This window comes from Paenibacillus sp. FSL R5-0908, from assembly GCF_038006245.1.
In the GTDB taxonomy this organism is placed as follows: domain Bacteria; phylum Bacillota; class Bacilli; order Paenibacillales; family Paenibacillaceae; genus Paenibacillus_AQ; species Paenibacillus_AQ odorifer.
The window spans coordinates 4,151,162-4,381,847 of the sequence record NZ_JBBOUV010000001.1 but is presented as its reverse complement, the minus strand read 5'-3'; the positions used below and the strand labels follow the sequence as shown (position 1 = coordinate 4,381,847).

Here is a 230,686-nt window from a genome sequence, read left to right as displayed (position 1 = left end):
CTCAGAGCTTCCTTTGAAAATCCCCGTACCGATTACGCCGCCCATCGCCATAAAGCTGATATGCCGTGGAAGCAATTTTTTCTGTAATGATGCTTCGTTTGACTTCACATTTAATGCCTCCTAAGTAGGTTCAAAAAATTACACCAAGAATCAGTTTATCCTGAAATGGACTAGTTGAAAAGTATAAATGATACACAATTGTAGAAATAGAGGTGATTTTTCATCGATGTGTGATATTTATCATGAAGAATGTGATGAATTTAACATCTTAATTTTTAATTTTATTGCTAAATGAAAGTAGATAAATAAGCTTAGGCAACACTTGGAAAATGCAAGATTTGTCACTTCGCGTCTTGCAAAATCAAGTTACAATCGTTGAAAAAGTCAAAAGGATATTATACTAGATGACATTCTGAAAGGGGCTATGTCGGTGGTACAGTTACCAAAAGTGAACGAGCTCGGATTTTTTGAGATTCGTCTGGAGTCAATTGGAGGGTTGGGTGCGAACCTGGCTGGTAAAATGCTTGCGGAAGCAGGTGTTGTCGGTGCTGGAATGAATGGGGTCAGCTTTTCGTCATATGGTTCGGAGAAGAAGGGATCAGCGGTAAAAGCACATATCCGGTTTTGTGATTTGAATACGCCTATTCGTGACACGTCTCCGGTTGAGCGTCCGCATGTTGTTGGGGTATTTCACGAAGCACTAGCAAAGACAGTTAACGTAATTAGCGGAATTTATGAACATAGCACAGTATTGGTGAACTCAGCAAAATCGCCGGAGGAATTGAAATCCTCCCTGAATATGATGGCAGGAACTATTGCAGTCGTTGATGCTACAACTATCGCCTTAGATGAGAAAAACCGCGTTAATATGGCGATGCTGGGCGCGTTGTTCCGGATGTGTGATTTCTTGGACCCTGAAATTATGAAAGGCGTTATAGAGAAATCACTAGGCAAAAAATATCCACAGGCAGTACAGTCAGCGTTGACTACTTTCGACCGTGGATTTAATGAAGTTAAGTTTATGCATTTTCCACTGCCTGCGGGTACGACAATGCCTGAATTCGTGCGGTCTGATATTTCCGCATTGGGTTATGAAACACAGCCAATCGGGGGTACCATTACGAATCCTGGCAGCAGCTTTTTAAAGAACTTGAGCATTTCTCGCTCCGGTTTGCTGCCTCATTTTAAGCAGGAGGATTGTATTCATTGTGCGCAGTGCGATACGGTGTGTCCTGATCTGTGTTTTGTTTGGGATGAGCAGCCTGATAAGAAGGGGCGTCCACAAATGTTCCTGCAAGGTATTGATTATCAATACTGCAAAGGCTGCTTAAAATGTGTAGAAGCTTGTCCTACAACTGCCTTGTCTGGCGAACGTGAGGAAGAGGGCTACGCAGAGAGTCATACGGTCCGGCATATTTTTGATCTCGTTACTGAGGCCTAATTAACGGAGGAAAGGTGGAATACACGTGGCTATAGATTATGAAAAAGAAGTAGGCTCTGTTAAAGTAGAGCAGAAATTCTTATATGAATCCGGCAATGAAATGGCAGCTTATGCTGCTCATCAGATCAATTATCATGTAATGGGGTATTTTCCGATTTCTCCATCGACAGAAGTAGCGCAATTTCTTGATACGATGAAAGCGAACGGCCAGCATGATATTATGCTGATTCCGTCTGATGGCGAGCATAGCTCTGCTGGAATCTGTTATGGCGCTTCAACGGCTGGCGGACGGGTATTTAATGCTACCAGTGCCCAAGGTTATATGTTCATGCTTGAGCAATTGCCTGTACAAGCTGGTACGCGTATGCCTATGGTTATGAATCTAATCTGCCGTTCGATCTCTGGACCACTGAATATTCACGGGGATCATTCTGATTTGTATTTTGCTTTGAATACAGGTTGGCCTATTTTAATGTGCCGGGATCCACAATCTGTTTATGATATGAACCTAATGGCATTGAAGCTTGCGGAACATGCTAGAGTTCGTCTTCCGGTAATGGTGGCTTCAGATGGATATTTCACTTCCCACCAGAAACGCCGCGTTCAAGCTTTTACTCATCGGGAGGATGTTCATAAATTTGTTGGACCACAACCTCCAACAGGCTTTACCGATACTTTAGACCGCAATAATCCTGTAACGGTTGGCCCTTATATGAATGAACCTGACTATATTAACAACCGCTATCAGCAGTCCGTAGCTATGTACAATGCGGGTGAAGTTTTTGAAGAAATTGCGAAGGAATTTGCTGAGTTAACCGGACGTCATTATCCAATGATCGAGGAATATCGGATGGAAGATGCTGAAGTAGCCGTATTCTTGATGAATTCTGCCTCTGAGATTATTAAGGATGTTGTGGATCAGCTTCGTTTGCAAGGGATCAAAGCCGGTGCAATCTCGCCGAATATGATCCGTCCTTTCCCGCAAAAGCAAATTGCTGAAGCGCTGAAAAATGTTAAAGCAATCACCGTTGGTGACCGTGCAGATTCTGTTGGCGGACACGGTGGTAATATGGTCAATGAAATCAAGGCAGCCCTGTTCACATATGGCAACACTACGACTAAAGTAATTAGCCGTATCTACGGTTTGGGTGGTAAGGACTTCTACGCAGAAGATGGTCATGCATTTTTCCAATTAGCAATAGATGCTGTTGCTGCAGATCGAGTAGACATACCATTTGATTATTATGGCCACAATCCGGGTACACCAGATAAAGCTCCGCAACGTCTTTTGAAGCCAATGGACTTTGACTCACTGAAGACAGGCTTAATCACTGTGAAACAGGATGAAGCAACAGGCAAATTAAGCGTACGGATTCCGCCGCTGCGCAGCTTGACGAAGAAACCTAAACGGCTCTCCCCAGGGCATGGTGCGTGTCCAGGTTGTGGGATTTTCTCAGGACTGGAGACTTTCTTCAAAGGGATTGAAGGGGATATCGTCGCACTTTATCATACAGGCTGTGCCATGGTAACGACTACGGGGTATCCATATTCCTCCCATAAATCAACGTTTATCCATAATCTTTTCCAAAATGGAGCGGCTACCTTGTCCGGTGTCGTAGAGATGTTCTGGGAACGCAAACGTCGCGGTGAGTTGGATGGACTAGGCCTTAAAGAGGACTTTACGTTTGTTATGGTAACCGGAGATGGCGGTATGGACATCGGGATGGGACCGGCAATTGGAGCTGCACTGCGTGGTCACAAAATGATTATTGTAGAGTACGATAACGAGGGTTACATGAACACTGGAGCACAGCAGTCCTATTCGACTCCACTGGGTCACCGTACTTCAACCTCCAGTATCGGCAAGCAGCAGCAAGGTAAAGTTACTCAGCATAAAGATACAGCACAAATTATGGCGGCTACTAACATTCCTTATGTCTTCACGGGTTCGGAGGCGTATCCACAGGATCTGGTGAAAAAAGCGGCAAAAGCACAGTGGTACGCACAAAACGAAGGTTTGGTGTATGGTAAAATCCTGATCGCATGTCCGCTAAACTGGATGTCTGATGATAAGGAAGGCACTAACATCGTATCATTAGCTGTTGAGTCTTGCTTCTTCCCGTTATATGAAGTAGAACATGGTTCTACGAATATCACATATAATCCCGAAGATAAGGGCAAACGTGTTGAGCTCTCAGCATGGCTGAAGACAATGGGTAAAACTCGTCACTTGTTGAAACCTGAGAATGAGCCTGCTTTGCACAGTTTCGAAGAAGAAGTTGAGCGCCGTTGGAATCGTCTCAAGGCAAAACACGAACATCCTGACTTATAAAATGTGTTTTTCTCCAGTATATAAAATATGAAATAACCCGGCAGATTTGTCTGCCGGGTTATTTTGTAATTAGGGAGCATTTGCGCGTAAGAAGCAGTTATCGGACACCACTGACCTTAAACATAGTTTTCTTTCCCATTTGGATTTGTAACGGACTACATAGCAGTTATCGGCCCTAAAAACTCCCAATATGAACCCTTTTTGAAGGAATAGTGTCCATGGAGTCCGCGAAACTTCTGAAAAAGCTAAAAACCGGCAAATAACGTCTCTTAGGTCCTATGTGTTAAAGACATGGTCATTTACAGTTAGAATAAAGTCCAGTTCCCTTTTACTCTTGCATGTTGTTCAGCTCTAACTAGAAGATAGCGGGTACAAATGACAAGAAAAGCACTGCCTATGATTAAAGCACCTAGAGCCCACCACCAGCTAATGCCAATATTATCGTATAACGCCCCGCGCACAAGAACCAGACTATACGTGAGTGGAAACAGAAGAGATAAACCCGTTGCCCATGCTGGAAATACTGCTGGTGGAATACGAACCCCGCCAAACAGCTCCATTGGTGCTTGAAAGATGTAATAGAGTAGGCCTGAATCCCTGGAGAATAGAGATATCGCACACAGCAAAGCTCCCCATATAACCGCTGATATCATGATAAGTACTAATACAGGTAATAAGGCGCCCCAGTTAACAGTCGTTACATCCGCAAGAAAAATGAAAGTCAGAATGGAGAAGCAAGCGAACATCCATATTCCGTGAAATAGTGAATATACGGAACGTCCATACAGGAAGGCCATTTTTGACGCTGGAGTTAGGAACACTACCTCCAGTGTGCCCCCTTTGCGTTCTTGTTCGAATAACCATGCGGCTTGCACAACCGTCCAGTATAACTGAAAGACGAGATATCCACTCAGCAGAAAAAGGGGAATCCGTCCATCTGGGATTACTTTTGAGAGTGCTGATCCTGCTCCGGTTCTAAAGGGCTGCATGGTAAAGTAGGTGGTTAAAAAGGTGAGCGCCGGCCAGAGTAAAAGTGAAAAAAACACTGCGCGTCCCTTAACTCTATTTTGATGCTGCTTAGTGATCTCCGCGCTAAGGGTAAACCATAAGCTATGTAAGTTCATGATACCCTTCCTTCCGAAAGGAGGATAATTGCATCCTCCAGATTTGGTTTTTCGGATGCGAAGCTTTTAATGCTAAGCCCATGCTCCGTAGTCCATGGCAGCAGCTCTGTAATGATCCTATCAGCCGAAGGTGTCTTTACAGAAATGCGCTGCAGTCCATCACTTCGAAGTTCAAGTTTTTCTGTTGCGCAGACAGCCATTAATTCTGCAGGCTGAGTAAATGTTCGTAGATGCTCCAGTAGCTTTGGACGAAGTGATTCATGCCAGCCTGTAACCTCTAAATGAGCAGTTTGCGAGCCTGCAACCTGATGAACAATCCGCTCGGGTTTGTCACAGAGCAGAAGCTCGCCTCGATTCAGTACATAAACTCGGTCACAGAGCTCTTCGACCTCTTGTAAATAATGGCTGGTCAAAAGGATACCCTTTCCACCGTCCAGTGCAAGCTTCCTTATTGTACTGCGAAGCTGCCTGGCAATGGGGGCATCTAGGCCAAGTGTGGGCTCATCTAGAAATAAGTATTGTGGATCGTTGATAAGTCCGCGGGCGATTTGCAGCCGTTGCTTCATCCCTTTAGAATATTGCTCAACAGGTTGGTCGGCAGCTTGGGTCAAACCTACTTCCTCTAGAAGACGTCCTGCTTCTCTAGCGATTTGAGAGCTGTTCATTCCATAGAGTTTACCGAAGTATTCAAGATTCTCTCTGCCAGTGAGTCGCCAGTACAACATTCGTTCTCCTCCGGCGATCATATTTACTTTTTGCTGAATGGCCTGTCGATTCTTGTGTAGTGACATTCCATCGACTTCAATACTGCCGGAGGTTGGCTCTAGGAGAGTAGAAAGCATACGTATTGTAGTGGTTTTTCCAGCGCCATTTAGACCGAGAAGACCTACGATTTCCCCCGCGGCGATATCTAAAGATAGTGATTTCACTGCTGTCACTGATCTTTTTTCCGAACGAAACCAGCCCAGTTTATGTTTACTCTCGTAAATTTTAGTTACTTCATGCATGTTAATCAATGCTTTTCACCCCTCCAAGGTTTTAGAATCGTTCGAACAACCCGCGCTCTATGCGCCGATTTGTCCATTGACCAACCGTTATGTATACAACACTAAGCAGTATGATTGGCCATATATCAGGTAATCGTATTGCTTCTCCAGTTAGCAGCGAACCTCGAAGGAGTTGTAGCGCATAGGTCAATGGAAAGATCTCACCTATAGCCTGCAAGTAGTCAGGTAAGTATTGCCTTGGAAACTGAAATCCACACAGTAGAGCAGTTAGCGTAAATAGAGTGTTTTGCACAATGAAGGTGTCCCTTGTATAAAGCATAATGCTTCCTAGCACCAGCGCCATCGCATAACAAGATAGTAAAAACAGCAAAATTCCCACGAGGACAGATATGAAATGGACAGAGGGGAGCCGAAGTCCTGTTAAAAGACCAAAGAAGAGAACCACCAGCAATTCCGCCCCACTTCGATACAACTGCTGGACTGCGTTTCCTAGAAAATAACCGCTCCGGCTTGAAGGGGAGAGCAACAGTGCCTCAAGTGTACCTTCTCTCCATTCGGTAATAAGTGCCCTGGATACATTCATCATCATACTGACGGAAAATATACTGAGCATACCTCCAATAATTACATAGGTCAGATAGTCATCACTGCCACTATAGATAGCAAATTTTGAATCTATATCCCCTTTGATTAGATACACATAAGAAAAATAAGAGATGATGACTAGATAAACTCCATCAATAATGTGTCCGAAAGTAAAGGTCCAGGGAAAGGCTCTAAGATTAGATTTTTGGTTTCTTTTTAGGGTTGCGATAGCGATATGCCACATATGTACTCACACCTTTCATTAACCTCATTGTTCAAGGTACTGCCTTTGCAGGATGAGCAGATTATCAAAGACTTCTTTGTTCACTGAATAAAATAAATAATTCCCTTTTCGCTGTGATTGGGTAAATCCAGCTTCACTTAGTTGTTTTAGCTGTTTAGAGACCGCAGCTTCAGAAATACCCAATATTGGCGCAAGCTGCTTGGTACAATGCGGCCCTTTCCACAGCAGTTTCAGTATTCGCATCCGCGTATCATCACTTAAAGCTTTGAGTTGGCGCAACAGGTCACTCGGCGGTCCCTCACTAAAGGCAAGACCGGGAACATCCACCGTGAGAGGCAAAAATAAAGTGTCTTCGAACCAGCCAACAAGCAGATGCGGAAATATGAATGTAGAAGGAAAAACGTACACTTGTCCAAGCTGGTCATAAGGAAAGTAATACGTTACAGCCTTTTGTACTGTTAGAGTCCTGTTCTCCGAGAGGAGACGTGGGTGGAGCGTATTTAGTGCCTTTTCCGGGGAACGACTGGCTAAGTCTTGAAACTGAGCGGCTGAGATGTTCATAAATGGTTCAATATAGTCCCATTCCTTCTCAAAGTAATCTTGTTCGTATGTAATTAATGTTGAGATTAACAGCTTGCGAACACCAGCCAGATTGTTTATCAGGTACTTCACGTTTCCGCTCAACTTCATCAGCGAACGCTTGCTTTCAGATTCATTCAGCCATTCGACTATGATACTTAGTGCAATTTCTTGATTCATAAATAGATAGACTAGCTCTGCATCCGGAAGTTTTTTGAGTAGGGTGATTCCTTGATTGCAAGAAATAGGGACACCCATACGGTCCGGTAAATCTAGCAAAGCGATCCAACGGTCTGACAACTGCCCAAGTGTGTGGATGTTCTCCTGTAGAGCAAGAGGCATCCTTTTCTTGAGCTCCAGAGCCCAATGTAATCTTGTTGGATGGTGTTCTGGTTGATGGAAGACATGCAGACTGCATAATAACTCATGAAAAGGACTGACGACCGTTTTGATCTTTCGATTTAAAGTTTGGAGTGAGCTCATCTCTTTCCTTTCCGATTAACTGTCTGGTTAATCAAAAACCACTTTCGCGTAAAGTGTTCAAAATTATAGGGGGAATGGTCAAGTTTGTCAAATCTTTTATGCAGAAAAAAGCGAGAGCACATCCCCATGCGTTGATCATGGATGTTTCTCTCACTTATTGGATTCTTTTAATAGAGTTATGAAGTAGAGTTATCTTCTGCCTCTAGGCATCATGGTGTTATCGCACATGATATCTTTAACAGAATAGGTGTAGCAATGGCGAGGAACTGGGACACAGTGATGGCGTCTAACGATTTCTACCGGGTGAATAACATTCACAACTTGAGGGTGGTAATAATCTTGATAAACCACCTTAGGTGGGTCAGTGACAGTTTGGGCCGGACATTTTGGACATTCTTCTGACATTTCCTTCAGCTCCTTTGTGTGTGAACTTACCGTATTATACGCACAGAACAAAGGTATGCTTGGTTATTTGTCTAGTTTATAAAAAAATGGGTGGGATTATTGTTTGTATATCTCTCGCATTACATGACGAAGCTCCGGGATAATGAGCCGTTCCATAGCCAATTTAACGGCTCCAGTGGAGCCGGGCATAGAAAAAATAGCTGTGTTGCCAATCGTACCTGCAATTGCTCGACTAAGGATTGCCGCCGAACCTATGTCCTCTGTGTAGCTTATCATTCGAAAAATTTCACCGAAGCCCGGCAGCGTTTTATCCAACAAGGATGAAACTGCTTCGTAGGTGGTATCACGGGGAGAAATTCCTGTTCCACCCGTGAGCAGCACGGCTTCAACTCCAGTGTGATCAGCGTTTTTATAAAGTAGTTCACGAATGTCCTGATAGTTGTCTTTGATAATGGTGCGCCCTATAACTTCATATCCGGCAGCCTCAAGCATGGATTGGATTAATGCTCCACCGGTATCGGTTTCGGTAGTTCTGGTGTCTGAGACGGTAATGATATAGCAGGAAACGGATTGTGGTGCTTCCTTCCGATGTTCTTCAACGGATGACAATGAGATCAGCTCCTAAATTAGAGATGTTCTCATGATAGGTTATGGGGGAAGCAAAGACAAGTTTCGTTATCCAGCGCTAATCTTTTGAGGTTATAGGGATGCCGCTTGCGTGCTTTGGCATCATGTAGTAAACTCGCTACCATACCCGTAATTTGCAAGGAGCGATGAATCATGGAACAGGTTGTACCTGTGTATATATTGTCAGGATTTCTGGGAAGCGGCAAAACTACCCTGCTGCAGCGCCTGCTGGAACATTGGAAAGATCAGGGATTACGCCCGGCAGTAGTGATGAATGAGCTGGGTGAAGTGAATCTGGATGGGCTGCTGGTTGAGCAAACCGTTCCTATGGCAGAGCTGCTCGGCGGCTGTATTTGCTGTTCTATCCGAGGAGATCTCAGTACAGAGCTAACAACTCTTATCAAGAAGGAATCACCGGATGTTGTTGTTATTGAGGCCACAGGTGCGGCGAACCCGCTGGAAATTGTAGATGGCGTAACCGAAACTTCACTGTATCAAAAAGTAGAGCTGAAAAGCTTGATCACCGTCGTTGACGCCGCGCATCTGCTCGAATTGTACCGTGCGCAGCAGGGCGCAACCTATCGACTGATGCAGGAGCAAATTCGCTGCGCCTCTGTTTTGATTCTGAATAAAACTGACCGTGTCTCAGCTGATGAGGCGGAAGAGATCACAACCGTTCTGCGAAAATGGAATTCTTATGCACCGATTATGCCAGCGGAGCGTTGTGAGATCGACACAGAGGAGCTCCTGCGTAGCGCAGGTGGAGTTCTTACGGATACACAGCTTGAAGAGAGCGACAGCGAAAGCCATGTGCATGAGGAAGCTCTGCAACCTTCAGGAGGCACCCATGCTTCCCACGATCACGTGATGGCATACACACATTACTTCAAACGACCTGTCAACAGCGAGACCTTTGAACAGTTCGTCAAGGAGCTTCCGCGTGATGTTTATAGGGCTAAAGGCATTGTGACCTTTAATGACACCTCCAGTCGTTTTCTTTTTCAATATGCTTACCGTGAAGCTGATTTTATGAAAATCACACCTCAAGGCGAAGTGCCAGATGTGGCTGTATTTATCGGGGAACATTTCTCATCCAGTGAGTTACGTACGAAGCTGCTGGAGATGGAAGGACGTATTTTAGTTCGGCCTGGTACGATCAAAAGAAGCCTGTAATCCGTTCTGCTTCAGAAGAAGCTGTGGTTCATTCCTAATCTTGTAGGTTAATAGTAAGGCATACCATTAAAAATGCAGGAGGTTGAAGGCTATGACCCGAATTCAATATCAGGAGTGCATTGACGCTTGTCTCGAAAGTATGAATGCCTGTAACTACAGCTATGTCTCAAGCCTAAAAGAATATGATCTTGCATCTCTTCGTGAGAGCATGCGACTCGATCGTGAATGTGCGGATATTTGTTCTTATGCCATTCAAGCAATGACCCGTCAAAGTCCGTTTGTATCTGGAATTCTAAAACTATGTGCAGAAATATGTGAAGCATGCGCGGATGAGAGCAGCAAGCATATACATAATCACTGCCAAGAATGTATTAATGCCTGCCGTAAAGCTGCAGAGGCATGCCGTTTGATTAGCGATGCTGTTGAGGTATATGCGTAGGATCGTATAACTTAACTCTCATATATGAACTAATAGCCAGACTGCTGCTGTAGAAATATAGCAATAGTCTGGTTTTTTATATCCAGGTCTGTTTGACTCATGCGATTGGTAGGAAAAAAGAGGAGGAATACTGGATTGAAAGTAAGTTTTAGAAAGGGCTGCCATGGCAGTTCTTTCTTTTTTTTGATTCCTAGAAGAGGAAATTCGTAGGGAACCGGAGAATTAACAGTAGATATGAAGGGAGAATGTTAAGTGGCGAACTTAGTAGATCGTAACTTTTCCGGCGGTAGTATAGGTGTTGCTACTTCCCTAATAGAATTAGAACAGATCAGTAAACAGTATGGACGCCGACCCGTATTGGAAGATGTATCGTTCACTATTGAGAAGGGGACTGCAACTGCTCTGATCGGACGAAACGGATCCGGTAAAAGTACCTTGTTGTCAATCTTAGCTGGACTAGTCCATATTTCCTCAGGAAGGCTGACTTGTAAGGATCCAAATCTGAGAATTGGTTATGCACCTGAGATGTTTCCAGGATTGAAGCTAACCCCAGAGCAGTACTTGCGAAGTATGGGGCAGATTAGCGGCCTTGCGCCAGTCCTGATCGAGCAGGAGCTAACAACGTTATTTCAACTTTTTAAACTGGAGCACTTTCGCAAGCAGTTGATGCTAAATTTCTCCAAAGGAATGCTGCAAAAAATTAATTTGATTCAAAGCTTGTTGGGAAGTCCCTCGTTGCTGCTTCTTGATGAACCTATGTCGGGCCTTGATCTCCCCTCAATGAATAAGTTAGCTGATCTGCTCATCGGTTTGAGAAATAAGGGTACTGCTATAGTCTTCTCTGTACATGAACCCCAATGGATTGAATTGCTTGCGGATCAGGTTCATGTCATACATGAAGGGAAAATTGTAAAGTCAATTCAGGGGTCAGAGAAGCTGAACTTTAAACCCTCTACATACATACTTTTGTCTAATCTGTCGATTCAGAAATTGCAGCAATTGAAGGAAATGGCAGGTTTCATTGCAATAAATACGTTTAAGGATAGTTGTAACATAGCACGTACAGCGTTGACAGTAACAAGTTCAGAATCAGATACTTTTTTGCGGGTTATCTTGGAGTCGGGTGGTTCAATACAATCGGTAGAACCTCGCGGAGGATCGCATGACTTAGAAAAATGGATGAATCCTAGGAGTTGAACCAAGGGGGGCTAACGTGTATCCGTTTATCGTTTACATGCTGCGAAGTTATACTCGATCTCAGCGTTATTTCGGCCCGTTAGCGGGGATTGTGATTGCAGTCTTGATATTGTATTCTTATAAGCCTAATCCAGTTATGAATAGCTATGCCGCTACAGCAGTAATGCTCTTTATAAGCTGCGCTTGGATGAGTCTTAGTTTTTTGAATCATGAGCACGCTGTTCATCGGCAGATTGCAGTTGTTCACATGCGAAGTGCGGCAAAACATAGTGCAGGTAGTATCTTAACGCTTTGTTTTCTAACGTTGCTGCTAGATCTATTGATTGTCCTATATCCTTGGGTAACGGGTCATTTCGCAGAATCACCCGGGTCATATCGGTTAATTCTAGCGCTCATAGGACATGGATTATTGGGTATGCTTGGTGTGGCTATAGCTCTATTCTTTCAATCTTCATGGGTTCAAAAAGGCAGTCACGCAACAGGTATGTTGTTAGCTATCGTTGTACTATCACTGGGCGGAGCACAAATCAGCGAAAGTTTGCCTGGTATATTTCATTTTTTGATCTGGTTGTTGCCGCCAGTAACTCCTGTAATGGAGGCCATGATGAAAGCTGATACATTGTCATTAGCGGAGTTGTTAGGTTCCTTTGCACATGCATTAGTATATATAACACTGCTTATCGGTTTTTATTTGTACAGATCAAGACAGAGGGATTACAACAAAACATAACTTGTATAGATAAAAGGAACAAGGATATAGAAGTGGGGGAAAAGATGAAGGATACATATGTACCTGAGAGTGAACAATCGAAAGAGTTATTCGCCTATTTTGGACTGGCAGTTTATTATGGACAGGCCCTCGAGCAGCAGCTTACCAACTTGCTATTGCTTACTAAGCTATCACAAGGAAAAACGCCAACAGAAGCAGATCTGACAGACCTTTATCAGCGAAAACTCAGCAATTCACTCGGCCAACTCATCAAAGAAATCCAACATCATTTTCCATTCTCGGAGCAAGAAACCGCTCAGTTGGAGGAAGTGTGGAAACAACGTAATTACATCGTTCATGATTACTTTAAAGAACGTATACAGGAAACCTTTACGCCTGCCGGAAGGGCTAAAATGATTCGGGAGCTGAAACGATTTAAAAATAAGGCAAGTAGACTTGAAGTTAAACTGCAAGGCTACTGCACAGAAATGTTCACGAAGCTTGGGTTAGAGGAGGAAAACTTATTATAATAATCCTTCTAAGCCGCAAGCTGTTACAACCTCTGGTCTAAAATGAACCGAAGAAGCTCTAACACAGCGAGAGAGTGCAGTTAAAGCTTCGCCTAATGCCGGAATCATCTCCGGTGTTAGGCTTTCTCCAGGTTCCCACCACCAATTGTTAATATTCAATGTTTGGCTCTTCTTATCCATCACCGGTTCAAATCTGCCAACAAAACGATCATTATATAATATTGGCAGTACATAGTAACCATATTCTCGTTCTATTGCCGGCTTATAGACCTCCCAGCGGTAATGAAATCCAAATAATTGCCGAACCAGCTCGCGTTCCCACAACAAATTATCCAGCGGAGCCAAAACAGCCGCAAATGAATCACGTGGTTGAAGCCCAGTCTCTTCGGATTCTTGCAGCATCACAGACTCCAAGGTTGGAGCATCTAAACTGCGGATATAAAGCGGAACCTTAATCCCCTCGACCCAAACCTCTCTGAGACTATCCTTCTCCAGCAATCTCTGAATCGCCGCAGCACGCTCTTTGCTCTTCAGTCCAGATATGCCCAGCCATCCGTCTCCAGATTTATTCCATAACAAGCCGATACTTCCTATTCTACGTAACACATACCAATCGTGAAATTGCTCTTCCGTGACATTTGGATCGGCTGAACTCAGCAGCTCTGAGGGTAACAAACGTTCAGCGAAATCATAATATCGCCGGGTATGTACACGATGGTGGACAACAATCTCTCCCCAAAAGTACATGCTTTCCATTGCAGCCCGTGATAATCTTGTCGGAGCCCAAGCCCAATCTACTTTCTCCTTTCCGTCTAAATCCAGAGAGGAGAGAGGACCACGCTTCTGAAGCTCTTCACGAACCTGTGCTACAGCGACCATTACAGGCTCATTAGCCTGATGATGGGAGGCAGCAGCAGTTCTTCTCCGCTTAAAATAAGGCCAATCCTCCGTACAATAAATAGACATGTTCTTGTCCCAGCCATCAACGAGCAGCCTGTCTTTATACAGAAGCTCTTGGACCAGTTCTGGCGTAAATCCCGGAATCCGTGCCTGAAGGACCAGCTCATGATTATGGCCAGCGATATTAAGGGGGTCATATTGGATGCAGCCTACGTGACGAACATAGTCATAAATACTATGTTTTCCAGAAGGGATAGCTCCAGCAGTTAACTTTTGATGAGATAGCAGAAAAAGCCTAGCTTGTTTCTTAGTCAAATTATAAGTAAGCATACTTTGCTCCTCCAAGGTTATGTATTAATTTCCATAATACAGAACATCTGTTCTAATATCAAGCAGGAAAAAACCCTGAATCACAATGAAGTGACTCAGGGCTGGAAATCTGGGAATTACATTTTCTCAAGAGAGGGTTGCAAGTTTCCGAGTGCTGGACGGTTGCTTGCGCCAGCGTTATCGCCAGAGCTGTTAGCAGCAGCACCTACTTGCAGCTGGTACATCCGGAAGTATCTTCCGCCAAGCGCCATCAGTTCATCGTGGCTGCCGCGTTCTACGATCTCTCCGTGATGCAGGACTAGAATCTGATCTGCACTGCGAATCGTGGATAAGCGGTGTGCGATGATGAAAGTGGTGCGTCCTTTTTTGAGAACTTCCAGCGCATCCTGAATGACGCTTTCCGTCTCTGTATCGATATTGGAGGTAGCTTCATCAAGAATGAGAATAGCTGGGTCAAAGGAGAGAGCTCTCGCAAAAGAAATCAATTGCCGCTGACCTGCAGATAAAGTACTTCCTTTTTCGATGACAGGTTCATCAAATCCTTGTGGAAGATGAGCAAGTAACTTATCCGCACCAACCTCACGCAAAGCTCGTTCTACCCGTTCACGGGAAATTCGTTCATCCCCTAGACTGACGTTCGAAGCAATGGTGCCCGTGAAGAGGTACGGATCCTGCAGTACGATGCCCATATGATTCCGTAGCCACTGCTTTGGAATATCCGTAACCTTTTGCCCGTCAATCGTAATATCGCCTTTTTGTGGATCATAGAACCGGAACAACAAATTGATGATTGAGCTTTTGCCGGAACCCGTATGACCTACAAGAGCGACAGTTTCACCCGGGCGTGCTTCAAAGGAGATATCGCGCAGGACGTAGTCTTTTTTATAAGCAAAAGATACATTCTTAAATTCCACATTCCCTTTGTAGCGTGGCATGGAGCCGTCCGTAACGTTCTCTCCAGGTTCATCCATAAGCGTAAACACACGTCCCGCAGATACCATAGAAGTATCCAGGTTCGCCAACTGGTTCACCATACCTGTGATAGGCTGGAACAAACGTCCGAGCACATCGACAAAGGCATACAGTACGCCTAAGGATACAAAGGTTGAACCAGTAATACTGCCATGTCCGAAATACCAAAGCACCATCACAAAAGAGAGACTACGAAGTGAGTTCACCAGATTGTGGGACGTGAAGGCATTCAGATTTAACATTTTATTCTGATATTTCAAGTAATCATCGTTCAGGTTCTCAAATTCTGCACTAAGCTGCTTCTGACGGTGGAATATCCGGACGATTGACATCCCCTGAATCGATTCATTAATAATGGCGTTAATTTCACTTAGACGTGAGCGAATGATCGTATTGTATTTGGTCGCAATTTTGCGATAGAGCACGATCCACAGCACAAGAATAGGTACAATGAACAAGCTGATCAGACCCAGACGGACATCAAGTAAGAACAGAGCGATATATACGCCAGTTATATTGATAATACCGGTGCTGAAATTGGAGAGGACGGCAATGAATAGATCCTTAATCGCCTCGGTATCATTTGTAACCCGCGACACTACCTTACCAGCAGGTAAATTGTCAAAAAAATGAACGGGTAGTCGCTGGATATGCGCGTATACATCTGTCCGCAGCTTCCGGATTACCTGATTCGCCGAAGATTGCAGCCAGTAGGTTTTTCCGAATTCAGCAAAGATGGAGATTACAAGAAAAATAGCATACATTCCCACCAACTGATAGATCCCAGGAAGCTCGGGTTTGTAAAAAGCGAACAGCTCATCTGCCGACAGCTTAACCGCCGGATAGATAACTTCATTATCACCACGGGTGATATGCATCTCTCCATCGATGAACTGTCGTTCACCGTCAGGCTGTGTTACAGCTTCGTTAATAAAATAGAAACTTCTCCCTGCTTGAAGAACACGAATTTCTTGGCCTTTAGTTTCACCAGGCTCAAAGCGATCGCCGCGTTTGTATAAACTATTGTTATATTCAGCCGCCTTATCGGGAGACGTGGTGCTGAAATAGGGCTTCTCGATGGCCAGCATGTGATTGTCGATCATGTTTTTGGCTATAAATGGACCTGCCAGCTCTGCCGCTACCCCGATTGAAAGCAGCAGAAGGGCTGCGATAAAGGTTTTCTTTGCGGTCAATGCATATTCCAGCAGGCGTTTGCCTGTACTTTTTGTCAACCGTGACACCTCCTAAAATGTTTTGCGTAGCCGTAGCTCGTTTATTTATGGTTGTAGTTTAATCATTCGATAAGTTATTTTCGACTTGCTGCCGATCATATTGCTCACGGTACCAGCCATTCAAATCCAATAGTTCCTGATGTGTACCTCGTTCAACAATTTGTCCGTTATCCAGTACAACAATCATGTCGGCATGTTGGACGGCAGAGAGACGGTGAGTAGAGATTAATGTGGTTTTTCCGGCACGTTCATTCCGGATATTGTCGATAATCTGAGCTTCCGTACGAGCGTCAACGGCTGATAGGGCATCATCCAGAATAAGAATATCAGGATTAGCGATAAAAGCTCTGGACAGAGAGACACGTTGCTTTTGTCCACCGGAGAGAGATACACCACGTTCACCCACCAGAGTATCCAGACCATCGGACAATGCGCCCAGGTCGTTTTGGAAAGCGGCAGCTGTAATGGCTTGCATAATCGTATCGTCATCGGCGTTGTCTAGACCAAACTGAATGTTTTGCCGAACGGATTTGGAGAAAAGGATTTGCTCTTGTGGAACATAACCCATCCAGCTATGCAGCTGATCCAGGGAAATCTGTTGAATAGGCACGCCAGATATAAGGATTTCTCCATTACCTGTCGGATATTCGCGGAGCAATTGTTTGAGCAGTGTAGATTTCCCGCTTCCTGTACGCCCGACTACACCTAATGTCTGCCCTTGGTTCAGGGTTAGGTTGACATGGGTTAGATTGTCTATCGTCGAAGAAGGATAACGGAAAGTCACATCGTTAAGCTCGATTCGAGTAGGGTGGGGAACTTGAACGGGATGGGCAGCATTTTGAACATCGGGTTTGGAGTTTAACGTCTCGTCGATACGTTCGAGGGAAGCTCCACCACGCTGCATAATGTTGATCAATTCTCCAATAGCGAACATCGGCCATACAATCATACCGAGATACATATTAAAGGAGACTAGATCACCCAGTGTGATCTGATTGCGGAATACAAGGTAAATCCCATAAGTAAGACCAATAATGTAGCTGAGTCCGACACAGAAGCGGATAGTTGGTTCGAAGAAAGCATCGACACGAGCTACAGCCATATTTTTGTTGTAAACATCCTCAGTAATATCCGAGAAACGTTTTTCATCAAGACGCTCTTGGACATAAGCACGGATTACGCGCACACCAGAGACAGATTCGAGCACTTGGTCATTCATATCTCCGAATGCATCCTGCGCTAAGCTGTATCGATCATGAATAGCTTTACCATAAAAAATCATAGCTATTGCAATTAAGGGTAATGGTAATACTGCTGCAAGGGTCAGCTTCCAACTGACGAGAAAGCCCATCGCAAACAGCACAACCGTGAGGTAGATTGTAGAATCCACCAGTGTAAGCATCCCGAATCCTACGGTAGCTGAGACGGCTCTGATATCATTGGTTGCCCGGGCCATGAGGTCACCAGTTCTATTTTTCTCGAAGAACGAGGGCGTCATAGTCATAAGATGATTCATAAATCGGGAGCGCAGCAGGCGCTCAACAAGGTTGGAACCTCCGAAAAGTTTGTGCATCCATATGTAGGTAATCCAATAAATAACTAGCAGCAAAATAAAGATCATGCCGATATATTTGGCAAGCGAAGCTGTAGTAATCGAACCGCGTACTATGTCGTCAATGGCATTGCCTAGCAGACGTGGAGGGAGTAATTCAAGAACGCCCACACCTATGAGTAATATGAGTCCAATCAGGTAACGCCTTTTTTCTCGGCGAAAAAACCAGCCGAGATCGCGAAGAACAGAGAACAAGTAAATCCCTTCCTTTCAGGTTGTAATGATTGCTTGTGATGCTGATAAAAGCGCAAGTGATTATCTCTTCAGCAAACAAAAAAAGCATATCATCCGAAAACGGACGATATGCCTGTAATTTACAGCTATCATGCGCACGGTGCGTTACAGCACCAAGCATGTGAGAGACCTTCAAGAACTAAAGTTATACGGTCCATAAGACCCGCAAAAACTTCAGGATGGCTTAATCACTTGGGCTGCTTCGGTATTCGGTTGAGTAAAAATTCCAACAATAGTAAAATAATATGGCTGTAACTTCGTAAACACCGCGCTCACCCCTTTCATTAATTTGGTAATAACTAGAAGACGTTTAGTTATGTTCAGAGTTTATCATCCGGTTCGCGAATTTGTCAAACTTAATTTTAAATGGGTCGGGAAATTATTAATTGCATAAAGTTGTTTGAATATCGACTTATTTTCGTTATGATTAGAATATACAAAGGAGCTGAGAGAAATGAACATGGAAATTAGTCAAGCAGCGGCAGCTTGGTTTAAGAGAGAATTGGACCTTAAGAATGGAGACTATATTCGTTTATTTCCCCGTTATAGCTCGGGAGGTGGACTTCACCCCGGTTTCTCGCTGGGCATTGCTACAGAAGCACCTGGGCGTCCAGCTATTCAGGTCAAACAGGATGATATTGTGTTCTACATGGAGGAGCAGGACTTGTGGTATATGGAAGGTTATGACCTATCTATCGTATACTCTGAGTCAGAGGATGACATTGAATATAAGTACGAACCAAAGCGGGTATCCGGCGAAGTGCAGGTATAGTTGTCTTAATGATTGTTAATTTTAATCAGGAAAAGCCCTTGCCAAAAGGCAGGGGCTTTTCAAATGCTGTCTTTAAAAATGAGGGTATTCCAGTTGGAGATACATAGGTGTTATCAGTGCAAATTGCGAGAGGTTTCTTCCTCCAGAGCGAAGTCGAAGTCGTCAATATCGTACACCTGAACCGGAACTCCACCCTCGATGATCCGTTGAATCAATTCAAATTGATCCGTTAGGATAGGGACTTTCTCACGTTGTGAGGACAGTAGAAGCTCTGTTTCGATGGGATCGAACATCTCACCGTAGACAGCGGTATCCATACTGTTAATGATGGTGATTTTGGATTGCCCGCCAAGGAGAATACCTGAGCTTTTCGCCCAAGGCACAGCTAAACAGCGGTTGATCTTCTTCGCGTTGAGCGGTTCTTCAAAATAAGCAATGAGCTCACTAATCTTCAACTTAACATGCTTGTCGTCGTCCGGACGGTTCATCAACGGATCATCGCTGTCTCGCAGTTCGTATAGTTCCATCACGGTAGTATAAGGCACTATATATTCTACAGGGCTGCTCGATACGAGAAGCTGGCCGTAAATCGCCATCATGACGGCTTCCGTCACAAATTGTCTAGACATCGTTATCCTCCTGAAGTTCGGTACTGCAATTGTACTTATGATCTAAAATTATAAAAACACTGTAGAGAGCAAAAGTCAACTGTACTTAGCAACTCACTAAAGAGAAGGGACAGAATATTCCTGTGAAGCAATGGAAATCATATTTTACTTTTGTACGACCTTATATGAAATTGATTGTGTTTACGCTGTTTATCGGCATGATCAAATTCAGCATTCCGCTAACGCTGCCAATGATTCTGAAATACGTGGTCGATGACCTCCTAATGAACCCGAGCATGGGTATTGAGGAACGGGTATCGCATTTGATGCTTATTCTGGGTGGTGCCTTAATTTTATTTGTAATCGTAAGAGGACCCGTGGAGTATTATCGCCAATACTTTGCTCAGCTTATCACAAGTAAAGTGTTGTTCGATATGCGAAATAAGCTTTACAGTCATTTACAGCGGCTGTCACTGCGGTATTATCAGAATACCAAGGTGGGAGAAGCCATCTCCAGATTTATTAACGATGTTGAGCAGACCAAAAATTTGGTCGAAGTCGGCATGATGAATGTATGGCTCGACACGTTTACGCTAGTTTTTGCTTTGGGATTTATGTTTTATTTAAATCCGGTGCTGGCGCTCGTGTCTATCTCGGTATTGCCTTTTTACGCAATTGCTGTTAACAAATTGTATAAGCGGCTTAAGCTTTTAACGAAAGATCGATCCCAGGCTCTGGCTGGCATTCAAGGTTATCTCCATGAACGGATTCAAGGGATATCAATCATCCGCAGCTTTACGATGGAAAAAGTGGATCAAAAGCAGTTTGAAGACATCAACGGCAACTTTCTTAAAAAAGCGATGGCGCAAACCCGCTGGAACGCTATGACCTTCGCAATTATTAATACATTAACGGATATAGCACCTCTTTTGGTCATCGGATATGGTGGTTATCAGGTCATTCATGGCAATTTGACAGTAGGTACCTTTGTAGCTTTCTTTGGCTATCTGGACCGGATGTATTCCCCGCTGCGGAGATTGATTAATTCCTCGACGGTGCTTACACAAGCCTCTGCTTCTCTTGAACGGGTGCTTGAGCTGCTGAATGAGCCTTATGATATTGTAGACAAGCCGGGAGCAAAAGTGCTTAAGGATTCACGTGGTGAGATTGCTTTTCAGAATGTATGGTTTAAATATAACGAAGAGAATGATTGGGTCTTAAAAGATATTAATTTGAGAATTCAGCCCGGACAGACCATTGCGTTCGTCGGAATGAGTGGTGGAGGAAAGTCCTCTCTTATAAGCTTGATCCCGAGATTCTATGACATCAGTAAAGGCAGCCTCCAAATGGATGGTTATGATATACAGGAATTAACACAGGAAAGCTTGCGTAGGTCTGTCGGTATGGTCTTACAAGATAATTTCTTATTCAGCGGATCTGTGCGTGAGAATATTTTATTCGGTAATCCTAACGCCACGGAAGAAGAGGTCATTTCAGCAGCAAAAGCTGCCAATGCGCATGATTTTATTGAGCAGCTGCCACTGGGTTATGAGACAGAAGTGGGAGAACGTGGTGTTAAGCTTTCTGGAGGACAGAAGCAGCGGGTTGCTATCGCAAGGGTATTTCTTAAGGATCCGAAGGTTCTTATATTAGACGAAGCTACATCGGCGCTGGATCTGGAATCAGAGCATTTAATTCAACAAGCGTTGCAGTCCCTTTCTTCGGAACGTACTACACTAATTGTAGCGCATAGACTGTCAACGATTACACATGCAGATCAGATTGTCGTACTTGAGAATGGTGAAATTACTGAACGGGGTACGCATGAACAGCTGATGGCGATAGAGGGTAGTTATGCGCGATTATTTAACGTACAGCATTTAGACGCCTAATATGTTTTGGAAAATAATTAAACACCTTAGTGGTCCTCTCGAAAGAGAAGGCCACTTTTTTTGAATTCCAATCAGGCTTGCGGCACACAGTAACTTATACTATGGCAAAAATTCTACACAGGATTTGAGTCTTTTCGGAGATCATGTGCGTCTAAAGCTTATAAACATCATGAAAGGAAGTGAGGAACGTGAATAAAACCACGCTTGAGGAAAAGGCGATAGCAGGTGATGAAGACAGCTTTACTGCGCTTATTGACGGCATGCAGGAGCGTTTATACCGAATGGCCTACTCCTATGTGCGGAATCAAGAGGATGCGCTGGAGATTGTGCAGGAGACCGTCTTCAAAGCCTATATCTCCATTCATAAATTGAAGCAACCGCAATATTTTAAAACTTGGCTCACCAAGATCGCTGTCAACTGTGCGCTGGACTTTATCCGTAAATCTAAAAAAATCGTGTATATGGATCAAGAGCTAGGAGGCAGCTATGCTCCGAAATCTAGGGAAGAAGTTATGGACTTGCATGAAGCGCTCAGCGGTCTTGATGAAAAATCAAGAATGGTGATTGTGATGAGATATTTGGAGGACTTGCCCATAAAGGAAATTGCAGAGGTTCTCGATATGCCCCTGAGCAGCGTCAAAACCGTTATTTATAGAGGTTTGGAAAAATTAAAAATAAGTATGGAGGAGAGTGAGTACTTTGGATAAGCAACTAGAACGTCTACAGCAAGCCTATAATGAGATTGAAATTCCTAAAGAACTATCATTCGCTTCTCGTAAAGGAATTGAAAGAGGGAAAATCTATAAACAGAAAAACAGTTCTTCAAAACGTACTTTGAAATGGTCAGGATCAGTAGCTGCTGCTGTATTGATTTCTTTTACGGTGGGTGTAAATACGGTCCCTGCCTTTGCGAATAGTATGGATCAAATACCGGTTCTAGGTAAGCTGGTCAGTGTTCTGCAATTTACAGAGGGAAGTGCAGGAGGCGGAACCATTCAGGATGGAGTAGATGTGAACTTTATTTCGGTCAAACAACTGAAGAATAGCGATCAATTGATTTTGAATTTTGCAAATCCGGATGAAACGCAACAGTTAGCAAGCTCATATAACGTAAAGTTTACGGAAAATCCGGCAACAATGACAATTACAGTGAATGGGGCGAGAAAATTCTCAGCAGTTAAAGATCTAGAGACATTAAAACAAAGCCGATATGTTCAGGATGCTTATCCACTAATTACACTAGATGATTCGGCCATTCGGTTCAATGTCACGCTTACAGACTCGGTTGCTTATGAGGTAAAAGAATATAAAGAGCCAGCACAGGTAGTGATTACGTTAAAAGAGAAAGGAAACGAAGCAAAAGGGGGCTCTATATATTCGTTAAGAACGGTCTCACAGCCTTCCGGTGAGGCGCTGGGTATGGCTGAAGAAATGTTATATGGGTTAGAGGATTTGCGGATGTTAAAGGATCAGAAAGGCTTATATCTCGTGGAAGCAGGATATTTTAATACAGAAGAAGAGGCTTTGAAGCAGTTGCAGAAAATTAAGACAGAGTATGGCGTTGAAGATTTATTAGTCGTTGAAAAAAGAGCGGTGCAACAAGTTCCGCAGTCCATTTCTCAGGTGGAGGAATAGTGAAGAAGATGGTTATATAAAAGGCACACACAAAAAGACCGCCGAAAGCGGTCTTTTTGTGCTGTTCTATTACATTTTGCCGATCATAAGTGATAAAATGCCGGCTGCGATCAGCGGACCGACCGGAACGCCCTTAAATAACGCAACCCCGATCACCGTGCCAATCAGCAGACCAGCTACAACTGTGGGTTGGTTGGTCATGAGGGTAGCACCGCGGCCTCCAAGAAAAGCGACGAGAATGCCGATAGCGATAGCAAGCAAGGACTTCCAGTGCAAGAAGGATTGACCGACTGTCTGCAGCGATATTTTGCCGCTGGCTAATGGGGTCATGACCCCGATGGTCAGGATGATAATCCCAATGGTTAAACCGTATTTTTCTAGCCATGGAAAGGTTTGCTGCAGGCCAAGTACTCTTAGCAGTAATAGGACGACCATTGCTATTGTTACAGGGGAATTGCTGCTGATAATTCCAAGCGCTGCAAGTCCAAGCAAAAGCAAAGAGGTCATGTCCATTTTAAAGTTTCAACTCCTTAGGATTAGAACTTTCTTTTGACACAATGTGATCTGCGATAAGTTTACCATGCCCTCTTCCGGTCTCAATAAACACTTCGTTAGCATTGCGGCCAGAGGCGATTACTCCAGCAACATATAACCCTGGAACATTACTTTCCATGGTTGAGGTGTTAAAAGCAGGCTTATCCATGTCGTCGTCCATGATCACACCCGCTGAAGTGAGGAGGGTACGGCTAGGACGGAAACCAGTCAAGGCAAGAACGAAATCATTATCCAATGCTTTCTTGTCCCCCTTATGATCCGTAACAATTACTGAGCTTGCAGTAATTTCAGTGACACGCGAGCCTAAGTGCAGAGTGATTTTCCCTTTTTGCACCATGCCTTCAAAGATTGGCCGAACCCAAGGTTTAATATTCTCTGAGATGCTTTCACCACGATATACCATATCTACCGTAGCTCCTACACGCATAAGCTCCAGCGCTGCATCTACAGCGGAATTACTGCCGCCAATTACAGTTACCTTCATTCCCGTGTAAGGATGGGCTTCACCGAAATAATGAGTAACTTTAGGTAGTTCTTCACCTGGAATGCCAATCATATTCGGCTGATCAAAATAACCTGTTGCTATAACTACATTTGCAGTGATACGTTTCTGATGCTCACCACGCATATTTGACGTATGTACGGCAAAGGTTCCATCTTCAAGCGGCTCAATGGATAAAGCTTCTTCATAAGCGGCGATCTCCAGACCATATTGCTCAGCAGCTCGGCGATAATAGACAAGCGCTTCATGACGGTAAGGCTTGTCGTTGGTCGAAGTGAAAGGAACATCCCCGATTTCTAATAACTGAGCCGTACTGAAAAATTGCATATTTGTTGGATACAAATAAATGGAGTGCACAATAAAGCTTTTTTCAATGATAAGGCTGGACAGGCCTTGGCGTTGGCATTCGATAGCTGCCGAGAGGCCGCAAGGACCTGCACCGATAATAATGACATCTTTCATAAAGCGGGTTACCTCCTGATTGTTACTATCTTTTCTTTAAATCCTACCCTAAATTCATGAATTTTTCCATAAGAGCAGATTGAGTATAATAACCATTGCAAGAACAACGTTGATTATTATATAATTAGATATATATCTAATGTATCAATTTATTGTGAAATTTTAGGAGCGTGAACCCAGTGCAGTTGGAGAAAATCGTGAGTTATCATAAAGCTTTAGCTGATCCAACGCGTCTTCGCTTATTGTTGCTTTTGTCCCAAGGAGAAATGCACGGGCAAGCGCTGGCTGAGAAGTTGAATTTATCGCAGCCTACAGTCACTCATCATGCGGCTAAATTACGTGAAGCGGCTCTAATAAAGGAAAGACGCGACAAAAATACAGTTTACTTTAAACTGAATCCGGAGTTTATCAATAATGGGGCTGAAGCTTCACTGCAATTTATTTTTTCGAAAGGAGCTGAGAATATGGAAGAGCAATTGCCTGAGAATAGTCTTCAGGATACTGTAATCCGTAATTTTTTCTCTAAAGATGGCCGGCTGCGTCAAATTCCAGCACAATACAAGAAGAAATTGATAGCGCTTCAATACATGGTTGAGAAGCTGGAGCCAGGTGTAGTTTATACGGAAAAGGAAATCAATGAGTTTATTAAGCAGTTTCATGAAGATTTCGCCACTATTCGTCGTGAATTCATCATGCATCAGTTTATGTATCGTGAGAAGGACAAGTATGAACTAAATCCTCGAGAAGTATGGACTCGGTGGGAATATGTCAAATAATGATCTTTTAAATATTAACATTCTGTGTCGATTTGAAATGTACTGATTAATTATTCGAATTTCGAATAAAATGGAATTGTAAGCGTTATCTGAGACATATTTAGAAAGGAGACTTTCGTTATGTTATTTAAACGCACAAAAAAGCAACCCAAATCAGATCATGTAACCGTCACATTACCCCAAGTGAAACAGGCGATTCGAAAGTTCGAAGAAGATATGCCTGGACCTATTAATAGAACAGCATTAATCTTAGAGGACAAAAGAATCGATATGAGTCGTCTGAAACGTTATTTAGGTGGAATACCCGAACGGAATTTCTACATGTCTCGGGAGACCTATGAAATTTTCGAGGAAGAAGACAAGTTAGTGCCGTATTATTTGGATTTAGTTCAGGCTGCTGTAGACAGTTATATTAGTGATACAGGCAAGCTACCGCTGCTTGAAGACACCTGGTTGCCAGAGGTTCATTATCGATTGTTATCTACAGAAAGTTATCTAAAAGAAACGCCTCCTTTTCCGCTGTATATTACGGATGAAGAAATGATGCTGACCCATCGGGCAGAGCATTTCGAGTAAAGGAATGACGCAGATACGAATCTTCACAAAGACTGTTCAGTAAAAGGGAAGCCACAAATCCTTTTTGTTGAATAGTCTTTTCTTTGTCTCTAAAGGCATAGTACAATTACATTCTGTAGGTTTGGTTTGAAAATTAACAGCATGTAAGGGGAATCGCTTGATGAAGGAAGTACAAGCTATTTTATTTGATCTGGACAATACTTTAATGGATCGAGACTATACATTTCGCAGCTTTAGCACTCAGTTCGTGCAGGATTTTCTTGGGCATCTGGAACCTGCGGAAGCGCAGGCTGTGATCGAGGATATGATTCATAGAGACGCTGATGGCTATCGTGATAAAGACGGGTTTTTCTTAGAACTTAGTGAGATCCTGCCTTGGGAAAAGCCTGTGACGGCTGAACATATCCGGGCGTATTATGATGCGAGCTACATCAATCATGGTGCGGCCATGGAGCATGCTTTGGAGGTTCTGGAGTATTGTGTGGAGCATGGATATACTTTGGGGCTGGTCACCAACGGTAAAAAAGAAATCCAGAACACCAAAATCGATATTCTCGGCCTGCGAGAGTACTTCAAAGCTATAGTTATATCTGGAGAAGTTGGCATTGCGAAGCCTGATCCTGCGATTTATCAATTGGCACTAGACAGGCTGGGTGCCTCTGCGGATCAAACCTTGTTTATAGGGGATCATCCCGTAAATGATATCTGGGGTGCAGGTAAGGCTGGCCTTGATGGGATATGGCTGCAAAGGAAACATCCTTGGGACGATCAGCTGGACATTCAACCTTGGAAAATGATCCGTGAGCTGAAAGAATTAAAGGCTATTTTGTAATCCGGAAAATTTGGGGTTGACATTTTACTGCTGCACCAATTATGATAACAGCATCTTAAATTTCGGAAGGAGACGATGTTTTATGACAGTTTTAAATGTAATGAACTCAACTGTTGTGGATACGTGTCTTCCGGGAACAGCTGCTGCCGAATAATTGATTCGTGCAGTTTAGCAGGTAAGCTCAATTACGCTTATTAGAGCCGCCGGGAACCGTATAGGGTCCGGTGGCTTTTTTGCGTGTGTAGAAAGATTGGATTTGGTGTAATAAATCCACATGTCTATATACCGCCGCCGGAGTCTTTATTTCCGGCGGCTTTTTGTGTTCTCGGAAAACGCCAAGGGGCAAGTAAAAACATAAACATATCTTTTAGGAGGAAATGAATGAATAGCATAAAGCAATATGGTTGGAATGAAAACTGGAGTACAAAATGGAATGAAAAGTGGAGTCATGCAGAGGATAAACAGTTTATACCCGGGAGAATCGTTGGTGATTTTGGCAGTAAGTACAAAGTGTTAACTGATGTAGGAGAGACGTGGGGAGAGCTTGCCGGGAAGCTGAGACACACATTTGTAGCCTCGGGTGATTTTCCTGCCATTGGAGACTGGGTAGCATTGGCGATGCAAGATGGCGGTGAGCATGGAATTATACATGGCGTATTGCCCCGGCAGAGTGTGATCTCACGCAAGGTCGCAGGAAATACACAAGATGAGCAAATTGTTGCCTCCAATGTAGACACGTTATTTCTGGTCAGCGCGTTGAATGATGACTTTAATGTTCGCCGGATGGAGAGATATCTGATCATGGCTTGGAATAGTGGGGCAAATCCAGTTATTCTACTCACTAAAGCGGATCTTTGTCCGGATGCAGACAGTAAAATCGCTGAAATGGAGAGCGCGGCTCCCGGAGTATCAGTACATGCTGTTAGTGCAATACAAGATGAAGGACGCGAGAAGCTGCTGCCATACATTGGTGAAGGTCAAACTGTAGCTCTTACGGGCTCTTCCGGTTGTGGGAAGTCGACAATGGTCAACTGGCTATGCGGGAAGAACCTTCAGATTACGCAGGATGTTAGAGAAGGGGATAGCCGCGGACGTCATACTACTACCCACCGTGAACTGTTTGTTTTGCCGGATGGGGGGATTATCGTAGATACACCGGGGATGCGGGAGCTGCAGCTCTGGGAAGATGAAGGTGGACTTGATCTAGCGTTTAGTGATATCAGCGGTCTAGCTTCTAAGTGCCGGTTTAGTAACTGTAGACATGAACGCGAAGAGGGCTGTGCTGTACTGGAAGCAGTCCAAACAGGTGAACTGGAAGAGAAGAGGCTATTCAACTACCGAAAAACACAACGAGAAGTATTGTACCAAAATAATAAAGAAGCCAAGCTTAAGAGAAAAAGCGCAGCTTCCACTAAAGTGAGTTCATCCAGAACCAGAGGCTATGGGTGGCGTAAAGAGCTGGATGAATATTAAAAAGAATTGATATAACGGCATAGACATTGAAAAAGGGCGCCCCTTAGCTTTTGACAGCTAAGGGGCGCCCTTAATTATTGAATTGAATCTAAATGGTTATGGTTTAGAAGGATGCAGCAGTTTCCTTAGCCAGTTGCAATCCGTTTTCAATGATTTCAGCGGATTGTGCTGGAAGTTGGTTGTGGCCTTCGATGATTACTTGTGTAATATCTTTAATTCCCCACAGGTTAAGGTTACCAACGATGAAGTTTACTGCCATTTCAGCACTTGCTGCAGGACCTTCAGAGTAGATACCGCCTCTTGCATTCAGAACGATTGCTTTTTTACCTGTCAAAAGACCAACTGGACCTTCAGCAGTGTAAGAGAATGTTTTACCAGCTTGGCAAAGGTAATCTACATAAGTGTGCAATACAGCAGGTACAGTCATGTTCCACAGTGGGAAACCGAATACTACCTTATCTGCAGCGATGAACTGATTAAGATATTTATTAACGATAGCGGCACCAGCTGCTTCTTCAGGTGTTGCTTCGTATCCTTGAGCGGCTTTATACATACCAGTGATCAGGGTATTGTCGTAGTATGGAAGTTTCTCTGCGAACAGATCAAGCTCAGTGATTTCATCTTCTGGGTTGTTGAGCTTGTAGCTCTCCAAGAATTCATTGTAAAGCTTAACACTTACGGATTGTTCTGCTGGACGGTTGTTTGCTTTAATAAATAGAACTTTAGACATTATGATTTCTCCCTTGCATGTGTGTATTTAATATTAACTATATTTAATATAGCATGTAATCTTTTGTTTGTAAATTATTTTTTTGTTCTTGAAATTTGTTTGCGCTTAAGGAGTTTGAAAAAATGAAAACAAGGTTAATAGGTGATACAAGAGAACAGGAAATAATTTCCTGTCTCTATAACTTCCAGAATGATCTAAAAGGAGCGATTGACATGTCCATCGATCGGTTTATCATTAAAAAATTGGACAGCTGTCACGAAGAGCATACGCGTCAGAATTTAGTGAAGCTATTTAGACTTCGAATCCAGAACGCTGAAAAAGCAGAGCAGAAGAATTACAAGATCAGCTGATAAGTGCTTAGCTCTTCCTAATAGTAGATTTTTCGCTGAATGAGACAGAGTCCTTGGGTTAAAAAAGTCCGTAAATATAGCAGAGCAGTGATCCTCCCGTTAAGGGGGGATCACTGCTCTGCGTTTTTTAGTCCTGGGCAGATTGCTTCAGCATAAAGGGTCAGCAAATGAAAGCTAACCTACAACAAACGTTACTTTGGCAGGTGACATAGTAGCTTCAGGTAAGCCGCTATAACTAATCTGCTGACCAATGCAAAGTCATTTGTCGAGTCACATACTAAGTCAGTCACACGCCAAGCTAACGGCTAAGTTACCTCACTGACTAACACAACTAATCACCTACCGAGTAACTCAGTGAGTCACCCGCCGAGTAGCTCACTGAGTCACACACCAATACTAACGGCTAAGTCACTCACTGACTAACACAACTAATAATCACCTACCGAGTAACTCAGTGAGTCACACACCAATATTAACGGCTAAGTCACTCACTGACTAACTAACAAAACTAATCACCTACTGAGTAGCTCACTGAGTCACACACCAATATTAACGGCTAAGTCACTCACTGACTAACTAACAAAACTAATCACCTACTGAGTAGCTCACTGAGTCACACACCAATATTAACGGCTAAGTCACTCACTGACTAACACAACTAATCACCCGCAGAGTAACTCACTGATTGACACAACTAGTCATCTACTGAGTAACTCACTGAGTCACAAACCAAGTTAACGTCAGACAATAAATCACTCGCTAAGTGACCTTCCAAGTTATACTTAGCGGGCAACGGACTCAGATGACGCTATATGCGAATTTTTAGTCATTAGAGCAGAGTTCCGGACTCCAGCGCAGCTATTCAGCTTTTCGAGGTCGATAATTAGTGTTTTTAGTGCCAATAGCGACTCTGGGGTCCGATAGGATTCTAAATGAGTCAAAAAGCTGCGATTAAGGTCAACTGAGTCCGATAGCATCCAACTATGAGTCCGAAAGCAGTGGCTATAAGTTCAAAAGCAGCGACTAAAGCTCCGACAGTAATAACTATGTACACGATAGTAGCAACTATGCACGCGACAATAGCAACTATGTACACGATGGTAGCAACTATGCACGCGACAGTAACAACTATGTACACGATAATTGCAACTATATACGCGACAATAGCAACTAAAGCAAACTAAATTTCGAATTTATATTACTGCGGACTCAGATGACGTTATATGCGAATTTATGAGCATTAGAGCAGCGTTTCGGACTCCAATGCAGCTATTCAGCTTTTTGAGGTGGATAATTAGTGTTTTTCGCGCCAATAGCGACTCTGGGATCCGATAGGATTCCGAATGAGCCAAAAAGTTACGATTAAGGTCAGCTGAGTCCGATAGCAGTCGGCTATGGGGATGGCCGGCAAGCAGCAATCCTAATGTGCTATATAGCAGCCCCAAGAAGAACCCAAGAAGAACCCAAGAAGAACCCAAGAAGAACCCAAACAGCAAGCAGAACCAATCTCGTGTACTCTAATAGTAGAAGCTATGTATGCGTGAATGTATCTAATATAAATGAAGGCTCGGATTTAGATCAAGATGCTAGGGAAAGCCCCAAAATGGTCCAGAGTCCCAGTGGCTATTGTAGTGTTGAGTGACAACTCTATGGGATGTCAGGTTAACCCGATATACATACATCTGTATCACCGAAATAAACATCCACCGCGCCCAACGGACTCAGATGACGCTATTTGCGAATTTATGGGCATTAGAGCAGATTTTCGGACTCCAGTGCAGCTATTTAGCTTTTTGAGGTAGATAATTAGTGTTTTTCGCGCCAATAGTGACTCTGGGGTCCGATAGGATTCCGTATGAGCCAAAAAGTTACGATTAAGGTCAGCTGAGTCCGATAGCAGTCGGCTATGGGGATGGCCGGCAAGCAGCAATCCTAATGTGCTATGAATTAGCACAAATCAGTACAAAGTAGCATCAAGCAGAACCAAGTAGAACCAAGCAGAACCATGTAGCACAAAGCAGAACCAAGGTCCCTGACTTTGAGAGTTAAGCTATGTATGCCTATGTATGCGCAAATAGTATCTAAATCAAACGGAGTGTCATTTTTGATCAAGTTTAGCTTCAAAAGGACAACGAGTCCAAGCAGCAGTTCTTAACTGCTTTTAGGATGATCTTTATTAGAAGCTTAGGACAGCAATGTTGTGACAAAAAAACTACCCCTCCATTAATAGAGGGATAGCGCCAATGAATCATTTTCACTGTAACTGTGCAATATAGCTTCAGAGCCTTTAATTTCGATACTAATCAGAGAATTGAGGCATTTCTGGAGGGCACTTTTGCCCTTTTGAATTTTGAGCTCCAGCGTACTGTTAAGTAATCTAAGTACTTTTTGAGTGGGCTGTTTATTTTCTGTTGTGAAATACACAGGTACAAGTTTGTTCTGAAATGTGATGAGCATTCTCATTTTGAAATCACCTCGCTACAAGTATTTCATGTTAATGATCATACCCCTTGTTTCTTAATTTTACCTTAAAATTAGCTTATGATAACATAAAGATTGCTAGTTTAATATACATTTATATGTAATACAGGAAGGATACAATAATGTGAATGAGAAAGAACGAACGGATTTAACGGATTTAACGGAATTTTTATTTCCAGATCGGGTAACCGACCAAGTAGTATTAAATGAATTATTAAATACTGCGTCTACAGCAGAAAGGATAGGTAGATTCAAATATAGAGAGAAGGAGATAACTAAAGATCTGTGTTTACAAATACATAAGGATAAAATACTAGCCTACTGCAATAATACACCGGACTCTCCTCCGTGTGTGCTGAAGAACAGAGATGAAACAGAGAGCTTTTGTCTCGAGTTGTTCGAATGTGAGAGAGCGATGGAGCCCTTTGCTCACGGGATTCCGGCGTTACTAATGTCAAAAAAAAGGTTCGAGGAGCTGAAAAAAGGCTCTGATTCCTCTACGGTTCACAGACTCTCAGAGTGTTTAGCTGCTGAGACAGGAGATGATGTCCATTCCAACCATCTTGCACGAGTGATGAAATGCTTCGACGCAGAGGGAGAATTGCGACTCTGTATTTCTAGTGAAAATGGCTGGAAGTTTCAGTATGCTAGCTTCATAAGTGATCATTCAAGTGGCTGGTTGCTGCGAATGAGCAGCGATCCTTCCCAAGACTGGATTGTAGCTCTTCCTATATCGAAAGCACAATTATGTGGTTCTGTGGCAGAGTGGGTGTTTCATTCCTCTTCTTTTCCTAGTCCACAATAACCGTTGAATAGGGAGGAAGAGTAAGCTGATCTGAATTTAAGGTCACTTTGTCAGCAGTTGTCTTTTGGATCTTGGTGTAAGAGATACCCTCGACATTTGGATGAAGCGTAATGATTTGTTCATCTCCAGTTAGGTTATGAACAACGAGGACTTGATCCTCTTTTGTTATACGTTCGTAGGCCATTACCCCTGCATTGCCAGAAGTGTAGTCTCGAATTCCGCCATCACGGAGCGCAGGGACTTCGTTTCTTAACGCAATGAGTTCGCGGTATCTTTTAAGCAGTGAGCTGCTGTCGTTAGTTTGGCTTTCGACATTAATGCTAACATCATCAGCGTTATTGCTGCCGACCTCCCAAGTAGTCTGCCCCTCACCCTGATCCGCTGTCATCCATCTCATGGGCTCACGAATTCCTTCATCTGGTTTTACACCAAGCATTCCTATTTCTTCACCATAATAAATAAAAGGATTTCCAGGCAAGGTTAACAGCAGGGCTGCTGCCATTTTTGCATGATCCAGATTGCCGTCTAATTGACTCATGACTCTGTTTTGATCATGATTTGTCAAAAAAATTGCATCGGTAAAATGGCTATCAGATATTTTGGAGTACAAATTATACGTACGTTCCAGCGTAAAGGCAGTCCCGCTGTCTTTTTCAGTTTTCACGGAATTAATAAGGGTCTCAGCTAACCCAAAGTTAAAGCTAGAGTCGAAGGCTTGATTCAAATAAGCCCCTACGGTGACTGCAGAATTCTCCCATACTTCGCCGACAATATAAGCTTGAGGATTTACTTCATTCATCGCTTTGCGGAAATCCTGCCACCAAGATACATTTTTATTAGTTGTGGCTTGGCTTTTGTCGCTTAGAAGGTCTTCGTAAATATGTTTAGCAGCGTCTAAACGGAATCCATCAACCCCTTGTTCCAGCCAAAACTTGCCGATAGTCTTCATTTCATTACGAACTTCCGTATGATCGAAGTTTAAATCAGGCATGCCTTCCCAAAAGCCACCTAGATAATGACTACCCAGTAAAGAGTGCCATGCACTGCCACTACCAGCGGCACTAGCTCCATTGGCAGGGCGTCCTTGATCTTCAGCCCATATGTACCAGTCGCGATATTTGCTGTCCTTATTTTTAGCGGAATCTACGAACCAAGGATGTTCTTTAGAGGTATGATTCACGACCAAATCCATAATTACTTTAATCCCACGTTTATGCGCCTCCGTAACGAGCTCTTGTAAATCCTCCATCGTCCCATAATCTGGATTGATTGCACGATAATCTGTCACATCGTAACCATGATAGCTTGGTGAAGGGTTGATAGGCATAAGCCAAATCCCACCGATCCCCAGATCGTCTGTGGTGTCAGGATTTCCGTCATTTAAATAATCTAATTTCTTGGTAATCCCTTTGAGATCACCGATACCATCCCCGTCAGAGTCATAGAATGAACGAACAAAAATCTCATAATAAACCGTTGAGGGCTGTTCGTCAGTGGTTATCGTTTTTGCAGCGGGAGGTGTAGTAGTAGTATTCTGAGCTGTATTTGCTTTTGGCGATGGAGAAGGGGAGGCAGAGGAAGGGATATTGTTATTATTTCCTGAACAACCGGATAGCAGAAAGACAGTTAAGCTAAGACTCAATAGTCCGTTTATTGTGTGTTTTTTGGCGATAGGTGTTGCTCGTTTATTCATATAAAATAACCCCTTCTGCTGCAATTTTCCTATAAAGGAAATGATAAGCGCTTTAATATTTATAGTACTGTAATCAAATCCTCAGGTAAAACGTTTGCACAGATATAAAAACAGCAAATCCAGTGATATTTATCCATAAATTCAATAAAAACCGATATTATCATGGATATTCTTTTAATTCCCCGCGATATTCGGGATTTTAACCTTTCAGTAGGCATGTGCATATGCTTTAAGCAAGGGCGAAGGACCCGGTAAGAAAGGAGAATGAAGAATGAAGATTCGGAAAAAGCTGTCATTGTCGCTCATGATCATTACTTTATGCTTTTCAGTACTTGCCGGTTGCGGCGGAAAGTCAGAGACGGTAAAGGTGAAGATTGGGGAGGTTACCCGCTCTGTCTTTTATGCACCCGAGTATGTTGCCTTGACTCAAGGTTTCTTCAAAGATGAAGGGCTGGATGTAGAGCTGCAGACGATTCCCGGTGGCGATAAAACGATGACCGCATTGCTCTCAGGAGCTATTGATGTGGCGTTGGTTGGTTCAGAAACCTCCATTTACGTGTATCAGCAGGGTTCGGATGATCCGGTCATTAATTTTGCACAGCTGACTCAAAGGGATGGAACATTCCTGTTCGCCCGGAAGGCTGATGGAGATTTTAATTGGGATAAAGTGAAGGGCTCTACCTTCCTTGGTCAAAGAAAAGGCGGAATGCCACAAATGGCAGGCGCGTTTACTTTATCTAAAAAGGGAATTGATCCTGCGAAAGATATTACCTTGATCCAAAATATCGATTTTGCTAATATTGCCGGTGCATTTGCTTCAGGTACTGGGGATTATGTGCAGCTGTTTGAGCCGCAGGCCTCTATCTTCGAACGAGAAGACCGGGGAGCTGTAGTGGCATCGTTTGGGGTGGAGAGCGGTTATTTACCTTATACGGTATTCATGTCAAAAAACAGCTACATTAGCAAAAATGGAGACACCGTGCAAAAGTTCACTAATGCCATCCAGCGTGCTCAGCTTTGGGTGAAGGAACATAGTCCTGAAGAAATTACGGATGCCATAATAACTTATTTTGATAAAACGGATCGTGACATTGTGATTTCTGCTGTAAAACGTTACAAGGAGCAGGACACCTACGCCATTAATCCGGTTGTTGATAACGAAGAATGGAATAATCTGCTGGATGTTATGGATAACGCAGGTGAACTTAAAGAACGTGTTCCAGCAGAAAAAATCGTGAACAATACTTTTGCTGAAAAAGCTGAAAAGACCATAAAGAGCAGTAGCTCTAAATAAGAGAGATAAGATCCTAAATGGATTTTGTTAACTATAAGGAGGGGATGACCTTGCTTCCAGTAGTGCAATTAAAGGGAGTAACGCATGCCTATCTCGGCGATCGGGAAGCTTCACTGGCCGTTGAGGATCTAAATCTTAATGTCGAGCAAGGAGAGTTCGTCAGCTTAGTAGGCCCAAGTGGCTGTGGCAAGACGACTCTCCTATCGATTATTGCTGGACTGCTGCAGCCCTCTGAGGGTGAAGTATTCGTAAATGGCCAACCCATTCTAGGCCCTTCACCTGAGGTTGGATATATGCTGCAGCAGGATTATCTTTTTCCTTGGCGGAGTATTCTTGACAATGCCGTGCTTGGACTGGAGCTGACCGGAAGCTTAAACGAGGAAAGTCATAAACGGACTTTGGAGCTGCTGCGCGAGATGGGATTAGAAGGGAAAGAACAGGCCTATCCTTCTCAGTTATCCGGAGGGATGCGGCAACGGGTGGCTCTTGTACGAACATTAGCTACCAATCCAGGACTGCTGCTGCTAGACGAGCCGTTCTCGGCACTTGATTATCAGATCAAACTTCAGCTGGAAGATTTAGTCTCAGAGACCTTACGCAGCCGGGGAACCACGGCTATTTTGGTCACGCATGATCTGTCAGAAGCGATTGCGGTCAGCAGTAGGGTTATTTTATTGCAGCGAAATCCAGGGAAGATTCGTAAAGTTTTTCCTGTTCCGGAGCTAATCCGCTCGGCCCCACCGCTGTATGCGCGTGATCAGCCAGGGTTTGCAGAGCTTTTTCATGAAGTATGGACAGAGATGGAGATAGCAGGGAGGGAAAGCTAATGAAACGAACAGAGCAAGCGGGAGTCTTAGCTTCCCGTGAACTGTGGCTGCAGCAAATGCATGTGGATTTCAAAAAAACTAAACAGCGCCGGCGTAATCAGGTTATTGCTGTAAGAAGCAGTCTATTGCTGCTGTTCTTTGTGTTGTGGGAAGCGGGAGCAAGAATGGGCTGGATTGATGAGTTATTGTTCAGCTACCCGACAAAAATCTTCAAGCAGATTTGGCAGGATATGATCAGTGGAAGCTTGTGGCCTCATTTAGGGATGACGGTAGGAGAGACTGCGGTAGGCTTTGTTCTGGGAACCTTGTTAGGAACGCTGCTGGCAGTGATTATTTGGTGGTCTCCGTTTTTATCAGCGGTGCTTGATCCGTTTATGGTTGTCTTTAACAGTATGCCGAAGGTGGCCTTGGGGCCGATTTTCATCGTAATGTTCGGGGCGGGTTTCACCGCAATCGTTGTGACAACCTTATCGATTACAGTGATTATTACTACACTTGTTGTTTACAATAGTTTTTGCAGTGTGGATCCTAATCTGGTGAAGGTGGTTCGCTCTTTTGGAGCTACTAAAGTTCAGGTGTTTTTTAAAGTGATTCTTCCGGCATCTTTTCCAACGGTGGTCTCTACCCTAAAGGTGAATGTGGGAATGTCATGGGTCGGGGTTATCGTAGGAGAGTTTCTAGTAGCAAAATCCGGTCTTGGGTACCTGATCATATATGGATTCCAGGTGTTTAATTTCACGCTTGTGATGTCCAGTCTGCTGATTATTGCAGCCGTAGCAACGGCAATGTATCAACTGGTAGTGTATCTGGAGAAGCGCTTGTTGTACCGGCGGTAAGTCTAATGTAACGTTGTGTCCGTTCACAAAATCTTGTAACATGACTATATCTTTACCTATTAACGGTTAGTGCTTTTAAGGAGAGATAGGGTTATGGGATTTCGTGTGATTAAAACAGCTGCTGCGACGTTAATGTCCGTTCTTCTCGCGTCTGCAGTAGGCATACCCAATGCACAAAGTGCAGGGCTTTTAGCCATTCTGGGTGTGGAGGTTACCTTGAAAAGGAGTTTCCGGACGATAACGGCGCGTTTTTTGGCCTCGCTCGTGGGACTCTTTTTTGGGTGCATTTTATTTTGGATATTAGGGTTTCATTACTGGGTACTTGGACTGTACGTTCTTGTTGGCTTTCCGATGATTGTGAAGTCCGGCTACAAGGAAGGGATTGTCACTAGCTCTGTTATTGTGTTTCGTGTGTTTGGACAAGCTGAGTTATCGCTACATGTGTTATTGCAGCAAGTAGAGCTACTGGCCATAGGTCTCGGTTCAGCGGGGGTGGTCAACTTAATTTACATGCCACAGACTGGGGGAGTTATTTATGGAATCCGCAAGGAAGTGGATCGATACTTCTCAGTTATTTTTACTCAGATGGCCCGCACTTTGCGTGAACCTGCGTATATGTGGGATGGCAAAGAATTAATTGATGCGGATAATGCAGTGCAACGGGGACTGACAGCAGCTACTCGCGAGATGGAGAATCATGTGATTCATCCTGATGAAGCTTGGAATGTCTATTTCTATATGCGTAAGGAGCAGCTGGAATCGATACAAAGCATGATGCAGCTGATTTCTCAAGTATATCGCCATTTACCGCATGGAGAGATGGTAGCTGAATTGTTCGACCAGCTTAGCGGAGATGTTTTGGCTGAAGAATATACAGGCCGCACTGAACATTTGCTGGAAGAGCTTGAACAAGAGTTTGAAAGCATGGATTTGCCAGAGACACGTGAGGAATTCGAAGTGCGATCAGCGATTTTGCAGCTCTGCAGAGAATTGGCACTTTATTTGAAAATTGCAAAACGCCATAAAATACCGGTTAGCTATAAGCCTGAGAAACGTTTGCTCACCCGTAAAAAAGCTTAAAATTAGGCTTTAATAAAGTGAAGTATTAACATTCGCCCCTGAAATCACGATAAAATATGTATGAACTAAAAGTTGATCTCCGAAAGGGATTAACAATTATAGGGTGAGTTCAAATTCAAGCAGGAAATTCATATACGAATTTTCCGCATTGGCAGGTGAGGCGTATGGACAAAGATATGGAATCATTTATCGGAAAACAACTTGTAGCTAACCTCTTTAATGACAAAGGAGTATTTGTTTTACCCGCATTGACTTTATTGAGTGCTGAACATATTAGATTAATTCGTCAACATAAGATCACTCTGGAATCTCATGACGTCGTCCAGCTGGATAGCGCGGAATTTTTCCAGCTTGCAATTGATGATTGTACAGCTGCGATTGAGAATATTTTTGAACAGATTCGTCATAACAAAAATAAAAGAATTCCTATGCTGGAAGTTAGAAATGAAGTGATTCCGTTTATCCAGCAGGTAAGCGAAAAAAATGACTTCTACGGAGTATTGGCTGCTTTGCAGACCAAAGATGATTATACATACAGACATAATGTAGCTGTGGGCATAATATCTACCTTGCTAGGCAAATGGTTGAAGCTAAAGTCTGAGGATTTGAGCATGTTGACCATTGCAGCGACTCTTCACGATATCGGCAAAATGAGAATCCCGGATGACATATTAACCAAGCCCGGTCCATTATCCGACGAAGAATTTCAGCTGATGAAAAAGCATACGACCTTTGGGTATGAGATGATCAGGGATACGGTAGGCACAAACCATACCCAAGCGCTAGTAGCCTTACAGCATCATGAAAGAATGGACGGCAGTGGTTATCCATTTGGTGTGCTTGGGAACCGGATTACTGATTTCAGTAAGATCGTTGCTGTGGCTGATGTGTTTCACGCGATGACCTCCGACCGTTTTTATCGCAAAGCGGCTCCTTTATACGAAGTATTACTGCAAATGGAGGAGAGTGTGTTCGGTAAGCTCGACCCTTATATTTGCAGAGTGTTTATTAATAAGTTAATGCAGTCAATGCTAGGGAACGAAGTGGAATTGACAGATGGGCGAAAAGGAAAAATTGTTATGATTCTTGCTACAGACCCTTTGCGGCCTCTGGTGAATATTGATGAGGATTTTATTGACTTAAGCAAACATAGATCGCTTGGAATTGTGCGGGTAATCCCGCAATAGCTGGTGTTTTAAGGTTTTTAGAGGGGTTAGGAATGGCTCTGGAACAGGTTGGACCATTTTTGGAATCTACTCATATATGTACAAATTTTGAAATAAAATGAACTATGAGTCTCCTGAAAAAGCCTTCTTGAGGGCTTACTCAAATTTATTTATAGTCTAACAATCAACAAATGCCTAGAACCTGCATACACTTGATAGTGAATGATTGTATGGAGGAGGTTCAAAGATGTCATTAAGCCATAAACGTCAAACAAGGGAGATCATTACGAAAGCAATTTGCGGCAAAGGTCGTAAGTTCTCTACAGCAACCCATACCGTGACTCCGCCACATCATCCGACTAGTATTTTGGGGGCTTGGATTATCAACCACCAATACGAAGCGGTTGCCGCCGGGAACGGAATCGAAGTAATTGGTACTTATGATGTAAACATCTGGTACTCGTACGACAAGAACAAGCAGACCGAGGTAGCAAAGGAAACAGTCTCTTATGTGGAGCTCATTCCGCTTTCCTACCTGGACACGAGACACCGCACTTCAACAGTTGAGGTCTCTGCGGAGGCAACGCAGGAACCCAACTGTGTAGAAGCGGGCGTATCGCCAGGCGGAGGCAGTGTGACACTTCGCGTAGAGCGCGAATTCGAAGTGGAGTTGGTGGCTGAGACCAAAGTCCGTGTGTATGTCACTGAGCAAAGTGATGATCCAGAAGACAAGGATTATGATTTTGAAGGTGATAGCTTCGATTACGATGATCTGGACCCTGACAATCTGGATGATGAGCTGTAAGGAAGGATACGCCGCCGTTAACTGAGTATCAATGGGTTATGGTCCATTATATGTAGGGAGTGCGGCGGCGTAGAGGGCGAATGCCCTCCTTTTTTTTATTTATTTTTAGGATGAAAAAAGGTTCACGCTCGGATGGAGGCGCTAAAGCGTATGAATGAAGGTCATAAGGTGTATTCAGAATTGTCTGTGGCAGAGAGAGAGTCTAGATTGCTTAGAAGCGGGGTTGAAGCGACGCTGACGCCAGATGGAAAACGTTTTGTCGATACATATGCTTCACATGCTACTGAGAAGGGCCACAGGCAGTGTTATAAGATATTGGTTTATCATTTGACTGTCCTCCACACCTCTTTGCTTGGAGCAGGTCTTGGAATGCGTGCGGCCACCGATAATTACAGCGAAGCTGTGAGCTTTGCTAATGCCGAGAGCAATACCACGGGAGGCCGAGCGCGGGGAGAGCTTCGCGGGGTGATGAAATTGCTCCAGCGGATTGCTGTCCGCACGCTGTACAGCTTGGGGCTGGATAGCGGTGAGGTCCTGCTGAGGGCAATGGGGAACCGGAGGTATGTGGTGGAGGGAGTCACTCCACTAGTAAAGACCTCCGGGCAACGATTGCCCGAGCCTTATCGGTCCGCAGCGTTAGCGCTGGAACGAAAGCTGGCTCTGGAGCAGCCGGGCCGCAGCGGCTTGCTGATGGGCATGGACCCGGAGTTTATCATCCTCCGGGAATCCACCGGCCGCGTCGTACCTGCGTCGCGGTACCTGCCCACGGACGGCGTCGCTGGCTGCGACGCCGGACCTCCGGGAACGCGCGGCGCGTTCCCGGTCGCCGAGCTGCGCCCTCAGCCGCGCGGGGAACCGCGCGCACTGCTGGCGCAGCTAATGTCCGCCGCGGCGCTGGCGGACCGGCTCATCGCCGACCGCTCGCTGCGCTGGCGGGCGGGAGGCATGCCGCTGACGGGCTGGGCCCTCGGCGGCCATCTGCACTTCAGCGGCGTGACGCTGACGGCGCCGCTGCTGCGCGCGCTCGATAACTATCTCGCGCTGCCCATGCTTCTGCTCGAAGACGTCCGCGCAGGGGCGCGTCGTCCCCGATACGGCGTGCTCGGCGATTTCCGGACTCAGCCGCATGGCGGCTTCGAGTACCGGACCTTGCCGAGCTTCCTGGTGTCCCCGGTCATCGCTAAAGGCGCGGTCTATTTGGCTCACCTAATCGTGAGCCATTATGAGGACCTGACGCAACGCCCGCTCGACCGGGAAGACCTGCATATCGCCTACTACAGCGGCGATAAACCTCCGCTGCGCGCCGCAATCCCCCCATTGTTGGCGCAGCTGCGTTCCCTAGGCGGCTACGAGATTGCCGCCCCTTATATCGAGCCTTTATTCGAATATATTGCCGCTGAACGGACGTGGGATGAATCACGGGATATACGTGAGTTATGGTGCAGCAAAGTAAAAGTGTGATTTTACATTTGGTCTACATGTTAACGAGGGTCCATGAACCGATATCTTGAAAACCAAGTCGTTTATAAATAACTCCGGCATGCGGGTTGTCATAAAAGAGGCACAATGACTTTCCTTCATGGAGCAGGTCTGCACAAAGCTGTGCCATTACGCGCGAAGCAAGGCCTTGCTCTCTGAATGCTTGATGTGTGGCAACCCCTACAATCATCGCTGACATGGAATTTTCCGCTGAAGTTGAAGCGGTGACAATGACCTTATCTTCCCGTTCCATATAATACGTGCGGCCGGTGTTGCTTTCCAGCGTTTTACGCAGGCTGGTTCTAGAACCATTCCGGCTGCTTTCAAATTCTTCAATGGTATCCGTGAGTGCGCAAATCGCTTCCACATCCTGAACCGTAGCTTTTTTGACAGGCTCAGCTGAAGAGAAGGACTCACTTATTTTTTTGTTCATTTCTTTTAATTCAGCAAAATACAGCTGTTTTACTTGTTTGAAATTAATTTCCCCATCAAAAGCCTTCACCACCTCTGAAGCTCCGGAGATCATATGTATATCATTATCCTTTCGGATAATCTCAGCGAACCCCTCGACATCAAAAGGGCCATCTGCATAAGGAAGGTAACTTCTATAGAAGCGCAGCAGAACGGCTTTTATCCGCCCGTCGGCTGGATCAAACTCTCCCCATAAATCCATGAAATCCTGCTCAAACCCAAAATTCTCCACATCGCCAATGATAAATAAATTAAGCGCCGGCTCTTTCCGCAGCAATGCCATCAGCAGCTTTTGATCATCCTTCGTTAGCTTTCGTATCATATTGTATTCTCCTTTGATTTTTATATGGGCTGACGCTCTGTGTTAAGATTTTACAATATTTAAAAGCAGAAGAATATACCTCCTGTAAGTGTTTGTCTGATAAGTATTCTAGTCTTTCGTTGTACTAATGTGAGGTTTCAGGGTAACTTTGTCCACCAATTTTCTGTTATAATGGGGGACAGCATTAAATAGGCATGGAGGTTGACCATGGCACAATATACGCCGATGATAGAGCAATATTTAAAGGTAAAGGAAGGGGCTAAGGATGCCTTCCTATTTTTTAGACTGGGCGATTTCTATGAAATGTTCTTTGAAGATGCCATTTTGGCTTCCAAGGAGCTTGAGATTACGTTGACAGGCCGCGAAGGCGGGGGCGAGGAGAAAATCCCTATGTGTGGAGTGCCTTACCACGCCGCCGAGGGATATATTCAACGCCTGATAGAAAAAGGATATAAAGTCGCCATTTGTGAGCAGTTAGAGGATGCTTCAGTCACTAAAGGCATGGTGAAGCGGGATATTGTACGCGTCGTGACACCAGGAACCGTGATGGATGGAAAAATCATTGCTGACAAGAGCAATAACTACCTCGTTTGCGTCACCGAAAGTGACGGAATGATGGCATTAGCTGCCTGCGATTTAACAACTGGTGAGCTGTATGTTACTTCGGTATTATCTGGAGCCGAATGGCTGCGTGATGAGATTGGCATTTATGAACCGGCTGAGATCATCGGAGACGCTGCACTTTTGGAGATCCTGCGAAGCGAAACGCCGTTGTTAGCCAAACCTGTAGTTTACACCCCTTGGGAGAAACGCGAGGAGGAGCTGGCACGTCGTCAGTTCGGTGAAGCGGCATGGGTACGTCTAGAGAAGGAACGTGGACAATGTCTGGCGCTTCTGATCTCTTATCTGAATGAGACCCAGCGGCGTTCGTTAGGGCAGCTTAGTCAGATTTCTCCTTATGAACCAGGCAATTATATGATTCTAGATCCATTTACACGCCGGAATCTTGAACTAACCGAGACGGTTCGTGAACGCTCCAAAAAAGGATCCCTGCTTTGGCTGCTGGATCGAACGGAAACGTCGATGGGCGCCCGTCTGTTGCGTCGCAGAATTGATAAGCCGCTATTGCAGCGAGCTCCGATCGAACGGCGCCTAGAGGCTGTCGATTATTTGTACAATCAGTTTATCGTTCGCGAGGACCTGCGTTTAGCGCTTAAAGAAATTTATGATTTGGAGCGTTTGGTGGGTCGTATTGCTTTTGGCAGCGCCAATGGACGTGATATGAATGCTCTGAAATTATCGCTGGCGCAAATTCCTGCATTGAAGGAATTATGTATGACCTCCGGTTCAGCTACTTTACGAGAGATCGGTGCAAGTATGGATGAATGCGCTGAGCTGCGAGAGGATATTGACCGCGCAATCGTCGAGGATGCCCCGGTGTCTGTGCGCGACGGTGGCATTATCCGTTCCGGTTATCATGAACGTTTGGACGAGCTTAGGGAAGCTAGCAGTAACGGTAAACGTTGGATCGCTGAACTGGAAGCCAAGGAAAGACAGGCCACTGGCATTAAGTCACTGAAGATCGGCTATAACAAAATCTTCGGTTATTTCATAGAGATCACCAAATCCAATCTGGCTGCACTGCCGGAAGGACGATATGAACGTAAGCAGACGCTTGCCAACGCAGAGCGTTTTGTCACACCTGAGCTTAAAGAGAAGGAAGCACTCATCCTTGAAGCTCAGGATAAAATGACAGATTTGGAATACAGCCTCTTTACCGAGCTGCGTGATCGCATCAGTGGGCAAATTCCCCGCCTGCAAAATCTTGCAGAAAAGGTTGCCGAGATTGATGTGTATCAATGCTTGGCGGCAGTTAGTGCCGAACATCGTTTTGTGAAGCCAGTCCTTTCGGATGGTTATGATCTTCGGCTTGAAGGGGGCCGTCATCCCGTTGTGGAGGCGGTGCTTAAAGATTCCGCTTTTATTGCAAATGGAAGCACGCTGAGTAAGGAAGAAGGTAACATTCTTCTAATTACAGGTCCTAATATGGCGGGGAAAAGTACTTACATGCGTCAGGTGGCGCTGATCTGTATCATGGCTCAGATTGGATGTTTTGTACCAGCAAACAGTGCTGAAGTTCCGCTTATAGACCGGATTTTTACTCGTATTGGAGCAGCCGATGATTTAATCGGTGGTCAAAGTACATTTATGGTGGAAATGGCTGATATCCAAGTTATGACCGAAAAAGCAACAGCTCGCAGCTTGATTATTATTGATGAGCTGGGAAGAGGTACCTCGACCAGTGAAGGTATGGCCATCGCTCAGGCGGTTATTGAATATGTACATGATGTTATTTCTTGCAAAGCTCTAGTTTCGACGCATTTTCATGAATTGGCTCATTTGGAAGGGAGTCTTAAAGGACTGCGGAATTACTCTATGGCTGTTCAAGAGAGCGGTGATAAAGTAAACTTCCTGCGCAAGCTAGTTCCTGGAGCGGCTGACAGCAGCTATGGGATCTATTGTGCACGTCTTGCAGGTCTTCCTGAAGGGATTATTGACCGAGCTTATGGTCTCTTACAGAACATTGAGCAGGCAGCCCATCCTGGTGGTTCTGAACTTCATTACGGGGGAAGCCTCGAAAGACAGGCGGCTGTAAGAGAAGTTGCTAGCACATCCTCGATGGCGCAAGCCGTAAGTGTCATCACTGAGGCGCCCGTAGAAAATGAGGTTGTTCAGTTGTCTATCTTTGGTGAGGAAGAACCATGCAAGAATCGCAAAGGTAGTGCACCTCAAGTTGCGGTAACTGAGATCCATGAGAATCCCGCGCTAAAAGAGTTCATTTCTTCTGTGCGTGACGCTGATCTTATGAATATGACGCCGCTACAGGCGATGAGTCTTTTGAACGAGCTGAAGATGAAGGTTAAGGATCTGCAATAAAGATTTTATAATAATGATTGCCTAAATAAGAGGTGAATGAAATGGCCAAAATTCATATATTGGACGAGCATATTGCCAACCAGATTGCTGCGGGTGAAGTAGTAGAGCGGCCAGCTTCTGTTGTAAAGGAGCTAGTCGAGAATGCGATTGACGCTGGCAGTACAAGAATTGAGGTATCGGTAGAAGAGGGGGGCTTGCAGAGCATCCGCGTTAAAGATAATGGCTCCGGGATTGATCCTGAAGATTGCGAGACCGCCTTTTACCGGCATGCTACAAGTAAAATTCTGAATGGCCGCGATCTATTTCAAATCACAAGCTTAGGCTTCCGCGGAGAGGCACTTCCCAGTATTGCCGCGGTATCCAAGGTATCGCTTCTAACTGCAACTGCCGATGACGGCAAAGGGCGCCTAGTAGACATTGAGGGTGGCAATCTCATACGAAATGAGGACGCTCCTTCCGGCCGGGGAAGTGATCTTGCCGTTCGTGAATTGTTTTTTAATACGCCGGCAAGGCTGAAATATATGAAGAGTATTCAGACGGAGCTGGGCCATATCTCAGATGCCATGTACCGCATGGCGCTGGCTCATCCGGGGATCTCTTTTACCTTGCATCATAATGGCAATCAGCTGCTGCATACGCTCGGAAATGGTGATCTGCTGCAGGTCATCGCAGCTGTTTACGGAACCAATGCCGCCAAAGCAATGCTGCCGATTACGGCAGAAGACTTGGATTACCGGATTTCCGGATATATAAGTCGTCCAGAATGGACTCGTTCCAATCGAAATGCAATCACTACTATTGTCGGTGGCCGTTATATTCGCAGTAATGGACTGAACGCAGCAATCATGCGTGCTTATCACACCTTGCTTCCGATTAACCGTTATCCGTTATTAGTTCTTGAACTGGATATGCACCCCTCTTTGGTAGATGTCAATGTACATCCAGCAAAACTCGAGGTTAGATTCAGTAAAGAGAATGAGCTTTACACCTTTGTTGAGCAGGAGATCCGCAAAATACTGCTGGGGCAAAGTCTGATTCCACGTCCAAGCAAGGAAACAATCGGACCCAAGGGCAGCAGCTCCTTTATCCAGGAGCAATTTGCTTTTTCCAAAGGAGCTGTTCCATTGTCATCTTCGAATGGGGATGAGAAGGATACAGCCCCCACGGGATCTGCCAGCTTCTTAAGTGGACTACAGTCATCGAACCTTGACCGTAATTCCCGTGATTTTAGTAAGGAAGGTCAGGCGGATCATCAGGTGGCTCGCGAGGTAGCTCCAGCTTACGGGTCAGGCTATCCGTCTTCATCTTCGCAGGGGCGCCAAACTAGTGCGAATACTAGTTATTCCAATAGCTATCGCCCGCAAGAAGCGTCAATGGCGCAGAAGCAGCTCCCTTCGGTTGAGAAGCTATGGGCTCCACCACAACAAGAAGAGCCTGGACTTCCGGCCTTTCCTGAGCTTAATTATATAGGCCAGCATCATGGGACCTATATTATTGCCCAGAATGATGGAGGACTCTATTTAATCGATCAGCATGCGGCACATGAACGTATTAATTACGAATACTTCTATGAGAAATTTGGTCGGCCGGAGGATGCCTCACAGGAGCTGCTACTGCCGATTACACTGGAGTTCACACCTTCTGAAAGTCGTCAGCTTAGTGAACGTCTACATTGGTTTCAGCAGGCCGGGGTATACCTTGAACACTTTGGCGGACAGACCTTTCTTGTTCGTTCCTTGCCCTATTGGTTTCCTGAAGGGGAGGAGAAGGCGGTCGTTGAAGAAATGGCGGAGTGGGTCTTAAGCGAGCGTATGATTGATCTTGCGAAGCTACGAGAAAAGTCATCGATTCTGTGTTCATGTAAAGCCTCGATTAAGGCCAACCATAAACTAACAGAACAGGAAGTGGAGGCTCTGTTGTCCCGACTGGCAGAGTGCAAACAACCGTATACTTGCCCACATGGACGGCCGATTGTGATCTCTTTTTCATCCTATGATTTAGAGAAATTGTTCAAGCGGGTTATGTAATTATACATTTTTTGAAATTTGTTAAGAGCAAGACTGGAGGCACCATGATTATAACTACGGGGTATAGCCCGATAATGGAAATAGTAGAACGCGCGCAAAGCCTTGCGGAGAGAACGGGTTGTAGTTATGCTCCACGTGAGAAGCTCTCCATTACAAGGATGGTTGAACATTACGGAGATGAGGATATTCTGATTCTATCTCAGGACGCTGTTCGACTACACCGCTTAGGAATGGAGCCTATGGAGTTTCATCCGAGCATGGGCTTCGTTCGCGCTAAACGAATTCTAAAGGGTGAGATCGAGCCGATGCTTGTTGCGGCTCGAATGCTTCCCGGAGATAGCGTATTGGATTGTACAGCTGGATTAGGAGCCGATTCCTTACTGTTTGCTGTGCATGGTGGTGAGTCCTCGGAGGTTACCGCTTTGGAGAGCTCTTTACCACTGTTCGCACTGCTCAGTGAAGGGATGTCTCATTACACCTCTGGGCAAGAAAAGGTCAATGAGGCTTTACGCAGAGTTAATGTTGTGCATAGTGAACATTTGGACTATTTACGGTCTCAACCAGATCGAAGTGTGGATATTGTTTACTTTGATCCTATGTTTCGCGTGCCTCTGACGGGTTCTGCCTCGATTTCCCCGCTGCGGCAATTCGCTAACCGTGCTGCCTTATCGACAGAGAGTGTAGCAGAGGCGGTTAGGGTCGCCCGTAAGACTGTTCTTTTAAAAGAAAAGGCTTTGAGTGGCGAATTTGAACGCCTAGGGTTTACTGAGCTGCTCCGAAGCAACTCCAAAACATCGTACGGGGTGATACACATTGACAACTAAAGAAAGGCATAAGGTTCTAGTGCTGTTAGGACCAACTGCCGTAGGCAAAACCCGGTTAAGTCTGGAGCTGGCAGCGGCTTATAACGCTGAGATTATTTCCGGCGATTCGATGCAGGTTTATCGTGGTATGGATATTGGTACAGCTAAGATTACACCCGCTGAAATGAAGGGGATTCCCCATCACCTGATCGATATTCATGATCCGCAGGATGCTTATTCTGCCGCTGAATTTCAAGAGCAGGGCACTAGACTTATCGAGGAGATAAGCGCTAGAGGGAAGCTTCCCTTTATCGTAGGGGGGACTGGACTGTATATTGAGTCTTTATGTTACGGCTTTCAGTTCTCGGAAGCAGTGGCTGATGAAGCTTTCCGTAAAGAGCAGGATCAATTTGCGGAAGAACATGGAGCGCTTGCACTGCATGCCAGACTCGAGGCGGTTGATCCAGTCAGCGCAGCCAAACTTCATCCTAATGACCGTCGCAGAATTATCCGTGCACTGGAAATTCATCACCAGACAAACACTACACTTTCCGCTTCTCATGCTGCTCAAAAGAAGGAATCACCCTATGACTTATGTCTCATAGGTTTGACAATGGACCGGAAAATACTATATAAACGTATTGAGGACCGAATTGATAGCATGCTGGCGGATGGTCTCGTTGCTGAGGTGAAAGGACTGCTGGATAACGGTTACAGCAGAAGCCTTGTGTCCATGCAGGGATTGGGTTACAAGGAAATTGCCGCTTACCTGGCAGGAGAGCTGACGCTGGAAGAAGCTGTGATACTGCTTAAACGCGATACTCGCCGATTCGCCAAAAGACAGTTGTCATGGTTTCGCCACATGAAGGAAATCGAGTGGATCGATGTCGAAGGTGAACAAAACTTTTCTGAGAATTTCTCAAAAATACGTGGTATAATAGCAGGAAAGTTTCTCTCAGGTCTTGAATATACTTCTGAACAATCTAATTGAACCATTGGGGGTACGTCATATGAACAAGTCCATTAACATCCAAGATACATTCTTGAACCAACTACGCAAAGAAAATATCCCTGCTACGGTATATCTGACCAACGGTTTTCAAATCCGGGGAATAATTAAAGCATTCGACAATTTTACAATCGTCATTGACAGTGATGGACGCCAGCAAATGGTGTATAAACACGCAATTTCCACGTTCACACCACAGCGTAGTGTATCACTGATGCAAGACAACAGTAGTGAAGAATAACATTTATCAAAAATGAATTGAAACCTTTCTTGTTTATAAATCGTTTGAATAGAGTGTGAGAGAGCAACCTGTGAAGGTTGTTCTTTTCATTCATGGCAGACCATTTATGTTTATTTCCGAAAGGGAGTCAGGAGGCATTATGTCTAGAGACGATACATCCAGGACGAATCACAATAGAGATAGAGGATCGTCCAGTTCCAAATCAAAATCAAAACCAAAAAAGAAAAAGAAATTTTTGACGAAGAAGCGTGTGCTGTGGAGCTTGTTCTTCGCTACGGCATTGGCCATTTTCTGTGCATTAGGTGGATATCTGTTCATTATGCTAAATGGGCAAAAGCTTCTGCTTGAGAACCAAGATAAGCTAACAGTGAATGAAACGACTAAGGTATATGACCGCAATGCTAATTTAATTGGCGAATTATCACTGGAGAAAAGTGATCCAGTAGAGTATGAAGAAATTCCACCGTTATTGGTTAACGCTTTTGTAGCCACAGAGGATAAACGTTTCTTCGAACATTCTGGTGTGGATTTATGGTCGATTGGCCGGGCAGCAGTAAAGGATATTGCCGCACGAAGTATGGTAGAGGGCGGTAGTACCATTACTCAACAGCTCGCCAAAAACATCTTCCTGACACGGGACAAGACGTTTTTCCGTAAAGCAACTGAGGTGTCTATTGCCGTAGCCCTGGAGAATCAGAAATCTAAAGAAGAGATTATTACCATGTATCTGAACCGGATTAACTTCGGGGGTACAATTTACGGAATTAAAGCAGCATCAGTAAGATATTTTGGTCAAAGTGATTTGAGTCAGCTTAAGGTATGGCAAATCGCGACATTGGCGGCCATGCCAAAAGGCCCGTCACGTTATAACCCGCTGCGTAACCCTGAACTTTCGAAGGAACGCCGCGCAGTAGTGCTTCAGCTTATGTATGAGCAAGGGTACATTACGGAGCAGGAAAGAGACGAAGCAAAAGTCGTAGATTATAACTATAAGCCGCCAGAAAAGAAACAGCGTTATCAAGCATTTATTGATTTTGCAGTAGATGAGGCGGAAGAAAAATTTGGATTGTCAGAAGATGATCTGAATATCGGCGGTTACAAAATTTACACTACTATGGATAAGCATGCTCAAGAAACGGTTGAAGATGCTTTTGCAGATAGTGATAATTTTGAAAAGAGTGTAGATGAAGAGCTGGTACAAGGCTCAATGACGATTGTGAATCAGGAGAATGGCAGCATTGTCGCGCTCCTTGGTGGACGGAATTATGAGAAAAAAGGCTACAGTCGTGTAACAGGCAGCCGTCGTTCTCCAGGTTCTGCTTTCAAACCAATTGTCTCTTATGCTCCAGCGCTGGAAACTGGGAAATTCACCATGAATTCAACGCTAAGCAATGAGAAGCAATGTTTCGCGAACTATTGTCCAACCAACCTGCATGGATATTCTAAGAGCATCAACATGAGTGATGCCATTCAGAAATCGGAGAATATTCCGGCTGTTTGGCTGCTCAATGAAATTGGTGTGAATACCGGATTTAAATTTGCCAAGAAACTAGGCATTGGATTGGAAGACGAGGATAAGAACCTTTCGCTGGCTCTTGGAGGCATGAGCAAAGGAACCAATACGCTGGAAATGGCGCAAGCCTACAGCGCTTTTGCAAATGGCGGCGAACTAAGAGAGGCTTATTCCATTAAATCCATCTCTGACAGCAGTGGTGAGACGGTCTACAAAGCGAATACAACGCCTGAGCGAGTGATGAGTAAGGAAACGGCTTATCAAATGACTGAGATGATGCAGAAGGTCGTGGAGAGCGGTACAGGTAGAAAAGCTAGGATTGACCGTCCTGTGGCCGGTAAGACCGGTACGACGCAAAGTGGATATTCTGGAATCAGCTCGAACCGTGATGTATGGTTTGTAGGCTACACGCCGGAATGGACTGCAGCAGTCTGGATGGGGTACGACAAGCCAAGTAAAAAGCATCTGCTTAAGAACAGCAGTCCGCTTGCCGCTGCTTTCTGGGGTAAGGTCATGGAGGAAGCGCTGAAGGATGTTCCTAAGAAATCCTTCCCGCAGCTCGATAACGAGATTGCCCCTGAGCCTACGGAAACACCAGAAACAGCTCAGACTGTTACTGGACTATCAGCAGCATATGATCCTTCTACGATGACAGTAAATCTCAATTGGGAGGCAGTTCCTGTTGCCGGCGTTGAGTATCGTATTTATCGTAGAGAGACATCGGAAGCTGAGTTTGGCTCACTGTTAAATACAGTGACTACCAGTGCAGGGGATTTTAGTGCACTGCCTGGTTTGGTTTACGAGTATTATGTAACTTCTTATGACCCTGCGCTAAAAGTGGAGAGCGAACCATCCAATGTGGTTAGTGTATCCGTGCAGGATGAAATGCCGACCCCTGAACCCACCATAGATCCTAATCTTCCGACCCCGACCCCAGAGGACGGTGGCAGCAACGGAGAGAATGGAAATGGTGGCAATAACGGAGGCGGCAATGAGGGAGGCGGAAATAACGGAGGTACTACAATCCCTGAAATCACACCGCCACCGCCAACACCAATGCCGACCCCAACTCCAGAACCCACCATCGGTGGAGAGGGTTCCGGCGATGAGAGCGGGAATGTATCCACAAACCCTGATCCAGAGACCGGTTTTGTGAACGGGGATTCTTCCACTCAATAAACGAGTTTGAATTTCAAAAAAATAAGCTTTATCCATGCAACCAAGCTTCGCTTTTTTATAAAGTGAAGCTTGGTTGCTGTTTTTATTAGGTTTAGAAGAAAAATTTCTTGTATTTTGCGGGATGTTTTGAGTGTATCCTCTAAATGTGTTAAGCTGAATAGACCATACTGGAGAGGGTAATTTCTATGAAACGTAAATTCGGAGACCGGGCCAACTGGCGCCGGATTACGCGTCGCCATTTTGCCTGCCGCTATGTGGAGAGCCGGGAATTCAGCGGATATATTACGCTTTATACCATCTACGGGCTGAAAGAACCACTGTGGAAGAGCTATGGACGGCATACATATCGTATTGCAGATAAAGGTTATTCCTGGCTGCAATATTTTCCGAAAGACAGTCACTATATTGTGACGGCTATGTTCGACGAAAAACAAAATATTGTTCAATGGTACATAGACACCTGTAAAGTGCAAGGCGTCACTGACCAAGGTGTGCCTTGGTTTGACGATTTGTATCTGGATGTGGTAGTACTTTGGAACGGCGAGGTGTTTTTGCTCGATGAGGATGAACTGGAGGAAGCACTGGAGAGGCAAGACATCTCAGAAAGCGATTATAAGCTAGCCTGGGAGACTGCCCATACTATTTTACGTGGCATCGATGCTCATGCTTTCCCTTATTTCTCTCTCTCCTTGAAACATCGTGCCGAATTATTTCATCATGGAGAATTCAGGAGGAAATAAAGATGGAATGGTACGTTTATGGAAGAGACTCTTCCCCGATTCGGATTGTTCCCAAAAAACGCCGGATTTGGTCTAAACGAACGTTGCTTGTTGCTTTAATGATTATGGTTGTAGTTGGTTTGTTGTGGTGTGCGTACGCATTGAGGAATATCAATAAAGCCGCAACGACAGATCCTATGCTCAAAGCCGATACAGGGATCATTCTTGGCATGTCGATGTGGGGAGATGAACCTAGCCCGGGATTGAAGGAACGATTGGATTACGGGCTTAAGCTTTATCAAGAGGGGATGTTCCCGCATATCATAGTTTCTGGAGGTTTGGATAAACCTGATCTTAAATATACCGAAGGTCAAGGCATGCGCAATTATTTAGTAGCTCATGGAGTTCCGGATAGCGCCATTTCTGTTGAAAATAAAGCTACCAGCACTTACGAGAATCTTCTGTATAGCAAAGCCATTATGACAAGTGAGGGATTGTCCTCAGCAATTATTATTACGCATACATATCATGGATGGCGTTCACACGAAATCGCGGACGAGCTCGGTTATGTGAATCCTGAACTGGGGCTTACAGAATCCACTGTTCTGTCGATGACAAGGCATAAGTCGCGTGAAATTCTAGCCTATACGAAATGGAAAATCCAGCAGTTGTTCCTGTAATTGTTCCCAAATATCAGAATCTTCTAATAACGCTTCCTATTCCGGAAGAGACTTGATTAGAAAAGCCAGCCCCCAAATGGATTAAACTCTAACTGGGGGCTATTTGATGTTTGTATATCAAAAATAATGGGGTTGTGAAATGATAAAAAAATAAATGTTTGCTCTATGGCTTTATGCATTTCGGTCATTCTATCCACGTGTACCATCGTAGATGATGCGAGAGATAGCAGGGAATCCAATGTCGAAACCCCATTCTTTAAAACAAGTGCATGATGTCATTCGGTTATTGCATATAATGCTCTAACGAGGTGATTACAATGGGTGAAGAAAATTTAAGAAAGATAACCATTAATGATTCCAGAATGAATATAACTTTCAAAAATCAAGACCCAACAAATATTACGAATGAAACATTGGAGAGCGCGCTGGCTCAAAATAATCATTTAGAATCTACAAAAGAAATCCTGCAAGAGCTTCATGAGCTTATCGGTCTTGAAAAGGTGAAGGATCTTATATATGAAATTCATGCGCTTATCCAAGTGGAAAAAATGAGACAAGAACTGGGGTTAAATGTAGTTAATCAGGTTTATCATATGTTGTTTAAAGGCAACCCCGGGACTGGAAAGACAACTGTAGCAAGAATCGTTGCCAAGCTGTTAAAGAATATGGGCATATTAAGTAAAGGTCAATTAATCGAAGTAGAGAGAGCGGATTTAGTGGGGGAATACATAGGGCATACAGCTCAAAAGACCAGAGACCTTGTTAAGAAGGCTATGGGTGGCGTATTATTCATTGACGAGGCTTATAGCTTGGCTAGAGGCGGAGATAAGGATTTTGGAAAAGAGGCAATCGACTGTCTTGTAAAGGTTATGGAGGACAGGAATGATGATCTCATCATTATCTTAGCGGGTTATCCAAATGAAATGGAGATGTTCATGGAGGCTAATACCGGACTTCCCTCACGTTTTCCAATTCAACTTGATTTTCAGGACTACACAACAGATGAACTGATATTGATTGCACATAAAATGGCAGCTGAAAGAGACTATATAATTACTCCAGAAACAAACGGAAAACTAAAAGAGTTAATCCTTAATGAGAAAATTATTGAAGAAAACTTTAGTAATGCCCGGTATGTACGCAATATCCTTGAACAGGCAATCCGCCATCAAGCAGTTAGATTAATAAGCAGACATGTCAAAATATCTAAACAATCTTTGATGGAGATCTTACCGAGAGACCTTGTTCTTCCGGTCGATGATTATTCAAAAGGGGAGAGTATAATCTCTTAAATAAATTGACACCGGCGAAGTTTATACGTGCTTAGTCGGTTTATCTTTTATAAAAGATTGAAGATTATCATAATGAAAATTTCTGACAGAATGGTGAGCCGTTCCATTATCAGCCTATATTACCAATGAAACTTATGATAAAATGTTTTGAAGCGCTGTGAATGAACAGTATCATCTGTATAACCTCAGCAAGAAGTGAAAAACTGATTAAATGGTACACAAAGATTCTATTACCGTCATAAGGAGCATGAATAAATGGCAATAACTACGCATGATACAGAAACGGATATTCAAGATCGGGCGATATTGGTCACTCTCGTCACAGATAAAATTAAACGTACCGGTATTGACCCAGAGCTTTCTCTGCAGGAATTAGTACAATTAGCAGAAACAGCAGGTGTTGAAGTCCTGGATGTGTTGCGTCAGAATAAGGAAACACCGGATTCAAAATGGTTTATCGGTAAAGGTAAGGTAGAAGAGCTCCGCATGGCCGCTGATGGTCTTGGAGCTAATACGGCTATTTTTGATCAGGAATTGTCTGGAGCGCAGGTACGGAACCTTGAAGAGTCTTTGGATCTGAAGATTATTGATCGGACGCAGCTCATTTTGGATATTTTTGCTGGGCGGGCCAAAACGCGAGAAGGTATTATTCAAGTAGAGCTGGCACAGCTGTCCTATCTTTTGCCGCGGTTATCCGGTCAAGGTAAAAATTTATCCAGATTAGGTGGGGGTATAGGAACCAGAGGGCCAGGTGAAAGTAAGCTTGAGACCGATCGCCGTCATATTCGCGGTCGGATTACGGAGTTGAAACGCCAGTTGGATGAGGTAGTTAAAACCCGTGAATTGCACCGTGAACGCCGCCGTAAGGCAGGGGCAGTGCAGGTTGCTCTAGTCGGCTACACGAATGCTGGTAAATCGACGCTGCTTAAGCAGCTTACAGATGCGGATGTTTATATTGAAAATCAATTGTTTGCTACGCTTGACCCTACTTCACGTGTGCTTCAACTAACGGGTGGCAAAGAGGTAGTGCTTACGGATACTGTAGGCTTCATTCAGAATCTTCCGCATGATCTTGTGGCATCTTTCCGCGCAACGCTGGAGGAAGTCAATGAGGCCAATCTGGTGTTGCATGTAGTGGATGCCTCATCTCCAATGCGTGAGGAGCAGATGGAGATTGTGCAAACTATTTTGCAAGACTTAGGGGCAGCCAGCAAACCGCAAATCGTGCTTTTTAATAAAATCGATCTATGTGAGCCTGAGCAACTGGAAATGCTGCCAACAGGCACAGGTTTTTTGAAGATCAGTGCGTTTAACCCTGAGGATTTAACCCGAATTATTGAAATTATCTCTGATGAGTTGGCCGGAGATACGCTGAATTTTCGCATTCCTGGAGACCGAGGCGATATTTCTTCCTTGCTTTACAGAGTAGGTGAGGTGCTGGAAACCACCTATGATGAGAACGATGTTATCTATAACGTCCGTCTTAATAAAGAGGATTATGATAAATGGGGTTACATGCTGGCTGATTTTGTGGACCAGCCGTAATCTTCTCTGTTCCCCTAAAGTGGAAATGCTTGTTGTATAGGTATAAAATAATAGCTAATGACAAAAAGCGTCAGGCAACTGTCGCTTTCTGTCATTATGATGGCAAGTAAATGTAAGGAGCGAATAAGAACTAATGGCAGTTTTTGCAGAAGATATTTTAGGAGCGGCAGAGTCCGCAGAAGTTGAAATCGAAGGTGCAGTCAAAGCTCTTGATCGAATTGTCGATAAGAATCAATGGAAGGTTATAGAAGCGTTTCAACGTCATCAGGTCAGTGATTATCATTTTGCGGGTTCAACGGGGTATGCTTACAACGACCGTGGACGCGAAGTGCTGGATCTTGTCTATGCTGACGTTTTTGGTGCGGAATCAGCTTTGGTGCGCCCGCATTTTGCTTCAGGAACACATACCATTTCAACAGCCCTCTTTGGTGTGCTGCGACCAGGAGATGAGCTTTTATACATCACAGGTCGTCCGTACGATACCTTACACAAGGTGATTGGCCAAGCAGGAGATGGGACAGGCTCACTCGCAGACTTCGGAATTACATATCGGGAAGTTGCCCTTACATCAGAGGGTAAGATTGATTGGGAAGAGGTGGCTCTCTCTATCAATGAGAAAACTAAAGTAATTGGAATCCAAAGATCGCGTGGTTATGATTGGCGTGCTTCCTTCACAGTAGCCGAAATAGGTGACATGACAGCGAGAGTGAAGTCATTGAAACCGGATGTTATTGTGTTCGTTGATAATTGCTATGGTGAGTTTACTGAAGAGCTTGAGCCTCCACAGGTTGGAGTGGATCTAGTAGCGGGTTCATTAATTAAAAATCCTGGTGGTGGAATTGCTGAGACGGGTGGATACATCTGTGGGCGCAGAGATCTAGTAGAGCTTACAGCGTACCGTCTTACAGCTCCTGGTATCGGTGGCGAGGTAGGCGCAATGTTAGGAACTACCCGCGGGTTATACCAAGGTCTGTTCATGGCTCCGCATACAGTTGGACAAGCCCTTAAAGGCAGTATTTTTGCGGCAGCTGTATTTCAGCGCTGCGGGTTTGAGACGAAACCAGCGTGGAATGAATCTCGTACAGATTTGATTCAGGCGGTTTCCTTTGAGGGACCGGATCACTTGATTGCCTTCGTGCAGGGAATTCAACGTGCTGCGGCGGTAGACAGCCATGTAGTTCCAGAACCATGGGATATGCCGGGATATGAACATCCTGTCATCATGGCGGCAGGTACGTTTATACAAGGTGGTAGCTTAGAGTTATCGGCAGATGCGCCTATCCGTGCGCCTTATATCGGCTATATGCAAGGGGGATTAACCTACTCCCATGTCAAATATGGCGTTTTGATGGCACTCCAAAGTATGCGTGATCGAAAATTACTGTCAGAAAATCTTACACACCATTGACACGCTGTATTAGGAAATGTACAATGAGATCAGAAAAAGATCATTGGAAGGTTGGATGAGTCATGGGTGATGAAATCCGCAGAAATATGGCATTATTTCCTATTGGAATTGTAATGAAGTTAACTGATTTATCTGCAAGACAAATTCGTTATTATGAACAGCATAGTCTAATCGTTCCTGCACGTACTTCTGGGAATCAACGTTTGTTCTCTTTTAATGATGTTGAGCGCCTATTAGAAATTAAGGCCTTGATTGAAAAGGGTGTTAACATTGCTGGCATCAAGCAAGTGATGAACCCAGTCTCTAAGGAATCCGAAGAAGCTACTGTGATTACCCCTGACACAGAGGTTAGACGTAGAGAGCTATCAGATTCGCAGCTTCACCGTTTGCTGAAGCAAGAACTAGTTTCCGGTAAAAGACCGGGACAGGTATCGCTTATTCAAGGTGAGTTATCCCGGTTTTTTAATAAATAATAATATACAGAGTTTTGAAAGGGAGAGGATCACGTGAGCTTTTCTAAAGAGGATATTTTACGCATTGCCAAGGAAGAGAATGTTCGTTTCATTCGTCTGCAATTTACAGATCTGTTAGGTACTATCAAGAATGTAGAGATTCCGGTTAGCCAATTGGAAAAAGCACTCGACAACAAAATGATGTTTGATGGTTCCTCCATCGAAGGTTATGTGCGGATTGAAGAATCCGATATGTATCTCTTCCCAGACCTTGATACTTGGGTAATCTTCCCTTGGGTGACTGATAGCCGTGTTGCACGTCTGATTTGTGACGTGTATATGCCGGATGGTACTCCATTTGCTGGAGACCCACGTGGTATCCTGAAGCGTTGTCTGAAGGAAGCCGAAGAAATGGGCTTTACAGCGATGAATGTTGGACCTGAACCTGAATTCTTCTTGTTCAAAACAGACGAAAGAGGTAACCCAACTACAGAATTGAACGACCAAGGTGGTTATTTCGACTTAGCTCCTACAGACCTAGGGGAAAACTGCCGTCGTGAAATCGTATTGACCCTTGAAGAAATGGGCTTTGAAATTGAAGCTTCCCACCATGAAGTGGCTTCCGGCCAGCATGAAATTGATTTCAAATATGCTGACGCGATCACTTCTGCTGACCAAATTCAAACCTTTAAGCTCGTTGTGAAGACGGTTGCCCGTCAACATGGCTTGCATGCAACTTTTATGCCTAAACCATTGTTTGGTATTAACGGATCTGGTATGCACGCTCACCAATCCTTGTTTAATGGCAAAGAAAACATGTTCTACGATGAAAGTGACAAGCTAGGTCTGAGCAAAACTGCACGTTATTATATGGCTGGTATTTTGAAGCACGCTCGTGCTTTTGCAGCGATTACTAACCCAACAGTGAACTCTTACAAACGCCTTGTTCCTGGTTATGAAGCACCTTGTTACGTAGCTTGGTCTGCAAGTAACCGTAGCCCGATGATTCGTATCCCGGCTTCGAGAGGGCTTAGCACACGTGTTGAAGTTCGTAACCCGGACCCGGCAGCTAACCCATACCTCGCACTTGCTGTTATGTTGAAAGCAGGGCTAGACGGAATTAAGCGTAAGCTTGATCTTCCAGCTCCAATTGACCGTAACATCTATGTGATGTCTGAGGAAGAGCGTATTGAAGAAGGCATCCCAAGCTTACCATCCGATTTGAAAGAAGCGCTAAGCGAAATGATCCGCAGCCATGTAATTACCGAGGCTCTCGGTGAACATGCGCTGGCTCACTTCTACGAGCTGAAAGAAATCGAATGGGATATCTATCGTACACAAGTGCATGAGTGGGAAAGAAACCAATACATGACTTTGTACTAGAACCTGTAAACCCTTGACACCTTTGGTGTTGAGGGTTTTTTTGTGTGTGGGTAAGGATAGGAGATATTGTAGAGGTTTATGAACGCCCCCGTAATGCCCCCGGGAAAAGTAGTGATTAATTCGAGGGTACTTCTCATATGAGTTTCAAATTTCTCCTTAATGCTTTCATTTAATTTTTTTTATATATGTGTGTTGTGCGTTGTGATTCTTATACTACCATGATCTAAACGTGTTATTCCTAAGCTTGAAAAGGGTTATAAGCTGGCTAAACGATTTTATGAATTGGACTATAAGAATGCTCTCCAACTTAGGACAAGCCATTTTCGCGACAGGTGAAACTTCTTAGCCTCTTATAATGGAGAATGCTATGACTCAGTCAAATGATTGAATTTTTGAAAATGCGAGCTCAGCAACTTTTGATAAATTTCACTCGTATGTTTCGTTATCGATAATCAATTTAAAGGCGAATCCAAAGCATGCGTTACCTTTGAATTCGTTCTTGTATAAATTGTAAAAAAGCCAGAAGGCGTATCACCATCTAGCTTAGCTGCATAGCGAAAAGTGGATTATTAGGATGAAGGCAAAAAATATGGTTTTTGAGGGAATTGTGCTGCAGACCATAGTCCGACAGTTGGGAAGTAAACGTTCGATCATATACGAAGTATCAGAAAGAAATGCGGGGAATAATGGTGGTATGGATAGAGCTGACGCATCGTTCACACACATCGTGCTACTAGGGCAGTCGATACAATGTCTACTGATTTGCAGCTGAATTTAGTAGCAATAAATTATTATATTTCGCTGCATGCTTTTGCTCATCGAGAATAATGCCATATAAAGTGTCCTTATAAACGCCATATGGAAGACCGAACCATATCTTTCGATACTTTTCAACCGCTGACAATTCACCTTGAAAGGCTTTTTGCAAACCATTGATATACGAATTAACCTGTTCAGGAACTTCGTCGCTAACTCCTGTCACTTCATGTCCTGTCAATTCTCTGTACATTTGTCGAAACATATGATTATGCCCACGTTCATCATTCCGAATAGAAGTAATTACTTCAGCTTGTTCTTTATTCGGAGCAAGTTGAATGAGTTGGTCATAAAAAAGTTCGTCATTTCGTTCACCTTGGACTGAAGTCCTCATTAATTCAAGAGCCTCTTGAGTTGAAGTTGCCCAAATGGGGACAAATTGAGTTCTGAACCAATAAGGATACACCATATACATTAGCACAACCTCCAATAATTTATAAGTATTCTATCACCAATCATATGCTTGCTAACTGATTGTATGAGTATGATCTCACTTCTTACTTTTTCTTAATTAGACCAAAGTCAAGAAAGTGGACGGTAAGAAATAGATATTCTAGTAAATTTCTCAGAAAAACGAGCAGGTAAAAGATACCTTAGCGATCCATACATTCGTTTGCACACAATTGGTTTTCTATATGATTTTCCAGTCGCCATCCTACGATTTCACGTGTACACAGATTCATTACGCTAGCCAGATACAACCGACATCCCCGGCAAGGAATATATGTAATGACAATGACCCAAACCCTGTTGGATTTGAGAATCAACAACGTCAACGGGCTATGTGGGAGCTGCAGCTCAGGGAAGATGAAGATGGATTTAATCTAGCTTTTAGTGATATCAGCAGCTTAGGAACTAAGTGCCGCTTTAGTAACTGTAATCTCGAACTGATAAAACTTTAATGCCTTTGCCGTTGAGGATTTACTTTGTGTTTGTATAGGTAGCCTCTTGAGTATCATTTATGATATGCCCATAAAACGACTACAAATAGTTTGTTAATCGAGGATATTATACAGTCTAACAATTTCAACGTGTAAAATGTTGTTCATTTATCATAAAAAATGGGATATCATGGGATGTACAAGAATTAAACGCAGAGACGGAGGAGTGAATTTGGAAATAGTTTGGTCTAACTTAATATTAACTTTGATAATTTTCGGGATATTAGTTGTTTTGATTTTTAAAGCATTTATCAAAGAGTGTTGACACAAATCTGAGTTACAGAACATTAAGAGTGGCGATTTACAGAACACCCGCGGGTTGGCTGTGAGTCGCTATTTTATTTTTTTTCTGAAAATGTTATAAATAAAGTGTTTTGTGGAATTTGTCTTTTACTTAATTGATGTGTCGTCTGCCTATTAAGATAGTAGGTGCCCGAATCGTCCGGGAACAATTTGAGTTTCGAGCACAACTCCATAGCTGTAAATAAAAACGAGTCGATTGTTTGAAATTTTTCAATCCGTAGCAATAAAAATGAGAAAAGGTTTGAAGAATAAGAGGACACGTCACTCATGTGGGTAATAACTAATATAGTAATAAGGAGGTGCGTAATGAAAAAAATATTATTAACTACAGTTACTAGTATTCTTCTGTCTTCCTCAATTCTCGGTGCATGTAGTAACAATAAAACAACAGACGAGGCAAAACCTACAGCGTCAAGTGCAGCGACAATGCCAGTTGTTGAAGCTACAAGCACTCCTGAACCTTCTGCTACTTCTTCTATGGAGGTGCAGGAGTCTCCCAGTCCGGAGGCCACTGATCCTCTAACATCCGATCGACCAAAGACCAAAGCATTTGGTGAACAGGAGGGAGGGGTCCCAGGGCAAGAAGGTACACTTGAGCAAGGTGATGGATATTCCCTGTATGTCTTTCAGGATTTCACACTAGACTCGCAGTCTAATCGTTTATTATTGACTAAGGATCCAACCTATTATGCCCAAATTGAACACTTACCTGCCGATTACGATCTCACAGCTTTGAAGCAACAGGGACAAACCGAGCTTTCTGCAATTGGAAAGGCAAACGACCATAGCGGGGAACTAATTGAACATCCTCTAGGTTTTGCTGAGCTATATCTGCAGGCTGCCGGAGATAAAGGGATAGAAGATTATATGGTCTGGAAGAATCAGGCGGGGGAAGCTTTTCTTTTTCGGATACACAATCCTAAGGGTGATTCGTCGAATAAGTTTGCACCTTGGGTGATGGTTTCACTGGCAACACTTGAACTTGAAAGAAATTAAGTGGTATCAGAGCCGTAGAAGTAGTGTGCCATAACCATAATCAAAAAATGGTTGTTGGCACACTACTTCTTCTTTTTGGTACCTTACTTCATTCGAACGCCAATTTCCGTTTGCTGAGGTTGCAAATTTCGCGTATGAGCCCGCTATCGGACCCAGCAGACCTTATATGAAGCTTTACCCTACATTTGGGATACTAAAGGACTCCATAGTCGCTATTGGCATTGAAAAACTCAATATGAGCCTCATCCTTAGGAATAACGTCACTGGAGTCCGAAACCATGCTCCAAAGGCTGAAAAATAGCAAATAGCGTCATCTGGATCCGAAAGTCTTGGCACGTAGGAGAGGGATTTAATGTTAAAATATCTTATATATAGATAACTAATTCTTTCCTGGGAAGGAGTAAGTTCATGCAAATTTTTATTTATATAGGATTGGGCTTTTTTATAATTTCAGGTATATGTGTTGGAGCCTTCACGACAGGTACACAACAAAGAGGTAACTTTTATTCGGAATCTAAGCAAGACCGTAAAATTAAAAACAAAGTAGCGAATGGGTCCGCTTTAGGTGGTCTTATTTCATTAGCTATAGCTGGGATTCTTTATTTGTTGTAATGAACGCAAAATATAAGAAGGAGGAGTGTTGCAGATGGTGAAGATTTTTAATGAAAATACGGTCTCATTTACTCAAAAACAGTCCCCGATCCCAGAGTTTGCATGGCATACAAGTGAAAGATTAGCTGAAATGGTGGGCTCCAAGCATTTAGTTTTTGATATCAGATCTTTAGATCCTGATAAATATTCTTATCCTTATCATTTTCATAGAAATGCTGAAGAAATATTTGTGATTTTAGCGGGAAAAGCGATGTTAAGAACACCCGAGGGTTTTACGGAGGTTACGGAAGGGGATGTAATATTTTTTGAAATGGGACCGGAAGGGGCGCATCAGCTTTATAATCATACGGATGCACCATGCAGGTATCTGGATCTCCGAACGAATCAGGGAATAGATGTTTGCGAATATCCAGACTCAGGAAAAATCAACATTTTACCCTATCAGGAAATCTATCAAGCGGATGAACAGGCGGATTATTATAAGGGAGAAGAGCATGTAAGGGAAAAATGGAATGGGGGAGCGTAATTGATTAAAGATCGTTGGTTTACAGTAACAGAAATTGATCCGACCACCTATGCAATCAGTGAATATGGACATTGGGAAAAGGTGCATTCTTTTTTACTCTTGGGGCAAAAACAAGGGGCGTTAATTGATACGGGATTAGGTATTGATAATATAAAAAGAATAACGGATCAGTTAACGGATTTACCTATCGCTGTCATAACTACGCATGTGCATGCAGATCATATTGGCAGTCATGAGCAATTCGAGACAATCTATGTTCATAAAGCGGATGAGGATTGGCTGATTAACGGAATAAAAGGCTTGTCCCTTGCCCAGATTCGAAAAGATATGAGCCGGGACATCACCCTTCCTGTTCCTGAAACCTTTGATCCTAACACCTACATACCTTTTCAAGGGAAACCAACGGCTCTTTTACAAGAAGGGGATGTGCTCGACATAGGCGGGCGCAAAATAGAAATTTACCACACACCAGGTCATTCGCCAGGGCATATCAGCCTTTTTGATCATGCCAACGGATATCTGTTTACAGGTGATTTATTATATGACGTTACGCCAATCTATGCTTTTTACCCTTCGACTAGTCCGGTTGATTTAGTGGCATCCTTAGAAAAGATTACTGAAATTCCAGGGGTTACCCAAGTATATGGCTCTCATAATACGCTGGGTCTAGATCCATCTATTTTGCAAGAGGTCAAGAAGGCAGTTCGTGAGTTGCGTGAGCAAAAGCTAGTGGCACATGGTACAGGCATTCACCAGTTTGACGGGTTTAGTGTGCAATTTTAGATCTTTCAATGTCGAAAACAAATGAGAGGTAAGGCGATAACAACTTAATTATTCAGATACGATTGACCTGAACAGTGCATGCAATTGTTGTACTTGGGAGTAAGCTTCCTTGTACTGGTTGTCGGATTGTTGAATAGGCAATAAACCCGGCAAGAAGGAAATACAATACACAGGCGTTTCTTTGCTGTTCATATATATTTTAAGCGTAAGCTCTTCTATCACATTAGCTTCTTCATCGGTGTCCTTAAGGACATTAATATCTGCACTTGTTGCAGTTGTTTTGCTGTTTTGTTGTCTTTTGGATACTTTTGAAAGGGTAAGTGCGTTAACCACAATCTCGGATCCCATTACATTATCAAAAGAGTATAGCTTTGCTACTGCTTTTTTGTTACTCTTCGGATTTTTGGTACCGATTGCCAATTTTTTATTAGGCTCGTTAAGTGCGATCAAGTGTGATTGATTGGGGGGAATGAATGTTTTGGTGAAAATGATGTTAAAAGATGAGGTCGCATTAACTAGCTTAGAAATTTCAGATGAAGCAGATAGCGTTTTCAATTTTATAATGGCGGCACTTAGAATTAAAACAACTCCTAAAATAGCGAATAAGTACATCAAGATAATCAGCATATAATCACACCTCCTAGTTATCTCATTAGACTCAAATTGTTGCTTATTGAAAGATATGCCTGAATGATCCCCACTAGTATCTTTTAAAAGGGAAATTCGTGGAATTATAGGATCGACTTCACGATTAACCCAAAAAAAGCACCCAGAGAAACCTGCCGATTCTGCAAATGATGCAAAATTTGGGGTTGCTGCAAAGGTGCTTTTTAAGGTAATTATGTAAACCTATAGAAAATTGAAGGCAGTGATATGATCGGTATAAACAATCAGCTGTTTGTATTCGATCGGAGTTCCATAACTAGCATAAGGTCTTACAGTAACGTCATTGAGGACAACAAAGTTATAGCTGAAATTTTTATCAGGGTGTTCTGCTCCCAAATAAGATATGTATTCGTCTACAATTACATCATCCATCAAAGATTTTAAATCAAATACATCCTCTTTGTTGGAGACGGTTGGAGAGACGATTCCCTGAATGCTGCCAAAAGCGGTGAGCAAATTCACTTTTTTTCCACTAGCTTGTTCATCATTTAAAAGTAAACCGGACAGCTTACCCAGTGCATCGACTTTAAAATCGACAAGGGTTCTAATTTTTGAATTATTCAAACTAAACACATCCTTTTCAATTTGCAATCCTGTTAACATTATTCGACATATAATCACCAAACTCCTAGTATGCTAATGAAAAAATACTTACTTATGTAATGACCCCCATTTTTTAATGTGATTTGGGGGTTGCCGAGTCTCCATTCGAATTTAATTTCTTATCGTTACTCGTGTACCTATAGGAACAATAGCAGCGAGTGCTAACACATCCTCGTTGTACATCCGGATGCAGCCGTGGGACACCTCTTTCCCAATGGATGAAGGGTCATTGTTTCCATGAATTCCGTAGTGTGGTTTAGACAGTCCCATCCAAAAGACACCGAAGGGACCCCCTGGGTCGGGTTGTTTGTTAATTATAGTGAATTCTCCCACTGGGGATTGGGTTAACATCTTACCGATGCCGACAGGGAAACCTCTAATCACAATATCATTGTCCAGAAGATATAACATTCGTTGAGTCAGATCTACAATAATTCGATAGTTGGGCATTATATGCAACACTCCTTTCTAATTAGGATATGAGCAGAACGCCTAAAGGGTTATTCATAGAAAATGACCATTTTAGCCGGCGAGAACAAATGTTCGTTATTGGTTGGGAAAGCAAAATACGTAGAAAAAAAAGGCTGGTCCGCATTTGCGGAACAGCCTTTTATGTTAGAAGTGCAAACTTAGTGGATATCTCGAAACAATCCGATGACTCTTCCGAGAATAGTTACGCGATTAAGGCGAAGAGGCTCATAAGCTGGATTCTCCGGTTGAAGCCGAATATGATCACGTTCCTTGTAAAAGGTCTTAACGGTTGCTTCATCTTCTTCGGTCATGGCTACAACGATATCTCCGTTGTCCGCCGTTTGTTGTTGGCGAACAATCACATAGTCACCATTCATAATGCCTGCGTCCACCATACTATCACCCATAACTGACAGCATAAATACTTTGTTGTCCCCCACATAGTGAGTAGGAAGTGGGAAGTAGTCTTCGATATTCTCTGTAGCAGTGATAGGTACCCCGGCGGTAACTTTACCTACGACAGGAATCCGTGAGATGGTCTGGGCGAATTGGTGAACATTCTCTGAATCCTCTTGGCCTAGTAATTCTATTGCACGTGGCTTCGTTGGATCACGACGAATAAGTCCCTTCTTCTCAAGCCGGTCCAAATGACCGTGAACTGTGGAGCTGGAAGCAAGGCCAACAGCTTCTCCAATTTCCCGGACGGAAGGTGGATAACCCTTGCTGCGGACTTCGCTTCGTATAAATTCCAGGATCGCCAGCTGGCGACTTGAAATCTTTGACATTGGAATCAACCCCATATAGTAATGTTTGGGAAAATTATAACATAGAACTACCGTTCGCACAAACATAAGTTCTAACTATTATAAATATTAATCTGCTAGAGTTAAAAAATGGTAGACAAGTGATAATAAAATGAACCGCTTGAGTCTCTCAAAAAAAAGAGAACAATTGTTCTGAAATAGTATTGAACAAAACACATGTTCGTGTTATTATGAATTCGAAAGTAAGAACAAGTGTTTGGAGGATGATGATTATGCTAAAATACAGTACATACCGCAGCATCTACGATAAGGCCCCAGTGGTTGAATCTTTAGGACATAATGACGTTGCCCGTAATTCCGCTAAGGTGAAAGAGATAACGGAACGTTTGCTTGGAGGGATGATGTCGTTGTTCCGTCAAGATTTCTTTATTAAGTTAATATTGATTATGGTGTTAGTATTATCTGGCCTAACAGTAGTGGGAAATGTATTTGCAGGATCGACGACTATAATGAAGGAAGAGAAGCGGATTGTGGTTGAACGTGGAGATACACTATGGAGTATTGCCCTTAAGAATAAACCAGCTGATATGAAGACAGTTGTTTATATAGAAGGAATTAAACGTTCAAGTGGGATTAAGAGTAGTCAGATTAACGCTGGAGACATACTTACTTTACCTATTTATTAATTTTCTGAGAACATAAAAGAATGACCAGTAGAGCTTGCAGGGAGTAGACCTTGACAAGCTCTTTTTCTCATGGCAGAGTTAGAATTAATTTATAGGGGGAGGGAAAGTATTGAATATTGATGAGTTGGTCGCGCGAATTAACGAATTGGCACGCAAACAGAAGAGCGTAGGCCTTAATCAAGAGGAAGTGGCGGAACGCGCCAAGCTTCGTGAAATTTACCTGGGGAATATCCGCAATAACTTCCGAGCACAATTAAATACTATTGAAGTAGTAGATAACGATGAGCATGAACAAGGTAACAAGGGGCTTAAACATTAGCTCGCTGTTCCTTTTCATAGATATTTCAGGATGACTAGGGGGAACGCACATGGCCCGTTCTTGGGAAAGAATGGTTCAACGCAACACTCAGCAAATCAACAAGCAAAGAAAGAAACAAGGCAAGGATACGATTTATGCCTCTAAATCTCCTACCCAGAATGCCGAAGTCTTTAAAGGTCGCAACATTGCATTTCCGGTAGTGTTAGTGATTCTTGGCACTATGTTTTGGGTAGTTGGTTCTATTGATCAGGCCAAAGGCAATGGCATGCTGGCTAATTGGCTGGGAGTAGTACTGTACTATTTACTGGCAGCGCTATTGTTCTTCCGTCGTCCGTACTTGAAGGTGGAAAAAGCAAGACTGTCTACTATTAAATTCAATCGTGAACGCGGGCTGCCAGCTGCAGATATTGAGAAAATCACCCTTTCGCGTGGAGCTGTAGTCATTAAGCATAAAGGGAAACGTACGAAATGGATTTTCACAAAACTTATGAATCGCTATGATACTAATGCGATGAGTACACGATTAGAAGCATTTGCTAAAGCTCACAACATTGAAGTAGTTCACGAATAGAACTAGACCAGTTAAAGGGAGAGGGAGACCTGTAATGCCAATTTCTGCTGTACTATTTGACCTTGATGATACATTGCTGTGGGATGATCGGAGCGTCGAAGAAGCATTTCGTTCTGCTTGTGAAGCCGCTGGGGATAACATTGATCCACAAGAACTAGAAGTTGCAGTTCGTAAGGAAGCAAGTAGCTTGTATGAATCTTATGAGACGTTCCCATTTACAAAGATGATCGGAATTAATCCATATGAAGCACTCTGGGCTAACTTTACGGCAGGTGAACAGCCTGAATTCCGTCAATTGGAGCAGCTTGCACCGGTTTATCGTAAAGAGTCTTGGCGTCGCGGACTTGCAGCGTTAGGGGTGGAAGACGAAGCACTAGCTGAGACCTTGGCAACTAAATTCGCAGCAGAGCGCAGAAAACGTCCATACATCTATGAAGAAACAATGCATGTACTGGAGCAGTTACGGGGTCAAGTGAAGCTTTTGCTACTTACGAACGGCTGTCCTGCACTGCAACAAGAGAAACTAGATGGTGTGCCAGAGTTAATTCCTTTCTTTGATCATATTGTGATTTCCGGAAGCTTTGGTAAAGGCAAACCGGATAAGGAAATTTTCCTGCATGCTTTAGAGCTTCTTGATGTAACTCCTGAGCAAGCAGTTATGGTCGGCGATAAGCTTACAACGGATATCCGTGGGGGGCTGGCAGCAGGGTTGACCACGGTCTGGATCAATAGAAAAGGTAGAGCACCTAGTCTTGATATTCATCCGGATCATGAAATCAATCACCTTGAGGAACTTCTTCCGCTAGTTCAATCCTTGTAAGATACACAGAGCTATTAGCTCCAATATAAAGACTTTATAAAAGCAGCGAGTTTCTGAGATCCTAAGAAACTCGCTGCTTTTCTATACATACATACTAACATAAAGATTTCATTAGATTTTTAAGTAAATGATTTAAGTCACAAGACTAATGCGGAATTGATGCAAAATACTGAAAAACCAATAATAATGTGTATAATAGATGGAGATGTATAACATGAATTGGTAGATTTTTATTATTCGATAATGATTGGGAGGGCTCCAAATGATGAGATCGAAGAAATTAGTCGCTGTATTATTAGGTGCAACACTTCTAGTACTAGGTGGATGTTCTTCAAATGGAACCAAGCATTCAGAAATACATAACATGAATATGAACATGTCTATGGAACCTATCAAAGTCGAACTACAATGGAGTCCTGAAGAAGTTGTTGTAAATCAAAAGGTAACCTTTGAAGCTGTGGTGACCCAAGATAACGAGGCAGTAGATGATGCAAAAGAGGTTCTGTTCGAAATTGTGAATAAAAATGATGAGGGACAGAAAATAGAGCTTAAGGGAAAGCTAATTGGTAAAGGGGTCTATCAAGCAGAAGGGACCCTTGAAAAGGAAGGACAATATAATGTCACTTCACATGTGACAGCCCGGACACAGCACTCTATGCCTAGCAAAGAGCTGTCTGTGAAACCATGATTCAAAGGTTCGCAACGGTTACTGAGCAATAACAGATAAAGCAGAGTGGAAAGGAAGGCTTTTCGAAATTCCTTTATTCTGCTAAACTTACTCTAATGTTTTACTGGGGGGACTATTAGTTGGCTAAATATACACTTGAGGAAAGCTTACAACAAAGGATTTTGATCCTTGATGGCGCAATGGGCACGATGATCCAACAGGTGCCTCTTACTGGAGAAGATTTTGGTGGCGATGAGCTGGACGGCTGTAATGAAATGCTGGTATTGACACGTCCAGAAGTCATTCAGACGATTCATGAGCAGTACCTCGAAGCAGGGGCTGATCTCATTGAGACTAACACATTTGGTGCAACCTCTGTTGTACTAGCGGAATATGATATTCCTCAGCGCGCACGTGAGATCAACCTAGCGGCAGCAGAGCTGGCTCGCAGAGCAGTAGACAAATATGACACACCTGACCGTCCGCGATACGTCGTGGGGGCTATGGGTCCAACAACAAAAACGCTCTCAGTAACCGGAGGCGTTACTTTCCAAGAGCTAGTTGATAGTTATGAGGAACAAGCAGTAGCATTGATCGACGGTAAAGTAGATGTTTTGCTGCTGGAGACCTCACAAGATACACTTAACGTTAAAGCTGGAAGTATTGGTATTCGTAATGCTTTTGAAAAGACAGGCATCACATTGCCGGTTATGATTTCAGGAACAATTGAACCAATGGGTACTACATTGGCGGGTCAGAATATTGAAGCATTTTATATCTCACTAGAACATCTGAAGCCTATCTCTATGGGCCTCAACTGTGCGACTGGTCCAGAGTTCATGCGTGATCACATTCGTTCGCTTTCGGAGATCTCCTCCGCAGCCGTGAGCTGTTATCCAAACGCAGGATTGCCGGATGAGAACGGACATTATCATGAATCTCCAGATTCTTTAGCTCGCAAGATTGCAGCCTTTGCCGAAAAAGGCTGGCTGAACATTGCGGGGGGGTGCTGTGGAACGACACCAGAGCATATCCGTGCGATGAAGGAAGCACTTTCTGAATATCCTCCACGCCCGCTGGCAGGTAATCATCCGCCTGCTCTTTCAGGTATTGAGCCTATCTATATTGAGAACGACAACCGCCCATACATGGTTGGTGAACGTACGAATGTACTTGGCTCTCGTAAATTTAAACGTCTTATTGTCGAGGGTAAATACGAGGAAGCTTCAGAAATTGCTCGTGCTCAGGTGAAGAGTGGGGCACAAGTTATTGACGTCTGTGTACAAGATCCTGATCGTGATGAGATTGAAGATATTAAGCTTTTCTTAGAACTGGTTGTGAAAAAGGTTAAAGTACCCCTGATGATCGATACTACCGATCCTAAGGTTATCGATTTAGCATTACAGTACTGTCAAGGTAAGGCGATAATTAACTCCATTAACCTTGAAGATGGTGAAGAGAAATTCGAGCTGGTGACGCCGATCATTCATAAATATGGTGCAGCTATTGTTGTGGGTACCATCGATGAGACGGGACAAGCCATTAAGGCGACAGATAAACTGGAAGTGGCTAAACGCTCCTATGACTTGCTAGTGAATAAGTACGGTTTAGCAGGAGAAGATCTTATTTTTGACACGTTGGTGTTCCCTGTAGGAACCGGAGATGAACAATATATCGGTTCAGCAAAGGAAACGATTGACGGCATTCGTTTGATCAAGGAAGCACTTCCAGGTGTTCATACGATCTTGGGCATTAGCAACGTCTCCTTTGGATTGCCGGAAGCGGGACGTGAAGTGTTGAACTCAGTATTCCTTTATGAATGTACAAAAGCTGGGTTGGATTATGCGATCGTAAATACAGAGAAAGTGGAGCGGTATGCTTCCATTCCTGCCGAAGAACGTCATCTTGCTGAGGAACTGATTTATAATACGAATGATGAGACGCTTTCTGCTTTTGTAGCTGCTTTCCGTGGTAAAAAAGTAGAGAAAAAAGAGAAGATTTCCAACCTGTCACTTGAAGAACGTTTAGCCTCCTATGTGGTTGAAGGTACAAAGGAAGGACTCATTCCTGATCTTAATGAAGCATTGACCAAATCTGGACCGCTGGAGATCATCAATGGACCGCTTATGGCAGGGATGTCGGAAGTCGGCCGGTTATTTAATAATAATGAATTGATTGTTGCTGAGGTACTGCAAAGCGCTGAAGTGATGAAGGCATCTGTCAATCACCTAGAGCAGTTTATGCAGAAGGATGAGACAGCGGTTAAAGGGAAAATTATGCTGGCAACCGTAAAAGGGGACGTGCATGATATTGGTAAGAATCTAGTAGAGATCATCCTCTCCAATAATGGTTATCAGATCATTAATTTGGGTATAAAAGTACCACCAGAGACCATTATCGAAGCCTTCCGTCGAGAAAAAGCTGATGCGATAGGATTGTCCGGGCTGCTTGTAAAATCTGCTCAGCAGATGGTGCTCACCGCTCAGGATTTACGTACAGCTGGGATCGATGTTCCGATTATGGTTGGCGGCGCAGCTTTGACCCGTAAATTTACGAAGACCCGTATTCGTCCAGAATATGACGGCCTAGTATTGTATGCTAAGGACGCTATGGACGGGCTGGATATTGCCAATAGGCTTATGAACCCTGAAGAACGGGAGAAGATTGCCGAGGAAATTCGTGTGGAGGCAGAAGCAGCGGTTGCGGTTGCGCCTAAGCAAGAACTGCCGAAACTAACCAGAGCAGTGCGTTCCAAAATATCTCCAGATGCCCCTGTTTTTGTTCCACCGGATTTAGAACGCCACGTACTGCGTAACTATCCATTGGGGCATATTATCCCCTATGTGAATATGCAAATGCTGCTGGGTCATCATTTGGGGTTACGGGGTTCTGTAGAAGCCCAATTAGCTGCTGGAGATCAGCGGACTGTTGAACTGAAGGGTACCGTAGACGATATTCTCCATCAAGCGATGCTAGAGGGTACCATTACTCCGCATGCTATGTATCAATTCTTCCCTGCACAATCGCAAGGGAATGATATTATAGTGTATAATCCACAGAATACGTCCGAGATCCTGCATACCTTTACTTTCCCAAGACAAGGCGTAGAGCCTCATCTGTGCTTGGCGGACTTTTTGAAACCTGTTGACAGTGGTATTATGGACTATGTTGGATTCCTAGTTGTAACAGCAGGTCACGGTGTACGTGAATTGTCTACTCAGCTGAAAGAAAGCGGAGATTATCTGCGTTCACACGCCTTGCAGTCGGTTGCACTTGAAGTGGCAGAAGGACTGGCGGAACGCGTCCATCATATGATGCGCGATACTTGGGGTTTCCCAGATCCGGCGGATATGACGATGAAGCAAAGACATGGGGCAAGATACCAAGGGATCCGTGTTTCATTTGGTTATCCTGCATGCCCGGATTTAGAAGATCAAGGTCCACTGTTTAAGTTGTTATCTCCGGAGGATATCGGTGTTCACCTTACAGAAGGCTTTATGATGGAGCCCGAAGCTTCCGTTTCGGCTATGGTATTTGCCCATCCAGAAGCGCAGTATTTTAATGTAGAGAAGCTGTAATTCTTTCATTTATATACCTGGTCTGTAGGGGATTGTATCCCTTTCAGCGGAACCTCCCGTAACTGGGGGGTTTTTTGCTGGAAGAAGGTCGTTTAGAATTGAAAAGAGATGGTTGAGCCAATAAGGAGAAGGGAGGAAAAAGAATGGATTTATATTTTTTAGGTACTAATGCAGGTGTGCCAACGCTACAACGCAATGTAACGTCCGTTACATTAAGACTGCTGGAAGAACGTCGCAGTATTTGGATGTTTGATTGTGGGGAAGGTACACAACATCAGGTTCTTAGTTCGCCGATTCGGTTAGGAAAGCTGGAAAAACTATTTATTACTCACTTGCATGGCGATCACCTATTTGGTCTTCCAGGTCTATTATCAAGTCGTGGCTATCAGGGAGGGACAGCGCCGTTAACGGTGTACGGACCCCCTGGATTAAAAGCATACCTAGAGATCTCCTTAGCTGTGAGCCAATCCCGAATTCCTTACAAGATTGAGATTGTAGAGCATACAGGAGGAATTATATTCGAGGATGATGGCTTTAAAGTTGAGGCGGCACTACTTGAGCACCGCATTGACAGCTATGGCTACCGGGTAACGGAAAAGGATAGCCCCGGAAGCCTCAATACGGAATTGCTTAAGAGTTACGGTTTAAAACCGGGACCGATTTATGGGAAATTAAAAAAAGGTGAAGATGTTGTTACGGATGAAGGTGTGCGAATCTGTGCTGCTGATGTTGTCAGAGAACCCAAACGAGGGCGTATTGTTACTATCCTTGGGGATACAAGACCTTGTTCGGGAGCCTTAGAACTCTCTCTTAATGCAGACCTTGTCGTTCATGAAGCAACCTTCGCCCATGATCTGGCTGACATGGCGTATCAATATCATCATAGTACAGCCCGTCAGGCTGCAGAGTTAGCAAAAGAAGCCAAAGCAGGGCAGCTGTTGCTGACTCATTTCAGTTCTCGTTACAGCTCGCATGAAGAGCTAATTCCTTTGCTTGAGGAAGCTGAACTCATATTCCCAGAGACATTATTAGCTGAGGAATTTAATGCATATCCGGTACCTCGCAGACTAAATGGGCAATAGGGGTAATGATTATTTTCCGGGAAAGCGCAGGAAATGACAGTGCTGTGCTAAAAAATGCTGGATGGGACGGTTGTTCGATTTCATTCGACGAAGTGTGTTAGATTTAAAGTAATCACGGAGTAAAAGACGAACGAATGGCTGGACATATTGCCGAAAATCAGTAGGTGATATCTTCTACCTAAAGGGATGGAGTATGCCTGTAAATCCAAGCAGGGCAAAGGTTACGAGTTTGTTAGTATCATTAATTGTTTATTATATTAATTAAATTATTATGGAAACTGAGGGGTTAGTGATGGAACAAATTGAAGGATTATTGATTGATCTAGACGGTACATTGTACCATGGGCATAAAATGATTCCCGGTGCTGATCTGCTGATAAAAGCTCTTCGTGAAGCGGATATCCCTTTTTTATTTGTTACCAATAACTCATCGCGTACGGCAGCTAACGTTGCTGCCCACTTATGTGGAATGGGAATTGAGGCGAAAGCTGAGGAGGTATGTACCTCTTCTATGGCAGCCGCACGTTACATAGCTGAGGAATCACCCGGGGCAACAGTGGCGATACTTGGAGAAGAAGGACTGCGTATGGCTTGCGTGGAGGCAGGGCTCCAAATCGTCACAGAATCCCCTGATTATGTGGTGCAGGGTATCGATCGTTCTTTTAATTATGCTTCGTTAGCTCAAGCTTCGCGTTGGATTTTGAGCGGGGCAAAGTTTGTGCTCACCAATCCAGATTTAATGTTACCATCAGATGATGGGGTTATGCCGGGTGCGGGTACGATCGGTGCAGCAATTGAGGCTGCCAGTGGTGTGAAGCCAGTAGTGATGGGTAAGCCAGAATCGCATTTGATCAAATATGCGACAGATCTTCTGAGAATTCAACCTGAACATGCTGCTGTTGTTGGGGATAATATGCGTACGGATATCGCTGCCGGTGTTAATGCGGGCTGTCGTACAATCCTTGTTCTTACCGGTTTAACCACTACAGAGAACCTGGAGCACTATAAAAGCATCACAGGGATCACCCCCGATGAAATATGTGCCGATTTAGCTGAACTTAAAATGTTTCTCGGTGTATAATAGCTAGGGTCTTATTACTTCACCAACTTAGAGGGGACGATGAGTATGCCAGAATTGCCGGAAATGGAGAATTATAGACAGCTGCTTAGCCAGCGTATTATAAATGTTCCGATAACTAATGTAATTGTGAACAGAGAAAAAACAATTAACATGGAAACAGAAGCTTTCATTAATGCCTTGATCGGTGCGCGTGTTGTTTTTGTAGAACGGCGCGCCAAGTACATTTTGTTTCATCTCCATGATGGACGAAGATTACTATTGCATTTAATGCTGGGTGGATTGCTTTTTTATGGTTCAGAAGAAGAGCGGCCGGATCGTAATACGCAAGTAGAAATCGCATTTGGTGATCAGATCCTTTATTTTATGGGCCTGCGGTTAGGGTTCTTACATTTAGTATCCGTGAAGGAAAGCGAAGCGACGATGGGTAAGCTTGGACCTGAGCTGCTGGATCGACGGATGACGCCGGAACGTTTTGCAGGAATATTAAAAGGGCGGCGTGGTGCGTTAAAAAGTCTGTTAGTGAATCAGCATGTAATGGCGGGTATTGGAAATTGTTATGCGGATGAGATTGCTTTTGACGCAGGGCTTCTGCCTTCAGTTTTAGTACAAAATTTATCACCTGAAGCCGTTTCCCGCCTGTATCAAAGCATTCAAAAAGTATTAACTGATGCGACAGAGATCGGCGGATACATGGAAATGCCGTTTATGACTGGTGACACGGTTACGGGTTCCTATAATGATCAATGTAAAGTCTATGACCGTGAGGGCGAGCCTTGCCTACGCGATGGGGGAACGATTATCAAAACAGAGCTGTCTGGACGCAAGGTATTTTATTGCCCAGACTGTCAGCATGAAGCCTAAACCCAAAATAGGGGCTCATGTCAGCATTCGTGGTGGATATGGGAGAGCTGCCCGATTTGCTTGGGAGAGCGGTGCAACAAGTTTTCAATATTTTCCGAAAAATCCGCGCAGTCTGAAGCTAAAGACGGTTGATATTCGAGATACAAGGGATTGTGCTCTCCTTTGCCAAGAAAAAGGGATCACCTCTATCGCCCACACCCCTTATGCAATCAATATGGCTGCGAATAGGGATGACGCTACACCTCGAAAGGTATATGTAGACTCCCTTCTTAATGATCTGGAAATTGCTGAAGCCTGCGGTTCCTTAGGCATTGTTGTTCATTTTGGACATTTTGCTGGAATGGAGCCGTTACAAGGCTATCAAAATATTATACAATGTATGAATGAGACGCTGGAGTCTTGGGAAGGGAACGCCAAGCTGCTAATTGAGAATCAAGCGGGCAACCATGGTGCTGAAGGGATTACACTTGAAGAATTGGTGAAGGTTCGTGAGCTTAGCCAGTTTCCCGAGAAGATTGGATTTTGTCTGGATACCTGTCATGCTTTTGCAGCGGGAATTTGGAATCCTGAGCATACGGAAGACTTGCTTGAACGAGGAAACCAGCTTGGATTTTGGCCACATCTTGTAGCTGTTCATCTTAATGATTCTAAGTTTCCCTTTGGCTCAAGACGGGACCGGCATGCTGGAATAGGAAAAGGTTTTATCGGCGAAAAGGGTCTTGAAAGCTTAATAACTTCTGATCCATTACGTAAAACATCTGTTGTTTTGGAAACTGAAAAGGGTCCAGATGGCAGTCATCGGAATGAAATAGCTACTGTTCGCAGTTGGTTTGAAGCGGGGGGCTAGAAAGTGATTCATATCTATATGGACGATCTCCGTAAAGGTCCGCTTGGATTTGCTTTAGCCCGGACAACAGAAGAATGTCTTCTGATGCTGCGTGAGTGTGAGGTCGGTATTTTATCGTTAGATTATGATATGGGACCGGATGATTATTCAGGTGGGGAAGTGGCTAGACGGATTGTTCTGGAAGGACTGTACCCCTGTGAAATCTATCTACACACCTCCAGCGTTTTAGGGAGAAAAGAAATGTATGAAATCTTATACGCGGCTAAACCTGAGGGGATGCGCTTGTTTAATGGTCCCCTGAGTTCTGATAAGCTTCATGATATCGCTGGGGAGACGGGACTAAAATGAAGGAAATGAATGAAGCGGATTTACTGGAGATACTCACGAGACCGGGAGAACCGCTGGTAGTGTTTTTGCATACTCCGCTGTGTGGTACCTGTAAGGCTACAGAACGCATGTTGGAAGTGGCGGCACAGCTGTTGCCTGCTGAACTCCAAATGGTTGCTGGAAATGTGAACATGTTGCCTAATCTGGTCCAACAATACCGTATTACCAGTGTTCCTGCTCTACTAGTGGCTTCTGCTGACCGGATAGAGGATCCTCATATTTATTATTCAATGGTTTCAGTTGAGCGGATTCTGGAATACATAAGGAGTGTTATATCATGATCATTTCATTACAACATTTATCTCTGCGCAGAGAAGAAAGCCTAATCTTGGACGATGTGTCCTTAGAAGTTAAGGAAGGCGAAAACTGGGTCATTTTGGGACGGAATGGTTCTGGCAAAACAACAATTTTGGAGATTATGACAGGTTATTTATTCCCTAGCAAAGGAACTGTTGAGGTATTGGGGAATAAATATGGTCAATGTGATTTACGCGAGGTTCGTAAAGAAATTGGTTATATTGGTCCTTCCTTAATGGAGAAGATGTCTTTAAATGATCCGGTGTGGGAGGTTGTCGCTACAGGAGCTTACGCTTATTTGCGTTTCTACGAGAGCATTCCACACGAAGTGAAGGAGAAGGCAATCCGCTTGCTAGAGGATATGAATCTGGGCAATATGGCACTTCATCCTTTTGGAACGTTGTCACAGGGAGAGCGAAAAAAAGCAATGCTGGCAAGATGTCTTATGGCTGACCCAAAACTACTGATTATGGACGAGCCTTGTGCAGGGCTTGATCTGTACGAAAGAGAAAAAATGCTGGCTGAAGTAGATAAACTGAGACAACGTAATGTCTCCGTTGTTTATGTAACTCATCATGTGGAAGAAATTGTCCCGCTTTTTACACATGTTGCTTTAATTCGCGACGGTAAGCTAGCTGGTTCCGGACCGAAAGAAGAAGTATTAACCAAAGAAATGATCTTGGCCACCTATGATATTCCTGTTGATGTAGAATGGGATAGCGGTCGTCCCTGGATTAAAATTAGACCTGGAGGCAAAACGATTTGAACGAATTAAGACATGATAACGAAGAGCAGACCACTGCTCCGGAAGAAATAGTGTACTCCCGATATATTTGTACAGCTAATCACGGCTTTGCGCCATATGCTCAGGAAGAGCTTCGGCGCTTGTTCGGTGCAGTGAAGAGTACGCTGCTGTTGCCGGGAGAAATCTTTCTCGCCACCTTGCAGTCTGAACCCGAGGAAGTATCACGATTGCTCACACAGAATCTGCCCATTTTCCTTCGTCATATACAGCCTGTGCAGTTTCAGGATGAAGGAACCACGGAAGCACTACAGCGTTTGGCTGTGTATTTAAGCCGCCGCAGTGAGCTGGAGGGGGAGAAAGTATCCCTAAATGTTCGTAAAGGGGATCCTTCCTTCTGGCAGGAAAGTCCGGGCGAACTTCGTGAATGGCTGCAGGAGCAATTGCAAAGCTTGGGTGCAGAATTTACAGTGCAAGATCCGGCATGGGTCATTTCTGTCTACGCAGACGGGAATGCCTTATATGCAGGAGTGTCCAGACCAGAAGAGAATCTATCTGGCTGGAATGGCGGTGCAATCCGCTTCCGCAAAGAAGACGGACAAATCTCACGTGCTAAGTTCAAGCTGATGGAAGCGGAGAAGGAGTTCGCTATTCCTTTTTACAGCTTCCGTAATGCGCTTGATATTGGCGCCTCTCCAGGGGGCTGGACTTCTTTTTTGCTGGAGCGTGGAATGAAGGTAACAGCGGTTGACCCTGCTTTGATGCATGAATCGCTGCGTAATTACCCGGGTCTGAAGATCCTGCGCAAAAATGCCGGAGAAGTGAAATTCCGCGATAATGAATTTGATCTGCTTGTATGTGATATGAGCTGGAGTCCTAAGCTGATGGCAAAGCTTGTAACCGGGCTGCTGCACAGCCTGTCACCAGGCGGAACAGCGATTGTGACCGTAAAGCTGATGCATAAGAAACCTCTAGCGATGATCAAAGAGATCATTGCAATGTTTGAGGGCGAACGTATGCAGATTCAGCGGGCTAAGCAGTTGTTTCATAATCGTGACGAGATCACGCTTTATATGATTAAATACTAGGTAAGATCCTAATTTAAAAATCTTAAGGGAAAGCATCCCGTTATTAACGTTATCGTAATCTGCGGTAACAACGTTAATGGCGGAAGCTTTCTCTTTTTTTTATGTGAAAAAGGGGGAAGTTCAGTGAATTTTGCATCGAAGCTTGGGATAGGGCAGATATTGGACGCCAGATTCAGAATTATTGATCAGATTGGAACAGGTGGAATGAGTATTGTTTATCTTGCGGAGGATCTGCGTTTAAACGGGAAACGGTGGGCTGTAAAAGAAAGTGTTAGCTCAGCAACGCTGCATTCGGACATTGAAGCGGAAGCGGAGATGCTAATGGGTTTGGATCACCCGCGGCTTCCACGTATTGTTGATTACTATCTTTCGGATAAAGAAGGGTATTCTTATTTAGTCATGGATTATATTGAAGGGATAACTTTAAGTCAGCTGATGAGGGATAATCCCGGACCTTTGCCTTGTGAATTCATCCTACAAATTGCTAAACAGCTTTTAGAAGTCCTGCAATATTTGCATGGTCATCATCCGCCCATTGTTTATCGTGATTTAAAGCCCTCCAATCTTATGTTAACTAAGCAAAAAGAATTAATGTTAATCGACTTCGGAATCGCTCGAAATTTTAGAAAAGGCATCGCTGAAGATACGGTGAAGCTTGGTACAGTAGGATTCGCGGCTCCTGAGCAGTATGGGAATGGGCAGAGTCAACCGGTTTCTGACTTATATGGTCTTGGTGCGTTGCTTTTATATATGGCTACCGGAGGATTATGCAGCCACTGGGAGTCAGGAATGGAAAATAAGTTGCGTGACCAAGTTCCCGCAGCTTTTATTCCGATAATTAGACGTTTATTACGGCCACATCCGGAGGAAAGATATCAGGAGGCAACAGCTGTTATTCAAGCACTGGTTCGTATGGAGAATGATATGGATGAAGGTAATCCTTTAGCAGTGTCTGTGCCCCTAGCGGTTGATAAACGGAAGGCTAAAGTGATTGCCTTACTTGGAGTAAGGCCGGGGCTTGGAACAACACATACTTCATTTGCGATTAGCAGTTATCTGGCACACATCGGTTCAACAGCTTGGGTTGATCTATCACCGGATTCATCGGTTTATGATCGGATGCACAGTATGCTTGACGCGCAGAGCGCTTCAGTTCCTGCTAAGAGCTCTGAGCTTGCATTTTCCTGGAGGAAGGTTCATTACTGGAAGCGACCTCACCATGGGGATGTAGCAGAGCTTATGAGAAGGGCTTATCAATTTATTGTCTTAGATCTGGGAACGGGTGGATTTGATGGAGCGCTGGAAGAAATCAAGCATAGCGATATTCCCATTCTGATTGCTTCAGGCGCAGATTGGCGATTGGAGGAAACTTTATTATGGATTAAACGGAGTGGGCTGCACCCTGAAAGGGAATGGAGAGTGGGGTTACCACTTGCTGAATACCAATCTGTTGAACTATTGCGAAATTCTTTAGGGATAGATAGGGTTTATAATCTACCGTGTCAGCAAGATCCATTTTTACAAAAAGGGAAGTTGGCAGATGTAATTGCTGAGCTGTTAGGGGACATTAAGGGCGAGCGAAACGATGGAAAACGCCGTGGTTTTTTCTTAAGATAGGCTATTGGGACTAACATTTAATTCAGTGTTCCGCTAAAGTGTGATAAAATATATATTTATACGTGATTTGATTTACGCATTATTTAAGTATAGACAGGAGCTTGCGGAGAATTTATGAGTTTACTTACTGTAGAAGACGTTTCCCACAATTTTGGGGATCGGACATTGTTCAAAAACGTGTCTTTCCGGTTGTTACCAGGAGAACATGTTGGAATTGTTGGAGCAAATGGCGTTGGTAAATCGACGCTAATGAATATTTTGACAGGAAAGCTTTTGAAAGATAATGGTAAAGTAGAGTGGACCCCTCGGGTGCGTTACGGTTATTTGGACCAACATACGATTCTTACACCAGGCAAAACGATTCGCGATGTTCTAAAGGACGCTTTTTTGCCACTGCTTGAGTTAGAGCAGGAAATGCTGAAGATCACTGAGCAGATGGGTGATGCTTCGCCTGAGGAACTAGAAGTACTACTGGAGCAGATGGGGGACATTCAGGAACAACTGGATATCGGAGATTTCTATCTGATTGATGTAAAAGTTGAGGAAATGGCCAATGGTTTAGGCCTGTCCGTGATTGGGCTTGATCGTGATGTTGCTTCTCTCAGCGGTGGTCAAAGAACCAAAGTGCTGCTGGCGAAGCTGTTGCTGGAGAAACCCAATGTGCTATTGCTTGATGAGCCTACCAACTATTTGGATGTTGAACATATCGATTGGCTGACCAACTATTTGAAACAGTACCCTTATGCGTTTATATTGATTTCCCATGACACTGAGTTCATGAATAAAGTTGTTAATGTCGTTTATCACTTAGAGTTTGGTAAATTGACCCGTTACACGGCGAACTATGAGAAATTCCTCGATATGGCGGAGATGAACAAAAACCAGCATATCGATGCCTATGAAAAGCAACAAGATTTTATCAAAAAACAAGAGGACTTCATCCAGCGGAATAAAGCGCGTGCTTCAACTTCAGGCCGGGCAAAAAGCCGTGAGAAGCAGCTTGATCGTATGGACCGAATTGATCGTCCTGAAGAGGCTGCTAAGCCTACCTTTAAATTTAAAGAGAGCCGGGCAAGCGGAAAAACCGTCTTCGAAGGAATTGATTTCGAGATTGGTTATGATCGTCCGCTGCTGCCACAGCTAAATATGGTCATTGAACGTGGAGAGAAGATTGCTATAGTTGGCTGCAATGGTGTGGGTAAATCGACACTGCTGAAGACAATTCTGGGAGTGATCCCAACATACAGCGGAAAAACCTATCTTGGGGATTATCTGAACCCTGCATATTTCCAACAAGAAGTGAAAGCAGCTAGTCTTACACCCATTGAGGATGTCTGGAATGAATTCTCCAGTTTAACTCAGAACGAAGTTCGTGGGCATCTGGCACGCTGTGGTCTAAAAAATGAACATATTACACGTCCGCTTAGTATGCTGAGTGGTGGGGAGCAAGCGAAGGTGCGTCTTTGTAAGCTTTTGATGCGCGAAAGCAACTGGGTACTGTTCGATGAACCTACCAATCACCTTGACGTTATTGCTAAAGCAGAGTTGAAGCGCGCTTTGCAAGAATATAAAGGTACAGTTCTGCTTGTATCTCATGAACCTGATTTTTATGAAGATTGGGTTACGAAAATTTGGGATGTTGAGCAGTGGTCAGCTGTACAAGTATAGAATAATCATAAATTCGGAGAATAGCAGACATCCTGCTGTTCTCCGCTTTTTGGATATGGGGAGGAGATAATGTATGTTTCATAACGCTGGGCGGGAAGATCGATACTCACGACAGATACGTTTCGCGCCGTTTGGAACTGAAGGACAGCAGGGTCTCGCAAAATCAAAAGTGCTTGTAGTTGGTGCGGGTGCGTTAGGTACAGGGATTGCAGAGACATTAGTCCGCTGTGGGGTTGGGCATGTCCTTATCGTGGACCGTGATTATGTAGAGTGGAGTAACCTGCAGCGGCAACAGCTGTATACCGAGATGGATGCGCAGGAGCGAGCTCCAAAAGCCATTGCAGCCCAGAACAGACTGCAGCAGATTAATTCTGAGGTTGTCATAGAAGCGCATGTTATGGATGTGCGTAAGGAAGAGCTGGAAGGACTCATCTCAGGGGTGGACCTGATTATGGATGGGACTGATAATTTCGATACACGTCTCATCATAAATGATATTGCCCAAAAGAATAATATCCCTTGGATTTATGGAGCATGTGTAGGAAGCTATGGAGTTACATATACGATTTTGCCTGGAGAAACGCCATGTCTTCATTGTCTTTTAGGTACAGTCCCACTAGGGGGAGATACCTGTGATACAGCGGGGATTCTTCCCCAGGCCGTACAATTGGTTACTGCAAATGCTACAGCTGAGGCGTTAAAGCTTCTCGGTAACCGTAAGGACCAATTACGGAATAAACTATTGACTTTCGATGTATGGCGTAATGAACATCAAGAAATTGGCGTGAAAAGTGCTAAAAAGGAGAATTGCCCTTCTTGTGGGACTCATCCGATCTACCCTTATCTAACAGCCTTAAATACGGAACGAAGTGATGTGCTTTGTGGCAGGGATACCGTACAGATCCGCCCTGCCCGGCCGCATAAACTTAACTTACAGGAAACAGCGAGTCGTCTGTCTCGTTTAGGAGACGGTGAGGTAGAGAGCAATCCTTATCTAATTTCCTTTAAGGAAGGTCCTTACCGGATGGTGATCTTCGCAGATGGCCGGGCATTGATCCATGGAACGAAGGACATTGCCGCTGCCCGCAGCTTTTATCATCGATATTTTGGATAAAAAAGCATGGTAAACAGATCTTCAGGCCATTTCTTAGGAATGGTCTCTTTGTTTTCCGGGGATTCTATATCTATTAATGGGATGCTGATGCATGTCTGATGGATACGGGGGATCTTCGTGAGTGAGCAAATGATATGGTACATGTCCGCGGAAAACGGAAGAGGAGAGGAAGAACTAGATGCTATTGCGAAAGTGTTTAATGATATCGGTCTGCAAATAACAAAAAGCGAAGATCCCGAAGATCTTCGCTTATCCATTTCTGAAGTAGAACCGGTATTGCTGCTTGCTGATTTAGGCGAGGTGGGAACATGGGAAGGATGGAAAATCATTTCCGCAGTAAGAGATGAGGGAATAATTCTTCCGGTCATGGTGATTTCCGCAGAATTATCTGGTAACGGAGCGGTTGCGGCCTTTTTAGCCGGAGGGAATGATTACATGACAAAACCACTACATACCGGTGAATTTAAATGTAGAATTCTAAATTTATTAACCCTCACGGGTCGGCGTCGAAATTTACAACATCTGTTAAAGGTGGATGGTTTAATGCTCGATCCCAGCCGCAGGCTGGTCACCCGTGAAGGGATCGAGCTTAAGATGACGCATAAAGAATTCGATCTTCTATATTATCTCGCTGCGAATCGAGGGATTATATGTTCCCGCGAGGAAATACTCAAACAAGTATGGGGATATCAATTCCATGCAGATACCAATGTTGTAGATGTATACATCAGGCATATCCGCTTAAAGATTGATAAAGGGTACCGGAACAAGTTGATTCATACTGTTCGCGGAACAGGATATGTAATGAGGGTGCCCGAAGGCAGCACCACATCCTGAGACTAATTCTCTTTTATAGAAAAGACTCTACTATAGAGCTGTTGTTTACAGTACGCGGCGAGCCTTTAGATAAGTCTTTTTCCATGTACCAGAATTAAGATCAGAAACTGTAACCCCTGGTTTACCGTAAGTGTGCAGAATTTTACCGTTTCCAGCGTAAATAGCTACGTGAGTTACATTTTTACCAGTTGCTCTGCTGCCGCTGGAGAAGAATACAAGATCGCCGACACGAAGGTTAGCTTTGGATACAGCAGTTCCTACTTTTGATTGAGCCGCAGCTGTGCGGGGTAATGATACATTATATTTATTAAAGATATGCTTCATAAAGGAAGAGCAATCAAAAACCTTAGTAGTAGAAGTAGAGGCTCCGAATTTGTATGGAGTGCCCATAAAGTTTTTTCCGAAATTGACAACGCTTTGTCCTTTGGACACCGTAGCGGCTTCAACTTTAGTTGCACCTACACCAGTTGCCATCATTGTTCCTAAACCCATTGTAGTAACCATTCCTATAACAATCGCTTTTTTTATCCATTGTTGTTTATTCATGTTGTAATTACCTCCAAAGTTAGTATATCAATCTGTTTTGCTTGGCTTGTCTTGCTTGCCTGATTCGTAGTATAGCAGGTTATCTATGTCATAAAATTTGGTAGAGTAGCAATAAAGTGAGTCTGGGCCTGGGTTGTAAGCGTTTTATTAAAAATTCATTAAAAGTTACAAAAAATTAATAACTTGATATTTTGAGCAATAAAATAAGCCGTAAACCCCTTGATATATAAAGGATTTAACGGCTTTTTAATTTTGAAACAAAAGTTACAAGGATGTTTCTATATCACTATGTATTTAGTCTTTGCTCTGGATAATCAGCAATAATCCACTACGTATTCTAACTGTTCCAGTGGAGGAAATCAGTTTGTTGCTTACACCTAGAGATTGCCCTAGCTTTAAAGTAGCATCGTTCAAAGGATATTGAAATCCTTCTAATGTAATCCCTGTTACTTCAGGAGTTAATGGAAGCAAAGATACGTAAGTGTAGCCCAAATCTTCAATGACTGTTTGGGATCCGGTAAGTGTCACATAGTTATTAGAATCCATGACGTAACAATTGATTTGACGTTGCAGAGCCCTTGTCATCATTTGAATGCTGGCTAAGGAGTGGTCAATTCGAGTGCCTGTAACTCCTAATAGTAAAATAGAATCGGGCTGCTGATTCATTGCAATATCGAGTGCCATCTCACTGTCGGTTAAATCCTTGTACACGGCGTCACAAGTGATTGTTTTTTTACTTTTAGATTGAATATCCTGAAAAGCCTCAGGCGATACGGAATCGAAATCACCTACCGCAATATCTGGTATATATCCATGTGAGATGAGGAATAATGCACCCCGGTCCGCACCGATAATAAAATCTTCTTCATCTAATAGAGCGAAATAATCCGGAGATAGTTCTCCACCGGCAAAAATAACGACTCGTTTGGATGGCATAACATCCATTCCTCCTCTAAAACTCTAGTTGGTTATCCTGTCCCAGTATAATGCAGATCGAAAAGTTGCACAATTGACCAAGACAACGCTAAAATGATAGTGTGCGATTTTTTATGTGCATAAATTCATATTTACTAATGTTTTAACAATTGGGAGGTGAATGAAATCGTAAATGTGTTATTTATCTGTCTGGGTAATATTTGTCGCTCACCGATGGCGGAGGCCGTTCTGCGCCATAAAATTGATGAACGAGAGCTTTCACATAAGATTCTGGTTGACTCTGCGGGAACTGGAGATTGGCATATAGGTAAGGAACCGCATGAAGGGACCAGACGTATACTTGATCAAAACAAGATTAGTTATGCGAATATGGCAGCGCGTTTGGTCAGTAGCGAGGATTTCCAAAAGTTTGATTATATCGTTTGCATGGACAAGTCTAATGGAGAGAATGTTCGAAAGGTTCCTGGCGGGGAAGAGGCTAAGCTTTTGTTCTTCATGGATTTATTGCCTGAGGAAGAATTGAGAGAAGTGCCAGACCCTTATTTTACTGGTGATTTTGAGCAGGTATATGATTTGATCAATGCAGGCTGTGACGTTTTGCTAGAAATGGTGATCAGAGAAAAGCTGTAACCTGGTTGGGTTACAGCCCTCTCTGATTTGTATTAAAGTAGATTAAGGAAATTTTCTGGATTAAACTGTAAGCGCAAACACGGCTGAAATCTACATACGTTCTTTAGATGTTCATTTTTTGCTTCTATCAATAAGGCATTATGTGTTTAAAAAATAGAGTAGAGATTCAGGGAGTTCCTTTTGCCAAAAGCCCCAGAGATGACGACCGTCTTTCTCACGGTAGGATACAGTAGCTCCACGAGCTTCAAGCAACGCTTTTGTTTCTCTGTTCATCTGAACAAAATCATAGGTTCCAGTATCAGTCTGGTAATCTGTTTCCTGCAGTCCAACGACCATATTAATATTAAGCCAGGAGAGATCTTCCTCTTTAGCCAGCATGGCTTGGGATTCGGGATAGAATGCACCGGATAGGCTGATGATACGTGTGAAGATAGCTGGATAAGCAAGTGCCAGATGGAGGGAGACGCTGCCTCCAAGGGAATCACCGGCTAAGATTCGTTCGTCGGGTGTACGGCGTACGGGATAATTTTTTTCAATGAAGGGAATAATCTCTTCGGAAAAGCAAGATAGGTACTGCTTGAATCGGCTGCCGAACGGAGCGTATTCTTGAGTCCGAACAGCGACGTTAACTTCTACACCAACGATAATGAAGGGCTCGACATCTTCTTCTATAATAAGTTGTCCAGCAAGTGTAGCAATGCGTCCAAAGTTGAAAAATTCTTCTCCGTCTTGGCAGTACACCACGGGGTAACTGAGAACTTCGTTGTAGCCTGGGGGCAGATAGATACGTAATTTACGTTCCTCCTGCAGATGTTCACTCCAAAGCGTTTCTTTTACAATTGTGCGTTTCAGAAAAACAGAATCGCTCATCGTTGTCACGTCACCTTTCTTGTCGAATTTTGCAATACACACAGGGTTACGCTAAAATTATTAAATGTGTAACTGTGTTATTAATCATTTACTTGTTGGAAAAGTATTAAACTGTTATATAAAATTCTCTCACCTGTTATACATACAAAATTTGAAGGAATATAAATTTTATAAGTATTTCTTTGACGAAAGTAACTAAACAGGTGTATAATAATATTATAACAGAGGCAGCTGATATTCAAATTTTTTTATTGAGGTGAAGATAATGAGTAAAGTTCCTTATGAAGTGTATACAGAGGACGTCGAGGCTCTATCGGTACTTTCCCCGGATGGAGAAATTATCAATAAGGATAAAATGCCAGATTTAACCGACGATCAACTGAAAGAAATTATGTATCGTATGGTATTTACCCGTACTTGGGATGATCGTGCAGTAAACCTTGGCCGTCAAGGTCGCCTTGGTTTCTACGCACCGGTATCCGGTCAAGAAGCTACCATGATTGGTAGTGAGTTCGCTTTGGAGAAAGAAGACTTCTTATGCCCAGGCTACCGTGATATTCCGCAGCTAGTATGGCACGGACTTCCATTGTACCAAGCTTTCTTATATTCCCGTGGTCACCAACATGGTGGAGCTATTCCTGATGGGGTTAATGTATTAATGCCACAAATTATCATTGGTGCGCAAATCCTGCACGCTACTGGTATTGCTATGGGCTTCAAATTGAAAAAACAAAAAAATGTTGCAATTACTTACACTGGTGATGGCGGTTCTTCAGAAGGTGACTTCTACGAAGGCTTGAACTTTGCTGGTCGTTTTAAACTGCCTGTAATCTTCTTTGTTCAAAACAACGGTTATGCGATTACGACTCCGTTCGCTAAACAAACGGCTTCCAAATCGATCGCTCACAAAGCGGTTGCAGCTGGTATTCCAGGGATTAAGGTTGACGGTATGGACATCTTTGCAGTAATCAGTGCTGTACGCGATGCTGCTGAACGTGCACGTAACGGCGAAGGCGCTACATTGATCGAAGCTGTAACTTACCGTTTCCGTCCACACTCCCTTTCTGACGATGCAAGTAAATATCGTTCGAAAGAAGAAGAAGGACAATGGAGTGAAAAGGACCCAATCGCCCGTCTTGCCAAGTATTTGGAGAAGAAAGGTCTTTGGACTGAAGAAGATACACTGCGCGTGAAAGATGAAGCGAAAGCTACTGTTAACGAGCAGATCAAAAAAGCTGAACAAACCGAAAAAATGACAATACCTGGCTTGATCGACAGCATGTTCGAAGTAACACCTAAACATCTGGAAGAGCAAAAAGCTGATTTTGAATAAGGGGGATATCAGGCAATGGCACAAATGAATATGAAAGAAGCGATTCGCGACGCGATGCGCGTTGAACTGAATCGTGACCCTAACGTTCTTATCTTCGGAGAGGATGTTGGTAATGTAGGTGGCGTTTTCCGTGTAACTGAAGGTCTGCAAAAGGAATTTGGCGAAGATCGTATTTTTGATACACCGCTTGCTGAGTCCGCTATCGGCGGTCTGGCATTTGGTCTTGGTGTACAAGGCTTCCGTCCGATTGCTGAAATTCAATTCGTAGGTTTTATCTTTGAAGCACTGGATCAAATCGTTGTTCAAGCTGCACGTCTGCGCTGGCGTTCTGGCGGTAAATATAACGCTCCAGTAGTATTCCGTACTCCTTTTGGTGGCGGAGTTAAGGCTGCTGAGCTTCACACTGACTCACTCGAAGGTTTGATCGCACAAAGCCCAGGGATTAAAGTTGTAATTCCTTCAAACCCATATGATGCTAAGGGACTTCTAATCGCGTCTATTCGCGACAATGACCCTGTATTCTTCATGGAGCACTTGAACCTTTATCATGCATTCCGTGCTGAAGTGCCGGAAGGTGAATATACAGTTGAGCTTGGAAAAGCGAACGTAGTACGTGAAGGTTCTGACGTTTCGATCATTACTTACGGGCTGATGGTACATACAGCTACCAAAGCAGCCGAGCAACTCGAAAAAGAAGGCGTTAATGTTGAAATTATCGACCTTCGTACTGTAAGTCCGATCGACATCGACACTATTGTAGCGTCTGTGAAGAAGACTAACCGTGCTATCGTGGTGCAAGAAGCACAAAAGAGTGCGGGTGTAGCTGCTGAAGTTATCGCACAAATCAATGAAAAAGCACTACTGCACTTGGAAGCACCTGTGCTTCGTATCGCAGGTCCTGATACTGTGTATCCATTCGCACAAATAGAAGATACATGGCTTCCAAACCCTGCACGTATTATTGCAGGCGTGAAGAAAGTTTTGGAATTCTAAATATTTTTATGAGAAACAGTTGTCATCCATATGGATGACAACGTTGTTTCATCTTATAAAGTTTAAATCATAAGGTTAGTCCCAATTTCACGAGGAGGTTTTCAAAGTGGCAAAGTTTGAATACCGATTTCCTGAACTAGGTGAAGGTCTGCATGAAGGTGAAATCATCAAAATGCATATCAAAGCCGGTGACAAGGTAACGGATGATGATATCGTAATGGAAGTTCAAAATGACAAGGCGGTAGTTGAGGTGCCTTGCCCAGTAAACGGTACTGTGTTGGAAGTTCTGACTAAAGACGGTCAAGTATGCCGTGTCGGTGAAGTAGTGGCTATTATCGAAGCAGAAGGTGACGTACCTGATCAAGAGGGTGCTGCTACTGAAGCTCCTGCTGCTCAAGCGCCAGCTGCACCAGCTGCTCCAGCATCTAACAAAGCATCGAATTTTGAATATCGCTTCCCTGAGCTGGGTGAAGGTCTGCATGAAGGTGAAATCATCAAAATGCATATCAAAGCCGGTGACAAGGTAACGGATGATGACATCATCATGGAAGTTCAAAATGATAAGGCTGTAGTTGAGGTTCCATGTCCAGTGAATGGTACTGTATTGGAAGTTCTGACTAAAGATGGCCAAGTTTGCCGCGTAGGCGAAGTTGTTGCTATTATCGCTGCTGAAGGCGACGTTCCTGAACAAGAAGGTCATGCATCTGCTGAAGCCGATGCAGCAAAAGGAAGTGCAAACACTACTTCTTCCCCTGCAGCAACAAGCCCTGCTGATGCTAAAGAAGGCGGATCTGCAAGTGTAACACCAGCTCCTGACCGCGATGTATTGGCTACACCAAGCGTTCGCAAATTTGCTCGTGAGCAAAAAGTGGATATTTCCAAAGTGAACGGAACTGGAAAAGGTGGTAAAATCACTCGTGAAGACGTAGAAGCCTTCTTGAAAGGTGGTTCTACACCTGTAGCTCCTGCAGCAGCAGCGGCATCTGAAGCTCCTAAGGCTGCTAAGACCGAAGCTAAAGCAGCACCTGCAGCAGCTAGCGGTAACGTTAGTCTTGAAGAAGAACGTGTACCATTCAAGGGTATTCGTAAGGCGATCTCCAACGCAATGGTTAAATCGGCGTACACTGCTCCACACGTAACCATTATGGATGAAGTAGATGTTACTGAACTGGTAGCATTCCGTACACGTATGAAACCTATTGCTGAGAAAAAAGGCGTTAAGGTTACTTACCTTCCATTTATCGTTAAGGCACTTGTTGCAGCTTCCCGTCAATTCCCAGCACTCAATGCTATGATTGATGAAGAAGCAGGCGAAATTGTCTACAAGAAATACTACAATATCGGTATCGCTACTGATACACCAAACGGTTTGATCGTTCCAGTTATCAAAGACGCTGACCGTAAGAGCATTTGGATGATTGCTAGCAGCATCACTGACTTGGCTGTTCGTGGCCGTGACGGTAAATTGTCTGCTAATGAAATGAAGGGCAGCACGATCTCCATCAGTAACATCGGTTCTGCTGGCGGTATGTTCTTTACTCCAATCATCAACTTCCCTGAAGTGGCTATCCTCGGAACTGGCCGTATCAGTGAAAAAGCAGTTGTGAAAAATGGTGAAATCGTAGTTGCTCCAGTAATGGCGTTGTCACTCAGCTTTGACCACCGTATTATCGATGGTGCGACTGCTCAAAACTTTATGAACTACATTAAATCGCTGCTCAATAATCCTGAGCTGCTGGTTATGGAGGTATAATTATGGTAGTAGGAGACGCTTCACTAGATATTGATACATTGGTCATTGGTGCAGGTCCTGGTGGGTATGTGGCGGCAATTCGTGCCGCCCAGCTCGGCCAAAAAGTCCTCATCGTGGATAAATCGGAACTTGGCGGTGTATGTTTGAACCGTGGATGTATTCCTTCTAAAGCCTTGATCGCTGCTGCGCATCAATTTGAATCTGCACAGCATGGTGAAGTTTTCGGCGTTACAGCTGAGAATGTTAAAGTGGATTTTGCCAAAACTCAAGAATTTAAGAACAGCGTAGTTAAAAAAATGACTAGCGGTGTGACTAGCTTGATGAAGGGCAACAAAATTGAAGTATTTAACGGTGAGTGCATGTTTATCAGCGACACAGAAGCACGTGTGTTCAACGATCATGAATCTCCACGTTACCGCTTCAAACACTGCATCATTGCTACAGGTTCCCGTCCAATTGAACTTAAACCTTTCCCATTCGGCGGACGTATTCTGTCTTCGACTGAAGCTCTGGAACTTCCAGAAATTCCGAAGAGCATGATCGTAATCGGTGGTGGATACATCGGTGCCGAGCTTGGTCAAATGTACTCTAAATTTGGCACTAAAGTAACAATCATCGAAGGTTTGGATACTGTACTTCCAGGCTTTGATAAAGATATGACTCGTCTTGTTGCGAAAAACATGGCTAAAACTGGCATCGAAATCGTAACTAACGCTAAAGCTGAAAGTGCTGTTCAGAACGACAAAGAAGTAACCGTGAAATACTCTGTTGGTGGCGAGTCCAAAGAAGTTACAGCAGATTACTTGCTTGTTACTGTAGGTCGTCGTCCTAACACTGACGGTGAACTTGGTCTGGACCTGATCGGTCTTGAGCTCGACGAGCGCGGATTGATCAAAGTTGATCACCAAGGACGCACAAGCATTCCTACCATCTTCGCTATCGGCGACGTTGTTCCAGGTCTTGCTTTGGCTCACAAGGCTTCTTACGAAGGTAAAATCGCTGCTGAAGCAATCGCAGGACTTACATCTGTTGTTGACTACAAAGTCATCCCAGCTGTTGTATTTACAGATCCTGAGTGTTCAAGCGTTGGTTTGACTGAAAAAGAAGCAAAAGACAAAGGCTACAAAGTGAAGAGTGGCAAATTCCCATTCGCAGGAAATGGTCGCGCAGTATCTTTGAACAGCCCAGAAGGCTTCATCAAAATTGTTGCTAACTCCGAGAACAATTTGGTACTGGGAGCTCAAATCGTTGGTATCGAAGCTTCCAACTTGATCGCTGAACTTGGTTTGGCAATCGAAATGGGCGCAACGCTTGAAGATATCGCTTTGACTATTCATGCGCATCCAACCCTTGGCGAAATCGTCATGGAAGCTGCTGAGTTGGTTGAAGGTCACCCAATTCATGTAATGAAATAATTTTTCTCCAAAAATTGCTCTAGCAGGCAACAGAAAGGCGGACGCAAATGCGTTCCGCCTTTTTTTGTGTTTTCCACTTTTTTGAAAAGAGATATACTGGGAGGAAGAGCAATTACTTAATCTGTAATTTATAAATATAGGGAGGTTCAATGATGAGAGCTGATAAATTAAAGCCTGGAGATGAGCTGCGTATTATCTCTCCTTCCAGAAGTTTGTCATTAATCGATGCTCAGCAAAGAAAAATCGCTAAAGAGCAGCTTGAACGGTTAGGTTTTCGGATATCCATTTCAACAAATTCTTTTGAGACGGATGATTTTGTTTCCTCTTCTATTGATTCGAGAATTGAGGATTTGCACGAAGCCTTTTTAGACCCCAAAGTGAAAGGAATATTAACGACCATTGGGGGCTTCAATAGTAACCAGCTGCTGCGTTATATAGATTATTCAATCATTGCAGAGAATCCAAAGCGTTTATGTGGTTATTCGGATATTACTGCACTAAGTAATGCGATTTATGCTCAAACAGGTTTAGTTACATACTCCGGACCGCATTTTTCTACATTCGCGATGCTTCACGATAATGAATATACCATCGAATATTTCCGCAAGCTGATGATGGACAATAAAGAAATTCTAGTGCAGCCTTCCAAGCATTGGAGTGATGATGAGTGGTATCTGGATCAGGAGAACCGGATATTTATTAAAAATGAAGGTCCTTTCATTATCAATGATGGGGAAGCGAAAGGAACGATTATTGGTGGCAATTTATGCACTTTAAATCTTTTGCAGGGAACAGAATATATGCCAAGTTTAAAAAATTCTATATTGTTCATTGAGGATGATTATGAGTCAGCACCTGCAACCTTTGATCGAGATCTGCAATCCCTAATTCATCAGCCTGAATTTGCAGAGGTTAAAGGGTTGGTGATCGGCAGATTCCAAAAAGAATCACGAATGTCCATGAAGCTGCTAACTACAATTATCCGCTCGAAAGAAGAGTTATCCGATATTCCTGTGATTGCAGATGTGGACTTTGGACATACATCGCCGATGATTACCTTTCCTGTGGGTGGACAAGCAAGCCTTCGTGCATACGGGGCCAGAGTGGAGCTTAGGATAGCGGAGTAGAGATACAATTGCTGAATCAATCCTTTATAATTGAATATGTAGCCTGATTATTAAATATATTTAAAAATTATCTTACCTTCTACAAAAATCGGATTTATCAGATATAATATATGAGGTGAAATATTACGGAGGTGCAATACATTGACGAATGAGTTAGAACAAGCCTATTTGAATTTTTTACAATATATTTTAGATCATGGTGTGAAAAAAGAAGATCGTACAGGAACTGGTACAATTAGTGTATTTGGTTATCAAATGCGATTTGATTTATCAAAAGGCTTCCCGCTGTTTACAACAAAGCGTACACCGTTTCGCTTAATTGCTAGCGAGCTATTGTGGTTTATTAAAGGGGATACCAATATTCGTTATTTATTGAAAAATAATAATCATATTTGGGATGAATGGGCTTTTAAAAGATGGGTTGAATCGGACGAATATACTGGCCCAGATATGACAGACTTCGGGAATCGTTGTTTAGTTGATGAAGATTTTAATCAATTATATCAAGCAGAGATGAAAGCATTCTGTGACCGTGTCTTAGAAGATGATGAGTTTGCTGCGAAATATGGCGAGCTAGGAAATGTTTACGGTAAGCAATGGCGGAATTGGACATCTTCTACTGGCGAATCAATTGACCAATTACAAGACGTTATTCATCAGATCAAAACAAATCCTGATTCTCGGCGTTTAATTGTCAGCGCATGGAATCCGGAAGATGTTATAAATGCTGGGACGAAAGGAAGCAAAGCAGCGTTACCGCCCTGCCACGTGATGTTCCAGTTCTACGTTGCAAATGGTAAACTAAGCTGTCACTTGCTGCAACGCAGTGCGGACTCCTTTCTCGGGGCAAACTTCAATATTCCATCTTACTCCTTACTTACCCATTTAATCGCATACGAATGTGGACTGGAAGTAGGCGAGTTTGTATATAGCATTAGTGATGCGCATATCTATTCAAACCATGTTGAGCAAGTGAAAGAGCAATTATCAAGAGAATTAAGAGCATTGCCTACACTGGTTATTAATTCAAAGAAAGAATCAATTTTTGATATTGAACTGGAAGATCTGGTCATTGAGGGGTACAATCCGCATCCTTCGATAAAAGCGCCGATCGCAGTATAACGTAATTCTCAAAAATTAAGATTCGCAAATATAATTTCTGGAAGTATAGTTTTTAATTTAGTTTGGAGAAGGAGGGAACTTCATGAGTGTTAGCTTAATATGGGCAATGGGTGCCAATCATGTCATAGGAAAAGATAACGATATGCCTTGGCATTTGCCACTGGATTTTGCTTATTTTAAAGCAGAAACATTGGGCAAAAGAATGCTAATGGGCCGCAAAACCTGGGATTCGCTCGGAGGCAAGCCCTTGAAGGGCAGAACGAGCCTAATTCTAACTAGGGATACTGATTATTCAGCCGAAGGTGCAACGGTTCTACACACGCTTGAAGAGGCTCTCAGCGAGGGTAGAAAAGAAGATGAGTTGATGGTGATCGGCGGTGCGGAAATTTATCGCTTGATGTTGCCGTATGCTGACAAGCTAATGTTGACGCAGATCGATCAGGATTTTGAAGGAGATACCCGGTTTCCTGAGATTGACTGGAGGATGTGGAAAGAGGTCTCCAATATCAATGGAATTCGTGATGAGAAGAATCCGTATGATTACCGTTTTCTTGTTTACGAACGTACGGAATAGCAATAAAACGTTTTCTCTGACATAACATGTGAAATAGTACAAATAATCAGTAGATTTATCCATTACTGTGCAAAAGTGATGAATGTTACTATAATTAAAATTAGAAATGATTATGTATAGGTATAGAATAGAATGTGCAGGTACTTCATTGCGTTGCTGACAACCATACGAAGCCGCAATATGCTACAATGTACTATACTTCAACACGAAGAGAACGGATGGGGGAAACGTAAACATGTCTACACCTACAGGTTTTATGGAGTATAAACGGCAGCTCCCAGGTGATCGGGATCCTGAGCAGCGGGTAAAGGACTGGGAAGAATTCCACCATCATTTATCCGAGGACGAGCTTCGGACACAGGGCGCACGTTGTATGGATTGCGGAACCCCCTATTGCCATACAGGTATCGATATGGCTGGCGGGACCTCAGGTTGTCCAGTACACAATTTAATTCCGGAGTGGAATAACTTGGTGTATCGCGGACTCTGGAAAGAAGCACTGGAACGTCTGCATAAGACAAACAACTTTCCTGAATTCACAGGCAGTATTTGTCCCGCACCCTGTGAAGGCTCTTGCACAGTGGGTCTGATCGGACAGCCGGTAACCATCAAAACAATTGAACTTGCGATCGTTGATAAGGGTTTTGAAGAGGGCTGGGTTATACCTAATCCTCCGGAGAAACGGACTGGCAAAAAAATTGCAATCGTAGGCTCTGGACCTGCTGGACTTGCCGCAGCAGCACAGCTTAACAAGGCTGGACATACTGTAACTGTATTTGAGCGCAGTGACCGCGTTGGCGGACTGCTGACATATGGAATACCTACTATGAAGCTTGATAAAAAAGTTGTACAACGTCGTGTAGATTTGCTGGCTGCGGAAGGGATTAACTTCGTAGTGAACACTGAGATTGGTAAAGACATTCCGGCTCAGCAGCTTGTTGATGAGTATGATGCGGTCGTTCTGTGTGGTGGAGCTACTAAGGCACGCCGTTTCAACATTGAAGGCAGTGAGCTTAAGGGCGTTATGTATGCCATGGATTATTTAAATGGCACGATCAAGAGTTACTTGAATTCCAATCTGGAGGATGGTAATTATGTATCCGCTGAAGGTAAAGATGTAATCGTCTTAGGTGGCGGGGATACAGGATCTGACTGTGTTGCTACAGCGCTTCGTCATGGCTGCGGCAGTATCACTCAATTTGGTACACATGAAAAAGCGCCTCTGCAACGGGATCCGATTGCTAATCCTTGGCCACAATTTCCGAATGTGTACAGCTTGGATTATGCGCAAGAAGAAGCGAAAGCTATTTTTGGCGATGATCCGCGTGAGTTCTCTATCATGACCACTAAATTCGTTGGGGATGAAGAGGGGAATTTGAAGGAGCTTCATACGGTGCAGATCCGCCGGATCGTGGATGAGACAGGTCGTAAAATCTACCAGCCCGTTCCTGGAACAGAAGCTGTATATCCTGCTCAACTCGCTCTAATCGCCATAGGTTTCGATGGTCCGGAGCAAGATATTGTTGAGGAGCTTAATTTGGAGACCGATCGTCGTACCAATGTGAAAGCACGTTACGGCAAATTCAATACGAACGTGGATAAAGTGTTTGCTGCTGGCGATATGCGTCGTGGTCAAAGCTTGGTGGTCTGGGCCATCAATGAAGGTCGTGAAGCTGCACGTGAAGTGGATAAATACCTGATGGGCTCAAGCGTTCTTGTCTAGGCATTAATTCAAGAAGCCGTTTCAAAAGCAGTTTACCTGCTGGAGAAGCGGCTTTTTTTTGGAGCCGACGCTTGACGGAAATATTATTTTCATATAGATTTAATACAATATTTAAATGACAAAAGCATTGACCAAGGACTTACGATCCTAGAAGCGTTAGAACAGAGAGGGAACTCACCGGCTGAAAGGTTCCTCATATACGTGTGGATGGTATCCTGCCTGGGTAGCTGCAGCGTACAACCGCTGCCGGAATCGGCCGTTATTCGATTGAGGATCGCCAAATCAAGTGTAGACTATGTACGGGCTGGCGGTTAAATAAGGGTGGTATCACGACACATTCGTCCCTGACGAATGTGTCTTTTTGCGTTTAGAGCGTTCATTTTTTAGGGAGGGTATAAATATGCGTCAAAGTAATCTTTTATTAACAACTCTGCGGGAGGCACCTTCAGAGGCGGAGGTGAGCAGTCATCAGCTACTGCTGCGTGCGGGATATATCCGCCAATTAGCAGCGGGCGTGTACACTTATTTACCGCTTGGCAGACGTGTTTTACGGAAATTAGAAGCTATTGTGCGGAAGGAGATGGATGTCTCTGGGGCTCAGGAGGTATTGATGCCATCTATGCAGCCTGCGGAGCTCTGGAAAGAATCAGGCAGGTATGAGGTATACGGTAAAGAGCTGATGACGCTGCGGGATCGTCATGAGCGGGAATTCATACTAGGTCCTACACATGAGGAAGTAGTAACCACACTCGTCCGGAATGAGATCAGCTCCTATCGTAAGCTTCCTATTACCGTATATCAGATTCAGACCAAATTCCGTGATGAACGCCGACCACGTTTTGGACTGCTGAGAGGCAGAGAGTTTTTGATGAAGGATGCTTACTCTTTTGACACAAGCCTGGATGGTCTCGATAAATCATATATTCAAATGTTTGAGGCTTATCACCGGGTATTGGAGCGATGTGGATTGAAATTCCGTGCTGTCCATGCGGATTCCGGTGCGATTGGAGGCGAGGGCGGCAGTCATGAATTTATGGCGCTGGCTGAAATTGGAGAGGATACGATTGCTGCATGCTCCGTTTGTGATTATGCCGCGAATCTGGAACAGGCAGAGTCCGTGCGGCCTGTAAAAAATGAAGTTGTCATACAAGTACCGGAGATAGAGAAATTCCTAACTCCTGATTTGCGCACAATTGAGCAACTAGAGCAGGAGCTAGATATCCGGCCAGACCAGATTATCAAAACATTAATCTATGAAGGTGACGGACAGATTTTTGCTGTACTGGTCCGGGGTGATCATGAAGTAAATGAGATTAAGGTAAGTAAATATTTGGGAACGAATGAGATTAAGCTTGCTGACTACGAGGCTGTGAAATCCTTAGCGGGCGTTGAAAGTGGATTTGTAGGACCTGTAGGCCTAACGCTTACTATCCTAGCAGATGCGGCAGTAGCTGATATGACTCAAGGGATTACAGGGGCGGGAGAAAAAGATTATCACTTCCGTAACGTCGTACCCGGCAGAGATTTTTCGCTTGAGCATGTGGGGGATTTTCGGAATGTAGCAGAAGGTGAAGTTTGTCCGCATTGTTTGGAGGGTATTCTGCATTTTCATCAAGGGATTGAAGTGGGTCATGTCTTCAAATTAGGTACTAAATACAGTGAAAAGCTAGGTGCTTCTTACTTAGATTCTTCAGGCAAAAGTCAACCTATGATTATGGGCTGTTACGGAATTGGTATCTCACGGCTTTTATCCGCTATTGCTGAACAGCATCATGATGAGGATGGATTAATGTGGCCAGCAGCATTGGCACCTTATCAGGTTCATATCTTGATAATGTCCATCAAGGATAGTGAGCAGCAGATGGTTGCCGAAGGGCTCTATGATCAACTAACCAAGCTTGGCATTGAGACTCTGATTGATGATAGGGATGAACGCGCTGGCGTCAAATTTAAAGATTCAAGCTTGATCGGGATCCCTTTATCAATAGTTGTGGGCAAGGAAGCATCTCAGGGAAGAGTAGAGTATCTGGAACGAAACACAGCGGGGAAAGAAGTCTTAGAAATTATGGAAGCTGTGTCTCGGATCAAACAATTCTATTCACCGCTGATATAAATGATCTTTTTTCATTTAATGAGAGTGCCAATGGTCAGGGCAGAAGAGTGTTGCTGGTAATTTTGTGAGAGCATTACCTTTTGCCGCATTGATCTGTGCCTGAGTGAGAAAGAGAGCTTCTGCTAAATTAGCACCTCTGAGGTCAGTATCGCGAAAGTCTGCCCCAATAAGATCGGCACCTCTGAGATCAGCGTCCCTAAGGTCTGCAGCTATTAAATAGGCTCCTCTCAAATTGGCGCCTCTAAGATCGGCTCCTTTGAGCTTAGCTCCTATTAGGTCGGCACCTCGACTGAAATTCTTCGCTGATTTCTTTAGTTTACGGCGAGCCTCAGTTCGTACAAGCTCACTGACCTGCAACAGTAACATATTGATTTGTGCTCGATGAGCGGCAACATCCACTTTTACAAGAGCTTCAGGATTAAGTAAAGTGAGCTGTTCCGTTTCATCGAGAGCTGTTTGCAGCTCAGTATGGATTGTGCGGGTTATTTCTAAGTTCAAAGATTCATGTAAATACCAAAGCAGCTCGTGCAAATGCCACATGATCGGAAATACCTCGAACATCTGCTTCGCAGTTTTCGGCTTTTTCCTCCAGTCTTCTCCAGCATAAGTGACTTGAGAAATCTTTTGCCCAGCTCCAAAACAGTCATAGACCGTACAACCACGATAGCCTAATTCTCTTAGCTCTGTATGTACACCACAGCGAAAGTCCGACTGTAGATTGTGACACGGCTGTCCAGCGTCTTTGTCTCTAGCGAAATCTACGGAAGCAGCAAAAGGTAATGCGGCACAACATAAGCCGAAGCACTGCTCACAATCCGCCTTCAGGGCAGAGAGGCTTCGATCAGAAAAAGGTTCTGTAAATCTGTGATTCTCATACAAGGTTTGTTTCCCTCCGATACATGAATACGCTTATACCAATTTATTTTAAATCAAACGAAAGACTATGAAAAGTCCGGTCGATTAAAAAAAACCGAGGTTAATGTTATAATAGAGTACTGGACCTGTTTTGGACTTAAGAACGAGAAGGTAAGGAGCGAATGTTTTTGAAGACACTGATTATTGCGGAGAAACCGGACATGGGGCGGAATATCGCCGCCGCAATAGAACCAAAGGCTAAAAATTACCGTTCCTATCTTGAAGGGGAGCAGTACATTATTACATGGGCAATAGGGCATCTAATCGGATTGGCTGAGCCGGATGCATATGATGTGAAATACAAAAAATGGAATATTAATGATCTTCCCATTATTCCGGACCAATTCAAGCTGGTTCCTAATGCGCGGACCATTGATCAGCTGAAGGTAATCGGAGAGCTGGCTAAACGAAGCGATCTGCTAGTAAATTCTTGTGACGCCGGGCGAGAAGGCCAGCATATATTTTCGCTCATTCAGCGGCATTTGAAGCTTGAACATCCTGTGAAACGGCTGTGGATTTCCGATTTGACACCAGAGACAATCCGCAAAGGCTTTCAAGAGCTAAAGGATGGGGCGGAGTACGAGAATCTAACAAAAGCGGCAAAAGCGCGCAGTGAAGCCGATTGGCTAATCGGTATGAACGGATCACGTGCATTTACTACGAAACATAATGTGCTGCTGTCGGTGGGGAGAGTTCAAACCCCAGTTCTCGCACTTATTTATGATCGCCAGAAGACGATTGAGGCGTTCTCATCCCTTAAGTTTTTTGAGGTAGAGGGCCATTTTACACAAAATGAAATGACTTATAAAGGTATGTGGCAGGGTGACCGGCTCACTGATGGTGAGAAGGCGGAGGCGCTGGCTGTCAAGGTCAAAGGAAAACCGGGACGAATTGACTCTTATGAGGTTAAGGAAACGAAAGAGTACCCGAATAAACTGTATGATTTGACGCTGCTGCAGCGGGAGGCGAATGGGAAGTACGCTTTTTCCGCTAAAAAAACACTCGATATCGCACAAGCATTATATGAAAAGCATAAGGTGATATCCTATCCGCGGACGAATTCTAACTATGTTACAGAACAAAATATTCCGGAGATGCATAAGACTTTATCTGCGCTCCAAGGGACGGCTTATGATGAATGGGTGAAAGGTGCGAATCGTAATCTCGTTCATAAAGGAAACAAATTTATCTGCAATCCCTCCAAGGTCGAGGATCACCATGCGATTTTGCCTACATATCGTAAAGCAACAGGGCTTAGTGCGGATGAGGGAAAACTGTATGATTTGATTGTGCGGCGCTTTTTGTCACAGTTCTATCCGGCTGCGGAATACAAAGTGCATACGGTTATGACTGATGTAGAGGATGAAAAGTTCAAAACTACTGTTAAGGAATTATTAAGCCTCGGCTGGAAGGTCATTTACGCGGACCAGAAAAAAGACAAAGCGAAGTCGTCCAAGGGAAAAAACAAGGATGATGAGGAAGACGAAGAGATTGAAGTGAATGAACCGTTCGCAATTGCTCCGACAGATGAAGTGACCTGTAGTGACGCTATCGTTAAAGAGAAAGATACACAGCCACCAAAACACTATACGGAAGGCACGCTGCTTAGAGCGATGGAAAGTGCCGGAAAGCAGATTGAGGACGAAGAGCTTCGGGATGCTATGAAGGATTCAGGGCTGGGTACTCCAGCCACCCGTGCTGCAACCATTGAACGGCTTAAGAATGTCGGATACATTGAAATGCAAGGTAAAAAAATCGCCATCACGCAAAAAGGACGAACGGCTATTGAACTGATACGTGGAGCGGGCATCGAGCTGTTGACTTCACCTGAAATGACCGGCCAGTGGGAACGACGCTTGAACGAGATATCCAGAGGTACGGCGTCGGACGGACAATTTATGGAGAATGTAAAAAGATTTGCCTGCATGATTGTGGACAAGGTTCGTGTGCAGTCTCGGGCGTCCAAAACTTCTTTTGAAGGGGAAACTCCTTCTGTGAATACAGGGGCTAAAGGTCGGAGTGGTGGAGGTACATCTCGTAAAACCAGCGATAAACCTGCCGCGCCAAGAAAACGTAAACCAGCTAACGAAGAGGGATCAGCAAATTCTGGTCCGAAAATTATCGGAAACTGCCCGCGTCCTGGTTGTGGCGGGATGATTTTTATGGGTAAAAAAGGCTACGGCTGCTCTCATTACAAAGAAGGCTGCAAGTTCGTGATCTGGAAAGAGAACCACGGGCGTACCCTTACAGATACACAAGTAAAGGCATTGATTGAAAAAGGCCGTACGGGTAAGCTGAAGCTTGCGAGTGAAGACGGCACCCCGCTGGAAGGGAAACTTGTGCTTAATAATATAGATACAGGACAATTAACAGTGGAGTCATAGTCTAACTGGAAGTTTGTATGGATCATGAGTGATGGCAGCACATTTGCATGTACGAAGCCGCTAGCGGACACAGATGACCCTAAACGCGGGAATACGTCCTTTTTGGACTGCTATCGGACCGCATAGTCGTTATTGGCATAAAAAGGGCTATATATGCACCGCTTGCGGGAGAATAGCAGCACTGGAGTCCGCAAACTTGCTCCAATGGCAATAAATTCGCCAATAGCGTCAGCTGGGTCCGTAGTCAAGACTATTAGTCGGACTCGCCGTATATGGGATATGGTTTCGGTATCGGCTGTGGGAGACTATATATTTTACACATAAAATTCATTATTTAAAGAGTGAAGGACATACCAAAGAAAATAAAATGTTAGACTATATTTGTTGGTTTAACACGGTTTCTGAGTTTGCAAATTGTCAACTTTTAATTAATAAGTTTTAGACTGACTCATTAAAAGAAGCAGCGGCAGAACAAGACTTAATAAATAAGTCTTAGACTGCCGCGGTTGTTTTTAACTAACGTTTCCCGTTAGTTCAATAAATCTTAACCTCAATCCACGTGGCTCAACTTACCCGTTAGATCAATTGATTTTCAATCCTATGATAAAATACTTATAAATCCCACTATAGCCAAATGACCAAAGTGGATATAATCTTACTCTAAATTACTGGAGGTAGCGCTCCGTACTCGGCCCACTGCTCTTTTGTCGGGCCGTATAGATCGGGCACACGAAGGCCTGCCTGACGCATCAGGACTGTCATCTGACCACGATGATGAATCTCATGCTTTACGAGAATATCCAGCATTAAGCCGTTTGGCCATTGATCACCATACATATCGCTCATGATAAGCAGATTCTCATCTTTCCAACTGGACTGTATAGCATCAAGGAATGCTTGTGAGGTCCTCTTATAGACTGACGCGATGTCTGCTGCCGAAGCTGGCACCGGCATATCTTCGTCCGGTCCTTCGAAAGACAGTCCCGTCCGAGATGGCATTTCGTGCAACGTCTGTACAAGGTGCCATGCAACACGTCCAAGCGTTCTATGATCGCTTGTTATCTGTTGGTCAAGAGACTTATCGGTCAGCATCTCCAGTGTCCGCATTGTTGCTTCCGTTTCATTCTGCCAAGTTGCGGCAAAATCTTTAATGTGTTTATACATATCCAACATCTCCTTTTTGTAATGGAATCAAGTTTATTATACCGAACACTAGTTCGCAAGTAAATATTCACATTTACATAAACTACTCCGGTTAACCAAACGAAGCTACCGAAAATCATTGCGCTAATCCCGAAATGAAATAAACTACGTAGGGTTAATATTTTTGATCATTTTGTTTACGCTAGCCTGCCCGTTAATTGAACAAACGCAGCCTAACGTGTTTGAGCTTACGTGTCCCGTTAGCGTATTGTAAATCACTGGAAGTGATGAAACGCAGCTTAGTTCTTCAACCCTCCCTACTGGTTTGTGGCAATTGACCTCCGAAGTCTTTTTCCTTCATTCTTATACCCAATATGATAAAAGCGACATAGATTAGTATGGCAATCGAATCGATTAACGTATCCATAAGTGCCGAAACATCATAAAATGCTGTTACTCCGAGAATGACCATCAGACGAACGAGCAGAAGTGACGCGATTGTCCATGCAGCAGACCGAATCTTCGATCGCTCGCTTTGAAATGACAGAATAATGAATATAATACCGAAGACCAGATTCTCTGCGGTGATAATGTGCCAGACATACGTAAAAATTATCCGTGTATCCATGGCTATATCATTCACAAGGAGCGTCGGCAGTACAGCAGATTGCCCGTTCCAAGCGTGCGTAACAGCAAACAGTATCGCAAGAACGCCAGCAATCAGATAATAATAATTCTTAATTTTGATGTCCATCACAATCCTCCTTAGTTATTCCAGGATCCTTGTGAAGATCCCGGTAAATCTCCCGAACGAACACTGCAAGCCGCTGGTCACTTTCATGATTAAAGTCCCTTACCGCTTCAACGGCTACGTCGAGCAACCGACTGACCTTTTCAAGATGTGCAATTTTTTTTTGTGTTTCTGCTTTTTTGGCATCAAGGAATTCAGCGACCTCCTGGTAATAAGCAGGATCTACACTTTGCATTCTGTGGAACTGAAACTTCCCCTTGATTTCTTCTAGAGAAAAGTCCGCATACTGCATGATTTGAATATTCATCAAATCGACAAGGTCTTCCTTTGAATACCTACGGTAAGAATTGTGTCCCCTGGACGGCGATACGATTCCAATACGGTCATAATACCGAAGCGTATCCTTCGGAATACCAAGTATCTTAGAAACCTCTTTTATAGAATATTGTTTTTCCATGCATTTACAATAACATTGGAGTAAACTCCAATGTCAATTCTTTTTTACACGGTATTCAGGTAATCTGCCCGTTAGCTTATGAAACGCCTGCCAGTCTAATACTTTATTTTCTCTGAACAACTTGTGCACACAAGATATAATGATTACGTAGGGGGCTGATCTTCACTCTTTTTCTATCCTGTGGGATAAATCCAGAGGTTACATTTTGATAGGGTAGTATAGTCACTACTAGAATGAAAGGAAGGTTGACATCATGGGAATGCGTGGATATTACTTCGCTATGGATGATAATCTAGTGCAGCAAATTATTGCAGGCGACATTGCATTGAATAGCTTGAAAATAGATGATTATCCCGGACTGGACGTTGATAGATCCTGGGAGGCGATTCACTACTTGCTTTGTGGAGCTATTTCCGATGGAGAGGCCCCTCTTGGTTATGTAGTTCCGCTGACATCAGACAAAGGCATCGATTTTGGCTCATTCGGGGCGTTTTCCTTACGTGCCGAGCAAGTTGCAGAAGCGCATCAGGCTATTTCTGAGCTGGATGAAGTGCAGCTCCGCTTGCGGTATGATTTCCCGGCTATGGTTAAGGAAGAAGTGTACCCTCTTGAACCTGATATTGTTTCAGACGAGGATAAGGATGCGTTCTTTGCCTACCTGCTACAGCATTTTAACGAAATCCGGCGTTTCTACAGCCAAGCTGTAGCCGAGGGCAAAGGCCTCAGCTTTTATATTTTCTGATTCTAACCAAAAGACGATATACGTCTACTGATTCCATTGAGCGCGATAAAAAACAGAGCCTTGGACTGATGAAGATTATGACGATTAGAGAAAATAAATGACCCATTACGGGAAACGGTAGGTTCAATTAATCAATGAGACGAAGAGGGGGAAACGAAAATGAAGACGATCAAGTGTATGATGGACCACCTGTACTGGGCGGACGCACAAATCTTAGAAGCGCTCGAGGAGAGTGAGATGAAGAACAAGGACCTTCTGAAGCTGGTTCGGCATGTCGCGGTTGCGGAACGAGTCTGGCTGTCCCGATTGCAGGGCAAGGGTAGTTCGCAATATTCGTTGTGGGAGGAAGCAGAAGACCTGAAGGCGATCCGAACGATGTTCGAAGAAAACGCCGAGCAATATCGTGTGTATATCGAAGGGCTCGAGGAATTTGATTTGGACGTGATGGTCGAATATGCGAACCAGAACGGAGTCCCGTTCCAAACGTCCGTCCGGGACATCCTGTCACAGGTCATTTTACATGGGCAATATCACCGGGGACAGATCAACCGGGCATTTCGGATCGAATTGGCAGAGCCTGTCCAAGTCGATTACATCACGTTCGCGAGACTCTAACAGAGTCTAATCATCACTATTACCCGCAATGAGATGGGCATGGAACTCCTCCGAAATGAACTAGTTTACTCACACAGTCTCATGAATTTGCAGGATTCCACCTTAAGCTAAATATGAGATAAGAAGGAAACAGAGGAGGCGGTGGCTTTGAACAACTATAAGGGCATATGAGATTAAAGGTGAAATGTTGATATTACAAGGCGAGTTAAGGGGAAAATATCCTCTCTTTTCCGCAAGTAGAATCAAGCAATGCAAATTACATTACTCTACAATGACTATAGAGTGGTTGAAACGAGGTGAACAAACCGATTGTACAAGTGGCACAAGCAAATCCAAATAATCGTTAATGAAATTGACGAGTGTATTAAGAATCGTAACAGTGAAGCAATAACGCTACGATTTCTTTCTCACAAGTTAGGTTATTCCGAATTTCATACTACGAGAAAATTCAAGGAAATATCGGGTATGCAATTTAGGGATTATCTACGGCATAGAAAATTAGCCTTTGCACTAAAAGAGGTTCGGGATAGTGAAAAAAGCATTTTGGATATTGCTTTTGATTATGGTTTTTCATCACATGAAGCTTTTACCAGGGCTTTCAAGGGAACATATGGTGTAACTCCAAGTGATTACCGGAAAAAGCCTATGCCTGTCACCCTTCGTACAAAAATAAACTCTTTCGACCGCTACTTTTTCGGATTTGGAGAGATTGGTATGATGAAATCTACAGATGATCTTAACATTTATTTTGTAACCATTCCCACTCACAAATTTTTGCACATTAAAAACTATGAGAGTAATGGATATTGGGATTTCTGGCAAAAGCAAAGTCTTATTACAGGACAGGACTGCGAAACAATTTGCGGCTTACTCGATAGTATCAAGGGCAAATTGGATGACGATGGCGGGAGTGAAACTAACGGTGGCAGCGGTCAGATTATGGCTTACATTAATGACCCGGATGGCAGACTCTGCGATTGGGGTATTCCACGTACAGAGTGTTTTGGTGTACGTCTTCCTTTTGATTATAAAGGTGAAGTACCACCACAAATGCTTATGATTGATGTTCTCGAAGCCGAGTATATTGTTTTTGAACATGGGCCATTCAATTATGAACAGGAAAATCGTAGTGTAGAGGAAAAGATGGAAAGGGCAATGGCAACTTTTAATTTTGCAGACACTGGTTACTGCTTTGATACTTCCCCTGGGAGAATCATTTACGTTTATCACGATCCGGAGCGGTTTTTGAAGTATATCAGGCCAGTAGTGAAGTTGACCTCCAAGCTAATCGAAACAGATTAAGCAGGTGCTATGTGTTGATGAAGAAAATAAGCAGACTGTGGTGTAGTCTCCACAATCATATAGTTGCATGATTAGTTGGATTAGCTGCTTTAGAAGCAATATAAGTTTAAAGGTCCCTATTGTTATTTGAGTGGTTGACAGAATATTCCTATTATCTTATATAGCGGATATCCGAATCAAAAAATCACCTCAGAGCTGTCCCGCGAATTATAGTAGATGGGACCGGGATTCTACCGTTACAAAGAAGCATCGTTGTTGGACGATGGCTAAGAGGGCGTTTATTATAAACGTCAATCAGGGTGGTAACGCGGAGCAACTCCGTCCTTAATGGGATGGGGTTTTTGCGTCTTCATAACTTAATTATTAAATTGGCAGGTGAAAAATCAACAAACCGTAAGAAGAACGATTGGTTCGAAAAATCCGGAAAAACGTTGAGCAGATGAAAGGGGGATATTGCAATGCAATTCAAATTGTATACGGATGTGCATGAGTTTTACAATGATACCTATGGTATGCTGATGCGTCATGAAGCACAAAATTTGATTCCTCTTGGCAATATTATAATTGGGCATGAAGGAAAAGACAAAACAGACTGGCGTGACCCTGTAAATTGGCTTATGGTAACTATTTCGGATGCTAAGGGCATACAACTTACCGCCATAATGACACCGCCACACAATATTACGCTTTATGCAACAGACAACATAATTAATCCAGAAGCTATAAACTGTCTGATAGATGGGCTGAAAGACCGTGAAATTCCAGGTGTGATGACCGAAAAAAACTTGGCAGATTATTTTGCCAAGGAATATACCTTGCGCAAGGGAATAACCTTTAAAACAATGATGAGCCAACGTATATATGAACTTACAGCAGTAAATCCAGACATTCAAAAGGTTGGTGTCGTTCGATTGTTAGATGATAAGGATATTCATTTTTTCCCTTACTGGGCTGAAGCATTTTATGCAGCGGGGAGTTATGGTAAAACAGAAATGTCCATTCCGCAAGATGCAGACCCTTACCTCTACCGAATAGCATCGAAGAAACTCTATATTTTAGAGGACAACGGGATACCCGTATCTATGGCAGGATATACAAGGGAAATGCAGACGGCTATTGGCGTGGCATTTGTTTATACCCCTCCATATGAGCGCGGAAAGGGTTACGCTACTTCAATTGTGGCGCAAATAAGCCAACTTGCATTGGACAAAGGGTTTACTAAGTGCGTCTTATATACGGACTTAGCAAATCCCACATCTAATAGCATCTATCAAAAGATAGGCTATATGCCAATTTGTGATTCGCTCCAGTTAAAATTCGAATAGTAGAATGATGCGGACAGAACTTCTACTACTTTAGAAAATAAGAGCAGAATATTCACTTTACGACGGCGCGTTATGGTGATGTAGGTTCAACAGATTTTGTTGCAAAGGACCTCTTGGATTGAAGATCCTGAAGGTCGACTGATCGAGCTTTGGGAGAATATAGAGTTCCAACCAAATCCAACTGTATAACTCCAGGGTTGACGAGTTATAAAAAAAATGAGTTGACACAAAAGTAGTTAGGGACCATACTACATATATGAACAACAATAATAAAAAAATGAACGACATTGAGGCTATTCCCTCGCTTGTACAATCCAAGCGTCAGATTGATCGTTACAACCTAGACATAGACGCACAGGCTATACTCGTCGCGTCTAGGCTAATGGCAGCGGGAGCCATGCTTGGACACGCCTCTGAGATTCATTTCTCTAGATTCGGTTTATCAACAGGGCGTTATCGTTTATTGGCAGATCTTGAAGATAACGAAGGAGAAGAGTTGCCTTCGCAATTAGCGGAGCATCTAGGCGTTACACGTGCTACAGTGACTGGTCTTATCGACATTCTTGAACGAGATGGGCTAGTATCTCGGCGATTAAGCTCAGACGATGGCCGCCAGAAATCAGTCGTTTTAACGGAAGAAGGAGCGAAGAAGCTCCGTGAAATGGCTCCTGAGCATTTCGCTCGGCTTGAAGCAATGGTGGGGTTGCTCAACATCGAAGAACGCAGCTTATTTCTCGATTTGCTGGGTCGAGTTACACAGGGCATTTCAGCACTTACGGGCGAATTAGGCTCGAAACCAAAGGGAAACATCAGTAATGAGTAGAATTGGGCTAGTGAAGCTAGCCTATTTTTACTCTTATATAGTTAGGCACCTAATTATAATTCGCTGAAATCAATCGTTGAACTATTTCAAAGAAGAAGGGAGCAACTAAATGAACCAGATGAAATACCCGAATCAGACAGATGATGTTTACAGCATCAAGGCTGTTGGTTCCAAGAAAAAGACTTTTGTACTATGGCGTGAAGTTGTAATGGCCTATGCTGCTCCTGCCATTATGGCAGGTATCGGGGGATTGGTTACTGTAGATAGGGGGCTTCAAATAGCGGCATTGACTACTATTGGCGGTGCATCGGCCTTGATGGCCTTGATGATTGGACTTTTGTTGCACAGCCGAGTGGGCCGTTTGCGATGGGTCATCGGTGCTCCTCACTTGGTTGTGGTAGGGGTATTCGCAATGGCCGGGTCCTCATTTGGGCTATACGCTGCATGGGTGACATCTGTTGTAGTTGAAATTATGATTCCGAGCAATCACTTGGCCTGGGTAAATCGTGTCTGGATCGATTTCCCGTTGTCTGGATTCATAGCGAGCACGATAGTGACATGGCGGTGGCGACTTGCCTTCACAACTAATTTTTCATCCAAAAGGAGAAGATAAAAATGATAGTTATTATCGGAGCAACAGGTACGATTGGAAGTGTGCTTTTGGAACGTTTGGTTGATCTTGGCGTACCTGTCAGGGCGCTGAGCAGAGAGCCAGAGAAGTTGCGTGATCAAATCGGAGAGAAAGGCCGATCGACTACTGAGGTCGCAAGGGTAGATGCTTCCGATCCTGAATCGCTGCGACGTGTGTTTACAGGTGCTAGCCAGCTCTTCCTTGCCATGTCCAACAGTCCAAGACAAATCGAATTGGAAACCTCAATCATTCAGATTGCCACCGAATCTGGAATCAAACACATCGTAAAAATATCCAGTCCAGCTTATGAGCAGAGCTCTCCAGTGGCAGTGGCGGGCTGGCATCAAGAAATTGAAAACACGTTGAGGGAATCGGGTATCACCCATACCGTATTGCGCCCTTATGCGTTCATGCAAAATTTAATGCGCTTTGCACCAACGATCACAACCCAAAATGTTTTCTTCGGCTCTATGGGCGTTTCACCGTGTAACTTTATTGACTGTCGCGATATTGCAGACGTTGCCGCAGAAGTTCTGACCAACCACAAGGTATCAGGCCATATATATACGCTTACTGGTTCGGAGATTTTCAGTTATCCACAGATCGCGAGTCGACTATCTGCCCTGCTTAATCGGCCGATAAGTTACATCAACATGGAACCTCAAGTACTACTCCGTAATCTTATTGAGCATGGGAATCTGCCTCCTTGGCTCGCGAACCACGTTGTGGAAATTCAAACCATGTCTAGGATGGTGCCAGAAAGTCCAAATGACACTGTGAAGCGTTTGCTCGGCAGAGATCCACGCACACTAGACGCCTTTCTACATGAGTGTGTAGATAATTTCCGGTAGAGGCGGAGTCCACCTATTCTGATATTTGTATCGATAGCAGTATTTTATTCCGATTCCCATATCTCAATGGTTCAGAGTGTATCCCAAAAGTCTTAAAATGACTGCTGGGATACACTCTTTTTATTATGTTCTATGGAACTCATAGAACTTGTTCTTCTATAGCATTTATAACAGCAATACAAGAAATAAGCTAAAATTCGTCAATAAGTTAGTGTTATTTACGAAATAAAACTAAAAAAACTAATAAAATATTAACGAAAAGTTCATATTCAACAAATAAGTTATATTAATTATAACTAGTTATGCTAACTAACGTAACATTTTTTCTTGACAATCTTTGTGGAAAATTTTAGAATGTAAGCGATTACTCTTAGTTTTCTAAGTGAGATTCAAAAGAAGACATTCGAAACTTCACAAACAAACATCTGAGTTTAAATTTAGGGGGGCAAAACATGAGAAGGTGAAGGATAACATCATAGATAACAAAAAATAAAATGTTATTTTTTAGATTCATGACTATGTACGAGGGGGTTCACTTGAGGATGAAAAAAAAGAACGCGTTCTTAGCTCTACTTTTGTCATTTTCTTTGTTATCTGTGACTGCTTGCAGTAATTCCTCTAATAGTGCCAATGAGAACGGTAAAAATGCTGCAGGCAATAGCAATACTTCGGTAAAAGCAACCAGTGATGTAGGTCAAACGGCAGTTAAGAATGAAGGCGCTTCTGATCTTGAAATTAAAGCGGGAAGTTCGGTAACCGTTTTCAATCCAAAGATCCCGACGCTCGATCCTACACAATGGCAAGGACAAATTCTGGTAGGGCAAGGAACTTTGCTCGAAGGGCTTTATGGCTACAATCAGGATAATGAAATCGTTCCGAAAATTGCGACAGGTTATACCGTCTCCGATGACAAAAAAACTTGGACATTTACCCTCCGTAAAGATGCCAAATGGTCAAACGGCGATCCAGTAACCGCCCATGATTTTTATTTTTCTTATATGTATCAATTGGATCCAGCAAACACAACCGCACAACTTTGGCTAAGCGTACTTAATTTTGTGAAGAACGGATATGCATACCATGCCGGATCAGTAAGTAAAGAAGAAGTTGGTCTAAAAGTAGTTGATGATTACACGCTGGAAATTACGACCACGCTGCCTCACGCTATTCTGGGGGATATGGTTCTTTCCGGGTCGATGCCTATGAATCCTAAAGCGGTCGAAGCGAACCCTGGTAAGTGGTTTGAACCGGGGAATTTTGTGAGCAATGGCCCTTACATGGTTAAATCTTTTACACCTAACGGTGAACTCGTCATGGTGAGCAATCCGAATTATGTAGGTGCAGCTGGCCAGCTTAATCACGGTAATGTAGAGACCATCCATGTTCTTCCGGCAACAACTGTGCCGGTGGAGGATTATATGTCCGGCCATGCGGATGTCGTTCTAATCCAAAGCGCGTCTGATTTACAATACGTGAAGAAAACGGATGAGCTAAAGTCCCAGCTGTATACTGCAGCGACATATGCGATCAAATATTTGCTCTGGAGCAACCCGACAACGGAATCTCCATATGACAAAAAAGAGGTGCGCCAGGCTATCGCTAAAGCGATCCAGCGTAAACCGATCGTAGAATCGGTGCTGAACGGCATGGGCGGTGCGACCAATATCTTTGCTTCTCCAGGCTGGCCAACGGAAAAACTGGAGCAAGGACTTCCGGAAGATCTGGAGGCAGCCAAACAATTGTTGAAGGATGCCGGTTATGAAGGTGGTAAAGGTCTGCCAACCTTATCGCTGTATGTTGGGGTCAAGCAAGTAGATGCTCAGGGTGAACAAATTGCTTTGGCGCTAGGTCAATTACTCCAACAAAATCTTGGCATCAAAACAGAGCTAGTTCAGCTCAATGAGGCGCAGTTTAACGCTTATCAGTACAGCGGACCTCAGGGCGACGCAAAACCAGGCTTTATCCTGGCGTCGGGCGCAACCAACTGGAGTGAACCAGGAAGTTTGGACATGGGTGCAACGCAGCAACTATATTCCATAGGAACACTGGATGCCCCGTTAGAAGCTACGAAACAATTCGTGGCTTGGACCAAGGAAACTTATTATAAACCGGCCATTGAAAAATATGGGGATCCGGATAATAAGAACGCCGGTGTGGAATGGAGCGACTGGGCAGCATTAGAAAAAGCTGCTAAAGAGGATATCGCCTTCTTGGATAAATGGACAGCAGAGCAGCCTGCGGATTGGCAGCCTTATCTGAAACAACCGGGGCTTCCAACGGCCGCTGAACAATGGCAACAGATCGTAGACCTTTGGAAAAATGCTAAAAATAGCGATGAAAAACATGCCGCCTTTGTAACCGCTTGGACCTTCGTAGCACCAAACGCGCCAGGTGGCAAGTTGAATCAAAATGCACTTGATGTACAGGTATATTACAACAGTTATCAATCTGATACCTTAAGAGATTTGAGAATGTGGCAAGCGCAATTCGTAAATGCGCTGACCGTCGAAGACGCTGCTCCTATCGCGGCTAAGGTAGTTAATAACCTGCTCGAGGAAGCTTATGCTGTTCCGTTATATTATCAACAGCAATACTTCTTGGTAAAACCTGGCATTACAGGAGTGCAATCAAATCCTTGGGCATGGGGCAACTTCTATGGGCTGCATCTTTTATCTGTAGAATAATCCTAAATGGGTTGAATAATTACCAATCGCGGGCGCCAATTATGGTGCCCGTGAATCGGTAAAGGAGGGTCGGATTTGACCATATTGAAATTTATTTCAAAGCGCATTTTACAAATTATTATCACTTTAATCTTGGTCATTTCAGTTAGCTATACCATGATGTATTATTCACCTGGCGGTTTCATGAATACGAATACCATGGCTACGGCACTGGCTCCGCTGCAAGGGCAAAACCCTGTTCTCTACCAACAAGTCATGGACCAATTTCAAAGCCGGTATGGTTTGAATTTACCGCTGTGGCAGCAAATCATGAAGTATATTTGGCATCAATTAACCTTCGATTTCGGTAATTCGATGCAGAATCCATCTTTGCAAATTGCGACTCAACTGAAGCAGGCTTTGCCGATCAGTACACTTCTGGCCTTTGGATCTGTTGTTCTTTCGGTAATTATCGGGGTTCCGCTTGGCATTATTGCAGCACTCAAACGTAACACTTGGATCGATTATGTTGTTAGCACCATCTCATTGACGGGTCAGGCCATTCCGGCATTTGTTCTCGCGGTGATTATGGTTTTGTTATTTGGTGTTGTGTTTCAAGGGATTCTGCCTGTAACGGGATGGGGTCACTGGAGGCAAGCAATTTTGCCGATTATTTGTTTATCTGCGGCGAATGTCGGTGTTGTTGCCAGATATATGCGGGGCAGTCTGATCGAAACTATGAGGTCGGATTTTATGCGAACCGCAAAAGCTAAGGGTGTCAAATACTGGCCGATGATATTTAAGCATGGTGTTAAAAACTCGCTGACTGCGATGATAACCGTCATTGGACCTCAATTTGCTTTTACAGTGATGGGCACGATCTGGGTGGAGCAAATTTTCGCCATTCCAGCGCTTGGTCAGGTGATGCAGACGGCATTTACCAGTTTCGACTATCCGCTCGCCATCACATCTGTATTTCTGCTGGGATCCATGATTATGATTATGAATTTACTCGTTGACATTATTTATGCCTTTATTGATCCGCGTGTCAGATTATAAGCGGCACAGACTATACGAACCTAGGAGGGGGAGCAATTGGCTGGCACAGTTGCAGCAACTCAATCGGATGTAGCTTTGAAGAGAAAAAAGAATCTTCAGAGATCCCAGTTTTATCAAGGTTGGAAGCGATTTAAAAGACATCGTCTTGCCGTTATTGGTTTGGTCTGGGTTATCCTTTTTTTGATCGCGGGGATTATTGGACCTTGGGTGGCCCCATATGACTATCGCACGGGGGATTTTTTGGCCATCAATCAAGGGCCGACCTGGCAGCATATTTTTGGTACGGATAATGTGGGGCATGACATGTTCAGCCAGATTCTGTTCAGTGTTCGAAGTGCTCTGATTATTGCTTTTGGCGCGACTTTGGTCAGCTTCATCATTGGAATCATATTGGGCTTGTGGGCCGGATTGCGCGGCGGAATCGCCGATATGATTATTATGCGTGCTGTGGATTTCATGATGACTTTGCCGGGATTTTTGTTCGCCTTGATATTAGTCATTATGCTGGGACGTGGGTATTTATCTTTGATTCTAGCAATTGGAATTCCGGGCTGGGCGGGGTATGCACGCTTGATCCGAAGTCTGGTCCTAAGTATGCGGGACGGGGAGATGGTGGAAGCGGCAAGAGCGTTAGGCGCATCTCAGGCGCATATTGCCAGAAGGTATATGTTGCCGAATGTTATCGGCAGTATGGGTGTCTCTCTCGCCTTCGGGATTCCCGGTGATCTCATCCAGATTGCAGGCTTAAGTATTTTTGGCATGGGGCTTCGGCCGCCAATCCCTTCATTTGGGAGTATGATTGCCCAAGCCAGTGAGAATATTCTCGGCTTTCCATGGCTGTTGTATTTTCCGGCAGGTATCTTTGCAATAACCTTGCTTTCGTTTCTGTTTGTAGCAGACGGTCTCCAGGAAGCATTCAGTCCAAAAGGAGGCAATTAATATGGGTCAACCACTACTTTCTATTGATGACCTTCATGTGAAGTTTTCCCGCAGTGAAGATGAAGTTTATGCCGTAAACGGCGTCAGTTTTTCAATCAATGAAAATGAATCTTTAGGGATTGTTGGTGAAAGTGGCTCCGGCAAGTCCGTTACATTGATGTCATCAATTGGGCTTATCCGCGAAAATGGAAAAATAACATCGGGGACAGCTCAGTTTAATGGTAAGGACTTACTTAAAATGCGTCCCAAACAATTAGAAGATACTCGTGGACGTGACATCGGCGTTGTTTTTCAAGATCCGATGACCAGCTTGAACCCGATCATGCGTATCGGGGATCAAATAATGGAAGCCATGCTTACGCATCAATATGCAAACCGAAAGGAAGCTTTTGACCGAACCATTCAGCTCTTGCATGAAATGGGGATTCCGGATCCCAAATCACGGTTTAAAAGTTATCCTCACGAATTTTCCGGGGGTATGCGCCAACGTATTATGATTGCTATTGCTTTGGCATGTGAACCACAATTATTGATTGCCGATGAGCCAACAACCGCGCTTGATGTCACTGTGCAGATGCAGATTCTTGCACTATTGCAGGAATTACGCAGAAAACATGGGATGAGCGTAGTGATGGTAACGCATGATTTTGGCCTTGCGACCAACTTTTGTGACAAAATCATTGTGATGTACGGGGGCCAAATCATGGAGAAAGCCACCACGGACAAGTTCATAAGTGAGGCAGCGCATCCCTATTCACTTGGATTGAAACGTTCCATTATCGAAGTGGGCCACAAGGGAAAAGAAATAATGCCTATTCCAAAGACGGCAAAGACACTTACACAGACATTGACCGGCTGCCCATTTGCCGATCGTTGCTTCTATACAACTGAACGGTGTCAGAATGAAGTACCCAAGCTTCGAGATTTTAGCACCGATCATCAGATCGCCTGCCATCATGCTGAGGAGGTCGCTTCCTATGCCCAATAATCCGCTCTTGCGCGTAGAAAATGTCTCGAAAACTTTTCGGGTACAAGGAAAAAAGCTGCATGCCATCGAGAATGTTTCCTTTACACTGGAAGCGGGGAAAACACTGGGGCTTGTTGGGGAAAGCGGCTCGGGAAAATCAACCTTAGGGCGAATGGTTCTGCGTCTACTCGAATCTGACAAAGGAAAAATATTTTTTGAGGATGTTGAACTCTCAAAGGCAAATAAAGAAAAGCTGCGGGCAATGCGCCGGGATATGCAAATTATTTTCCAGGATCCCAAGGCGAGCCTCAGCCCGAGAATGACGGTAGGAGACGCTATTGAAGATGCAATGGCAATCCACAAAATCGGAACTAAACTAAGCCGGCATGAGCGTGTGATCGAACTTCTTGAGCGGGTCGGTTTGCCTTCTGAAGTCCAATACGCTTATCCGCATGAACTGTCAGGGGGACAATTGCAGCGGGTTGGGATTGCCAGAGCGTTGTCACTGAATCCCAAATTGCTTATTTGTGATGAACCGGTGTCCGCATTGGATGTATCTATTCAGGTTCAAGTCATTCAACTACTAAAGGATTTGCAGAAGGAGTTTAACCTGACTTATATCTTTATTTCGCATAATTTGGCAGTAGTGGAGTATTTGAGTGATGATATCGCGGTTCTTTATTTAGGAGAGGTGGTTGAGCAAGCTCCGGCGGATGAATTGTTCAAGAAACCTACGCATCCTTACACGCAGGTCCTGCTAAATTCGATTTTGAAGATTCCGGATAGTGTGGAGCAGAAGCAGCAGATGGTGTCCATTCAAGGCGAGGTGCCATCACCGCTTAACCCACCAAGTGGATGCACTTTTCATCCGCGGTGTTCTTTTGCCTCGGATGTATGTATGGCTGTCAAGCCTGAACGGAAAATCGTGTCAGAAGGCCATAGTGCCGTTTGTCATTTGGTAGAATAAGCAGTGGCTTAATTAAGTAATCAGCAGATGACTTCTGTATATCACAGAAGTCATCTTTTTTAATTCATAGACACAAAAAATCCCTGTAAGAAGGTCACTTTTTTCAAAGTGAACAGCTTATAGGGCACAAGTTAAAGGCTGCTTACTGCTTGTCAATCGCTGCTGCTAACCCTTCATAGGAAGAATCCTGGAGCAGCACTCCGTTCACCATAAATTTAGGAGTACCGTTCACTCCGTAGGAACCAGCGATCTTAAAGTCTTCTTTTACATCGAACATGTAGGTATGATTCTTGAGATCTGTTTCAAATTGAGCGTAATCAATGCCCTCGATGTTATTCTTAACGAATTTTAGAATGAATTTCTGAGTGGCCCAAATTTCGCTCTCATCGCCTTGATTAGCGTACAGCTTATGAAGGTATTCCCAGAACTTCTCGTTGCTTTGCTTGTAGATGGCTTCGCCGGCGCTAGCTGCAAGATAAGAGTCCCGGTCCAAAAATGCAAAGTTCATGAAGAAAAGTTCCGCTTTTCCGGTATCCACGTAGTCTTTAATAAAAGTATCCAGATACTTTTCAGTCCACATTTTGCAGGCGGGACATTTGAAATCTGCGAATTCGATAACTTTAACTTTGGCATCAGGACTTCCAAGATGAGGTTGCTTCTCATATTTCAGCCCATCAACAACAATGCTTCCCTTTACGTCGGTGTAGTTGGGTAGATCTGCTGTATCATCAGTCTTATTGCTTAAGATGAAAACAATTACAGCGAGAAGGATTACAACAACGACACCTAATATCATGGGAAGCAAAGGTCTTTTGGTCTGAGATTGTTTAGCTGACACTTTCTTATTCATATCTCACCTCCTAGATAATATAGGAATACTATAAAAATAGTATAATCATCCAGTAGGTAGTGTAGATATGTCATTTGTAACAATGCTACGTAACGTTGTAGCTAGATTATTAGTTTTTGAATTTAGCGGCTGAGCGAATGACAGGAGGCACCTCGTGGATGGACGAAATAGTCATTACGGCTTGCTGCATCTCTTGCTCCAGCTCGATAAGGTTATAGCTCCATTCATTTTGTTGCTTCAGGTAAATACTGTTAATGCCTGCGGTAACTGCGGGAAGTACATCTGTACGTAACGAGTTGCCAATCATCCAAGTACGTTTGCGGTCAAAGCTTTGGGTAGCCAAAATATTTTCAAGTGCCTCAACATTTTTATGCTTCCGAATATAGATACGATCGTCAAAGTAAGCATCCAGCTTCATTTGTTCAATTTTACGTTGCTGAATGGTGTCGTCCCCGCCAGTATACAAGAATAAATGGTGACCCTCTTGCTTCAGCGTATCGAGTGTTTCAACCATGCCAGGGTAAGCTTCAATTTCTTGGTCATAGACGCTTAGACCGAGCTTGTGTAATTGCTGCTCTTGAAAACGATCTGTCGGACGGTTATATTTGGCGCAGAAATAACGGTAGGTGGCGATTAAGGATTTAGGGAAGTTGTCGCTGGCCAGGCCACTCGTGTTGACGGTATCAACATCAATTTCTATTTGCTTGCTGCGTAATTCACTGGTGCTTGGGCCAAATTCATTAAACCAATCAGTCATGAGCTCGAAATATTGCCCTAAAATTAAATCGAAATATTTGTTGCAGTGAACCAGCGTATCATCTAGATCAAAAATTACTTGTTGAGTTGTGTATTTCATATCTCTCACTCCTTGGATCTGTATCTGTATAGTGTTCTATAGGTGAATATAAGATTCTAGAAACATTTGAAGCTCAGAAGCGCCGTCTGGACGGATACTGAAGCGCTCGTCTTGTTCCCCGCGAAGATGGATACGGAGTAAACCGGCTACGCGTAGGATCATTAGGTGATGCATAAGCATTTCTCTGGATTGATTTAGATCGGACTGCATCTCCCATAGAGATTTGGGTTCATGGGCGACATACCGAAGCAATCGGAGTCTGGTTGGATCTGACAGCGCCTTGGTCATGCGCAATAGCACCATCGGTGGCTCATTTTCATCTTCCAATGGCACATCTACAGGATACTGTACAATCACCATAGTTTTGTAGAAGCAGTAGGTGTTGATTGGTCGATTATGAACGGTAGGCAATAATACTATAGTCTTAAGATCCCGTATATCCTCGAAAACTACACCACCGGATGCGTATTCAATTAAAGAAATAGGATCCATTTTGCTTTCCAGCATTTTTTTCTCAGAGGCATCTTCAATTAATAACGGTAAAATCTTGTGTTCTACATGACGGAAATATTGCTCATACCAGAGTCTAAGAAGCGGACTATAGCTGCTCTTGATCCGGGAAGCTTCATCTAAGGTGAAATCATGAATTAACGGTGCGATCTGCTGATAACACTCTTCTATAGAAGCTGAATCCAGATCATCCAGGAAATGCAGCACTGATGTTGCGGGCCCTCGGCTATAAACCCAAGCATATAACACATCATAATCTGTAAATGGCCACTCGGCAGCTTGCATGAGAGCTGTTACTTTATGAGGAGTAATGCGATCTTCCACATCACTTACCCAGTGGGGACCGAGGTCTAAATTGGAGATCCATTTTCTGGTTACATATATCATAAAACTGTCCAGCAGTTCATAAACCGGCGATACGTCGATTTTTAATTCGTAATCCATGTAACATGCACCCCCAGAAATCCGTAACTTCTACATATTATCTCTTGTTTTGAAGAGGGTTGTCCACTATAATGTTCGGTGTTTGCCAATTGGCGTTAGATCACATCATTGTTTTTATTATAGGGGGATATCATCCGTGTCAGACCGGCTTAAAGTATCTATACGAAGTAATAGCAAAATGACTTTCATGATTCTTATTACCGCTACTATAGCCGCAGGGCTTAGCCAAGGGCTGTTGCTGCCCATTCTATCCATCCTTTTGGAGCAAAAAGGAGTCTCCTCGTCACTGAACGGACTGAATGCTGCTGCGCTATACATAGGATCATTTGGGATGACCTTGATTGCTGAACGTGTTCTTGGAGCGGTTGGATTTAAAAAATTGATAGCTGGTGGGATTAGTTTAGTCTTAGTAAGCTTGCTCATGTTTCCCTTTTTTACAGGGATCAAGGTATGGTTTGTATTGCGTCTGCTTGTGGGGGTGGGCGATGCTGCGATTAATTACGGGGCTCAGCTTTGGGTTCTGCTCATGACACCTGCCGAGCATCGTGGACGTAATCTTTCACTATATGGCATGTCCTATGGTCTGGGTTTTAGCTTGGGACCACTTGGGATTAGTCTGCTGCGTTATGGACAGGCAGTGCCTTTTATTGTTCTCGCATTTCTATTTTTGTTAGTCTTAATCCTTGTGACTACAATTCTGCCGGATTCCCGGCCAGATAAAGCGGAGAGTGGTGAAAGCCAGGTTCGCCGTTTCGGTCGCTGTTACAGCTTAGCCTGGTTCGCTTTAATTCCAGCCCTTTTATATGGCTTTATGGAAGCTAGCTTAAATAGCAGCTTTCCGGTATATGGTCTGCGTATCGGTTACAGCACAGATCAAATTGCAGCATTATTGCCTTTTGCGGGGATCGGAGGACTGCTTCTGCAGTTTCCATTAGGTCTGTGGAGCGACCGGTTTGGCCGCAAGCGGGTACTGATTATTGCCGGGATCGGAGGCGGGATCGCCTTTACGATGTTGCCGCTGGCAGGTGATCATTTTACGTTGACAATGGTGCTTCTGATGATCGCAGGAGGACTAGTGGGCTCCTTTTTCTCGTTAGGGCTAAGTCTGGCCGCGGATATTTTGCCACGACATCTACTGCCAGCTGCCAATGTGGTTGCTTCTTTCCATTTTAGTATTGGCAGTATTATCGGCCCCGGTATCGGTGGTTTGTTGCTGCAAGTGGGCTTAAGCGGCGGTATTTTTGCCCTGATGGGTGGTTTATATATCGTGTTCGGCTTGCTTGGGTTATTATTCTCGCCACAACCTAGAAATTGAGGTAAGATAAGAACGAGTGCTCGCATGGAAATTGAACTCACATTCAGAGTACACTATAGATTATAGATGAAGACAGGGAGAGGCTGAACTATGATCACAGTTGAACACTTAGCCAAGGCAGTTGGGGAAGACAAAAATCCGGTCCTGCAGGATATAGGATTTCAATTAGAGCCGGGTGAGCTCGTAGCCATACTTGGAGCGAGTGGGAGCGGTAAGACCACTTTATTACGCTGTTTAGCGCTGCGAGAGAAGTGGGACAGAGGGAATTTTAGAGTGGACGGTACGGATATTATGGCGAGTGCCTTTTCCGGAAAAAGAAAAATCCGCCGGGAGTGGGCTTATCTGGAGCAGAATGCAGAGCTCAATCCTAACCGCACAGCGCTGAAAAACGTGCTGATCGGCCAGTCCGCACAGACGCCAATGTGGCGTATGGTTACAGGGATGGTTCGTTCAGATGATTATATGGGTGCGATGGATGAATTAGATGCCCTTGGACTTCTAGACAAAGCGAAGATGAAGACTAGCCAGCTAAGCGGTGGTGAACGCCAGCGTGTAGCGATTGCTAGAGCATTAACTCATGGTGCCAAAGTAATTCTAGCGGATGAACCGGTTACGGGTCTGGACCCCAAATCGGCAGAGAGTGTATTGGAAACTTTGCGCAGACTCTGTAAAGAGACGGGTCTTACCGTAGTGACGGTGCTGCCTATTGAACTGGCAGAACGTTTCGCTTCACGTATATGGGTACTAGAAGATGGGCGAATTAAGCATGATATAAAGGGACGTAGATTAACGTCTCAGGAACGAGCGAATTTGTAAAGTTCGGACACGGATAAGGAAAAGAGTGATGAGGTTGAGTATAAAAAGTCTTAGGTGCCTGGCAGCTGCAACACTGTCGTTATCCGTACTTTCGGGTTGTACTTTCATCAGTGATCCCGTTTCGAAGATGAAAGCTCCGCAGCTGTCTGCTGACAAAGCAACACTTATGGCTGCTATTAATTCACATATTCCAGCGGGTACGGAGTTGATCCGTCCGGTTAATGATGAGAGCTCAATTTTCACAGAGGATCTCAATAACGATGGAATTATGGAGTCGTTGGTGTTCTATAGAACGCCAAGCGAAGCTGTAGAGATTCACGGGATGATCTTAGAGAAGCAAGGAGATGCCTGGGTCAAAAAGCTTGTTTTTGATGGGGATGGAACTATGCTGGAGTCCGTCGATCTGAAAGATATGACAGGTGACGGGAAGCTGAATATCATTACAGGTTATTCACGCGGGGAAGAAAAAGGCCTCGTCGTGTATAGCTATTCCAGCGGATCATTGGAAGAAGTGCTTTCACTTCCTTACACCAAATATATGATTGATGATCTTAACAAGGATGGAATTGAAGATATCACCGTAGTTTATTTTAAAAGAAATGAATTTGCAACCATTTCGATCTATCAGTACAATGATGGCTTTAAGGTGCTCGATAAGATCGAGGATATCGATCCGTATTTTTTTAATTATTACAATATTGTCGCAGGAAAGATTGCCAAGGATAAAGAAGGAATCGTATTGGACGCTTCGGTGGATTTCCAATCCGCCTACAGTTTAATTGTTCTTATGGAGCACAACAAGCTGCGCGTGGTTTTGCCAGGTGATACGAGGACTTACAAAGATCGTCTGATTGCAAGCGAAGATATCGATCATGATGGCATTATTGAAGTTGGATTGCTTGAAGCGCCAAAAGGATGGGAGTATTTCGACCCCGCAGATATTCCTTATTTCACCTCCTATTATAAATGGGATGGAAAAGATGGCCTAACCTTCGCAGTCCAGCTATATCGTGATCCATCGGATCGCTTTACTATTAATTTTGATCCGGAGCTGCATGGAAAGGTAAGTATTGATACGAAATCTGTTCTGGATAAAAATCTTAAGTTCATCATGACGGATACCGGAGAGACTTTTGCGGAGGTTTCCTTCTTTTCTCCTTCGGAATGGGATAAGGCTAAGAATGAAGGCTGGGAGCTGCTTGGACGGGATTTAGATAAAGTCATCGGCTACCGTGGTGAGCTAGAACAAAGTACAACTAAAGAAGGAAGCAATAAGATTGCCTCCCCTATTGAAAGGAAGGGAATAGATGAGTAAAGTTCTGATATTGGAAGATGAAGAGTCCATTCGCAGTTTCATAGTCATTAATTTGAAGCGTAATGGTTTCGAAGTGCTGGAGGCTGCTGACGGGAATGAAGCATTGCATAAATTAACCACTATACCTGATATTGATATTGCGTTATTGGATGTTATGGTTCCCGGCATTGATGGATTTGAAGTTTGTAGACGGATTAGGGAGACTAATGAACGCTTGGGAATTATTTTTCTTACCGCCAAGGTTCAGGAGCAGGATAAAGTTTACGCTTTGTCCGTAGGTGCAGATGATCATGTTAGTAAGCCATTTAGCCCAACAGAGCTAATTGCGCGTATTCAATCTTTGCTGCGCCGAGTAAATGTGCATCGTGAACAGTCGGCCAAGGTTTCTTTTCATTCGGGGCCTTTCAGCTTGGATCTTATTACCAAACAATTCAAACGTGATAATGTAGCCATTGAACTGACGCCTACGGAGTTCTCTCTGATTCAATTCTTTCTTGAAAAAGAAAACACTCCGCTTAGCCGCGATCTTCTGTTGGATCATGTGTGGGGCAAGGAGTATATGGGTGATCCCAAAATTGTAGATGTAAATATCCGGCGCTTACGCCAGAAGATTGAGAACAATCCTTCGGAGCCGGAATTTTTGCAGACTGTATGGGGGCACGGATATAGATGGAAAGGCCAAGGACAATGATTAAGAAGGGGATGCGCAGACAGATTGTTCTGCACTACATTCTTGTAGTTTTTTTGGCGCTTCTCCTCGTAGAAGTTATCTTCCTGCTGGCCATCAGAACATATTATTATGACAGTGTATACAGCAAGATTAAGAATCACATTTCCGTTTCAGAGTCGTTTTTTCAAAAAAACATGATACCAAGCGATAATAGCATCTATTTGCTACAAGAAGTACTGGAGAGGTTCTCATTGAGTAAGACGGAGCTGGAAATCTTATCGCTAAATGGGGATATCATCACTAGTTCCACTGGCTTTCAGCCAGATCGGACCATTACGACCAGTGATGTACCAGAAGCCGTTGGCGGCAGCGTTGGGCGCTGGGTAGGGCGTCAGGCAGGCACGAATGAGAGCGTAATGGCGGTTTCCAAAATGCTGCAGATTCATGGACAGGATAAGTATGTCCTAAGGTATATTACTTCACTAGAAGAAATCAATAATGATTTGCTTAATCTTACCTTATTGTCTACTGCTATTGCTGCAGCTGTTATGGCTGTAGTTGTTGGTTTTAGCTTCGGACTGGCCAATTCGATTGTGAAACCGCTGAATAATATTACGGCAGTTTCAGCCCAGATGGCCAAGGGGAGATTCAACGTACGGATTAAGGGAGACTATAAATTTGAGATTGGTGATTTGGCTTCAACGCTGAATTATATGGCTCAGGAAATTGTACGTAGCAATCAGATTAAGGATGATTTTATCTCGTCCATTTCTCACGAGCTGCGGACACCTCTTACAAGTATCAAGGGCTGGAGTGAAACCTTAGTTTCCGGCGGGTATGATCCGGAGGAGACAAAACTTGGAGTCAGCATCATCTCCAAAGAAAGTGAACGTCTGATTGGGCTGGTGGAGGAAATTCTCGACTTTTCTAAGCTGCAGCAGAACCAAATGAAGCTGTCGATTGGGGTTGTAGATGTAAAGGTACTGCTACAAGAGACTATACTGAATGTATGGGCTAAAGCGGAAAAGAAACGAATTCATCTGTTGCTGGAATGTGAAGACGCGATCTTTGTTAAAGGGGATGCCAATCGCTTAAAACAGGTATTCTTGAACTTGGTAGACAATGCAGTAAAATTCTCACATGAAGATTCCAGTATTGAATTGTCAGCAAAGAGGCTGTCTGCTACAGAAACAGCAATTATGGTACGAGACAGCGGGATAGGGATTAGTGAAGCGCATATCTCCAGAGTTAAGGACCGTTTCTTTCAAGTGGATGCACTTAATGGAGGAACAGGCTTGGGGTTAGCGATCTCACAGCAGATTGTAGAACTTCATAATGGGACACTTGATATGGCAAGTGAGCTTGGAAAGGGAACGGAAGTAACCGTCATCTTGCCTCTTACTGAACCACAGCCGGAAGTTAACTCAGATGAGGTAACTCAAATTACAGCTACCTTTCCTGAATTAGATGATTGGGAGACGTGACCTGAGATGGGGATAACGAAGAATTCGATCCGTATAGTTCGTGGAGAGCCTGATCGGGTTCACGACATCTTGAGGCTGTTGCAAGAAGCGGCAGGATGGATGGAGCGTAACGGGATTAACCAATGGACACCCGGACAATTTAATGAGACCGATATTGCAGGATATTTCGCGGACAGACATGTTTATTTAGCCCTTGACGATGGGGCTCTAGTTGGCATGTTCACGTTGCAATTCAGTGATCCACAGTACTGGGGCAGTAAAAATGATGAGTCCTACGCTTATTTGCACCGATTGGCTGTGAAAGACTCCCACCGCGGCCGAGGACTTGGACAGCAAATGCTTAAATATGCAGTAGTTCTAGCCAAAGATCTAGGCTGTAAGAGTCTTAGGTTTGACACTGTGGCACATAACATTAAGCTCAATCGATATTATCAGAGCATGGGTTTTCACTACATGGGCACTAACGATATGGGAAATGGTCGTTTAGTGAACTTATATGAACATTTTGAGGAGAGAGCTGAGTCAGACCGTCTAATCCTCAGATTTATATCAGAATCTGATTTTGAACACATAAAGCGCTGGAGTGTTTCTCCAGAGTATCTGAAGCAGTGGGCAGGACCTTCGTTAACTTATCCTTTAGATGATGAGCAGCTTGTTAAATACTTAAAGGATGCTAATCATCCAGGCTTATCCGATCGCCTTATCTTCTGTGCAATTCAAGAAGCTAATCAGCAGCTAGTGGGCCATATTAGCTTTTCAGTCATTGACCGGGTTAATCGTTCTGCACGTATCGGCAGGGTAGTAGTAGATCCTGAGTTTCAAGGTAAAGGCATTGGCAAACGGATGATGCAAGAAATGCTTCGAATCGGATTTGAAGGTCTGAACCTGCATCGTTTGTCTCTGGGTGCTTTCGATTTCAATACGGCTGCCCTGAAAGCTTATGAAGCTGTTGGCTTTAAGCGGGAGGGTGTTCAACGTGAGTCTGCGTTATTCGGAGAGCAATATGTAGATTGTGTGGAAATGAGCATATTAGACAGAGAATGGACGGCTAGCCGTAATTCATAAAATTACTAATTCTTTACAACCGAAGGGGCTGTTGCTCTGGTCATGAACGACCAGGACAACAGCCCCTTTTTATATAAAGTATTTTTCTATATAATGGTTGTTATGAAGGAAGAACTTCACGCAAACGTCCTGTCTTCTCATACACATCCTGAAACAGACGGGAAGGTTGGTTTCGGACCGCCGGCTTGGCAGCCACAGTCTCATGTGGTCCAACGACAACGATATTATTTATGCTTCCTTTGATGACTGCTCCATCCTTAATGATTGCCCCTTCACCAATAATGGCATTCTCAATCAGCACTCCACGGCCAATGCGAACTCCAGGCATAATAACACTTTGTTTGATCTGGCTCATCTTACCGATTTCTACCCCATTAAAGACTACAGAACGTTGTAGACTACCTTCTTGGGAGCAGGATTCATTCACGAGAGAGTCCGTTGAGGGGTTCTGTACACGTGGTTTATGAACTGCAAGCTTAGTCCGGCGAACCCGACTATACATAGGCCAATGAGTCTTGTCTAACTTCATGCCATTGTCTTTTTGCAGAAGGTCCATATGTGCTTCCCAAAGACTGCCGACTGTACCTACATCTCTCCAGTAACCCTTGAAACGGTAAGCGAATAAATCATCGTTCTGATCCAGCATGGTAGGAATTACGTCTTTACCAAAGTCATGACTGGAATTAGGATTAGCTGCATCCCGCAACAAGTGCTCCTTCAGATAAGCCCACTCGAACAGGTAGATACCCATTGAAGCAAGATTACTTTTTGGTACTTTAGGTTTTTCCGCAAATTCGGAAATTTTCAGATCATCGTTTACGTTCATTACTCCAAAACGACTAGCTTCATCCCAAGGAACCTCCATTACGGAGATGGTTGCTTTTGCTCCTTTTTCAATATGATAATTCAGCATCTTACGGTAATTCATATGGTAAATATGATCACCGGATAGAATGAGCACATGTTCTGGGTTGCGGCTATCAATAAAGTCAATGTTTTTATAAATCGCATCAGCAGTTCCTGTATAACTGTCTCTGCCTTCAACACCTGAAGGAAGGAGTGTTACTCCTTTATCCTTTTGACTAACTAAGCCCCAAGGCTCACCTTCACCGATATGATTATGCAAAGAGTCAGCTTCGTATTGTGTCAGAACACCTACTGTATCAATGTTCGAATTTACACAGTTACTTAGCGGGAAATCAATAATTTTATACTGTCCACCGAAAGGGACTGCAGGCTTAGCCATACTGGAAGTCAAGGGAGCCAATCTGCGGCCTTCCCCTCCTGCCAATAACATGGCGATACAATCTTTTTTGTTGTTCATTTGTTATCCCTCCCATTATTTTGTCAATGCTTGTAATATAAACTTACGACAAGCGCTTGAAACGACATAGGTGAAATATATTGCTTTGTAAACAGAAAAATTACAATTAATATTTCTTTATCAGAAAATCTTTTCTTTTAACATCAAAACATTTTCAAAATGGTAATATTCGGGTAAGGTAATAGGTACAAGCACATTGAAAAAGGTGGTGTAGAATTGGCTGAAAAAGCAAAAATCGAGACCCTTCCGTCAGCTGCTGATATCTATCTGTTCCATGAGGGCACCAATTATCGCAGCTATTCTATGCTGGGTGCACACACTGCCGCTGAAGAAGGCGTTACCGGTGTGCGCTTTACCGTGTGGGCTCCTCATGCGACATATGTAGGACTAGCTGGTGATCATAATGATTGGGACGGAACACAGGGCGTGGACTCGTTATATAAGATACCCGATTCAGGATTTTGGAGTCGTTTTTTTCCGGGAATACAGCCGGGAACTTTTTACAAATACAGGATTCTTGCCTCAGATGGATCAAGTTTCCTTAAAGCGGATCCTTTTGCTTTCAAAGCTGAGGTTCGACCGGCAACAGCTTCGGTAGTAGCAGAACTGGATGGCTACCGCTGGGGAGATGCAGCATGGCGTCGGAAAAGCAAAGCTCCATATCAACAACCAATGAACATTTATGAAATGCACTTTGGTACCTGGCGTCAAAAAGAGGATGGAGAGTTCTACACTTACCGGGAAATGAGCGAGCTGTTAATTCCTTATTTGGTGGAGATGAACTATACACACGTGGAATTTATGCCGCTGGCAGAACATCCATACGATCTATCCTGGGGTTATCAAGGGACGGGGTATTTTGCGGCAACCAGCCGTTATGGCGAACCCAATGAGTTGATGTATTTGATCGATCAGCTGCATCAGGCAGGTATCGGTGTGATTTTAGATTGGGTTCCAGCTCACTTTGCCAAAGACGCACACGGCTTGCGTATGTTTGATGGAGCGCCACTTTATGAATATGCCGATCCAATGTTAGCTGAAAAACCAGGCTGGGGGACACTTTCGTTTGATTTCAGCAAGCCGGAGATTTCTTCTTTTCTTATTTCTAATGCGCTGTTTTGGTTTGAGTATTATCATATCGACGGAATGCGTGTAGATGCGGTTACGAGTATGCTTCGATTAGATTTCGAAAAGCGTGATCATCAATATCGGCGGAATGCTAATGGTGGATTGGAGAATCTGGAGGCCATCAAATTTATCCAGAATCTGAACAAGGCTATCTTTCATTATTTCCCAAAAGCATTGATGATGGCGGAGGAGTCCAGTGCTTGGCCGGGGGTTACTGCACCAGTGCATGAAGGGGGCCTTGGCTTCAATTACAAATGGAATATGGGTTGGATGAATGATACGCTAGGCTACATAGAACATGATTTTGGTGGGCGTCCTTATCATCATAATTTACTTACGTTCCCAATATGTTATGCTTATGCCGAAAATTACGCATTGCCGCTATCGCATGATGAGGTTGTTCACGGCAAGAAGTCTTTGTTAGACAAAATGCCGGGTGCTTATGAACAAAAGTTCGCAGGCCTCAGGCAGCTGCTGGGATATCAGATCTCACATCCCGGTAAAAAGCTTCTGTTTATGGGTGGAGAATTTGGTCAGTTTATCGAATGGAAGGATCAGGAGCAGCTGGACTGGCTGCTGTTGGATTATGAGAGCCATCGTCGTATGCTCGCCTACACGGCTGCACTTAATAAACTGTACCGCTCCGAAAAAGCGTTGTGGGAGCTGGATCATTCGCAAGAGGGTTATCAGTGGATTGATGCGGATGACAATGGACAAAGTGTGATTTCGTATATACGGCGAGGGAAGAAACCAGGAGATACGCTGCTTATAGTCATCAATTTTCAACCGGTAGAGCGGCACAATTATCGTATAGGCGTGCCGCGGGCCGGGACTTATGAAGAGCTCTTTAGCTCAGAAAATGTAGAGTATGGTGGCTCCGGATTGCACAATGTCCCTCAAAAGAGCGTTAAGCTGGAATGGCACAATCAGGTGAACAGTATAGAGCTGACTCTTCCGCCCCTTAGCTTTCTGGTGTTTAAAAAAACGTCACGAATGGGTAAGAATAAAGAGGCAAAAGAGTTATAGATCTAAGTACGAATAGAGAATCCGTACAGTTTAAGGGGGAAATAATCATGAAAGTTTTATTTGCCGCAGCTGAAGCCCATCCTTTTGTTAAAACGGGTGGTTTGGCCGACGTCATTGGAGCATTACCTAAAGCGCTGAAGGCTGCCGGGGTAGATGTACGAGTGATTTTGCCTAAATATCGTGGGATTCCTGACAAGTTCACCGCTCAAATGGAGCATTTAACGGAAGTGTATGTTCCAATTGGCTGGCGAAAACAATATTGTGGAATTGAACGCATTATCTATGAGGGTATCCCCGTTTATTTTATCGACAATGAGTATTATTTTGGCCGTGATGGAATTTATGGTTATATGGACGATGGTGAACGGTTTGCGTTCTATAATCGTGCAGTGCTGGAGTGTCTGCCAGCCATTGATTTCCAGCCTGATGTTCTGCATTGCCATGATTGGCACGCGGCCGTAATTCCAATGCTGCTACAGGGGCATTATCGCCACAATCCATTTTACAGTGAAATGCGGAGTGTATTTACAATACATAACCTGTTGTATCAGGGAGTGTTTCCTTATGAGGTACTTGGAGAGCTGTTAGGTCTGGATAGCAGTTATTTTGGTAGTGTGGAGTACTATGGTAATGTGAATTTCTTAAAAGGCGGGATTGTATTCAGTGATCGGGTCACGACCGTTAGTCCGACCTATTCAGAAGAGATTCGCACACCTTATTATGGTTACGGCCTGGATGGTTTGTTGAACGCACGGTCAGATGTTTTAAGTGGGATTGTGAATGGCATTGATACTAAAAGTTATAATCCAGCGACAGATTCCAGCCTTGTCACCCGTTATCGTTCCAATTTAACCAAGAAGACGGAAAACAAAGTAGCCTTGCAGGAAGAGCTGGGATTACCCGTAGATGCTAATATCCCAATGGTAGCTATGGTCACGCGTCTTGTGGACTCCAAAGGCTTAGATCTGCTTACCCGAGTGCTGGATGAGCTGCTATATCACGATGATATTCAATTTGTGCTTCTAGGAACAGGTGATGAATCCTACGAGCGTTGGTTCAAGGAAGCGGCATGGCGGTATCCGACCAAGCTGTCTTCACAGATCTTATTTAATGATGCACTCTCACGAAAAATATATGCTGCCAGCGATATCTTCCTTATGCCGTCTAAGTTTGAGCCCTGTGGCATCAGTCAGCTGCTCGCTTTACGGTATGGTAGCATACCCGTTGTACGTGAGACAGGTGGCCTGAATGATACTGTGCACGCTTATAATGAAGAAACCGGTGAAGGCAATGGCTTTACGTTCAGCAATTATAATGCACACGATATGATGTTTACGCTGCGCCGGGCGCTTTCTTTTTACAAGCAGCCTGAACATTGGAAAAAGATCACAAAAAATGCATTCGCGGGAGATTATAGCTGGAATGTATCCGCTCAGCAGTACATGGATATCTATGATGATATAACCAGATAAAGTTTAACAAATTCTGTAATGGGTTAATAAGGGATTGCACCCGGGAGTATGGTAAATACTCTGGGAGCAGTCCTTTTTTTATGAAATTAGGAATAAACAGTCGAATGATTTAGCCAGTATAGGGGATAGTAAAAATGTATAAATTTAGCTTCAACGTGAATAAAAGTGATTTTTTAGCTGCGTATTATAGAATTCCCCTCATAGAAATCCATTAAAAGGAAGTTATTGTCACAATTATGCCTTTGCATATTCATGCGTTCTGATTTATAATAAGTCAGTCATTGGGTCAACTTAGATTTTTTCATATGAATAGGGGAGATATAGAAATGAACAAATGGGGTAAACCTAGTTTAGGAATGGTATTAGCGGTAGGTCTGCTCTCAGGCTGCGGTCAAAATAAAAATGATAATGATACCGCTGCTAGTGGTAATGCAAATACTGGTGCAGTTACTAAAAAGCTGATTATGGGAACAAGTGCAGATTTTCCTCCGTACGAATTCCATAAAGTAGTGGACGGAAAAGATACTATCGTAGGTTTTGATATCGACATCGCTAAGGAAATTGCTGCCGACATGGGCGCTGAGCTTGAAGTTAAGGATCTGCCTTTTGATTCACTGCTTAACGAATTGTCCAGTGGACGCGTAGATATGGTGATCTCCGGTCTTAGCCCGACTGAAGAACGCAAAAAAGCGGTTGAACTTTCAGATATTTATTACAAAGCAGAACAAGCTATTGTAGTACGCGAAGCAGATAAAGATAAATACGCTACTATGGACGCAGTGAAGGGTACCAAAATTGGTGTACAGACAGGCTCTATTCAAGAAGAAATCGCCAAAGAGATTGAAGGCGCAAAAATCACTTCTCTTGGTAAAATTTCCGAGATCGTTCTGCAATTGCAATCTAACCGTATCGATACAGCAATTATTGAAGGACCTGTAGCCAAATCTTTTGTTAAGAATTTAGCGGGTCTTGTAATTACCGATGCTAAGCCTGAAGTAGAAGATGATGGATACGCAATTGGGATTAAAAAAGGCAATACAGAGCTTCTGGATAAAGTAAATGCTACACTTAAACGTCTAGAATCAGAAGGTAAGATTGATGAATATGTAGCGGCTGCCAGCGAGCTTGCTGAAAGCACGAAGTAAGGAATGTATATTGTTTTAGGTCTGCTGAAGTAAATTGTACGTGTATTACAGAAAATAGCGGAACTTTGCTATTTTCTATTTTTTTGGAGATAGGAGGATAAGATATTGGATATTACTTTATTTAGAATGGCTTATGATTATCGTGATCTTTTCTTGACTGGACTACAATATACCTTGCTACTAGCTGTTCTTGGTGTATTATTTGGCTTCATTCTTGGGATTATCGTCTCTCTACTGCGCATGTCAAAATGGAGAGTGTTACGTTTCTTAGCCACAGCTTGGGTTGAATTTTTGCGGGGCACTCCAATGCTTGTACAACTGTTTCTCATCCATTACGGGCTGGCGACATTTGGTATTGAGTTTACTCCGATTCAGTCCGGGGCGATTACACTCTCTATTAACAGTTCTGCTTATCTGGCAGAAATTTTTCGCGCTGGGATTCAGGGTGTCGATCGTGGACAAACGGAGGCCGCACGTTCACTTGGAATGAAACAAGGGATGACAATGCGTCATATTGTACTTCCTCAGGCACTTAAAAGTGTCCTTCCGGCAATCGGTAATGAGTTCATTACCATTATCAAGGAATCATCGATTATTTCATTTATCGGAGTAACGGATTTGATGTTTCAAGCTCGTACAGTTACAACGATTTCGTATGATGGCATGACACCACTCGTGATTGCTGCATTTATGTATTTTGTTCTAACATTTACGCTTTCCAAGATCCTAGGTAGACTCGAAAGGAGGCTGAATACCGATGATCGCCGTTAAGAACCTGCAGAAGCATTATGGAAAGCTGGAGATTCTCAAGGGAATCGATTTGGAGATTAAAAAGGGTGAGGTTGTCGTTGTAATCGGGCCCAGTGGTTCGGGAAAAAGTACCTTTCTGCGCTGCTTGAATCTATTGGAGCAGCCTACAGGTGGAGAGATCACTTTTGAAGGGGAATCGATCACCTCAAAGAAGCATGATATCAATGCAACGCGTGAAAAGATGGGGATGGTTTTTCAGCAGTTTAACCTTTTTCCGCACAAAACTGTTCTGCAAAACATTACGCTCGCCCCGATTAAAGTAAGAAAACAGCAGCAGGCTGTAGCCGATAAATTCGCAATGGAGCTCCTCAAGACGGTAGGGCTTGAAGATAAAAAGGATGTTTATCCAGCTCAATTGTCCGGTGGACAAAAGCAGCGGATCGCGATTGCTCGTGCATTAGCCATGCAGCCGCATGTGATGCTTTTTGATGAGCCTACCTCAGCGCTTGATCCGGAAATGGTAGGAGAGGTACTTGAGGTTATGAAAAAGCTTGCCGAAGACGGAATGACAATGGTTATTGTTACTCATGAGATGGGCTTTGCCCGTGAAGTAGGCGACCGCATTCTGTTTATGGATGGCGGGTTTATCGTTGAACAGGGTACTCCTGAACAAGTATTTGGTAATCCTACACATGCTCGGACTAAGGATTTTTTAAGTAAAGTATTATAAATAATTCTTCAAAACGGCCCTGGACAAGTATCCGGTGGCCGTTTTGTTATAGGGTCCTGAGGGTAATGTGGGAATATATCGCTGGGGGCTGAGTTCATTTATTTATGTAAACCATGTATAATAGATGGTCAGTCAATCAACAGGAAAAGGAGTACATACATAATGAGAGATGATCTACGCCGGATAGGCATTATTGATATTGGTTCGAACTCCATTCGTCTTGTAATTTATGATACAACGCGCGAAGGAGGCTATAAGATCATCAAGGAGTGTAAGTACTCCGCTCGCCTTAGTGAGAAGATTACCAAGGAGAATAGACTGGAACAAAAGGACATGGAAACGATTGTTCCAGTCTTGCGGCAGTTTAAGGAAATCTGCAACGCTTTTGCAGTGGAAACCATTCGTGCGGGTGCAACGGCAGCCATTCGTAATGCGGCTAACTCAAGTGAAATAATAAGCTTTTTGTCACAATCCTCTTCCATTCCGATTGAGGTGATCAGTGGCCACCAGGAGGCATATTATGGTTTCTTGGGTGTTATTAATGCCTTTAATGTAGAGGATGGTTATGTGATTGATATTGGTGGCGGGAGTACTGAAATCACTCTTTTTTGTGAACGGCGTTATCAACACAGCATTTCTTTCCCGTTCGGGGCAGTAAATACCAATCTAATGTTTGGTCAAGGTGGGAATTGGAGCGATGAGCAGATTCACAAGCTGCAGACTTTTGTTCTGGGCAGACTGGTTGAGCATGATTGGCTAAGTGCCAAAGCTGGGCTTCCTTTATTCGGATTAGGAGGGACGGTTCGTTCTTTAGGGAAGCTGGATCAGAAGACACGAGCATACTCATTGCCTAACTCCCATGGCTATACGATGACCAGTGAGACGATCGAGCACTTTATGAACACCCTACCTTCAATGCCTTACGAAAAACGTAAGGATTTAGATGGATTATCTAAGAGTCGGGCAGATATCATTGTATCTGGATTGATTATTTTCCATACGGTGTATCAGTATATTGGAGCGAGTGAGGCGGTAATCAGCGGGGAAGGGCTCAGAGAAGGCTTGCTGCATGATCTGCTGGAGCCGGAGCAGCCAGTGCGTGATAGTGCTTTGGAATATAGCTTAAACACGATCATTCGCTTTGATATTCATACTTCCAAACGGTATTTAGATCATATCAACAAGCTAGCACTCAGCCTGTTTGACGCATTTAAAGATGAATCGAATAGAGCAGAGCACGAGATGTTAATTTACGTGTCCATCATGCTGCATCGTACGGGAACGAATATTAACTATTACCAATCCAAAAGACATACTCTGTATTGGTTGATGAATTCACCGATTCGTGGACTTACCCACCGTCAGCTTATTCTTTGCGCTATGATTGCCTCATACAGCACAAAAAGCCGGAAGCAGAAATTGTCCCAACAACATAAGGACATTTTGCTGCCAGCCGACGAAGAGTGGATTCATAAGCTCGGGTCGCTTGTCCAGCTTAGCATTGCACTGGACAGCACGGAGATTGGAATTGTAAGCGGCCTGAAGGCCAATCTGCACGGCAATACGCTTCATCTGGACTTAGAGGGCGCATCGTCACTGTTAATTGGCCTAGAGGACATTGAGAACGCGATAAAAGCATTTAAGAATGCTTGGGCGGTGAAGGTAAAACTCGGCTTCCCTTCCAACGTGTAACATCCATTGCAGCGAACTGGCTCCGGAAAGGGGCCTTTTTGTCGTCTGGTTGTTCGTAATATCCATTAGCCTGCAAGAAGCTGGCTTTAACATTATCTTTTAGAGACAACTCTAGAATCTTGACGATCTGTTTACGGATACCGCTGTCTCTGACAGGACACATCAGCTCAATCCGGCGGGTTAGGTTTCTAGTCATCCAGTCGGCACTGGATAAATACACCTCAGGTTTGCCGCCATTTTCGAAATAATAGATCCGGGAGTGCTCCAGAAAACGGTCTACGATACTGCGTACGGTAATGTTTTCGCTTAAGCCCTCTATTCCCGGACGTAGGCAGCAAACCCCTCGCACAATTAAGTCAATGGAGACACCGGCTTGGGCTGCGCTATATAAATCGTCGATCACTTGCTGATTAGAGAGCGAGTTCATCTTGGCGATTATGCGAGCGGGTCTGCCTGCCCGTGCATGTTCAGCTTCACGCATCATTAGCTTTTGCAGGGATAAGCTCATATTTGTCGGCGCAACAATGAAGGAATGCCAGTCAAAATTAGCCGAATATCCAGTCATTTGATTAAACAGCTCGGAAGCATCTAATCCGATATCACTTTGTGCGGTGAATAGACTGAGATCTGTGTAGGCTTTGGCTGTACTGTCATTATAGTTTCCTGTGCCTACATGCACGTAACGGCGCAGTTCAGGGCCTTCCTGGCGGACAATCAAGGTTACTTTGGCATGCGTTTTAAGTCCGATCAGACCATAAACGACATGACAGCCTGATTTTTCAAGCTGGCGTGCCCAAGCGATGTTCCGTTCCTCATCAAATCGAGCTTTTAACTCTACAACCACTGTAACTTGCTTACCAGACTCTGCAGCATTGGCTAGTGCAGTAATAAGTGGAGAATTTCCGCTGACACGGTATAAGGTCATTTTAATTGCCATCACTTGCTCATCCTCAGAAGCTTGAATGATAAAGTCTGTCATCGCATCAAAAGACTCGTAAGGGTGGTAGACTAATACATCCCGTTCACGCAGCACCTCGAAGAAATCCTCATTTTCTTGAAATTCAGCAGGATAAACCGGCTCAATAGGTGGATAGTTCATGTAACCAAAACCTTTTAAACTTCCGGCAAAATTACGAAGAAAGCCTAAATCAAGCGGACCTTCAATTTCAAATACGAAGTCCTCCAGCTCAAATTCCGCTTGCAGCTGCTCAAGAGCATAGGGATGGATACCTTTTTGTACTTCCAGACGGGCAGGCACCCCGCGACGGCGCTTGCGCAGCTCTTTTTCGATCTCTTCCAGCAGATCCTCTGCACCTTCCTCATCGATCGTAAGATCTGAGTTACGAGTCAAGCGAAACTCACTAACCGCAACAGGTTCGTAACCGCTGAATAAGGTTTGAATGTGATGGCGGATCACATCTTCAATAAATACAAATTGTCTTTTCTTACTATTAGAACGGTGGGGAAGAGGGATACATCTTGGCAGATTCGAAGGAATTTGCAGGATGGCAAAATAAGGCTCCTCTTCAAGACCATTCTTACGAGTAAGAACAACAGCTAGGTAGATAAACTGGCTGTGCACGAGTGGAAACGGCCGGCTCTGATCAACAGCCATTGGCGTAAGTACAGGATAGATGATATCCCGGTAATACTGTTCTATGGACTGCTCTTGGGCATGGGTAAGATCCTCATAATCCACAAAAACGATGCCTTCTTTATGCAAACTCCGCGAAATATCACGGAACGTCCGGTATTGATCGGCAATGATTTTGGTTACGCGTTTGATGAGGCGTTTATACAGCCCGGAAGGGGTGTAGCCTGTGAAATCTTTTTTAGTATAGCCAGCCCGGATCTGATCCTGAATTCCCGCCACTCGAACGCTTATGAATTCATCCAGATTGCTCGAGACGATCGCCAGAAATCTGGCACGTTCCATTAAAGGGTTATCAGGGTCCTGAGCCTCCTTGAGTACGCGGCGGTTAAATTCGATCCAGCTCAAATCCCTATTGAGGTAAGCAGTGGCTGGACTGCTCTGATTGTTTCTAATCTCTTCTGTATTCATGGGACCTCCAAATATGCTTCGATGTCTATATCTCAAATCTATTTATCATATTCTATCATTTTACTATTGGATGAGGCGTGAAATGTTAAATCTATGTAAAATCTCAAAGAATATTATTTAATTATCTTATATAATAGGATGTGATTGTCGCTATTTTGTTTACATAATCAAAATTACGTTAACTTCTTAATGAGTAAAAGACAATAATTAAACATGTTATTTCAGAATGGTAACAATTACATACGTATAGGTTACAAAATTGTGATATATTAAGTCCTGTCAGTTTTACAAATGACAACAATACATCAGGACATCACACAAGATGTACATAAGCACAGGAAATGTACACGAGCGTATACGGAAGTCATACCGCTTACGCCCATCTAAAGAGGAGGCATTTATGAAGAACAAGTTCAGAACCATTAAAACCCTTGCTGCAGTTATGGGAATTAGTGCATTGCTGCACACTGCTCCTGCTTTTGCAGACAGCGTTCATATTGCAAAGGAAGGCAATACTTTCTATACTCTATCTCAGCAATACAATGTCGGTGTTAATGATTTAATGAAAGCTAATCCAAATGTTGCTGCTCTTAATATTTACGATGGACTTAAAATAACGATCCCAAGTAAAATGCAAGCAGAGTCTGTAGCTACGACAGAAACTCCAGTACTTACACCAAGCTTGAATGTTACTCCAGCATCAAAAACAGTTGAAGCATGGGGCAAGTCCTTTAACTACGAGAAATCGATACAAGTTAAGGCTTCTGCTTATTCCTCAGCGGCTAGTGAGAATGGAGGCTGGGGTGCCGTTGATTATTTCGGGAACCCACTCAAGCTAGGAACCATCGCAGTTGATCCAAGTGTAATTCCTCTCGGAACAAAAGTATTGGTTACCGGACATTCACACGCAGGATTGCCTAAAGAAGCTTTTCTGGCTACTGCAACCGATATGGGAAGTGCCATTAAAGGTAACCGGATCGATATCTTTATCCCAGGCAGCCAAAGCTTTGTAGCCGATTTTGGTTATCAATATGTACAATTATACATTGTTAAATAGCTAGATAAAAATATAGAGATTTATTATAGAGATATGAAATGGTTTTAAATAGGTTAAACAAGAAACGGAGGGAGTCCTTAGCGGCTGCCTCCGTTTCTTGTTTATTTATTTTTAGAGACCTGCAGCAATTGAGGAACGGTAACGAAAGAATAGCCACGTTTACGCATTATCGTGATTACCTCAGGTAAAGCCTGAATTGTTCCGCGAAGATCACTACCCGGCCCACCTCCACCATGCTGAAGGATAATTGCTCCTTTTCCAGCATTAGCTAAGATGTTATTTCTAACTTGAGTTTTGGAAAGTCCCTTCCAGTCCAACGAATCCACATTCCAATTTACAAGCTTATAACCATGATTTTTTGCCCATCTCAACTGTTGCTCAGAGATATCTCCATAGGGTGGACGAATCAAGCGTGGTTTATATCCGGCTAAGGTTTGAATAATGTTCTCGGTCTCAATGATCTGTGATCTGAAATCATGCATCTTTAGCTTTACAAACTGAGGATGATCATAAGAGTGATTTCCAATAGCATGTCCTTCTCTAATCATCCTCTTCACTAGAGCGGGATGTTTCTCGGCTCGGCTTCCCACCACGAAGAAGGTTGCTTTGACATGATATTTCTTAAGAACATCTAGCAATTGGGGTGTAAACCTTGGGTCAGGCACATCATCAAAAGTTAAGGCGATGACTTTATTCCGAGGACCGCTGGTCTTAAAGGTTTCGGGATATTTGTGTAATAGCTGACTCAGAGACAAGCCCTTAGTGTTCTTATTGTTGCTGCTCGTTGAATTATTTGTAGTAGAAGTTCCCGCAGATATCGCCTTGTCTTCGTCAGTGGTTTGCGTGCTTTTAATTTGATCCTGTGAGGATTTCTGACTCTGAGCTGGGGCTGAAGCAACCTCTGCTGAAGAGGTTGGAAATAGCAGGACAATGATTGATCCTAATACTACTAGCAGTTTCTGGACTCTCCGTTGATCATACATCCCCATATGCCTCCTTTACTACCTGATCATCACCATATTCTTCATTGTTATCTCCATTGAAGGATGAATTTATGCCGTTTCTTCAAGGTCTCTGGTAAAGATTTCTTGCACACCCTAATGCGTGTATACTAAATAGAACGGGATATTCCCGGGCCAATTATAGACAGGTGGAAGGATGGGGACAAGGATGTCAGAATTGTTTGCACCTTATGAATTGAAGGGTTTAACGCTGAAAAATCGTATTGTTATGCCGCCTATGTGCCAGTATTCGGTAGATAAAGAGGATGGCATTCCTAATGATTGGCATTTTGTTCATTATGTAAGCCGTGCTATTGGAGGTACTGGTCTAATCATTGTCGAGATGACTGGAGTACATCCGGACGGTAGAATAACGAACCGGGATACAGGGATTTGGAGTGATACACATATAGAGGCTTATCGTAAGCTCACAGATAGTGTACATGCCTATGGGGCAAAAATAGCTATTCAACTAGGCCATGCCGGACGTAAAGCGGTCGATGCTGAACCGCCGGTTGCCCCTTCTGCAATTCCATTTGATGCTCGTTCTAAGCAGCCACAGGTACTTTCTAAGGAAGGAATCCTTGAGATGATAGAAGCCTTTCGTGCTGCCGCTCGTCGAGCTGTGGAGGCAGGATTTGATACTGTGGAGATTCATGGTGCGCATGGCTACTTAATTCACCAGTTTCATTCACCTCTGACTAACATTAGATTGGATGAATATGGACAAGATCCAGCACTTTTTGGAGTACAAGTAGTTGCAGCAATTCGAGAAGTAGTGCCAGTAGATATGCCCTTGATCATGAGGGTTTCTGCGAAAGAATATGTTGATGGTGGATATGATGCTGACTATGCCCTGGAGTTTTGCCGCCGATATAAGGATGCTGGAGTGGATATGTTCCATGTGTCTTCAGGTGGTGAAGGGCCCATTGGCTCTAATGGTGGACCTAATGCGGGCCCAGCCTACCAAGCAGATCTGGCAGAATATATTCGCAGTGGATTACAAGTGCCAGTAATTGCGGTAGGACGGCTTGAAGCCTATTCTGAGGCACAGTCCATCATTGCAGAAAAAAGGGCGGAGCTTGTAGCTATTGGCCGTGGGATGTTAAGTGATCCTTATTGGGCTCTACATGCTGAAGAAGCGCTTGGTGGCGTACATGATGTACCTAAACCTTATGAACGTGGGATTTGGAAAAGAGGCTAGACCGTTTTCAATGTGAAGTTTGTCACAGATTTTATGCTCCTTCTAAGGCAATCTTAATAAAGATAAAATTTGAAGGAGCTTGATAACGTGGGGACGGTTCTAAGTAACGAACGGCTGACAGATGGTGTGTATCACCTTAAGGTAGAGACGAATAGTGGCGGAGCAATGGGTCAATTCTACATGTTACGGGCATGGGGAGCTTACCCCATCCTATCCAGACCCTTAAGTATACATGAAGTACACGAGGATAGTGTTGAATTTCTGTATCACGTAGTTGGGGAAGGTACGGAGATATTCTCACGACTGGGTTCAGGTGATTCGGTAGAGCTTGAGGGCCCTTTTGGAAATGGATTTCCACAGGTCGAAGGGAAGGTTGCGCTCATTGGCGGTGGGATAGGAATTGCACCGTTATATTATTGTGCGAAGCAGCTTCCGGGGAGTGATATCTTTTTGGGCTTTAGCCGTGAAGCTTACCGGACAGAAGCATTTCGCCCACTTGCAAGTGAGCTTGTAGTCGATGTTGGCGGTTTAATTTTGGATAGTGTGGATTTCAGCCAATATGATCATGTCTTTGTCTGCGGCCCACACCCTATGCTTAAAGCTGCTCAACGTAAAGGCATTGCTGCTGAAGAAGCAGGCAGTAGAACGAAAGTATACCTTTCTCTAGAGAACCGAATGGCTTGTGGAATTGGAGCCTGTCTGGTCTGCAGTGTATCCTGCCGTGATGGCCAAAAGAAGGCCTGTGCAGACGGACCTGTGTTTCTTTCTGAGGAGGTGATTTTCCATGACTAAGTTGAACACAACAATTGCTGGCGTTCATTTTAAAAATCCAATTATAATGGCCTCTGGAACGTTTGGTTTTGGCCGTGAATATGGCAAGCTGTATGATGTGTCTCTGCTGGGTGGAATCTCTGGCAAGGGGTTAACCCTCAATCCGAAAGCGGGGAATCCCGGCACTCGTGTATATGAGACAGCTTCTGGTATGCTGAATAGTGTGGGACTCGAGAATCCGGGTGTAGCTGCATTTTTAGATAAGGAATGCCCTTATTGGGAAACACTCGATACTGCTCGTTTGGTCAACCTGGGTGGAGGCACACTTGAAGATTATGTTCTTGGTGCTGAGATGATTCAGCGGGATGCAGATGCTCGTGCGAGTGCAGGTAAGACAGCAGTGGACATGATTGAATTGAATATTTCTTGTCCAAATGTTAAAGAGGGCGGCATTGCGTTTGGGATCCAAACTTCAGAAGCTCAAAAAGTAGTACAGGCTGTTAGACGCGCAACTAAACTGCCCCTCGCTGTAAAGCTGTCGCCGGGAGCTGAAAATATCGTTGAAATGGCACAAATGTGTCAGGAGGAAGGAGCAGACGCTGTCTCGCTCATCAACACGATCTCAGGAATGAAGATTGATGTCCGCCGCAGAAGCAGTGTATTCAATAACTTATATGCTGGATTGTCTGGACCTGCGATTAAGCCTGTCGCTCTGCGTATGGTGCATCAAGTTGCACAAAACGTAACGATTCCCGTGATCGGAATGGGTGGCATCACTTCAGCAACGGATATCATCGAGTTTATTATGGCAGGTGCTGCAGTTATCCAAGTGGGAACTTATAATTTCATGAATTTGCGTGCAGGTAGTCAGCTAGTTGCAGAGCTTGAGCAATTTATGGTTGAAGAAAATATTCAATCACTAGAGGAAATACGGGGCATTATATAAAGTGAAGTAGTGAGGGGAATACTATTGACTACTAACCAGATTGATCCTGAGGATATTGAGCTGAAGGCGACCGCTGTCGGACGTGATCTCTTGCTCTTAATTAGTGGAGGGGTTCGGCATATTGGTGCCACGAGTACTGCTTATCTGGAGGGGGAGCAGGTTAAAGTACTGACTTCAGCGGTTCCTCATCACAAAGAGCACACGATAAGCGAGCTCATAGCGATCAGAGTAGCTGAAGCGCTGAACAAGACAGTGACAGTAGTGATGGGGATTCATTACGACAATCTCACGAAAGAAGGTATTATGGAAGTCGTGGAAATTGTGAATTTAAAAGTAAATCAATATTTAGCGCAACAAATATGAAACGGTAGTGGCAATTCTACGTAAAAGATAGCATGTGAGGAATTAAATTATCTTTTGGAGGAATGAAACCATGTCTATATTTAAAAGATTGCGCGATTTAACCATGTCTAATGTGAACGCGATTATTGACAAAGCAGAAGACCCGATTAAAATGACAGATCAATACATTCGTGATATGACCGAAGATTTAGAAGATGCAGAAAAAGCTGTAGCGGCGCAAATCGCCATTGAGAAGAAATTCAAACAGCTGTATGAAGAACAAGAAGCGCTTGTTAAAAAACGTACCCAACAGGCTCATGCAGCAGCTCAAGCGGGTAATGTTGACCTTGCTCGCCGCGCTCTGGAAGAGAAAAATGCTGCTGAAGCTAAACTGGTAGAATACAAAGCCAGCTTTGATCAGAACAAAGCCTCTGCGGATAACCTTCGTGGCAAGCTTGAAGAGATGCGCAAACAGCTTACTCAAATGAAGAACAAACGTGAGACATTGGTTGCACGTTATAACGCTGCCAAAGCTCAAACCGAGATCAACAAAGCAATGAGCGGATTTAGCTCCGATTCAGCGTCTGCAGGTCTCAAACGTATGGAAGATAAAATGCTGCAAGCAGAAGCTCAGGCTGAAGCCAGCAATGAGATGAGTTCAGGCAATAAATCTCTGGATGATGAATTCGAGAAGCTGAACAAAGATCAAGCGGTTGAAGATGAACTGGCGGCTCTGATGAAACAATACGAGAAGCAATAACATTTGATCTTTAGCCGGTTCACGGCTGGTGTTCACAGGCGAAGGAGAGACAGAAATTCGTTTCTTCTTCGCTTTATCTATGCTTATGAAAGGCATGCAAAATGATTAAGCGGGGGCTATAGAATGGATCTCCATATTCTGGTGTCCATGGTCGTGTGGACGGTGAGCGGCGCTGTGTTGCTGTTTGTACTGATGTATATAGATTCACTTTTTACTCGTTATAACGATATAGAAGAGTTAAAGGCTGGAAATATGGCGGTGACTACACGGTTTGTAATGAAGCTTCTAGCTCAGGCCTTCATTTTATCTTCATCGATAGCGGCTTCCAATAGTTTGTTAGATGCGTTGCTGATTTCGTTGGTATCATTTTTGCTTTTGTTAATTTTAGAAAGAACGGTTCGACTTCTACTAGCAAATTGGGGGAAGCTGGATCTGGATCATGGTACACAGCTTGGTAAAATCGGATATGGCCTGCTATCAGGTTCACTGCAAATTACGGGTGCTTTAATTATTACTGCCTTTATGTAGGAGGAACGATCAAGTTGAGTATGTGGAAACGTATAGGTAACCTTTTCTCTAAGCCAGCGCCTCAGGAAGTTCAAAAAAGTATGCTTAATTTGTCTCCCGGAGACATTTGTGAAGTATCGCTTGTCACCTATGAAGTCACTGGCCGGACACATAATCGGGGCCGTAATGCTGTAGTTCTGACCCTTAGAGATGGAAGCCAGATAGCTTATCTTCATATAGAAGAGCGGGAACAGCTGCAATATGGATTGTACAGACCTATCGATGGGCGGTTAGATAATCCTGCTGAGGTACCAGCAACTCTTGAGCTCGATGGCTATACATTTTTCCTGGAGGAAGAATATGAAGGTTTTGTTGCTGTTGCAGGTCAGACTCCATTTATGAACGGTGGAGAGCAGCATGTGTGGCAATATCAATCCGATGATTCACGTCTACTGCGTGTAGAATGGCAACATGGACGGTTTATGCTTTATGAAGGGGAGAAAATAATCCCTGGGGATGTAAAGGTAATTAGAGCATCCTAGCCTAGTAGAGAAGTAACAGATCACTATACCGGAAAAGATTTGTAGAAAAGGCTACTGCCCATTAACATGGATGGTGGCCTTTTGTGTTTATAATTTTACTTCAAGAGGTGTCATGTTAAAATAATATTTATTACTGCAAACATCGACGTTTCAGAGCGGAGGTCTTTATGAAGGAAAATAAATTTCAGCGTGAAGCGCTGCAAGTAAAAGAAGCTCAGGCCAAAATAATCAAATATGCTAATCCGCTAGAATCAGAAGACGTATCACTGGATGAGTGTAGTGGACGTTATTTGGCTGAAAAAGTGATCGCTCCACACCCATTTCCTGCGTTTAATCGTTCGAGTATGGATGGATATGCGATTATCGCGGGGGATACCCGTAACTGTGTTAATGGACAAGTGGTATGGTTAGAAATTGTGGATAATATTCCGTGTGGTGCAGTGCCTGCGGTAGATATAACTCCGGGAACAGCCGCAAGAATTATGACTGGTGCACAAGTACCGGTTGGTGCAGATGCTGTGGTGATGCTGGAGGTCACGGAGAGACGTGAAGAGGAAGGCAAGACTTACGTTGGAATTCGAAAAAAACTAGAAGCAAACAGCAATATCACACCTCAAGGTTTCGAATTAAGCCAAGGTGATCTTGTATTGCCAACAGGAACGTTAATCTCTGCGGGGGATATAGCTGTTCTTGCAGCGTTTGGATTACATACCGTGAAAGTCTATCGTCGTCCCAAGGTAGCCATCTTTGCTACAGGAACTGAGCTGCTGGAAGTGCATGAGCCGCTGGTGCCTGGCAAAATCCGCAATAGTAACTCCCCTATGCTCGAAGCTCTAGTCAAAGAGACAGGGGGTGTTCCAGTAATGTTAGGCGCTATTGTAGATGATCTGGAGCTGGCTAGAAGTAAAGTACAGATGGCGCTGGAAACTTATGATTTTGTGATTACTACGGGTGGAGTTTCTGTGGGGGATTATGATATCATGGGCGACTTGGTTCGTGAACAAAGTGGAAATATGTTGTTCAACAAAGTGACGATGCGTCCGGGAAGCGTAACTACTGCTGCGGTTAGAGGGGGTAAGCTGCTGTTAGCTTTATCCGGAAATCCGGGGGCTTGTTTCGTTGGGTTTCAACTGTTTGCACGGCCTGTGATTTCACTGATGCAAAGTGCTTCTCAGCCTTTTTTACCGGAATGGAGCGCTACACTCGGTACAGATTATAAAAGAGTGAATAATTTTACTAGATTTGTGCGAGCTCGGTTAGAAATAAGCGACGGCAGCCTGTTTGCTTATCCGGCACTCATTGATGAATCTTCCGTAACGGTTACGATCAAGGATAGCGACTGTCTGATAGTTGTACCCCCAGAAGAAAAGGGGCTGTCCGCCGGAGATAAGGTAACAGTGATCAAGCTGCCAGGAGAGATTCGGGGCTAGATGTGGAGGGTACTCAGGCCATCGATGATGAATAAAATTTCACCGCAGGTATTGGAGTAATTAAAGGTATTTGATATCCAAGCACGTACGGTAATCAACATATAATTGCGGGGTCAACGACATTATTTCCAACATTTCAACATATGAAAAATTCACAATAGATAAGTAAAAAACAACTTTCCTGCTAACCCAATTGTCGCTAACAACCGGTTTTAAGGGGGGATTTTACCCCGGAAATTAGAATAAGAAAACCCACTTGCGTACCGTAAGTGGGTTTTTAGTGCAACAATAACAGGGTTGGGAGTGCCCGCCGAATGTTAATTCAAATTTGAAAGATGGCGGAATGAAGTGTCCGGGTAGACGACACAATCATTGTAATTCTCTATCGGAAGAGTCGCTGCTCTGCTGGTTGGAGTTATTAGCCTGCACCACTGCCGAGATTAATCCCCCGCGGATGCTTAAGGACTCAGATGATCTTATTTGTTTATTTATCTCTTTTTGAGCGGGGTTTCGGACCTCAGTGTCGCTATTTCATTGAATGGAGCCCATATTTACTTATTTCAGGCCAATAGCGACCTTGGGGTCCATTGGCAATCCAAATGTGAGATAATCCTGCGTTTAAGGTCAGCTGAGTCCGATAACAACTCTGCACTAGCGAAGAGCGGCTACTCATCCGAAGTATAAACTCCCTTTGGTGATAATTAATTATCGACACGCCGCTCAATCGCCTCAGACATCGTTTTATCCGTTAGATGAGCGTAGATCTCAGTTGTTTCGGTGGATGCGTGCCCGAGCTGTTCCTTCGTTTTATAAATATCATTTTGCAGATAATAATCTGTTGCAAAAGAATGACGCAGCTTATGAACCGTAAGATATGGTTTACCAAAGCGTTTAGCGTACTTAATAATCATTTCTTGAATCGCACGTTTGGTCATACGTTTGCCTTCTTGACGCCCGTTAGGGAGAGAGATAAACAAGGCTTTTTCTCTCTTGGGTGTTTTGTAGCGAGACTGGCGCAGACTAAGATAAAGAGCTAGATCATCTTTAGCTTGCTCTCGAAAATAGACAGGTGTCTTAAACGTTTCGTCATTATTCCCTTTGCGGGTAACATAGAGCAACTTGTTGTTAACATCCAAATCGTCTACGTTTAGATTAACTACCTCAGATACACGCAGGCCAGAGTTCAGAATCAAGCTGGCAATACAGGCGTCGCGCTCGTGATTTAATTGAAACGAATAATAAGCCTGTTTGTTGCCCTCGACATCCCGTCCATAACCTTCATAAATGTACCCCACAAACTCCAGTAATTCCTCATCTTCCAAAATCTTACCCTTTAACTTAGCGGCAGTATCCTTTGGTTTATGTGTTCGTTTGACCTCAACCTTAGCCATAATGTTGCGTTTAAGCAATGGATAAAAGTTCTCATCCTCGGCGATTTGACTTAAATAATGAAATAAGGAGCGTAATGCAGATAACTTACGGGATACAGTAACACGAGTGTTCGTTCCCTCGGCGCGAGTAGTTAGGTGCAACCGATATCCGACAATACTGTCCATATGTAGGGTTTCCAATTCTAGAAGCGTGATCTCGGTATTTGAGCCAGCTTGAGATAAGCCCTCTGCACGCAACCAGCCGAAAAAAGATTCATAATCCCGGATATACTCCAGCAGTGTGGAAGGGGAGAGATCTGGGCGTTTATAATCAATAAACTGCTGAACGAACCAGGGCATGAGGGGTAGCTTTTGATCAAGTTTTTTACGGTCATCGTTCTTTTGAACGCTCATGTGATTCACCTTTTTCCATAGATTGCATAAAATCTCTTCCTTCTATCTTAACATGTTTTGTCCCAGATTGGACTTCGAATGAAGGGAAAACTAGGGCCGAGCCTTGCTCCTGATGCCGGTAAGCTTTATGATGTGAAGTAAACATAAATGTCAGAGGTGCACATAATGAAACTTGAAATTGAGCTGGTTCCCAAAGAACGTAAGCATACTATAAGCAGATTAATGCAGTTCTACCTATATGATTTCACCCGTTATTTAGAATTTGATGTCAATCAAGACGGGGTATTTCCAGCCTATCCGGGTCTAGAAGCTTATTGGAGTAGCGGAAATAATAAATCAGCGTATTTGTTTAAGGTGGACGGGCATATTGCTGGTTTTGCTTTGGTGGACAGGTTATTGCGTAATCCTGAAGGCCAGTTTTATATGACTGAGTTTTTTGTGATGCAAAAATACCGCCGAAGTGGTGTAGGTACATGGGCTGCGCATAAGCTCTTTGATATGTACTCTGGGGAATGGAAGGTTTCACAAGTCCGTGCGAATACACCTGCTCGTGATTTCTGGCATAAAGTGATCGGGGACTATACCCATGGAGAGTTTCAAGAGCGCTTTAATCCACAACAAGGCAACCCCAGCCAATACTTCAACACATTAACTATTAATAGGATTAAGAAATAAAAAACCTTATATTGCTGGTTTCTTTTAGCTAAGGAGCTTACTACTAACATCAAATACGAATTGTAATGAAGGGAGCATCTAATGCTCTCTCTTTTTAGTTAACATAATATTAATTATGTTAACCTATTAAACCATTCACCATAAAAAGGGTCGTTGGTTTATTTTTTGTGTTCAAAATACCCAGTCAGTGAGGGCAATATTGCATATCTTATGATGTACTCAATTACAAAGGAGGAGTCAACAATGGGCGAATTTGCAGGTGGATACGGTGGTTTCACTTCCACAGGAGCTATTCTGGTTCTGTTTATCCTGTTAGTTATCATTACTAAAACCCTCTGTCTGTAATCCTTTAACTTCACAAATTAAAGGTTCCGTCAGTCTAAATGACTGGCGGATTTTTTATGTCCAGATAAGTACATTAGGGGAGGGGAATACATGTGACTAAGGATATTGACATAAAACTAATCCGAAATATATATTAAACAGTGTTCAAAGATTAAACAGTGTTCAACTTATGAGGAGACAAATTTATGACTAAAGAACAACGAAAAGTACGTGAGCGTGAAGAAATGAGAAATCTGATCCTGCAAAATGCAGCTTTATTGATTGCTGAAGAGGGAATAGAGAAGCTCTCTATCCGAAAAATCGCTGAGAAAATCGAATATTCTCCGGGAATTATTTATCATTATTTTAAAGGCAAAGAAGAGATTATCGAGAGCTATTTGCAACAAAAATATACGGATATGCTTACTGAGCTTCAGTCTGTGCAACAAGAGGTACAGCAGGAATTACCTCCAGATACACTTTTAAAACGATCATTGGAGAAGTTCATCAGGATGTCTCTTTCTACGGGTGTAGAATACCAGAATATCATGCTAAACAATACACCTGCTGTTCTTAGTTACACAGCTGTTCTATTTAGAGGAGCTGCACAGGAACGTAACGCGATTGGGATGCTCTGCCAGGGCTTGCTCAGATTTGAAGCGCAAAAAAACCGTGAAGAAGCTTTCGTAGAACTCACTGCTCAGGTGATATGGAGTGCAGCGTTCGGTTTAATTATGCGTTTGCTTGTCGAAAAAGATCTGCCTGATGATCATGTCGAAGCTCTGATTTCATGTCATTTGGATTCAATGGTTGCTATTGCCTCCAGGTAAAATCTAAATATTTTCATGAAGGGAGGGGGAGGTTGTTATAAAACATATAAGGAAAGTCGTAGTGCTGTCGGTGTTGATTTCGGTTATTGCAGTGTTTGCAACAGCGGTTGGGTTGTTTTCAGATGGGATAAGGGATGGAACAAAATATACTTTTACGTCAATATGGGGCGAGGATGTAAAGCTTCAGGGGTCAGGAGTGTACAGCCATGATTCTGTCTCTGCGGCGGCACAAGCTAAAGCACAGGATGGTGTTACATTATTTTTTGCCATACCTTTACTGCTCAGTTCGCTCATCATGACATTTAAAGGCTCGATAAAGGGTAGGATGCTCCTTACGGGCACTCTGGGGTACTTTTTATATACTTACGCATCCTACAGCTTTCTGACGATGTACAATTCATTGTTTTTAGTTTATGTGCTATTGTTTTCTTTAAGTTTTTTCGCATTCATCCTAGCTTTATTTTCCTTTGATAAAGAATCCATACATACTTACTTTAAAAACAGTGTACCTTCTAAAGGAATCGGCTTTTCACTAATGGTTATTGCTTTTATGATTTTATTGCTCTGGCTAGGGAAAATACTGAATTCACTACTGGGGGGAACACCGCCACAAGGGCTAGAGCACTATAGTACGTTGGTAATTCAAGTTTTGGATCTTGCGATCTTAGTCCCATTAGCAATTGTAACGGGGATTATGGTCATTCGTAGACAACCTTTTGGGTACCTACTGGCAACTGTCGTTGTTTTTAAAGGAGTTACATTACTGCTAGCAATTACGGCAATGCTGGCGGCAATGATCTATAGCGATGTGGCTGTGTCTATAGCCGATTGTGTTATTTTTCCGACGATGGCTGTTGCTATTGCTGCTTGTATGGTTATTTTGTTAAAGCATGTACGTGAACCCTAAAGATAATAAGTGACCAGCGAGCGGAAGGGAGCGATTAGAATGAAGGCAATAATTATGTTTACCTCGAAATATGGGTGTGCGGAGAAAGCGGCTTATTTATTAAAATCTCAACTGGGCGAAGAAACCGAAGTAGTTAACCTGATGCATGCTAAAGAGCCGACACTGGAACGATATGATACGGTCATCTTGGGAGGATCTATTTATTATGGAAAAATCCAAAAACAAATGACTGATTTTACAGCAAAATATCAAAATGAACTAGGGAAAAAACGAGTAGGATTGTTTGTTTGTGCAGGAGCAACAGGTGAACAAGCCTCACAAGAATTGAAATCTGCATTTCCAGAAGTGTTATATGACCAATCGGTGACGAAAGAAGTTTTTGGAGATGAGATCTATGAAGAGAAGCTAACTTTGCTAGACCGGTTTGTACTGCGGATGGTAAAAGGAAAAAATAAGAACGTAAAGGGGTTGTCAAAAGAGACGATAGAGCGTTTTGCTCTTGCTATGAAAAGGTTGTGAAAGTGAGTGGACGATCGAGCTTCTGAATGCACTTCAGATGATAGTTAACATAATTATGATTATGTTAACTATCATCTCGACATTCAAAAAAAGTAGTCCTTCTTGTGAGAAGAGATTAACTCCTCGTAGTGAGTCTCTGTTCATCGAAACATGAAAACCCTACAGAATCGTGCAGATAAAGTCGGGAAGATAAAAACCTTCTCTGATAACCTTTAATTAACGAGGGGAGGAAACGTCATGGATACGCTGGTACAACTGAACAAAGCAATAAGCTATATTGAGGAGAACCTAACAAATCCCATTGATTATCAGGAGGTTGTGAAAATAGCCTGCTGTTCGGAATATCATTTTACTCGTATGTTTTCCTTCCTAGCAGGCATTTCTCTGTCGGAATACATCCGGCGTCGACGTCTAACTTTGGCAGCACTCGAGCTTTCACAAAGTAATATCAAAATTATCGATGCCGCTCTGAAGTATGGTTATAATTCGCCTGATTCCTTTTCTAGGGCTTTCCATAGCATGCATGGGGTTAGTCCTTCGGAAGCTCGGGTCCATGGACATTCTCTTAAGGCGTTCCCTCGGATGTCGTTTCAGCTGACTATTAAAGGAGGAAATGAAATGAATTATCGTATTGAAAATAAAGAATCTTTTCGCATCGTGGGCATAAAAAAACGGGTTCCAATCATTTTCCAAGGGGTCAATCCGGAGATTGCGTCGATGTATGAAGGGTTGACGCCGGAAATGATTGATGAGATGAAGAGATTTTCTGATGTTGAGCCCTCAGGATTTATAAGCGCCTCTACAAATTTCTCTGAAGGACGTATGGAGGAAAAAGGAGAGTTCGATCATTATATTGGCGTTGCCACTACGAAAGATGCATGGAATGGCCTGGATCAGCTGGAAGTGGCGGCCTCTATGTGGGCTGTATTCACAGTCGTCGGCTCTTTTCCGAGTGCGCTACAAGAGATCTGGGGGCGAATATATTCGGAATGGGCTCCGTCATCGGGATATGAGCTGATTAAAGGGCCTGAAATTCTATGGAATGAGCACAAAGATATCACATCGCCAAATTTTAAAAGTGAAATATGGGTGCCTATCACTAAGAAATAAAAGAGTTTGGTTGGACTAATGAAACTGAGAGCTGAATATCCTTTCACAACGAAGCTGCCGCGAAAAATCATTCCGGCAGCTTCGTCAAGCTATAGGCAGGATATTTCAAAAATGTTGTAGAAGTACAACCTATCGTGTTAAAGACAGAACGGGAAAATCATATTTACTCCGCATTCATGAACCTTCTATAGAGGACATGAAAGGTCTGCAACATACATACAGCGGCATTCTTGGAGAATTGCAAATGCTTGAGAAGCTGGGAAGCTGGAGCAGCAACGAAATACAGACTCCCGTAAGAAACAATGAGGGTGAACTTATTACGATCATTGAATACGAAGGTGAACTGCTAAACTGCTCCGTCCTCACCTGGTTGGATGGAAGAGACATGAATATGAATGATGTTAACAATCTTGAACTGGTAAAAGAACTGGGATCTCAAATAGCAGAACTGTATACTTTTTTTCGGCAGTACGAACATACAGGTATGGAGATTCGACCGAGTCAAGGTAAAGCTTATAATGAACGGATGATCCGTGTGATTCATTCGGTTGTGAAAAAGAATTTATTTACGCCTTCTGATGCTAATGTCATTGAACAAACGCTGCAATTGATCAACTCCCGGTTAGATGACCATGGCGGGGAGGCTGGCCCGGACCTTATTCATGGGGATTTGTGTATGGGTAATATCATCATCACAACCGAAGGAAAGGTGCGTTTCATCGATTTTGGCTTTTTCGGTAACGGTTATGCCTTACTTGATGTAGCCATGGGAGCTATGATGCTGCTATCCGATCGAAGAGATACTTTCCTAAAGGGGTATTACAGAGAGTGTGAAAATACAGTGAAAGATCTACAGCAGTTGGAAGGTTTAATGTTGGTCGCTATTATTGGGTATTACGTCTTCCAGATAGAGAATGTACAAGTTCATGACTGGATGCGTGAAAGAATGCCCAAATTATGCGCTGAGTATTGTCGCCCCTTCCTCAATGGTGAAAGTATATTTTATAAAATATGAAATGGAACGTTCATGGTTGAACTAACGAGGACTGGTATGTTTGATAAAAATTGATTATAACCGTTTATCACCAAACGTGTTATCAAAAAAAATAGTAAAATACTGTTAAGCGCGATGGCTGTCGATGCATTTATTTCGATTATATTATAACAAGGAATGAAAGGGGGAATGGTGTTGATTGAACATAGCAATCTTGAAGAATTTCAAGATCCGGTAAATTACGATCTTGAATTTGACGGTGAAATGGACAAATATCAGTTCTATCTTGAGCTTGCCAGATTGAGTCCTGGGGAAGTGTTAGAACTTGCTTGTGGTACAGGCTTAACAACGATCCCCCTCTCGAAAGCCGGTATAACAATGACCGGTGTAGATATCTCTTCAGCGATGATTGCTTATGCGCGGTTGAAGGCGAAAGGGCTGACTGTAACTTTTATGGAAGGTGATGCCCGTACCTTCGAATCGGACAAGCGATTTTCGATGATTTATTTGACTGGTAATGCTTTTCAGGCATTTTTAAGTGATCAAGATCAAAGCGATTTGCTCACGACCGTTCACAAACATTTACAACCTCATGGAATCTTTGCATTTGAGACCCGTAATCCGGAGGGAACGGATTTATCCGATCAAGAGGAGACAGAATGGGGATCATTTATTGATAAGGATGGAAATAACGTCAAGATATCAGGCACCCAATGTTACGATGCTGGCCAGCATATCATGCATTGGGTCACGATGCGTGATTGGGGGTATAAGCGAACGACTTCCCGAATTGCTTGTCGGTTCACGGATCCGAATACGCTACATTCTTTATTAACCCGTCACGGCTTTCGCGTCGAACATCAATATGCTGACTGGGATAAAACGCCGTTTTCTCCGTCATCTTCATCTATCATTAGTGTTTGTAGGAAATGTTAGGAGAAACGTAATGCATTGCGATAGAACCCCCCTCAGATTGAGGGGGATTTTGTTGTTCCTAAGTTTAGTATCCTTTTCGCATTAAGAATTCAATCGGTCCGCGGGCCATTCGTTTTCTGCTCAATAAATAAAAAAGAAGTCGACCCTCTCGTTGGTCGGCTTCTAATTGTTCTATTGCGCGGTCAGGATTTGTGGTCCTTCAGCGGTGATGGCGATCGTATGCTCGTATTGGGCGGCGAGCTTGCGGTCCAGCGTCCGGGCGGTCCAGCCGTCCTGATCAATTGTCATGTTGTAGGTGCCTTCAGTGATCATGGGCTCGATCGTGAATACCATGCCTTCTTTAATGCGGGGGCCTTTGCCGGGCTTGCCGACATGCATATAGGTAGGCTCCTCGTGCAGGTCACGACCGATGCCATGAGCGAGAAGGTCGCGCACGACACCGAAGTTGTTCGATTCGGCATGCTGCTGGATTGCGCTCGTCACGTCTCCAAGCCGATTGCCGGGCTGTGCCTGCGCGATGCCGAGATCAAGGCACTCCTTCGTGACGCGCATCAGCTTCTCAGCCGCCGGTGAGATCTTCCCGACCGCATAGCTCCAGGCTGAATCGCCGAGCCAGCCGTCGAGCTCCGCTACCGTGTCGATCGTCACGATATCGCCTTCCTCAAGAGGCTTATTTGTAGGGAAGCCATGTGCAATTACATCGTTGACGGAGGCACAGGTCGCATATTGATAGCCATTGTAGCCCTTCGTATAGGGTTTGGCGCCGTGCTTCAAAATAATATCCTCGAATATGCGCTCAATCTCGTTCGTTGTGATGCCCGGTTTGATGAGCGGGGCAATTGTGCGATGGCATTCGGCCACAACCTGGCATGCCTTGCGGATGGCTTCGATTTCATACTTGCTTTTTAAGATAACCATGTTTGTTTCAGGACTCCTTTGTAATGGCTTGCATCGCGAGTTGGGCGATTCGATCGACGTCCAGTTCGGAATTGTTGGCATAGTAGTGCAGCCCGCAGCAGCCGACCAACACGGCAAGCATAAGGTTGATGCTGTCGTCTTCGTACTGGATAGTCGATTGGAGTGGAACATACAGTCTTTCCATGAATCGTCTCTTGGCAGGGTGCCGATCTTTCTCTGGCAAGCCTGTAAAATGTTCCGCTGCCATTTTGTAGACGAGATATGCGCGGGCATCTGACTGCCACAACCGGAGTAACGTCTTGCAATACGTTAACAACTGCCTGTCGTCTGGGGTGTCCCGGCTGATGTTCGCCCATTGAGTCAGGGTTTGCTCACATCGCTCGAAGCCGCTGCTCAGCACATCTTCTATTAGTAAATGCCGGTTGGGATAATAATGGTATACCGTGCCATAACCGAGACCAGCCTCGCGGGCGACGTCGCGAATATCAAAGCTTCCGCCTGTACGGAAGTAGGTGCGCGCGGCGAAGTCCAGGATTTGTTCTCTGCGCTGCATGCGTATGAGCTCATTTTGTTCTTTGGTACGGGGGCACATGGGCGAGTTGACCTCCTTTTTTATAGACCTGCAAATTTGTCAATATAAAGAGTGTAACGCATGAGGCGGAGAAAAGCAATTATCTGTTGGCGTTCGATGAAAACAAGTATTAGACTGAATAATAAAGTGCTTACCGGAGTATGCAATCCTGAGATACGTGTGCGCATTGAATCGCTTCGTCAGCAGCAAGCTCAAGTGCCGACACCGAAACAAATTAAGCGGGAGATAGATGAAAACAACAAGGACGCCATCATTGCGTTGTTAAAACGAAAGATGAAGAAGCACGAAGAAGAAAATAAATGGTTGCGAGTACAACTTAAGTTTTCCTATGCGGAGGTCTATCAAAGGATTCGAGGGAATGACTGTTAACTTATTCAGCTTACGGGCAGCTTAGTTTAAGATCATACTCGGTGAACTGTATCATAAATAGGAGCGAGTTTAACCCTTGAAACCAGTGAGCTAGGATCAATTTCGTTTCGAGTTAATGTAAATAATATCTATTATTTTAAAAATATGCGACAAAAATTGCATTTAAAGAAACATTATTGTATGATTTTGGTGTGTTAAAAATTGGAAAATTTAATCGTCATTGTGTGGACAGTACGGATACTACTTCAGCAGTTAATTATGGCGTAACCAAAGTTTCTTATACTTATTAACTAAGGAGAAGCAGCCTTGCGTAAGAAGAAATATGTTAGCATAGCCTCAATTACATTGATTGTAATTATGGTCGTTCTATTCTTCAGTATGAAAAATGTTTTTTTCGACGGCTCTTCTAACAAATCAGAGGAACAGGCCGTCACAACAACCAGTGAGATGATTAACGAGACAGAGAAACCAGCTGCCACAATAACGAATAAGGGAACCAATGAAAAGAAGAGTGTAACCGCGATGGAGGCACTGCGCCTTGGGTACTCAGAGGCGAAGAAGCTGACGGAAGAAGAGCCATTACTTATTAACATTACAAGCACGGATGACACTTCTGTTTCCCAGGAACGAACCGATGGTTCGGATGGAACAAGAGATGCTTGGAATCTCGAATTTGGCAGCAAGAAAGGGAATGTTTTTATTTATATCAAGATCGATAATGGAATGGCCATTAAGACTGATGTGAAAAGGCACGATAAGAATTTACTTGTAAAAGGACAGTATGCGATATCTGATATTCAAATTGATTCTTCCGATGCAGTTAAACAAGCTGTTGAGAGACTGGGGATGAAACCAGGAAATCCTGCTATAGCAGATGACTGGATCAAGGGGTATCATTTTACTATCAGCGGGTATAATACTGATCCTAACTCCTCCAAAACACGTCTGCTGCTAAGAGTTATGGGTATCTCGCCGAATTCTCCTAATCGTGAGAATGACAGTTTGAGAATGAGCGCTTTCTTTGATGTCAAAACAGGCGAATTGATGAGCGCTACCGAGATGACAGGCTTCGACAAGGATGGGAATACCATGTGGAAGGATATTGAGCTTAAATACTGATGACGGCATAAATAAATGAAGAAGGAAGATATTTTCATAAAAATACAACATATTACCAAATAAAGAGTTATTATTGATGGAACTTACCGTGCGTTACTGCTCATGAGCAGACGCATGGTAAGTTTGTTTTTGTGTAAAGGCGTTATCAACTGTCTACTTGGTAAAGGCTATACGCATCACTCAAGTTTATTGAAACTGGAAATATCCATTCTTCCAGGTGATATATATGCTGTGTATATTCTTTAGTCTCCTGAACGGCGGTTAGGGTAATTGGAACCTAGCGGATCAAAGAAAGAGCATTCTGCAAAGGATGGCCCAAAAACTTACCGTTACAAACAGCGCGGTGAACTGTATCACAAGTTGTGGTAAAGTAGATTGTTGGGTTGAGCTAAGAGCAGCAATGTTAAAAATTGCAGATTGTTGTTTATAGATTGCTAAGTGAGGATTGAAAGGCTGAAAGATTGATGAATAAAGGGATGCAGGCGATTCGCAAAGCAAATAATTTAGTGCGATCCTAATAAAAGATGAGGTATATGTGATGCCAAAAAACGATAATATGCTGGCAATCCTATGGATGCTGAATTCGGGTGTTAAAATGACCGCAAAACAAATATCCGAAAAGTTAGAAATAAATATAAGGACAGTCTATCGGTATATTGATGCGCTAAGTGCCAGTGGAGTGCCTATAATATCCGACACTGGTCATAATGGCGGGTATAGCTTACTGAATAATTTTATCAGAGCACCTCTGCTATTTGATATTGAAGAAAAAAAAGCACTTCTTCATGCTGCTGTTTTTGCAAAAGAAGCCGGATACCCTTTGAGTGAGGCACTAGGTAATGCGACATCCAAATTGAAAATGTATTCTAATCAGGAACAGGAAAGTGTTCTCAGCCGTCATTTAGCTGGATTTGAAGTTATAAACCGTAGGGGAGACCCTTCTATTCAGCCAGTATTAGCGGAATTGGAGCAAGCTGTAGCAAACGAATTCTCTGTAGAAATTGATTATCACACACGCCGTGATGATCAACCCAAGACTAGGGTGATAGATCCCTATGGAATGGTGTACTGGAACAATAAATGGTATATTGTTGCATTTTGCCAACTGAGAAATGAGATCCGCAGCTTTCGGGTGGAACGGATTTTACAAATCAAGCGGACTCAAAACATATTTAAACGTTCCGAAGCTTTTTTGGCTCGGGAATTTTTTTTGCAAAATCTATTACCTGATTTAGTCGGCAAGGACGGGTTAATTGCTTTAATTATCGAAGGTAGGTCAGAGGCGTTGGATGACTTATGCCTGCATTGGTTTTTAGGGCATCATCTGAAAGAGCGCACATCAAATCAAGCAATCTTTTTACTTGAGGAAAAATCAATTCATGCCTATGTTCCTAATTTTCTCTTATCCTACGGAAAATCCATTCAAGTAATCGAACCACAGAGTTTGAAGGAAAAACTTGTTGGTGTGGTGTCGGAGTTAATGGAATATTATCAACTTTAATAACTTCACTGACAGCGGATGTCAGTGAAGTCATTTTATAATGATGATAATCATTGATTACCGATGGTTGGTATCACTTGATGAATCGTAAAATAGGGAGAACTTGCAAATGAATAATACGGTATATCTTTATGTGTTTGACACAATGGCAGACTGGGAAATAGGCTACGTAACTGCCGAACTGAAATCGGGAAGATATTATAAAAAGGGGCTGGCCCCGTCAAAAATAGTTACCGTGGGAATTGATAAGACTCCAGTAACTACAATGGGCGGATTGAAAATACTGCCTGACATCAAATTGGATGAGTGCAGTATTGAAAGATCAGATCTATTGATTTTACCCGGTGGAGATACATGGACAGAAACCATTCACCACCCCCTCTTAAAAATCGCTGAGAGGTGTTTAAGGGAAGGTATATGGGTTGCAGCGATTTGTGGTGCGACAATGGGACTTGCCCGGACAGGATTGCTGGATTCACGTGGGCATACAAGCAATGATCTGGAATACCTTAAAATGATCTGTCCCACTTATACAGGAGAAAAGTATTACAAAATGGAGTCTGCTGTAACTGATGGAAAACTGATCACAGCATCTGGAATAGCTCCGTTGGAATTTTCTGCACAGATCTTGAAAGCTTTGGATGTGTTTTCTTCAAAAACATTAGACGCCTGGTATAGCCTTTATAAGACTAGTGATTCTAAATATTACTATGAGTTGATGAATTCAATACAATGAAGGTATCAGCATTTAAGGAGGAGTGAAAGTGTGTTGTATATGGATATGGACAAGATGCCACATGAGTAACAATGCGATTTAAAACATTCGTTCCACAGGAACCCTTTATTATATATGACTTTCCTAAATCTAGGTCTTGCACGCTGGCATTAAGTTGTCTAAGAATACATTTGGATAAAGTGGGAGATATTACTGAAAACTTCTCCAGATGGGCGGTTATTATGAAAAAAATACTGATATCATTTTTGGCGATACTTATTTTTTCCACTGTTAGAGTAGAGGCTGCGCCTGAATACGCAAAATGGGGCAAAATTGCAGTAGAGGAAACACAAAAACGATACAATGCAGTCATAATTGATTATAAGCACATTGGTCGTACTGAACTAACACCGGAAAAGTCTGAAGAGAAATTCAAACTATGGATTAGAAGCAAAGCAGGTAACGAGTTTGGGGTTTTTGTATAAATCCAATTTGACCCATCAACTGATACAATCCAATCGATTCAGTTTTCTGAAACTAATCGTTAGATTTAATAAATCTCGCGATTACGCTAATGGGGCACGATAGCACAATGACAACAGGCTGCCGAGATCATGGGCAGCCTGTTCAGCTAACGGGCAGAATAACGTGATGTAGGTTTGTACTTTAAATGGGAAAAGTAAATAGAGGTGGAGTAAAGATAGGACTTCATTTTCCAGTCCAAGACTGCTGCTGGTTTTATAACTAATTTATCCTCTAATTGAACGACCTTAATCCCAGGATGAAATCCCTCCAAAATGCTGTAAAATAACAGCTTTTATGAACAAGAACTAAGCATGCGTACCAAAAAGGACTAAATTTACTACTTTATTCTACAATTTCAACATATGAAAAATTCACAACAAAAAACTCAAAACCTATTCCTCACCCTAGCTACTATCTAGTAATTCCATAAATACTACGCCCATACAAACAAAACCCATGAAAAAGGATATCTACACCAACCCTTATGTTTACACAAGCTTTTTTTCTATTTTTATTGCTAGTTCCATAGCTTGTAAGGCATAGTCTAACTCGATTATTGATGTAGTACCCAACTCTAAGCATTGGAGAGCATGCGTAATACTCTTTTCAAAAGGATTAGCTTGTTCTATCAATTGTTGCTGTTTACCTGCAGAGGTATATTCTATTAATGATCCTTCAACCGTGCCGTTCATGTCGTCACTTTCTTGATAGACAAGTTTTCCTTGTTCAAAATAAGCCTCATACCCCACCGTAAAAGGATAACCAGCTGGCATTTGTGAGGAAACAACGATCTCTGCGGAGACATTCGTTTTCTGAAAATGGGTACGTACTAAAGCTTGTTCAATTCGTCCACCAGCGGTTCCCCACACAAAGTATTCTTTTAACGATCCAAGCAGCCAAGTCACAAAATCAAGTTCGTGAATCATCAGATTTGTGGAGATAGAATGAAGTCCGAGATCCCCCCAGAGAGGAGACGTTTCTCTTTTTAAGGTGAAGGCTAAAAGCTTTCCATATTTCTCATTAGAAGTGGTTTCGTATAAATATTTGTACGCAGGATCAAATTTAATAAATTGGTTCACGAGAATTCGTCTGCCATACAATTGTTCTGCTTCCTTCATCGCAAGGGCATCTTCAATGGTAAAGCATACGGGAGTTTCACAGAATACATGTTTTCCATGCTTAAGCGCCTCAACGGCATACTGTCTATGTAAAGTCACGGGCAGACAGATATCGATTACATCAATCGTGGTCTCAAGCATAATATCTTCTATATTTGTGGTAATCTCAACGCCTAACGCTTGTTTTAAATTTTGCAGCTTAGCTTCATTTCTACCATAAACAATAACTTTGTCTACATGCTTATTTTTCGTCAATAATTCTGCATGATAAGCTCCGAACCCTGTTCCTAATACGGCAATTTTCATATGTTTCAGCTCCCTTTATGTAATGAACTAATCATAACCTGTTATTGTTGACAACATCATGGCAAGAATTTTGAAGTATACTTAATAAAAAAAGAAAAGCTCGGAGGTTCTCATGCGCTTGCATCGTTTGATTGCTATTTTATTATTAGTGGAGTCGAGAGGGAAAATGAAGGCCAATGAACTAGCTCAAGCCTTGGAGACCTCTGTACGTTCAATCTATAGAGATATTGATGTACTAGCTGAAGCTGGAATTCCTTTGTTGTCTATGTCGGGACCGAATGGTGGCATCTCTTTAATGGAGGGATACACAGTTAACCTGAAGCAGTTACATGGTGAAGATGTAATCAATCTATATTTAACAGGTATGGGCATCTATTCTGGGGGACATTCTGAATCTGGTCTTAAGCTGAAGACGACGCTGTTGAAATTAGAAAAAATATTGCCCGCATCCTACCAACCTGACATTCAGAAAGCGCAAAAACGCTTTTATTTTGATGACACACCTTGGTGGACAGAACGAATAGAAATTCCCTGTCTGGAATCTATTCGGACCGCCGTTTGGCGATCTCAGAAACTACAGATTGCGTACCAAAAGGTTAGCGGAGAAATATCATACAGGAAATTACAGCCCTATGGTCTTGTGGTGAAAAAAGAGGAATGGTATCTTATAGCCTACTGTGAAGAAGCTAAGCACATCCGCACGTTTAAATGTGAGCGAATTGCCTCTACGCAGCTTGTGGAAGAAGAGTACTGTATACCTATGGATTTTTCATTAGAAGAGCACTGGAAGCAGCAGGGACAGGTTTTTAAGCAAGCTTGTAAAGAAGAAGAGATCTATCCTGTTGTGATCAGAGCTGATAACAGAACAATGTCTTCTTTATCTCAGCTAGAGGTCATGGAAATGAGGGCAGAAGGGGATGGATTCATTTTAAAAGTGAATATGTTTGGTTATGAAAGTGCATGTGCTAATATCTGGAGCATAATAGGACATTCCGAAATCATGGAGCCCTTAGAGCTAAGGCAATATGTGAAAGACCAGTTGAGTTTTCTGCAGGGAATCTATGATTAACCGTTTTTTCTATGTAAAAGAGACCGTAGCTATTGCATATTCTGCAAAGATACGGTCCCGGTTTTCTGATAAATGAATTGATTCATATAGTCAGTTAACATAACAATGATTATGTTAACTGAGATGAGGATGCTCCAGAAAATAATGTATTTAATTGGATAAGTTATCCTTTTAACGCTTTGGTTTCAACACTAAGTGTTAATTTCTCTCTGGCAACAAGTCTTTTGTGCGCTACGAGAAGAAAAGGAAGACCAAAAGCTGTTGTTAAAGCCAGCGGTACGAAGATCGTAAGGCCATTCTGGGCGCCATAATGGTCTAACAACACACCCCCGAAGATAGGTGCCATAACACTCCCTAAATTATTAAAGCCAATCGTACCAAAGTACGTTCCTTTCATTTCAGGTTTGGCAATCCGATCGATCAACATATCCATCATCGTAAAGAGTAAGACTTCCCCTATAGTGAACAGAACTACACTGATCATTAGTAGAGCCACACCACCAGCAAGCCCCACTAAGAGAAGACTAAGTGCAACGCAGATATTCCCAAGGATTAAAGGGACAATCGGTGGAAATTTACTTGCCGTTCGTACAATGGGATATTGCACTACTAACACGGTTATAGCATTCAAAGACAGCATATAGGAGAACAATTGCCCGCCATTGGTGAAATGTGTGTTCATCGCTAAATATTGAGCCATTGTTGAGCCGAAGTGACCGTATCCTAACACACAAAAGATGGTACCCAGAAGTACAGGTAGGAACACACGGTCTTTACCGGTGATTGTCAAAGCTTCGAGTAAACGTGGTGCTTGAGCTTGTGTACGGGCGGGCATGCTTGAACGATGTGCCTTAAATTGCATGAATAATACAATTCCGTATGCAACATATACGATTCCGGCGATTAGAAAAGGAAAAGTTGATTCCGCAGAGCCGAGCTGTAGACCAATGATTGGACCAAATACTACACCAAGATTAATGGCTGCATATCTAAGATTAAAGACAAGCAGCTTGCTCTCGGGTGGTGTAATATCGGACAAAAGAGCCCGTGAAGTAGGCTCGAATACAGATCGACATAAGCCGTTCAAGGTGTTCACCAGGAAAAATACCCATAGATGTTGAGCCACTGAGAATCCGAAGAAGACGGCCGCCCAGCCAAATACCGAGATTAACATCACGATTTTGCGGCCAACAATATCAGAAATATAACCGCCATAAAAACTGGCCAATACACCTGCCAGCGAGCTAACCGCGACCGTAATCCCTGTTTGTGTCGGGGAAGCTCCGAGAACTTGGGTTAGGTAGATGGATAAGAACGGGATACTCATCGAGGTCACCAGACGTCCGAACATGGTGCCGATGATAATTGTCCAGGCTAGAGGGTGAATGTGCCTTAGATGCTGATTCATAATGATTACGATCTCCTAGTCTTATTGCTCTAATATTGTTGCTGCATATTTCTTGTTGATTTATGTATAATTATAATGATAAAAGGGGGAAGGAAAAGTGTAAGAATTACATTGACCATTTCACCTTTAAAGGAGTGAACCATTTGGACCAGATAAGTAATCATTTTTTATGTTTAGCAGCAGGCGTTACTAGTTCGTTCAAAGTGAATGAACCAATTCCTGTGACGATAGATTTATTGGCTTCGATCCTGATTTGCACTCCACGTAATGTTAAATTCGTGCTGCGGAAACTGGAAGAGCAGGAATATATTCAATGGCAGCCGGGGAGAGGCAGGGGGCATATCTCTCAACTTACTTTTTTAAAAAGTATTGATGAGGTATTCGAAGATAGCTTTCAGGAGTTAGTCAGTAAAGGCAAGATAAAAGAAGCTATCGAATTGATGAGCAGCGATCAGGTGACCGGTCCCTTAAAGGAACGATTGTTAACGATGTTAAATAAACAGATGGGTTTCCGTAGTGAAGCAGAGTCAACCTCAGGGCTGGACGTCCTGCGGATTACCCGTAACCGGCATATGGAAGTACTGGACCCTGCTTATGTATACACCGCTTTTGAATCCTATTTGCTGGGTCAGATCTATAGCACACTAGTTACTTATGACGCAACGACCGATACCTTTCTTCCTGGTTTGGCCCATATGTGGGAAGCTAATGAGGACCATACAAGTTATATTTTTTACCTCCGCAAGGGGGTGCGATTTCATCACGGAAGGATCATGACCTCGAGAGATGTAAAAGAGACGCTGCAACGCCTTATCGACTTGAACAGCCCTGCGGTTAGCCTTTATAAGGATATCGAACGAGTAGAGGTTGAAGGAGATCATCGAATCCGGTTTGTGCTGTCACGTCCAAATCTCTTTTTTCTGCATCTGTTCAGTTGTATTCACATGTCCATTCTCCCATACGATATAGACATCACTAGTGAAGTGAGCGGTACAGGTCCCTACCGTTTATTGGATTTAAATGAGGATGTATTGGTGCTGGCAGCTTTTGATTTATATTTCGGAATTCGGCCGCTCCTGGATCGTGTTGAGATTTGGTATTTGCCAAAAGAAGCTTCTAATGAACGCCAATACCAGCTGCCAGATCCTGAACATGGGGAACTTTTACCTGATATCATCAGCAATCACAGTATAGATTACCCGGCCTTAGGCTGCAGATATATTCTGTTTAATTTTCATAGAGAGGGGATTCATCAGCAGCTATGGTTTCGCCAAATCATCCGTATCCTTTACAGTCGAACGGCTTTAATAAAAGAGTTGGGTGGCAATCGTATCACTCCAGCAGATAGCTTTTTGCCATGGGAGAGCAGTAAGAGAGAGCTTCTAGATCCAACTTTGGAACATGCCCAAGCGCTTTTAGTGGAAAATGGGTATCAGGGAGAAGTCATTACTTTAGCGACTAAGGATAAAAAAGAAGAACGAGAAGAAGCTTTATGGCTCCAAGCACGCGCTGGCTCCATTGGTTTGCAAATTAAATTATACTTTTTCAATGAGTTTAAGGCAGATCATATACAGACAACAGCCGAGATTCAGCTTGCTGAAGAGGTGTTAGAAGATGATTGGCAATGGGGAATGATTAACTACTTTAATAATAAATCTAATTATTTATTTTCTTTGCTTAGAGACGACCAGATTTCATTATTTTCAAAGGTGTTAGGTCCTTTCACAGAATCTCCAAAGGATGAACGGGTGAAGCTGCTGAATCAAGCGGAGGGAATTTTACGAGACAATTATTGGGTGCTGCATGGCTGTCATATGAATAAAAAAGCTCAGCTAAATCAAAGTCTGTTTGGTCTGCACACCGGTTCCTTCGGGTTTCTGGACATCTCCAAGTTATGGATTAAAACTAGGCTTTAAGCTTTTCTTTTGTTATACTTTCCAGGGAGGCTGTATCGATAGAATCGAATGGCGCTCTAGATGGATCAGATTTATGAATAGTAATTTATTTGTAGCCATGGAGGTGAACTCGTTGGATTTTGCTCAGATCCGTATGGACCGAGACAAAAGAACGGTCGATACTTGACTCTTTTTTTGCCATTCGGACCTGTTTAGCGGATAAGCTAAGCGGTCTTTTTATTTGTTTAAAATAAGGTTAAAAAAGGGGAGACTTACATGCGTTTTCTATTCGTGGGTGCAGGAGCTATTGGTGGTTATTTTGGAGGGCGTCTGGTTCAAAAAAGGGAAGATGTAACTTTTCTAGTCCGTTCTACTAAACAAAAGCAGTTAGAAGATGAGGGTCTGGCAATAAAAAGTGTGCATGGTGACTTTCAGACTCCCGTTCGGACGATTACATATAGGGAGAAGGCAGAGCCGTTTGACTGTATTATTATTGCAGTGAAGGCCTATCATTTACCTCAAATGATGATGGATCTAACCCCTTTCGTCGGTGAAAATACAATGATTCTCCCGCTCCTTAATGGGTATAAACATTTTGGTATTTTGCAGCAGCATTTTGGAGCAGAAAAGGTACTGGGTGGTCTTTGTTATATCGAAACAACGTTAGATTCTAATGGGGCTATCATACAAAGTAGTTCTTTTCATAGTATTGTGTTTGGGGAATGGGCAGGTGGGGAGTCAGAACGAACGCAGAAACTTCTCAGTCATTTGGATAAAGCAGGATTCACTGTGATACTAAGTTCTGATATTCAGCGCGAAGTGTGGCAGAAATATATATTCGTGGCTAGTTTAAGCGGGATTACAACTTTAATGGATAGCTCGGTTGGACCCATTTTAGCCTCACCTACAGCGCGTGCTATTTATGAGCAGCTTCTGAATGAGATCGTGAGTATAGCGCAAAGTGCAGGTATGTCTGTTGGAGCAGATATGGTATCGGTCACGATGCAAAAGATGGATTCGGTGCTGCCCGAATTTACCTCCTCTATGCATAGGGATATGCTTAAACATCTGCCAGTGGAAGCTGAGCATCTGCATGGTGCACTTTTGGCGATGGCTGTACCTGGTCAAGTTGCGTATCCCGTTCTTGAAACCGTATATGCCCGTTTGAAAGTATACGAAAGCGTTAATGATATGAGATGATCCGTATAAAATGACTGTAAGGAGCTGGACAATTATGAAGGAACTGAATCAAAAGATAATGACTTTTCTAATGTTCGAAGGAAAGGCTGAAGAAGCTATGAATTTCTATACTTCTTTATTTGATTACTCCGAAATCATCAATATTAAACGTTATGGAGCAGACGAAGCAGGACCTGAAGGGAGTGTCATGCAGGCTTCTTTTTCATTACATGGACAAGTCTTTATGTGTATAGATAGCTACGTGAAGCATGGATTCACCTTTACTCCAGCGGTATCCTTATATGTGAATTGTGAAAGTGAAGCTGAAATTGACCGCGTTTATGCAGCATTATCCCAGGGTGGACAGGTGCTCATGCCACTAGGCGAATATCCATTCAGTTCGAAATTTGGCTGGGTGGCGGATCAATTTGGTGTGTCATGGCAATTAAATCTTTCGGGGAATGTGTAAACGATTGATGTATTGCACGGTCAGATAATATTCTGTATCACAAGGGGCCGAGTTCGTCTGTAAATGACGAGCTCGGCCCCTTAGTGTCATGCAGCGGAAAGGTCTGAGGAATCTTCTGATTTTAACTCACGATTGCAGCCCGCGTACGACTAATGATGAAATTCTCTCGGCGACTTCTTGTTGATTTATAGTATTATTCCCTGTTACCCATTGATAGACACCTTCATGGATCATTTGTGCGATGATCGGTACATAAAAACTTTTCTCGTTATATGGGTAAATATCTCCTAAAGCGTTAGATAAGTGAACCTTCAGTTCATTTATAATCTTCTCTTTCAATTGAGGGACAATCATCCCTATATAACTGCTGCGGCATTGTATGTTCGGTTGCTGATAGAAATCGAATACCGATAATACGAGTTGAATGATACCTTCTTGATCGAATTTAATTTCTCCTTCAGTATGTTTTACAATAGCAGCGGATGCCGAATCACCCATAATATAATCCAATAATTCATATTTATCATTAAAGTGTGCATAGAACGTGGCTCGATTAACTTTAGCTCCCTTTGTTATATCGACGATTGTTATTTTCTCAAAATCCTTCAGGGAAACTAACCGTAAAAAGGAGTCAATTAAAGACTGTTTAGTCTGTGTCAGCCGAATATTGTTTACTTTAGTAGCCATTACTTCGCTCCTACCCAACAATTTAGCAATCTTGTTGCTATAGCAACATTTGCAGGTTGATTGTTGATTGATACATTAAATTAGTAGCTGTATATTAGCAATTAAAGCAACAGCTGTTACTTTAATATATCATAGAAAAGGAGTTCATCAAAAATGAAAAATATTGTTATCGTTGGTGCAGGGCCTGGGTTAGGATTGTCTCTAGCTAAAAAATTCGGAGTTAATGGATTTAGGGTGGCTGTCATTTCACGCAATCCCGAGAAATTATCAATGATTATAAGTGAACTTAAGAAACTTAATATTGAAGCACAATCTTTTGTAGCGGATGTGACAGATTTAGCAGCTCTAAAACAAGTCTTTCAAGCGATAATAAAAGAGTTTGGTTCAATCGATGTACTAGAGTTCAGTCCGTATGCAGGGTGGGATAAATTCACTCATGTGCTGGAAACTACACCTCAAAGTGTGTTGGAACAAATAAACAGTTACTTGCTGCCCGCCGTTCTTTCAGTTAATGAAGTATTACCCGATATGATCCATAGAGGATCAGGAGCCATTCTTTTTACCACTGGTATTTCTGCTATGTTCCCGTTACCTTTTGTAGGAAATGGCGGCATTGTTATGTCCGGTATACGAAATTATGCTAATGCTTTACACAATGAGTTAATAGATAAAGGAGTATTTGTCGGCCATCTTTCCATAGGGACAATGATACAAGCTGGAACAGCTGGTGATCCTGATGTTATTGCAGAAACTTGGTATAGCTTATATGAAAAGCAAGATAACTTTGAGGAAGTATTCCCTCTAGGATTCGACCTGACCCATCTTCCAAATTAAAAAACTTAATTACATTGCTGAACAACGGTTGTGCGTTCATTAGTAATCGTGACTTTGGAATGACCTGATAAATATTCGGTATAACCGCATACGGTTTGTTCTTTAGACTGTCCGTTAGAGTTGGTGTATCGAAGATATATAGCACCTTCACCTTTTAAAATCAATTTTGGTTTAAATTTTTTCTTTTGTCCTGCTTTTATTGGATTTGTATACAATTTCTTTGAATCTGCACGAATTAATCCTACTTCGATAGAGCTAATCTCAACATCAGATTGATTATCTACGATGACTGAGAAGCTTTTAAACGGACTCAGAAGATTTGATATCGTCCCTATACCAAGAACAACTCCACAAGCAATCAGAAATATCGTAATCCCTATAAAAAATCGTTTTCTCATCTTTCAGTCCCCCTATATAAGTAAGACAGGGTTCTCCTGAAAAATGTTACAACAAGGAGAAGTTATTTATAACAATTCATTACCAAATAAAGCGTGGACATGCATGTTATTATAAATATATTCCATATTAATGTTTTGAAAAGGGGTTTTGTATTGACTACTATTCGTCATTTTGAACAAGGTGACATGCCATTACTTGGTGAACTTTATAACTCAGTATCTTCAAAGGGGAATGTTGTTTTTTGGTGGGTTGGTAATGAGGAAAATTGGGAAAATGTATATTGCGCTTTCGAGGACGGTAAAATGGTGGCCAAAGGTCAAGTGAGCATCATCAATATTGTGCCGCCCGGCCGTTCCAAGGATAGCAGACATTCGATCTACCTGAACTTAAAAACAATACCAGAACGTGAAGGCGATTATGATTTATTAGAAAAAGTGTATCAGTCACTCTTATTAAGAGCACTTGAATTAAAAGAAACGTTATCGAAGGAGTACAAAACCACTCTATGTGTAGGGAACGATTCGGCAGAGGTCTTGAATACTCAATTTTTCGAAAAAGTGAAGGGCTTCTCTCATTATAATAGCTTATTTAAGATGAAACACAATCTTAGTGATAGCTTGTCTGAACCCACTCTGGCTGAGGCGTTTGAATTCGCAACCTGGGATATGGAGACGCCTGAAGAAGAAGCGCATTATTTGGAATTAGAAGCTGAGGTTTGGCCGGAAACTCCGCTAGGAAAAGAACGGTTAGCTGAGTTTAAACAAAATCGGCTCTGGACATCACTTGTTGTTCGAGAAGGAGAGAAGGTTGCGGGTAGCTTAATGGTCTGGCAGGAAGAGGAGGGTGGCTACATCGAGAATGTATTTGTACTTGAACCTTGGAGAAGATCCGGAATTGCTAAGTACATGCTTTTTCAAGCATTGAGCTATTTTAGAACCCACGGACTGGAAGAGGCATGTCTGATGGTGCTTACGGAAAATGATTCTGCATTACGGCTATATGAATCTGTCGGATTCATTCTAACGAATGAGGAAAGACGATATCGGATTGAACTATAAAAGTTTTTGAAAGTGAAGGATTACCAAGCAAAGTGCGATAGCTTTTTTGTCGAGGCTAGGTTCGAGGTTAAGGTCGCACTTTATTTGGTAACCTGTTCTGTGAATTATCTGCTAAGTGCTTTCATGCCTTTTGCTTCCCATCACATTTCTTACATACGTTAAGCTTTTCACCTGAAATGCCTTTCCCGAAGTACAACAGCTTAATACGTGTGCTTCCACAGATAGGACATGTTCCTCTGGCCCGGGATGGAATGCGCCAAAGTGCTTTGCCGCGTTTGTTTTTAGACATGATTTGACCCCACCTTTACTCTTAATACTCCATCTTATGACCAAGAGGAACTTAAAGTTCGAAGAGCGAAAAGAATAGAAATCGGAAGAAAAAGGGCCAAAAAACACCCTTAAAAAACAGCGTATAACTTAAATTATACGCTGTTTTGATTTTAAGGCGTTTTTTTAGGGGGAATGGGGCACTTGGACGAGTAAAATAGGTGGATTTTAAAGGAATATTTTATAAATAACGGATGTCGATATCTTTGAATCTTCCCGCTGACATTTTAGGCATTCTGAATTGCAGGGAACCTTGCTTATAAGTGCCTCTACTCTGATCTGGAATGACGGGAACTGGCAACTGAATAATCTCGCTATGATCTTTTCCTAAACCTGTTAATTTTATTTGTGTGCGACTGATTTGTGCCCATATACTTTCGGGGTGGATTCCGCTCGGAATACGAATTTTGGTAATCAGGTGATTATGAGTGTCAATATGCTCAAAACTTAAACTTGAGGTTTCGTTCATAAATGAAGAGGAGGTCGCTGCAGTTGCTTCACGGATTACTTTTTCGACATACCCGTCAATTTGGTTAGGATCCAACTTCCACTGCTCTTCAAGAGCTTTCAAGGATAACTTTTTCTTAAAAAAGGGATCTTCATTCATCCAATCTAAAGGGTTCGTCTTATTGGGACTCATGGCTCTACGCCTCCTACGGTTTTTTATCTATTGTATGGGCGTTTGACTTATTCAGTGACATCTGGGCGAATATCTACATAGAATAGCTTATCATTCCGAAGGAGGAGTGGTTTGGTGGTTTCAATCATCGGCAATATTAAAATCAATAGCGTAGGCCCAAGCTCCACAGTCTTAGTAGGAAATACGGCATCCGTTATCCTGAGCAGCAACTCTAAAATTTATGCCGGTGCCAACTCCTTCTCCATTGGTGACTCCATAGGTACGAATATAACGAATAATGCGGCCAGTAGTACTAATACGATGGATTCAGATGTGGTGGATCAAGTATCACCTCCTTAAGGGTGGGGTTTAAATGAACATTACGGTGTATCAATGCATATCGATCTATAATCTAAAAATCGGCACTATCTCTAATTCCTCGGTTCTTCAGGTAGGTACATCGGGACGAATCAATACTTTGTCTCATAATTATGAGACCTCTGGAGCTCCAACAACGCCTCCAACGACTCCAACGGAAAAAATGGATTCACCCCTTGTGCCCTTACCGCCAGCGGCGGAACTATATGCACATCTGAATTAGGCTCTTTGTCCCCGCATACAATAAACCATAGGAGGGGGTTGTATGCATCCGTATTATGCTCAACAGGTTTTTAATGCACTAAGATTGCAAGCGGAGAAGATTCAACAGCTAGAGAAGCAGCTTCGAGATTTGCAAGGCGATGTAGACAGCATAAAGAACAATAAATCTGCAAGTATAGGACCTATTAATTATCATTTTGAACAATTAAAAATCGAAAAGCTGGAAGGCACTTTAAATATAGGCATTACACCGAATGAGGGGAACAATCTGGATGAAGCGATGATCAACGGTAAATCTATTGGAGAGCAGGAAGTAGGTACAACTGCCTTATCGGATCAGATTCGCCCACAGATTTTGAAGTATGTGCAAGAAGAGGTTCCCTCGCAATTTTCACGATTAGAAAAAGAGAAGAATTTAAGCATTGATGAGCAATATATCCAAATGGTGACTCAGGATCTGCTGAATCAGATGGATGGACGGATTAACGAGTATGTAAGCCAACTCCCTGCCACAGTGGAAGGGCGTGGATATACTGATGAAGAATGCGCATCTATTGTAGAGCAAATCAAACGAGATATCGTTACGGCAGTAGAGCGGCATTTGGAAATAAATATAACCGGAAGGCGGGAGACGAATGAAGATAACGGTGATCAATAGAGATATTAGTGTCAATGCAGTGAAAGTCGTTTCGATCTCGGGTTCATCAGTATTTTTAGTAGGGGATACTCAATCCATTCATTGCTCCTCGGCGTTTGACAGCGTAATAGAATATACTCAGAGCGCTCCAGATCAAGTTAAAAAAGGCAGTTAATCTATGCATATCTCTCGCATACAAGATGTCTATATCAACAATCTGTCTGACAGTTCTATTTTTATATGTGGATCTGTAAACCGGGTTCAATCTAAATTTCTGGGAAGCAAGGAGAATTACCTTTTTGACATAAAGGAGATTAATAATCGTACGAAAGATACTACACTAATAGATATTCCTATCCCTGTGTGGACAAACGAAGGGCATGAAGCGGATGAGTTTGTGATATTAAAGGATTCCGCAGAATCAACGATTAATATACAATATATCAAAATTCTGTCGATTGGTTCTGGCACGACCTTCCAGATTGGGAACAGCGGGTCAGTTCATCTGGAGAGTCGAACCAGTGAGTTTAAACGAGAAGTGGCTGCAAAAGAAGAGGAGTAACAACAACTATTTTAATTCTTTTGGCAGGGGGATCGCGAATATATCGTGCTCCGTCTGGATGTAGAGAATACCATTCGCACTGAATAGTGTGCCGTATTGTTGTGCTCCGGTCTTTACTTTGCCAAGTGTTTTTCCTGTTTCTGCATTTATGATATAGAAGTAGCCATTCTCATAGCCAGCGTAAATCCCCTTACCCAGAAATTGAACGCTAAGCGCGGGACTGTCCGGTCCGTTGAAGCTAATAATGCGATTATCGTTCATTTGAACGCCAGTGATCTGTGCACCCTTTTGGAAAAAAGCCATGTTATTTACTGGTCCAGCCACCCAATCTCCGTACTCCTGATAACTTTTGGGTTCGCTCGTTGTTTCTTGACCTAAGGTAAAGCGGTATAGTGGATGACCACCCCATTGATCTAAACCTCCATCGACTGTATATAGATACGAGCCTTGAAGTGATGTGAAATAATTACCGAGTCTACTGACATCTTCGAGCGGTTTGTAGTTCTTTTTGGTCTTCGCTTTTCCAGTTTTAACATCAATATGTACCAGGGTCATCTGATAGCCTTTAAGAGGCTCGTTAGAGGTATCATTTGCAGCATTGGCTTGTTCGCGGAGTATTAATTCACCATTCCGGTAAGCAACAAAGCTATAGAACCCCTGAATTCTCCATAACCTCTTGCCTGTAGCCGGATCAAGACCGAAAAACTGCGTACGCCTATTATCAACGGTACTGGATACTACCAATACCCCGTTATAAAGGCCGTCGATACTTCCTACATACATAGGGATATCTTTATTTTCCCAGATCTTTTTACCAGTAACCGGATGATAAGCTGCAATTCCACCATGCTCGTTCCGGAAGTATAACACTCCGTTAACTAACTCCGCGAAAGCACCGATCTCAATCGGATCTTTGGCAGCCTTAACCTTCCAAAGCAACTTCCCCGTTTGGGCATTAACTTTTACAAGATAACCCTCATAAGTGATAAAGAAAACTGAATTATTCGTTATAATCTCAGGATTTGTTCCGTTTTTGTAGGACCATTTAACTTTGCCTGTACTGAGCTCGGCGGCCTTTAGTGTTCCGCCTGAAGAATAATAGAATAATCCATTTGCAATAGGGGCCTGTTGGCTATAAATTCCTTGACCATCTGCCTTGTCGTGCCATAAGGGTTTAATTATGTTGATGGAGTCGCCGGTTGTTGAAGAGGAGGTAGGGGTTGTTACTGCTGCTTGAGCACCAGGCAAATATATTCCAGCTCCAGATACGAGCAAGGAGGAAGATATAACAGTCTTTAGGATAAACGGTACATATTTCACGATTTTAGCTCCTTATAGATCATTTATAATATATTGACGCGGGTAATGGATATTTGTTTCTCAATTGTAAAAATACACTTGTTAACATAATAAACATTATGTTAACAATAAAAGGCGAATCAGTTTCACATAAGAATTCTTGTGTGAACCAATTCGCCTAGTAAAAGAATATGTCAACAGTTGATTTGTTTAGAAACCTTCACGAAGCCATGTAGTCGCTAACTTGATGGCTCCTTTTTTAGCATGAGTCTCGGCTAAAGGATTCAGCATGACAAAATCATGAATGATGCCTTGGAAGCGGACAGCCGTAACATTCACTCCAGCTTCCCGCAATTTGGCGGCATAAGCTTCACCCTCATCCCGTAGTACATCTGCTTCACCAGTAATGACCAGTGCATCTGGTAAATCCCGTAGCTGCTCTAGGCTAGCCCGTAGAGGGGAAGCCGTGATTTGATTACGTTCCTCAGGGTCAGTAGTATACTGATCCCAGAACCATTTCATGCCGTCCCGCTGCAAGAAATAACCTTCGGCGAACTCATGATAGGATTCAGTATCAAACGAGGCATCCGTTACCGGATAGAATAGTAGTTGTTTCGCTATCTTCGGTCCACTCCGTTCTTTCGCCATGAGAGTAATAGCAGCTGCCATATTCCCACCGACGCTGTCTCCGGCTATAGAAAGCTTGCTAGTATCTAATCCGTGCTCGCTTCCTTTTTCAGCTGTCCACTGGAGAACTGCGTAGATTTCTTCAATCGCTGTAGGATATTTAGCTTCTGGGGAGAGGCTGTAATTTGGGAAAACAATAGCGGCCTCCGCTCCGACAGCTAGTTCACGAATCAGGCGATCATGGGTATGGGCATTCCCAAACACCCAGCCTGCGCCATGAATGTACAGGATAACAGGCAGCGATGCTGATGAGGAGCTAGGGGGGCGAACAATTCGTATGGAAACATCACCGTTAGGTCCACCAGGCACCATTAGATCGTCAATATCAACTTCAGGTTTAAATATCTCACTGGATTGTACGCTATCTACCGTTTCACGGCCTTTTTCTGGCCCAAGGTCAGATAGAAAGGGAGGTTTCGCATTATCATCGGCAAATTTTTGAGCCGCTGGCTCAAGAATGATCTTAGTTTTCTTAGTTTTGTTTGGCATGGTTTATCGTCTCCTTTGACTGGTCATAGTCTAGTATACCCTCTTCATTCCATAACCATCTAAGCAGCTGCTGAAACGAATGCCAGTTTAGGACTTGTTAGAGCCTTACAACACCTTTTGTTGTTCCTCATGCGTTTTAGGACCAATCTCTTCACTGACACGTATCCTCTGTTTACGCTTATTACGGATAATCCAAACGAACACCAAAGTGATGAGTAGCGGATAGCCTATCGCCCAGCCCGTAAAAGGAAACACAGCAGCTGTTGCTAAAAAAGAAATCCAGCTTATCGTCACACCTAAGCGACTTCCTTTGAGCAGGCGTATTCCTGCAGCACAACCTCCGATATAAGTCAGGATAAAAGTAGCATTCGGAAACTGGATCAGAGTGGTGATGGAGATGGACCCGCTGCCATACAGTGTCATCACCGATACAAAACAGAGCAGAAGAAAAGCTATTCCACCGATAGGGGTATGATACTGTTTGGACATTTTACCCATCCATTTCGGCGCAGAGCCTTGGCGGGATAAAGCATAAGCCACACGTGAGGCAGCTCCTGCATAGGCAATAATTGTGGCTGTACAGATGAACAGACCAGTAAGTCCGGCAATAAATCCTCCCCAGCGCCCAAGAGGCTGACTAATAATCCAGACGAGTGAAGTGCTTGATCCACCTTTGAGGTAGCTTTGTGTACCAACAGTTGCTAGTGCGGAGAGAAAATATAGAATCCCTACTATAATAGCGGCGATGGTTACTCCTTTAACGGCGGCACGCTGTGGGTCCTTGAACTCCTCAGATAGGTGTGAGACAGCTTCCCAGCCAATAAAACACCAGAATAAGATTGCAGCAGCTTGGCCAATGCTCATCCATCCATGTGGGATAAAGGGAGTGAAGTGTTCGACTTCCATACGGGGCAGTGCAGTAGCAAAGGAGAAGACCAGCACAGCAACAATCGCTATAACTACCGCTATTTGTACCTTTCCAGCTACCTGCATGCCAATCCAGTTCGTAATCAGACCAATGACCAACATAACAGCAGCAATAGTAATTCTTGCAGATTCGTCCCATCCCATAGCGGCTGTCATATAACCAGCTCCAGTCAGTGCAGCAACAGGTGCACCAATCGGAACGGACATCAGAAAGAACCACCCCACCAGTGAGCCAGCTTTTGGACCAAAAGCAAGCGTTACAAAATGGGAAACACCGCCGGCGTTAGGGAATTTAGCAGAAAGCAGACCCATTGATAAGGCCATCGGCAAAATCAGCAACGACATAAATCCCCACGCCAGTAATGAAGCGGGACCCGCCATTTCTGCAGCCAAACCAGGAACAATTAAGACCCCAGAACCCAACACAGCCCCGATGTAAAGGGCAATAGCCTGAGGCATGCCAATGTTTTTTTGTAAAGTGTTTGAAGCGGATTCCTTCATGTTTTTTTATCCTGCTTTCCTTGTCTTTTGTTCTAGAGTAGCAGATAATAGATCCATTGGAAAAACAGAATTTTTGAATAGTATCCATTCGATATTCCGATGGTTCATTTTCATTTAGGGGGAAATTCATGGAGTCACGTCATCTTTTTACCTTTTTAGTGGTAGTGGAGACGGGCAGTTTTACTAGAGCAGCACAGAAGCTTGATTATGCACAGTCCAGTATTACTGCGCAAATCCAAGCACTAGAGTCTGAAATTGGCCAGCCATTATTTGATCGGATCAGTAAAAAGATTATCCTAACCGACGCAGGGCGTCGGTTGCTCCCGTTCGCTCAGGAAATATCCAGAATGCACACTTTAGCAGAGGACGCGTTACGCTCGGATAGTGAACTTACGGGTTCTTTACGGATTGGGGCTCCTGAATCTCTAGCTGCTTTTCGCTTACCAGGTATTATTAAGGAGTTTCGCGCTAAATATCCGAAGGTGCAAATTCTTCTGAAGCCTGGAGCTTGCTGGGAACTATCAGATTTTGTCCGTTCGGGTGAACTGGATTTAGCGTTCTTGTTGCAACCTGAGACGGAAGATAAAGATTTAAATATAGAAACATTAGTACATGAGCCGATGACGCTGATCGCAGCGCCAGATCATCCCTTATTAAACCTTGCTGAGGTAGAACCCCTTCATTTAAAAGGAGTGACCATACTTCATACTGAAACGGGCTGTTCCTACCGGACTTTATTTGAACGGCATTTGAACAGTTACGGTGTATTTCCTGACCCCACGTTAGAGTTTTGGAGCATCGAGGCGATAAAGCAATGTGTGATGGCTGATCTTGGCATTGCCTTTCTTCCATTAATTACTGTGAAAAATGAACTCTCCGAAGGCAAACTTGCCAGGTTGAACTGGAATGATGAATCACAGCGTGTGGCGACGCAGATCGCCTATCATCATAAGAAATGGAAATCGCCCGTACTGACGGAGTTCTTACTCGCGATACAAAAACATGCTGAGCAATGGAGAAGTTTAATATAGATCAACGTTAACAAGGAGGCTCTAAGGCATGAATGAGTGGTGTGAAGACTACGAAGAAGGGCTGGAGGCCTTTCTCATCTGGATGAAGGATGCCGGGTACACTCCCTATACGCAAAAATCCTATTTAGTAGATGTGAAACAATTTTTAGACAGCCTGAATGGTAAAAAGCTTGAGACGGTGAAGAAGCTGCATGTCATTTCTTTTTTGACCTCTGTCCGCGAACGTGGAGTGAGTGATGCGACCCGTAACCGGAAGCATGCTGCGATTAACTGTTTTTTCAAGGCATTGATCGAGCTGGAATTACTTCAGAACAACCCGGCAGCCGGGATTAAGAAATCCAAAACGGAGATCAATCGTGAGCCGGTCTACTTAGATGAAAGTGATCTGGGGCGGTTTTTATCTTCTATAGATGGTAAATACAAAAAGCGCAATTTAGCAGTTTTTTTGTTGATGTCCTATATGGGGCTTCGGGTGGGGGAAGTCCACACGCTGAATTTGAGTGATTATAATGTAGAAAGACATTCTCTCCGTGTGTTTGGGAAGGGGCGTAAATGGCGTAATGTGCCTGTTCCCGAGGATGTAGTGCCTTTTCTGGACTCTGCGTTAGCAGAAAGGTTAGATCCTTGGCGCAGTAAAGAGGAAGCGATGTTCATTTCACAAAAAGGACGCAGGTTGTCGATCCGCGGCATTCAGCAAATTGCAGCAGATACCTTCGATCGTTTCCAAAGGGATGTGCCAGCAGCACAGCGACGTCCTTATTCAAGTCATAAGCTTCGACATTCCTTTGCAACCATGCTGCTGAGGAAAGGGGCAGATTTGCGCACTGTACAGGAACTGCTTGGTCACTCCTCGATCCAAACTACAACCGTATACACACATATTACCAGTCGTGAGAAGGAAGAGGCTATGTCTAAATTACAAATCCAGCTGTGATTGGAAAGAAAGAAACCTCCTTAAAAATTGATAACAAAAAATAACTTGTTATTATAACGGTATTGATTTATTCTAACAGTTATTAAGAGTTTTTTATAGGAGGTCCTAATCGTGGAGGATGTATTTCTAAAAGGCATGACTTATGGCTGGGGATCAAAACGAGGCGAATACCGCACAGAATATGCAGAAGATTCGATGAGAAAGCTGGCGGAGACAGGAAGCGAATGGATCGCCTTATCTTTTTGGACATGGCAAGACACAGTGCATTCAACAGAAATCCATTATGATTACGGTTACACGGTGACAGATCGTGATCTCGCACATGCAGTACAACTGGCAAAACAGCTTGGTCTTAAAGTTTGTCTTAAACCGGTTGTGAATTCGAGGGATGGCATTTGGAGAGCAAGGATTGGATTTCCGGAAGAGGGAGAGGTTTATTGGGCAGCATGGTTCCGTTCTTATACAAATTTCATTAAACACTACGCAGAGTTAGCGGAGGAGCTTGAATGTGAGATGTTCTGTATCGGCTGCGAAATGGTAGGCACAGAGTCTAGAACTGCGGAATGGAGACAATTGATTCAAGAGGTCACCAATCTTTATACAGGGCCGATCATTTATAATGCCAATCATGGCAAAGAAGAAGGAATCGAATGGCTGGATGAGGTGGATTTTATCGGAACCAGCGCTTATTATCCGGTAGCTTCCGTGCCGGGAGATTCTTATGAGAATATGCTGGCTGGTTGGGAGCAGCAGAAACCGCGGCTTAAGTCACTTTCTGAGCGATTTGGCAAGCCTCTCGTATTCATCGAGATTGGATGCCGAAGTGCGCATGGATGTGCCACCATGCCATGGGACTTTACATACACAGACTTACCGTATTCAGAAGATGAACAGGCCAACTTCTATCGGTCAGCGCTGGAAGCATTCTGGAATGAACCTTGGTTTGCCGGCTACTTCTGGTGGGACTGGAGCACGAAATTATATGCCTTGGAAGAGGCTTCCATTGACCGTGGTTTTGATATTTATGGCAAAAAAGCCGAACAAGTTCTCAAAGAATATTATAAGCAACCCATCACTAAATAAATTGATAAAAAAGATCCGGAATTTCAGGTGAGCCTGGCCTGCTAAAGGATCTTTTTGTCATTGGCAGGCTAAGTTAATTCGTGTTATATTAAAAACCGTCCTTTTCATAGTGGAGGCAACGCTCCACGTATAAAAAGGACGGTTTCTTGTGTCTTTTGTAGTCAAAAAGGGCTGTTTCCAGCCATATTCGCTTACAATTCTAGCTTAGCTATCTCTGCTTTAAGCTTCTCAGCGGATTTCTGGAATAAAGCCTGTTCGGTTTCATTGAGTGGGAGGTCCAGCACCTGTCGAACACCCGAGCGATCTACTACGCAAGGTGCGCCGAGGTAGACATCCGAAACCCCGTTATAGTTGTTTAATAAAGTAGAAACATTCAACACGGCGCCTTCATTATGAAGAATGGAGACTACAATTCGGTCCAGTGCAAGAGCTATTGCATAAGAGGTTGAGCCTTTGGCATCAATAATTTCATAGGCTGCATTCTTGGTATCTTGGAAGATTTCTTCGCGTTCTGCTTCGTCAAAACCAAGATCAATCCCAGCTACATTCGCAAGACTCCAAACCGGAAGCTCTGAATCTCCATGTTCACCGATGATCTGTCCGTGAATACTGCGAGGATCGATTTCTTTGTGAAGACCGATCAAATAGCGAAAACGAGCACTATCAAGTACCGTACCAGAACCAATTACACGTCTGCGGTCAAACCCGCTTATTTTCAAAGTCGCGTAAGACAGAATATCTACAGGGTTAGTCGCAATAAGTAGAATGGCATGTTGGTTATACTTTGTAATTTTTTCAATGATATCTTTAAAAATCGAAATATTTTTACGAAGCAGATCTATCCGGGTTTCTCCCGGTTTTTGTGATGCACCGGCAGTTACTATAATGATATCTGCTTCACGGCAGTCTTCATAAGTACCAGCCCATAACTTCACACCACCGACAAAAGGCATGCCGTGATTCATATCCAGTGCTTCGCCAAGTGCTTTCTGATGATTAACGTCAATAAGTACGAGTTCGGGCATACGTCTACGTAACAATAATGTATAGGCTGTAGTTGTACCAACTGCTCCAGTACCAATAACTACGACCCGATTGGGTTTTGGGGGGGCCATGTCTCCATCTCCTTAATATTTCAAATTTTTGGTTTCAATCTTGTCCATCATAATCGTTAACGGTAGTGTTTTCAAGCTGATCTTATTTAATGCATTACCCTAATTAAGGCCATACTAAAATGTGATTTTTATTTCATTATCTTAGCAAGACTAGACAGGAGAGAATGTAAGGATGGATTTATTTCGTAAAAAGGCTCTACACATACCCACAAGTTCTGAGGGGACGCAGTTAAACAAGACGTTGGGTGCCCTGGATCTAACAATGCTTGGGGTAGGAGCCATTATCGGCACAGGTATTTTTGTAATGACAGGAGTTGCCGCAGCTGAACATGCAGGCCCTGGTCTTATAATTTCTTTTTTACTAGCGGCGTTTGCCTGTGTGCTCTCGGCATTATGTTATTCGGAATTTGCTTCGACCATCCCTGTTTCCGGGAGTGCTTATGCTTATAGTTATGTAGCCTTTGGAGAACTATTAGCTTGGATCTTAGGCTGGGATCTTGTCTTGGAATACGGAGTTGCCGCAGCGGCTGTAAGCAGTGGCTGGTCAGGGTATTTTCAGGGGTTATTAGAGGGCTTTGGGATACATCTCCCAACCGCACTATCGGGGGCTTATAATGCGGAAGCGGGTACAATAATAAATCTGCCTGCAGTAATCATCATTTTGTTAATTTCCTATTTACTGACTCGGGGAACGAAAGAAACGGCACGCTTTAACGCCATCATGGTCTTTATCAAAATAGCAGTGGTGCTTCTATTTATCGTAACAGGATTTTTCTATGTGAAGCCAGAGAATTGGACTCCATTTCTCCCATTTGGGTACCATGGCGTGATCAATGGCGCAGCCACAGTGTTTTTTGCCTACATAGGTTTTGATGCGCTAGCAACCGCAGCTGAAGAGGTGAAAAGACCCCAACGTGATCTGCCGATTGGAATTATTTCATCCCTTGCTATCTGTACCGTCTTGTACGTTCTTGTCTCACTCGTATTAACAGGTATTGTTCCATATACTGATCTCAATGTTAGTGATCCTGTTTCTTATGCGCTTCGCTTCGTAAATCAGGATATGATTGCCGGTCTGATCTCTGTTGGAGCCATTGCGGGTATGACTACGGTACTGCTGGTGATGTTATTCGGTCAAACCCGGCTGTTATTTGCCATCTCACGTGATGGCCTGCTGCCCATAAGTTTATCCAAGATTAATGTTAAAACACAGGTACCTGTACGAAGCACATGGATGGTAGGTATCTTAATAGCTGTGTTAACGGGTTTCATCCCACTGGACCGGTTGGCAAATCTGACAAGCATAGGAACATTGTTTGCCTTTTTTGTAGTGTCTTTAGGGGTAATCGCGCTTAGATATATTCATCCGGATTTAAAAAGAGGGTTCAGAGTTCCTTGGGTACCTTTCATTCCGCTGTTAAGTGCGGCAACTTGTGGTATTTTGATGTATAATCTAGGAAGTGAGACTTGGATTGGTTTTCTAATTTGGACAGTTGTTGGACTTCTAATCTATGCGTTATATGGCTATCGTAATAGTAATTTGAATCATAAATAAGATTCAATCCATCCGAGAGGAGAGAGGTTATTGGCATCTAAGATTGCTGGATTGAAGGGAATAAGATTAATATTGATGCTGATTTTGTTAGCGTGGGTGGTCACGGCTTGTTCATCTCCTCCCCCTGAACCTACTCAGCAGCCCCAGCCGACAGAGGCACCTGAAGAAGGACAGACGATAACCCTGATTACTCCAGACGCCAATCATATTGACAATGATAGCGCTCCGAAATATCAAATTCAGACTCGTCTTACAGATTTTCAGCTGCTTAGTGAAAGTGAGGGTCTGGCCTGGGGGGTTACCAAAAACGAACTTCGGTTGTACTTGACCAGGGATAACGGAGCAACTTGGGCTAATATTTCACCAGCACCAAATGTGCAGTTCCTCTCCAATCCTGTGTATGGGAAGGGGATTTTCTTCACGGATCCATCTCATGGTTGGATTATAAGAAGTGCTTTTGGCTCGACAGAGACGATTGTGCTGCGAACCACAGATGGCGGCCAAAGCTGGAAAATCTCATCTTTAGGAGATGTGAATACAGTATCCTCTGTATATTTCAACTCACCCAGAAAGGGTTGGCTGATGACCTCATGGAACGCTTCTTCCAATAAAGAGAACAAGGCACTTTTTTCAACGACAGACGGTGGGGCCACTTGGGAAGAAGTGATGCAGAATGAGCAATACAATCCGAATTTCCCTAATGATTCGATACCGTTTGCCGGCGTTACCACTGGAATGATTTTTCGCAATAGTACACATGGATTTGTGACAATGCAGACAGGTGCTCTTCCCAAAATCTTTATGACAAAAGATGGCGGTAAGAGCTGGACCCTCGGGCCAGCTTTTCTGGTTAACGAACGTTTAGAGGATTGTGACCGAGTAATTACGGGCAAACCGGAGTTCTTTGATGCCAGTAAGTCTACTGGTTGGATGTCTGTTGGCTGCCAAAAGGATAAAGAAAAAACAATCGCCTACCATGGATATTTTACGGCTAACGGTGGAGCTAACTGGAAATTTGCATCCTTTGGATTGAACGCACAAGCTGGTGTCAATCGTCAAATTGCTCCGACGTTCTTAAACTCACAGATCGGTTGGACCATACTTGGCGACACCCTTTACCATACGGTGGATCAAGGAGTTACGTGGTTACCTCTTAAAGAGAGCAGTGTACTGCGATCTAAGCTTCTGGAATATCCGGAGATTGTAAAGCTGCAGTTTTTTTCCACTGAGGTGGGGTGGCTTTTGATTGAGAAAAAAGAGGACAAGCGCTCGATACTGTTACAGACTACGAATGGTGGTATCAGCTGGCGCGTAATGTAATAAGGAAAAAGAACCTGCCTGTTGGTAGGTTCTTTTGTTGTTAGCAGAGTGGGGGTTTATTGTTGTTTGTGAATGATTGAATATAAGGAAAAAACTTATTTAAAATTTTCTTTATAAATGTGAAAAAAATCACATGACATTTAAAGAATCCTGTGATATATTTAACACATAGAAAACAAGTTCAAATTTTCACAAACTCAGACATCGAATAGGAGAGATTACAATGAAAACATTCGAAACAGATTATATGACAAGAAACCTTTTGCAACTTTGCTACAACTGTGATGACGCTCATCTTTGTGAAACTGAAGAACAATGCAGAGCTTGCTGGGCTGAAAATGGAATGTTAGATGATCAGACAGACGAAACTAAGAAATTGCTAGACCTAGTTCATGCTTAATTTAATAACTGAAAACTCTGTATAGAGACCACTCGAATTCTTGATTTCTAAGAAAACGAAGTGGTCTTTTTTGCATCTAGTCTCACTTATTTAATGCTTTCTGGACTAGATGAGGCATATACATGTACAGAAGTACCCAGAACGCAGCAATTAGGCTGAATTACAAGAGGAAGAAGGGGGAAACTGTCATGGGAATGGGCCCGGATCTTTCATGGATGTTTGATTTTGCCGGAACGGTGATGCCGATCTTTATCGTTGTTATGATTGGTATTCTTGCTATATCAGCAGGCAGGGGCTTGCTTCAATGGGGCAAGAACAATGGCTCCCCTATACTAACAATCCCTGCACATATCGTTAGCAAACGGACTGAAGTACGACAGCAGCAGCTTCAGGAAGAGAATGGCTCAACTCGTACAAGTACGACTTACTATTTAACGTACGAGCTGGAGGGCGGTAGTCGCATGGAATTTAAAGTAGATGGCCATGAATATGGCTTGAGTGCAGAAGGCGATAGAGGAATGCTTACTTATCAAGGAACCCGATATCATGGCTTCCAACGACAGCCACAATACTCAACTGCGGAGTAGTCATTTGTATTAAATCAAAACAGCGATCCTCATTTTCATGATGGATCGCTGTTTTGCGTGTACCATTCATATCATTCAAGCTCACTGACCCTGTAGCTCTCAAAGCCCACAGTAGGTGCGATTATCTATTAGGTGTCAGATATTCATTACCCTCTCACCTTGCGGACACAGATGACGTTATTTGCAAATTTTTAGTCTTTTGAGCCTAGTTTCGGACTCCAATGCAGCTATTCATTAGAAAGAGGCTTATAATCGGTGCTTTGTGGGCCAATAGGGGCTTTAGGGTCCGATAGAATCCCAAAAGCGGATTAATATCGCGAATAAGGTCAGCTGTGACCGATAGCGCCTTCTGAGCGGGTGCTGACGTTGAAGCTATTGCTACAAGGAAACCAAGGCTGACCTGGACATCGACGCTGACCTGGACATCAATGCTGACATTGACGTTGTTGCTAACCCCGACACCGATGCCAGCACCGATTCGACGCTAACACCGAAGATGACTCTAATGCTGGCACTGACGCTAACGCCGACCCCGACTCAGGTGCTGTAGCGCAAATGTAACTGGACAAACGCAGCTTAGGGTGTCGATAAAGGGGGATTTGTTGAGTGGTTAAAAGGAAAGATCCCTACTCTAAAAAATAGGCGGGAACTGTCACCTCTTAGGCGAATGCACATACTATACAGCATGCAGTTAAGAACGAGGTTGCTACAAGAAGTGACCCCAAGGAGGAGACAGCGTGGCCGTCATCAAAACGAACTCGGAAGATGTGAGGGTGCTGGCGCGGTTGATGAGAGCGGAAGCTGAGGAAGATGGAGATCTCGGCATGCTCATGGTCGGCAATGTTGGCGTCAACCGGATTCTTGGCAATTGCTTAGACTTTAATAACATTCGGAATGTGAATGATATGGTCTATCAAAGTCCTGGAGGTTTCGAAGCGCCGCAGAAGGGTTACTTCTACCAGCGAGCCAGAGAAGCAGATATCCGTCTAGCCAAACGTGTAATTGCTGGTGAAAGAACCTGGCCAGCTACCAATGCTTTGTGGTTCTTCAGACCCGCAGGTGATTGTCCTGCAACCTGGTATAACCAACAAAACACTGGCCGCTTCAAAGCCCATTGCTTCTTTACTCCGACCGGAGAAGATTGCCCTTCTGTATTTATCGGCAATTAGCATGGTAACTGTGCAAAGAGAATTACTCAATAAAATGAGTAATTCTCACAGAAAGTAAGTGTGATTTCAATTGTGTGCGAATGTGATGTTCATTAGTGTCCAAAGGAGCTTATGCTCTGATAAACATTTAGGAGGTTTCAGTAAATGATCGTTCAACCTTACCGCCCCGTAACTTATACCATCGGTAGTGTCTCTTCTTCAGGTATGCCAATGTCTTCCGGAATGCCGATGTCATCAGGAATGCAAGGCATGGGCAGCATGCCACCCCAAGTAAGCAGTGGCAGTCCAATGACTCCAGGGGGAGTAGTAGTTCAGAATCCACCACAAACGTTCGAACAATCCTACATTGAGAATATTTTCCGCCTGAATTTAGGAAAAGTAGGTACGTTTTATTTTACTTATGAGAACAATAAAGACTGGAATGCCAAAGTTTACAAGGGTGTGCTGGAAGCGGCAGGCCGTGACCACATTATTATCAGTGACCCTGCGACTGGCCAACGCACCGTCTTACTTATGATTTATTTTGATTATGCTACCTTCGATGAGCCCCTTACTTACCAATACCCAGGTGTAATTGGCAATCCTCCAACGATGAGAAATTGTCGCTAAATTTAACCCATCTTCGATGAGAAGAACTCCAACGCCAAACGGTTAGGAGTTCTTTTTATTTGTGATGAATTTATGGAATAATCTTGATAATCATCGCCCATTTTTTTTCGAAAGGACACGCATGCTTGCGGTTTGCCCCAATATATTAATATAATAAATTGTATAAGACTCATTATTCCTTGATATATCAGTGTTATAAAGGGATAGTGAGTCTATTTTTTATCCTAAAATCACGGAAAAATCACATTTCCTGCTGATCCTTGTGATTTAATATGTTCTGGAAGTGAATTTTAAGCTTGTCACTACTGCTCTGCATCATTCGTTCCGTCACGTGAGTATAAATCTTTAGTGTTGTTTTTGCATCATCGTGACCGACACGCTTCATAATCGTTTTGAGATCAATCTGAGATCCAGATGCTATGCTTGCCTCAATTAACATCGTGATGTGTGTATGACGGAAGATATGAGGTGTTGCATGCTTCCTGATATTTGTTAATTTCATTAGACGTGCCATCCGGTTAACTAACTTCCAATTTGAAAATGGTGTTCCGTTGTTATTGGTCAATACAAATTGGGTTTCTACAAAATCATCATGTAGCTCTTTGTATCTTTTATGGCGAGCAGACTGTTTAGCCTTTAACTTCTTAAACATCTCTACGATGAACTCATCCACATCAAAGGTACGAACGGATCCAGCGGTCTTTGGAGGTGTTAATTCATAAGCACCGTTACCACCTTGAGGGAAGTGTAGTGTTTTATATATATGAACATCATGTGTTTCGAAATTAAAATCTGGCCACTCTAGTGCACAAAACTCTCCTGGACGCACTCCACTAAACAGCAAAAAGTAAAATGTCTCCAGGTCATCACCTAGACCGTGGTTTTGTAATACTTCTAAAAACTCTTCGATTTCATTTCTCTCCAGATATTTTTCTTCTAGGGCATTATTTTTTACTTCTAAGACTGTCTGTTGTTTTTTAGGCATCTTAATGTTTTGACATGGGTTATCTACACGTAGGTTTTCTTTTATGATCCATTTAAAAATTAAGTTTGCAGTTGAGTGATATCGATAGATGGAGTTTATCTCGTATCCTTCAGTAAACATGTTGTTAAGCATCTTTTGATGTTGGCTATGTGTTATTTTATCGATTAGTGCGTTGCCATAATATTTATTCAACAAATTAATGTCGGACACATGAGCTTCAATAGTTTTACCCTTAACTCCACTGGTCACTAAATAATCTTGTAGCCATTCTTCAGCCGCCTCATTGAATTTCATTTTCTTTGCTCGCTTAGTATCAGTTCCACCCTTCATACGATCCACAACAGCCTGAGCTGCCGCAATGGCTTCCTTCTGGGTATCGCGCACTCTCGGTACCTGTTGGCGTTTGCCTGTCACTGGATCAGGAGGACCCTCCATAACACACTTCCACTTGTAGCCTTGTTTGTTTTTTGCGGGTATTTTGAAGACGCTAGCCATGTGTGATCCCCCTTATAAATTTTCCTTTGCTTAATTCTCTCTCAGTTGTTTCTCTAGTTTCTTCTCCAATCGCAGTATACGCGTTGTATAACCGCCCTTTGTTTTATCTTCGGCCCCATACTCAATGGCGACATGGCAGATGTCAATTGCTTCATAAAAAAGCCCCTTGTTCTCATAGAAGATAGCGAGTTTCTGAAATGAAGGAATGTTTGGAATAAAATTATAGTCCGGATTACGAGCAAACCATGCTTCTTTGAATTTGGGGAAGAGTTCAATATCTTTTAAACATACAGAAATAAGTTTTTTAGCTGCATCTGGTTGGATGAGATGCATTGAATAGAGCTTGATGAATTTGTTATACACAAAATGAAGTTCGAAGGGTTTGTCTTCAACTAATTTTAATTGCTCTAAAAAATGATTCTCCGTGGCTTTGTAGTCGAGCCATAAAATCATATCCAGCGACATTTAATTACCTCTAATCGAATGTAATATTTTATGTAATGATATCGTATATCCCTTTGGCGTATCATAAATTATAAAACACCTAGAATCGACAGGGGAGACATCATGAAGAGAAGATTAAAGAAATTGCTAATAGAAAAGACAGACGAACTTGAATGCATGGATGTGGATCTCAAAGATGTGAATTACATAGACTTATGGCAACGAACCAAACATTCAAATTCTACGTTGGCATATCATACTACTGATGGTTCTTATCAAGATCTCGAATTACTTGCAGAAGCAGCTGAAGCTTACAAAGATCAAGGATTTATATTGATTGGGAGGACGGCGTTAGTTCAGGAATCTAGGATTGAAAGGATAGAGTCGATTGAAAATAATGGGTCGTTGATTATATTCAAAGATGGGACTCATGCGTATGTAATGAAGCAAATATAATCATAGAAGTCAACCCCTTCAATGGTGTTTAGGGGGCGCTTTCGTTCGCCATTTTACGACATTATATTCCTGCATAATCTGTTAAACTATTTAATAAAGCAAGAGATTGCACAAGTACGGAGGTGATTGAAAGTAAGAGTGTACAGATTTATCGGTACTTGTTCCTTAAGAGCGGCATCGCCACTCAGCTATCGCCATTCCCATTCAAACAGGTCATCAACCAAACAATCTAAATGATAGGCAATTAACGCAGCACGCTTCATTGTCATGTTATCAGCTCGCAAATGTATATAATCAGATAGTTGCTGTTTACTGATTCCGACTTTGTCTGCAAGCCACTGCTGGTTAATCTTGATCTTATTGTTCGCTGGTTGGTTTCTTTTAATCCTGATCAGTAACTCGGGAATGCGACAGCGCACGGGAACAAGTTCCATCGCACTGCCACCTTATTAATATACTATTTTTTTGGAACATTTACGAACATGAGTTCCTATGTTAATATGAATAAATAATCCTCCTAGAATTGGAAGGTGAAACTATGGATCAAGAGTTTATAGAGAAAATGTCAAACGTCATGCAGTTGTCTCCATTTGATCCTGAGGAGATTTACTTCTTCATTCACGAAAAGCTCGAGGAAACAATCATTTCTGAGAGTTGCGATGAACAATTTTAATCATGTCCTCAAGTGTTTCAATGTCCTGGGGGTTAGTTAAGTCAATATTGTACTTTTTAACGAGCTCCCTTATTACATACTCTGTTCTTTCCCTCGATAGTTCTTCTTCTGTAGGAGTAAATTTATTCTCTTCTTTTTTATCTCTTTGCCGCTCATTTGTGTTTCCCATTAAATAATCAATCGATTCTCCAAAAAACGTACTAAAAGATAATAGTCTCTCTCTTCGTGGAATCGAATCTGAGACTTCCAAGCGTCGTATTGAAGAGGCTGGAATGTCCATTTGTTCAGCTAATTGTTCTTGAGTTAAACCCCTTTCTAATCGGAGTTCTTTTAATCGATCTTTAAACAAAGTCACATCATCACCACCTGTCTCAATAATAACTTAGGATGTTCGTAAAATAAACGTTCATAAAACGAACAATAACTGTTGACAAGATCGAATTGCGAACATATACTATGTATATAAGGTTCGATAAACGAGCACATAAGAGGTGATAAATTTGAACTTTAAACGAGTTATTCTTATTGAGGCAAGGAAAAGAAAAGGCTGGACTCAGGAAGAACTCGCTTCGGGCGTTGGAATATCTAGAGCTTACTTAGCTAATATAGAACGTGGTGAATATGACCCTTCTTTAAAAGTAGCTCAATCACTTTCGAAAAAGCTCGGAGTGAGTACAGACAAACTTTTTTTTAATGATAACGCTCGTAAAGCGAATGTTAACAAGGAGGTGATCTAAATGTCCGTAGTCGTGATGGATAGCGACGACCTAGAACGCCTACTTGAAAAAGTAGTATCTAAGGCAATCGAAGCACACGCCGTGCAAGTCCCGACTTCACTCCCGCCAGTACTTAGTATTAAGCAATTCATGGCTCTTCTAGACATTAGTAGACCTACGGCTACCGAGGTAATGAGACGTCCAGACTTCCCAGTGAACCGTGAGTTTGGTAATCCTCGGATACCAACAGGATTGTTACTACAGTGGATCGATAAACATACCGAATGGATCGATCAGAATGCTGGTGAAGATTTTAAAGCAAGGCGTAGACGTGCATTCGGATAAAGAAAACCCGCCGAGCTGTATCGGCAGCGGCGGGCAGGGAATGCGGCAAGGGGAATTGCTTAACTCAATAATACATCGTCGGTGTGTCACATATCTACGCAGATTACGTGCCATTTTGTCCGATTCAGACCTCTATAAGTCCCATTTTGTCCGGCTACCCTGATTATAACGGACAGAGGGAGATGAGAAAATTGTCCATAGGAGATGTGCTCCAAGATTATCGAAAACAGCAGGGGATGACACAAGAGGAATTTGCAGAGCAAGTTCTGGTGGATCGCTCATCCATTGCGAAGGTTGAGACAGGAAAAAGACCAGCAACAAACCATTTGATGCGGCAGGCAGCTACGGCCTTCGATGATCCCCGGCTTTATATTGCTGCTGCCGAAGAAGTTACCGGCGGTGTCAGTGTCCCTTATCTGGACGGCGCTGACCTACATAAAGCGGCTACACACTACAAGTCACTTGAAGAAGGCGAAGAGGCCCTTGCGGCAATGAGGCTCGCACCAATCATGAAGCGAAATGATCAAATGACTGAAGCCGACAGAGAGGCAGTCAAGGCAGCTATCATGGAGAGTATCGAAGCAATAACGGCATTCACACATCACATTATGGCGTTGTGCCAGGAGTATGGGTTCAGCTGGCGGGGTGTATGGAAGGAACACCGTGCAGAACTTAAGGCCAAACAATATATGAAATGAGGGTTTGAAATGACGCTTGAGGATTTAGAAAGAGACGCTCGCTTCGTAGCCAAAAACGCTACACATAATTTGAAGTTAGTAAAACAACAGGCTGAAGTTATTGATCCCGTAAAGTTAGCAAGCAACATTAAATGGCTTGAAATGATGATCGCTCTGCATCAGAAGGATCTGGCAGCAGCAAAGGTGCAAATGAAAAAAGCCCGCCTGGCAGGGCGGACCTCGTTGAGAACTCGTCTAAAGTATCTCGTTGCGTCAATTTTACGCGATGAACGCAGTAAAGGCAAGGGGGATGCCGCGTGACTGAGCAGGAATTGCAGGAGTTCGCCGAAGCCTTGGTATCATCTTATCTCCATTACAGACAGCGATGGTTCGAAGCTGTGGACTGGACGCAAGTAGCATATTCAGATCGATTCACTGATCCTCACCGTTACAACCAGGCTGTTAAGCAAAACGAGAAGGCAACACATAATTGGGATTTGATTTCTGAAATTACGAACCGACTTCTCACTCCCACTATCAAGATAGCGTTCGATGTGGAGTTGAAACGTAGAGAAAAAGCTATATGAGCAGTGGCTTTGGCCTCTGTCTCCCAGCATCGAACCTTAGAATTAACCTTCCTCCGGTTTGGTGTTGGGAGATGCGGCTGACGCATCAAATGAAAAAAAGCGACCCCTCGCACGGGCCGCCTTGCTCTTTGAAAACTGAATAGCGTTATTTCTTTATCACTGCCCTTATCTTACACGATAAAGGCTAAACATCACAAGAGGGAGGGAATGGAATGTCAACAGCCTTTTCTGCGCATATCAGTGGGCAGAATATCGAAGTTGAAATTGTACCGCCAACGCACTACGCACCACTGGTACTATCCATCCGGCAGCAAACCGGAACCGTTCAGCTACATGCTGATCCAGATCAACTGGCCGAAGTCGAATATGCTATCCACACTTATCTGGAAAGTATCCGTTACACGGAAGTACCTGATCAACAATTAATTCTAACTGCCGAATGCAATATGGCAATCGAGGAGGGAATCGCTTGAAGCGTATCGTTCTGGAGCGCTTGACGCTCAATAATTTCAAAGGAATAAAGAATCTTGTCCTCGCCGCTAATGGCGGGGACGCTGATGTATATGGTGACAATGCTACTGGAAAGACCACTATGTTCGACGGCTTTGTGTGGCTCTTATTCGGTAAGGACAGCCAGAATAAAGCTGATTTTGAGATTAAAGGCTTAGATGGAGCTGGTAAAGTTCTACAACACAAGTTGGAGCATGAGGTCGAGGGAGTATTCATCATCGATGGTCGACGTCGTACCTTTCGAAGGGTCTTCAAGGAGGACTGGACCAAGAAGCGTGGTTCCGTAACCGATGAGTTTACTGGTCATACCACAACTTACTTCCTAGATGGTGTTCCTGTGAAAAAGGGAGAGTACACCGCCGAAGTGGATTCCATCATTAAAGAGGATTTATTCAAGCTCCTGACCTCACCTTCTTACTTCAATGAACAACTTAAGAAGGAAGACCGTCGGAAGACGTTACTGGAAGTATGCGGTGATCTTACGGACGCCGAGGTCATTCATGGTAACAAGGAGCTTGCTTCATTACCAGGTATCCTTGGAGATCGTAACCTTGAGTCACATAAAAAGGTTATTTCTTCTCGTTGCACTGTGATTAACAAGGAGATCAAGGAGCTTCCGGTGCGGATTAGTGAAGTACAGCGTCAAATGCCGGATGTTGCGGAACTGGATGATGAAGAGCTCCTTAAGGAAGATATCGCGATCCTACGTAATCGGGTGGAATCAGGGGATGCCGAGCTTTCTCGGATTCTTTCAGGTGGTGAGGTAGCGGTTAAGGAAAAGCGGCTTCGTGAGATTGAAAGTGAACTGATAGACATCAAGAGCCGAATGCATTCAGATGTACTGGATAAACTTGCACTCAAGCGAGATGAAGTGAACCGGATTCACATTGAGGTCAATCGGTATCGTCGTGAGATCGAGGATAAACAGCAGCGTATCCAGCAGAATGAACGTTCAACAGTGAATCGTAGGCAAGAAGCGGAACGGCTGCGGACAGAGTTCGCTGAACTTAAAGGCTTTGTCTTCGAACACCCGGAAGGTCACGATGCTCACTGCTCAGTCTGCGGACAGTCCTTACCTGAAGATCAGGTCAAGGCTGCGCACGATAAGGCTGAGGCTGACTTTAACCGTAAACTTGCAGAGCGTAAAGAACGCATTAATGCATCTGGTAAAGCGGCCGTTGCTGATGCTCAGAAGTTTGAGGAAGATACAGCCAGACTCCAAGTAGAAATAGAGACTCTAAATAGTACACTTCAAGTTCTCCAGACAGAGTTGACTGGTGCTGATAATGAGTTGAATGAACTGCGAATGGGTGTCAAGGACCCAACGACCGATCCTGAATATGCCAAGAAGCAGGCTGAAGCTGCCGAAGTACAACAGCAGATCAGGGAGCTTAAATCTTCTTCTGACGATGCTGCAGCAACTGTTCGGAAAAGCCTTCTCTTTCAACGTTCTGAAATTGCTGGGATGGAGAGTGACCTTGCTAAGTTCGATGGTGTCCGCCGTGCACAGCAGCGTGTTGCGGAGCTGGAGGACCAGGAACGGGAGCTAGCCGCTGAATACGAACGACTGCAGCATGAACTGTTCCTCTGCGAAGAGTTCACCAAAACTAAGGTCAGCATGCTGGATGCCAAGATCAACAGCAAATTCAAGCTAGCACGTTTTCGACTCTTTGAAGAACAAATCAACGGCGGGATCAAGGAAGTATGCGACACCCTTTATAAGGGAGTTCCTTATGATGGTGGACTCAACAATGCGGCTCGTATCAATGTCGGTCTAGACATCATTAATACGCTGGGTGAGCATTACGGATTCTCGGCTCCTATCTTCGTGGATAATGCCGAGGCAGTGACGAGGCTGATTGATACAGATGCCCAGGTCATTCGGCTTGTAGTAAGTGAAGTAGACAAGAAGCTGCGTATTGAGACGGCAGCTACACAGGAGGCGATTTAATTGAGTACAGGTAATCAGGTGGCGATTATTCAAAAGGACATCACTGATGATGTTAATCGGAGCCTTACACGGTTGCAGGATGACGGGTTGATCTTGCCAACGAATTACAATGCGAGCAATGCGCTAAAAAGCGCCTTCTTCAAACTCCAGGAGGTACAGGATAAGAATGGCAAGCCTGCGCTGGAGGTGTGCTCGCGGGAATCTGTCGCAAATGCACTGTTGGATATGGTTGTGCAAGGATTAAGTCCGGCTAAGACACAATGCTATTTCATTGTGTACGGCAGCAAGCTTCAGCTTAATCGCTCCTATTTTGGAACACAAGCCGTTCTTAAACGTTTGTCCAACGTCAAAGATATTTGGGCAAATGTGATTTACAAGGGTGATTTGTTTGAGTACGAAGTTGCTGGCGGACGCGAAAAATTGGTCAAACACGAAACGAATTTTGAAAATAGGGATAATGAAATCTTAGGAGTCTACGCTGTGGTAAAAACGCTCGAAGATGAAGAAATCCTTACCGTTATGACGAAAAAGGAAGTTGACGCATCGTGGAGTCAGAGTAAAACAAGTCAATCCGTCCATAAAAAATTCCCACAAGAGATGGCAAAGCGGACTGTCATCAACCGTGCGGCCAAGGCTTACATCAACACCAGTGACGACAGCGACCTACTGGTCGATGCTATTAATCGCTCGACAGAAACCGAGTATGACGAGCGTGTTGATGTTACTAACGAAGAAGTTAGAGCAGAGATCGCAGAGCATGCGAACAGAGAAGTTATTGATATCAAGCCGGGTGTTGCTTCACTGCCAGCTAAACAACATCCGACACCAAGTACAAAGCAACCTGTTGATGACCCTCAAGGCTTTGCTGATGATGTCCCTCCTCTTGAACAAGAGATGCAATTCTAATGATCGACATCCAGTGCCTCGGCTCCAGCAGCGCCGGTAACGCCTACCGAATATCTGACGGGCATACCGTACTTCTGCTGGAAGCCGGTTTTCCTTATAAGTCGATACAGCGGGCGCTTAACTTCCGAATGTCAGACATTGCCGGATGCCTTATCACACATGAACATCTGGATCATAGCAAGGCTGCTCCTGACATCATGCGAGCAGGTATAAACATTTACACCAGCGCAGGTACGGCAACTGCAAGAGGGTTGTCAGGACATCGTCTGAAGGTCATAAAGGCGTTAGAACAGTTCACAATAGGTACTTGGACAATTCTACCGTTTGATATTCAGCATGATGTGGAGGAGCCGCTAGGCTTCCTGCTAGCCAATCCAGAGGGAGATAAACTAGTCTTCCTGACTGATACTTACTATTGCCGACATCGCTTCAAAGACCTTACTCACATCATGGTGGAATGCAATTATTCCCGAGATATCGTCAATGAGCGGGTGTCAGCAGGGAGATTGCATCCTTCACAAAAGAAGCGGCTACTGCGCTCTCACTTCTCGCTTGAGAATGTGAAAGAATTCTTGAAAGCCAATGATACCCGGAATGTTGAGGAGATTTGGTTACTGCATCTATCTGACGGTAATAGTGATGCAGAGCGATTCAAACAGGAGATTCAAGAGACTACCGGAGCACTTGTCAGGGTGGCTGACCGATGATCAACGACAAGCCTATGATGCAAAGTATGATGGGCGAACGGATCTGGAAGCTAATGAAAGTAGATCAAGAAGAGTTTAAAAGAGAGACCAAAGCATTTTTTGCTCTTGGTTATCCCGGCTTCACAGTCAAGAGGGTGAAGTACCCGATAGTTTATTTGCAGGATGATAGAGATTGAAATGAATGATTTTTAGGGGATGATTTAATGCCCGATGGCAGTTACCCGTTTCCCATGTACTCCGGATTGTTGGAGCCAGAACACTACAAGAAAATAGGCAGCGCGATATGGCTTTTCCTATGGTGCGTCAGCTCCACCACTTCCGAGAAGGAACGGGACGGAACTGTTTGGGGCATCGTTCACGGGAATAAGCCATGGAAGCTTTCAGAGCTTGCGGAACCATTCGGGGCCACTGAGAAGACCGTGAGCCGTTGGTTGAATACTTTAGAAAGCCACGGTTACATAAAGGTCACTCGCGCTCCTTACGGACTTATTATCAACGTTCATAACTCGAAAAAATGGGCTATTGAGAGATCAGACAAAAATGTCCGATCTGAGGGGGAGAAAGGACAAAAATGTCCGATCTCTACCTCTAGTGATCAGACAAAAATGTCCGATCTCCAGGACAAAAATGTCCGATCTAATAAAGATATTACAAAGATATTGATTGATAGATGGATTAATGGCTTGGAAGAAGATGATCAAAAAGAGTTGAGTTCAAGATCCGGGGTGCTGACCGCCGCTGTGGGTGCCGTCTCCACAGGCCAAATAGATCTTGATAAACCGACAGTCGAGCAACGTGTCCTTCAAATCGAGCAGTATTACATGCAACGTAACGGGCTAATAAGTCCCGTACCTTCCGATTGGGAACATGTTCGTGAGATTGCGAACGAGGCCATGCCGCTGGATCTCGTATACTTTTTCATCGATCTGGCAATTGCCCGTAAGAAAGCCAAACGGAGGAGACCTTCGGATAAGATCCGGACGTTCTCATATTGCAAAACCGTGATTTTTGGCTGTTGGGATGAATTGTCCTCATTTCTTGAGCGGTACCTAACTCCCCCTGTATCTTCACAACAGGGAACAGTCGCCCTGGGAGCCTCAAGAGAGCGTCCGAAGAGCAAGCAGCAACAGGAAATTGACGACTTAGAAGAATTCATCAAGGAGGAGGAGCTTCGTGAACAAGCTGGAAGTCGCTAAGCTGTACAAGACAATCAAGAAGCGTTATAGCAACTTTGATGCCAGCCTACAAGCAGTGGAGGAGGATCTCGATGTTCTAAAGGACATTCCATACGAGGTGGCTGTGTCAAACTTTCGGAAGCACTTCATGACCAGTGACTTTCCCCCGAAAATCTCACAGATACGTGGAAGATTGGGAGAGCAATTGGAACGAGAGCGGATGCGAAGACAGACAGAGGAGCTGATGCATGAAATGGACGCATCGAGACTAGAAGCAGTACCTCCTCCGATCGGGCTGAAGGAGGAAATTTATGCAAGACTTAATGTCCAGCATTAAAATGCCACATAATCCAGAAGCTGAAGCTGCTGTATTGGGCGCAGTGCTAATCGACAAGGAAGGCGATGCTCTTGAAGCCATGCTGGAAATGCCGATTGATGCATTTTATAACCCGCAGCATCGATTCATTTTCGAAGCTATGGAACAGATCGCCGAGGAAGGTCAGCCGATCGATTTGGTTACTCTGACTTCTAGGATTCAGGACAACGGGCAACTTGAAGGGATTGGCGGTGTTAGTTATTTATCTAATATTGCCAGGGGTGTTCCTACCGCAGCTAACGTGGACTATTACATCGGAATTCTTAAAGAGAAGCACCTTCTCCGCGAATTGATTCGAACGGGTCTTGAACAAGCGCAGATGGCATCCGAGAGTGAAGATCCAGCTCAAGTACTGGCATCAGCACAGGTGAATGCTTCACGCTTGTCTGATCAAGCTGCACCAAAACAAGAGTTCAAGAGGATTGGCGAGGTAGCTGTTGCGGTCTACGAGGATATGGAGCATCGAGCCACCAATAAGGCCGAGAACGGCGTTAGCGGTATTCCTTCAGGATTCGTAGATCTTGACCGTCTAACTGCTGGTTTTCAGAAAAGCGATCTGATCATAGTAGCAGCTCGGCCTTCCGTCGGGAAGACAGCTTTTGCTCTGAATGTCGCTCAAAACGTAGCAGTGAGATCAAAGGAGACCGTTGCAATATTCAGCTTAGAGATGTCGGCGCCACAGTTAGTACAACGGATGATTTGTGCGGAAGCGAACTTAGACGCTAACCATATGCGGACAGCGGACTTCGCTGAAGACGATTGGAGGAAGGGCGCGGAGGCGATCGGTATATTAGGCAATAGTGATATTTTTATCGATGATTCGCCGTCGCTGACCGTCCATGAGATCCGAAACAAATGCCGCAGGCTGAAAAAGCAGGAGGGACTAGGCTTAATTTTGATCGATTACCTTCAGTTGATCTCTGGTGCCGGCAAGCGAAATGAGAATCGACAGCAAGAAGTGTCTGAGATATCCCGGACGCTGAAGCAGATCGCCCGGGAGCTTGATGTTCCAGTGGTTGCACTATCTCAGCTTAGCCGCGGTGTAGAGCAGCGCCAGGATAAAAGACCAATGCTTTCAGACCTGCGAGAATCTGGATCAATCGAACAGGACGCTGACATCGTAGCCTTCTTGTATCGGGATGACTACTATGACCAGCAAACTGAGAAGAAGAACATCATCGAGATCATCATTGCCAAACAGCGGAATGGTCCACTGGGTACGGCTGAGTTAATATTCCTAAAACAGTTCAACAAATTCGTCAACTATGACAGGGCTCACAACACTGAAACTGAAGCACCGAAAAACATTGATAAGCGCAAGTGGGCGCAGTAAAGGGGAAATTGGGATGAAGCAGGGGAAACGACCAACACGCCGACAAAAGCAGGAGATCAAGGAAGCAGGATTGATTGCTGAGAATTGGCTAGTAGAGCGGGATACACACGCTCAGTTAGTACTGATAAATCGGTACTCTAGTAAACTACGGACGATCAGGAGGGCAGTGTGATGGGTGCCTGGAACTATTGGCACGTGTATCACTACATGGTTACTCAGTACACTCATACTGGATTGGTGCCTGATCGTAACATACTACTTTCTGAATTCGTTGAGCTGGGTTCGTCAGAAATTGACGAGGGTATTGCTGAGTTTGAAACAGTAATGGGGAAGCGAGGTGAGGTCAGTTGATTCCTGATAGACCTATTGATCCTTTATTCCAGCAGAAGTATTACTTCGCTGTATTTGATAAACGTGGGCATGTCATCGGTACGGTGTATGTACTGGACACTGCAATGAAGCCGCGCAGAGAGGGGAGGAACTGATAATGAAGATTCTGGGTATTGACCACGGCACAAATTACGCAGGCTGGGCAACGATGGAGAACGGCAAGTCAATTGATTTAGGATTGCGGGATTTCAGTAAGATCGCTATGCCGGATGTGTTGGACGCCATTTATCAAGATACCTTCCGAATGATTGAACAGGAGCAACCGGATTTGGTTATCCTGGAGCGTCCGGTTCACTTCAAAAATGCAAACAGTGTTCTGGCCTTGGTCGGAGCATTCTCCATGGTCACTCTGGCTGCTCTACATCTTGGAATTAAAATTGCTCATATCCGTCCAACTGAACTGAAGATGCAGACCGGTAAAGGGAACGCGGACAAGGAGACCGTAGCTGTCGAAATGCAGATGCTGTTTAACCTGGATTATGACGAATTGGCCGTACCTGTTCTCTACAAAACAAATGATCCTAAGGGCAAATACAAGAAGGGTGACGTTCAGCAACGACTGTTCGATCCTTCCGATGCTCTGGCGCTTTGCTGGGCTTACCACCAAAAACATATTAAGGGAGTTGCGTAATCATGGGATATCTTGATTTCAAGGGGCTTGTTAAAAAGGTAGATCTGAAGGCAGACGGTGATGTGAACATCTTGCTTTGCGTTTCAGGAGAAGAACTTCGCGGAAAGATTGAATGGCTGCATGAAATGATTGGAGATAAGGTTACAGCGTCCTTTGATTCAACGGTTGTGAATTACAACATTGAAATCAATGCCCGGACAGAGAAGCCTATCAGAACCTATAAGGTGGACAACGGTATTGTCTCCGAGGTTAAGCCAGAAGGAGAACAACTATCAATGGATTTGGGCCTACCCACTGAGAAGATAGAGATCAAACAACAGCCGGCAGAAATTGACCTATCCGTAATTGAAGAATTTATCCAGTCTGGTCTGGCTCCAACATATGAGGATTTGGATTATGACTTTGTCGCCTTCTCCCTCCGCTTGGCCAGTGGTGAGACATACATGAAGATTGCTTCTGAGCTCGGAATCAGTAGTGGAAAGATCGTCGAGAAGATTGATGAATATCGCAAGCGTGTAGCTCCTTCCGCAGCAGCTTGGCATGAGTGGATGCAGTCCCAGGGTGTAGCTCCTTCCGCAGGAGCAGAAGCTGCTCCAGTCACTGAGGATGGCGGCTCTGCTGAAGGTGAGTCGGGAGACATAGTCATTGAAGAAGTAGACGGATCCATTCAAAACGAAGAAGGTAATGGATTCACGCCTGATTGGGAATCAGATAGGGGCCAGCCGGCAGGCGATCCTGTAGGTAGTGAAGGACAACCATCATCTGACCAAGATGAGGCTGATGATGTCGACAAGGAACAGCTTGACGCCTTCATTCTCGCAGAACGTCCGATCTTTGCTGAAGTGGAGTATAACGGTCAACCTGTACCATTCCCCGACCTGCTGGAGAAACGACTTAAGGAAAATAAGGTTTGGCGGGAAATCGCTAATGAGAATGGTATGACGAGTGGGCAGCTTTCATCGCGGTATAGCATATACCGGAAGCTAGCAGCAAAGAAAATGAAAAGTAGCGGAGGAGCAGCTTAATAGCTGCTTCTTCTCTTACAAGGAGGTGACCACAGCGTGTTCTTCATTGGACTCTATGCACTGGCCTTGAATTCTTATATCGAAGTGGTTTGGGAGACAGCTGTGCGTAATTATCGGATTGAGCAGCTGCAAGAACAAATTGACCTAGCACTCGACAACTGGGATGCATTAGCATTTTATCAATACTCGGCGGAACTAGCAGAACTGAAGGTGGTGCAAACCCATGGGCAAATCACATTCAAAAGATGAATCGATACGGAAGTTGGCAGACCGGATCACACGGGCTGTTAAGGCACGAGGTATTACCGTTCAGAGATACGATGCTTACACCACTAACAGTGTTTATCTCAAGTTCGATTACGGAGCAGCGAATAGCGTCAGAATCAGTGATCACATGGGCAAACGTAACGTATCCAATCGTTTCAACTTACTAAAGAATATCGATCGCAGTTATGTTGAGCTTGATCGGTATCTCCGGTATTTTTACTGCACAGATGACTTCGATAAGCTGATCGCTGATATCATTCAGAATCGAAATGATCAGATGAAGAAGTACGGTTCTAGACATTATGAGTTCTTGATGAAACGTAATAAAGCAGCTAACACCGACACTAAAGGGTTTTGGAGTAAGTCCATGATTATTTAGATTGGAGGATGTTTTACAAAAAAAATCAAGGAGGTGTATCCAAGATGAGCTATTACGATAACGATTTTTATAATGAGCCTAGCGAATTTGAAGAACAAATAGATCAATTGAAAGAATCTCTGATGAACGCTGTCAGGGATGAGCATAAAGCGGAAGTCGAGCGGCTGCGGAAGGAGAATGCCGAGCTACAAGAGGTAAAACGGGCTTTTGAAACAATCAAAAGGGACTACAACCAAAAGGTTGTTGAATTGGATATGCAGAAGCGCAACCTCAAAAATGAGGTTCGCCGTGAACGATTACTAGAACTAATGGGTGATTTTAATGCGGAGTTGTTTAACCCAAGTCGGGATCGGAAAAGCGGTCCAAAATGTGATAAGTGCAATGACAAGAGACGTATCCCCTTTCTATCTCCGTCAGGAAAGGAAATGGAAGAGGATTGCGCATGCAAAAACAACATTATCTTTTTCAAACCAACTACAAATATCTGCTCTTCATTTGCAATTAGGAACGGGGAATTTATAGCTTGGTATAAATCTTACTCAATCGATAGAGCAGATGGAATGGAATTAGACTCCTTAGGAGTTTCTGGTGTTGCAAAGTTCATCTGGTCTGGTGAGAGCTTCGAAAACATTACAGAACAATATTACAACGTATTTTTCAAAACGATAGAGGACTGCAAATCATATTGCGAATGGTTGACTGAGAAGGAAGCCAACAATTTAAAGGAGCGTTGATCAAAGTGAACAAGTCAATCTATAACCCAACTGTTCAAGAGCCTTTTTACCACGGACACATATATCACGAAGCGCTTTTGACATACGAACAACATCTTGAAAAGAAGCATGGTGAAAACATGCGAACAGCTGATCCAGATGATAACACGAACTGGGGAGCGCTGGACTGGTACAAAAACGGTAGCATGTCTTTTGCTGAAAAAGAATGGACAAATTTCATCTCACACCTTCGCGATTGTTTTAAAGTTCATTGCGGGATGGGTTTCTATCTCAAAGAAGACTGCACACAGTATTTTTACCACTCTGGTTCTGTCCCTGGTCTGAAAGGAACTTTCTTGCTCCGCAGCCACATCTATATCCAGCACTTAGCAGGAGTAGGAATGGACGAAGAGCGATTTATGAAAGATTTATCAAAAATCGGTAGATGGTAGGGAGCTGAGATAAACGATGGAAGATCTTTTAAAGAAGATAAAGGATTGCAACACAATGCCTGAACTGGACGCAATGAGGTTGGAACTGGTGAAAGCAGGCAAGGCGTTCCCGGAAAGCTTTCAGATAATGCAAGCAGCATTTATCAAGAAAAAGAACCAGCTTAACAGGATTCCACTGTCCAAAAGGGAGTGGTAAAGCATGCTAGGCAATGCATAAAAAACTAGATGGTGAGGGTTAACGTCCCTCTAACTTGCAGAGTAGTAAAACATATAGTTAATTCCAATGAAAAACAGGACTAATAGAACAGCTGTCAGAATGCCAAGCCAAATAAGTATCTTACGATTCATTAAATCACCTCGATGTCATTTTCAAAATTATACCATAGGGAGGCATAACCAGTATGAGTGATCAAGAACGTGAGATAAGAGTTAACTTACTGGACGGATCAGAAGTAATTATGAATACGGGTGACAGAGTGTTATTTCAGGCTTCTAGTCCTGGGGCAATACCACTATCTGTAGATACTGACACAATCATAGATGATGTGCTGGCTGCTCTAGAAGAGTCACAGAGCAAATTGAATGAGCGCGAATGGATGCTTAAAGAGTCATTGGACATTACAACTAGACTTGAAGGCAGGTTAGAAGAGTCACAACAACAACTAAAGCTTGAACGTGAAAGAACAGATTATTGGGGAGAAAAAGAAGCAGAGGCACAGCAGACCATAGCCCGGCAACGGGAGGCGCTGGAATCCGCGAGAAGCACAATGGAAGATGCTTTATCCGTAGGAGAGGCGCGTTACAAGGATTATGACACGATGTTATGTCCGTGGGCAGATTTATTGGATGGAGTAGCAAACATAGAATCGGTACTTGAGGAAGGGGAGACACAGCCATGACACAGACACCCAAATACCAAACAAAGACCGTTATCTGCTATGGCTGCGGCCAGCCTTATGAAGTCCCAGCAGAGACAGAAGCAAGAGCAGAAGACTACGTCTGCCGGAAGTCTTGTGCAGATAAGACCGCAGAAGAGGTGCAGCCATGACACAGGTACCTGATAAACAACGCTTTGACATCAAGAATTTCGATCATCAGGTAATTGTCGCTGGAATGGTCGCTTTGGCTGAAAAAGGACTAACGACACATCAGATATTTGATGTAGTGGAAAGTATAAAAAATGAGATATGGCCGTCATTGGCAGAAATCAGCAGGGAGGCGCGTAAGTCGTGACAATGGTGCAGGAAATGAGCGACAGAGATTTGAACCTTGCTCTTGCGGAGTTAATGGATTATCCCAAGAACAGATTCGTGCCAAATTACTGCACTGACCCTGCTGCCTCTCTAGAGGTACAGACAAAGGCTATAGAGGTAGATCATGAAGGATATCTGCTGAATTTAATGGACGCTGTGTATGGCGGTTACGTTGCTGCATCATCTGACAGAATCGCTGGATTGCTCACCGCCAGCCCCCGAGAGAGGGCAGAGGCGGCATATATCACGCTACAGGGGGCGAAAGGCTGATACGGCCTTAGCTGATTCGGTCGATACGATGGCGCTGACGCGCAAATGACGAAGGAGGTACGGAGATGTTTGAATTCGAACCTTTCATTCCAAATAGCAAGTCGGGAAGAGTCCATATCAATTCTTCTCCTGAAATGGTAGAAGCTAAAACGGAATGGATATGGGCAAAAGATATACCTGGATCTGACTACAAAAAAGGTGAACCAGTATATAAGGGGTATCGAAAAACGATATTTAAGCATTGGGTTAATATGGGCTGGGCGAAAGAGTTCGAACCGCCAGTAGAACAACTAACGTTATTCTGATGGCCGACAGGCCCCCGTAACGACCGAATAGGCGCGAGCCGTAAGAGATCATTCAGATCATTAAGGGAGTAGGAGTATCCCTCCTCTCCCAAAGGCAGAGTAGACGCATACGGTTCACCAGATAGGAGGTACCGAAGTGAAGAATCAAATCATTCACGGTGACTGCTTGGAGATCATGCCAAGCTTTCCAGATAAGAGTTTCGACATGATCCTGTGTGATTTGCCCTACGGTACCACAGAAAACGGATGGGATTCAATAATTCCTCTTGATCAGCTATGGCAGCAGTATGAACGGCTGATTAAGGATGGCGGCGCGATTGTCCTTACTGCTCAGACACCATTTGATAAAGTGCTTGGAGCCAGCAATTTGCGGCTGCTCCGGTATGAATGGATATGGATTAAGAGCAACGGTACCGGATTCCTGAATGCCAACAAAATGCCATTGAAGGCCCATGAAAACATTCTCGTCTTTTACAAGAATCTACCGACTTATAACGCCCAGAAGACACATGGGCATAAGCCAGTCAATAAATACAAGAAGCATTCAAGCGACGGCAGCAATTACGGTAAGACAATTATCGGCACCGAGGGCGGCGGGCAGACAGATCGGTACCCGGTCGATGTCCTACACTTCCCACGAGACAACGAACGGTACCACCCGACACAAAAGCCGGTTGCGCTGTTTGAATACTTGATCCGCACCTATACAAACGAAGGCGACCTGATTCTGGACAATTGTATCGGAAGTGGAACAACTGCCGTAGCTGCAGCAGCGCTGAATAGGAACTTTGTTGGGATTGAAAAGGAAACGGAGTATATATACATCGCTAAAGAAAGGCTCAAATGCATTCAGACGCAATTATGCTGAACAGTTTGAAGATACAGGGACAGAGAGGGTTAATAGCCCTCCTCTCCCACAAGGAGGATATAACGTGGCATGTTCAGCATTTAACGGTTCTACATGTTCGGTAAGCGGCAGCTCTTGCATGTTTGTATTTCCTGACAGCCAAGCTTGCGCTGAAATCTACAATGAAGGTCCTGACGCTCATGTCGATAAGTGCGAAGATTGCAGGTTCTTTTACACGAAAGATGGAAAGCGTTGCTGTACAACGAGACCTTATTTTCCAGTATGGGAAGGAGATCCTCCTAAGACAGATTATTTAGAAGATGACTTAACGTCTTGTGGTGGATTTGAAGCAGCAGGGGAGGAAGCCCAATGACACAAAGGGACTGGCAAAAGGATATGGACTTGGTTCAGGGCACAATTAAGCACGATGCATTTCCTGCTTGGACAGAACCGATGCTTTACTGGCTCCAAGAAGCTAAAGAACTTCAAGAGATCGTGTCGGGACGTGGTAGAGAATTGCTAAGACTTCGTAGCTTATTGGGAGGTCTCAATGATGAACTGACAGCAACAGAAGACCGCGCAGACGCAGCAGAGGCACGGGAACAAGAGATTAAACGGGCAATCGGTAGATGTTTGGTGGCAGGTAATTCACTTGGCAGCATTATCATGAACTACAACTTGCCAGAAGGTCATGAAGAATGGTCATACCAAGAAGCAAACTCATATTTCTTCGGTAAATTCTACAATGATCGTCCATCTGCCTATGAGAGTTACGAAACGTGGCTTGCGTGGAAAGCGATTATGGGCGTATCAGAAATCATGACCACCCTTTACCCAGATACCCCAGCACCCAAGGAGGGCAGCCATGATTAAACGGTTCATCCGCCGGCAGATCATCCGATATATCCGCCGCAACTTCGGGTCATTTGAACAGGACTCAATCCATGTGGTGATTATGAGCAAGCAGGGGTACAGGTTCTTCCGGGACAACGTAAACCAACATTTGAAGGTTGAGGGAGGGGATAACCAATGAAACTTAACTTTACAAAGCAGCAAGTGATTATCCCGGTCCCATTATTTTTGGATGAAAACGGGATCGATACAGATTCCGAGTTGGTGAGTGTAGAAATCCAAGGCGATAAGGTTGTCATTACCTACAAAGACGGTGATAAGAGATGAAAATTGAAATGGAATGTCCTGGTTGTGCTGGTGACGGATTTAACGTTCCTTATGGACCGAATGGTTATGAGCCGCAGCAAGTTTGTACAGGTTGTGATGGAAAGGGAACGGTGTTGATCTATAAACAATGTTGCTTCTGTAAGAAGGACCTGAGTGATGCAGATGAATCGGAGTATGAACGGGATAATACTGGATTCATTTGGTGCATACCGTGCTTCGACAGAGAGTCAGATACAGGTGAATAAACATGACAATTAAGCCGGGTGGACTGTTAGACAGAGTAGCAAAGTCGCACGAATGCGGGGTATGCAAAAACTGCGGAAATCTACTAAAGGTCAGCGAAACTACTCTAGGGTGTGCTGCTCACGACAAACTTATATTACCGGATTACCCGCCCTATCATGGTAACGCAAAATGCAAAGATTGGCTGAAAGAGGAGGAATCGAACCAATGACACTCACAAGGGAAGAGATACTGGCGATGGAGCCGATTGAACTTGGTCCAGTGGTTGCAGAGCATGTATTCAAAGCCAAAGTTATCGGTAAGGAAAACTTTCCTGAGCTTAGCCTGCTGATAGGATGGTTCGGGAAAGAAGCTTGGAAGCCGATGAAGGGAACCTGGCGTAATGCCGAATGGAGAAATTCAGAGGAAAAGGCTTGGCTTGACTGCCCACGGTTTGGTGAAGACATATCCGCAGCATGGGAAGTGCTGGAGAAATTCAAACAGTATACCGTGATGAAGGCTGCTGGATGGGGCAAGGAATATGACTGCCGCATATGGGTCGGAATAACTGGAGATCAGTGGTCAGTACAAGCTAAAACGGCACCCGAGGCCATCTGTAAGGCTGCTTTATTGGCAGTACTGAACTTATAACGGCCGTTAGGCCTCCGATTCGACCGCATTACATAGCGACAGCGGAGGCCGCAGGGCTGGATGAACTTATAAGGGGGCAGAGACATGAAGGTCACTTATTTCAAATGGCATAATAACTACGATCTATTGATAGGCGCTTCCTATCAAGCAACACGATATAAGCCGGGATGGTTATTAATCGAAGGTGTGCTGTACCGGGAAGAATGCTTTACAGAAGTAGAGGTATAAGGGGGAGAAGAGGATGATCATAAAAACTACAGATACACTAACTACAGCGCGTGGCACTATAGTCTCAGGAGCGTCATTCCGAGCAGTTCGAGACAAGGTTGGATTCCGCATCAACAGCGGAGAATACAGTGGCATAGGCGTTCCGGAGTCTTCAGCAATCATACTTAGTAATGTCGTTCTTGATGAAGATGGTAAGATACCGCGAAATGGAAGATATGCTTGATAAGCAAACAAAGACCCCCATATCCTTGGCCGGGGCGGGGGTCCTAAAATGAAAAGCATTCCTCTTGACATTATAACATAAAGGGGAATGAGGGGAATGGCGATGGCATACGAGCAAGGGGAACTGTTCGCTAAAGCATCAGACAAAGAAATCGAAGAAACCGAGTTCTATCTCGAACGATATAGGGACATGATTTTGTTTATTGAGGATTTTAACGGATTCCAATCAGAAATGGCTCAGGTCGCGGTTGATGGAGAGGTTGCCCGTAGGCTAAGTGCGGACGAGCTGCATGCCGACAAAACAGCCAATGCTGTGATCCTGACTGAAAAGCAGAAGTGGATGTATGAGCGGTATCGCGTTTATACGTTCATGATCTTCCGGGCATACAATCTAATCCCGCACCAGGGAATAAAGAAGGTGATTAAAGCTCGCTTCATTGAAGGACATAACCGTAGCAATACGATCCTGTTTACTTACGCATCAGGCAGCACCGTGGATCGTTACATTGAGAGGGGAACTAAGATGATAGCAAACTCCCTAGTACAGATGGGATTCTTCGATGAAATTTTGAAGAGAAACTGAGGAAAACATGGCGGAATAACGGGGTTTTCTGAACACCACATGAGTATTCTACCGTGCTATATTGGTAATGTGGAAATCAGGCGAGAGTGACACGCACGGCTACAGAAATGTAGCATTAACCGGGGCGTACCTCTTCTCGCTTTTCTATTTACTCCGTACTTGAATTCCCTTGTCCCCTAGAACTGTGACCACAGCAGTTAAAGTATGGATCGTGGAGGTTGCCGACCACCTGAGTAAGTGTTGGTATATAATATCCTTATCAGAAGTGCAAACAAATTATTACAATAGGAGGGGTTACTATGAAAGAGATGCTAGTTCAATGTGATAACTGTAAAGGCGGATTTCATATAAAGAATCACCAACGCCGTCTTGAGGATTCAGTTGAGGAAACTTATTTTGCTTGTCCTTATTGCCTTACAGAATATCCTTCATTTTATACAAATACTGAAGTTCGTGAAAAACAACGTTCCATTAATCAGTTAAGGGATCGATTGAAAGGGTTGAAGGATCCTCATAAACGTTCACTGCTTAAGGAGAGAATTGAAAGGGAACAGGCAGAGGTCGGTGTAATGATGGCTGAACTTAAGGCGAAGTATAGGCGGAATTAATTATGTGGGGTGTCTGGACGCAACGCCAGCAAGAAACGGGCCGAAGCCGGGGTTCAAATCCCTGCCCCCGCTATTATCGAATGAGTGAGTAAATAGGAGACTAGTTGAGATTTCCGGGAGTGTATTGTCTGTGATCGGTTGTAGCGGCTTTGACTTCGATTTATCAGGATAAGTAAAATGGTGTTGTTCTCCTCTGTAACAATGGAGATAAAGATTTTAAGCAAAGAGCGAAGCGCATTTGCTGCGGACGCTTAGCGGACGCCATTCTTTAAAAAGCGTTAGAATTTTGCTTTAATCGTTATTTTTTCTCTGAAAAACGTACATATACCAGCAAAAGTCGCTCATTATTGGGCGGCTTTTTTATTATGCCGAAAGGGTGATTCTAGTGGAGATAGCAGCAGAGCTTAACGATATGGAAATGACCTGTGAAGAGGTTGCGGTTACTCTCGCAGGACCATATAGACTCAATAAGAAGGAGCAGCGCTTGCTCGCATATTTACTGGATGATAGCAAAAGTAAGAATATCGGGGATATCTGTAGAGCGCTTAAGACCACAGCTCGGACATTGATAGGTAAGACGAAGCCTGATCTGGAACGAAAGATTGATGCTGTTGGTTCGGAAGCATGGAAACGCGATCTGGAGGCGGCACTTAAATCTAGTTCGGTGTCTAAGCGTGAAGTCAGCCAATGGCTTTACTTGTATTCGGGAAAGGAAAATGATCATGGTGAGAAAACAGAATAGTATCCGGCCTCCTATACGACTGAGCCCAAAACAGCCAAAGAAATGTGCAGTATGTATATGGGGGCGTTGGGAAGGAACAGCACAGTTTTGTTCCAGAGTGAAGTGCCAGAAGGGAAAATCTTCCTAGACGTCGAATTATGATGTCGAAGGGGGAGATATTATGGATAACGAGTTAAAGATCTCAGACTTGAAAGCGTGGAGAAAAGAGCTTCAAGAGCAATTAGAAGAATTAGAAAGTGAGACACATCAGGCAGTAGAAGTTGCTCAGTGTCTAAACTTACGCCGTGAGATTCTGGTTAGTCTTTATGAAAATACTCCGATTGATTCTGAGGAGAACATTGGTATTCAAAAAAAGCTAAATCTAGTAGTTGAAGAATTCCATGAAAAAGCAGTGGAAGCTACTGGATTCAAAAAAACGCTAGAACAAGAAATGCTTGCGAGCGAAGTTATAATTAATAAAATAAACCAAGAGCTTGAGAAACTTGGTGAAGTTGAAATTGATAGTGATGATGAAAGTGACGAAGTTGTTTTTTTCTAATCCTGCACCTTCGGGTGCTTTTTTCATGTCTATTAATGACCTTCTGTGAGGCGATTTCAGCGTTTGTGATAGAGATGCCCAATAATTGTGAGGATGGAGTTGGAGAAGGGTAGGGCGGCACAAGCAATGAGGTCTGTTGATGCGTTTGAGCCTGACCCTACAGCAAAACCGACTTAACATAAGCAAGCCAGATTCTTTAGTAATTGTTCAAGCTCAACCGGCTGACGATTATCTATAAGATTTCATCAATTATTGCGATCATGATTGTGTAGGAAGCGCACTTCTTGTAAGTGTTGCTATTGATAGAATTGAAATAAATCATTATTCCTGCGATCAAGAGTGTTGTTATAGAATATAGAACTTGATAAAAGGGGTCTGTGGATTGAACTAGTCCGAAGGCTCCTGTAAGCAGGGAGATGGCTATAGCAGATATTGCTAGTGCGTTTGATACCGCAGGAGAGCTGGATAATTGGCTTTGAAATTTAATTCTGGTGTTTCTTAAATCTTCTTCACTAACTTGGTTACGATTTTTATAATCAAGCAATTTGTTTTTTGCATCTTCAATATTATCGGGATTAACTTTTTTTATCTTTCGCAATTCTTCTTCAATTTGATAAATTCTAGTATAAGACATATATATTGACCTCCAATTAGTTTTAATGATATATCGGCACAAGTAAATGGAAAGTTTACAGATTATTCCGGGGGTGGTGAAATGTAAATGCCAAGAGAAAGAGACCCAAAAAGGGCAGAAGCTAAGAAGTTATGGCTGGACAGTGGCGGGCAGCTCGATCTTGTAGAAATTGCAGCTCAGTTGAATGTGTCTGCTGGTACGATTCGGGGCTGGAAGAGTAAGGATAACTGGTCTGGTCATTTGAACGGAACGTTCCGAACTGATGAAGGGAACGCTCCAAATAAACAGGAACGTTCTAAAGGAAAGACGGGCGCGCCGAAGGGTAACAAGAACGCCGTGGGCAACAAAGGCGGCGCTCCTCCGGGTAGTAAGAATGCCCTAGGTAACAAGGGCGGCCATGGCGGTCCCTTCGGTAACAAGAAGGCCGTTACCACTGGTGAACATGAAATGATCTGGTTAGACACTCTTACTGAAGCCGAACAGCAGCTCATGGATCATATTAATACCGATCCAGTTGCTCAGGCTGATGAATCTATTGCCCTTCTTTCTGTACGGGAACGTCGTATGATGCAGCGGATCAAGAACCTGATGGACGGCCTTACAGAGAAAGAGCGCAGTGAGTTGCAAGAGCTTAAGAGCATTAAAGGCATAGGTACCGTTCACGATGAGAAGTCAGGCATTACGAAGAGTGTTCCGGTTACCCGTGATGAAATGGTACTTTCCAAGGTGGAGGAGAAGACATTCCGAAAACTGGATGATATCTTGAAGCTGGAAGAAGCCTTAACCCGCATACAGGATAAGAAGATCCGGGCCATTGAGCTGAAGAACAAACTTATTGCGGTTGATGAAGAGAAACAGGTTCGCACGGAAATCCTCCGGATTGAGCTTCAGAAGATGCAAGGAGCAGAAGGTGCAACCGCGAGCTGGACTGATGCAATTCGTGAGATTGCAGAGCGGCGGAGAGCCTCGAAAGCGAGTGAACAACATGAGTAGTAAACCGTACAATGCCGTCGCTGCTCTGACTGATCTCATTGATTTGTACTGGGACGATCCGGTTGCTTTCTCCGAAGATATGCTCGGTTTTGATCCAGATGATTGGCAGCGGAAGGCGATGGCTGATGTATCCATGCATCCACGTACCAGTATTCGCTCCGGTCAGGGTGTGGGAAAGACGGCATTCGAGGCAGCTCTTGTTATCTGGTTCCTCTGTTGCCGACCTAACCCCAAAGTGGTGTGTACAGCCCCGACCAAGCAGCAGCTGCATGATGTGCTTTGGGCTGAGGTTTCCAAGTGGTTAGAACGCTCGCTGGTAAAGAACCTGCTGAAATGGACCAAGACCAAGATTTATATGGTAGGTCATGAGGAACGCTGGTTTGCGACAGCCAGGACAGCGACGAAGCCAGAAAACATGGCAGGGTTTCATGAAGATTACATGCTATTTGTAGTCGATGAAGCCTCGGGTATTGATGACCGGATAATGGAAACCATACTCGGTACACTATCTGGTGACGGAAATAAGCTTTTGCTATGTAGTAACCCGACTCGGACGAGTGGGGTTTTTTATGATTCCCACAATCGTGACCGATCAAGGTTCAAGACCCATAAGGTTGATAGCAGGGATAGCAAGCGCACCAGCCGCGAGAACATTGAGATGCTGATTGATAAATATGGAGCAGACAGCGATGTTATCCGGGTCCGTGTCTTCGGAGAGTTTCCGAAGGCTGAAGCAGATGCTTTTATTCCCCTCGAGCTGGTAGAACTTGCGGCAGGTGCTCGTGTTGAAGCGAGAGGTGATACTCTTCACATTGGAGTGGACGTGGCACGCTTCGGAGATGATGAAACGGTTATAGCCCCACGAGTCGGTATGAAGGTATTTCCACTGCAATGCTACAACAAGCAAGACACCATGGTCACCGCCGGCAGAGTTATTGCTGCTGGCAGGGAGATGCTGAGAGTTATGCCAGCTCTTCGCCGCGTTGAGATTAAGGTCGATGACAGTGGAGTTGGCGGCGGAGTCACAGACCGCCTGAACGAGGTGATTCTTGAAGAGGGTCTTACAGATTGGAGAGTTGTTCCAGTGAACAACGGAAGCAAGGCCACCGATGATGAGCTAGAGCATTACGAGAACAGAGGTACAGAATCATGGGCCGTTCTTAGAGATGTTCTTCAAGAATCCTTTTCCAAGCATATGCAGGGCGGATCAATGGAGATCGAGCTTCCGGATGACGAGAGGCTGATCACTCAGCTGACCCAACGGAAGTATCGCATGACCAGCAAGGGACGGATTGCCCTGGAGCGGAAAGAAGATATGAAGAAGCGTGGTCTTGATTCTCCTGACCGAGCTGATGCAGTGATTCTGTCGTTTGTAACCGAGAAGGATATGCAGTATACCAGTCAACGGCCTTCGGGTTGGTAAGAGGAAGGTGAGCATATTGAAGAAAAGAATTAAAGCAGGCTCGTTTAGTATCGACAGCAAAGGCAATGTAACGGCCTATTCCTGCACTGTGACCGATAAATAATTGGTCTTTTTTTTATTGCATAGAAAGGAGGAATAACCTGTGACCATCATTTACAGTAAGAAGCGTTTCCCACCTCCACCGTATGACGTTGAAGTTGAGGACATGAAATATTACCGGCTGCTCTACGGTGGAGATCATGATCAGATCTTTCCGCGAGCCCGAAGCATCCAAACCACAGAGCGAGTTATCCGGCGGTCACGACCCGGACTGATCCGCCGCGGTGTTGCGCCAGACATCAAAATAACTTCCGAGCACCAGTATGTTGTGGTCAACTTCGCCAGTCTGGTCGCTGAGGTACCAGCTGATCTGATTAACCGTGCGCTTGGCAATGTGTCGGCTGATGTAGAAGCTGGACCTGAACTGGAGTTTGTATCTAGTGTGGTTGCCGCATCCAAGCCTAATGACAAGATATGGGCAGCAGTAACACAGCATCAGGTCGATGGATTGATCGCTTATAGGATCCGACGGAGCACCAAGGGTAAGGTTTGGTTCGAATGGCTACTCGGTGATCGTTACTTTCCACACGAGGATGGTAACGGGGCTGACCTTGCTTGGATTGAGGAATGGGATGATGGCAAAGGTGGAAAGTTGAAGTTCCTCCGAGTGGAGCGCCAAGAGTTGAGTGAAGAAGGTCTTGCTATTCAGCAGATGGTGTTTAAGATGGACGGCGAAACAGTAGCCGATGAAATAGAAATCAAACAGTATGCGGAAGAATATGAAATCGAGATCCCCGAAGATGAGACATTAAAGGATGTAGCAGAGCTGTTATGTGGTTTCGTTATAAATGATGAAACTCTGCTGCATCCCCGTGGCCGTTCTGCCCTTCGGAATATCGATACTATCCAAGAGGAGATTAACTGGACGATTACGCGGGATTCCATTGTCTTCGATAAGCACGGTAAGCCGAAGCTGGCTATACCTCGAGCACTATGGGATACAGTCGCAAACCAGAACCAGAAGGATTACGGTGCTCGGTTTGTTCGCGGTGCTGATCTTGAGGTTGTGTCATTTGACGAGAAAACAGGAGCGATTCCACAGTACATTACTTGGGATGCGAAGACAACACAATCCTTCGAACACGTTAATCGTCTGATTCGGTATATGTTGGCTGTATCCAAGACATCTATTCAGGCTGCTGGCATGGAAGATGGCAAAGGAGATACCGGAATTGCACTACTGTACCTCTGGATACAGTCAGTTATCAAAGCAGATGCGATCAAAGGCAAATTCGATGCAGCCATTAAGGATGCTATCCGGAAGTGTATGCTGTTGGAAAATGCGATGGGTAGTGCTGATCTAAAACCTGTTAACCCTGTCATTGAGTGGGGAGATATGTTGCCTAAGGCAGATAGTGAGAAGGATACAGAAGAAACAGATAAGTACGACAAAGGCGTTCAGTCCCTTGAAACCACAGTACGACGTCTGCATCCTGACTGGTCGGAGGAAGCAATCACGGCTGAGATCCAGAAAATTCAAGATGAGAATGCGGTTGATACCTTGAACCCCACCTTCGCACAGCCGCCCCGGGTAACGGTGTAGTATGGCTGCGACAGAAGAACTGATTGCGCTATATATCCAGACGGATGAACGCTTGCGTGCTTTGATTCAAACACTGCTTGACGGAAACATTTCAAATCGCCGTAAGCAGCAGCTACTTCAGCAGGTGGATGCAATTATTGATGAGTTGACTAATAATGCTGGACAAGGGCTAGCTGATCTTATAGGAACAGAATACCGCAACGGAGCTAATGCGGCTGTTGCACAACTTGTTGCTGCCGGTATTGCTCGGGAAGTAATGGACGTTACCGTTAATGCTGTTGTACATCAAGGAGCGGCACAGGCAATCTCAGACGAGGGCTTCTATTCCATCCTGGAAGCATCAGAGCACATGAGCCGTGATGCCAAGCAGCGCATCGAGGATGCTGTCAGGATCGCGAATGAACAGTCACTTATCGAAGGTGTCAACCGGAGACAGGCTACACAAAATGCTGTTGCTAAGGTTAACAAGCAGGGCATCACTGGGATGATAGCCAAGAATGGTGCTGAGATCCCAGCCGACAAGTACATGGCTGGGGTTGTGCAGTATCATCAGCGTAAGGCACATGTCACAGGTACTGAGAATATGGCCGTTCAGAACGGGATGGACCTAGTGTATGTCAACTTCGTCGGAATTACCTGTTCGTTGTGTGCCAAGTATCAGGGTCGGGTTTATTCTATTAGTGGTAATGACAAGCGATTCCCGAAGCTGGACCTGCGACCGCCTTATCATAGCCATTGCGTTCACTCCATTTCAATATGGGTGGAGGAATACCCCCCTGCTGCCGAGATCGAGCAGACCATTAAGGATAGCAACCGACCATTTGAGGACAACCGCACCGAAGCCAACATGAGGCGATACAACGAGTTGCAGCGTGAGAAGTCCCGTAAAAATGAGACTCGCAAGCAGTGGATTCGTTACAAAGCAGTGCTTCCGAACGATACGCCGAACCTACAGCAGTTTGCCAACAATAAGGTGCGCGGTACTAAGAAATACTGGGAGCTGCAGGAGCTTTACCGGAAAGTAAGCATTGAAATAAAAAAGACCTCATTTAGTAATTGAAAATTTTCATTATAGAATATATAATAAAACCTGTACTTAAAAGGAATTAGTATACATTATTTTCATTTTAAATGGAGGTTTTAGAATGAGAAATGCGAGCTGGACAGAGAATGAGCAAATGAAAGTCGTTTGGAACATTGTGGATAGTAATTTGTTGAAAACGACCCTTCCTCGAACAAAAGAACGTAAACTAATTGTTGAAAGTATCGTGAAGAAATTAATAGTGGATCCTGACTTTGCTAATCGTTTAAATACTCAGGATCCTGATGGTACAATTTCACAGCATATAGTTGCTTGGATCGGTTATTTAGAAGGACGAAAGGAACGTCCACCATTAATCAGATAGTTTGTTATTAAAGTCTTCACACTTATGTGGAGGCTTTTTCTTTTGTCCAAAACACCGTGAAGACGCTATAAAAGCTGCGGTAGGCAGTCCACCCGGACTTAAACAGGAGGTCTATACCATGAAAGAATATATCCTCAGAAAAGCTTCACGTATTCCTTTAGATTTGCAGTTCTTTGCTGAAGATCCTAACCCAAACCCGGACCCTAATCCCAATCCTAACTCTGATCCAAATGATCCGAACAAGGGGAAGACCTTTACGCAAGCTGAACTTGATGCTGCTGTACAATCTCGACTTTCTCGTGCAGAGAAGGCAGCTCAGAAGACGCTGGCAAAAGACTTGGGTTATGACTCGGTTGAAGCTATGCAAGCAGCGTTGAAGCCTCCGAAAGACAAGGACAGAGATAAAGACAAGGGGACACTTGACCCTGCTGAGGTCAGCCGTCTGGTTGACGAGCAAATCAAGGAGCGCGAAACGGAGCAGAACAAGAAGATCTTCCAGCGCTTGCTTACTGCCGAGGTTAAGGTTCTGGCAAATGAACTCGGATTTGCCGATTGGGAGGATGCTTTCGCCCTTGCTGATCTGACTGCTGCCAAGGAAGACGAAAAAGGCAATCTGACGGGTGTCAAGGAAGCGCTGGAGGCGCTAGCAAAGAAGAAACCACACTTGCTTAAGACAAAGCAAGGTGGTGGAAAGTTCGGCGCCGACATCATTGGAGGCTCTGCAGATGATAAGAAGAAGCGTCGCGAGGAAATCGTTAGGCTAGCTCAGAACCGTGGCACTATCGGTGGTACAACAGCTCATGATCCATGGGCCAAAAAATAAGGAGGGAATAATTCATGAGATTGCAACCAAGACCACGTTTCACTGTCCAGGATGAATATGAAATTCTGGCATCATTTGAAGTTATCCGCGAGGTGACCAACGGGATCACCATTGATTCTGCTGCCGTTACGGCGGACGCCAATGGAGACAAGATCATTAAGAAGGGTATGCCGATGGCTAAGCTGACCGCATCCGGTAAGTACGTACCTTACAAAGCTGCTGGCACGGACGGCAGCGAAAACCCAACAGTTATCCTTAAACGGAGCATAAACGTCAAGGACGGCGACCATGTTGTTGGCGGATACGAGGTTGCAAAGATCATCGCTGCTCGCGTACCAGTCACTGTTGACGATACCTTGCGCACCAAAATGCCACACATTGTTTTCGAATAATCTCCAATTAGAGAAAGGATGAAGAACAATAATGAACCCACAAATTATCACAGGTGGTCACCTGAAGTTGAATCTGCAGTTGTTTGCTGCCGGTGATCCGATTGATCTGACGCTGGAAGAAGCATTGTCAGGAGATGACTTGCTCGTCTATTCCCGTAATCTTGAAACATCCAACGAATACATCAGCCCTATTCTCTTTCCGCCGCGTGAAGTAGCCGAGCTGACAGTAGACGTAATTCAAGAAGAATCTGCACGTCTTCCAGTCATGGCGAAGATCGCTGAGCTCGGGACGGAAGTTGAATATGCTTCCCGCGAAGGCATGAAGGGTAGCCGCATTGAGATTCCGAAAATTCAACTAGGTCGTTATATGGACGAACGGCTTGTGCGTATGGCTCTGCAAGCATCGCAAAGCTATGGTCTGCGGTCCGAGGAGGTTAATCAACTTCGTAGCAGACAGTTCAACGATGCGCAGTTTACTGTAGATGCTATTCGAGCGCGACGTGAATGGACAGCACTAACAGCCGTATGGAGTGGGAAAGTCGTTTACAACGAGGGCAATGTCAAGGTCGATGTTGACTATGGCTATACCTCCGAACAGAAGCCTGTTCTCACGGGATCTGACCTATGGAGTGATTTCGTTAACTCTACACCGCTAGATGACATTCAATTGTGGGTTGATCTGTGGAGAGCAAAGGGTACCAGGTTGCGTCGTGCCATGACCTCTCAGAAGATCATAACGTACCTACGGCGTAACCTGGGTATTCGTCGGCATTATCATGGAAACCCAACTGGTGAAGCCCAACCTCCACAGTTGACGAAAGCGCAGTTGGATTCCGTTTTTGACGAAATGGAATTCCCAACCTTGGTCGCTTACGATACACAAGCCCGTACTGAGGATCGCGCATTGACTGGTGGCAAGTTGGCATTTACTACAGTTCGTATGGTGCCAGAGAATAGATTTATCCTGCTGCCTGATGGACCACTCGGTAACTATCTGTGGGCTAAGACCACAGAGGAAATGATTGCTGAGATCGAAGCCGAGCAGACCGGAGACATGGGCATTTACGTTTTCCGCGATGTGACTAAGAATCCGATCCGCATTCGTACTGCAGGTGTGGCTTTGAACTTCCCAGCGTTTGCTTGGGCAGACAGTGTTGTTTCCGCAACTGTAATTTAGGAGCTCCTTTTAGGGGCTTCTTTCTTTTTATCAACCTAGAAAGGGTGAATCAAGTGGATATTAAGCTCAAAGGCGTAGTTAAGAACGGCGGCAAATGGATGAAGCCGGGAGACATTATCCGTAAGGTAGCTGACGAGATTGCTGAAGATCTGATTACTCAGGGCTATGCCGAGGAAGTCGAGCCGTTGCCGGAGGATGATTCCGAGCTCCAGGCATTGCGGGATCGAGGAAAGGCGCTCGGTGTTGCCAATGCTGGACGTTTGGGTGAATCTAAGCTAAAGGAAGCTATCGCCGAGAAGGAATCTGACCTCCAGATGAAAGCTACTGAGCTTGGTATTGAGGGCACGGAAGATAAGACAGCTGAGGAATTGGTTGATGCCATCGCTGAAGCAGAGAAGAAGTAGGTGATGGAATATGGCTACTACCGAAGAAGTCAATCTTTGGATAGAAGAGAATGTTCTTGACACCCAAGCGTGGGACAAGAAACCTCTAAAGCAGCCATTGGCTGTAAAACAAGCGGAGCGTAACCTTGCCCGTTGGTATCCGACAGCAGTCCAGACTGTGGAGATTGTTGCTCTGCAAGCTATTTGGGAGATGGAAGGACTGGATCCGGCGCTCAAATATCAAAAACACGGAGTGAAATCGGTTGATGACCACGGTGAAGGGGTCACTTATAGCGGTATCCGTGATGTAGTCGCGCCGGACGTGCGGGAGCTGCTTGGAACGCCTGCGTTTGAAATTGTGCCTGATGACGATGACAGCACCGATCTGCAATACGGCGGGTGTCTTATATGAGCCTTTTCGGATATCCTGCGACCGTAATCCATTATCACCCCGGTGTCGATGATTGGGGGCGGCCTATCCCAGCTGATCCAGTTATCAAGGTTGCCAAGGTAGCCGAGGAGCAGAAGCTCGTTAAGAACGCAAAGGGCGAGGAGATTACGATCGCTTACACCGTTTATCTGGAGGGAATCAATGCTGTTGGCTTCGATGACTGGCTACTTTACACCGATGCAATTGGCACAGAGATCCGTATCGACGTGAAGCATTATGAGATTAGGAAGTATCTCGGTACCGATGATGTGAAAGAAGTGGTTCTTTATGGATAATGGCAATACTTTTTCGATCAATATCGAGGGACTGGATAAGATCATCGGAAGGTTAGATGATTTAGAAGGTGAGATCGATCGCAGATTGGAAGAGAAACTGACCAAGATTGCGCTGAAGATTATACACGATGCCAAACGACTTGCGCCTATTGATGAAGGGGATTTGGTAGGAGCTTTGGATATAGACGTGGTCAAGCATTTAATCGGGCTGGCGTATATCGATTTTGGGGCTACCGTTGATGTGAATTCCTATGCAGTAGTTCAGCACGAAGGATTCAGAAGGACAAAAAGCGGTGCAGTTGTTCAATTCCAACCTGGCGAAAAAACTCGCAGCAAAGGTGATTACAACGGATACTCTCCTGGTAAGAAGTTTTTGGAGAATGCTATTAAGATGAATGAGCAATGGATTATAGAGGAACTTTCTGGGCTTCTAGAAGGATGGTGATGCCGTGCTAGCATCTGAATTGATTGCTTACCTGACCGCAGCAGGCTATTCCGTGTATCCAGATCCTAATTTTATTCCTGCGGATCCCGTCGAGGCGAAACTTCCGACCTTGTACGTGATGGATTCCGGGGGATATCCTCCGGACAAATACGTTCCGACTCAGCGACCGACGTACCAGATCATCGTCAAAGGAAAGTCATATAAGACATCGCCTGCAAACATGGCAGCAACTGAGGCACTGGCGAAGAGATTAGGAAAGCTATTACATCGCAAGCCAAATTATATGATAGGTAGCACTTATGTCTTTGCAAGCACCGAGACTATGCATCCAATTTACTTAGGGTTGGACGAAAAGGACCATCCTATGTATTCAACTAATTTTGAATTTTATTCAAAGGAGGCAACAACGATATGAGTGATGTTAACCAAATATTTGCGGGTCCAGGAGAATTCATTTGGGGCGTAGATGAAGAAGGTGCTCCTGAGGTGGATGCTGTTACAATTGATTTGACGCAAGGTGGTATTAACTTTACAACCACCACTACCTATTTTGAGCCGACTACGGATCAAACGGGTACAGCGCCAGTAAAATCAATTGCTACAGGTACTACTGGAGCGATTAACTTTGAGACTCCGGATATGGATTTCGCCAAAGTAACTAAATATAATCCGCATGCACTAAAGGTAACTGATGCTACAACTCCGACCAAGATCAAATACCAGGTTACTGGTTTGGCGGGTAAGGAGCTGCCTCGTAAACGAGCAGTCATTAAGCCTGTGGGAGTTACCGATCCTTCACGCTTTATCTATATTGAAAGCGTGGGTATTAAGTTTGACATGAATGCTGGTTTCAAGCTAGACGACAACCTGAAGATGACTATCTCTGCTATTGCTTATCCATCATTGGAAGCAACGCCTAGAGGTCTTATCTATACATGGGGAGATATAACTGCCACGGCATAAATAATTAAACAGCACACGTAAGGAGAGGGCTTCATGCCTTCTCCTTTTTTCGTTATTCCGAGAAATGAGGGATGAATCATGTTTCCACTTACCAAAAAAGAGAAGCTAAAGCTCGGTAATAGAACCGTATCAATTCCGAAGCTTACCCGAAATCGTTTGAAGAAGCTGACAGAACACATTGGAACCATAGGCGATCTGTTTGTAAAAGTATTTCTGGCACCACAGGAAGACCGCTCGCTTTTTATTGTTGCGGGTTCAGAAATTATGATCGATGAAATTTATGAACTCACATCGCTGCTCAGCGATATCCAGATAGATGAATTAAGTGAGCAGGCCAGTCTTGCAGAATGCACTGAATATCTAAATTTAACATGGAAGAAAAATGATATGAACGCAGCCCTAAAAAACTTGAGCGGCCTGGTCCCTCCGATGATGCAGCAATTCGTTCAGTCAATCGCGCAGCGGATGAATCAGGCCGGAGCTTAACTCATGACGAATTTGTGATGCGGTGCTGCACGGTACTCGACAAGACACAATGGCAGATCGAGAACGAGTACTTCTTTGTAGATTTGCCGCAATTGCTTCTGTTGAAAGACCAGGCACATGCATCTAACGTAATCGAACAGCTTGAAATTGAATCATACCCACATATCACTGACAAAAAAGTTCGGGAGCAGATCATCAATCGCTATATTCAGGCACTGCCGAAGGCACCTGAAAAACCGAAAATGTCGGCAGAAGATCAATATCAAGCGCAGCTTGTGCGGATGAAGGGAGGAGGGTAATAGTGGCAGGGAATCTTGGAGAATTGAGAGCTACGTTAGTGGCTGATGCAAATAGCATCAAACAGGAGTTAAGGGCCGTTAAACAAGAGTTTTCTGGTCTTGGTGACCAAGGCACTAAAACAGCTTCAGATGTTAAAAAGATGGAGTCATCCTTTAACAGCATTGGCGCATCCAGTAAGCAAATCAAGCAACTCACGACAGTGTTGGATAATGTTAATGCAAAAATAGAAATTCAACAAAAGAAATTAGCTAGTCTCAAACAGTCTTATGACACAACTTTCGATAGTAGCCGAAGGAACAAACTCCAAGAGCAGATAGTAAATACAGAATCATCAATCTTGAGACTCACTGAAACATCTGATAAAACTGCTCAAAAAATATGGAACTTAGAGGATAGCGCTAAAAAAGCCGGAGAAGGTTTTCAACAACTCAGTAGTAAATCTTCGGAGGCTGCTGTCGGTTTCGGAAAATTGAGCAGCAAGCTATCGGAGTTGGGAGCTAGTTCAAAACATATTGAAGCTATTAAAAATGCGATAAATGAAGCTAATCCAGAAATTTTACAGGGACAGCTTGAAGATGTTCGTCATGAGTTGGAAGAGCTTGGCTTGAATACAGATGTAATTGACGAAATCATCGAAAAAATGAGTGAACTAGGTAGCGCCGCAACTTCAACAGAAATTGAGATCGAAGCAATGGGTGCTGCCTATCTTGCGTTGTCCATTGCAGCAGGAGCAGCGATAGCGAAAGCGATTAAAACAGCTGGAGACTTCGAACAAGCTATGCAAAATGTGCGCGCAATCAGCCAGGCTGTAGGATCTGAATTTGATGCATTAAGAGATCAGGCGCTTAAATTAGGTGCTCAAACCAAATTCACAGCATCTGAAGCTGCTGATGCGCAGGCTTTACTTGCTCAAGCTGGCTTTAAGACTAATGACATCTTGTCTTCTATGCCCGGTGTCCTTGCACTCGCTGCCGCTGGTAATACTGATTTAGCCCTTACGGCTGATATCGCTTCATCAGCACTTAATGGATTTGGAATGGCTGCTTCGGAGACTGCCCGGGTAGCGGATGTGTTAGCCAAGTCATCAATAGATACCAATGCGGATGTAACTGATCTTGGTATGGCTCTTAAGTATATCGCTCCAGTAGCAGCCGCAATGAATATTAGTCTTGAAGAGGCAGTTGCTGCTATCGGCGAATTATCGAATGCCGGTATCAAAGGAGAAATGGCAGGCACTCAACTTAGGGCTATGCTTTTGGCTTTGGCTTCTCCATCCAAGGAAGCAGCTGGGTATATGGAAAAGCTTGGCGTAAGCATTAAAGACAGTGCAGGAAATATCCTTCCATTATCAAATATCATAGGTCAACTTACGAGTGTTTGGGGACGTCTAACTGAAGCACAACAAGCAGATGTAGCTGCTACACTGGTCGGCAGAGAAGCAGCATCTGGATTTTTAACACTGATTGCACAGGGCGAAGGAACACTCATCGGTTATACAGAAGCCCTCCAAAACGCTGGCGGAACAGCTGAACAAGTAGCTGGAACCCAAATGGATTCATTAAACGGTTCAGCAGAACAGATGAAAGCAGCATTTGAAAGTGCGGGAATCATCGTTGGTGATATGTTTGTTCCAGCGATTCGGAAAGCGGTTGAAGAAGTAACGTCTCTGATGACTGGCTTCACGGAGTTAAGCCCAGGTGTTCAAAACTCAATTGTCGCGTTTTCTACGGTTACTCCTTTAGTACTAGGAGCAGTTACAGCCTTTTATGCTCTCAAAAAAGCGATAGATGCAGTAAAAGTTGCTGCTCTAGCGGCTAATGCTAGTATCCCTGTTATCGGCGCTGTCGCTCTTGCTATCGGCGCTGTATCAGCTGCCGCTGCTTTTCTTTACGGGAAATATAACGAGGCCAAGGAAGCTACAGAGAATTTCAAAGAAGCACAAGCCGCGCTTAATGACACATTGAGAGATAGTCCTATTAATCGTAGTGTTGACGAACTTGAAGAATTGCGTTCTAAGACAGAGGAACTCAACACTGTGCTTAACAAACGATCTTTATTGCAAAAGCGAATAAATGAGATCCAGTCCGCATGGGATACGGGAACAGGTACTCCTGAAATGATGTCAGAAGCCATGGAAATTAATCAGCAGTTAGGTGAGATTGACGAGAAGTTGAGAAGCATGGGTTTCGACGGTGTTGAGATTGCAACTCAAAAACTTAATGAAATGAATAAAGCGATCAAAGAATCTATCGGAGCTTTATTTGATGAACAGAAAGCTGAAGTTGCTGATCTAGCTGCAAAAAACCAGAAGGTCAAATCAATGGAAACGGCACTTGCAACTCTTAAAAGTCTATCATCTGCACAAAAGCTGGATCAGGCACAAAAACAACAGTTGGTTGATGTTACAAATGCACTTAAACGCGAATACCCAGGACTAAATGCTGTTCAGGAAGAAGATGGACGGATACGTGTTTTGAACATAGGTTTTATCGAAGATCAGATAACAGCAGATAGGGCTCTAACCACAGATGCTGCTAGAAACGCCCAAACAAGGATTGATAATCTTGCTGCTGAAGCCAAAGCACAGCGTGAATCTGTAGAAGCTCAAATCAAGAATTATGGTAAATTACTTGATGCTATGGCTTCTGTATCTGGTGCTAAGGCATCCACGTTTGCGGAATCGGTTAAACAGGGTGAGGAACGAATGAATGGGAAGACACCGTCTGTAATTGATATTGTAACGAATACAGCTAGAGCACAAAACGAAGCAGAGCTTACAAAACTAACAAATGAACAGCGTGCGATTGCTGAGAAACAAAGAGAAATCGAGAAGGCAGCGGCTTCCCTTTCATCGGGTGATTTTAGTCTTGGTGCTAATAACAAAGGAGCACCTATTGATCTTAGTACACCTGAAAAGGCGAAAAAAGAGAAGAAAGAGAAAACAACCAAAGGTAAAACTGCAGCTGAGCTTGCTGCTGAAGCACGAAAGGATGCTTATGAGACTGATCTGAAAACAATTCAGTTTCAAGCTGACTATTACGATCTCACTGCCGATAAACAGATTGAGAAGTACGAAGGGCTGCGGAAAAAGCATGCTGCTTTCCTCAAGGAATCTGTAGACGACGCTCGAACATTACAACTACAGCTAAAGCGACTGGGTGAGGATTCAGCTAAATCCCGTTACGATTTCTCGGCAACCTGGATAGATGCGGAGTCCAAGCGGATGGAGGACAGTGCTAAAACGGAACTCCAGATCGCTCAAATGAAGTTAGACTCTTGGACCCGTGTTCGTGATCGATACAAAAAGGATTCAGATGAATACAAGACAGCCGACGATAAAGTAAGGTCGTCTCGTAAGGAAGTTGCCACAGAGACGATAGCAGCAGAAAGAGATTTGTATGATAAACGAGCCAAAATGATCGAACAAGAGATTAGAAGACTTGAGTTAAACGGATCTTCAGAAGAAGAACTGACCAAGTATAAAATACAAGCTTGGACTGATCTTCGGGCAAAATACTCAACCGATTCTGAATTTTACGAGAAGGCGGATGAAGCACTGTATCAGGCAAGAAAAACACTTACAGATAAAACGCTAGATCTAACTAAAGAACTCGTCAAATCTGAAAAATCGCGGATCGAAGAAGCAAGGAAAAAAGATCTTGCTGCTATTGAAGAACGAAAAAAGGCTTTTGTATCAGCGCAGGAAGATAAGATCAAAGCGATCGATGACCTGTTGGCGAAGGAAGCTGAAGCGAATGAAGATGTGGATTTTGAGGAAGAGCTCGCTAAGAAGAATGCTCGTATTGAGTTACTGGCTTCTGCTGTAGGTAATGACGGTCGCCAAGAACGGAAAAAACTTATTGAGGAACGCGATAAATTCGTTCTTGATCATGAGCGGGACCTCCGGAAGCGAGAGCTGACTTCTCAGAAAGATGCCTTGCAAGATGAAAAAGAAGCTCAATTACAGGCTTATGAGGATGAGAAGGATGCGGCAGAACGGCAGTATGATGCTCTAGTTGATGCCTTCGAAAACCATTCCGAGGACATCAAGGAAATCGAGGCTGGAATCGCAGCATTTCGTGTTTCTTCTGCTGGTACAGCTAATTCTCAAATCCTCACGGATCTGGATGCTTTTATCACTCAGTACAATTCAAAGATGGCAGCTATTGCATCTACCAAAGCTGCTGCGCAAAAAGATATTGATCTTGCTGAATACAATGCTAATAAAGATCTCTATAATGTTGCTAAATCTACAGGGAATAAAACTGAAATGGCTAGACTGGGGGCACGGAACCAATCGCTTAGAGACCTCTATGGAATAACATCGGATACAGGAAAGCTTCAAAGTTTCGACGTGGGTGGAGTGGTTCCTGGTCCGATCGGTGCAGCCGTGCCGGCTATCGTACACGGTGGTGAAGGGATATTCAATCAGAGTCAGTTACGGGGACTGTTCCGGATACTAGATACACCTAGTCTTATCGGTGCTGCCTCAGGGATATCCAAGTCGGAGACACATATCGTGAATCATTTTGACATGAGCGTAAACGATGTGAAACTAGAGGATCGTCTCGATACTGAGACGGTATATACCGAGCGTGAGAAATCAGCCCGTCGACTTCAGACGATGGGAGTGAAGTCCGGATGAATGATGTATCCGTGAATGGTGTTTGGCTCTCATCTCTGGACATCATGCTGGTCAGCCGTGATATACCTCCCTTGCCAGAGACTGAGGAGAACACTATCAAGCTGGCTGGAAGAGATGGCGTTAAGAACTTTGGCAGTACCTATGCGGCCCGGCCAATTGGCTTGGGTCTATTTATTATGGGTGATGATTATTATGGCGCCGTAGCAAAGCTAGCTAGTGTATTTGATGTTAAGAACGGACCTTCGATAGTCATATTTGATGATATACCTGAAAAGAGGTTTGTTGCCGAGTATCGCGGTTCCATGGCTTTTGATACTTCGACCGGGAACCGGAAGATTGATATTCCCATGAAGATGGATGATCCGTGGATCGAGTCGATACAGGATACCGAGCTACGGGAATATGGAGAGGGCCTTTCCTACGGGGAAGGTTTCTTTTATATCTCGGATTCTTCATTCCCAATTACAGCGAGTGGTCAGACGTTCACTGTTAATAATTTGGGATCGACAGAGGCTTACCCGCTGATCCGTATATCTGGTACATTTACCAACCTTTCAATGAGTGACGGCAGCCAGACCTTGACCATCACCGGCAGCACTGGAGTTAACGATGTCTTTGAGTTAGACAGTGACCTGGATAAATGCTCGGTGCGGCTTAATGGGGTGAACGCTTGGTCCCGAAGCAATGGCGTGTTCTTCGTTCTTAAACCGGCGGAGACAACATTCACCGTGATGGCGACAAGCCCGAATATCACTGTTGAAGTTATCTATCGTTATAAATACCTCTTTTAGAAAGGAGCATACGGATATGATTTTTAATCGACGAACCATTACCAAGCTCCTCGACCTTGTGAACCTACAGCGACACAATGACAATTACGCTGATATCCAGGCGGATTTAAACAATCATGAAGGAAGGATCACTGGAGCACAAAGCGATATCACAGAACACAAAGAATCTACGCAAGCTCACTCAGCAGAGCATGTGACCTATGAAGGTGCAGTTACTGGAGCCAGCAATATCAAACAGGCTATAGATTCTCAGAACTCTCGTATAAATAATCTTATTATTAATGCAGGTGATAGCGGACCGGAAGCGAGGGATGCTAGAGTGAGCGCTTCAAGCGGGGTAACTTACCCAACATTGAAGGCTCGACTCGATGGTGAAATGTCTAATTTAATAAACTACTTGAATTACATGCCTATCAATGGAGGATCGTTTGACGGAGATGATCCAACAGGACCAGTTATTGATGGTGGAACATACTAAAGGAGGGCATGTTGATGCCAGTAATTAAAATAAAACGTGGACTCGCTGCAAATGTA

Annotated in this window: 250 protein-coding genes (2 of these 250 cut by a window edge); 198 read left to right on the top strand and 52 right to left on the bottom strand. The window is 43.7% G+C overall.

Translation table 11 applies throughout. The features are described from left to right. Window positions 1–108, bottom strand: partial view of an amino acid permease gene (locus MKZ09_RS20030; RefSeq protein ID WP_036688050.1) — the 5' end (the start) only. Its footprint begins 1,236 nt before the window's first position; the window shows 108 of its 1,344 coding nt (coding positions 1–108); it begins with the start codon at window positions 106–108; its stop codon lies off the left edge, out of view. Window positions 109–430: 322 nt separating this feature from the next. Between MKZ09_RS20030 and MKZ09_RS20025 the strand changes: the two genes are divergently transcribed. Then, the gene (locus MKZ09_RS20025; RefSeq protein ID WP_143767270.1) at window positions 431–1,441 is read left to right on the top strand and encodes a 2-oxoacid:acceptor oxidoreductase family protein; all 1,011 of its coding nucleotides are present in this window, start codon (window positions 431–433) and stop codon (window positions 1,439–1,441) included. A 25-nt stretch (window positions 1,442–1,466) separates the two neighbouring features. After that, window positions 1,467–3,773: a thiamine pyrophosphate-dependent enzyme gene (locus tag MKZ09_RS20020; RefSeq protein ID WP_076200769.1), complete on the top strand. Its 2,307-nt coding sequence runs from the start codon at window positions 1,467–1,469 to the stop codon at window positions 3,771–3,773. Between the two features lie 305 nt (window positions 3,774–4,078). Here the strand turns inward: MKZ09_RS20020 and MKZ09_RS20015 are convergent, their stop codons facing one another. The 5 genes from MKZ09_RS20015 to MKZ09_RS19995 all read right to left on the bottom strand — a co-directional run bounded on the left by MKZ09_RS20015 (window position 4,079) and on the right by MKZ09_RS19995 (window position 8,815). Then, on the bottom strand, window positions 4,079–4,897 hold the full coding sequence (locus MKZ09_RS20015; protein WP_076133813.1) for an ABC transporter permease: 819 nt from the start codon (window positions 4,895–4,897) through the stop codon (window positions 4,079–4,081). Continuing rightward, the gene (locus MKZ09_RS20010; RefSeq protein ID WP_218643087.1) at window positions 4,894–5,913 is read right to left on the bottom strand and encodes an ABC transporter ATP-binding protein; all 1,020 of its coding nucleotides are present in this window, start codon (window positions 5,911–5,913) and stop codon (window positions 4,894–4,896) included. Before MKZ09_RS20010 ends, MKZ09_RS20015 begins: the two co-directional genes overlap by 4 nt. Window positions 5,914–5,935: 22 nt before the next feature. Further along, on the bottom strand, window positions 5,936–6,733 hold the full coding sequence (locus MKZ09_RS20005) for an ABC transporter permease (protein WP_076200772.1): 798 nt from the start codon (window positions 6,731–6,733) through the stop codon (window positions 5,936–5,938). A 24-nt stretch (window positions 6,734–6,757) separates the two neighbouring features. Continuing rightward, a complete protein-coding gene (locus tag MKZ09_RS20000; RefSeq protein ID WP_081394124.1) occupies window positions 6,758–7,795 on the bottom strand; it encodes an ArsR/SmtB family transcription factor in 1,038 nt (345 codons plus the stop codon). Between the two features lie 501 nt (window positions 7,796–8,296). Further along, the gene (locus tag MKZ09_RS19995) at window positions 8,297–8,815 is read right to left on the bottom strand and encodes a MogA/MoaB family molybdenum cofactor biosynthesis protein (RefSeq protein ID WP_076133809.1); all 519 of its coding nucleotides are present in this window, start codon (window positions 8,813–8,815) and stop codon (window positions 8,297–8,299) included. Window positions 8,816–8,980: 165 nt separating this feature from the next. Here MKZ09_RS19995 and MKZ09_RS19990 point away from each other — a divergent pair, with 165 nt between their 5' ends. From MKZ09_RS19990 to MKZ09_RS19970, 5 genes are all read left to right on the top strand, one after another. Continuing rightward, on the top strand, window positions 8,981–10,000 hold the full coding sequence (locus MKZ09_RS19990) for a CobW family GTP-binding protein (RefSeq protein WP_076200777.1): 1,020 nt from the start codon (window positions 8,981–8,983) through the stop codon (window positions 9,998–10,000). Window positions 10,001–10,091: 91 nt separating this feature from the next. Continuing rightward, window positions 10,092–10,439, top strand: coding sequence for a four-helix bundle copper-binding protein (locus MKZ09_RS19985; RefSeq protein WP_036688030.1), 348 nt, complete (start codon window positions 10,092–10,094; stop codon window positions 10,437–10,439). Window positions 10,440–10,691: 252 nt separating this feature from the next. Beyond that, window positions 10,692–11,636, top strand: coding sequence for an ATP-binding cassette domain-containing protein (locus MKZ09_RS19980; RefSeq protein WP_076200780.1), 945 nt, complete (start codon window positions 10,692–10,694; stop codon window positions 11,634–11,636). Window positions 11,637–11,652: 16 nt separating this feature from the next. Beyond that, the gene (locus MKZ09_RS19975; RefSeq protein ID WP_076133806.1) at window positions 11,653–12,366 is read left to right on the top strand and encodes a hypothetical protein; all 714 of its coding nucleotides are present in this window, start codon (window positions 11,653–11,655) and stop codon (window positions 12,364–12,366) included. Between the two features lie 44 nt (window positions 12,367–12,410). After that, entirely contained in the window at window positions 12,411–12,875 is a 465-nt protein-coding gene (locus tag MKZ09_RS19970) for a hypothetical protein (protein WP_038571625.1), read from the top strand. On the opposite strand, the gene MKZ09_RS19965 is transcribed toward MKZ09_RS19970, so the two are convergent. From MKZ09_RS19965 to MKZ09_RS19955, 3 genes are all read right to left on the bottom strand, one after another. Continuing rightward, entirely contained in the window at window positions 12,870–14,105 is a 1,236-nt protein-coding gene (locus MKZ09_RS19965; RefSeq protein ID WP_076200783.1) for a winged helix-turn-helix domain-containing protein, read from the bottom strand. The two genes, MKZ09_RS19970 and MKZ09_RS19965, sit on opposite strands and share 6 nt — an antisense overlap. 116 nt (window positions 14,106–14,221) lie before the next feature. Beyond that, window positions 14,222–16,309 (bottom strand): ABC transporter ATP-binding protein, encoded by a 2,088-nt coding sequence (locus tag MKZ09_RS19960; protein WP_076200786.1) that lies wholly within the window; start codon window positions 16,307–16,309, stop codon window positions 14,222–14,224. Window positions 16,310–16,367: 58 nt separating this feature from the next. Beyond that, a complete protein-coding gene (locus tag MKZ09_RS19955; RefSeq protein ID WP_076133803.1) occupies window positions 16,368–18,116 on the bottom strand; it encodes an ABC transporter ATP-binding protein in 1,749 nt (582 codons plus the stop codon). A gap of 493 nt (window positions 18,117–18,609) precedes the next feature. On the opposite strand from MKZ09_RS19955, the gene MKZ09_RS19950 reads away from it, so the two are divergent. Beyond that, a complete protein-coding gene (locus MKZ09_RS19950) occupies window positions 18,610–18,927 on the top strand; it encodes a HesB/YadR/YfhF family protein (RefSeq protein ID WP_076133802.1) in 318 nt (105 codons plus the stop codon). Window positions 18,928–19,040: 113 nt separating this feature from the next. On the opposite strand, the gene MKZ09_RS19945 is transcribed toward MKZ09_RS19950, so the two are convergent. After that, the gene (locus MKZ09_RS19945; RefSeq protein WP_038571616.1) at window positions 19,041–19,556 is read right to left on the bottom strand and encodes a hypothetical protein; all 516 of its coding nucleotides are present in this window, start codon (window positions 19,554–19,556) and stop codon (window positions 19,041–19,043) included. A gap of 122 nt (window positions 19,557–19,678) precedes the next feature. On the opposite strand from MKZ09_RS19945, the gene MKZ09_RS19940 reads away from it, so the two are divergent. The 3 genes from MKZ09_RS19940 to MKZ09_RS19930 all read left to right on the top strand — a co-directional run bounded on the left by MKZ09_RS19940 (window position 19,679) and on the right by MKZ09_RS19930 (window position 23,062). Beyond that, window positions 19,679–21,427 carry an ABC transporter ATP-binding protein gene (locus tag MKZ09_RS19940; protein ID WP_076200789.1) on the top strand — a complete coding sequence of 583 codons (1,749 nt, stop codon included), beginning with the start codon at window positions 19,679–19,681 and terminating at the stop codon, window positions 21,425–21,427. Between the two features lie 188 nt (window positions 21,428–21,615). Continuing rightward, window positions 21,616–22,134, top strand: a complete 519-nt coding sequence (locus MKZ09_RS19935) for a sigma-70 family RNA polymerase sigma factor (protein WP_076133800.1) — start codon at window positions 21,616–21,618, stop codon at window positions 22,132–22,134. Further along, window positions 22,127–23,062 (top strand): DUF4179 domain-containing protein, encoded by a 936-nt coding sequence (locus MKZ09_RS19930; protein WP_076200792.1) that lies wholly within the window; start codon window positions 22,127–22,129, stop codon window positions 23,060–23,062. The genes MKZ09_RS19935 and MKZ09_RS19930 overlap by 8 nt, the downstream gene beginning before the upstream one ends. 69 nt (window positions 23,063–23,131) lie before the next feature. Here MKZ09_RS19930 and MKZ09_RS19925 read toward each other — a convergent pair whose 3' ends face one another. Together MKZ09_RS19925 and MKZ09_RS19920 are read right to left on the bottom strand one after the other, a co-directional pair. Continuing rightward, a complete protein-coding gene (locus tag MKZ09_RS19925) occupies window positions 23,132–23,575 on the bottom strand; it encodes a DUF441 domain-containing protein (RefSeq protein ID WP_036688009.1) in 444 nt (147 codons plus the stop codon). 1 nt (window position 23,576) lies between these two features. Beyond that, a complete protein-coding gene (locus tag MKZ09_RS19920) occupies window positions 23,577–24,581 on the bottom strand; it encodes a YpdA family putative bacillithiol disulfide reductase (protein WP_076133798.1) in 1,005 nt (334 codons plus the stop codon). Between the two features lie 179 nt (window positions 24,582–24,760). Between MKZ09_RS19920 and MKZ09_RS19915 the strand changes: the two genes are divergently transcribed. From MKZ09_RS19915 to rsgA, 4 genes are all read left to right on the top strand, one after another. Next, window positions 24,761–25,357 (top strand): DUF2087 domain-containing protein, encoded by a 597-nt coding sequence (locus MKZ09_RS19915; protein ID WP_036688006.1) that lies wholly within the window; start codon window positions 24,761–24,763, stop codon window positions 25,355–25,357. A gap of 120 nt (window positions 25,358–25,477) precedes the next feature. Next, window positions 25,478–25,933, top strand: a complete 456-nt coding sequence (locus MKZ09_RS19910) for a DUF3939 domain-containing protein (protein ID WP_036688004.1) — start codon at window positions 25,478–25,480, stop codon at window positions 25,931–25,933. A gap of 160 nt (window positions 25,934–26,093) precedes the next feature. Then, complete coding sequence (locus MKZ09_RS19905; protein WP_076200795.1) at window positions 26,094–26,765, top strand: HAD family hydrolase; 672 nt, start codon at window positions 26,094–26,096, stop codon at window positions 26,763–26,765. A 381-nt stretch (window positions 26,766–27,146) separates the two neighbouring features. Beyond that, window positions 27,147–28,238, top strand: coding sequence for a ribosome small subunit-dependent GTPase A (gene rsgA / locus MKZ09_RS19900; RefSeq protein ID WP_076133795.1), 1,092 nt, complete (start codon window positions 27,147–27,149; stop codon window positions 28,236–28,238). A 103-nt stretch (window positions 28,239–28,341) separates the two neighbouring features. Here rsgA and MKZ09_RS19895 read toward each other — a convergent pair whose 3' ends face one another. Next, entirely contained in the window at window positions 28,342–28,968 is a 627-nt protein-coding gene (locus tag MKZ09_RS19895; protein ID WP_076200798.1) for an FMN-dependent NADH-azoreductase, read from the bottom strand. A 122-nt stretch (window positions 28,969–29,090) separates the two neighbouring features. Here MKZ09_RS19895 and MKZ09_RS19890 point away from each other — a divergent pair, with 122 nt between their 5' ends. Further along, on the top strand, window positions 29,091–29,318 hold the full coding sequence (locus MKZ09_RS19890) for a hypothetical protein (protein ID WP_076200800.1): 228 nt from the start codon (window positions 29,091–29,093) through the stop codon (window positions 29,316–29,318). Window positions 29,319–31,541: 2,223 nt separating this feature from the next. On the opposite strand, the gene MKZ09_RS19885 is transcribed toward MKZ09_RS19890, so the two are convergent. Continuing rightward, window positions 31,542–31,781 carry a hypothetical protein gene (locus tag MKZ09_RS19885; RefSeq protein ID WP_036687997.1) on the bottom strand — a complete coding sequence of 80 codons (240 nt, stop codon included), beginning with the start codon at window positions 31,779–31,781 and terminating at the stop codon, window positions 31,542–31,544. A gap of 142 nt (window positions 31,782–31,923) precedes the next feature. On the opposite strand from MKZ09_RS19885, the gene MKZ09_RS19880 reads away from it, so the two are divergent. Further along, window positions 31,924–32,604: a hypothetical protein gene (locus tag MKZ09_RS19880; RefSeq protein ID WP_076133794.1), complete on the top strand. Its 681-nt coding sequence runs from the start codon at window positions 31,924–31,926 to the stop codon at window positions 32,602–32,604. Here the strand turns inward: MKZ09_RS19880 and MKZ09_RS19875 are convergent. Beyond that, window positions 32,591–34,297, bottom strand: a complete 1,707-nt coding sequence (locus MKZ09_RS19875) for an alpha-amylase family glycosyl hydrolase (RefSeq protein WP_076200803.1) — start codon at window positions 34,295–34,297, stop codon at window positions 32,591–32,593. The two genes, MKZ09_RS19880 and MKZ09_RS19875, sit on opposite strands and share 14 nt — an antisense overlap. Before the next feature lie 271 nt (window positions 34,298–34,568). On the opposite strand from MKZ09_RS19875, the gene MKZ09_RS19870 reads away from it, so the two are divergent. From MKZ09_RS19870 to MKZ09_RS19840, 7 genes are all read left to right on the top strand, one after another. Further along, window positions 34,569–35,591, top strand: a complete 1,023-nt coding sequence (locus tag MKZ09_RS19870) for an ABC transporter substrate-binding protein (RefSeq protein WP_076128360.1) — start codon at window positions 34,569–34,571, stop codon at window positions 35,589–35,591. 50 nt (window positions 35,592–35,641) lie between these two features. Further along, the gene (locus MKZ09_RS19865; RefSeq protein ID WP_076142119.1) at window positions 35,642–36,418 is read left to right on the top strand and encodes an ABC transporter ATP-binding protein; all 777 of its coding nucleotides are present in this window, start codon (window positions 35,642–35,644) and stop codon (window positions 36,416–36,418) included. Continuing rightward, window positions 36,418–37,254, top strand: a complete 837-nt coding sequence (locus MKZ09_RS19860) for an ABC transporter permease (protein WP_076133791.1) — start codon at window positions 36,418–36,420, stop codon at window positions 37,252–37,254. Before MKZ09_RS19865 ends, MKZ09_RS19860 begins: the two co-directional genes overlap by 1 nt. Before the next feature lie 93 nt (window positions 37,255–37,347). Continuing rightward, window positions 37,348–38,334 (top strand): aromatic acid exporter family protein, encoded by a 987-nt coding sequence (locus tag MKZ09_RS19855; protein WP_036687757.1) that lies wholly within the window; start codon window positions 37,348–37,350, stop codon window positions 38,332–38,334. Between the two features lie 164 nt (window positions 38,335–38,498). After that, entirely contained in the window at window positions 38,499–39,521 is a 1,023-nt protein-coding gene (locus MKZ09_RS19850) for an HD-GYP domain-containing protein (protein ID WP_051491532.1), read from the top strand. A gap of 226 nt (window positions 39,522–39,747) precedes the next feature. Then, a complete protein-coding gene (locus MKZ09_RS19845) occupies window positions 39,748–40,305 on the top strand; it encodes an outer spore coat protein CotE (RefSeq protein WP_036687755.1) in 558 nt (185 codons plus the stop codon). A gap of 150 nt (window positions 40,306–40,455) precedes the next feature. After that, the gene (locus tag MKZ09_RS19840; RefSeq protein ID WP_179089493.1) at window positions 40,456–41,766 is read left to right on the top strand and encodes a putative amidoligase domain-containing protein; all 1,311 of its coding nucleotides are present in this window, start codon (window positions 40,456–40,458) and stop codon (window positions 41,764–41,766) included. A 13-nt stretch (window positions 41,767–41,779) separates the two neighbouring features. Here MKZ09_RS19840 and MKZ09_RS19835 read toward each other — a convergent pair whose 3' ends face one another. Continuing rightward, complete coding sequence (locus MKZ09_RS19835) at window positions 41,780–42,577, bottom strand: GNAT family N-acetyltransferase (protein WP_076133789.1); 798 nt, start codon at window positions 42,575–42,577, stop codon at window positions 41,780–41,782. A gap of 207 nt (window positions 42,578–42,784) precedes the next feature. On the opposite strand from MKZ09_RS19835, the gene mutS reads away from it, so the two are divergent. The 13 genes from mutS (at window position 42,785) to glnA (ending at window position 59,765) form a co-directional block, all read left to right on the top strand. Further along, window positions 42,785–45,514, top strand: coding sequence for a DNA mismatch repair protein MutS (gene mutS, locus MKZ09_RS19830; RefSeq protein ID WP_076133788.1), 2,730 nt, complete (start codon window positions 42,785–42,787; stop codon window positions 45,512–45,514). Between the two features lie 41 nt (window positions 45,515–45,555). Continuing rightward, window positions 45,556–47,541 (top strand): DNA mismatch repair endonuclease MutL, encoded by a 1,986-nt coding sequence (mutL, locus tag MKZ09_RS19825; protein WP_076200808.1) that lies wholly within the window; start codon window positions 45,556–45,558, stop codon window positions 47,539–47,541. A 44-nt stretch (window positions 47,542–47,585) separates the two neighbouring features. Further along, window positions 47,586–48,365 (top strand): class I SAM-dependent methyltransferase, encoded by a 780-nt coding sequence (locus MKZ09_RS19820; RefSeq protein ID WP_076133786.1) that lies wholly within the window; start codon window positions 47,586–47,588, stop codon window positions 48,363–48,365. Then, window positions 48,355–49,335 (top strand): tRNA (adenosine(37)-N6)-dimethylallyltransferase MiaA, encoded by a 981-nt coding sequence (gene miaA / locus MKZ09_RS19815; protein ID WP_172628829.1) that lies wholly within the window; start codon window positions 48,355–48,357, stop codon window positions 49,333–49,335. Before MKZ09_RS19820 ends, miaA begins: the two co-directional genes overlap by 11 nt. 19 nt (window positions 49,336–49,354) lie before the next feature. Continuing rightward, a complete protein-coding gene (gene hfq, locus MKZ09_RS19810) occupies window positions 49,355–49,594 on the top strand; it encodes an RNA chaperone Hfq (RefSeq protein ID WP_076133785.1) in 240 nt (79 codons plus the stop codon). 139 nt (window positions 49,595–49,733) lie between these two features. After that, the gene (locus MKZ09_RS19805) at window positions 49,734–52,286 is read left to right on the top strand and encodes a transglycosylase domain-containing protein (RefSeq protein ID WP_076133784.1); all 2,553 of its coding nucleotides are present in this window, start codon (window positions 49,734–49,736) and stop codon (window positions 52,284–52,286) included. Window positions 52,287–52,471: 185 nt separating this feature from the next. Next, entirely contained in the window at window positions 52,472–53,026 is a 555-nt protein-coding gene (locus MKZ09_RS19800; RefSeq protein ID WP_036687739.1) for a DUF402 domain-containing protein, read from the top strand. A 2-nt stretch (window positions 53,027–53,028) separates the two neighbouring features. Next, the gene (locus MKZ09_RS19795) at window positions 53,029–53,685 is read left to right on the top strand and encodes a YdcF family protein (RefSeq protein ID WP_076133783.1); all 657 of its coding nucleotides are present in this window, start codon (window positions 53,029–53,031) and stop codon (window positions 53,683–53,685) included. Window positions 53,686–54,002: 317 nt separating this feature from the next. Continuing rightward, on the top strand, window positions 54,003–54,977 hold the full coding sequence (locus tag MKZ09_RS19790; protein ID WP_076098759.1) for an AAA family ATPase: 975 nt from the start codon (window positions 54,003–54,005) through the stop codon (window positions 54,975–54,977). Between the two features lie 255 nt (window positions 54,978–55,232). Beyond that, window positions 55,233–56,522: a GTPase HflX gene (gene hflX, locus MKZ09_RS19785; RefSeq protein WP_076128387.1), complete on the top strand. Its 1,290-nt coding sequence runs from the start codon at window positions 55,233–55,235 to the stop codon at window positions 56,520–56,522. A 133-nt stretch (window positions 56,523–56,655) separates the two neighbouring features. Next, on the top strand, window positions 56,656–57,930 hold the full coding sequence (locus tag MKZ09_RS19780; protein WP_076200811.1) for a methionine gamma-lyase family protein: 1,275 nt from the start codon (window positions 56,656–56,658) through the stop codon (window positions 57,928–57,930). Window positions 57,931–57,992: 62 nt separating this feature from the next. Further along, window positions 57,993–58,403 (top strand): MerR family transcriptional regulator, encoded by a 411-nt coding sequence (locus tag MKZ09_RS19775; protein ID WP_019910684.1) that lies wholly within the window; start codon window positions 57,993–57,995, stop codon window positions 58,401–58,403. 33 nt (window positions 58,404–58,436) lie between these two features. Beyond that, the gene (glnA, locus tag MKZ09_RS19770; protein WP_036687730.1) at window positions 58,437–59,765 is read left to right on the top strand and encodes a type I glutamate--ammonia ligase; all 1,329 of its coding nucleotides are present in this window, start codon (window positions 58,437–58,439) and stop codon (window positions 59,763–59,765) included. A gap of 754 nt (window positions 59,766–60,519) precedes the next feature. On the opposite strand, the gene MKZ09_RS19765 is transcribed toward glnA, so the two are convergent. Then, a complete protein-coding gene (locus MKZ09_RS19765; RefSeq protein WP_076133780.1) occupies window positions 60,520–60,996 on the bottom strand; it encodes a ferritin-like domain-containing protein in 477 nt (158 codons plus the stop codon). Between the two features lie 1,135 nt (window positions 60,997–62,131). Between MKZ09_RS19765 and MKZ09_RS19760 the strand changes: the two genes are divergently transcribed. The 4 genes from MKZ09_RS19760 to MKZ09_RS19745 all read left to right on the top strand — a co-directional run bounded on the left by MKZ09_RS19760 (window position 62,132) and on the right by MKZ09_RS19745 (window position 64,742). Then, entirely contained in the window at window positions 62,132–62,821 is a 690-nt protein-coding gene (locus MKZ09_RS19760) for a hypothetical protein (protein WP_076200817.1), read from the top strand. A 408-nt stretch (window positions 62,822–63,229) separates the two neighbouring features. Continuing rightward, on the top strand, window positions 63,230–63,433 hold the full coding sequence (locus tag MKZ09_RS19755) for a DUF5316 domain-containing protein (RefSeq protein WP_076103952.1): 204 nt from the start codon (window positions 63,230–63,232) through the stop codon (window positions 63,431–63,433). A gap of 34 nt (window positions 63,434–63,467) precedes the next feature. After that, window positions 63,468–63,959: a cupin domain-containing protein gene (locus MKZ09_RS19750; RefSeq protein WP_051491529.1), complete on the top strand. Its 492-nt coding sequence runs from the start codon at window positions 63,468–63,470 to the stop codon at window positions 63,957–63,959. After that, window positions 63,960–64,742, top strand: coding sequence for an MBL fold metallo-hydrolase (locus tag MKZ09_RS19745; protein ID WP_076133778.1), 783 nt, complete (start codon window positions 63,960–63,962; stop codon window positions 64,740–64,742). 48 nt (window positions 64,743–64,790) lie between these two features. On the opposite strand, the gene MKZ09_RS19740 is transcribed toward MKZ09_RS19745, so the two are convergent. From MKZ09_RS19740 to lexA, 4 genes are all read right to left on the bottom strand, one after another. After that, window positions 64,791–65,369 (bottom strand): hypothetical protein, encoded by a 579-nt coding sequence (locus tag MKZ09_RS19740; RefSeq protein WP_076133777.1) that lies wholly within the window; start codon window positions 65,367–65,369, stop codon window positions 64,791–64,793. Between the two features lie 222 nt (window positions 65,370–65,591). Further along, window positions 65,592–65,972 carry a hypothetical protein gene (locus MKZ09_RS19735; protein ID WP_143767271.1) on the bottom strand — a complete coding sequence of 127 codons (381 nt, stop codon included), beginning with the start codon at window positions 65,970–65,972 and terminating at the stop codon, window positions 65,592–65,594. A 150-nt stretch (window positions 65,973–66,122) separates the two neighbouring features. Next, window positions 66,123–66,461, bottom strand: coding sequence for a L,D-transpeptidase (locus tag MKZ09_RS19730; RefSeq protein WP_076128407.1), 339 nt, complete (start codon window positions 66,459–66,461; stop codon window positions 66,123–66,125). Window positions 66,462–66,640: 179 nt separating this feature from the next. Further along, the gene (gene lexA / locus MKZ09_RS19725) at window positions 66,641–67,267 is read right to left on the bottom strand and encodes a transcriptional repressor LexA (protein ID WP_036687720.1); all 627 of its coding nucleotides are present in this window, start codon (window positions 67,265–67,267) and stop codon (window positions 66,641–66,643) included. Between the two features lie 251 nt (window positions 67,268–67,518). Between lexA and MKZ09_RS19720 the strand changes: the two genes are divergently transcribed. From MKZ09_RS19720 to MKZ09_RS19635, 18 genes are all read left to right on the top strand, one after another. Next, on the top strand, window positions 67,519–67,932 hold the full coding sequence (locus MKZ09_RS19720) for a LysM peptidoglycan-binding domain-containing protein (protein ID WP_076200819.1): 414 nt from the start codon (window positions 67,519–67,521) through the stop codon (window positions 67,930–67,932). Between the two features lie 109 nt (window positions 67,933–68,041). Beyond that, window positions 68,042–68,251 (top strand): DUF896 domain-containing protein, encoded by a 210-nt coding sequence (locus MKZ09_RS19715; RefSeq protein ID WP_036687717.1) that lies wholly within the window; start codon window positions 68,042–68,044, stop codon window positions 68,249–68,251. A gap of 49 nt (window positions 68,252–68,300) precedes the next feature. Then, the gene (locus MKZ09_RS19710; protein ID WP_076128411.1) at window positions 68,301–68,822 is read left to right on the top strand and encodes a hypothetical protein; all 522 of its coding nucleotides are present in this window, start codon (window positions 68,301–68,303) and stop codon (window positions 68,820–68,822) included. Between the two features lie 34 nt (window positions 68,823–68,856). Further along, entirely contained in the window at window positions 68,857–69,642 is a 786-nt protein-coding gene (locus MKZ09_RS19705; protein ID WP_076133774.1) for an HAD family hydrolase, read from the top strand. Between the two features lie 262 nt (window positions 69,643–69,904). After that, on the top strand, window positions 69,905–70,330 hold the full coding sequence (locus tag MKZ09_RS19700; RefSeq protein ID WP_038571571.1) for a FixH family protein: 426 nt from the start codon (window positions 69,905–69,907) through the stop codon (window positions 70,328–70,330). A gap of 179 nt (window positions 70,331–70,509) precedes the next feature. Next, complete coding sequence (gene metH / locus MKZ09_RS19695) at window positions 70,510–73,887, top strand: methionine synthase (protein WP_370510530.1); 3,378 nt, start codon at window positions 70,510–70,512, stop codon at window positions 73,885–73,887. Window positions 73,888–74,030: 143 nt separating this feature from the next. Then, on the top strand, window positions 74,031–74,969 hold the full coding sequence (gene rnz, locus MKZ09_RS19690; RefSeq protein ID WP_076103946.1) for a ribonuclease Z: 939 nt from the start codon (window positions 74,031–74,033) through the stop codon (window positions 74,967–74,969). Between the two features lie 292 nt (window positions 74,970–75,261). Continuing rightward, entirely contained in the window at window positions 75,262–76,050 is a 789-nt protein-coding gene (locus tag MKZ09_RS19685) for a TIGR01457 family HAD-type hydrolase (protein ID WP_076200822.1), read from the top strand. Window positions 76,051–76,095: 45 nt separating this feature from the next. Next, a complete protein-coding gene (locus MKZ09_RS19680; RefSeq protein ID WP_076200825.1) occupies window positions 76,096–76,911 on the top strand; it encodes an Fpg/Nei family DNA glycosylase in 816 nt (271 codons plus the stop codon). Next, window positions 76,901–77,758 carry a deoxyribonuclease IV gene (locus tag MKZ09_RS19675; RefSeq protein ID WP_076200828.1) on the top strand — a complete coding sequence of 286 codons (858 nt, stop codon included), beginning with the start codon at window positions 76,901–76,903 and terminating at the stop codon, window positions 77,756–77,758. The genes MKZ09_RS19680 and MKZ09_RS19675 overlap by 11 nt, the downstream gene beginning before the upstream one ends. A gap of 3 nt (window positions 77,759–77,761) precedes the next feature. Then, the gene (locus MKZ09_RS19670) at window positions 77,762–78,106 is read left to right on the top strand and encodes a cyclic-phosphate processing receiver domain-containing protein (protein ID WP_036687703.1); all 345 of its coding nucleotides are present in this window, start codon (window positions 77,762–77,764) and stop codon (window positions 78,104–78,106) included. After that, window positions 78,103–78,426, top strand: a complete 324-nt coding sequence (locus MKZ09_RS19665) for a thioredoxin family protein (RefSeq protein WP_076200831.1) — start codon at window positions 78,103–78,105, stop codon at window positions 78,424–78,426. Before MKZ09_RS19670 ends, MKZ09_RS19665 begins: the two co-directional genes overlap by 4 nt. Then, entirely contained in the window at window positions 78,423–79,208 is a 786-nt protein-coding gene (locus tag MKZ09_RS19660) for an ABC transporter ATP-binding protein (RefSeq protein ID WP_282579836.1), read from the top strand. Before MKZ09_RS19665 ends, MKZ09_RS19660 begins: the two co-directional genes overlap by 4 nt. Beyond that, on the top strand, window positions 79,205–80,272 hold the full coding sequence (locus MKZ09_RS19655; protein ID WP_076200834.1) for an SAM-dependent methyltransferase: 1,068 nt from the start codon (window positions 79,205–79,207) through the stop codon (window positions 80,270–80,272). The genes MKZ09_RS19660 and MKZ09_RS19655 overlap by 4 nt, the downstream gene beginning before the upstream one ends. A gap of 123 nt (window positions 80,273–80,395) precedes the next feature. Continuing rightward, complete coding sequence (locus MKZ09_RS19650; RefSeq protein WP_076200837.1) at window positions 80,396–81,889, top strand: serine/threonine protein kinase; 1,494 nt, start codon at window positions 80,396–80,398, stop codon at window positions 81,887–81,889. Window positions 81,890–82,003: 114 nt separating this feature from the next. After that, window positions 82,004–83,557: an ABC-F family ATP-binding cassette domain-containing protein gene (locus tag MKZ09_RS19645; protein WP_036687697.1), complete on the top strand. Its 1,554-nt coding sequence runs from the start codon at window positions 82,004–82,006 to the stop codon at window positions 83,555–83,557. Between the two features lie 73 nt (window positions 83,558–83,630). Beyond that, window positions 83,631–84,671 (top strand): ThiF family adenylyltransferase, encoded by a 1,041-nt coding sequence (locus MKZ09_RS19640; protein WP_076200840.1) that lies wholly within the window; start codon window positions 83,631–83,633, stop codon window positions 84,669–84,671. Between the two features lie 117 nt (window positions 84,672–84,788). Continuing rightward, window positions 84,789–85,508, top strand: a complete 720-nt coding sequence (locus tag MKZ09_RS19635) for a response regulator transcription factor (protein WP_081394125.1) — start codon at window positions 84,789–84,791, stop codon at window positions 85,506–85,508. A 45-nt stretch (window positions 85,509–85,553) separates the two neighbouring features. Here the strand turns inward: MKZ09_RS19635 and MKZ09_RS19630 are convergent, their stop codons facing one another. Continuing rightward, window positions 85,554–86,054, bottom strand: a complete 501-nt coding sequence (locus tag MKZ09_RS19630) for a C40 family peptidase (RefSeq protein WP_076200843.1) — start codon at window positions 86,052–86,054, stop codon at window positions 85,554–85,556. 294 nt (window positions 86,055–86,348) lie between these two features. Further along, window positions 86,349–86,990, bottom strand: a complete 642-nt coding sequence (locus MKZ09_RS19625) for a thiamine diphosphokinase (RefSeq protein WP_076133765.1) — start codon at window positions 86,988–86,990, stop codon at window positions 86,349–86,351. Between the two features lie 165 nt (window positions 86,991–87,155). On the opposite strand from MKZ09_RS19625, the gene MKZ09_RS19620 reads away from it, so the two are divergent. Continuing rightward, the gene (locus tag MKZ09_RS19620; RefSeq protein ID WP_076201346.1) at window positions 87,156–87,620 is read left to right on the top strand and encodes a low molecular weight protein-tyrosine-phosphatase; all 465 of its coding nucleotides are present in this window, start codon (window positions 87,156–87,158) and stop codon (window positions 87,618–87,620) included. A gap of 138 nt (window positions 87,621–87,758) precedes the next feature. On the opposite strand, the gene MKZ09_RS19615 is transcribed toward MKZ09_RS19620, so the two are convergent. Further along, the gene (locus MKZ09_RS19615; RefSeq protein WP_076184429.1) at window positions 87,759–88,490 is read right to left on the bottom strand and encodes an alpha/beta hydrolase; all 732 of its coding nucleotides are present in this window, start codon (window positions 88,488–88,490) and stop codon (window positions 87,759–87,761) included. A gap of 265 nt (window positions 88,491–88,755) precedes the next feature. On the opposite strand from MKZ09_RS19615, the gene pdhA reads away from it, so the two are divergent. From pdhA to MKZ09_RS19570, 9 genes are all read left to right on the top strand, one after another. After that, entirely contained in the window at window positions 88,756–89,823 is a 1,068-nt protein-coding gene (gene pdhA, locus MKZ09_RS19610; RefSeq protein WP_038571556.1) for a pyruvate dehydrogenase (acetyl-transferring) E1 component subunit alpha, read from the top strand. Between the two features lie 15 nt (window positions 89,824–89,838). Next, the gene (locus tag MKZ09_RS19605) at window positions 89,839–90,816 is read left to right on the top strand and encodes an alpha-ketoacid dehydrogenase subunit beta (RefSeq protein WP_038571553.1); all 978 of its coding nucleotides are present in this window, start codon (window positions 89,839–89,841) and stop codon (window positions 90,814–90,816) included. Window positions 90,817–90,922: 106 nt separating this feature from the next. Continuing rightward, window positions 90,923–92,569 carry a 2-oxo acid dehydrogenase subunit E2 gene (locus tag MKZ09_RS19600; RefSeq protein ID WP_076133763.1) on the top strand — a complete coding sequence of 549 codons (1,647 nt, stop codon included), beginning with the start codon at window positions 90,923–90,925 and terminating at the stop codon, window positions 92,567–92,569. 2 nt (window positions 92,570–92,571) lie between these two features. Continuing rightward, the gene (gene lpdA / locus MKZ09_RS19595) at window positions 92,572–93,984 is read left to right on the top strand and encodes a dihydrolipoyl dehydrogenase (protein ID WP_036687684.1); all 1,413 of its coding nucleotides are present in this window, start codon (window positions 92,572–92,574) and stop codon (window positions 93,982–93,984) included. A gap of 152 nt (window positions 93,985–94,136) precedes the next feature. After that, complete coding sequence (locus MKZ09_RS19590; protein ID WP_076200845.1) at window positions 94,137–95,111, top strand: S66 family peptidase; 975 nt, start codon at window positions 94,137–94,139, stop codon at window positions 95,109–95,111. Between the two features lie 141 nt (window positions 95,112–95,252). After that, window positions 95,253–96,233: a thymidylate synthase gene (locus MKZ09_RS19585; protein WP_076200847.1), complete on the top strand. Its 981-nt coding sequence runs from the start codon at window positions 95,253–95,255 to the stop codon at window positions 96,231–96,233. Between the two features lie 82 nt (window positions 96,234–96,315). Further along, entirely contained in the window at window positions 96,316–96,807 is a 492-nt protein-coding gene (locus MKZ09_RS19580) for a dihydrofolate reductase (protein WP_076200849.1), read from the top strand. 235 nt (window positions 96,808–97,042) lie between these two features. After that, a complete protein-coding gene (locus MKZ09_RS19575) occupies window positions 97,043–98,530 on the top strand; it encodes a glutamate synthase subunit beta (protein ID WP_076133759.1) in 1,488 nt (495 codons plus the stop codon). Window positions 98,531–98,930: 400 nt separating this feature from the next. Beyond that, on the top strand, window positions 98,931–100,643 hold the full coding sequence (locus MKZ09_RS19570; protein WP_076200852.1) for a proline--tRNA ligase: 1,713 nt from the start codon (window positions 98,931–98,933) through the stop codon (window positions 100,641–100,643). 15 nt (window positions 100,644–100,658) lie between these two features. Here MKZ09_RS19570 and MKZ09_RS19565 read toward each other — a convergent pair whose 3' ends face one another. After that, window positions 100,659–101,522 (bottom strand): pentapeptide repeat-containing protein, encoded by an 864-nt coding sequence (locus MKZ09_RS19565; RefSeq protein ID WP_076133757.1) that lies wholly within the window; start codon window positions 101,520–101,522, stop codon window positions 100,659–100,661. Window positions 101,523–101,686: 164 nt separating this feature from the next. Between MKZ09_RS19565 and MKZ09_RS19560 the strand changes: the two genes are divergently transcribed. Then, complete coding sequence (locus MKZ09_RS19560) at window positions 101,687–103,942, top strand: type IA DNA topoisomerase (RefSeq protein ID WP_076201348.1); 2,256 nt, start codon at window positions 101,687–101,689, stop codon at window positions 103,940–103,942. Between the two features lie 660 nt (window positions 103,943–104,602). Here the strand turns inward: MKZ09_RS19560 and MKZ09_RS19555 are convergent. The 3 genes from MKZ09_RS19555 to MKZ09_RS19545 form a co-directional block, all read right to left on the bottom strand. Continuing rightward, window positions 104,603–105,106, bottom strand: a complete 504-nt coding sequence (locus MKZ09_RS19555) for a DinB family protein (protein ID WP_076133756.1) — start codon at window positions 105,104–105,106, stop codon at window positions 104,603–104,605. A gap of 286 nt (window positions 105,107–105,392) precedes the next feature. Beyond that, on the bottom strand, window positions 105,393–105,839 hold the full coding sequence (locus MKZ09_RS19550) for a hypothetical protein (protein WP_172628828.1): 447 nt from the start codon (window positions 105,837–105,839) through the stop codon (window positions 105,393–105,395). Continuing rightward, a complete protein-coding gene (locus MKZ09_RS19545; RefSeq protein ID WP_076200853.1) occupies window positions 105,823–106,293 on the bottom strand; it encodes a MerR family transcriptional regulator in 471 nt (156 codons plus the stop codon). Before MKZ09_RS19545 ends, MKZ09_RS19550 begins: the two co-directional genes overlap by 17 nt. 253 nt (window positions 106,294–106,546) lie before the next feature. Between MKZ09_RS19545 and MKZ09_RS19540 the strand changes: the two genes are divergently transcribed. The 12 genes from MKZ09_RS19540 to MKZ09_RS19485 all read left to right on the top strand — a co-directional run bounded on the left by MKZ09_RS19540 (window position 106,547) and on the right by MKZ09_RS19485 (window position 119,177). Next, complete coding sequence (locus MKZ09_RS19540) at window positions 106,547–107,035, top strand: YfbM family protein (protein WP_076200854.1); 489 nt, start codon at window positions 106,547–106,549, stop codon at window positions 107,033–107,035. Between the two features lie 159 nt (window positions 107,036–107,194). Then, the gene (locus MKZ09_RS19535) at window positions 107,195–107,650 is read left to right on the top strand and encodes a DinB family protein (protein WP_076200855.1); all 456 of its coding nucleotides are present in this window, start codon (window positions 107,195–107,197) and stop codon (window positions 107,648–107,650) included. 309 nt (window positions 107,651–107,959) lie between these two features. Continuing rightward, entirely contained in the window at window positions 107,960–108,952 is a 993-nt protein-coding gene (locus tag MKZ09_RS19530) for a helix-turn-helix transcriptional regulator (protein ID WP_076133752.1), read from the top strand. 458 nt (window positions 108,953–109,410) lie between these two features. Then, a complete protein-coding gene (locus tag MKZ09_RS19525) occupies window positions 109,411–110,277 on the top strand; it encodes a GNAT family N-acetyltransferase (RefSeq protein WP_076200856.1) in 867 nt (288 codons plus the stop codon). 256 nt (window positions 110,278–110,533) lie between these two features. Then, on the top strand, window positions 110,534–111,100 hold the full coding sequence (locus MKZ09_RS19520) for a MarR family winged helix-turn-helix transcriptional regulator (protein ID WP_076200857.1): 567 nt from the start codon (window positions 110,534–110,536) through the stop codon (window positions 111,098–111,100). 109 nt (window positions 111,101–111,209) lie between these two features. After that, a complete protein-coding gene (locus MKZ09_RS19515) occupies window positions 111,210–111,713 on the top strand; it encodes a hypothetical protein (protein ID WP_172628827.1) in 504 nt (167 codons plus the stop codon). Between the two features lie 2 nt (window positions 111,714–111,715). Next, window positions 111,716–112,582, top strand: coding sequence for an SDR family oxidoreductase (locus tag MKZ09_RS19510; RefSeq protein WP_076133749.1), 867 nt, complete (start codon window positions 111,716–111,718; stop codon window positions 112,580–112,582). Window positions 112,583–113,124: 542 nt separating this feature from the next. Then, window positions 113,125–115,266, top strand: a complete 2,142-nt coding sequence (locus MKZ09_RS19505; protein ID WP_076133748.1) for a peptide ABC transporter substrate-binding protein — start codon at window positions 113,125–113,127, stop codon at window positions 115,264–115,266. Between the two features lie 75 nt (window positions 115,267–115,341). After that, on the top strand, window positions 115,342–116,304 hold the full coding sequence (locus MKZ09_RS19500; RefSeq protein ID WP_036687660.1) for an ABC transporter permease: 963 nt from the start codon (window positions 115,342–115,344) through the stop codon (window positions 116,302–116,304). A gap of 36 nt (window positions 116,305–116,340) precedes the next feature. Further along, on the top strand, window positions 116,341–117,243 hold the full coding sequence (locus tag MKZ09_RS19495; RefSeq protein WP_081383373.1) for an ABC transporter permease: 903 nt from the start codon (window positions 116,341–116,343) through the stop codon (window positions 117,241–117,243). Between the two features lies 1 nt (window position 117,244). Beyond that, a complete protein-coding gene (locus tag MKZ09_RS19490) occupies window positions 117,245–118,231 on the top strand; it encodes an ABC transporter ATP-binding protein (RefSeq protein WP_076200858.1) in 987 nt (328 codons plus the stop codon). Beyond that, window positions 118,221–119,177, top strand: coding sequence for an ABC transporter ATP-binding protein (locus MKZ09_RS19485; protein WP_076133745.1), 957 nt, complete (start codon window positions 118,221–118,223; stop codon window positions 119,175–119,177). Before MKZ09_RS19490 ends, MKZ09_RS19485 begins: the two co-directional genes overlap by 11 nt. A gap of 142 nt (window positions 119,178–119,319) precedes the next feature. Here MKZ09_RS19485 and MKZ09_RS19480 read toward each other — a convergent pair whose 3' ends face one another. From MKZ09_RS19480 to MKZ09_RS19470, 3 genes are all read right to left on the bottom strand, one after another. Next, complete coding sequence (locus MKZ09_RS19480; protein ID WP_076200860.1) at window positions 119,320–120,027, bottom strand: thioredoxin domain-containing protein; 708 nt, start codon at window positions 120,025–120,027, stop codon at window positions 119,320–119,322. A gap of 109 nt (window positions 120,028–120,136) precedes the next feature. Further along, on the bottom strand, window positions 120,137–120,883 hold the full coding sequence (locus MKZ09_RS19475) for an HAD family hydrolase (RefSeq protein ID WP_076098782.1): 747 nt from the start codon (window positions 120,881–120,883) through the stop codon (window positions 120,137–120,139). Window positions 120,884–120,919: 36 nt separating this feature from the next. Further along, window positions 120,920–121,837: an ArsR/SmtB family transcription factor gene (locus MKZ09_RS19470; protein ID WP_076200863.1), complete on the bottom strand. Its 918-nt coding sequence runs from the start codon at window positions 121,835–121,837 to the stop codon at window positions 120,920–120,922. A gap of 178 nt (window positions 121,838–122,015) precedes the next feature. Between MKZ09_RS19470 and MKZ09_RS19465 the strand changes: the two genes are divergently transcribed. From MKZ09_RS19465 to MKZ09_RS19440, 6 genes are all read left to right on the top strand, one after another. Next, window positions 122,016–123,152, top strand: coding sequence for an MFS transporter (locus tag MKZ09_RS19465; RefSeq protein WP_370510606.1), 1,137 nt, complete (start codon window positions 122,016–122,018; stop codon window positions 123,150–123,152). A 90-nt stretch (window positions 123,153–123,242) separates the two neighbouring features. Further along, window positions 123,243–123,968, top strand: a complete 726-nt coding sequence (locus MKZ09_RS19460; protein ID WP_036687647.1) for a phosphonate ABC transporter ATP-binding protein — start codon at window positions 123,243–123,245, stop codon at window positions 123,966–123,968. A gap of 34 nt (window positions 123,969–124,002) precedes the next feature. Next, the gene (locus MKZ09_RS19455) at window positions 124,003–125,283 is read left to right on the top strand and encodes a hypothetical protein (protein ID WP_232061383.1); all 1,281 of its coding nucleotides are present in this window, start codon (window positions 124,003–124,005) and stop codon (window positions 125,281–125,283) included. Further along, window positions 125,276–125,974 (top strand): response regulator transcription factor, encoded by a 699-nt coding sequence (locus MKZ09_RS19450; protein ID WP_036687642.1) that lies wholly within the window; start codon window positions 125,276–125,278, stop codon window positions 125,972–125,974. Before MKZ09_RS19455 ends, MKZ09_RS19450 begins: the two co-directional genes overlap by 8 nt. Then, window positions 125,971–127,437 carry a HAMP domain-containing sensor histidine kinase gene (locus MKZ09_RS19445; protein ID WP_051491526.1) on the top strand — a complete coding sequence of 489 codons (1,467 nt, stop codon included), beginning with the start codon at window positions 125,971–125,973 and terminating at the stop codon, window positions 127,435–127,437. Before MKZ09_RS19450 ends, MKZ09_RS19445 begins: the two co-directional genes overlap by 4 nt. Window positions 127,438–127,443: 6 nt before the next feature. Further along, window positions 127,444–128,502 (top strand): GNAT family N-acetyltransferase, encoded by a 1,059-nt coding sequence (locus MKZ09_RS19440; protein ID WP_081394126.1) that lies wholly within the window; start codon window positions 127,444–127,446, stop codon window positions 128,500–128,502. A 100-nt stretch (window positions 128,503–128,602) separates the two neighbouring features. On the opposite strand, the gene MKZ09_RS19435 is transcribed toward MKZ09_RS19440, so the two are convergent. Continuing rightward, window positions 128,603–129,826 carry a glucose-1-phosphate adenylyltransferase gene (locus tag MKZ09_RS19435; RefSeq protein WP_076103928.1) on the bottom strand — a complete coding sequence of 408 codons (1,224 nt, stop codon included), beginning with the start codon at window positions 129,824–129,826 and terminating at the stop codon, window positions 128,603–128,605. Between the two features lie 216 nt (window positions 129,827–130,042). Between MKZ09_RS19435 and glgB the strand changes: the two genes are divergently transcribed. From glgB to MKZ09_RS19410, 6 genes are all read left to right on the top strand, one after another. After that, window positions 130,043–131,980 (top strand): 1,4-alpha-glucan branching protein GlgB, encoded by a 1,938-nt coding sequence (gene glgB, locus MKZ09_RS19430; RefSeq protein ID WP_076200866.1) that lies wholly within the window; start codon window positions 130,043–130,045, stop codon window positions 131,978–131,980. 47 nt (window positions 131,981–132,027) lie between these two features. Further along, complete coding sequence (glgA, locus tag MKZ09_RS19425) at window positions 132,028–133,452, top strand: glycogen synthase GlgA (protein WP_036687636.1); 1,425 nt, start codon at window positions 132,028–132,030, stop codon at window positions 133,450–133,452. 326 nt (window positions 133,453–133,778) lie between these two features. After that, window positions 133,779–134,597: a transporter substrate-binding domain-containing protein gene (locus tag MKZ09_RS34510; RefSeq protein ID WP_445323451.1), complete on the top strand. Its 819-nt coding sequence runs from the start codon at window positions 133,779–133,781 to the stop codon at window positions 134,595–134,597. Between the two features lie 105 nt (window positions 134,598–134,702). Then, window positions 134,703–135,368, top strand: coding sequence for an amino acid ABC transporter permease (locus MKZ09_RS34505; protein ID WP_232061382.1), 666 nt, complete (start codon window positions 134,703–134,705; stop codon window positions 135,366–135,368). After that, window positions 135,355–136,077: an amino acid ABC transporter ATP-binding protein gene (locus tag MKZ09_RS19415; RefSeq protein WP_076130044.1), complete on the top strand. Its 723-nt coding sequence runs from the start codon at window positions 135,355–135,357 to the stop codon at window positions 136,075–136,077. Before MKZ09_RS34505 ends, MKZ09_RS19415 begins: the two co-directional genes overlap by 14 nt. A gap of 162 nt (window positions 136,078–136,239) precedes the next feature. Further along, a complete protein-coding gene (locus MKZ09_RS19410) occupies window positions 136,240–137,769 on the top strand; it encodes a Ppx/GppA phosphatase family protein (RefSeq protein ID WP_076133740.1) in 1,530 nt (509 codons plus the stop codon). Here MKZ09_RS19410 and ppk1 read toward each other — a convergent pair. Then, on the bottom strand, window positions 137,717–139,831 hold the full coding sequence (ppk1, locus tag MKZ09_RS19405; protein ID WP_076200869.1) for a polyphosphate kinase 1: 2,115 nt from the start codon (window positions 139,829–139,831) through the stop codon (window positions 137,717–137,719). The two genes, MKZ09_RS19410 and ppk1, sit on opposite strands and share 53 nt — an antisense overlap. 400 nt (window positions 139,832–140,231) lie before the next feature. On the opposite strand from ppk1, the gene MKZ09_RS19400 reads away from it, so the two are divergent. Continuing rightward, entirely contained in the window at window positions 140,232–140,888 is a 657-nt protein-coding gene (locus MKZ09_RS19400; protein ID WP_076133739.1) for a 3D domain-containing protein, read from the top strand. Between the two features lie 101 nt (window positions 140,889–140,989). Here the strand turns inward: MKZ09_RS19400 and MKZ09_RS19395 are convergent, their stop codons facing one another. Continuing rightward, window positions 140,990–141,871 (bottom strand): polysaccharide deacetylase family protein, encoded by an 882-nt coding sequence (locus tag MKZ09_RS19395; protein ID WP_076184412.1) that lies wholly within the window; start codon window positions 141,869–141,871, stop codon window positions 140,990–140,992. A 187-nt stretch (window positions 141,872–142,058) separates the two neighbouring features. On the opposite strand from MKZ09_RS19395, the gene MKZ09_RS19390 reads away from it, so the two are divergent. From MKZ09_RS19390 to MKZ09_RS19355, 8 genes are all read left to right on the top strand, one after another. Beyond that, window positions 142,059–143,093 carry an NADH:flavin oxidoreductase/NADH oxidase gene (locus MKZ09_RS19390; RefSeq protein ID WP_076200872.1) on the top strand — a complete coding sequence of 345 codons (1,035 nt, stop codon included), beginning with the start codon at window positions 142,059–142,061 and terminating at the stop codon, window positions 143,091–143,093. Window positions 143,094–143,180: 87 nt separating this feature from the next. Next, window positions 143,181–143,885 carry a dihydroorotate dehydrogenase electron transfer subunit gene (locus MKZ09_RS19385; RefSeq protein WP_038571515.1) on the top strand — a complete coding sequence of 235 codons (705 nt, stop codon included), beginning with the start codon at window positions 143,181–143,183 and terminating at the stop codon, window positions 143,883–143,885. Beyond that, window positions 143,878–144,810, top strand: a complete 933-nt coding sequence (locus tag MKZ09_RS19380) for a dihydroorotate dehydrogenase (RefSeq protein WP_076098788.1) — start codon at window positions 143,878–143,880, stop codon at window positions 144,808–144,810. The genes MKZ09_RS19385 and MKZ09_RS19380 overlap by 8 nt, the downstream gene beginning before the upstream one ends. A gap of 24 nt (window positions 144,811–144,834) precedes the next feature. Continuing rightward, window positions 144,835–145,173 (top strand): prenylated flavin chaperone LpdD, encoded by a 339-nt coding sequence (lpdD, locus tag MKZ09_RS19375; RefSeq protein WP_256719121.1) that lies wholly within the window; start codon window positions 144,835–144,837, stop codon window positions 145,171–145,173. Window positions 145,174–145,243: 70 nt separating this feature from the next. After that, a complete protein-coding gene (locus MKZ09_RS19370) occupies window positions 145,244–145,912 on the top strand; it encodes a PspA/IM30 family protein (RefSeq protein ID WP_076200875.1) in 669 nt (222 codons plus the stop codon). A 123-nt stretch (window positions 145,913–146,035) separates the two neighbouring features. Further along, entirely contained in the window at window positions 146,036–146,440 is a 405-nt protein-coding gene (locus tag MKZ09_RS19365; RefSeq protein ID WP_036687618.1) for a DUF350 domain-containing protein, read from the top strand. Window positions 146,441–146,454: 14 nt separating this feature from the next. Further along, window positions 146,455–146,961 (top strand): DUF4178 domain-containing protein, encoded by a 507-nt coding sequence (locus MKZ09_RS19360; RefSeq protein ID WP_076130052.1) that lies wholly within the window; start codon window positions 146,455–146,457, stop codon window positions 146,959–146,961. A 167-nt stretch (window positions 146,962–147,128) separates the two neighbouring features. Next, window positions 147,129–148,391: a molybdopterin molybdotransferase MoeA gene (locus tag MKZ09_RS19355; protein ID WP_076200878.1), complete on the top strand. Its 1,263-nt coding sequence runs from the start codon at window positions 147,129–147,131 to the stop codon at window positions 148,389–148,391. A gap of 701 nt (window positions 148,392–149,092) precedes the next feature. Here MKZ09_RS19355 and xerS read toward each other — a convergent pair. Next, window positions 149,093–150,175 (bottom strand): tyrosine recombinase XerS, encoded by a 1,083-nt coding sequence (gene xerS, locus MKZ09_RS19350; RefSeq protein WP_076200880.1) that lies wholly within the window; start codon window positions 150,173–150,175, stop codon window positions 149,093–149,095. Window positions 150,176–150,340: 165 nt separating this feature from the next. On the opposite strand from xerS, the gene MKZ09_RS19345 reads away from it, so the two are divergent. The 8 genes from MKZ09_RS19345 (at window position 150,341) to MKZ09_RS19310 (ending at window position 156,470) form a co-directional block, all read left to right on the top strand. Continuing rightward, window positions 150,341–150,850: a GNAT family N-acetyltransferase gene (locus MKZ09_RS19345; protein WP_076099061.1), complete on the top strand. Its 510-nt coding sequence runs from the start codon at window positions 150,341–150,343 to the stop codon at window positions 150,848–150,850. Window positions 150,851–151,093: 243 nt separating this feature from the next. Then, window positions 151,094–151,195 (top strand): sporulation protein YjcZ, encoded by a 102-nt coding sequence (locus MKZ09_RS19340; protein WP_197069683.1) that lies wholly within the window; start codon window positions 151,094–151,096, stop codon window positions 151,193–151,195. Window positions 151,196–151,380: 185 nt separating this feature from the next. Beyond that, on the top strand, window positions 151,381–152,004 hold the full coding sequence (locus MKZ09_RS19335) for a TetR/AcrR family transcriptional regulator (protein ID WP_076200883.1): 624 nt from the start codon (window positions 151,381–151,383) through the stop codon (window positions 152,002–152,004). A 61-nt stretch (window positions 152,005–152,065) separates the two neighbouring features. Continuing rightward, the gene (locus MKZ09_RS19330; protein ID WP_081394127.1) at window positions 152,066–152,911 is read left to right on the top strand and encodes a hypothetical protein; all 846 of its coding nucleotides are present in this window, start codon (window positions 152,066–152,068) and stop codon (window positions 152,909–152,911) included. A gap of 39 nt (window positions 152,912–152,950) precedes the next feature. After that, a complete protein-coding gene (locus tag MKZ09_RS19325) occupies window positions 152,951–153,430 on the top strand; it encodes a flavodoxin domain-containing protein (RefSeq protein WP_076200885.1) in 480 nt (159 codons plus the stop codon). Window positions 153,431–153,667: 237 nt separating this feature from the next. After that, window positions 153,668–154,540 carry an AraC family transcriptional regulator gene (locus MKZ09_RS19320; protein WP_076200886.1) on the top strand — a complete coding sequence of 291 codons (873 nt, stop codon included), beginning with the start codon at window positions 153,668–153,670 and terminating at the stop codon, window positions 154,538–154,540. Window positions 154,541–154,631: 91 nt separating this feature from the next. Further along, window positions 154,632–155,555, top strand: a complete 924-nt coding sequence (locus tag MKZ09_RS19315; RefSeq protein ID WP_076200887.1) for a phosphotransferase enzyme family protein — start codon at window positions 154,632–154,634, stop codon at window positions 155,553–155,555. Between the two features lie 174 nt (window positions 155,556–155,729). Continuing rightward, window positions 155,730–156,470 carry a methyltransferase domain-containing protein gene (locus MKZ09_RS19310; protein ID WP_081394128.1) on the top strand — a complete coding sequence of 247 codons (741 nt, stop codon included), beginning with the start codon at window positions 155,730–155,732 and terminating at the stop codon, window positions 156,468–156,470. A gap of 171 nt (window positions 156,471–156,641) precedes the next feature. Here MKZ09_RS19310 and map read toward each other — a convergent pair whose 3' ends face one another. Together map and MKZ09_RS19300 are read right to left on the bottom strand one after the other, a co-directional pair. After that, complete coding sequence (gene map / locus MKZ09_RS19305; protein WP_036687603.1) at window positions 156,642–157,388, bottom strand: type I methionyl aminopeptidase; 747 nt, start codon at window positions 157,386–157,388, stop codon at window positions 156,642–156,644. A 7-nt stretch (window positions 157,389–157,395) separates the two neighbouring features. Continuing rightward, window positions 157,396–157,941 carry a TetR/AcrR family transcriptional regulator gene (locus tag MKZ09_RS19300; protein ID WP_256719122.1) on the bottom strand — a complete coding sequence of 182 codons (546 nt, stop codon included), beginning with the start codon at window positions 157,939–157,941 and terminating at the stop codon, window positions 157,396–157,398. A 135-nt stretch (window positions 157,942–158,076) separates the two neighbouring features. On the opposite strand from MKZ09_RS19300, the gene MKZ09_RS19295 reads away from it, so the two are divergent. From MKZ09_RS19295 to MKZ09_RS19275, 5 genes are all read left to right on the top strand, one after another. Further along, on the top strand, window positions 158,077–158,349 hold the full coding sequence (locus MKZ09_RS19295; RefSeq protein WP_076201357.1) for a transposase: 273 nt from the start codon (window positions 158,077–158,079) through the stop codon (window positions 158,347–158,349). 306 nt (window positions 158,350–158,655) lie between these two features. Further along, window positions 158,656–159,468, top strand: a complete 813-nt coding sequence (locus MKZ09_RS19290; protein ID WP_076200891.1) for a hypothetical protein — start codon at window positions 158,656–158,658, stop codon at window positions 159,466–159,468. Window positions 159,469–160,006: 538 nt separating this feature from the next. After that, the gene (locus MKZ09_RS19285) at window positions 160,007–160,969 is read left to right on the top strand and encodes a helix-turn-helix transcriptional regulator (RefSeq protein WP_076200894.1); all 963 of its coding nucleotides are present in this window, start codon (window positions 160,007–160,009) and stop codon (window positions 160,967–160,969) included. Between the two features lie 109 nt (window positions 160,970–161,078). Further along, window positions 161,079–161,705, top strand: coding sequence for a type 1 glutamine amidotransferase family protein (locus MKZ09_RS19280; RefSeq protein WP_076200897.1), 627 nt, complete (start codon window positions 161,079–161,081; stop codon window positions 161,703–161,705). Between the two features lie 221 nt (window positions 161,706–161,926). Continuing rightward, on the top strand, window positions 161,927–162,169 hold the full coding sequence (locus MKZ09_RS19275) for a DUF3889 domain-containing protein (protein WP_256719123.1): 243 nt from the start codon (window positions 161,927–161,929) through the stop codon (window positions 162,167–162,169). A 528-nt stretch (window positions 162,170–162,697) separates the two neighbouring features. On the opposite strand, the gene MKZ09_RS19270 is transcribed toward MKZ09_RS19275, so the two are convergent. Then, window positions 162,698–163,633 (bottom strand): Gfo/Idh/MocA family protein, encoded by a 936-nt coding sequence (locus MKZ09_RS19270; RefSeq protein ID WP_076200900.1) that lies wholly within the window; start codon window positions 163,631–163,633, stop codon window positions 162,698–162,700. Window positions 163,634–163,745: 112 nt separating this feature from the next. Between MKZ09_RS19270 and MKZ09_RS19265 the strand changes: the two genes are divergently transcribed. After that, complete coding sequence (locus MKZ09_RS19265) at window positions 163,746–164,702, top strand: helix-turn-helix transcriptional regulator (protein WP_076200903.1); 957 nt, start codon at window positions 163,746–163,748, stop codon at window positions 164,700–164,702. Window positions 164,703–164,865: 163 nt separating this feature from the next. On the opposite strand, the gene MKZ09_RS19260 is transcribed toward MKZ09_RS19265, so the two are convergent. Continuing rightward, a complete protein-coding gene (locus MKZ09_RS19260; RefSeq protein WP_076200906.1) occupies window positions 164,866–166,110 on the bottom strand; it encodes an MDR family MFS transporter in 1,245 nt (414 codons plus the stop codon). 143 nt (window positions 166,111–166,253) lie between these two features. On the opposite strand from MKZ09_RS19260, the gene MKZ09_RS19255 reads away from it, so the two are divergent. The 3 genes from MKZ09_RS19255 to MKZ09_RS19245 all read left to right on the top strand — a co-directional run bounded on the left by MKZ09_RS19255 (window position 166,254) and on the right by MKZ09_RS19245 (window position 169,653). Further along, entirely contained in the window at window positions 166,254–168,026 is a 1,773-nt protein-coding gene (locus MKZ09_RS19255; protein WP_076200909.1) for an ABC transporter substrate-binding protein, read from the top strand. 255 nt (window positions 168,027–168,281) lie between these two features. Further along, window positions 168,282–169,205 carry a ketopantoate reductase family protein gene (locus MKZ09_RS19250; RefSeq protein WP_076200912.1) on the top strand — a complete coding sequence of 308 codons (924 nt, stop codon included), beginning with the start codon at window positions 168,282–168,284 and terminating at the stop codon, window positions 169,203–169,205. A gap of 34 nt (window positions 169,206–169,239) precedes the next feature. After that, window positions 169,240–169,653: a VOC family protein gene (locus tag MKZ09_RS19245; RefSeq protein ID WP_076133718.1), complete on the top strand. Its 414-nt coding sequence runs from the start codon at window positions 169,240–169,242 to the stop codon at window positions 169,651–169,653. A gap of 126 nt (window positions 169,654–169,779) precedes the next feature. On the opposite strand, the gene MKZ09_RS19240 is transcribed toward MKZ09_RS19245, so the two are convergent. After that, window positions 169,780–170,340, bottom strand: coding sequence for a TetR/AcrR family transcriptional regulator (locus MKZ09_RS19240; protein WP_076200915.1), 561 nt, complete (start codon window positions 170,338–170,340; stop codon window positions 169,780–169,782). 153 nt (window positions 170,341–170,493) lie between these two features. Between MKZ09_RS19240 and MKZ09_RS19235 the strand changes: the two genes are divergently transcribed. Next, the gene (locus tag MKZ09_RS19235) at window positions 170,494–171,174 is read left to right on the top strand and encodes an SDR family NAD(P)-dependent oxidoreductase (protein ID WP_076200917.1); all 681 of its coding nucleotides are present in this window, start codon (window positions 170,494–170,496) and stop codon (window positions 171,172–171,174) included. A gap of 5 nt (window positions 171,175–171,179) precedes the next feature. Here MKZ09_RS19235 and MKZ09_RS19230 read toward each other — a convergent pair whose 3' ends face one another. Beyond that, a complete protein-coding gene (locus tag MKZ09_RS19230) occupies window positions 171,180–171,572 on the bottom strand; it encodes a hypothetical protein (protein ID WP_076200919.1) in 393 nt (130 codons plus the stop codon). Between the two features lie 186 nt (window positions 171,573–171,758). Between MKZ09_RS19230 and MKZ09_RS19225 the strand changes: the two genes are divergently transcribed. After that, on the top strand, window positions 171,759–172,631 hold the full coding sequence (locus MKZ09_RS19225) for a GNAT family N-acetyltransferase (RefSeq protein ID WP_081394149.1): 873 nt from the start codon (window positions 171,759–171,761) through the stop codon (window positions 172,629–172,631). Between the two features lie 121 nt (window positions 172,632–172,752). Here the strand turns inward: MKZ09_RS19225 and MKZ09_RS19220 are convergent, their stop codons facing one another. Further along, window positions 172,753–172,920 (bottom strand): hypothetical protein, encoded by a 168-nt coding sequence (locus tag MKZ09_RS19220; protein ID WP_169744777.1) that lies wholly within the window; start codon window positions 172,918–172,920, stop codon window positions 172,753–172,755. Window positions 172,921–173,139: 219 nt separating this feature from the next. Further along, on the bottom strand, window positions 173,140–173,598 hold the full coding sequence (locus tag MKZ09_RS19215) for an Hsp20/alpha crystallin family protein (RefSeq protein WP_076200921.1): 459 nt from the start codon (window positions 173,596–173,598) through the stop codon (window positions 173,140–173,142). Between the two features lie 114 nt (window positions 173,599–173,712). Here MKZ09_RS19215 and MKZ09_RS19210 point away from each other — a divergent pair, with 114 nt between their 5' ends. The 5 genes from MKZ09_RS19210 to MKZ09_RS19190 are packed head-to-tail and all read left to right on the top strand — an operon-like array spanning window position 173,713 to window position 175,376. Then, window positions 173,713–173,937: a spore germination protein gene (locus MKZ09_RS19210; protein ID WP_036687577.1), complete on the top strand. Its 225-nt coding sequence runs from the start codon at window positions 173,713–173,715 to the stop codon at window positions 173,935–173,937. A 13-nt stretch (window positions 173,938–173,950) separates the two neighbouring features. After that, complete coding sequence (locus MKZ09_RS19205) at window positions 173,951–174,178, top strand: spore germination protein GerPB (RefSeq protein ID WP_076200923.1); 228 nt, start codon at window positions 173,951–173,953, stop codon at window positions 174,176–174,178. 42 nt (window positions 174,179–174,220) lie between these two features. Further along, window positions 174,221–174,835 (top strand): spore germination protein GerPC, encoded by a 615-nt coding sequence (gerPC, locus tag MKZ09_RS19200; RefSeq protein ID WP_076200925.1) that lies wholly within the window; start codon window positions 174,221–174,223, stop codon window positions 174,833–174,835. Continuing rightward, window positions 174,813–174,989, top strand: coding sequence for a spore gernimation protein GerPD (locus tag MKZ09_RS19195; protein ID WP_111504304.1), 177 nt, complete (start codon window positions 174,813–174,815; stop codon window positions 174,987–174,989). Before gerPC ends, MKZ09_RS19195 begins: the two co-directional genes overlap by 23 nt. Before the next feature lie 3 nt (window positions 174,990–174,992). Next, window positions 174,993–175,376: a spore germination protein GerPE gene (locus MKZ09_RS19190; RefSeq protein ID WP_076133711.1), complete on the top strand. Its 384-nt coding sequence runs from the start codon at window positions 174,993–174,995 to the stop codon at window positions 175,374–175,376. 6 nt (window positions 175,377–175,382) lie between these two features. Here MKZ09_RS19190 and MKZ09_RS19185 read toward each other — a convergent pair whose 3' ends face one another. The 3 genes from MKZ09_RS19185 to MKZ09_RS19175 all read right to left on the bottom strand — a co-directional run bounded on the left by MKZ09_RS19185 (window position 175,383) and on the right by MKZ09_RS19175 (window position 179,279). Then, the gene (locus tag MKZ09_RS19185) at window positions 175,383–176,696 is read right to left on the bottom strand and encodes an outer membrane protein assembly factor BamB family protein (RefSeq protein ID WP_076200927.1); all 1,314 of its coding nucleotides are present in this window, start codon (window positions 176,694–176,696) and stop codon (window positions 175,383–175,385) included. A gap of 189 nt (window positions 176,697–176,885) precedes the next feature. Further along, window positions 176,886–177,851: an alpha/beta hydrolase gene (locus MKZ09_RS19180; RefSeq protein WP_076200929.1), complete on the bottom strand. Its 966-nt coding sequence runs from the start codon at window positions 177,849–177,851 to the stop codon at window positions 176,886–176,888. 105 nt (window positions 177,852–177,956) lie between these two features. Then, window positions 177,957–179,279, bottom strand: coding sequence for an APC family permease (locus MKZ09_RS19175; RefSeq protein WP_076200931.1), 1,323 nt, complete (start codon window positions 179,277–179,279; stop codon window positions 177,957–177,959). A gap of 128 nt (window positions 179,280–179,407) precedes the next feature. Between MKZ09_RS19175 and MKZ09_RS19170 the strand changes: the two genes are divergently transcribed. From MKZ09_RS19170 to MKZ09_RS19160, 3 genes are all read left to right on the top strand, one after another. Then, window positions 179,408–180,310, top strand: coding sequence for a LysR family transcriptional regulator (locus MKZ09_RS19170; protein ID WP_076133707.1), 903 nt, complete (start codon window positions 179,408–179,410; stop codon window positions 180,308–180,310). 28 nt (window positions 180,311–180,338) lie between these two features. Continuing rightward, window positions 180,339–181,244 carry a tyrosine-type recombinase/integrase gene (locus tag MKZ09_RS19165; RefSeq protein ID WP_076106781.1) on the top strand — a complete coding sequence of 302 codons (906 nt, stop codon included), beginning with the start codon at window positions 180,339–180,341 and terminating at the stop codon, window positions 181,242–181,244. A gap of 111 nt (window positions 181,245–181,355) precedes the next feature. After that, window positions 181,356–182,327 (top strand): glycoside hydrolase family 113, encoded by a 972-nt coding sequence (locus MKZ09_RS19160; protein WP_232061378.1) that lies wholly within the window; start codon window positions 181,356–181,358, stop codon window positions 182,325–182,327. Window positions 182,328–182,518: 191 nt separating this feature from the next. Here the strand turns inward: MKZ09_RS19160 and MKZ09_RS19155 are convergent, their stop codons facing one another. Next, the gene (locus MKZ09_RS19155; protein ID WP_036687562.1) at window positions 182,519–183,442 is read right to left on the bottom strand and encodes an L-lactate dehydrogenase; all 924 of its coding nucleotides are present in this window, start codon (window positions 183,440–183,442) and stop codon (window positions 182,519–182,521) included. 172 nt (window positions 183,443–183,614) lie between these two features. Between MKZ09_RS19155 and MKZ09_RS19150 the strand changes: the two genes are divergently transcribed. From MKZ09_RS19150 to gerQ, 6 genes are all read left to right on the top strand, one after another. After that, entirely contained in the window at window positions 183,615–184,997 is a 1,383-nt protein-coding gene (locus MKZ09_RS19150; protein ID WP_076200933.1) for an amino acid permease, read from the top strand. A gap of 30 nt (window positions 184,998–185,027) precedes the next feature. Next, complete coding sequence (locus MKZ09_RS19145) at window positions 185,028–186,317, top strand: VPS10 domain-containing protein (protein WP_038571444.1); 1,290 nt, start codon at window positions 185,028–185,030, stop codon at window positions 186,315–186,317. A 223-nt stretch (window positions 186,318–186,540) separates the two neighbouring features. Beyond that, window positions 186,541–186,717, top strand: a complete 177-nt coding sequence (locus MKZ09_RS19140; protein ID WP_169744776.1) for a hypothetical protein — start codon at window positions 186,541–186,543, stop codon at window positions 186,715–186,717. A gap of 194 nt (window positions 186,718–186,911) precedes the next feature. Beyond that, complete coding sequence (locus MKZ09_RS19135; RefSeq protein WP_076201361.1) at window positions 186,912–187,304, top strand: DUF2500 domain-containing protein; 393 nt, start codon at window positions 186,912–186,914, stop codon at window positions 187,302–187,304. Window positions 187,305–188,041: 737 nt separating this feature from the next. Then, a complete protein-coding gene (locus MKZ09_RS19130) occupies window positions 188,042–188,473 on the top strand; it encodes a cell wall hydrolase (protein ID WP_076133704.1) in 432 nt (143 codons plus the stop codon). A gap of 144 nt (window positions 188,474–188,617) precedes the next feature. Next, window positions 188,618–189,082 (top strand): spore coat protein GerQ, encoded by a 465-nt coding sequence (gerQ, locus tag MKZ09_RS19125; RefSeq protein WP_036687556.1) that lies wholly within the window; start codon window positions 188,618–188,620, stop codon window positions 189,080–189,082. 241 nt (window positions 189,083–189,323) lie between these two features. Here gerQ and MKZ09_RS19120 read toward each other — a convergent pair whose 3' ends face one another. Together MKZ09_RS19120 and MKZ09_RS19115 are read right to left on the bottom strand one after the other, a co-directional pair. After that, entirely contained in the window at window positions 189,324–190,562 is a 1,239-nt protein-coding gene (locus tag MKZ09_RS19120; RefSeq protein WP_076200935.1) for a tyrosine-type recombinase/integrase, read from the bottom strand. A gap of 30 nt (window positions 190,563–190,592) precedes the next feature. Beyond that, entirely contained in the window at window positions 190,593–191,027 is a 435-nt protein-coding gene (locus MKZ09_RS19115) for a hypothetical protein (protein WP_076200937.1), read from the bottom strand. Window positions 191,028–191,129: 102 nt separating this feature from the next. Between MKZ09_RS19115 and MKZ09_RS19110 the strand changes: the two genes are divergently transcribed. After that, window positions 191,130–191,462, top strand: a complete 333-nt coding sequence (locus tag MKZ09_RS19110) for a LytTR family transcriptional regulator DNA-binding domain-containing protein (RefSeq protein WP_076143454.1) — start codon at window positions 191,130–191,132, stop codon at window positions 191,460–191,462. 188 nt (window positions 191,463–191,650) lie between these two features. Here MKZ09_RS19110 and MKZ09_RS19105 read toward each other — a convergent pair whose 3' ends face one another. After that, window positions 191,651–191,896 carry a helix-turn-helix domain-containing protein gene (locus MKZ09_RS19105; protein WP_076143456.1) on the bottom strand — a complete coding sequence of 82 codons (246 nt, stop codon included), beginning with the start codon at window positions 191,894–191,896 and terminating at the stop codon, window positions 191,651–191,653. A gap of 207 nt (window positions 191,897–192,103) precedes the next feature. Next, window positions 192,104–192,490 carry a helix-turn-helix domain-containing protein gene (locus tag MKZ09_RS19100; protein WP_076143458.1) on the bottom strand — a complete coding sequence of 129 codons (387 nt, stop codon included), beginning with the start codon at window positions 192,488–192,490 and terminating at the stop codon, window positions 192,104–192,106. A 145-nt stretch (window positions 192,491–192,635) separates the two neighbouring features. Here MKZ09_RS19100 and MKZ09_RS19095 point away from each other — a divergent pair, with 145 nt between their 5' ends. The 41 genes from MKZ09_RS19095 to MKZ09_RS18895 all read left to right on the top strand — a co-directional run bounded on the left by MKZ09_RS19095 (window position 192,636) and on the right by MKZ09_RS18895 (window position 212,923). Further along, on the top strand, window positions 192,636–192,872 hold the full coding sequence (locus MKZ09_RS19095; protein WP_076143460.1) for a helix-turn-helix transcriptional regulator: 237 nt from the start codon (window positions 192,636–192,638) through the stop codon (window positions 192,870–192,872). Continuing rightward, on the top strand, window positions 192,873–193,196 hold the full coding sequence (locus tag MKZ09_RS19090) for a hypothetical protein (protein WP_076200939.1): 324 nt from the start codon (window positions 192,873–192,875) through the stop codon (window positions 193,194–193,196). A gap of 191 nt (window positions 193,197–193,387) precedes the next feature. Next, entirely contained in the window at window positions 193,388–193,894 is a 507-nt protein-coding gene (locus MKZ09_RS19085; RefSeq protein WP_081394131.1) for a helix-turn-helix domain-containing protein, read from the top strand. A 9-nt stretch (window positions 193,895–193,903) separates the two neighbouring features. Beyond that, complete coding sequence (locus tag MKZ09_RS19080; protein WP_076200943.1) at window positions 193,904–194,194, top strand: hypothetical protein; 291 nt, start codon at window positions 193,904–193,906, stop codon at window positions 194,192–194,194. Beyond that, window positions 194,191–194,460: a hypothetical protein gene (locus MKZ09_RS19075; protein ID WP_076200945.1), complete on the top strand. Its 270-nt coding sequence runs from the start codon at window positions 194,191–194,193 to the stop codon at window positions 194,458–194,460. The genes MKZ09_RS19080 and MKZ09_RS19075 overlap by 4 nt, the downstream gene beginning before the upstream one ends. A 212-nt stretch (window positions 194,461–194,672) precedes the next feature. Next, on the top strand, window positions 194,673–194,933 hold the full coding sequence (locus MKZ09_RS19070) for a hypothetical protein (RefSeq protein ID WP_076200947.1): 261 nt from the start codon (window positions 194,673–194,675) through the stop codon (window positions 194,931–194,933). After that, a complete protein-coding gene (locus tag MKZ09_RS19065; RefSeq protein ID WP_076200949.1) occupies window positions 194,930–196,921 on the top strand; it encodes an AAA family ATPase in 1,992 nt (663 codons plus the stop codon). The genes MKZ09_RS19070 and MKZ09_RS19065 overlap by 4 nt, the downstream gene beginning before the upstream one ends. Further along, a complete protein-coding gene (locus tag MKZ09_RS19060; protein ID WP_076200951.1) occupies window positions 196,922–197,827 on the top strand; it encodes a recombinase RecT in 906 nt (301 codons plus the stop codon). It abuts the gene before it with no gap. Then, window positions 197,827–198,534, top strand: coding sequence for an MBL fold metallo-hydrolase (locus MKZ09_RS19055; protein ID WP_076200954.1), 708 nt, complete (start codon window positions 197,827–197,829; stop codon window positions 198,532–198,534). Before MKZ09_RS19060 ends, MKZ09_RS19055 begins: the two co-directional genes overlap by 1 nt. Continuing rightward, complete coding sequence (locus MKZ09_RS19050; protein WP_076200956.1) at window positions 198,531–198,710, top strand: hypothetical protein; 180 nt, start codon at window positions 198,531–198,533, stop codon at window positions 198,708–198,710. The genes MKZ09_RS19055 and MKZ09_RS19050 overlap by 4 nt, the downstream gene beginning before the upstream one ends. A gap of 27 nt (window positions 198,711–198,737) precedes the next feature. After that, the gene (locus MKZ09_RS19045; RefSeq protein WP_076200958.1) at window positions 198,738–199,730 is read left to right on the top strand and encodes a helix-turn-helix transcriptional regulator; all 993 of its coding nucleotides are present in this window, start codon (window positions 198,738–198,740) and stop codon (window positions 199,728–199,730) included. After that, on the top strand, window positions 199,708–200,046 hold the full coding sequence (locus MKZ09_RS19040) for a hypothetical protein (RefSeq protein WP_076200960.1): 339 nt from the start codon (window positions 199,708–199,710) through the stop codon (window positions 200,044–200,046). Before MKZ09_RS19045 ends, MKZ09_RS19040 begins: the two co-directional genes overlap by 23 nt. Beyond that, on the top strand, window positions 200,021–201,418 hold the full coding sequence (gene dnaB / locus MKZ09_RS19035) for a replicative DNA helicase (RefSeq protein ID WP_076200962.1): 1,398 nt from the start codon (window positions 200,021–200,023) through the stop codon (window positions 201,416–201,418). Before MKZ09_RS19040 ends, dnaB begins: the two co-directional genes overlap by 26 nt. A 13-nt stretch (window positions 201,419–201,431) precedes the next feature. After that, on the top strand, window positions 201,432–201,590 hold the full coding sequence (locus MKZ09_RS19030) for a DUF6906 family protein (protein WP_179089007.1): 159 nt from the start codon (window positions 201,432–201,434) through the stop codon (window positions 201,588–201,590). Further along, window positions 201,587–201,769, top strand: coding sequence for a hypothetical protein (locus tag MKZ09_RS19025; protein WP_341041171.1), 183 nt, complete (start codon window positions 201,587–201,589; stop codon window positions 201,767–201,769). The genes MKZ09_RS19030 and MKZ09_RS19025 overlap by 4 nt, the downstream gene beginning before the upstream one ends. Further along, a complete protein-coding gene (locus MKZ09_RS19020; RefSeq protein ID WP_179089008.1) occupies window positions 201,766–201,903 on the top strand; it encodes a hypothetical protein in 138 nt (45 codons plus the stop codon). The genes MKZ09_RS19025 and MKZ09_RS19020 overlap by 4 nt, the downstream gene beginning before the upstream one ends. A 2-nt stretch (window positions 201,904–201,905) precedes the next feature. Beyond that, window positions 201,906–202,439, top strand: a complete 534-nt coding sequence (locus MKZ09_RS19015; RefSeq protein ID WP_076143482.1) for a crossover junction endodeoxyribonuclease RuvC — start codon at window positions 201,906–201,908, stop codon at window positions 202,437–202,439. A 2-nt stretch (window positions 202,440–202,441) separates the two neighbouring features. After that, window positions 202,442–203,464, top strand: a complete 1,023-nt coding sequence (locus MKZ09_RS19010; protein WP_076143484.1) for a hypothetical protein — start codon at window positions 202,442–202,444, stop codon at window positions 203,462–203,464. Window positions 203,465–203,500: 36 nt separating this feature from the next. Then, window positions 203,501–203,713: an IDEAL domain-containing protein gene (locus MKZ09_RS19005; protein ID WP_076143486.1), complete on the top strand. Its 213-nt coding sequence runs from the start codon at window positions 203,501–203,503 to the stop codon at window positions 203,711–203,713. Further along, window positions 203,688–204,110 carry a hypothetical protein gene (locus MKZ09_RS19000; protein WP_076143487.1) on the top strand — a complete coding sequence of 141 codons (423 nt, stop codon included), beginning with the start codon at window positions 203,688–203,690 and terminating at the stop codon, window positions 204,108–204,110. The genes MKZ09_RS19005 and MKZ09_RS19000 overlap by 26 nt, the downstream gene beginning before the upstream one ends. Window positions 204,111–204,154: 44 nt before the next feature. After that, window positions 204,155–204,844: a rod shape-determining protein MreC gene (locus MKZ09_RS18995; protein ID WP_076143489.1), complete on the top strand. Its 690-nt coding sequence runs from the start codon at window positions 204,155–204,157 to the stop codon at window positions 204,842–204,844. Between the two features lie 5 nt (window positions 204,845–204,849). Beyond that, window positions 204,850–205,275 (top strand): hypothetical protein, encoded by a 426-nt coding sequence (locus MKZ09_RS18990; RefSeq protein WP_076143491.1) that lies wholly within the window; start codon window positions 204,850–204,852, stop codon window positions 205,273–205,275. A gap of 16 nt (window positions 205,276–205,291) precedes the next feature. Beyond that, window positions 205,292–205,471, top strand: coding sequence for a hypothetical protein (locus MKZ09_RS18985; RefSeq protein ID WP_076143493.1), 180 nt, complete (start codon window positions 205,292–205,294; stop codon window positions 205,469–205,471). Between the two features lie 205 nt (window positions 205,472–205,676). Beyond that, entirely contained in the window at window positions 205,677–206,174 is a 498-nt protein-coding gene (locus tag MKZ09_RS18980) for a hypothetical protein (protein WP_076143495.1), read from the top strand. After that, window positions 206,171–206,323, top strand: a complete 153-nt coding sequence (locus MKZ09_RS18975) for a hypothetical protein (RefSeq protein ID WP_179089009.1) — start codon at window positions 206,171–206,173, stop codon at window positions 206,321–206,323. Before MKZ09_RS18980 ends, MKZ09_RS18975 begins: the two co-directional genes overlap by 4 nt. Continuing rightward, window positions 206,320–206,508, top strand: a complete 189-nt coding sequence (locus MKZ09_RS18970; RefSeq protein ID WP_076143496.1) for a hypothetical protein — start codon at window positions 206,320–206,322, stop codon at window positions 206,506–206,508. Before MKZ09_RS18975 ends, MKZ09_RS18970 begins: the two co-directional genes overlap by 4 nt. Window positions 206,509–206,510: 2 nt before the next feature. Beyond that, entirely contained in the window at window positions 206,511–206,798 is a 288-nt protein-coding gene (locus MKZ09_RS18965; RefSeq protein WP_076143710.1) for a hypothetical protein, read from the top strand. Between the two features lie 65 nt (window positions 206,799–206,863). After that, entirely contained in the window at window positions 206,864–207,103 is a 240-nt protein-coding gene (locus MKZ09_RS18960) for a hypothetical protein (protein ID WP_076143498.1), read from the top strand. A 136-nt stretch (window positions 207,104–207,239) separates the two neighbouring features. Next, window positions 207,240–207,971 carry a DNA-methyltransferase gene (locus MKZ09_RS18955; protein ID WP_256719126.1) on the top strand — a complete coding sequence of 244 codons (732 nt, stop codon included), beginning with the start codon at window positions 207,240–207,242 and terminating at the stop codon, window positions 207,969–207,971. Window positions 207,972–208,035: 64 nt separating this feature from the next. Further along, window positions 208,036–208,323, top strand: a complete 288-nt coding sequence (locus MKZ09_RS18950; protein WP_076200965.1) for a hypothetical protein — start codon at window positions 208,036–208,038, stop codon at window positions 208,321–208,323. Next, window positions 208,320–208,823 (top strand): hypothetical protein, encoded by a 504-nt coding sequence (locus MKZ09_RS18945; RefSeq protein ID WP_076143500.1) that lies wholly within the window; start codon window positions 208,320–208,322, stop codon window positions 208,821–208,823. The genes MKZ09_RS18950 and MKZ09_RS18945 overlap by 4 nt, the downstream gene beginning before the upstream one ends. Beyond that, the gene (locus MKZ09_RS18940) at window positions 208,816–208,983 is read left to right on the top strand and encodes a hypothetical protein (protein ID WP_179089010.1); all 168 of its coding nucleotides are present in this window, start codon (window positions 208,816–208,818) and stop codon (window positions 208,981–208,983) included. The genes MKZ09_RS18945 and MKZ09_RS18940 overlap by 8 nt, the downstream gene beginning before the upstream one ends. Then, complete coding sequence (locus MKZ09_RS18935; RefSeq protein ID WP_179089011.1) at window positions 208,980–209,129, top strand: hypothetical protein; 150 nt, start codon at window positions 208,980–208,982, stop codon at window positions 209,127–209,129. The genes MKZ09_RS18940 and MKZ09_RS18935 overlap by 4 nt, the downstream gene beginning before the upstream one ends. After that, window positions 209,126–209,374, top strand: a complete 249-nt coding sequence (locus MKZ09_RS18930; RefSeq protein WP_076143502.1) for a hypothetical protein — start codon at window positions 209,126–209,128, stop codon at window positions 209,372–209,374. The genes MKZ09_RS18935 and MKZ09_RS18930 overlap by 4 nt, the downstream gene beginning before the upstream one ends. Window positions 209,375–209,579: 205 nt before the next feature. Further along, complete coding sequence (locus MKZ09_RS18925; RefSeq protein WP_076143506.1) at window positions 209,580–210,002, top strand: BC1872 family protein; 423 nt, start codon at window positions 209,580–209,582, stop codon at window positions 210,000–210,002. Between the two features lie 84 nt (window positions 210,003–210,086). Next, entirely contained in the window at window positions 210,087–210,230 is a 144-nt protein-coding gene (locus MKZ09_RS18920) for a hypothetical protein (RefSeq protein ID WP_179089012.1), read from the top strand. Window positions 210,231–210,243: 13 nt separating this feature from the next. Further along, on the top strand, window positions 210,244–210,453 hold the full coding sequence (locus MKZ09_RS18915) for a hypothetical protein (RefSeq protein ID WP_076200967.1): 210 nt from the start codon (window positions 210,244–210,246) through the stop codon (window positions 210,451–210,453). A gap of 96 nt (window positions 210,454–210,549) precedes the next feature. After that, window positions 210,550–211,035: a hypothetical protein gene (locus tag MKZ09_RS18910; RefSeq protein WP_076143509.1), complete on the top strand. Its 486-nt coding sequence runs from the start codon at window positions 210,550–210,552 to the stop codon at window positions 211,033–211,035. Window positions 211,036–211,334: 299 nt separating this feature from the next. Continuing rightward, window positions 211,335–211,643, top strand: coding sequence for a PHD finger domain-containing protein (locus MKZ09_RS18905; RefSeq protein ID WP_081394132.1), 309 nt, complete (start codon window positions 211,335–211,337; stop codon window positions 211,641–211,643). Between the two features lie 385 nt (window positions 211,644–212,028). Beyond that, window positions 212,029–212,385: a hypothetical protein gene (locus tag MKZ09_RS18900; protein WP_076200970.1), complete on the top strand. Its 357-nt coding sequence runs from the start codon at window positions 212,029–212,031 to the stop codon at window positions 212,383–212,385. Window positions 212,386–212,545: 160 nt separating this feature from the next. Next, window positions 212,546–212,923 carry a hypothetical protein gene (locus tag MKZ09_RS18895; protein ID WP_076200972.1) on the top strand — a complete coding sequence of 126 codons (378 nt, stop codon included), beginning with the start codon at window positions 212,546–212,548 and terminating at the stop codon, window positions 212,921–212,923. A 232-nt stretch (window positions 212,924–213,155) separates the two neighbouring features. Here the strand turns inward: MKZ09_RS18895 and MKZ09_RS18890 are convergent, their stop codons facing one another. Then, window positions 213,156–213,557 carry a hypothetical protein gene (locus MKZ09_RS18890; RefSeq protein ID WP_076200975.1) on the bottom strand — a complete coding sequence of 134 codons (402 nt, stop codon included), beginning with the start codon at window positions 213,555–213,557 and terminating at the stop codon, window positions 213,156–213,158. An 87-nt stretch (window positions 213,558–213,644) separates the two neighbouring features. On the opposite strand from MKZ09_RS18890, the gene terS reads away from it, so the two are divergent. The 20 genes from terS to MKZ09_RS18790 form a co-directional block, all read left to right on the top strand. After that, window positions 213,645–214,550 carry a phage terminase small subunit gene (gene terS / locus MKZ09_RS18885; protein ID WP_076200978.1) on the top strand — a complete coding sequence of 302 codons (906 nt, stop codon included), beginning with the start codon at window positions 213,645–213,647 and terminating at the stop codon, window positions 214,548–214,550. Then, on the top strand, window positions 214,543–215,973 hold the full coding sequence (locus MKZ09_RS18880; RefSeq protein WP_076200981.1) for a DEAD/DEAH box helicase family protein: 1,431 nt from the start codon (window positions 214,543–214,545) through the stop codon (window positions 215,971–215,973). Before terS ends, MKZ09_RS18880 begins: the two co-directional genes overlap by 8 nt. Before the next feature lie 142 nt (window positions 215,974–216,115). Continuing rightward, window positions 216,116–217,615 (top strand): hypothetical protein, encoded by a 1,500-nt coding sequence (locus MKZ09_RS18875; RefSeq protein WP_076200983.1) that lies wholly within the window; start codon window positions 216,116–216,118, stop codon window positions 217,613–217,615. Window position 217,616: 1 nt separating this feature from the next. Then, entirely contained in the window at window positions 217,617–218,675 is a 1,059-nt protein-coding gene (locus tag MKZ09_RS18870) for a phage minor capsid protein (RefSeq protein WP_076200985.1), read from the top strand. Window positions 218,676–218,760: 85 nt separating this feature from the next. Then, the gene (locus MKZ09_RS18865) at window positions 218,761–219,021 is read left to right on the top strand and encodes a hypothetical protein (protein ID WP_076200988.1); all 261 of its coding nucleotides are present in this window, start codon (window positions 218,761–218,763) and stop codon (window positions 219,019–219,021) included. Between the two features lie 118 nt (window positions 219,022–219,139). Then, entirely contained in the window at window positions 219,140–219,844 is a 705-nt protein-coding gene (locus MKZ09_RS18860) for a scaffolding protein (RefSeq protein WP_076200990.1), read from the top strand. A 14-nt stretch (window positions 219,845–219,858) separates the two neighbouring features. Continuing rightward, window positions 219,859–220,236, top strand: a complete 378-nt coding sequence (locus tag MKZ09_RS18855) for a head decoration protein (protein WP_076200993.1) — start codon at window positions 219,859–219,861, stop codon at window positions 220,234–220,236. Window positions 220,237–220,267: 31 nt separating this feature from the next. Continuing rightward, the gene (locus MKZ09_RS18850; RefSeq protein WP_076200996.1) at window positions 220,268–221,413 is read left to right on the top strand and encodes a major capsid protein; all 1,146 of its coding nucleotides are present in this window, start codon (window positions 220,268–220,270) and stop codon (window positions 221,411–221,413) included. 53 nt (window positions 221,414–221,466) lie between these two features. Then, window positions 221,467–221,817, top strand: coding sequence for a DUF7210 family protein (locus MKZ09_RS18845; protein ID WP_076200998.1), 351 nt, complete (start codon window positions 221,467–221,469; stop codon window positions 221,815–221,817). 10 nt (window positions 221,818–221,827) lie between these two features. After that, window positions 221,828–222,208: a hypothetical protein gene (locus MKZ09_RS18840; protein WP_076201001.1), complete on the top strand. Its 381-nt coding sequence runs from the start codon at window positions 221,828–221,830 to the stop codon at window positions 222,206–222,208. Further along, entirely contained in the window at window positions 222,205–222,522 is a 318-nt protein-coding gene (locus tag MKZ09_RS18835) for a hypothetical protein (RefSeq protein WP_076201004.1), read from the top strand. The genes MKZ09_RS18840 and MKZ09_RS18835 overlap by 4 nt, the downstream gene beginning before the upstream one ends. Then, window positions 222,515–222,967, top strand: coding sequence for an HK97 gp10 family phage protein (locus tag MKZ09_RS18830; protein ID WP_076143535.1), 453 nt, complete (start codon window positions 222,515–222,517; stop codon window positions 222,965–222,967). The genes MKZ09_RS18835 and MKZ09_RS18830 overlap by 8 nt, the downstream gene beginning before the upstream one ends. A gap of 4 nt (window positions 222,968–222,971) precedes the next feature. Continuing rightward, window positions 222,972–223,382: a minor capsid protein gene (locus MKZ09_RS18825; protein WP_076201007.1), complete on the top strand. Its 411-nt coding sequence runs from the start codon at window positions 222,972–222,974 to the stop codon at window positions 223,380–223,382. Then, entirely contained in the window at window positions 223,379–223,930 is a 552-nt protein-coding gene (locus MKZ09_RS18820) for a hypothetical protein (RefSeq protein WP_076201010.1), read from the top strand. Before MKZ09_RS18825 ends, MKZ09_RS18820 begins: the two co-directional genes overlap by 4 nt. Before the next feature lie 78 nt (window positions 223,931–224,008). Beyond that, complete coding sequence (locus tag MKZ09_RS18815) at window positions 224,009–224,416, top strand: hypothetical protein (protein WP_076201013.1); 408 nt, start codon at window positions 224,009–224,011, stop codon at window positions 224,414–224,416. A 17-nt stretch (window positions 224,417–224,433) separates the two neighbouring features. Further along, a complete protein-coding gene (locus MKZ09_RS18810) occupies window positions 224,434–224,715 on the top strand; it encodes a hypothetical protein (RefSeq protein ID WP_076143542.1) in 282 nt (93 codons plus the stop codon). Between the two features lie 2 nt (window positions 224,716–224,717). Beyond that, entirely contained in the window at window positions 224,718–229,361 is a 4,644-nt protein-coding gene (locus MKZ09_RS18805; RefSeq protein ID WP_076201016.1) for a phage tail tape measure protein, read from the top strand. Further along, complete coding sequence (locus MKZ09_RS18800; RefSeq protein ID WP_076201019.1) at window positions 229,358–230,152, top strand: phage tail domain-containing protein; 795 nt, start codon at window positions 229,358–229,360, stop codon at window positions 230,150–230,152. The genes MKZ09_RS18805 and MKZ09_RS18800 overlap by 4 nt, the downstream gene beginning before the upstream one ends. 16 nt (window positions 230,153–230,168) lie before the next feature. Then, window positions 230,169–230,630, top strand: coding sequence for a hypothetical protein (locus MKZ09_RS18795; RefSeq protein ID WP_076201022.1), 462 nt, complete (start codon window positions 230,169–230,171; stop codon window positions 230,628–230,630). Window positions 230,631–230,644: 14 nt separating this feature from the next. Then, window positions 230,645–230,686, top strand: the 5' end (the start) of a protein-coding gene (locus MKZ09_RS18790; RefSeq protein WP_076201024.1) for a hyaluronate lyase N-terminal domain-containing protein. It continues 846 nt past the right edge of the window; only the first 42 of its 888 coding nucleotides appear in the window; the start codon lies at window positions 230,645–230,647; its stop codon lies beyond the right edge, outside the window.

Excerpts from the sequence above, each read along its gene's own strand:
- MKZ09_RS20015 (WP_076133813.1), bottom strand. The coding sequence starts at position 4,897 with ATGAACTTACATAGCTTATGGTTTACCCTTAGCGCGGAGATCACTAAG.
- MKZ09_RS20005 (WP_076200772.1), bottom strand. The coding sequence starts at position 6,733 with ATGTGGCATATCGCTATCGCAACCCTAAAAAGAAACCAAAAATCTAAT.
- MKZ09_RS20000 (WP_081394124.1), bottom strand. The coding sequence starts at position 7,795 with ATGAGCTCACTCCAAACTTTAAATCGAAAGATCAAAACGGTCGTCAGT.
- MKZ09_RS19990 (WP_076200777.1), top strand. The coding sequence starts at position 8,981 with ATGGAACAGGTTGTACCTGTGTATATATTGTCAGGATTTCTGGGAAGC.
- MKZ09_RS19985 (WP_036688030.1), top strand. The coding sequence starts at position 10,092 with ATGACCCGAATTCAATATCAGGAGTGCATTGACGCTTGTCTCGAAAGT.
- MKZ09_RS19970 (WP_038571625.1), top strand. The coding sequence starts at position 12,411 with ATGAAGGATACATATGTACCTGAGAGTGAACAATCGAAAGAGTTATTC.
- MKZ09_RS19965 (WP_076200783.1), bottom strand. The coding sequence starts at position 14,105 with ATGCTTACTTATAATTTGACTAAGAAACAAGCTAGGCTTTTTCTGCTA.
- MKZ09_RS19950 (WP_076133802.1), top strand. The coding sequence starts at position 18,610 with ATGAACATGGAAATTAGTCAAGCAGCGGCAGCTTGGTTTAAGAGAGAA.
- MKZ09_RS19945 (WP_038571616.1), bottom strand. The coding sequence starts at position 19,556 with ATGTCTAGACAATTTGTGACGGAAGCCGTCATGATGGCGATTTACGGC.
- MKZ09_RS19925 (WP_036688009.1), bottom strand. The coding sequence starts at position 23,575 with ATGGACATGACCTCTTTGCTTTTGCTTGGACTTGCAGCGCTTGGAATT.
- MKZ09_RS19920 (WP_076133798.1), bottom strand. The coding sequence starts at position 24,581 with ATGAAAGATGTCATTATTATCGGTGCAGGTCCTTGCGGCCTCTCGGCA.
- MKZ09_RS19910 (WP_036688004.1), top strand. The coding sequence starts at position 25,478 with ATGTTATTTAAACGCACAAAAAAGCAACCCAAATCAGATCATGTAACC.
- MKZ09_RS19905 (WP_076200795.1), top strand. The coding sequence starts at position 26,094 with ATGAAGGAAGTACAAGCTATTTTATTTGATCTGGACAATACTTTAATG.
- rsgA (WP_076133795.1), top strand. The coding sequence starts at position 27,147 with ATGAATAGCATAAAGCAATATGGTTGGAATGAAAACTGGAGTACAAAA.
- MKZ09_RS19895 (WP_076200798.1), bottom strand. The coding sequence starts at position 28,968 with ATGTCTAAAGTTCTATTTATTAAAGCAAACAACCGTCCAGCAGAACAA.
- MKZ09_RS19890 (WP_076200800.1), top strand. The coding sequence starts at position 29,091 with ATGAAAACAAGGTTAATAGGTGATACAAGAGAACAGGAAATAATTTCC.
- MKZ09_RS19885 (WP_036687997.1), bottom strand. The coding sequence starts at position 31,781 with ATGAGAATGCTCATCACATTTCAGAACAAACTTGTACCTGTGTATTTC.
- MKZ09_RS19875 (WP_076200803.1), bottom strand. The coding sequence starts at position 34,297 with ATGAATAAACGAGCAACACCTATCGCCAAAAAACACACAATAAACGGA.
- MKZ09_RS19870 (WP_076128360.1), top strand. The coding sequence starts at position 34,569 with ATGAAGATTCGGAAAAAGCTGTCATTGTCGCTCATGATCATTACTTTA.
- MKZ09_RS19860 (WP_076133791.1), top strand. The coding sequence starts at position 36,418 with ATGAAACGAACAGAGCAAGCGGGAGTCTTAGCTTCCCGTGAACTGTGG.
- MKZ09_RS19855 (WP_036687757.1), top strand. The coding sequence starts at position 37,348 with ATGGGATTTCGTGTGATTAAAACAGCTGCTGCGACGTTAATGTCCGTT.
- MKZ09_RS19850 (WP_051491532.1), top strand. The coding sequence starts at position 38,499 with ATGGACAAAGATATGGAATCATTTATCGGAAAACAACTTGTAGCTAAC.
- MKZ09_RS19845 (WP_036687755.1), top strand. The coding sequence starts at position 39,748 with ATGTCATTAAGCCATAAACGTCAAACAAGGGAGATCATTACGAAAGCA.
- MKZ09_RS19840 (WP_179089493.1), top strand. The coding sequence starts at position 40,456 with ATGAATGAAGGTCATAAGGTGTATTCAGAATTGTCTGTGGCAGAGAGA.
- MKZ09_RS19835 (WP_076133789.1), bottom strand. The coding sequence starts at position 42,577 with ATGATACGAAAGCTAACGAAGGATGATCAAAAGCTGCTGATGGCATTG.
- mutS (WP_076133788.1), top strand. The coding sequence starts at position 42,785 with ATGGCACAATATACGCCGATGATAGAGCAATATTTAAAGGTAAAGGAA.
- mutL (WP_076200808.1), top strand. The coding sequence starts at position 45,556 with ATGGCCAAAATTCATATATTGGACGAGCATATTGCCAACCAGATTGCT.
- MKZ09_RS19820 (WP_076133786.1), top strand. The coding sequence starts at position 47,586 with ATGATTATAACTACGGGGTATAGCCCGATAATGGAAATAGTAGAACGC.
- hfq (WP_076133785.1), top strand. The coding sequence starts at position 49,355 with ATGAACAAGTCCATTAACATCCAAGATACATTCTTGAACCAACTACGC.
- MKZ09_RS19805 (WP_076133784.1), top strand. The coding sequence starts at position 49,734 with ATGTCTAGAGACGATACATCCAGGACGAATCACAATAGAGATAGAGGA.
- MKZ09_RS19800 (WP_036687739.1), top strand. The coding sequence starts at position 52,472 with ATGAAACGTAAATTCGGAGACCGGGCCAACTGGCGCCGGATTACGCGT.
- MKZ09_RS19795 (WP_076133783.1), top strand. The coding sequence starts at position 53,029 with ATGGAATGGTACGTTTATGGAAGAGACTCTTCCCCGATTCGGATTGTT.
- MKZ09_RS19790 (WP_076098759.1), top strand. The coding sequence starts at position 54,003 with ATGGGTGAAGAAAATTTAAGAAAGATAACCATTAATGATTCCAGAATG.
- hflX (WP_076128387.1), top strand. The coding sequence starts at position 55,233 with ATGGCAATAACTACGCATGATACAGAAACGGATATTCAAGATCGGGCG.
- MKZ09_RS19780 (WP_076200811.1), top strand. The coding sequence starts at position 56,656 with ATGGCAGTTTTTGCAGAAGATATTTTAGGAGCGGCAGAGTCCGCAGAA.
- MKZ09_RS19775 (WP_019910684.1), top strand. The coding sequence starts at position 57,993 with ATGGGTGATGAAATCCGCAGAAATATGGCATTATTTCCTATTGGAATT.
- MKZ09_RS19765 (WP_076133780.1), bottom strand. The coding sequence starts at position 60,996 with ATGTATATGGTGTATCCTTATTGGTTCAGAACTCAATTTGTCCCCATT.
- MKZ09_RS19760 (WP_076200817.1), top strand. The coding sequence starts at position 62,132 with ATGAAAAAAATATTATTAACTACAGTTACTAGTATTCTTCTGTCTTCC.
- MKZ09_RS19755 (WP_076103952.1), top strand. The coding sequence starts at position 63,230 with ATGCAAATTTTTATTTATATAGGATTGGGCTTTTTTATAATTTCAGGT.
- MKZ09_RS19750 (WP_051491529.1), top strand. The coding sequence starts at position 63,468 with ATGGTGAAGATTTTTAATGAAAATACGGTCTCATTTACTCAAAAACAG.
- MKZ09_RS19740 (WP_076133777.1), bottom strand. The coding sequence starts at position 65,369 with ATGCTGATTATCTTGATGTACTTATTCGCTATTTTAGGAGTTGTTTTA.
- MKZ09_RS19730 (WP_076128407.1), bottom strand. The coding sequence starts at position 66,461 with ATGCCCAACTATCGAATTATTGTAGATCTGACTCAACGAATGTTATAT.
- lexA (WP_036687720.1), bottom strand. The coding sequence starts at position 67,267 with ATGTCAAAGATTTCAAGTCGCCAGCTGGCGATCCTGGAATTTATACGA.
- MKZ09_RS19720 (WP_076200819.1), top strand. The coding sequence starts at position 67,519 with ATGCTAAAATACAGTACATACCGCAGCATCTACGATAAGGCCCCAGTG.
- MKZ09_RS19710 (WP_076128411.1), top strand. The coding sequence starts at position 68,301 with ATGGCCCGTTCTTGGGAAAGAATGGTTCAACGCAACACTCAGCAAATC.
- MKZ09_RS19705 (WP_076133774.1), top strand. The coding sequence starts at position 68,857 with ATGCCAATTTCTGCTGTACTATTTGACCTTGATGATACATTGCTGTGG.
- MKZ09_RS19700 (WP_038571571.1), top strand. The coding sequence starts at position 69,905 with ATGATGAGATCGAAGAAATTAGTCGCTGTATTATTAGGTGCAACACTT.
- metH (WP_370510530.1), top strand. The coding sequence starts at position 70,510 with ATGGGCACGATGATCCAACAGGTGCCTCTTACTGGAGAAGATTTTGGT.
- rnz (WP_076103946.1), top strand. The coding sequence starts at position 74,031 with ATGGATTTATATTTTTTAGGTACTAATGCAGGTGTGCCAACGCTACAA.
- MKZ09_RS19685 (WP_076200822.1), top strand. The coding sequence starts at position 75,262 with ATGGAACAAATTGAAGGATTATTGATTGATCTAGACGGTACATTGTAC.
- MKZ09_RS19680 (WP_076200825.1), top strand. The coding sequence starts at position 76,096 with ATGCCAGAATTGCCGGAAATGGAGAATTATAGACAGCTGCTTAGCCAG.
- MKZ09_RS19675 (WP_076200828.1), top strand. The coding sequence starts at position 76,901 with ATGAAGCCTAAACCCAAAATAGGGGCTCATGTCAGCATTCGTGGTGGA.
- MKZ09_RS19665 (WP_076200831.1), top strand. The coding sequence starts at position 78,103 with ATGAAGGAAATGAATGAAGCGGATTTACTGGAGATACTCACGAGACCG.
- MKZ09_RS19660 (WP_282579836.1), top strand. The coding sequence starts at position 78,423 with ATGATCATTTCATTACAACATTTATCTCTGCGCAGAGAAGAAAGCCTA.
- MKZ09_RS19645 (WP_036687697.1), top strand. The coding sequence starts at position 82,004 with ATGAGTTTACTTACTGTAGAAGACGTTTCCCACAATTTTGGGGATCGG.
- MKZ09_RS19640 (WP_076200840.1), top strand. The coding sequence starts at position 83,631 with ATGTTTCATAACGCTGGGCGGGAAGATCGATACTCACGACAGATACGT.
- MKZ09_RS19630 (WP_076200843.1), bottom strand. The coding sequence starts at position 86,054 with ATGAATAAACAACAATGGATAAAAAAAGCGATTGTTATAGGAATGGTT.
- MKZ09_RS19625 (WP_076133765.1), bottom strand. The coding sequence starts at position 86,990 with ATGCCATCCAAACGAGTCGTTATTTTTGCCGGTGGAGAACTATCTCCG.
- MKZ09_RS19615 (WP_076184429.1), bottom strand. The coding sequence starts at position 88,490 with ATGAGCGATTCTGTTTTTCTGAAACGCACAATTGTAAAAGAAACGCTT.
- pdhA (WP_038571556.1), top strand. The coding sequence starts at position 88,756 with ATGAGTAAAGTTCCTTATGAAGTGTATACAGAGGACGTCGAGGCTCTA.
- MKZ09_RS19605 (WP_038571553.1), top strand. The coding sequence starts at position 89,839 with ATGGCACAAATGAATATGAAAGAAGCGATTCGCGACGCGATGCGCGTT.
- lpdA (WP_036687684.1), top strand. The coding sequence starts at position 92,572 with ATGGTAGTAGGAGACGCTTCACTAGATATTGATACATTGGTCATTGGT.
- MKZ09_RS19590 (WP_076200845.1), top strand. The coding sequence starts at position 94,137 with ATGAGAGCTGATAAATTAAAGCCTGGAGATGAGCTGCGTATTATCTCT.
- MKZ09_RS19580 (WP_076200849.1), top strand. The coding sequence starts at position 96,316 with ATGAGTGTTAGCTTAATATGGGCAATGGGTGCCAATCATGTCATAGGA.
- MKZ09_RS19575 (WP_076133759.1), top strand. The coding sequence starts at position 97,043 with ATGTCTACACCTACAGGTTTTATGGAGTATAAACGGCAGCTCCCAGGT.
- MKZ09_RS19570 (WP_076200852.1), top strand. The coding sequence starts at position 98,931 with ATGCGTCAAAGTAATCTTTTATTAACAACTCTGCGGGAGGCACCTTCA.
- MKZ09_RS19555 (WP_076133756.1), bottom strand. The coding sequence starts at position 105,106 with ATGTATAAACACATTAAAGATTTTGCCGCAACTTGGCAGAATGAAACG.
- MKZ09_RS19550 (WP_172628828.1), bottom strand. The coding sequence starts at position 105,839 with ATGGACATCAAAATTAAGAATTATTATTATCTGATTGCTGGCGTTCTT.
- MKZ09_RS19545 (WP_076200853.1), bottom strand. The coding sequence starts at position 106,293 with ATGGAAAAACAATATTCTATAAAAGAGGTTTCTAAGATACTTGGTATT.
- MKZ09_RS19540 (WP_076200854.1), top strand. The coding sequence starts at position 106,547 with ATGGGAATGCGTGGATATTACTTCGCTATGGATGATAATCTAGTGCAG.
- MKZ09_RS19535 (WP_076200855.1), top strand. The coding sequence starts at position 107,195 with ATGAAGACGATCAAGTGTATGATGGACCACCTGTACTGGGCGGACGCA.
- MKZ09_RS19525 (WP_076200856.1), top strand. The coding sequence starts at position 109,411 with ATGCAATTCAAATTGTATACGGATGTGCATGAGTTTTACAATGATACC.
- MKZ09_RS19520 (WP_076200857.1), top strand. The coding sequence starts at position 110,534 with ATGAACAACAATAATAAAAAAATGAACGACATTGAGGCTATTCCCTCG.
- MKZ09_RS19515 (WP_172628827.1), top strand. The coding sequence starts at position 111,210 with ATGAACCAGATGAAATACCCGAATCAGACAGATGATGTTTACAGCATC.
- MKZ09_RS19510 (WP_076133749.1), top strand. The coding sequence starts at position 111,716 with ATGATAGTTATTATCGGAGCAACAGGTACGATTGGAAGTGTGCTTTTG.
- MKZ09_RS19505 (WP_076133748.1), top strand. The coding sequence starts at position 113,125 with ATGAAAAAAAAGAACGCGTTCTTAGCTCTACTTTTGTCATTTTCTTTG.
- MKZ09_RS19490 (WP_076200858.1), top strand. The coding sequence starts at position 117,245 with ATGGGTCAACCACTACTTTCTATTGATGACCTTCATGTGAAGTTTTCC.
- MKZ09_RS19485 (WP_076133745.1), top strand. The coding sequence starts at position 118,221 with ATGCCCAATAATCCGCTCTTGCGCGTAGAAAATGTCTCGAAAACTTTT.
- MKZ09_RS19480 (WP_076200860.1), bottom strand. The coding sequence starts at position 120,027 with ATGAATAAGAAAGTGTCAGCTAAACAATCTCAGACCAAAAGACCTTTG.
- MKZ09_RS19475 (WP_076098782.1), bottom strand. The coding sequence starts at position 120,883 with ATGAAATACACAACTCAACAAGTAATTTTTGATCTAGATGATACGCTG.
- MKZ09_RS19470 (WP_076200863.1), bottom strand. The coding sequence starts at position 121,837 with ATGGATTACGAATTAAAAATCGACGTATCGCCGGTTTATGAACTGCTG.
- MKZ09_RS19465 (WP_370510606.1), top strand. The coding sequence starts at position 122,016 with ATGACTTTCATGATTCTTATTACCGCTACTATAGCCGCAGGGCTTAGC.
- MKZ09_RS19460 (WP_036687647.1), top strand. The coding sequence starts at position 123,243 with ATGATCACAGTTGAACACTTAGCCAAGGCAGTTGGGGAAGACAAAAAT.
- MKZ09_RS19450 (WP_036687642.1), top strand. The coding sequence starts at position 125,276 with ATGAGTAAAGTTCTGATATTGGAAGATGAAGAGTCCATTCGCAGTTTC.
- MKZ09_RS19445 (WP_051491526.1), top strand. The coding sequence starts at position 125,971 with ATGATTAAGAAGGGGATGCGCAGACAGATTGTTCTGCACTACATTCTT.
- MKZ09_RS19440 (WP_081394126.1), top strand. The coding sequence starts at position 127,444 with ATGGGGATAACGAAGAATTCGATCCGTATAGTTCGTGGAGAGCCTGAT.
- MKZ09_RS19435 (WP_076103928.1), bottom strand. The coding sequence starts at position 129,826 with ATGAACAACAAAAAAGATTGTATCGCCATGTTATTGGCAGGAGGGGAA.
- glgA (WP_036687636.1), top strand. The coding sequence starts at position 132,028 with ATGAAAGTTTTATTTGCCGCAGCTGAAGCCCATCCTTTTGTTAAAACG.
- MKZ09_RS34510 (WP_445323451.1), top strand. The coding sequence starts at position 133,779 with ATGAACAAATGGGGTAAACCTAGTTTAGGAATGGTATTAGCGGTAGGT.
- MKZ09_RS19415 (WP_076130044.1), top strand. The coding sequence starts at position 135,355 with ATGATCGCCGTTAAGAACCTGCAGAAGCATTATGGAAAGCTGGAGATT.
- MKZ09_RS19410 (WP_076133740.1), top strand. The coding sequence starts at position 136,240 with ATGAGAGATGATCTACGCCGGATAGGCATTATTGATATTGGTTCGAAC.
- ppk1 (WP_076200869.1), bottom strand. The coding sequence starts at position 139,831 with ATGAATACAGAAGAGATTAGAAACAATCAGAGCAGTCCAGCCACTGCT.
- MKZ09_RS19400 (WP_076133739.1), top strand. The coding sequence starts at position 140,232 with ATGAAGAACAAGTTCAGAACCATTAAAACCCTTGCTGCAGTTATGGGA.
- MKZ09_RS19395 (WP_076184412.1), bottom strand. The coding sequence starts at position 141,871 with ATGTATGATCAACGGAGAGTCCAGAAACTGCTAGTAGTATTAGGATCA.
- MKZ09_RS19390 (WP_076200872.1), top strand. The coding sequence starts at position 142,059 with ATGTCAGAATTGTTTGCACCTTATGAATTGAAGGGTTTAACGCTGAAA.
- MKZ09_RS19380 (WP_076098788.1), top strand. The coding sequence starts at position 143,878 with ATGACTAAGTTGAACACAACAATTGCTGGCGTTCATTTTAAAAATCCA.
- MKZ09_RS19370 (WP_076200875.1), top strand. The coding sequence starts at position 145,244 with ATGTCTATATTTAAAAGATTGCGCGATTTAACCATGTCTAATGTGAAC.
- MKZ09_RS19365 (WP_036687618.1), top strand. The coding sequence starts at position 146,036 with ATGGATCTCCATATTCTGGTGTCCATGGTCGTGTGGACGGTGAGCGGC.
- MKZ09_RS19355 (WP_076200878.1), top strand. The coding sequence starts at position 147,129 with ATGAAGGAAAATAAATTTCAGCGTGAAGCGCTGCAAGTAAAAGAAGCT.
- xerS (WP_076200880.1), bottom strand. The coding sequence starts at position 150,175 with ATGAGCGTTCAAAAGAACGATGACCGTAAAAAACTTGATCAAAAGCTA.
- MKZ09_RS19345 (WP_076099061.1), top strand. The coding sequence starts at position 150,341 with ATGAAACTTGAAATTGAGCTGGTTCCCAAAGAACGTAAGCATACTATA.
- MKZ09_RS19340 (WP_197069683.1), top strand. The coding sequence starts at position 151,094 with ATGGGCGAATTTGCAGGTGGATACGGTGGTTTCACTTCCACAGGAGCT.
- MKZ09_RS19335 (WP_076200883.1), top strand. The coding sequence starts at position 151,381 with ATGACTAAAGAACAACGAAAAGTACGTGAGCGTGAAGAAATGAGAAAT.
- MKZ09_RS19325 (WP_076200885.1), top strand. The coding sequence starts at position 152,951 with ATGAAGGCAATAATTATGTTTACCTCGAAATATGGGTGTGCGGAGAAA.
- MKZ09_RS19320 (WP_076200886.1), top strand. The coding sequence starts at position 153,668 with ATGGATACGCTGGTACAACTGAACAAAGCAATAAGCTATATTGAGGAG.
- map (WP_036687603.1), bottom strand. The coding sequence starts at position 157,388 with ATGGTTATCTTAAAAAGCAAGTATGAAATCGAAGCCATCCGCAAGGCA.
- MKZ09_RS19300 (WP_256719122.1), bottom strand. The coding sequence starts at position 157,941 with ATGCAGCGCAGAGAACAAATCCTGGACTTCGCCGCGCGCACCTACTTC.
- MKZ09_RS19295 (WP_076201357.1), top strand. The coding sequence starts at position 158,077 with ATGAAAACAAGTATTAGACTGAATAATAAAGTGCTTACCGGAGTATGC.
- MKZ09_RS19285 (WP_076200894.1), top strand. The coding sequence starts at position 160,007 with ATGCCAAAAAACGATAATATGCTGGCAATCCTATGGATGCTGAATTCG.
- MKZ09_RS19280 (WP_076200897.1), top strand. The coding sequence starts at position 161,079 with ATGAATAATACGGTATATCTTTATGTGTTTGACACAATGGCAGACTGG.
- MKZ09_RS19275 (WP_256719123.1), top strand. The coding sequence starts at position 161,927 with ATGAAAAAAATACTGATATCATTTTTGGCGATACTTATTTTTTCCACT.
- MKZ09_RS19270 (WP_076200900.1), bottom strand. The coding sequence starts at position 163,633 with ATGAAAATTGCCGTATTAGGAACAGGGTTCGGAGCTTATCATGCAGAA.
- MKZ09_RS19265 (WP_076200903.1), top strand. The coding sequence starts at position 163,746 with ATGCGCTTGCATCGTTTGATTGCTATTTTATTATTAGTGGAGTCGAGA.
- MKZ09_RS19260 (WP_076200906.1), bottom strand. The coding sequence starts at position 166,110 with ATGAATCAGCATCTAAGGCACATTCACCCTCTAGCCTGGACAATTATC.
- MKZ09_RS19250 (WP_076200912.1), top strand. The coding sequence starts at position 168,282 with ATGCGTTTTCTATTCGTGGGTGCAGGAGCTATTGGTGGTTATTTTGGA.
- MKZ09_RS19245 (WP_076133718.1), top strand. The coding sequence starts at position 169,240 with ATGAAGGAACTGAATCAAAAGATAATGACTTTTCTAATGTTCGAAGGA.
- MKZ09_RS19240 (WP_076200915.1), bottom strand. The coding sequence starts at position 170,340 with ATGGCTACTAAAGTAAACAATATTCGGCTGACACAGACTAAACAGTCT.
- MKZ09_RS19235 (WP_076200917.1), top strand. The coding sequence starts at position 170,494 with ATGAAAAATATTGTTATCGTTGGTGCAGGGCCTGGGTTAGGATTGTCT.
- MKZ09_RS19230 (WP_076200919.1), bottom strand. The coding sequence starts at position 171,572 with ATGAGAAAACGATTTTTTATAGGGATTACGATATTTCTGATTGCTTGT.
- MKZ09_RS19225 (WP_081394149.1), top strand. The coding sequence starts at position 171,759 with ATGCCATTACTTGGTGAACTTTATAACTCAGTATCTTCAAAGGGGAAT.
- MKZ09_RS19220 (WP_169744777.1), bottom strand. The coding sequence starts at position 172,920 with ATGTCTAAAAACAAACGCGGCAAAGCACTTTGGCGCATTCCATCCCGG.
- MKZ09_RS19215 (WP_076200921.1), bottom strand. The coding sequence starts at position 173,598 with ATGAGTCCCAATAAGACGAACCCTTTAGATTGGATGAATGAAGATCCC.
- MKZ09_RS19205 (WP_076200923.1), top strand. The coding sequence starts at position 173,951 with ATGAACATTACGGTGTATCAATGCATATCGATCTATAATCTAAAAATC.
- gerPC (WP_076200925.1), top strand. The coding sequence starts at position 174,221 with ATGCATCCGTATTATGCTCAACAGGTTTTTAATGCACTAAGATTGCAA.
- MKZ09_RS19195 (WP_111504304.1), top strand. The coding sequence starts at position 174,813 with ATGAAGATAACGGTGATCAATAGAGATATTAGTGTCAATGCAGTGAAA.
- MKZ09_RS19190 (WP_076133711.1), top strand. The coding sequence starts at position 174,993 with ATGCATATCTCTCGCATACAAGATGTCTATATCAACAATCTGTCTGAC.
- MKZ09_RS19180 (WP_076200929.1), bottom strand. The coding sequence starts at position 177,851 with ATGCCAAACAAAACTAAGAAAACTAAGATCATTCTTGAGCCAGCGGCT.
- MKZ09_RS19175 (WP_076200931.1), bottom strand. The coding sequence starts at position 179,279 with ATGAAGGAATCCGCTTCAAACACTTTACAAAAAAACATTGGCATGCCT.
- MKZ09_RS19170 (WP_076133707.1), top strand. The coding sequence starts at position 179,408 with ATGGAGTCACGTCATCTTTTTACCTTTTTAGTGGTAGTGGAGACGGGC.
- MKZ09_RS19165 (WP_076106781.1), top strand. The coding sequence starts at position 180,339 with ATGAATGAGTGGTGTGAAGACTACGAAGAAGGGCTGGAGGCCTTTCTC.
- MKZ09_RS19155 (WP_036687562.1), bottom strand. The coding sequence starts at position 183,442 with ATGGCCCCCCCAAAACCCAATCGGGTCGTAGTTATTGGTACTGGAGCA.
- MKZ09_RS19150 (WP_076200933.1), top strand. The coding sequence starts at position 183,615 with ATGGATTTATTTCGTAAAAAGGCTCTACACATACCCACAAGTTCTGAG.
- MKZ09_RS19140 (WP_169744776.1), top strand. The coding sequence starts at position 186,541 with ATGAAAACATTCGAAACAGATTATATGACAAGAAACCTTTTGCAACTT.
- MKZ09_RS19135 (WP_076201361.1), top strand. The coding sequence starts at position 186,912 with ATGGGCCCGGATCTTTCATGGATGTTTGATTTTGCCGGAACGGTGATG.
- gerQ (WP_036687556.1), top strand. The coding sequence starts at position 188,618 with ATGATCGTTCAACCTTACCGCCCCGTAACTTATACCATCGGTAGTGTC.
- MKZ09_RS19120 (WP_076200935.1), bottom strand. The coding sequence starts at position 190,562 with ATGGCTAGCGTCTTCAAAATACCCGCAAAAAACAAACAAGGCTACAAG.
- MKZ09_RS19115 (WP_076200937.1), bottom strand. The coding sequence starts at position 191,027 with ATGTCGCTGGATATGATTTTATGGCTCGACTACAAAGCCACGGAGAAT.
- MKZ09_RS19110 (WP_076143454.1), top strand. The coding sequence starts at position 191,130 with ATGAAGAGAAGATTAAAGAAATTGCTAATAGAAAAGACAGACGAACTT.
- MKZ09_RS19105 (WP_076143456.1), bottom strand. The coding sequence starts at position 191,896 with ATGGAACTTGTTCCCGTGCGCTGTCGCATTCCCGAGTTACTGATCAGG.
- MKZ09_RS19090 (WP_076200939.1), top strand. The coding sequence starts at position 192,873 with ATGTCCGTAGTCGTGATGGATAGCGACGACCTAGAACGCCTACTTGAA.
- MKZ09_RS19080 (WP_076200943.1), top strand. The coding sequence starts at position 193,904 with ATGACGCTTGAGGATTTAGAAAGAGACGCTCGCTTCGTAGCCAAAAAC.
- MKZ09_RS19070 (WP_076200947.1), top strand. The coding sequence starts at position 194,673 with ATGTCAACAGCCTTTTCTGCGCATATCAGTGGGCAGAATATCGAAGTT.
- MKZ09_RS19055 (WP_076200954.1), top strand. The coding sequence starts at position 197,827 with ATGATCGACATCCAGTGCCTCGGCTCCAGCAGCGCCGGTAACGCCTAC.
- MKZ09_RS19050 (WP_076200956.1), top strand. The coding sequence starts at position 198,531 with ATGATCAACGACAAGCCTATGATGCAAAGTATGATGGGCGAACGGATC.
- MKZ09_RS19045 (WP_076200958.1), top strand. The coding sequence starts at position 198,738 with ATGCCCGATGGCAGTTACCCGTTTCCCATGTACTCCGGATTGTTGGAG.
- dnaB (WP_076200962.1), top strand. The coding sequence starts at position 200,021 with ATGCAAGACTTAATGTCCAGCATTAAAATGCCACATAATCCAGAAGCT.
- MKZ09_RS19030 (WP_179089007.1), top strand. The coding sequence starts at position 201,432 with ATGAAGCAGGGGAAACGACCAACACGCCGACAAAAGCAGGAGATCAAG.
- MKZ09_RS19015 (WP_076143482.1), top strand. The coding sequence starts at position 201,906 with ATGAAGATTCTGGGTATTGACCACGGCACAAATTACGCAGGCTGGGCA.
- MKZ09_RS19010 (WP_076143484.1), top strand. The coding sequence starts at position 202,442 with ATGGGATATCTTGATTTCAAGGGGCTTGTTAAAAAGGTAGATCTGAAG.
- MKZ09_RS19000 (WP_076143487.1), top strand. The coding sequence starts at position 203,688 with ATGGGCAAATCACATTCAAAAGATGAATCGATACGGAAGTTGGCAGAC.
- MKZ09_RS18995 (WP_076143489.1), top strand. The coding sequence starts at position 204,155 with ATGAGCTATTACGATAACGATTTTTATAATGAGCCTAGCGAATTTGAA.
- MKZ09_RS18985 (WP_076143493.1), top strand. The coding sequence starts at position 205,292 with ATGGAAGATCTTTTAAAGAAGATAAAGGATTGCAACACAATGCCTGAA.
- MKZ09_RS18980 (WP_076143495.1), top strand. The coding sequence starts at position 205,677 with ATGAGTGATCAAGAACGTGAGATAAGAGTTAACTTACTGGACGGATCA.
- MKZ09_RS18975 (WP_179089009.1), top strand. The coding sequence starts at position 206,171 with ATGACACAGACACCCAAATACCAAACAAAGACCGTTATCTGCTATGGC.
- MKZ09_RS18970 (WP_076143496.1), top strand. The coding sequence starts at position 206,320 with ATGACACAGGTACCTGATAAACAACGCTTTGACATCAAGAATTTCGAT.
- MKZ09_RS18965 (WP_076143710.1), top strand. The coding sequence starts at position 206,511 with ATGGTGCAGGAAATGAGCGACAGAGATTTGAACCTTGCTCTTGCGGAG.
- MKZ09_RS18960 (WP_076143498.1), top strand. The coding sequence starts at position 206,864 with ATGTTTGAATTCGAACCTTTCATTCCAAATAGCAAGTCGGGAAGAGTC.
- MKZ09_RS18945 (WP_076143500.1), top strand. The coding sequence starts at position 208,320 with ATGACACAAAGGGACTGGCAAAAGGATATGGACTTGGTTCAGGGCACA.
- MKZ09_RS18940 (WP_179089010.1), top strand. The coding sequence starts at position 208,816 with ATGATTAAACGGTTCATCCGCCGGCAGATCATCCGATATATCCGCCGC.
- MKZ09_RS18935 (WP_179089011.1), top strand. The coding sequence starts at position 208,980 with ATGAAACTTAACTTTACAAAGCAGCAAGTGATTATCCCGGTCCCATTA.
- MKZ09_RS18930 (WP_076143502.1), top strand. The coding sequence starts at position 209,126 with ATGAAAATTGAAATGGAATGTCCTGGTTGTGCTGGTGACGGATTTAAC.
- MKZ09_RS18925 (WP_076143506.1), top strand. The coding sequence starts at position 209,580 with ATGACACTCACAAGGGAAGAGATACTGGCGATGGAGCCGATTGAACTT.
- MKZ09_RS18920 (WP_179089012.1), top strand. The coding sequence starts at position 210,087 with ATGAAGGTCACTTATTTCAAATGGCATAATAACTACGATCTATTGATA.
- MKZ09_RS18915 (WP_076200967.1), top strand. The coding sequence starts at position 210,244 with ATGATCATAAAAACTACAGATACACTAACTACAGCGCGTGGCACTATA.
- MKZ09_RS18910 (WP_076143509.1), top strand. The coding sequence starts at position 210,550 with ATGGCGATGGCATACGAGCAAGGGGAACTGTTCGCTAAAGCATCAGAC.
- MKZ09_RS18905 (WP_081394132.1), top strand. The coding sequence starts at position 211,335 with ATGAAAGAGATGCTAGTTCAATGTGATAACTGTAAAGGCGGATTTCAT.
- MKZ09_RS18895 (WP_076200972.1), top strand. The coding sequence starts at position 212,546 with ATGGATAACGAGTTAAAGATCTCAGACTTGAAAGCGTGGAGAAAAGAG.
- MKZ09_RS18890 (WP_076200975.1), bottom strand. The coding sequence starts at position 213,557 with ATGTCTTATACTAGAATTTATCAAATTGAAGAAGAATTGCGAAAGATA.
- terS (WP_076200978.1), top strand. The coding sequence starts at position 213,645 with ATGCCAAGAGAAAGAGACCCAAAAAGGGCAGAAGCTAAGAAGTTATGG.
- MKZ09_RS18880 (WP_076200981.1), top strand. The coding sequence starts at position 214,543 with ATGAGTAGTAAACCGTACAATGCCGTCGCTGCTCTGACTGATCTCATT.
- MKZ09_RS18870 (WP_076200985.1), top strand. The coding sequence starts at position 217,617 with ATGGCTGCGACAGAAGAACTGATTGCGCTATATATCCAGACGGATGAA.
- MKZ09_RS18865 (WP_076200988.1), top strand. The coding sequence starts at position 218,761 with ATGAGAAATGCGAGCTGGACAGAGAATGAGCAAATGAAAGTCGTTTGG.
- MKZ09_RS18860 (WP_076200990.1), top strand. The coding sequence starts at position 219,140 with ATGAAAGAATATATCCTCAGAAAAGCTTCACGTATTCCTTTAGATTTG.
- MKZ09_RS18855 (WP_076200993.1), top strand. The coding sequence starts at position 219,859 with ATGAGATTGCAACCAAGACCACGTTTCACTGTCCAGGATGAATATGAA.
- MKZ09_RS18850 (WP_076200996.1), top strand. The coding sequence starts at position 220,268 with ATGAACCCACAAATTATCACAGGTGGTCACCTGAAGTTGAATCTGCAG.
- MKZ09_RS18840 (WP_076201001.1), top strand. The coding sequence starts at position 221,828 with ATGGCTACTACCGAAGAAGTCAATCTTTGGATAGAAGAGAATGTTCTT.
- MKZ09_RS18835 (WP_076201004.1), top strand. The coding sequence starts at position 222,205 with ATGAGCCTTTTCGGATATCCTGCGACCGTAATCCATTATCACCCCGGT.
- MKZ09_RS18830 (WP_076143535.1), top strand. The coding sequence starts at position 222,515 with ATGGATAATGGCAATACTTTTTCGATCAATATCGAGGGACTGGATAAG.
- MKZ09_RS18820 (WP_076201010.1), top strand. The coding sequence starts at position 223,379 with ATGAGTGATGTTAACCAAATATTTGCGGGTCCAGGAGAATTCATTTGG.
- MKZ09_RS18815 (WP_076201013.1), top strand. The coding sequence starts at position 224,009 with ATGTTTCCACTTACCAAAAAAGAGAAGCTAAAGCTCGGTAATAGAACC.
- MKZ09_RS18810 (WP_076143542.1), top strand. The coding sequence starts at position 224,434 with ATGCGGTGCTGCACGGTACTCGACAAGACACAATGGCAGATCGAGAAC.
- MKZ09_RS18800 (WP_076201019.1), top strand. The coding sequence starts at position 229,358 with ATGAATGATGTATCCGTGAATGGTGTTTGGCTCTCATCTCTGGACATC.
- MKZ09_RS18795 (WP_076201022.1), top strand. The coding sequence starts at position 230,169 with ATGATTTTTAATCGACGAACCATTACCAAGCTCCTCGACCTTGTGAAC.